The sequence below is a fragment of the Agarivorans sp. 2_MG-2023 genome (genome assembly GCF_030548085.1).
Lineage (GTDB): Bacteria > Pseudomonadota > Gammaproteobacteria > Enterobacterales > Celerinatantimonadaceae > Agarivorans.
The window spans coordinates 57,672-247,729 of record NZ_JAUORQ010000008.1; the positions used below are offsets into that span (position 1 = coordinate 57,672).

At 44.8% G+C, this 190,058-nt stretch carries 186 protein-coding genes and 1 pseudogene; 104 read left to right on the forward strand and 83 right to left on the reverse strand.

Annotated elements, in window-relative coordinates; all coding sequences use genetic code 11:
- The first annotated feature begins 107 nt into the window (after positions 1-107).
- Both nadE and Q4549_RS13285 read left to right on the forward strand, forming a co-directional pair.
- Positions 108-938, forward strand: a complete 831-nt coding sequence (nadE, locus tag Q4549_RS13280; RefSeq protein WP_303552691.1) for an ammonia-dependent NAD(+) synthetase — start codon at positions 108-110, stop codon at positions 936-938.
- Positions 939-1,056: 118 nt separating this feature from the next.
- Entirely contained in the window at positions 1,057-1,680 is a 624-nt protein-coding gene (locus tag Q4549_RS13285) for a trimeric intracellular cation channel family protein (RefSeq protein WP_137673514.1), read from the forward strand.
- A gap of 1,891 nt (positions 1,681-3,571) precedes the next feature.
- On the opposite strand, the gene Q4549_RS13290 is transcribed toward Q4549_RS13285, so the two are convergent.
- On the reverse strand, positions 3,572-4,930 hold the full coding sequence (locus Q4549_RS13290) for an MATE family efflux transporter (protein WP_303552690.1): 1,359 nt from the start codon (positions 4,928-4,930) through the stop codon (positions 3,572-3,574).
- Positions 4,931-5,100: 170 nt separating this feature from the next.
- On the opposite strand from Q4549_RS13290, the gene Q4549_RS13295 reads away from it, so the two are divergent.
- The 3 genes from Q4549_RS13295 (at position 5,101) to glgX (ending at position 8,691) form a co-directional block, all read left to right on the forward strand.
- On the forward strand, positions 5,101-6,222 hold the full coding sequence (locus tag Q4549_RS13295) for a 1-acyl-sn-glycerol-3-phosphate acyltransferase (RefSeq protein ID WP_303513180.1): 1,122 nt from the start codon (positions 5,101-5,103) through the stop codon (positions 6,220-6,222).
- 80 nt (positions 6,223-6,302) lie between these two features.
- Positions 6,303-6,485, forward strand: a complete 183-nt coding sequence (locus tag Q4549_RS13300) for a hypothetical protein (protein ID WP_303513183.1) — start codon at positions 6,303-6,305, stop codon at positions 6,483-6,485.
- Between the two features lie 118 nt (positions 6,486-6,603).
- The gene (gene glgX / locus Q4549_RS13305) at positions 6,604-8,691 is read left to right on the forward strand and encodes a glycogen debranching protein GlgX (RefSeq protein ID WP_303552689.1); all 2,088 of its coding nucleotides are present in this window, start codon (positions 6,604-6,606) and stop codon (positions 8,689-8,691) included.
- Here glgX and Q4549_RS13310 read toward each other — a convergent pair.
- Both Q4549_RS13310 and Q4549_RS13315 read right to left on the reverse strand, forming a co-directional pair.
- Positions 8,688-8,822, reverse strand: a complete 135-nt coding sequence (locus Q4549_RS13310) for a hypothetical protein (protein ID WP_255437875.1) — start codon at positions 8,820-8,822, stop codon at positions 8,688-8,690. The genes glgX and Q4549_RS13310 overlap by 4 nt on opposite strands.
- Positions 8,823-9,349: 527 nt before the next feature.
- Positions 9,350-11,695, reverse strand: coding sequence for a DNA polymerase II (locus Q4549_RS13315; RefSeq protein ID WP_303552738.1), 2,346 nt, complete (start codon positions 11,693-11,695; stop codon positions 9,350-9,352).
- Positions 11,696-11,894: 199 nt separating this feature from the next.
- Here Q4549_RS13315 and Q4549_RS13320 point away from each other — a divergent pair, with 199 nt between their 5' ends.
- Both Q4549_RS13320 and Q4549_RS13325 read left to right on the forward strand, forming a co-directional pair.
- Entirely contained in the window at positions 11,895-12,512 is a 618-nt protein-coding gene (locus Q4549_RS13320; protein WP_303552688.1) for a sugar O-acetyltransferase, read from the forward strand.
- A 231-nt stretch (positions 12,513-12,743) separates the two neighbouring features.
- Entirely contained in the window at positions 12,744-13,283 is a 540-nt protein-coding gene (locus tag Q4549_RS13325; RefSeq protein WP_303552687.1) for a hypothetical protein, read from the forward strand.
- 102 nt (positions 13,284-13,385) lie between these two features.
- Here the strand turns inward: Q4549_RS13325 and pgi are convergent, their stop codons facing one another.
- Positions 13,386-15,038, reverse strand: coding sequence for a glucose-6-phosphate isomerase (gene pgi, locus Q4549_RS13330; RefSeq protein WP_303552686.1), 1,653 nt, complete (start codon positions 15,036-15,038; stop codon positions 13,386-13,388).
- A 568-nt stretch (positions 15,039-15,606) separates the two neighbouring features.
- Between pgi and Q4549_RS13335 the strand changes: the two genes are divergently transcribed.
- The 8 genes from Q4549_RS13335 to Q4549_RS13370 all read left to right on the forward strand — a co-directional run bounded on the left by Q4549_RS13335 (position 15,607) and on the right by Q4549_RS13370 (position 22,905).
- Positions 15,607-16,743 carry a GGDEF domain-containing protein gene (locus Q4549_RS13335; RefSeq protein ID WP_235836215.1) on the forward strand — a complete coding sequence of 379 codons (1,137 nt, stop codon included), beginning with the start codon at positions 15,607-15,609 and terminating at the stop codon, positions 16,741-16,743.
- The gene (locus Q4549_RS13340; protein ID WP_368411619.1) at positions 16,743-17,015 is read left to right on the forward strand and encodes a YihD family protein; all 273 of its coding nucleotides are present in this window, start codon (positions 16,743-16,745) and stop codon (positions 17,013-17,015) included. The genes Q4549_RS13335 and Q4549_RS13340 overlap by 1 nt, the downstream gene beginning before the upstream one ends.
- 89 nt (positions 17,016-17,104) lie before the next feature.
- On the forward strand, positions 17,105-18,514 hold the full coding sequence (ccoG, locus tag Q4549_RS13345; protein ID WP_303552685.1) for a cytochrome c oxidase accessory protein CcoG: 1,410 nt from the start codon (positions 17,105-17,107) through the stop codon (positions 18,512-18,514).
- A gap of 5 nt (positions 18,515-18,519) precedes the next feature.
- A complete protein-coding gene (locus tag Q4549_RS13350) occupies positions 18,520-18,921 on the forward strand; it encodes an MAPEG family protein (RefSeq protein ID WP_303552684.1) in 402 nt (133 codons plus the stop codon).
- Between the two features lie 59 nt (positions 18,922-18,980).
- Positions 18,981-19,952: a serine/threonine protein kinase gene (locus tag Q4549_RS13355; protein ID WP_303552683.1), complete on the forward strand. Its 972-nt coding sequence runs from the start codon at positions 18,981-18,983 to the stop codon at positions 19,950-19,952.
- Between the two features lie 8 nt (positions 19,953-19,960).
- Positions 19,961-20,434 carry a CYTH domain-containing protein gene (locus Q4549_RS13360; RefSeq protein WP_303552682.1) on the forward strand — a complete coding sequence of 158 codons (474 nt, stop codon included), beginning with the start codon at positions 19,961-19,963 and terminating at the stop codon, positions 20,432-20,434.
- A 110-nt stretch (positions 20,435-20,544) separates the two neighbouring features.
- Positions 20,545-22,206, forward strand: coding sequence for an AMP-binding protein (locus Q4549_RS13365; protein ID WP_137673500.1), 1,662 nt, complete (start codon positions 20,545-20,547; stop codon positions 22,204-22,206).
- Positions 22,207-22,299: 93 nt separating this feature from the next.
- On the forward strand, positions 22,300-22,905 hold the full coding sequence (locus Q4549_RS13370; RefSeq protein ID WP_303513210.1) for a thiol:disulfide interchange protein DsbA/DsbL: 606 nt from the start codon (positions 22,300-22,302) through the stop codon (positions 22,903-22,905).
- A 55-nt stretch (positions 22,906-22,960) separates the two neighbouring features.
- Here Q4549_RS13370 and Q4549_RS13375 read toward each other — a convergent pair whose 3' ends face one another.
- The 3 genes from Q4549_RS13375 to Q4549_RS13385 all read right to left on the reverse strand — a co-directional run bounded on the left by Q4549_RS13375 (position 22,961) and on the right by Q4549_RS13385 (position 26,338).
- Positions 22,961-23,701 (reverse strand): ABC transporter substrate-binding protein, encoded by a 741-nt coding sequence (locus Q4549_RS13375; RefSeq protein ID WP_303552681.1) that lies wholly within the window; start codon positions 23,699-23,701, stop codon positions 22,961-22,963.
- Positions 23,689-25,362: an ABC transporter substrate-binding protein gene (locus Q4549_RS13380; RefSeq protein ID WP_303552737.1), complete on the reverse strand. Its 1,674-nt coding sequence runs from the start codon at positions 25,360-25,362 to the stop codon at positions 23,689-23,691. Before Q4549_RS13380 ends, Q4549_RS13375 begins: the two co-directional genes overlap by 13 nt.
- A gap of 82 nt (positions 25,363-25,444) precedes the next feature.
- A complete protein-coding gene (locus Q4549_RS13385) occupies positions 25,445-26,338 on the reverse strand; it encodes an acyltransferase (protein WP_303552680.1) in 894 nt (297 codons plus the stop codon).
- Positions 26,339-26,507: 169 nt separating this feature from the next.
- Here Q4549_RS13385 and Q4549_RS13390 point away from each other — a divergent pair, with 169 nt between their 5' ends.
- Both Q4549_RS13390 and Q4549_RS13395 read left to right on the forward strand, forming a co-directional pair.
- Positions 26,508-26,939 carry an HIT domain-containing protein gene (locus Q4549_RS13390; protein ID WP_137673496.1) on the forward strand — a complete coding sequence of 144 codons (432 nt, stop codon included), beginning with the start codon at positions 26,508-26,510 and terminating at the stop codon, positions 26,937-26,939.
- Between the two features lie 40 nt (positions 26,940-26,979).
- Positions 26,980-27,237 (forward strand): hypothetical protein, encoded by a 258-nt coding sequence (locus tag Q4549_RS13395; RefSeq protein ID WP_303513216.1) that lies wholly within the window; start codon positions 26,980-26,982, stop codon positions 27,235-27,237.
- 5 nt (positions 27,238-27,242) lie between these two features.
- On the opposite strand, the gene Q4549_RS13400 is transcribed toward Q4549_RS13395, so the two are convergent.
- From Q4549_RS13400 to gmk, 5 genes are all read right to left on the reverse strand, one after another.
- Positions 27,243-28,862: a methyl-accepting chemotaxis protein gene (locus Q4549_RS13400; protein ID WP_303552679.1), complete on the reverse strand. Its 1,620-nt coding sequence runs from the start codon at positions 28,860-28,862 to the stop codon at positions 27,243-27,245.
- A 122-nt stretch (positions 28,863-28,984) separates the two neighbouring features.
- Positions 28,985-29,698, reverse strand: a complete 714-nt coding sequence (trmH, locus tag Q4549_RS13405) for a tRNA (guanosine(18)-2'-O)-methyltransferase TrmH (protein WP_303552678.1) — start codon at positions 29,696-29,698, stop codon at positions 28,985-28,987.
- 10 nt (positions 29,699-29,708) lie between these two features.
- Positions 29,709-31,820: a bifunctional GTP diphosphokinase/guanosine-3',5'-bis pyrophosphate 3'-pyrophosphohydrolase gene (gene spoT, locus Q4549_RS13410; protein ID WP_303513221.1), complete on the reverse strand. Its 2,112-nt coding sequence runs from the start codon at positions 31,818-31,820 to the stop codon at positions 29,709-29,711.
- Between the two features lie 110 nt (positions 31,821-31,930).
- Positions 31,931-32,206, reverse strand: coding sequence for a DNA-directed RNA polymerase subunit omega (gene rpoZ / locus Q4549_RS13415; RefSeq protein WP_137673491.1), 276 nt, complete (start codon positions 32,204-32,206; stop codon positions 31,931-31,933).
- Between the two features lie 73 nt (positions 32,207-32,279).
- A complete protein-coding gene (gmk, locus tag Q4549_RS13420; protein WP_303513225.1) occupies positions 32,280-32,906 on the reverse strand; it encodes a guanylate kinase in 627 nt (208 codons plus the stop codon).
- A 254-nt stretch (positions 32,907-33,160) separates the two neighbouring features.
- Here gmk and ppk2 point away from each other — a divergent pair, with 254 nt between their 5' ends.
- Positions 33,161-33,940, forward strand: a complete 780-nt coding sequence (ppk2, locus tag Q4549_RS13425) for a polyphosphate kinase 2 (protein WP_303513227.1) — start codon at positions 33,161-33,163, stop codon at positions 33,938-33,940.
- Between the two features lie 66 nt (positions 33,941-34,006).
- Positions 34,007-34,666, forward strand: coding sequence for a uracil-DNA glycosylase (ung, locus tag Q4549_RS13430; RefSeq protein ID WP_303552677.1), 660 nt, complete (start codon positions 34,007-34,009; stop codon positions 34,664-34,666).
- Here the strand turns inward: ung and Q4549_RS13435 are convergent.
- The gene (locus Q4549_RS13435) at positions 34,663-35,961 is read right to left on the reverse strand and encodes a GGDEF domain-containing protein (RefSeq protein ID WP_303552676.1); all 1,299 of its coding nucleotides are present in this window, start codon (positions 35,959-35,961) and stop codon (positions 34,663-34,665) included. The genes ung and Q4549_RS13435 overlap by 4 nt on opposite strands.
- A 189-nt stretch (positions 35,962-36,150) precedes the next feature.
- Between Q4549_RS13435 and Q4549_RS13440 the strand changes: the two genes are divergently transcribed.
- Positions 36,151-36,438 (forward strand): peptidylprolyl isomerase, encoded by a 288-nt coding sequence (locus tag Q4549_RS13440; protein ID WP_137673486.1) that lies wholly within the window; start codon positions 36,151-36,153, stop codon positions 36,436-36,438.
- Between the two features lie 29 nt (positions 36,439-36,467).
- Here Q4549_RS13440 and Q4549_RS13445 read toward each other — a convergent pair whose 3' ends face one another.
- The 4 genes from Q4549_RS13445 to Q4549_RS13460 form a co-directional block, all read right to left on the reverse strand.
- Positions 36,468-36,962 (reverse strand): LEA type 2 family protein, encoded by a 495-nt coding sequence (locus Q4549_RS13445; RefSeq protein ID WP_303552675.1) that lies wholly within the window; start codon positions 36,960-36,962, stop codon positions 36,468-36,470.
- Between the two features lie 111 nt (positions 36,963-37,073).
- Positions 37,074-37,532, reverse strand: coding sequence for an NfeD family protein (locus Q4549_RS13450; protein ID WP_303513234.1), 459 nt, complete (start codon positions 37,530-37,532; stop codon positions 37,074-37,076).
- 3 nt (positions 37,533-37,535) lie between these two features.
- On the reverse strand, positions 37,536-38,471 hold the full coding sequence (locus tag Q4549_RS13455) for an SPFH domain-containing protein (RefSeq protein ID WP_137673483.1): 936 nt from the start codon (positions 38,469-38,471) through the stop codon (positions 37,536-37,538).
- Positions 38,472-38,678: 207 nt separating this feature from the next.
- Entirely contained in the window at positions 38,679-39,623 is a 945-nt protein-coding gene (locus tag Q4549_RS13460) for a LysR family transcriptional regulator (RefSeq protein WP_303552674.1), read from the reverse strand.
- Positions 39,624-39,769: 146 nt separating this feature from the next.
- Here Q4549_RS13460 and Q4549_RS13465 point away from each other — a divergent pair, with 146 nt between their 5' ends.
- The 5 genes from Q4549_RS13465 to Q4549_RS13485 all read left to right on the forward strand — a co-directional run bounded on the left by Q4549_RS13465 (position 39,770) and on the right by Q4549_RS13485 (position 43,708).
- The gene (locus Q4549_RS13465; RefSeq protein ID WP_303552673.1) at positions 39,770-40,153 is read left to right on the forward strand and encodes a DoxX family protein; all 384 of its coding nucleotides are present in this window, start codon (positions 39,770-39,772) and stop codon (positions 40,151-40,153) included.
- An 8-nt stretch (positions 40,154-40,161) separates the two neighbouring features.
- Positions 40,162-41,001 carry a pirin family protein gene (locus Q4549_RS13470; RefSeq protein ID WP_303552672.1) on the forward strand — a complete coding sequence of 280 codons (840 nt, stop codon included), beginning with the start codon at positions 40,162-40,164 and terminating at the stop codon, positions 40,999-41,001.
- Positions 41,002-41,026: 25 nt separating this feature from the next.
- Complete coding sequence (locus Q4549_RS13475; protein WP_303552671.1) at positions 41,027-42,004, forward strand: glutathione S-transferase family protein; 978 nt, start codon at positions 41,027-41,029, stop codon at positions 42,002-42,004.
- A 76-nt stretch (positions 42,005-42,080) separates the two neighbouring features.
- Positions 42,081-43,073: an ABC transporter substrate-binding protein gene (locus Q4549_RS13480; protein WP_303552670.1), complete on the forward strand. Its 993-nt coding sequence runs from the start codon at positions 42,081-42,083 to the stop codon at positions 43,071-43,073.
- 137 nt (positions 43,074-43,210) lie between these two features.
- Complete coding sequence (locus tag Q4549_RS13485; protein ID WP_137673477.1) at positions 43,211-43,708, forward strand: DUF1456 family protein; 498 nt, start codon at positions 43,211-43,213, stop codon at positions 43,706-43,708.
- Between the two features lie 66 nt (positions 43,709-43,774).
- Here the strand turns inward: Q4549_RS13485 and Q4549_RS13490 are convergent, their stop codons facing one another.
- Together Q4549_RS13490 and Q4549_RS13495 are read right to left on the reverse strand one after the other, a co-directional pair.
- Positions 43,775-43,969 carry a hypothetical protein gene (locus Q4549_RS13490; RefSeq protein ID WP_137673476.1) on the reverse strand — a complete coding sequence of 65 codons (195 nt, stop codon included), beginning with the start codon at positions 43,967-43,969 and terminating at the stop codon, positions 43,775-43,777.
- Between the two features lie 119 nt (positions 43,970-44,088).
- Complete coding sequence (locus Q4549_RS13495) at positions 44,089-45,441, reverse strand: MFS transporter (protein ID WP_303552669.1); 1,353 nt, start codon at positions 45,439-45,441, stop codon at positions 44,089-44,091.
- A gap of 368 nt (positions 45,442-45,809) precedes the next feature.
- On the opposite strand from Q4549_RS13495, the gene Q4549_RS13500 reads away from it, so the two are divergent.
- The 9 genes from Q4549_RS13500 to Q4549_RS13540 all read left to right on the forward strand — a co-directional run bounded on the left by Q4549_RS13500 (position 45,810) and on the right by Q4549_RS13540 (position 56,866).
- Positions 45,810-46,850 carry a DUF2804 domain-containing protein gene (locus tag Q4549_RS13500; protein ID WP_303552736.1) on the forward strand — a complete coding sequence of 347 codons (1,041 nt, stop codon included), beginning with the start codon at positions 45,810-45,812 and terminating at the stop codon, positions 46,848-46,850.
- Positions 46,851-46,868: 18 nt separating this feature from the next.
- On the forward strand, positions 46,869-47,738 hold the full coding sequence (locus Q4549_RS13505) for a sterol desaturase family protein (protein ID WP_303552668.1): 870 nt from the start codon (positions 46,869-46,871) through the stop codon (positions 47,736-47,738).
- Positions 47,739-47,808: 70 nt separating this feature from the next.
- A complete protein-coding gene (locus tag Q4549_RS13510; RefSeq protein ID WP_303552667.1) occupies positions 47,809-48,573 on the forward strand; it encodes a DeoR/GlpR family DNA-binding transcription regulator in 765 nt (254 codons plus the stop codon).
- 25 nt (positions 48,574-48,598) lie between these two features.
- The gene (gene glmS / locus Q4549_RS13515) at positions 48,599-50,434 is read left to right on the forward strand and encodes a glutamine--fructose-6-phosphate transaminase (isomerizing) (RefSeq protein WP_303552666.1); all 1,836 of its coding nucleotides are present in this window, start codon (positions 48,599-48,601) and stop codon (positions 50,432-50,434) included.
- A 471-nt stretch (positions 50,435-50,905) separates the two neighbouring features.
- The gene (locus Q4549_RS13520) at positions 50,906-51,349 is read left to right on the forward strand and encodes a hypothetical protein (protein ID WP_303552665.1); all 444 of its coding nucleotides are present in this window, start codon (positions 50,906-50,908) and stop codon (positions 51,347-51,349) included.
- Between the two features lie 111 nt (positions 51,350-51,460).
- A complete protein-coding gene (locus tag Q4549_RS13525) occupies positions 51,461-51,826 on the forward strand; it encodes a hypothetical protein (protein ID WP_303552664.1) in 366 nt (121 codons plus the stop codon).
- 324 nt (positions 51,827-52,150) lie between these two features.
- Positions 52,151-54,631, forward strand: coding sequence for a right-handed parallel beta-helix repeat-containing protein (locus Q4549_RS13530; RefSeq protein WP_303552663.1), 2,481 nt, complete (start codon positions 52,151-52,153; stop codon positions 54,629-54,631).
- A 104-nt stretch (positions 54,632-54,735) separates the two neighbouring features.
- Positions 54,736-55,155 (forward strand): DUF2141 domain-containing protein, encoded by a 420-nt coding sequence (locus Q4549_RS13535; protein ID WP_303552662.1) that lies wholly within the window; start codon positions 54,736-54,738, stop codon positions 55,153-55,155.
- Positions 55,156-55,381: 226 nt separating this feature from the next.
- Positions 55,382-56,866: a hypothetical protein gene (locus Q4549_RS13540; RefSeq protein ID WP_303552661.1), complete on the forward strand. Its 1,485-nt coding sequence runs from the start codon at positions 55,382-55,384 to the stop codon at positions 56,864-56,866.
- Between the two features lie 73 nt (positions 56,867-56,939).
- Here Q4549_RS13540 and Q4549_RS13545 read toward each other — a convergent pair whose 3' ends face one another.
- From Q4549_RS13545 to Q4549_RS13555, 3 genes are all read right to left on the reverse strand, one after another.
- The gene (locus Q4549_RS13545) at positions 56,940-57,539 is read right to left on the reverse strand and encodes an MltR family transcriptional regulator (RefSeq protein WP_303513279.1); all 600 of its coding nucleotides are present in this window, start codon (positions 57,537-57,539) and stop codon (positions 56,940-56,942) included.
- Positions 57,539-58,687 carry a mannitol-1-phosphate 5-dehydrogenase gene (locus tag Q4549_RS13550; RefSeq protein WP_303552660.1) on the reverse strand — a complete coding sequence of 383 codons (1,149 nt, stop codon included), beginning with the start codon at positions 58,685-58,687 and terminating at the stop codon, positions 57,539-57,541. Before Q4549_RS13550 ends, Q4549_RS13545 begins: the two co-directional genes overlap by 1 nt.
- 88 nt (positions 58,688-58,775) lie before the next feature.
- Positions 58,776-60,668: a PTS mannitol transporter subunit IICBA gene (locus tag Q4549_RS13555; RefSeq protein WP_303552659.1), complete on the reverse strand. Its 1,893-nt coding sequence runs from the start codon at positions 60,666-60,668 to the stop codon at positions 58,776-58,778.
- A 494-nt stretch (positions 60,669-61,162) separates the two neighbouring features.
- Here Q4549_RS13555 and Q4549_RS13560 point away from each other — a divergent pair, with 494 nt between their 5' ends.
- Positions 61,163-61,801, forward strand: a complete 639-nt coding sequence (locus Q4549_RS13560; protein WP_303552658.1) for an HAD family phosphatase — start codon at positions 61,163-61,165, stop codon at positions 61,799-61,801.
- A gap of 32 nt (positions 61,802-61,833) precedes the next feature.
- Here the strand turns inward: Q4549_RS13560 and Q4549_RS13565 are convergent, their stop codons facing one another.
- Positions 61,834-63,045, reverse strand: coding sequence for a winged helix-turn-helix domain-containing protein (locus Q4549_RS13565; protein WP_303552657.1), 1,212 nt, complete (start codon positions 63,043-63,045; stop codon positions 61,834-61,836).
- A 222-nt stretch (positions 63,046-63,267) separates the two neighbouring features.
- On the opposite strand from Q4549_RS13565, the gene Q4549_RS13570 reads away from it, so the two are divergent.
- On the forward strand, positions 63,268-64,098 hold the full coding sequence (locus tag Q4549_RS13570) for a mechanosensitive ion channel family protein (protein WP_303513292.1): 831 nt from the start codon (positions 63,268-63,270) through the stop codon (positions 64,096-64,098).
- 154 nt (positions 64,099-64,252) lie between these two features.
- Complete coding sequence (locus Q4549_RS13575) at positions 64,253-65,773, forward strand: M14 family zinc carboxypeptidase (RefSeq protein ID WP_303552656.1); 1,521 nt, start codon at positions 64,253-64,255, stop codon at positions 65,771-65,773.
- A gap of 44 nt (positions 65,774-65,817) precedes the next feature.
- On the opposite strand, the gene Q4549_RS13580 is transcribed toward Q4549_RS13575, so the two are convergent.
- From Q4549_RS13580 to Q4549_RS13595, 4 genes are all read right to left on the reverse strand, one after another.
- Entirely contained in the window at positions 65,818-67,089 is a 1,272-nt protein-coding gene (locus Q4549_RS13580; RefSeq protein WP_303552655.1) for a GGDEF domain-containing protein, read from the reverse strand.
- 156 nt (positions 67,090-67,245) lie between these two features.
- Entirely contained in the window at positions 67,246-68,010 is a 765-nt protein-coding gene (locus Q4549_RS13585) for an endonuclease (protein ID WP_303552654.1), read from the reverse strand.
- Positions 68,011-68,206: 196 nt separating this feature from the next.
- Positions 68,207-68,581 carry a DUF6172 family protein gene (locus tag Q4549_RS13590; RefSeq protein WP_303552652.1) on the reverse strand — a complete coding sequence of 125 codons (375 nt, stop codon included), beginning with the start codon at positions 68,579-68,581 and terminating at the stop codon, positions 68,207-68,209.
- Positions 68,582-68,747: 166 nt separating this feature from the next.
- Complete coding sequence (locus tag Q4549_RS13595) at positions 68,748-69,608, reverse strand: YicC/YloC family endoribonuclease (protein ID WP_303552650.1); 861 nt, start codon at positions 69,606-69,608, stop codon at positions 68,748-68,750.
- Positions 69,609-69,734: 126 nt separating this feature from the next.
- On the opposite strand from Q4549_RS13595, the gene rph reads away from it, so the two are divergent.
- From rph to Q4549_RS13610, 3 genes are all read left to right on the forward strand, one after another.
- Positions 69,735-70,451, forward strand: a complete 717-nt coding sequence (gene rph, locus Q4549_RS13600) for a ribonuclease PH (RefSeq protein WP_303513315.1) — start codon at positions 69,735-69,737, stop codon at positions 70,449-70,451.
- 13 nt (positions 70,452-70,464) lie between these two features.
- Positions 70,465-71,109 carry an orotate phosphoribosyltransferase gene (gene pyrE / locus Q4549_RS13605; RefSeq protein ID WP_163130325.1) on the forward strand — a complete coding sequence of 215 codons (645 nt, stop codon included), beginning with the start codon at positions 70,465-70,467 and terminating at the stop codon, positions 71,107-71,109.
- 179 nt (positions 71,110-71,288) lie between these two features.
- Positions 71,289-71,879: a hypothetical protein gene (locus Q4549_RS13610; RefSeq protein ID WP_303552644.1), complete on the forward strand. Its 591-nt coding sequence runs from the start codon at positions 71,289-71,291 to the stop codon at positions 71,877-71,879.
- 60 nt (positions 71,880-71,939) lie between these two features.
- On the opposite strand, the gene Q4549_RS13615 is transcribed toward Q4549_RS13610, so the two are convergent.
- A complete protein-coding gene (locus Q4549_RS13615; RefSeq protein ID WP_303552642.1) occupies positions 71,940-72,617 on the reverse strand; it encodes a potassium channel family protein in 678 nt (225 codons plus the stop codon).
- Positions 72,618-72,835: 218 nt separating this feature from the next.
- Here Q4549_RS13615 and Q4549_RS13620 point away from each other — a divergent pair, with 218 nt between their 5' ends.
- On the forward strand, positions 72,836-73,291 hold the full coding sequence (locus tag Q4549_RS13620) for a hypothetical protein (protein WP_303513323.1): 456 nt from the start codon (positions 72,836-72,838) through the stop codon (positions 73,289-73,291).
- A 65-nt stretch (positions 73,292-73,356) separates the two neighbouring features.
- Here Q4549_RS13620 and mscS read toward each other — a convergent pair whose 3' ends face one another.
- The 4 genes from mscS to coaBC all read right to left on the reverse strand — a co-directional run bounded on the left by mscS (position 73,357) and on the right by coaBC (position 76,647).
- The gene (mscS, locus tag Q4549_RS13625; RefSeq protein ID WP_303552641.1) at positions 73,357-74,187 is read right to left on the reverse strand and encodes a small-conductance mechanosensitive channel MscS; all 831 of its coding nucleotides are present in this window, start codon (positions 74,185-74,187) and stop codon (positions 73,357-73,359) included.
- A gap of 137 nt (positions 74,188-74,324) precedes the next feature.
- Positions 74,325-74,918 carry a nucleoid occlusion factor SlmA gene (gene slmA / locus Q4549_RS13630; protein ID WP_303552639.1) on the reverse strand — a complete coding sequence of 198 codons (594 nt, stop codon included), beginning with the start codon at positions 74,916-74,918 and terminating at the stop codon, positions 74,325-74,327.
- A 51-nt stretch (positions 74,919-74,969) separates the two neighbouring features.
- Positions 74,970-75,425, reverse strand: a complete 456-nt coding sequence (gene dut / locus Q4549_RS13635) for a dUTP diphosphatase (protein ID WP_137675393.1) — start codon at positions 75,423-75,425, stop codon at positions 74,970-74,972.
- A 13-nt stretch (positions 75,426-75,438) separates the two neighbouring features.
- On the reverse strand, positions 75,439-76,647 hold the full coding sequence (gene coaBC, locus Q4549_RS13640) for a bifunctional phosphopantothenoylcysteine decarboxylase/phosphopantothenate--cysteine ligase CoaBC (RefSeq protein ID WP_303552636.1): 1,209 nt from the start codon (positions 76,645-76,647) through the stop codon (positions 75,439-75,441).
- Positions 76,648-76,775: 128 nt separating this feature from the next.
- Between coaBC and radC the strand changes: the two genes are divergently transcribed.
- The 5 genes from radC (at position 76,776) to mutM (ending at position 79,410) form a co-directional block, all read left to right on the forward strand.
- Positions 76,776-77,450 carry a DNA repair protein RadC gene (gene radC, locus Q4549_RS13645; protein WP_137675395.1) on the forward strand — a complete coding sequence of 225 codons (675 nt, stop codon included), beginning with the start codon at positions 76,776-76,778 and terminating at the stop codon, positions 77,448-77,450.
- A gap of 133 nt (positions 77,451-77,583) precedes the next feature.
- On the forward strand, positions 77,584-77,820 hold the full coding sequence (rpmB, locus tag Q4549_RS13650; RefSeq protein WP_137675396.1) for a 50S ribosomal protein L28: 237 nt from the start codon (positions 77,584-77,586) through the stop codon (positions 77,818-77,820).
- A gap of 23 nt (positions 77,821-77,843) precedes the next feature.
- Positions 77,844-77,999 (forward strand): 50S ribosomal protein L33, encoded by a 156-nt coding sequence (rpmG, locus tag Q4549_RS13655; RefSeq protein WP_343212515.1) that lies wholly within the window; start codon positions 77,844-77,846, stop codon positions 77,997-77,999.
- A gap of 137 nt (positions 78,000-78,136) precedes the next feature.
- A complete protein-coding gene (locus tag Q4549_RS13660) occupies positions 78,137-78,595 on the forward strand; it encodes a hypothetical protein (RefSeq protein WP_303552635.1) in 459 nt (152 codons plus the stop codon).
- A 2-nt stretch (positions 78,596-78,597) separates the two neighbouring features.
- On the forward strand, positions 78,598-79,410 hold the full coding sequence (gene mutM / locus Q4549_RS13665; protein ID WP_303552633.1) for a bifunctional DNA-formamidopyrimidine glycosylase/DNA-(apurinic or apyrimidinic site) lyase: 813 nt from the start codon (positions 78,598-78,600) through the stop codon (positions 79,408-79,410).
- Here mutM and coaD read toward each other — a convergent pair.
- Positions 79,407-79,892 carry a pantetheine-phosphate adenylyltransferase gene (coaD, locus tag Q4549_RS13670; RefSeq protein WP_137674400.1) on the reverse strand — a complete coding sequence of 162 codons (486 nt, stop codon included), beginning with the start codon at positions 79,890-79,892 and terminating at the stop codon, positions 79,407-79,409. The two genes, mutM and coaD, sit on opposite strands and share 4 nt — an antisense overlap.
- A gap of 120 nt (positions 79,893-80,012) precedes the next feature.
- On the opposite strand from coaD, the gene Q4549_RS13675 reads away from it, so the two are divergent.
- Together Q4549_RS13675 and Q4549_RS13680 are read left to right on the forward strand one after the other, a co-directional pair.
- Positions 80,013-81,050 carry a glycosyltransferase family 9 protein gene (locus tag Q4549_RS13675; protein WP_303552631.1) on the forward strand — a complete coding sequence of 346 codons (1,038 nt, stop codon included), beginning with the start codon at positions 80,013-80,015 and terminating at the stop codon, positions 81,048-81,050.
- Between the two features lie 4 nt (positions 81,051-81,054).
- Positions 81,055-82,128: a glycosyltransferase family 9 protein gene (locus tag Q4549_RS13680; protein ID WP_303552629.1), complete on the forward strand. Its 1,074-nt coding sequence runs from the start codon at positions 81,055-81,057 to the stop codon at positions 82,126-82,128.
- Between the two features lies 1 nt (position 82,129).
- Here the strand turns inward: Q4549_RS13680 and Q4549_RS13685 are convergent, their stop codons facing one another.
- Both Q4549_RS13685 and Q4549_RS13690 read right to left on the reverse strand, forming a co-directional pair.
- Complete coding sequence (locus Q4549_RS13685; protein ID WP_303552627.1) at positions 82,130-82,909, reverse strand: glycosyltransferase family 2 protein; 780 nt, start codon at positions 82,907-82,909, stop codon at positions 82,130-82,132.
- Positions 82,906-83,946 (reverse strand): glycosyltransferase family 9 protein, encoded by a 1,041-nt coding sequence (locus Q4549_RS13690; protein WP_303552625.1) that lies wholly within the window; start codon positions 83,944-83,946, stop codon positions 82,906-82,908. Before Q4549_RS13690 ends, Q4549_RS13685 begins: the two co-directional genes overlap by 4 nt.
- 110 nt (positions 83,947-84,056) lie before the next feature.
- On the opposite strand from Q4549_RS13690, the gene Q4549_RS13695 reads away from it, so the two are divergent.
- Positions 84,057-84,776 carry a 3-deoxy-D-manno-octulosonic acid kinase gene (locus Q4549_RS13695; RefSeq protein WP_303552623.1) on the forward strand — a complete coding sequence of 240 codons (720 nt, stop codon included), beginning with the start codon at positions 84,057-84,059 and terminating at the stop codon, positions 84,774-84,776.
- Here the strand turns inward: Q4549_RS13695 and waaA are convergent.
- The 6 genes from waaA to rfaD are packed head-to-tail and all read right to left on the reverse strand — an operon-like array spanning position 84,773 to position 90,793.
- Positions 84,773-86,032, reverse strand: coding sequence for a lipid IV(A) 3-deoxy-D-manno-octulosonic acid transferase (waaA, locus tag Q4549_RS13700; RefSeq protein ID WP_303552621.1), 1,260 nt, complete (start codon positions 86,030-86,032; stop codon positions 84,773-84,775). The genes Q4549_RS13695 and waaA overlap by 4 nt on opposite strands.
- Before the next feature lie 8 nt (positions 86,033-86,040).
- Positions 86,041-87,366, reverse strand: a complete 1,326-nt coding sequence (locus Q4549_RS13705; RefSeq protein ID WP_303557182.1) for a 3-deoxy-D-manno-octulosonic acid transferase — start codon at positions 87,364-87,366, stop codon at positions 86,041-86,043.
- A gap of 13 nt (positions 87,367-87,379) precedes the next feature.
- A complete protein-coding gene (locus Q4549_RS13710; protein WP_303552617.1) occupies positions 87,380-87,745 on the reverse strand; it encodes a GtrA family protein in 366 nt (121 codons plus the stop codon).
- 41 nt (positions 87,746-87,786) lie between these two features.
- Positions 87,787-88,719 (reverse strand): glycosyltransferase family 2 protein, encoded by a 933-nt coding sequence (locus tag Q4549_RS13715; protein ID WP_303552615.1) that lies wholly within the window; start codon positions 88,717-88,719, stop codon positions 87,787-87,789.
- Between the two features lie 37 nt (positions 88,720-88,756).
- On the reverse strand, positions 88,757-89,788 hold the full coding sequence (waaF, locus tag Q4549_RS13720; protein WP_303552613.1) for a lipopolysaccharide heptosyltransferase II: 1,032 nt from the start codon (positions 89,786-89,788) through the stop codon (positions 88,757-88,759).
- A 48-nt stretch (positions 89,789-89,836) separates the two neighbouring features.
- The gene (rfaD, locus tag Q4549_RS13725) at positions 89,837-90,793 is read right to left on the reverse strand and encodes an ADP-glyceromanno-heptose 6-epimerase (RefSeq protein WP_303513357.1); all 957 of its coding nucleotides are present in this window, start codon (positions 90,791-90,793) and stop codon (positions 89,837-89,839) included.
- A 156-nt stretch (positions 90,794-90,949) separates the two neighbouring features.
- On the opposite strand from rfaD, the gene Q4549_RS13730 reads away from it, so the two are divergent.
- The 8 genes from Q4549_RS13730 to Q4549_RS13765 all read left to right on the forward strand — a co-directional run bounded on the left by Q4549_RS13730 (position 90,950) and on the right by Q4549_RS13765 (position 98,778).
- Positions 90,950-91,594, forward strand: coding sequence for a TetR/AcrR family transcriptional regulator (locus Q4549_RS13730; RefSeq protein WP_303552611.1), 645 nt, complete (start codon positions 90,950-90,952; stop codon positions 91,592-91,594).
- Between the two features lie 82 nt (positions 91,595-91,676).
- The gene (locus Q4549_RS13735; RefSeq protein WP_303552609.1) at positions 91,677-92,870 is read left to right on the forward strand and encodes a glycine C-acetyltransferase; all 1,194 of its coding nucleotides are present in this window, start codon (positions 91,677-91,679) and stop codon (positions 92,868-92,870) included.
- Positions 92,871-92,872: 2 nt separating this feature from the next.
- Entirely contained in the window at positions 92,873-93,898 is a 1,026-nt protein-coding gene (gene tdh, locus Q4549_RS13740) for an L-threonine 3-dehydrogenase (protein WP_303552735.1), read from the forward strand.
- Positions 93,899-93,925: 27 nt separating this feature from the next.
- Positions 93,926-94,657, forward strand: a complete 732-nt coding sequence (locus Q4549_RS13745) for a DUF4422 domain-containing protein (protein WP_303552607.1) — start codon at positions 93,926-93,928, stop codon at positions 94,655-94,657.
- Positions 94,654-95,751 (forward strand): UDP-galactopyranose mutase, encoded by a 1,098-nt coding sequence (gene glf, locus Q4549_RS13750; RefSeq protein ID WP_303552605.1) that lies wholly within the window; start codon positions 94,654-94,656, stop codon positions 95,749-95,751. Before Q4549_RS13745 ends, glf begins: the two co-directional genes overlap by 4 nt.
- 24 nt (positions 95,752-95,775) lie before the next feature.
- Positions 95,776-97,194, forward strand: a complete 1,419-nt coding sequence (locus Q4549_RS13755) for a capsule assembly Wzi family protein (protein WP_303552603.1) — start codon at positions 95,776-95,778, stop codon at positions 97,192-97,194.
- The gene (locus Q4549_RS13760) at positions 97,175-97,723 is read left to right on the forward strand and encodes an outer membrane beta-barrel protein (protein ID WP_303552601.1); all 549 of its coding nucleotides are present in this window, start codon (positions 97,175-97,177) and stop codon (positions 97,721-97,723) included. Before Q4549_RS13755 ends, Q4549_RS13760 begins: the two co-directional genes overlap by 20 nt.
- 11 nt (positions 97,724-97,734) lie before the next feature.
- Complete coding sequence (locus Q4549_RS13765) at positions 97,735-98,778, forward strand: glycosyltransferase (protein ID WP_303552599.1); 1,044 nt, start codon at positions 97,735-97,737, stop codon at positions 98,776-98,778.
- A 4-nt stretch (positions 98,779-98,782) separates the two neighbouring features.
- Here Q4549_RS13765 and Q4549_RS13770 read toward each other — a convergent pair whose 3' ends face one another.
- The 9 genes from Q4549_RS13770 to Q4549_RS13810 all read right to left on the reverse strand — a co-directional run bounded on the left by Q4549_RS13770 (position 98,783) and on the right by Q4549_RS13810 (position 107,621).
- Positions 98,783-99,649: a hypothetical protein gene (locus Q4549_RS13770; protein ID WP_303552597.1), complete on the reverse strand. Its 867-nt coding sequence runs from the start codon at positions 99,647-99,649 to the stop codon at positions 98,783-98,785.
- Between the two features lie 9 nt (positions 99,650-99,658).
- Positions 99,659-100,192, reverse strand: a complete 534-nt coding sequence (locus Q4549_RS13775; RefSeq protein WP_303552595.1) for an acyltransferase — start codon at positions 100,190-100,192, stop codon at positions 99,659-99,661.
- Between the two features lies 1 nt (position 100,193).
- Entirely contained in the window at positions 100,194-101,111 is a 918-nt protein-coding gene (locus Q4549_RS13780; RefSeq protein ID WP_303552593.1) for a glycosyltransferase family 9 protein, read from the reverse strand.
- Positions 101,112-101,390: 279 nt separating this feature from the next.
- Entirely contained in the window at positions 101,391-102,122 is a 732-nt protein-coding gene (locus tag Q4549_RS13785; protein ID WP_303557185.1) for a glycosyltransferase family 2 protein, read from the reverse strand.
- Positions 102,123-102,133: 11 nt separating this feature from the next.
- The gene (locus tag Q4549_RS13790; protein WP_303552589.1) at positions 102,134-103,726 is read right to left on the reverse strand and encodes a capsular biosynthesis protein; all 1,593 of its coding nucleotides are present in this window, start codon (positions 103,724-103,726) and stop codon (positions 102,134-102,136) included.
- Entirely contained in the window at positions 103,714-104,097 is a 384-nt protein-coding gene (locus Q4549_RS13795; protein WP_303552587.1) for a capsular biosynthesis protein, read from the reverse strand. Before Q4549_RS13795 ends, Q4549_RS13790 begins: the two co-directional genes overlap by 13 nt.
- Before the next feature lie 10 nt (positions 104,098-104,107).
- A complete protein-coding gene (locus tag Q4549_RS13800; protein ID WP_303552585.1) occupies positions 104,108-104,992 on the reverse strand; it encodes a hypothetical protein in 885 nt (294 codons plus the stop codon).
- Positions 104,989-105,831 carry a glycosyltransferase gene (locus tag Q4549_RS13805; RefSeq protein WP_303552582.1) on the reverse strand — a complete coding sequence of 281 codons (843 nt, stop codon included), beginning with the start codon at positions 105,829-105,831 and terminating at the stop codon, positions 104,989-104,991. Before Q4549_RS13805 ends, Q4549_RS13800 begins: the two co-directional genes overlap by 4 nt.
- Before the next feature lie 2 nt (positions 105,832-105,833).
- On the reverse strand, positions 105,834-107,621 hold the full coding sequence (locus tag Q4549_RS13810) for a polysaccharide deacetylase family protein (protein WP_303552579.1): 1,788 nt from the start codon (positions 107,619-107,621) through the stop codon (positions 105,834-105,836).
- 256 nt (positions 107,622-107,877) lie between these two features.
- Between Q4549_RS13810 and Q4549_RS13815 the strand changes: the two genes are divergently transcribed.
- Together Q4549_RS13815 and Q4549_RS13820 are read left to right on the forward strand one after the other, a co-directional pair.
- Positions 107,878-110,919 (forward strand): bifunctional diguanylate cyclase/phosphodiesterase, encoded by a 3,042-nt coding sequence (locus Q4549_RS13815; RefSeq protein WP_303552577.1) that lies wholly within the window; start codon positions 107,878-107,880, stop codon positions 110,917-110,919.
- 155 nt (positions 110,920-111,074) lie between these two features.
- Positions 111,075-111,725: pseudogene (locus tag Q4549_RS13820) on the forward strand (class I SAM-dependent methyltransferase); the annotation flags it as partial.
- Between the two features lie 409 nt (positions 111,726-112,134).
- Here Q4549_RS13820 and Q4549_RS13825 read toward each other — a convergent pair.
- From Q4549_RS13825 to Q4549_RS13870, 10 genes are all read right to left on the reverse strand, one after another.
- On the reverse strand, positions 112,135-112,545 hold the full coding sequence (locus Q4549_RS13825) for a GNAT family N-acetyltransferase (RefSeq protein WP_303552574.1): 411 nt from the start codon (positions 112,543-112,545) through the stop codon (positions 112,135-112,137).
- A complete protein-coding gene (gene fabV, locus Q4549_RS13830) occupies positions 112,542-113,735 on the reverse strand; it encodes an enoyl-ACP reductase FabV (protein WP_303552572.1) in 1,194 nt (397 codons plus the stop codon). Before fabV ends, Q4549_RS13825 begins: the two co-directional genes overlap by 4 nt.
- Positions 113,736-113,836: 101 nt before the next feature.
- Complete coding sequence (locus Q4549_RS13835; RefSeq protein WP_303552569.1) at positions 113,837-115,480, reverse strand: diguanylate cyclase; 1,644 nt, start codon at positions 115,478-115,480, stop codon at positions 113,837-113,839.
- Positions 115,481-115,668: 188 nt separating this feature from the next.
- The gene (locus Q4549_RS13840) at positions 115,669-117,141 is read right to left on the reverse strand and encodes a dihydrolipoyl dehydrogenase (protein WP_303552566.1); all 1,473 of its coding nucleotides are present in this window, start codon (positions 117,139-117,141) and stop codon (positions 115,669-115,671) included.
- A 74-nt stretch (positions 117,142-117,215) separates the two neighbouring features.
- Complete coding sequence (locus Q4549_RS13845) at positions 117,216-117,944, reverse strand: glutathione peroxidase (RefSeq protein WP_303552563.1); 729 nt, start codon at positions 117,942-117,944, stop codon at positions 117,216-117,218.
- A 268-nt stretch (positions 117,945-118,212) separates the two neighbouring features.
- Entirely contained in the window at positions 118,213-119,070 is an 858-nt protein-coding gene (locus Q4549_RS13850) for an ABC transporter permease (protein ID WP_303513403.1), read from the reverse strand.
- 2 nt (positions 119,071-119,072) lie between these two features.
- Positions 119,073-120,314, reverse strand: a complete 1,242-nt coding sequence (locus Q4549_RS13855) for an ABC transporter permease (RefSeq protein ID WP_303552560.1) — start codon at positions 120,312-120,314, stop codon at positions 119,073-119,075.
- 43 nt (positions 120,315-120,357) lie between these two features.
- On the reverse strand, positions 120,358-121,404 hold the full coding sequence (locus Q4549_RS13860) for an ABC transporter substrate-binding protein (protein ID WP_303552557.1): 1,047 nt from the start codon (positions 121,402-121,404) through the stop codon (positions 120,358-120,360).
- A gap of 18 nt (positions 121,405-121,422) precedes the next feature.
- On the reverse strand, positions 121,423-122,532 hold the full coding sequence (locus tag Q4549_RS13865) for an ABC transporter ATP-binding protein (protein WP_303552554.1): 1,110 nt from the start codon (positions 122,530-122,532) through the stop codon (positions 121,423-121,425).
- A gap of 207 nt (positions 122,533-122,739) precedes the next feature.
- Positions 122,740-123,639: a LysR family transcriptional regulator gene (locus tag Q4549_RS13870; RefSeq protein ID WP_303552551.1), complete on the reverse strand. Its 900-nt coding sequence runs from the start codon at positions 123,637-123,639 to the stop codon at positions 122,740-122,742.
- Positions 123,640-123,765: 126 nt separating this feature from the next.
- Here Q4549_RS13870 and Q4549_RS13875 point away from each other — a divergent pair, with 126 nt between their 5' ends.
- The gene (locus Q4549_RS13875) at positions 123,766-124,761 is read left to right on the forward strand and encodes an NADP-dependent oxidoreductase (RefSeq protein WP_303552548.1); all 996 of its coding nucleotides are present in this window, start codon (positions 123,766-123,768) and stop codon (positions 124,759-124,761) included.
- Between the two features lie 55 nt (positions 124,762-124,816).
- Here the strand turns inward: Q4549_RS13875 and Q4549_RS13880 are convergent, their stop codons facing one another.
- Positions 124,817-125,434: a glutathione S-transferase family protein gene (locus Q4549_RS13880; protein WP_303552545.1), complete on the reverse strand. Its 618-nt coding sequence runs from the start codon at positions 125,432-125,434 to the stop codon at positions 124,817-124,819.
- Positions 125,435-125,540: 106 nt separating this feature from the next.
- Between Q4549_RS13880 and Q4549_RS13885 the strand changes: the two genes are divergently transcribed.
- The 9 genes from Q4549_RS13885 to Q4549_RS13925 all read left to right on the forward strand — a co-directional run bounded on the left by Q4549_RS13885 (position 125,541) and on the right by Q4549_RS13925 (position 132,607).
- The gene (locus Q4549_RS13885; RefSeq protein WP_303552542.1) at positions 125,541-126,422 is read left to right on the forward strand and encodes a LysR family transcriptional regulator; all 882 of its coding nucleotides are present in this window, start codon (positions 125,541-125,543) and stop codon (positions 126,420-126,422) included.
- 28 nt (positions 126,423-126,450) lie between these two features.
- A complete protein-coding gene (locus tag Q4549_RS13890; RefSeq protein WP_137674436.1) occupies positions 126,451-127,395 on the forward strand; it encodes a chemotaxis protein in 945 nt (314 codons plus the stop codon).
- A 62-nt stretch (positions 127,396-127,457) separates the two neighbouring features.
- A complete protein-coding gene (locus tag Q4549_RS13895) occupies positions 127,458-128,174 on the forward strand; it encodes an ABC transporter substrate-binding protein (protein ID WP_303552540.1) in 717 nt (238 codons plus the stop codon).
- An 84-nt stretch (positions 128,175-128,258) separates the two neighbouring features.
- On the forward strand, positions 128,259-129,077 hold the full coding sequence (locus Q4549_RS13900) for a DUF2797 domain-containing protein (protein ID WP_303552537.1): 819 nt from the start codon (positions 128,259-128,261) through the stop codon (positions 129,075-129,077).
- Positions 129,078-129,119: 42 nt separating this feature from the next.
- Positions 129,120-129,404, forward strand: a complete 285-nt coding sequence (locus Q4549_RS13905; protein ID WP_303552535.1) for a hypothetical protein — start codon at positions 129,120-129,122, stop codon at positions 129,402-129,404.
- A gap of 45 nt (positions 129,405-129,449) precedes the next feature.
- Positions 129,450-130,184, forward strand: a complete 735-nt coding sequence (locus tag Q4549_RS13910) for a DUF2796 domain-containing protein (RefSeq protein WP_303552532.1) — start codon at positions 129,450-129,452, stop codon at positions 130,182-130,184.
- A 1-nt stretch (position 130,185) separates the two neighbouring features.
- Complete coding sequence (locus tag Q4549_RS13915; RefSeq protein WP_303552530.1) at positions 130,186-130,902, forward strand: ABC transporter ATP-binding protein; 717 nt, start codon at positions 130,186-130,188, stop codon at positions 130,900-130,902.
- Complete coding sequence (locus Q4549_RS13920; protein ID WP_303552528.1) at positions 130,889-132,115, forward strand: ABC transporter permease; 1,227 nt, start codon at positions 130,889-130,891, stop codon at positions 132,113-132,115. Before Q4549_RS13915 ends, Q4549_RS13920 begins: the two co-directional genes overlap by 14 nt.
- Positions 132,116-132,127: 12 nt before the next feature.
- Entirely contained in the window at positions 132,128-132,607 is a 480-nt protein-coding gene (locus Q4549_RS13925; protein WP_303552525.1) for a DUF3299 domain-containing protein, read from the forward strand.
- Here Q4549_RS13925 and Q4549_RS13930 read toward each other — a convergent pair.
- Both Q4549_RS13930 and Q4549_RS13935 read right to left on the reverse strand, forming a co-directional pair.
- On the reverse strand, positions 132,604-132,849 hold the full coding sequence (locus Q4549_RS13930; RefSeq protein WP_303552522.1) for a DUF6868 family protein: 246 nt from the start codon (positions 132,847-132,849) through the stop codon (positions 132,604-132,606). The two genes, Q4549_RS13925 and Q4549_RS13930, sit on opposite strands and share 4 nt — an antisense overlap.
- Before the next feature lie 71 nt (positions 132,850-132,920).
- Positions 132,921-133,880, reverse strand: coding sequence for a DUF2914 domain-containing protein (locus tag Q4549_RS13935; protein ID WP_303552519.1), 960 nt, complete (start codon positions 133,878-133,880; stop codon positions 132,921-132,923).
- Positions 133,881-134,209: 329 nt separating this feature from the next.
- Between Q4549_RS13935 and Q4549_RS13940 the strand changes: the two genes are divergently transcribed.
- Both Q4549_RS13940 and Q4549_RS13945 read left to right on the forward strand, forming a co-directional pair.
- Positions 134,210-134,953, forward strand: coding sequence for a gamma-glutamyl-gamma-aminobutyrate hydrolase family protein (locus Q4549_RS13940; protein ID WP_303552516.1), 744 nt, complete (start codon positions 134,210-134,212; stop codon positions 134,951-134,953).
- Between the two features lie 20 nt (positions 134,954-134,973).
- Complete coding sequence (locus tag Q4549_RS13945; RefSeq protein WP_303552513.1) at positions 134,974-136,251, forward strand: FAD-binding oxidoreductase; 1,278 nt, start codon at positions 134,974-134,976, stop codon at positions 136,249-136,251.
- Positions 136,252-136,336: 85 nt separating this feature from the next.
- Here Q4549_RS13945 and Q4549_RS13950 read toward each other — a convergent pair whose 3' ends face one another.
- The gene (locus Q4549_RS13950; protein WP_137674448.1) at positions 136,337-137,353 is read right to left on the reverse strand and encodes a substrate-binding domain-containing protein; all 1,017 of its coding nucleotides are present in this window, start codon (positions 137,351-137,353) and stop codon (positions 136,337-136,339) included.
- A 308-nt stretch (positions 137,354-137,661) separates the two neighbouring features.
- On the opposite strand from Q4549_RS13950, the gene hemB reads away from it, so the two are divergent.
- A complete protein-coding gene (gene hemB / locus Q4549_RS13955; RefSeq protein ID WP_303552510.1) occupies positions 137,662-138,669 on the forward strand; it encodes a porphobilinogen synthase in 1,008 nt (335 codons plus the stop codon).
- A gap of 40 nt (positions 138,670-138,709) precedes the next feature.
- Positions 138,710-140,002 (forward strand): hypothetical protein, encoded by a 1,293-nt coding sequence (locus tag Q4549_RS13960; protein ID WP_303552506.1) that lies wholly within the window; start codon positions 138,710-138,712, stop codon positions 140,000-140,002.
- A gap of 36 nt (positions 140,003-140,038) precedes the next feature.
- On the opposite strand, the gene Q4549_RS13965 is transcribed toward Q4549_RS13960, so the two are convergent.
- From Q4549_RS13965 to purE, 4 genes are all read right to left on the reverse strand, one after another.
- Positions 140,039-140,938: a DMT family transporter gene (locus Q4549_RS13965; RefSeq protein WP_303552504.1), complete on the reverse strand. Its 900-nt coding sequence runs from the start codon at positions 140,936-140,938 to the stop codon at positions 140,039-140,041.
- Between the two features lie 49 nt (positions 140,939-140,987).
- On the reverse strand, positions 140,988-142,061 hold the full coding sequence (locus Q4549_RS13970) for a GGDEF domain-containing protein (RefSeq protein ID WP_303552501.1): 1,074 nt from the start codon (positions 142,059-142,061) through the stop codon (positions 140,988-140,990).
- A gap of 145 nt (positions 142,062-142,206) precedes the next feature.
- Positions 142,207-143,283, reverse strand: coding sequence for a 5-(carboxyamino)imidazole ribonucleotide synthase (gene purK, locus Q4549_RS13975; RefSeq protein WP_303552498.1), 1,077 nt, complete (start codon positions 143,281-143,283; stop codon positions 142,207-142,209).
- Between the two features lie 14 nt (positions 143,284-143,297).
- Entirely contained in the window at positions 143,298-143,795 is a 498-nt protein-coding gene (gene purE / locus Q4549_RS13980; RefSeq protein WP_137674453.1) for a 5-(carboxyamino)imidazole ribonucleotide mutase, read from the reverse strand.
- Between the two features lie 308 nt (positions 143,796-144,103).
- Between purE and Q4549_RS13985 the strand changes: the two genes are divergently transcribed.
- A complete protein-coding gene (locus tag Q4549_RS13985) occupies positions 144,104-144,898 on the forward strand; it encodes a hypothetical protein (RefSeq protein WP_137674454.1) in 795 nt (264 codons plus the stop codon).
- A gap of 4 nt (positions 144,899-144,902) precedes the next feature.
- Here the strand turns inward: Q4549_RS13985 and gppA are convergent, their stop codons facing one another.
- Together gppA and rhlB are read right to left on the reverse strand one after the other, a co-directional pair.
- A complete protein-coding gene (gppA, locus tag Q4549_RS13990) occupies positions 144,903-146,390 on the reverse strand; it encodes a guanosine-5'-triphosphate,3'-diphosphate diphosphatase (RefSeq protein WP_303552496.1) in 1,488 nt (495 codons plus the stop codon).
- 21 nt (positions 146,391-146,411) lie between these two features.
- Entirely contained in the window at positions 146,412-147,701 is a 1,290-nt protein-coding gene (gene rhlB / locus Q4549_RS13995; protein WP_303513516.1) for an ATP-dependent RNA helicase RhlB, read from the reverse strand.
- 194 nt (positions 147,702-147,895) lie between these two features.
- On the opposite strand from rhlB, the gene trxA reads away from it, so the two are divergent.
- From trxA to fre, 6 genes are all read left to right on the forward strand, one after another.
- A complete protein-coding gene (gene trxA / locus Q4549_RS14000) occupies positions 147,896-148,222 on the forward strand; it encodes a thioredoxin TrxA (RefSeq protein WP_303513518.1) in 327 nt (108 codons plus the stop codon).
- A 203-nt stretch (positions 148,223-148,425) separates the two neighbouring features.
- Positions 148,426-149,691: a transcription termination factor Rho gene (rho, locus tag Q4549_RS14005; protein ID WP_221075269.1), complete on the forward strand. Its 1,266-nt coding sequence runs from the start codon at positions 148,426-148,428 to the stop codon at positions 149,689-149,691.
- Positions 149,692-149,730: 39 nt separating this feature from the next.
- Positions 149,731-150,633 (forward strand): hypothetical protein, encoded by a 903-nt coding sequence (locus tag Q4549_RS14010; RefSeq protein WP_303552494.1) that lies wholly within the window; start codon positions 149,731-149,733, stop codon positions 150,631-150,633.
- A 30-nt stretch (positions 150,634-150,663) separates the two neighbouring features.
- Entirely contained in the window at positions 150,664-152,130 is a 1,467-nt protein-coding gene (ubiD, locus tag Q4549_RS14015; protein ID WP_303552493.1) for a 4-hydroxy-3-polyprenylbenzoate decarboxylase, read from the forward strand.
- Complete coding sequence (locus Q4549_RS14020) at positions 152,130-152,402, forward strand: 2Fe-2S iron-sulfur cluster-binding protein (protein WP_303552490.1); 273 nt, start codon at positions 152,130-152,132, stop codon at positions 152,400-152,402. The genes ubiD and Q4549_RS14020 overlap by 1 nt, the downstream gene beginning before the upstream one ends.
- A gap of 4 nt (positions 152,403-152,406) precedes the next feature.
- Positions 152,407-153,102 carry an NAD(P)H-flavin reductase gene (gene fre, locus Q4549_RS14025; protein ID WP_303552487.1) on the forward strand — a complete coding sequence of 232 codons (696 nt, stop codon included), beginning with the start codon at positions 152,407-152,409 and terminating at the stop codon, positions 153,100-153,102.
- Between the two features lie 73 nt (positions 153,103-153,175).
- Here the strand turns inward: fre and Q4549_RS14030 are convergent, their stop codons facing one another.
- Genes Q4549_RS14030 through hemC form a run of 4 tightly spaced genes read right to left on the reverse strand, consistent with a single transcriptional unit; the run spans position 153,176 to position 157,212 of the window.
- A complete protein-coding gene (locus Q4549_RS14030) occupies positions 153,176-154,345 on the reverse strand; it encodes a heme biosynthesis HemY N-terminal domain-containing protein (protein WP_303552485.1) in 1,170 nt (389 codons plus the stop codon).
- Positions 154,345-155,514, reverse strand: coding sequence for a uroporphyrinogen-III C-methyltransferase (locus Q4549_RS14035; RefSeq protein ID WP_303552483.1), 1,170 nt, complete (start codon positions 155,512-155,514; stop codon positions 154,345-154,347). Before Q4549_RS14035 ends, Q4549_RS14030 begins: the two co-directional genes overlap by 1 nt.
- Positions 155,501-156,268 carry a uroporphyrinogen-III synthase gene (locus Q4549_RS14040; protein ID WP_303552480.1) on the reverse strand — a complete coding sequence of 256 codons (768 nt, stop codon included), beginning with the start codon at positions 156,266-156,268 and terminating at the stop codon, positions 155,501-155,503. The genes Q4549_RS14035 and Q4549_RS14040 overlap by 14 nt, the downstream gene beginning before the upstream one ends.
- Positions 156,269-156,279: 11 nt before the next feature.
- Positions 156,280-157,212: a hydroxymethylbilane synthase gene (gene hemC / locus Q4549_RS14045; protein WP_303552477.1), complete on the reverse strand. Its 933-nt coding sequence runs from the start codon at positions 157,210-157,212 to the stop codon at positions 156,280-156,282.
- A gap of 249 nt (positions 157,213-157,461) precedes the next feature.
- On the opposite strand from hemC, the gene Q4549_RS14050 reads away from it, so the two are divergent.
- Entirely contained in the window at positions 157,462-159,936 is a 2,475-nt protein-coding gene (locus Q4549_RS14050; protein WP_303513549.1) for a class I adenylate cyclase, read from the forward strand.
- A gap of 3 nt (positions 159,937-159,939) precedes the next feature.
- Here Q4549_RS14050 and cyaY read toward each other — a convergent pair whose 3' ends face one another.
- Entirely contained in the window at positions 159,940-160,260 is a 321-nt protein-coding gene (gene cyaY, locus Q4549_RS14055; protein ID WP_303552474.1) for an iron donor protein CyaY, read from the reverse strand.
- A gap of 80 nt (positions 160,261-160,340) precedes the next feature.
- On the opposite strand from cyaY, the gene Q4549_RS14060 reads away from it, so the two are divergent.
- Genes Q4549_RS14060 through uvrD form a run of 7 tightly spaced genes read left to right on the forward strand, consistent with a single transcriptional unit; the run spans position 160,341 to position 167,118 of the window.
- The gene (locus Q4549_RS14060; RefSeq protein WP_137674468.1) at positions 160,341-160,469 is read left to right on the forward strand and encodes a lipoprotein; all 129 of its coding nucleotides are present in this window, start codon (positions 160,341-160,343) and stop codon (positions 160,467-160,469) included.
- 28 nt (positions 160,470-160,497) lie between these two features.
- A complete protein-coding gene (gene lysA / locus Q4549_RS14065) occupies positions 160,498-161,751 on the forward strand; it encodes a diaminopimelate decarboxylase (RefSeq protein WP_303552471.1) in 1,254 nt (417 codons plus the stop codon).
- Positions 161,752-161,755: 4 nt separating this feature from the next.
- Positions 161,756-162,586, forward strand: a complete 831-nt coding sequence (dapF, locus tag Q4549_RS14070) for a diaminopimelate epimerase (protein ID WP_137674470.1) — start codon at positions 161,756-161,758, stop codon at positions 162,584-162,586.
- Positions 162,583-163,287 (forward strand): DUF484 family protein, encoded by a 705-nt coding sequence (locus Q4549_RS14075; RefSeq protein WP_137674471.1) that lies wholly within the window; start codon positions 162,583-162,585, stop codon positions 163,285-163,287. The genes dapF and Q4549_RS14075 overlap by 4 nt, the downstream gene beginning before the upstream one ends.
- A gap of 9 nt (positions 163,288-163,296) precedes the next feature.
- Positions 163,297-164,190, forward strand: coding sequence for a tyrosine recombinase XerC (xerC, locus tag Q4549_RS14080; RefSeq protein ID WP_303552468.1), 894 nt, complete (start codon positions 163,297-163,299; stop codon positions 164,188-164,190).
- Between the two features lie 12 nt (positions 164,191-164,202).
- Positions 164,203-164,910: an HAD-IA family hydrolase gene (locus tag Q4549_RS14085; RefSeq protein WP_303552465.1), complete on the forward strand. Its 708-nt coding sequence runs from the start codon at positions 164,203-164,205 to the stop codon at positions 164,908-164,910.
- A 33-nt stretch (positions 164,911-164,943) separates the two neighbouring features.
- The gene (uvrD, locus tag Q4549_RS14090) at positions 164,944-167,118 is read left to right on the forward strand and encodes a DNA helicase II (protein WP_303552463.1); all 2,175 of its coding nucleotides are present in this window, start codon (positions 164,944-164,946) and stop codon (positions 167,116-167,118) included.
- Positions 167,119-167,147: 29 nt separating this feature from the next.
- Here uvrD and rarD read toward each other — a convergent pair whose 3' ends face one another.
- From rarD to Q4549_RS14105, 3 genes are all read right to left on the reverse strand, one after another.
- Positions 167,148-168,056, reverse strand: a complete 909-nt coding sequence (gene rarD, locus Q4549_RS14095) for an EamA family transporter RarD (protein ID WP_303552461.1) — start codon at positions 168,054-168,056, stop codon at positions 167,148-167,150.
- A gap of 96 nt (positions 168,057-168,152) precedes the next feature.
- A complete protein-coding gene (locus tag Q4549_RS14100; protein ID WP_303552455.1) occupies positions 168,153-168,749 on the reverse strand; it encodes a hypothetical protein in 597 nt (198 codons plus the stop codon).
- A 113-nt stretch (positions 168,750-168,862) separates the two neighbouring features.
- Positions 168,863-169,327 carry a thioesterase family protein gene (locus Q4549_RS14105; RefSeq protein WP_303552454.1) on the reverse strand — a complete coding sequence of 155 codons (465 nt, stop codon included), beginning with the start codon at positions 169,325-169,327 and terminating at the stop codon, positions 168,863-168,865.
- 143 nt (positions 169,328-169,470) lie between these two features.
- Between Q4549_RS14105 and recQ the strand changes: the two genes are divergently transcribed.
- The 4 genes from recQ to polA all read left to right on the forward strand — a co-directional run bounded on the left by recQ (position 169,471) and on the right by polA (position 176,153).
- On the forward strand, positions 169,471-171,258 hold the full coding sequence (gene recQ / locus Q4549_RS14110; RefSeq protein ID WP_303552451.1) for a DNA helicase RecQ: 1,788 nt from the start codon (positions 169,471-169,473) through the stop codon (positions 171,256-171,258).
- A gap of 32 nt (positions 171,259-171,290) precedes the next feature.
- The gene (locus Q4549_RS14115; protein ID WP_303552448.1) at positions 171,291-172,712 is read left to right on the forward strand and encodes a YdiU family protein; all 1,422 of its coding nucleotides are present in this window, start codon (positions 171,291-171,293) and stop codon (positions 172,710-172,712) included.
- Positions 172,700-173,008 (forward strand): hypothetical protein, encoded by a 309-nt coding sequence (locus Q4549_RS14120; protein ID WP_303513576.1) that lies wholly within the window; start codon positions 172,700-172,702, stop codon positions 173,006-173,008. The genes Q4549_RS14115 and Q4549_RS14120 overlap by 13 nt, the downstream gene beginning before the upstream one ends.
- A 388-nt stretch (positions 173,009-173,396) precedes the next feature.
- Positions 173,397-176,153: a DNA polymerase I gene (polA, locus tag Q4549_RS14125; protein WP_303552446.1), complete on the forward strand. Its 2,757-nt coding sequence runs from the start codon at positions 173,397-173,399 to the stop codon at positions 176,151-176,153.
- Between the two features lie 744 nt (positions 176,154-176,897).
- On the opposite strand, the gene Q4549_RS14130 is transcribed toward polA, so the two are convergent.
- Positions 176,898-177,968 carry a glycoside hydrolase family 43 protein gene (locus Q4549_RS14130; RefSeq protein WP_303552443.1) on the reverse strand — a complete coding sequence of 357 codons (1,071 nt, stop codon included), beginning with the start codon at positions 177,966-177,968 and terminating at the stop codon, positions 176,898-176,900.
- A 284-nt stretch (positions 177,969-178,252) separates the two neighbouring features.
- Complete coding sequence (gene yihA, locus Q4549_RS14135; protein ID WP_137674482.1) at positions 178,253-178,882, reverse strand: ribosome biogenesis GTP-binding protein YihA/YsxC; 630 nt, start codon at positions 178,880-178,882, stop codon at positions 178,253-178,255.
- Between the two features lie 143 nt (positions 178,883-179,025).
- Between yihA and Q4549_RS14140 the strand changes: the two genes are divergently transcribed.
- The 5 genes from Q4549_RS14140 to hemN all read left to right on the forward strand — a co-directional run bounded on the left by Q4549_RS14140 (position 179,026) and on the right by hemN (position 182,757).
- Complete coding sequence (locus tag Q4549_RS14140) at positions 179,026-179,643, forward strand: cytochrome c (RefSeq protein WP_303552439.1); 618 nt, start codon at positions 179,026-179,028, stop codon at positions 179,641-179,643.
- Between the two features lie 108 nt (positions 179,644-179,751).
- Complete coding sequence (locus Q4549_RS14145; protein ID WP_303552437.1) at positions 179,752-180,384, forward strand: methyltransferase domain-containing protein; 633 nt, start codon at positions 179,752-179,754, stop codon at positions 180,382-180,384.
- A 10-nt stretch (positions 180,385-180,394) separates the two neighbouring features.
- The gene (yihI, locus tag Q4549_RS14150) at positions 180,395-180,919 is read left to right on the forward strand and encodes a Der GTPase-activating protein YihI (RefSeq protein WP_303552434.1); all 525 of its coding nucleotides are present in this window, start codon (positions 180,395-180,397) and stop codon (positions 180,917-180,919) included.
- A 5-nt stretch (positions 180,920-180,924) separates the two neighbouring features.
- Positions 180,925-181,371, forward strand: coding sequence for a DUF2489 domain-containing protein (locus Q4549_RS14155; RefSeq protein WP_303552431.1), 447 nt, complete (start codon positions 180,925-180,927; stop codon positions 181,369-181,371).
- A 12-nt stretch (positions 181,372-181,383) separates the two neighbouring features.
- Entirely contained in the window at positions 181,384-182,757 is a 1,374-nt protein-coding gene (hemN, locus tag Q4549_RS14160) for an oxygen-independent coproporphyrinogen III oxidase (RefSeq protein WP_303552429.1), read from the forward strand.
- A gap of 27 nt (positions 182,758-182,784) precedes the next feature.
- Here hemN and znuA read toward each other — a convergent pair whose 3' ends face one another.
- A complete protein-coding gene (znuA, locus tag Q4549_RS14165) occupies positions 182,785-183,666 on the reverse strand; it encodes a zinc ABC transporter substrate-binding protein ZnuA (protein WP_303552426.1) in 882 nt (293 codons plus the stop codon).
- 112 nt (positions 183,667-183,778) lie between these two features.
- On the opposite strand from znuA, the gene znuC reads away from it, so the two are divergent.
- The 6 genes from znuC to aroE all read left to right on the forward strand — a co-directional run bounded on the left by znuC (position 183,779) and on the right by aroE (position 188,296).
- Positions 183,779-184,546: a zinc ABC transporter ATP-binding protein ZnuC gene (gene znuC, locus Q4549_RS14170; RefSeq protein WP_235836247.1), complete on the forward strand. Its 768-nt coding sequence runs from the start codon at positions 183,779-183,781 to the stop codon at positions 184,544-184,546.
- Between the two features lie 2 nt (positions 184,547-184,548).
- Positions 184,549-185,337: a zinc ABC transporter permease subunit ZnuB gene (gene znuB / locus Q4549_RS14175; RefSeq protein WP_137674490.1), complete on the forward strand. Its 789-nt coding sequence runs from the start codon at positions 184,549-184,551 to the stop codon at positions 185,335-185,337.
- On the forward strand, positions 185,337-185,912 hold the full coding sequence (locus tag Q4549_RS14180; protein ID WP_303552423.1) for a Sua5/YciO/YrdC/YwlC family protein: 576 nt from the start codon (positions 185,337-185,339) through the stop codon (positions 185,910-185,912). Before znuB ends, Q4549_RS14180 begins: the two co-directional genes overlap by 1 nt.
- Positions 185,913-185,940: 28 nt before the next feature.
- Positions 185,941-186,879, forward strand: a complete 939-nt coding sequence (gene hemF / locus Q4549_RS14185) for an oxygen-dependent coproporphyrinogen oxidase (protein ID WP_303552420.1) — start codon at positions 185,941-185,943, stop codon at positions 186,877-186,879.
- Between the two features lie 118 nt (positions 186,880-186,997).
- A complete protein-coding gene (gene maoP, locus Q4549_RS14190) occupies positions 186,998-187,378 on the forward strand; it encodes a DUF413 domain-containing protein (protein WP_303552417.1) in 381 nt (126 codons plus the stop codon).
- A gap of 99 nt (positions 187,379-187,477) precedes the next feature.
- Positions 187,478-188,296, forward strand: a complete 819-nt coding sequence (gene aroE / locus Q4549_RS14195) for a shikimate dehydrogenase (RefSeq protein WP_303552415.1) — start codon at positions 187,478-187,480, stop codon at positions 188,294-188,296.
- Here aroE and Q4549_RS14200 read toward each other — a convergent pair.
- The gene (locus tag Q4549_RS14200) at positions 188,286-188,732 is read right to left on the reverse strand and encodes a GNAT family N-acetyltransferase (RefSeq protein WP_303552413.1); all 447 of its coding nucleotides are present in this window, start codon (positions 188,730-188,732) and stop codon (positions 188,286-188,288) included. The two genes, aroE and Q4549_RS14200, sit on opposite strands and share 11 nt — an antisense overlap.
- Before the next feature lie 96 nt (positions 188,733-188,828).
- Between Q4549_RS14200 and Q4549_RS14205 the strand changes: the two genes are divergently transcribed.
- A complete protein-coding gene (locus Q4549_RS14205; RefSeq protein WP_137674496.1) occupies positions 188,829-189,089 on the forward strand; it encodes a DUF1488 domain-containing protein in 261 nt (86 codons plus the stop codon).
- Here the strand turns inward: Q4549_RS14205 and Q4549_RS14210 are convergent.
- Entirely contained in the window at positions 189,086-189,622 is a 537-nt protein-coding gene (locus Q4549_RS14210) for a gamma carbonic anhydrase family protein (protein WP_303552411.1), read from the reverse strand. The two genes, Q4549_RS14205 and Q4549_RS14210, sit on opposite strands and share 4 nt — an antisense overlap.
- Positions 189,623-190,058 lie beyond the last annotated feature (436 nt).

Consider the following 190,058-nt stretch of genomic DNA (forward strand, 5'->3'; position numbering starts at 1 on the left):
AATCCGCTGTTACTGTTTTAATTATATGTAAATCGGCTTGTCTCTTGGTTTTTTTTTATCTCTCAAGTACATTGCCCTTTAGGGATACTATTCGTGTGGGGAAGAAGATGAAACAAGCAATCTTGGCAGAAATGAAAGTACTGCCAGAAATCGATCCAGAATATGAAGTGAAACGCCGAATCGAGTTTATTAAAGAGCGTTTACAACAAGCAAAAGTAAAAACCTTAATACTCGGGATTAGTGGTGGTGTAGATTCAACCACCACAGGACGTTTGGCTCAACTAGCGGTTGAACAGTTAAATAAAGACACTAATAGCCAAGATTATCGCTTTATCGCTATGCGTTTGCCGTTTGGAGAGCAAAAAGACGAAGCCGATGCGCAGCTTGCTTTAAGCTTTATCAAACCTTCTCACGTTGTTACTACCAACATTAAAGCCGGCACCGAGGGTTTACACCAAAGTGCCAGTGAAAGCTTACTCGCTGCAGGTTTAACGATGCCAAACCAAGCAGCGGTAGATTTTGCCAAGGGCAATGTAAAAGCCAGAATGCGAATGGTGGCACAGTACGAAATTGCCGGTCTTAAGGGTGGCTTGGTGATTGGTACCGATCATTCGGCAGAGAATCTTACCGGTTTTTATACTAAACATGGCGACGGAGCCTGTGATATTGCACCTATCTTTGGTTTGAATAAACGCCAAGTTCGTCAGGTGGCAGCTTACTTAGGGGCTCCAGAGCCGTTGATTGGCAAAGCACCCACCGCAGATTTAGAAGAAGACCGCCCACAATTGCCAGACGAAGTGGCGCTAGGTGTAACATACGATCAAATTGATGACTTTTTAGAAGGTAGAGCGGTAGAGGCTGAAGTAGAACAGAAGCTGATCGCCATTTATCAGCGTACGCAGCATAAACGCCAAGCGATACCAACCATTTACGATTAAGCCCATCGCCATAGGGTATAAGCCGAGCTCGCCAGGGTTCGGCTTTGTTTGATCTGTATCTTATATTGTTAGCATGACTTGTTGTCTAATTGCAGCCGAATTTTTTGAGGAATCCATTTTGGGCAACACCATCCTATTTAGTCTCGACCTTTTTGGCACTGCAGTATTTGCTATCTCTGGGGTGTTAATTGCTAGCCGCAGAAAAATGGATTTATTTGGTGCTTTAGTTTTGGCCTGCGTTACTGCCATTGGCGGAGGTACCATTCGGGATATGGCGTTAGGTGCCAGCCCAGTATTTTGGGTTGAAAATGGCTTGTACCTTTGGGTTATTCTCATTGCCAGCTTAAGCTCGGTATTATTACTCAATAACTTTCCAACACCGCCTCGTTGGTTACTACCAGTGGCCGATGCTATTGGAATGGCGGTATTCATGGCGATTGGTGCAGAAAAAGCCCTGCAATATGGCGCGCCAATGATTGTGGCCGTTACCATGGGGGTTATTACTGCTTGTGGTGGAGGAATGATCCGTGACGTGCTGGCTAATCAAGTTCCCTTAGTATTACAAAGAGAAGTGTACGCCACTGCTTGTATTGTTGGCGGTTTGGTCTGGGTGGCGGCATTATTTTTAGAGTTTTCCGCCACACTTGCCACCAGCGCCTGCATTTTTACCGCGCTTATCATTCGTTTAGTGGCTATTCGTTATCATTTATCGCTGCCTAAGCTTGCCAAAAACCGTCAGTAATTACTTATTAACTACAAGCTGTGTGCGATATCTCTCACAAGCTTGTGCGTTAACAGCAGCAAAGCTTACAAAGTTTGAAAATAATTAATTATAAAAAACAATGGTTTAGTGTTTTTGTCAGTTTTTGTAAGTAAAAAAGTGAAAGTTTTTTTGTTTATCGGCTTTTTCTAAAAATTAGTTTCCGTATAGTTGTTTGTGCACGGAGGCACTGACGTTTATCAGGAAGAGAAACGTAGCAGGAGCTAAAAAGGACAACTACAGGATGTAGTAAAGGGACACCTCCTAGGAAGGAGACGTGCAACTGGTATGGAAGACCGGTTATGCCATAGAAGGCTAAAGGACAGCTCAAAGGATTTGAGAAAAGGATAACTACAGGACGTAGTAACACAGTCAAAAAGGATTGCAGGGAGCAACTACCCGTTCACGGATTTGAGCGATATGACTACTAGGGGCGACACGTAAGTGTCGCCCCGACCTTTTTCTAAGACCCAGCCAAGTGCTGGGTTTTTTGTTTGTGCTGTTAGTTATTATTTTGTACCTCTTTAAATCTGCTTAACCTTGTTAAATAGATTATTAAACTGCATTTTTGTCTATATGGTGGTTTTAATCACTTATTTGTTTGTTTCTGTTAGATGCTTGTCTGGTGATCCTCCTTTAGCTGTGTGAGAGATCGACCATTCTATTATCGGGATAAATCCTTTTGTTTGTCAGCAAGTAATCTAGCTTGTATTTATATTTCAAATACTTAGCTTTTTTTTACCCCTTAAGTAATAGTTTTGTTTGGTGTTTTTTATTTTGGGGTGGCTAGGCTTTTATAGTGACTACGGTAAAGTACTAACCATCAGGAAGAGCAAGGATTCAGGAAGAATTAGGCAGGACGCCAAGGTATATAGGACGCAAGGCTCAGGATGAGCGGCTTATCAAGGTAGATGAGTTTAGGATGTCAGCACAGGAATGCTAGAGGGCGAAATACTAACAGCTTCAGGATGAAGTATCAGGACACCTCCAGGACGGAGCGAGCAAGCGTTTAGGATGAATGCTTATGCCATAGAAGGCTAAAGGAAAGCCCAAAGGAATTGGGAAGAGGAAACGCTAAGGATTAGTGTAAAAAAGTCAAAAAGGATTGCAGGGAGCAATTAACGTTCAGGGAACTAGAGCGATATGACTACTTTAAAGGCGATACTTCGGTATCGCCTTTTTCTTTGCTTAAGGCTAAATATTTCACTTCTCCTCTACTGCTTTCCTGGGCCATTTATTGTTCAAATAGTTTTTTAGTTGGTTTGCATAGGTGCTGGTAACTTTTTATCTTTTATAAGCCAGTATCAGCTTTACTTTATTCGCTAGCCTTGGTGTGAGAGATCTGCCCGACCTAAGCTCAGAAATATCACTGCTTTTACTTTCGCTATTTAAAATATTTGTTATTTTTCAGTTGCTTGGTGCTTTATGGGCTTTTCTTGAACGAGAAAAAGTAAAAATAAACTTTGGGGCTACTGGGATTCGTCAGTCAAAGCGGTAAAGTACTAACCATCAGGACGAGCCAAGGCTTAGGAAGAGTCAGGGCAAGATGCCAAGGTACAAAGGAAGCAAGGCTCAGGATGAGCAGACTTATCAAGGTAGATGAGTTAAGGATGTCAGCACAGGCGTGCTAGAAAGCAAAGTACCAAACAGCTTCAGGATGAAGTAAAGGACACCTCCAGGATGGAGAGAGCAAGCGTTTAGGATGAATGCTTATGCCATAGACGGCTAAAGGATAGCCCAAAGGAATTGGGAAGAGGAAACACTAAGGATTGGTGTAAAAAAGTCAAAAAGGATTGCAGGGAGCAATTACCCGTTCACGGATTTGAGCGATATGACTACTAAAAAAGGGCGATACTTCGGTATCGCCCTTTTTTTATTGCTTAGTGTCCCACCAATTTGCTTGCTTCATTAAATAGCTAAGCACCAGTAAACTGCTTAAACCCGCTAGGGTATGGGCAATAATAATTGCCAAGAAAATCATTTTACTGCTTCCCATTAGTGCACCTAAGTAGATAGCCGGTAACATAAAACCAAATAAGCGAATTAAGTTAATGGCCATCGCCAGCAAAGGTTTAGCCAGCGCATTAAGAGTTTGTGCTAATAACAAAGGTACTGCCATCATGCCGTAACAAAATGGCACCAGCTGCAGATAGTATTGGCTCAGCTCAGCCACCTCTGCATCGTGGTTTAAACTTTGGCTAATAACTGGGGCCAGTAAGTACATTAATACTGCCAGCAATAGCTGCCAAACAACCGCCAAACGAATAGCGTGATGCACAATATATTGTGCACGCGCCGCTTGGCCTGCGCCTACATTTTGCCCCACTAACATAGGGATCACTGAATTGATGGCCATTACTCCAATAAACAATAAGGCCTCAACCCGAGTTGCAAAACCATAAGCCGCCACCGTCGCAGTGCCAGCACTGGCCAGTATTACTAAAGTAACGGTAGTTGCTATTGGTGTGAGTAGTTGCGAAAACACTGCGGGTAGCGCAATGCTCAACAGCTTTTGCCAAGAACTAAGCAATTGTTGCCACGAGCATAATTCAAAGCGCAGCAACTTAAGTTTAAATTTTAGTAAGTAAAGCGCCACTAAAAAGGTCAGTGCCCAAGCAATTGCTGTGGCTAGCGCAGCACCTTGCACACCCATTGCGGGAATCGGCCCCCAACCAAAAATAAGAATGGGATCGAGTACGCCATTCACAATGCCCGCTACCAACATCACCATACTGGGGGTTTTGCTGTCGCCACTGGCGCGAATAGCGGCATTTCCCACCATGGGAACCACCAGTAAGGGTACTGATAAGTACCAAATCTGCATATATTGCTCGATATAAGGCATTACCGGTAATTCAGCGCCCAAATTGCTAAAAAGGGGAAATATGCTTACATACCCTAGGCTGGCGATGAGTATTATTAGCAATAAACTGAGTAGTAATCCGTGGCTGGTTAAGCGAGCTGCTTGCTGTTGCTGCTGAGCGCCCAATAGCCTGCCAACGTGAGACGACAAGCCAATGCCTAAACCCATGGCAATACTGGTTATCGCAAAGGTAATAGGAAAGGTGAAAGACACACCCGCGAGTTGATCGGTGCCTAACATAGCCACAAAAAAGGTATCAACAAGGTTAAAGAAAATGATCGCAAAAATGCCCACAAAACTGGGGCTGGTTTTTTTAATGATAAGAGGCGTGATGGGGGCATCAAGCAATTGTTGGCGTTGTTGTTCCATTAACATCAGGCTTTAAGGTCTTGCGCTCAGTATACTTGGCTAGCTGCTTTAGCGAAAGAATCCAGCTTTAGCATGAAAAACTACCATTAACTGTTCATTTTTTAATCGCTATTGTTGTTTTTAAGAGCGGAAAACGGTAAATTGCGCCTTCCTAAATTGCGAGAGAAGTTATGTCTCAGTTTGACAGTATTCGCCCTTACCAAGATTCTGAAGTAAAAAGCACACTTAAACGTCTAATTAATGACCCTGAATTTACCTCTACACTGATTAAGTTTCGCTTTCCACGCGCCCGTGGAGCCTTTTTAGCGCTAACTTCATTTGCCTTGCGCCAAGTGCTTAAGTTTAAAGTAAGAAATGTGACCAAAGTTTACGACTTCCAGGTAATGGTAGAGCGTTACATGGCTCACATGGTGAAAACAACTACCTCGCAATTAAGCTCTAGCGGTTTAGACCATCTCGATTTAAGCAAACCGCATTTGTTTATTTCTAACCACCGAGACATTGCTTTAGATCCCGCCTTTGTAAACTACATTTTGCATAACAACGGCCAAGACACCGTGCAAATTGCGATTGGAGACAATCTGCTAACCAAACCTTGGGTGGCGGATATGATGCGTTTAAACCGGAGTTTTATTGTTAAACGTTCGGCCAGTGCTAAACGAGAGAAGTTGGCAAACCTAAAAGAGTTGTCTGCATACATTCAACATACTTTGAATGAAACCGGTGACCACATTTGGATTGCTCAGCGTGAAGGCCGCGCTAAAGACGGTTTAGATATTACCAACTCGGCACTTATTTCAATGTTGGCGCTGAATAAACCTAAAGAGCAAAGCTTTGCTGAATACATTAGCCAGTTAAACATTGTGCCTGTGTCTATTTCCTATGAGTTTGATCCTTGCGACTTAGCCAAAGCCAATGAATTGGTAGAGCAAAATGAACATGGCGAATATCAAAAACAAGAGCATGAAGACATTTACAGTATTTCGCGAGGCATTGTGGGTCAAAAAGGCCAGGTACATGTGCACTTTGCCGAGCCGCTAAGTGGTGAATATGAGTCAGCTAAAGAAGTGGCCGAAGCCTTAGATAAAGCGATTATTGGTAACTACCAACTGATGCCTACCAACTGGATAGCCCTGGGAGATGCGATTCCTGAAGGTATTCCTGCTAACGAATTAGCTAACGCTAAGCGCTATTTTGAGGCGAAGTCTCGCGATGTTAGTGCAGAGGTCCGATCTCAGTTGTACGCAATGTACGCAAACCCGATCAAGGCTAGACAGCAACTGTCTGAATAATAAGGTTTTTAAAACTTTAATATTGCCTTGGCACTGTAGCTGCATACCCCTTAATAGGTATCAAATTTAAGGGGTAAACCATGTTCAGAACCAAAACCAGCCAAACCATTGCTAATGTCGTTGCCGATCAAGATAAACTTGAGCAATTGCTTTCTTTAATGCTGCCTGATGAGTTGAGTGAGCTAGATCAAATGGGGTCGCAACATTGCCGCAGAAAGCGACAAGCTAGCGGACGTTCGCACTCAATTTCGGCCAAACTTTAGTCATTAAGCCTTAATATATTTACTGTGTAATCGTCTGATACTGATAGACTATATTCAAAGAGCCAACGAATAGGTTCTCCATCTCAGTTATTCAGCATAAAATAAGACAGCACAGTATATGACCTTAAAAACTCAAGCGGGTGTGTCATTTCCACTCGGCGCGACTTACCAAGGTAAGGGCGTAAATTTTAGTATTTTCTCTAAAAGTGCTACGGGAGTAAGGCTTTTTTTATTTAAAGAAGTGAACTCTCGTAAACCTTTTGCCGAAATCTCTTTAGATGCAAACTTAAATCGTACAGATCACTATTGGCATATCTTTGTCGAAGATCTAGAAGTTGGCACCTTATACGGCTATCAAATAGACGGCCCTTGGGAGCCAGAGCGCGGTTTGCGTTTTGACCCAAGTAAAGTCCTGCTCGACCCCTACGCTAAAATTACTCATTTCCCCGATAACTACCTACGCCAAGTGGCTGCACGCCATGGTCACGTTAATACCAACCAGTGTATTAAAGGCGCAGTGGTAGATTCGCGTGGCTTTGACTGGCAAGGTACGCATCCAATTAAGCGCTCGCTGCAAGATACGGTGATTTATGAATTGCACGTAGCGGGTTTTACTAAGCATCCATCTTCGGGGGTGCCAGAGCATAAACGGGGTACTTATGCCGGGGTAATTGAAAAAATCCCTTATCTTAAAGAGCTTGGAGTTACCGCCATTGAACTGATGCCAGTGCAGCAGTTCGATTTACAAGATGCACCCCTAGGCAAGAACAACTATTGGGGCTACAGCCCAATTAACTTCTTCTCGCCGCATAACGCTTACAGCTCAGACAAAAGTGTTTGTGGCGCCTTTAACGAATTTAGAACTATGGTGCGTGAGCTACATAAAGCCGGCATTGAGGTGATTTTGGATGTGGTATTTAACCACACCGCAGAAGGTGGCCACGACGGACCTACCTTAAGCATGAAGGGTTTGCAAAACGACACCTACTACATGCTAGAGAATGAGAAACGTTGGTATAGCAACTATTCTGGCTGCGGCAATACTTGTAATGCTAACCACTCGGTAATGCGCCGGATGATTCGAGACGCACTGCGTTTTTGGGTTAACGAAATGCATGTAGACGGCTTCCGTTTCGATTTAGCCTCGGTACTGGCGCGTGACTCCAAAGGTCATGTAATGAAAGAGCCGCCATTGCTATGGTCAATCGATTCAGATCCTTCACTTGCCGGCACAAAAATTATTGCCGAAGCGTGGGATGCCGCAGGTCTGTATCAAGTCGGTGAGTTTGTTGGCGACCGTTGGAATGAGTGGAATGGTAAATTCCGCGACGATGTACGTTCGTTCTTCCGCAGTGACTCCGGCGTAGTGGGTAAATTTGCTTCGCGTTTATTAGGCAGCCCAGACATTTACTACAAAGATAACCACTCGCCACAGCGCTCGGTTAACTTGGTGACCGCTCACGATGGTTTCACCCTCAATGATTTAGTCAGCTACAACGACAAACACAATCTTGAAAATGGCGAAAACAATCGTGACGGTGATAACCACAACATTAGTTATAACTACGGTGTAGAAGGGCCAACCTTAAACCCTAAAGTGAATGACTTGCGTGAACAGCAAATGAAGAACTTCTTTGTTACCTTGCTGCTGTCGCTAGGTACACCAATGATTACCATGGGCGACGAAGTTAAGCGTACTCAAGGTGGTAATAACAATGCCTATTGCCAAGATAACGAAACCTCATGGTTTGATTGGACCCTAGTGGACAAAAATCCAGAGCTACTGCGTTTTGTGCGAGAGCTGATTAAGCTGCGCCGTTACGACGATGTGCTGGAAGAGAAAATTCACTTAAGCCTGTCAGATGTGATTCACGATGCCAATATTGAATGGCATGGAGTAAAACAAGGTCAACCAGATTGGTCTGAGAATAGTCACTCTGTTGCCATGACCATGTTAGACCCATATAGCAAAGATCGCATGTATATGGTGTTTAACTCCTACTGGGAAGAGCTAGAGTTTGAAGTTCCAAGCATTGAAGGGCATTGGTTTATGCTGGTAAATACTTCAGCAAAATCGCCAGAAGATGTGTATGACTTTAAAACAGCACCTATGCTAGAAACCGGTTCGGTTAAAGTCGCGGCGCGCTCGGTAATGATATTTGTGGCTAACCCGCAAATAGAAAAACGTATTGAGGATGTCTGCTAAGCAGCTTTATCTGTAATAAGGGCTGGGCAATGCTTAGCCCAAGATGGGTGGGAAGCGTGTGAATAGCTAAACACGCTACCCAACATCAACACCAATAATAAAACCCGCACACCAATCGATAAAAACGCCATTTTCTGTTCCTCTTTGCCTCCGTCCTTGTGAATGTTTGTTTATTTGCTATCAAATGATTTGAGAGCAGTATTAACGGAAAGTTTCACTTTTTTAATAGCTTACGGATATTTGTTTGATAAAAGTGACTCAGGTTGGATTTTTATGTTGAGATAACAAATTCTTGTTGTATTCGTAATTAGTCAGTTTTTGTTACTTGTTCATTTCATAATATCGGCCTGAATTCAGCGCATTGCTGGGTTAGCTGACGCCACTTAACTATGGAACTAGCAAGGTAGTTAGGTTCATCGAAGTGAGCGGCACTACTGATGTGAATGAGAACGAATATTTGCTCACTGTTATCGCAGTGAATAGTTAAGTGATAAGCAAACGGAACAATATTACTGTGAATACTCAGAAACTAAATAAAGCGCTCTATCAAAGGACCATGCTGCTGAGAACGATACTAGCATCGGTTACCTTATTGCTGATGGTAAGTTGCACCATGGAAGTCAATGCAGGCAATATCGCACGAGTAAAAACAAGCGATTTAAAACAAGCCTAATTGAGCGCTGGTGATTTGCTCAAAATCTAAGTTAATAAAAGGCAAAATTCCATCGGCAATTGGCTGCAATTGTTTATCTAAGTAGTGCTGATAATCAATTTGGTTGATACGGTTAGTAATGGGTTCGGGGCCATTTATGGTCATCCAATAAGCAATGCTACCCTTGTTTTGATATTGCAGTGCTTTGCCTAAGGCTTTGTTATGTTCATCGGCTAGGCGGGCTGCTCGTACTTGAGGCGGTACATTTTTTACGTATTCGGCTAGCTTGCGGCGTAGTCGTTTTCGGTAAATGAGCTGCTGATCGAAATCTCCCGCCATTAGCTGTTCCACAGTATCTAATACAAACTGTCGCGGATCTTGGTCTGCAAACAAACGCTCTAACAGGCCGGTTTGAAATATCTTAGCCATTTCGGTCCAATCAGAACGCACTGTTTCTAGGCCTTTAATTACCATTTGGTTTTGTGCTGTTAAACCGGCGTAGCGTTTCTTGCTACCGGTTTCTGAGCCACGAATGGTGGGCATTAAGAATCGCGAAAAATGGGTTTCAAACTCAATCTCCAAATGGCTGTCTAGTTGCATCTCATTGGCCAATTTTTGCTGCCAATATTGATTTATGCCCTCCGCCAGTTGTTGGCCAATTTGTTTGGCTTGCTCTGGATTCACCTCTTGGTTTAGCCACACAAAGGTAGAATCGGTATCGCCGTAAATCACCTCATGACCTTGCTTGATGATCCAATCAGCGGTTTCTTGCATCAGCTGGTGGCCGCGCATGGTAATTGAGCTGGCTAAGCGCGGATCGTGAAAACGGCAACCGGTCGATCCCAGTACCCCATAAAAACTGTTCATTAAAATTTTAATCGCTTGCGAGCGCGCGCTGTCTTTATCGGCTTTAGCTTGATCGCGCTGTAACCACAGCTGATTAATTATCTCTGGCAAGAAATGCTTGTCGCGACTAAATACGCCGCCTCTAAAGCCCTCAATGGCAGTGTCTGGCTTAGCTAGGCCTTCAATAAGCCCTAATGGGTCAATTTTAAAAGTACGAATGATAGAGGGATACAGGCTCTTAAAATCCAATACCAACACATTTTTGTACAAACCCGGTTTAGAGTTCATTACATAGCCGCCGGGGCTATCGGCTACAAAGTCGCGGGTTAAATTAGGCGCTACATACCCGGCGCGGTGCAGTTTAGGTAAATATACATTGGTAAAGGCGGCCACCGAGCCACCGCTTCTGTCTAACATCAAGCCGGTGAGCTGGCTACGCAAACACAAATATTCCAAAATCTGGGTGTGTTTAAAAATATCTAATACCAGTTTGCAGTCTTCGAGGTTGTAAGCCGCTAGTTGCGGTTTGTTATGGGCGAAGTTGTGGTTAATTTCGGCCATACGGTCGTGCACTTCATCCACCAGTTTGCCGCGATTTAATAGCTGCTGGGCAACATTTTCTAGGCTAAAACTATCAAATTGGTAGGTAGCCGACTTTAGCGAATCGATGCCGTCCACCACCACTCGCCCTGGAATACTAATAAACCCAGTATGCTCATTATCGCTGCGCTCGCGCCAGCGGGCTGCCCCTTGCTCACGGCCAATCGCCAGTTTTAAGCCATGTAAGGCAGCACGTTTAACCAGCAATCTAAAATCAAAATTGATGACATTCCAACCAATTATGATGTCCGGGTCAATGCTTTGAAACTCAAGTTCTAGCTGCTTTAGCAGAGCATATTCGTTGGCTAACCATGTGATGGGCGTATCGGCGGCTTGCTCGGGGCCGATCATCAAAACCCGTTGGTAGTTAACGCTGTATAAACCAATGGAATATAGCTGGCCTTTTTCGCTGCATTCTATGTCTAGCGATAATACCGACAGCGTAGGCGTATATTGGGCGGTTTTGATTTTGGCCTGTTGCACTGCCGGGTATTGCGGATTAGTGCTTTGCTCGCCGGCAAAGGCCATGCTGCCATAACAGAAACGCTCGGTAAGAAAGCGCTCATGCAGTTTTATGTCGCTTTCAAAACAGTGTAAACCGGCCTGTCTTAGTTGTTGGGCTGCGTTGTAGTGTTCGTCTATGCTGGCAAAGTAACAGGCGCTGATGGCTTGATGCTGAAAAGTGTTTAACTCAAGCTGCTGATGTTTGGCCAGTGCACTCCCTAGCACGTCTTGTACTTGTGGAAGCTCTTCGCTTAATACAAAAAATACCGGCTGTTGATCATTTACCTCTAGGCGGATTGGCCCATTGTCGCTGGCCAGCCACAATTGAATGCAAGCGCGGCCTTGGCGATCGTAACTATTGGCGGTCAGTAAAAAACCTTGTCCTTGCCGTTGTTGGCGCATTTCTATCAAGCACTCGTTGGCTGTTATTTCTGCTTGGCAACTTAGCACAAAGCGTAACAAGTTCGCTAATTTAGCAGCTTGCTGCTTACGTTGTTTATTCGGCCATTTGTGAATAGTGGTTAATGTTAGCCAGCTAATAGACAAGCCTCTGCTTTGCTAGCACAGTGGCTAAATAGCCAAATGAATAATGGGAGCAACAATGCAAAGCCAATTTGAGCGAATGATGGCCGGCCTTAGTTTTAATCGCTGGGATAAAGACTTGGGCGAGCGCCGTTTAGCTACCAGGCTAATTACCCACAAGTTTAATTTAACAGCACCCGAAGAAGCCGAACTGCGCGAAACCTTGGTGCGTGAGTTATTTGCAAAAGTGGGCAGCAATATTGAGGTATGCCCACCACTTACCGTGGATTATGGCGATACGGTATTTATTGGCGACGACGTATTCATTAATACCAATTTCACTTTGGTTAATTCTGGCAAAATTACTATTGGTGATCGGGTGATGATTGCGCCCAATGTTAGTTTATTCTCGATTAATCACGCCTTAGATCCCGAACTACGCAAAACTTACATGAATCAACAAGGCGAGCGAGAGGTCATCGATTACCCCGCGCCTATTACCATTGGTGATGATGTGTGGATCGGTGGCCACACCGTTATTCTTGCGGGCGTAACGGTTGGCAATGGATCCGTTGTGGCTGCTGGCGCGGTAGTAACTAAAGATGTACCCGCAGGCGTATTGGTGGGTGGAAATCCGGCTAAGGTGATTCGCGAGATACAAGCCGGGGAAACGGTGCGAGAAGCGATAGGTCAGTAATATAAATTAAAATCGGATTAGATGATTAAATTCAAAAATATTCTAAAAAACAGCTTAATTAATTTTAGTGTTATAGATAAATAGATAGATTCTATTAATGCTTATATTATAATAAATTAACAGAAGGTTTTAACTGTGTTTATTGGTTACTTATAAGTTACAGTGATGTGATTTAGCTTGTAAACCATTATTTAATGATTTCCCTTTGCGGAAAAACAAGGAAAGTTGAACGTGAAAAAAGTGTTACAGGTTATGTTTTTATCATTATTTTTTTTCAAGGCATATGCGGGAACAATTCGACTTGATTATTCTGATGATTTTTATGACTCTAGCAGTGGTTCATATTTTGAAGATGGTTTTACGACTACCGCGACTAACGGATTTCACTCCGTAAAAATGAATGATTTAGCGTGGTATGAAACAGATAATTTGTTGTCTATTTCTTCAGAAGGAAGCCTTTTTAATCTTGTGTATCTAAGATTACCTCATAGGGCTTTTGCAGGCCTCACTTTTGAGTCTTCAAAAGGCGGTTTACTTTCAGTTGGCAGTATTTCAGGTTATGTGTTTTTTGACGGAGATGATTGGCAAGGAATTGATTCATTTACGGTAAGAACAAGTTTGAGTAACTTCGATATATTGACAAGAATAGAAAGTATTGTTTTAGACACCACTCCTGTTGCTGAGCCATCTACCTTAATTCTATTTATATTTTGTTGTGGTGTTTTAGTTCTATCAGAGCGAAGGAAGAATTCAGTAATAGTTATTTCTTAGTTGATAAAAGTATTAAATAACAATTTAACCTTTTATTGCTTAAACAAAAAAAGCTGGCCTAGGCCAGCTCTTTGCATTTAACGCGTTATATAAAGCGGAGGTTTATTTCCAGGCTTTAAAGGCGTTAATCAAACCATTGGTTGAGCTATCGTGGCTATCTACTGCTTCGCCGTCTTTTAGCTCTGGTAAAATTTGGTTAGCTAGCTGCTTACCTAATTCTACGCCCCATTGGTCGAAACTAAAGATGTTCCAGATTACGCCTTGTACGAAGATTTTGTGTTCGTACATCGCTACCATGGCACCTAAAGAGTACGGGGTAATTTTCTTAACCAAGATTGAGTTGGTTGGTTTGTTACCGGTGAATACTTTAAACGGTGCTAGTTCTGCTACTTCGGCGGCTGATTTACCGGCTGCTACTAGCTCTGCTTCTACGGTTTCGCGCGACTTACCAAAAGCTAAGGCTTCAGTTTGGGCGAAGAAGTTAGACATTAGCTTCGAGTGGTGATCAGACAACGGGTTATAGGTTTGCGCTGGTGCAATAAAGTCACAAGGAATGAGTTTGGTACCTTGGTGAATTAGCTGGTAGAACGCGTGCTGGCCGTTGGTACCTGGTTCGCCCCAAATAATTGGGCCCGTTTGGTAATCTACTGGGTTGCCGTTGCGGTCTACATTTTTACCGTTAGACTCCATGTCGCCTTGCTGGAAGTAAGCAGCAAAACGGTGCATGTATTGGTCGTAAGGTAGAATAGATACGCTTTCTGCACCGTAGAAGTTGTTGTACCAAATACCTAGCAAGGCCAAGATAACTGGCAAGTTTTGCTCTAATTCGGTTTCTGCAAAGTGCTTGTCCATGGCGTGTGCGCCATCTAACAACTCAATGAAGTTATCAAAACCCACGGTTAGCGCTACTGAAAGGCCAATCGCCGACCAAGAAGAGTAACGACCGCCTACCCAATCCCAAAACTCAAACATGTTGTCGGTATCAATACCGAACTCTGCTACTGCTTTACCGTTGGTAGATAGGGCTGCGAAGTGCTTAGCTACATGAGCTTCGTCGCTAGCGGCAGCTAAGAACCAATCACGCGCGCTGTGGGCGTTAGTCATGGTTTCTTGAGTAGTAAAGGTTTTAGACGCAACCAAGAACAATGTGGTTTCTGGGTCTACTTGCTTAAGTGTTTCAGCAATGTGAGTGCCGTCTACGTTTGATACAAAGTGCGTAGTAATGTGCTCAAGTTTGTAAGCACCTAGCGCTTCAGTAATCATTACTGGGCCAAGATCTGAACCACCAATACCAATGTTTACAATGCTGGTAATTGATTTACCGGTGTAACCTTTCCACTCGCCAGAGTGAATTTTTGCGCAGAAGCCTTTCATTTTCTCTAGCACTGCGTTTACACCTGGCATTACGTCTTCGCCGTCTACCATTACTGGGGTATTACTGCGGTTACGTAGTGCGGTGTGCAATACGGCGCGACCTTCAGTTTGGTTGATTTTCTCACCCGAGAACATGGCTTTAATTGCGCTGTCTAGCTTGGTTTCTTTCGCTAGGGCAAACAATTGTTGCATGGTGTCTTCGGTGATGAAGTTTTTCGAGTAATCTAGCAAGATTTGCTCGTTAAACGATACAGAGAAACGGTTGAAGCGGTCTGAGTCAGCGGCGAATAGCTCGCTAAGTTGAACCTCTTTTTGTGTTTCGAAATGTGCTTGTAACGCTTTCCAAGCCTGTGTAGTAGTTGGATTAATATTGTCCAGCATTGACCTTGTTCCTTAGATGCTTTACCTAGTTGACCGAGTTGCAAGATTATTGACCAATATACTTGCGGGTAGCACTTTACCCTTTCTGGGAAAAAGGACGCAAGCAATCAGATCAATATTGTTATCAAGCCTGCGATTTATTTTAGCTAAGTTTGATGGATTTGTGGTGAATGTGCTTATCTACAACATTTTTTGGCAGGCAACGGCTGGCTGATTAAGTCGCCTTGTGGAGATTTAACAATGCCCACATGTAAGGAACTACCCTAAATTCGCTGCTTTTAACTTGTAGAACTAAACATGCGAGACTGAGTTTTTGAGGGCTATTCCCTTTTAGTTGTTTGTTGTGAGGCTTGCGCTATTTTTTCTGATAAAAAAGACATTTACGGAACAACCAGCAAGCCAGGCCTTAAAGTCATTACTAACTGAAATTACCATCAAGGTTTTGTGATCTCGCGGCGTGTTTTAAGCAGGTGCGAGCGAGGGTTTTTCTGTTCTCGTTGTTCTAGTTATTGCTACAATGCACACAAATTATTCGCCACTCCTTGTAAGGGTTCTGTTTTTGCGCAATGTGCAGCTACAAGTAAACACTGAAAACGCCCGCTATTTGCTCAATAATGGGCGGCTGGTGGCAATAATGACCGCAGTGTATAGCCTGATTTGGTGGGGCTTGTTTACGCCACATTATCAGTCAAATTCTCATATGTTGTGGTTAGTATTTATGCTGGTACTGTCGGCGGCATTTTACTTTTTTGCCCGTTATCAAACAGACTTTTCCTCTGATGCACAACCGTCTTCCCAGTTAACCCGCTACTTTAGCCTTGCTACCAGTAGCGGAGTATTGTGGGGAGTGGGCATTTTATTGTTCATGCCCGAGTTGGCAGGTGCGGAACGGCTATTATTGGTGGTGCTGGTGGGCGCCCTGTTATCTTTAGTGGTAGTGCCAAATTTACTTAGTATTCGTAGCTTTAATGGTTTTAGCATCCCCATTTTATTGGCCTTGCTAGTGAGTGTGGTTGGCGGCGAAAAAACTGAACTGGTGGCCTTTTTAGTGCTGCTGGTGTGCTGGGCGCAGCTCAACATTGTATTGCGCCGCGCTGAAACCTTAGTTAAAGACAACTTTTCCGAAGGGGCGCTTAACCGCGTTAAGGCCTTAGAGCTGGAAGACAGCCACGCTATTATGCGCCGCCAAAGTGAGCGCGATTCGCTAACCGGTTTGTATAATCGTGCGGTGTTTGAGCAAACCTTATCGCTGCACTGGCGTTTAAGTAGCCGAGCCAATACTTCTTTGAGTTTATTGCTGATCGATGTTGATTTCTTTAAGCCTTATAACGATCATTACGGGCACGTTGCTGGCGACCAATGCTTAACGATGGTGGCGAACTTGTTCACCGAAGCGTTACAGCGCGAAGATGACATAGTGGCACGTTATGGTGGCGAAGAATTTGTAATGGTATTGCCCAACACCGATACCAAAGGCGCATTGCAAGTTGCCGCAAGAGTAAGAACACTATTGGCCGAGGCGCAGCTACGCCACGAATATTCGGCCGCAGCCAGCTATGTTACCGTGAGTATTGGTGTGTCGTGCTTAATTCCGGTAGCCCAGCAAAGTACCAAAGAGATCGTAGACAAGGCCGACAAGGCCCTATATAGAGCCAAGCAGCTAGGCAGAAACCAAGCTGTAGTGGCCGCCCGTGGAGAAGTATAATGAGTATGCAGTTACATCGTATTGAAGAATTAATCGATTTACTCACGCCGGTTTGGAAACAGCAACCGGAGTTAAACTTAGTGGAAATTATCACTCAAATCGCCGACCAAGCTGGTTTTGACAAACCAATGAGTGAACTTACCGACGACGTGCTGATTTACCAATTAAAAATGCTAACCATTGGTAAAGAAGACATGATTCCTGGCATCGCTAAAGATTGTGAGGATGATTTTAAAACTGCTTTACTTAAAGCACGCGGCGTAAAAGTGTAATGTCTTAAGCGGCAATTGTTTCTCAATTGCCCGTTTTGCTTAAGCAAAGGCATCAGTTCCACCAGTGCCTCCCTCAAAAGGATTGAGTGATGAGTGAACGAATTCCTGTAAAAGATGTGAGCCCAAAACCCAAAGCGGCTAAAAAGCGCGCGCCGGTTGATCGATATAATCCCCAAGAACAAATTTATGTGCGCGAGCAAAAGGGCGTATTTCAGCGTTTGCGTAAATACATGGGCTGGGTGTTTATTGCCGCCTTTGTGATTGTACCGTTTATTCCTTACGGGGATCGCCAAGCTATTTTGTTGGATATGGGCGCGCGCCAATATCACTTTTTTAGCTTAACCTTGTGGCCGCAAGACTTACTATTGTTGGCGTGGTTCTTCATTATTGCCGCCTTTGCCTTGTTTTTTATTACCACCTTTTTAGGCCGTGTGTGGTGTGGTTACTTGTGCCCGCAAACGGTGTGGACCTTTATTTTTATTTGGTTTGAAGAAAAAATTGAGGGTAGTGCCAACAAACGGAAGCGGCTCGATCAGTCCAGTTGGAACTTCAATAAAGTATGGCGAAAAACCGCCAAACATAGCGCGTGGATTGCGGTGTCGGTATTTACCGCCTTGTCGTTTGCTGCCTACTTTGTGCCGGTTACAGAGTTGTGGAGGGATTTCTTCACGCTTAACGCCAGCAGTGCCGTTAACTTCTCAGTAATTTTCTTCACCGTGGCTACATACGCAAATGCCGGTTGGATGCGTACCATTGTGTGTACTCACATGTGCCCCTATGCACGCTTCCAGTCTGCGATGTTTGATAAAGACACCTTTATTGTGGCCTACGACACCGAGCGCGGAGAAAGCCGCGGCCCGCGTAAGCGTAGTGCCGACCCTAAAGCCTTGGGTTTAGGTGACTGTGTTGATTGTGATTTGTGTGTGCAGGTATGTCCTGCGGGTATCGATATTCGTGAAGGTTTACAGTACGAGTGTATTAACTGTGGTGCTTGTATCGATGCTTGTGACCAAACTATGGAGAAGATGAATTATCCAAAAGGGCTGATTCGTTATACCACCGAGCATAATTTAGCTGGGCAAAAAACAGATATTTTGCGGCCCAAGCTAATTGGTTACGGCGTTGTACTCACCCTAATGTTGGTAGCTTTTGTCTTTACCCTGCTAAGTGTTAAACCAATGCAGTTAGATGTATTGCGTGACCGAGGCGCCTTGTATACCGAAAACTCCGAAGGCTTAGTGGAAAACTCTTACACCCTGAAAGTGATTAACAAATCTTCTAATGCACGTGAATTCCATTTAAGTGTGCGTGGTTTTGAAGAGGTAGAGTGGATTGGCCAGCAGATTGTTACGGTGCCAGGTGGTGAGGTGTTTAGTGTGCCTATTACCCTAGCCAGTGACCCTTACCTGTTTAAACGCTCGATTGTTGATATTGAGTTTGTACTAGAAAGCGGTGACGACCAGTTTATTCAAGCTAGCCGCTTTATTAGTGGTGGCTAAGCAGTATGCGATTGGTATTGGCTTGTTTTGCCACCTTGCTGGTGCTGCCTTATCTATTGGCAGCATGTGGCTCGGTGGTACGAAAACGTCAATTGGGGCGGGTTGATAACCTTAATCCGCGCCAACAAGCCGCCCAGTTAAACAGTTTTGGTCAACGGATTTATGCCGCCCAGCAAAATGCCTGGGAGGCTATTATCCTCTTCGCCGGTAGCTTACTGATTGCCCAACTCGCTGGCCTCGATTTTCAGCTTATTCAAATCCCTGCGCTGTTATTTTTAGCCACTCGCTTAGTGCATCCGGTGGTATATGTTTACGGCTTAGCCACATTACGTTCGTTAGTGATGGCGGTAGCGTGGGCAAGTTGTATTTACATCGTGGTTCAAGCATTTAGCCAGCTAAGCGCTTAGTCGCTGACAACCCCTTTTACTGCTACACTGCGCCGATAATCTCTTGTTGAAGTCATGCCATGAGCGCCTTTCTATTTGCTGAACTGCATCCCGATTTAATCCTCGATGCTATTGAATCTCAGGGGATCTACCCCAGCAGCGGTTTACTTGCCTTAAACTCTTACGAAAACCGGGTTTATCAGTTTAAAGCGGAAGATGATCTGCGTTATGTCGTGAAGTTTTACCGCCCGGAGCGCTGGAGCAAAGCGCAAATTATTGAAGAGCACCAATTTAGCTTATCAATGGCTGAAGTGGATGTGCCCATTGTTGCACCGCTGGTGGTTAATGGCCGCACCTTGTTTGAATATCAGGGTTGGTTGTTTACTATTTTCCCTAGTGTTGGTGGGCGTGGCTTTGAGGTAGATAACCTTGACCAAATTGAGCGAGTTGGCCAATACCTAGGACGGATGCACCAAAAGGTAGGCACAACATTATTTGAGCACCGCTTATCGATTAATACCGAAGAAATGCTCGACCAGCCGCTAGAATTTTTGCGGGATTGGCTGCCTGAAGGTTTAACCCTGCCGTTTTTTACCATTGCCGAGCAAGTGGCCGAGGCCGCTAAAGCAGCTTACCAACCTAAATCGATTATTCGCCTGCATGGCGACTGCCACCCCAGCAATATTTTGTGGCGAGATGGCCCGATGCTGGTGGATTTAGATGACGCCCGTAATGGTCCAGCGGTTCAAGATTTATGGATGATGCTAGCAGGTGATGATAACGAGCGCCGTTTACAGCTAGAAGTATTGCTAGAGGGCTACGAAGCCTTTTGTGAGTTTGATATGAGCCAGTTAAGTCTTATTGAACCGCTGCGCGCCATGCGGATGATTCACTATATGGGCTGGTTAGCGCGCCGATGGCAAGATGCCGCTTTTCAACGTGCTTTTCCTTGGTTTAACTCGCAGCGTTACTGGGAAGACCAGATACTGGCACTTAAAGAACAGTTATCCGCTTTGCTGCAACCGCCTTTATCTTTAACACCCGCTTACTAGGAGCGCTTATGAGTGTTGAAATTGAAAGAAAATTTCTGGTAAACAGTGATGATTTTATTGCCCAAGCCAGCTCACATACTCGCATTGTACAAGCTTACTTAAATAGTAATAAACAGCGTACCGTGCGGATACGTATTCGCGGCCAGCAAGGTTTTCTCACTATAAAAGGTGCCAGCAATGAATCGGGTTTAAGCCGTTACGAGTGGGAAAAAGACATTCCGCTGGCTGAAGCCGAGCAACTGTTAACGCTGTGCGAGCCGGGCGCCATTGATAAAGTGCGCTACTTAGTCACCGTGGCCCAACACATTTTTGAAGTGGATGTGTTTGCTGGCGACAACCACGGTTTAGTGGTGGCTGAGGTAGAGCTTGGGAGTGAGCAAGAATGCTTTGAAAAGCCCATTTGGCTTGGCCAAGAGGTGACGGGACAAACTCAATACTACAACTCTCAATTAAGCCAAAACCCTTTCAAAAATTGGCCTTAAACAGAGTGTTCGTTCACATTACTCTCGCATATTTTCGAATTGTGCTGGCATCCTGCCGCTAGCCGTATAGGATTGATATAAAAGGTGAATAACTTGTAACGAGGTTGTGAATGACAAACTTTGTCACCCCCGTCGATGCAATGATGCATTGGCAAAAGCAGGATCCACAGCGCGTCTACCTCCGTCAGCCTATTGATGGCGTATATCACGAGAAAACGTGGGCCATGGTGGCCCGAGAAGCTGGGCAAATTGCTCAAGGCCTTGTTTCTGAGGGCTTAGAGCCCGGTGACAAGGTGGCCATTCTGGCTAAAAACAGTGCCGAGTGGTTTATTGCTGATCTGGCCATTATCATGGCTGGCTGCATCAGTATCCCTATTTATTCTACCGCCAGTGTCGATACCATTTCCTTTGTACTTAAACACAGTGAAGCAAAATTGCTGTTTGTGGGTAAGTTAGATGAGTGGGGTAAACAAGCCTCTGCAGTGCCGATTGGTTTAAAAACCGTCGCTATGCCTTACCCCACCATGCCTTGCCATATTCAGTGGCAAGATTGGTTAAATGACCTGCCAGTGATAGAAAAAAATCACCTGTGGGATAAAGATGACATTATGACCATCATCTATACCTCGGGCAGTACCGGTGACCCCAAAGGCGCTGAAATCAGCTTTGCTGCTTACCGCTTCGCCAGTGAACAACTGATTGAGGTATTAGAAGCCTCTAGCGAAGACCGAGTGATGTCTTACCTGCCTTTGGCGCACATTACCGAGCGCGTGTACATTCAAGGCACTAGCCTCTTTAACGGCCAGTTTAGTGTGTCTTTTGTAGAGTCTTTAGACACCTTCCCCGATAATTTGCGCAGTGTACAACCTACTTTGTTTATTTCGGTGCCGCGCTTGTGGGCTCGCTTTCAGCAAGGGGTATTTGAAAAACTGCCACCCAAAAAACTTAAGCTACTGCTGGCTATTCCTTTGGTATCAGGCTTGATTAAACGCAAAATTAAAAAAGCCTTGGGATTAAACAAAGCGCGAATTTTAGGCTGTGGCAGTGCCCCTGTTGCGCCTTCATTGCTGCGTTGGTATCAGTCGATTGGTTTGAATATTTCTGAAGCTTGGGGGATGACTGAGAACCTGGCTTACGGCACGCTTAATGTACCGTTCCGCAGCGATAAAATAGGCACCATTGGCAAAGCTGGGCCGGGCGTAGAGATTAAAATCTCTGAGCAGGGAGAGATCCTCGCGAGAGGCAACGGCATGATGCAGGGGTATTATAAACACGCCGATCTTACTGAAGAATCAATTGTGGATGGCTGGCTGCATACCGGTGATAAAGGCACACTGGACGACGATGGTTATGTAAAAATTATTGGTCGTTTAAAAGAAAGCTTTAAAACCGCGAAAGGAAAATACGTTGCCCCAGTTCCTATTGAACAGAGCGTGTCGGAAAATTCCATGGTGGAACAAGTGTGCGTGGTCGGCAGTGCAATGACTCAACCTTGTGCTTTAGTAGTGTTAGCCGCAGAAATGAAGCAGCATTCACAAGCACAAATTGAAGCTAGCCTTAACCGAACCTTAAATAAGGTCAACGAACACCTCGAAAGCCATGCTAAGCTGTCGCACGTTATGGTGGTGGAAGAAGATTGGAATGTGGATAACGCCTTGCTCACTCCCACCTTAAAAATTAGACGTAGCCAAATTGAACAGCATTATGCTGAACTTATTCATCGTGAATCAGATACCAAAGTAATGTTTGAAATGGGATCTTGGAATACGTAAATTAGTGTCAAGGCGATAGTCTGCGATTGACCGAGCGAATGCTTATCATTATGCTCGGTTTTTTATGAATTCACTGGAAGGAAATACAGGGTGATGAAAAAGTTACTGATTGGTTTAATGGCAATGCTCGCATTACCAATGGCAATGGCGGCTGATTTTAAAGAAGGCACGCATTACGACGTAATTAAACAAACGGCTACTGCTAAACCAGAAGTTATCGAGTTTTTCTCGTACTACTGTCCACACTGTTTTAAATTTGAGCCAGTGGCCGAGAGTATTAAAAAGTCTTTGCCTGAAGGCGTCGCTTTCAAAAAGAATCACGTAAGCTTTATTGGTGGTTCAATGGGTGAAGAAATGGTTCGTGCTTTTGCTGCAGCTGAAATGCTAGAAGTAGAGCCAGCGATTAGCCATGCTATCTTCGATTCAATTCATAACAAACGCCAAAACTTTACCAGTCGCGACGACTTGCGCAGTATATTTGTTGCTAACGGCGTAGACGGCAAGAAGTTTGATAGTGCAGCGAATAGCTTTGTGGTTAACGGCATGGTTTCGCAAATGGAAAAGAATACCATTAACTATAAAATTCGCGGTGTGCCTGCATTAGTTGTTAACGGTAAGTATCAAGTAAATACCGGTTCAGTTAAATCAATTGAAGAGCTAAATGAATTAGTTAGCTACTTGGCTAACCTTAAAGGTTAAGTTCACTTGATATAGCTAATAAAGCAGCCTTATGTGGCTGCTTTTTTTATGGGTGTTATAAACCTAAATCTACCTGATATTGCTGTTCATATTGACTTAATACTTGACCTATTTGGCCGCTTTTTTGTAGTTGATTTAGGCTTTTTTGCAGCTTGTCTAATACCCCTAAGTCACTGTTTTTGTTGCACGCTATGGCCCGCAACGCGCTATAAAAATGGTACTTTTTAGGTGAGATATCTAAATCAAACTGTTGGCGAATATAGGCCGCAGACAATATGTCGCTGGCCCAAGCACCGGTGCGGTGGCGGGTAAGTTTTTTGGCACTGTTTAAGTTGGTTTTAGCCAAATCAACCGTAATTGAAAAGCTAGTGAGGTATTCACCTACACCGCTGCCAGAATAGCTGCCAATGCGTAGCTTAGTTAAATCATCAAGACTGGCTAAGTGTTTAGCATGCAACTTACGCTGGTAAATAGCATAGCGACTAATAAACATTGGGCTTATCCAAATAAAAGAACTCTCTCTAGATTGCGTTCGTTCAATAGCAAATACACATTGGTTTGCAGAATCTAAGGCTACTGCGTAAGCGCGTTTAAGCGGCAGTAAGTGCAGCTCTATGTTTAGTTGGCTATGTTGTCTTAGTAGTTTAAGAATATCGATGCTGATGCCTGTTACGCCTTCATCGCCTTGAGAGACATAAGGTGGATCGATATAAGTATTAAAGACTAAGTCGCTGGCTCTAAGTATTTGACTGGAGAGCAATAGGCTGATTACCAACAACTTAACTAGGGTTGCCATTGTTTAATCAACTCCGAGTAAGCGAGGGTTTTGCCAGGTGGTTTTTCATTTTCCAATTTGGGTTTTGGTGAGCCAGGGTGTGCTAGCCATAAGGCTTCGTTTTGGCTTGAGATTAGTTTAGGGCTGCAAGCGCCTCTGGTTTCATGGCCTATTTTAGCGAGCGCTGCATCCATGCTTTTGGCTAACTCTTGCATGATTTTACTTACATCTTCCTTCTGGTCACTGGCGCGCCCTATGTATTGCCACCATAAAGCCGATAATGCGGGGTAATTGGGCACATTAAGCCCGGTTGGGGTCCATTCGTTACGCGCGTTACTTTGATAAAACTCAACTAGTCCCCCTAACTCCTCGGATCGCTGAGTAAACTCTGTGGACATAATATCGCTTTCACGAATAGGAGTTAGCCCTACCATGGTTTTACGTAAAGATACCGTTTTGGCCACGTTGAACTGGGCGTATAACCACGCCGCTTGCTGGCGTTTTAGCGGAGTAGATTTGAGTAAGGTCCATGCGCCTACGTCTTGGTAGCCAGATTTCATGCCCGGCTGCCAGTAAGCGCCGCGTGGTGAAGGTGCCACTCTCCATAAGGGTTTGCCATTGTCGTCGGTAATGGATAAATCTGGGTGACTTAAATCGGCAGTAAAGGCGGTATACCAAAAAATTTGTTGGGCAATATGGCCTTTAGCGATTTCTGCACCGGCTTCACTAAAGGTCATTTTTTGTGCTTCTGGTGGGGCATAGTGCACTAGCCAATCTACGTATTTTTGTATTGCGTAAATGGCTGCTGGCGAATCCAGTGCGCCACCGCGTTTAACGCTGGCTCCTACTGGGCGGCAACCATGACGGCGAATTCCCCATTCATCAACAGGAAGGCCGTTAGGCAAGCCTACATCGCCCATACCCGCCATAGATAACCAAGCATCAGAAATGCGCCAGCCTAATGAAGGGTCGCGCTTACCGTAGTCCATATGGCCATACACTTTATGGCCGTCAATCTGTTTTACGTGCTTGCTAAAAAACTCTGCGATGTCTTCATAAGCCGACCAATTCACTGGTACCGCAAGCGGGTAGCCATAAATGGCTTTAAACTGTTGCTGCAGTTCTGGGCGAGCGAACCAATCTTGGCGATACCAATATAGATTGGCAAATTGCTGGTCGGGTAGCTGCAGTATCTCGTTATAAGGGCTAGTGGTAAAAGCCAAGCCAATAAAGTCATTCACATCTAGGCTGGGCAGGGTGACTTGTTTACCTTGTTCACGCATAAACTCACTTAAGCTGAGAACTTTGTTTGAGCGAAAATGACCACCAATTAAATCGCTATCACTGACATAAACATCGTAATAGTTAATGCCTAAATCCATTTGGCTTTGCAGTTTTTTTACCACATCGTCTTCGCTGCTAAGTTCGTGAATCACTTTAATACCTGTGAGTTGGTAAAACAGTGGGGCAATGACGGTGGCTTCATACCAGTGAGTATTGATACGCTCGGAGATGGCGCGAATAGTTATACCTTGAAAGGGTTTGGCGGCTTGTTTAAACCAAGCAAGCTCTTCAATTTGTTGTTGTTGGCTGAGGCTGGATGGACGAAACTCATTAAGCCAAGGGCTATAATCTTCAGCCCAGCTAGCATTAATAAAGCAGCACAAGAACAACAAGATGATACGCAAGTTGTCTCTCCCTAACAGTTCACTCCTATAAAAATAGCAGTAAAATCAGGCTGTCATGGCTGCAAATTGGCGGCAGTTAGTTTTTTAGTACGGATTGTAGATACTGATCCTTGTTTTGCCATGTGCCATCTAACCACAGTTTAAATTGGCGTTTGAAGTGTTTGTCTTGCAGGTAGTCGCCCCGTAATTCGTTGCCAATGCTAATGGTGTCTATTTTTACCACCACTTTATCTAGCCGGCCTGCCAGCAAAGCCTTAAACGGCGGGTGTTGCTCGGTAGTGCCTGGGTAGGCCAAAGTAACATCAATAATCTGGTCAAATTGTTCGCCTAAAGCGGAAAGCGTGTAAGCAATGCCCAATGCTTTGGGAGGTAATAGATGCTGATAAGTACTGTGATTTTGTTGTTTGCCTTGAGTAAATCGCGTGCCCTCGACAAAGTTAATCACAGTGGTGGGACTGTTTTTAAACTTTTCACAAGAACGTTGAGTAGAGGCTAAGTCCTTACCGCGTTTCTCTGGGTGCTTAAGCAAGTACTGGCGTGAGTAGCGGCGCATAAATGGCATATCTAGCGCCCAACAAGCCAAGCCCACAAAGGGTACATACAAAAGCTGTTGTTTTAAGAAGAACTTAGGCATGGGAATACGCGAACCAAAAAGCATGCATAACAACACAATGTCGGCCCAGCTTTGATGGTTGCATATCATCAAATACCAGCTGTTTTTGTTCAGTTGGCTGTTATCTTCAATAACAAACTCTGTGTTGTTTACTAGCCGAAAAATTCCACGGTTTATTTCACTCCAACACCACATTAGTTGGTTGGTGACTTTTCCTATCATTGGGTATAGCGGCTTAGGCAGTAGCAGTTTGATAAGGCCACAAACAATAATCAATGAGCCCACTAAGGCGGTATTGATAATGGCTAAACTTGCTGAAAGCAATGTTAAAAAAGGTGTAGGCAAAAAACGTAACATAGTGATCGATATAGCTCTATAGATAGCCTAGGGCCGGTAGTTATTGAGATTTAAATCAGCTTAAATTATGGTTGGCGCCATTCTAGCATTTTTTTTGATAAGCGAAACGCAGACCACTGTATAGTAACTGTCATTGAACGCTGTTTAGTTTCACGATTAGGATTGCCACATGAGTGAGTTTGTTTTACACCCCCAACTGCAAAAAGACGGTATTTGGCTCGGCGATTTTGAATTGTCTCGAGTATTGCTGATTAACGATAGCCAATTTCCATGGTTGGTTTTAGTGCCAATGCAAGATGATATTGGTGATATATATCAATTAGATAGTTGCCAACAGGCGCAGTTTTGGCGAGAATCTAAACGCTTGAGTGAAGCGCTTATCAAGCTTTATAAGGGAGATAAGCTTAACTTGGCTGCTTTAGGCAATATGGTGCCACAACTGCATGTTCATCACGTAGTTCGTTATCATAATGACCCGCTTTGGCCGCAGCCTATATGGGGAAAATTACCCGCTAAGCCTTACAGTGAGCAAGAAAAAGCCCAGCAAGTGGCTCAATTACACCATGCTTTAGCGCCACTTTGGCAGTTAAAAGCTGAATAGCACACTTTAGTGCACTAAATAAGAACAGTTAGGGAGAACTATGAACGGTTTTTGGAAAGGGTTATTCATCATCATTTTGGTGATGCTAACGGTAAGGTGCGACACCAATAGTTCTTTATACAAAGCTGAAGAGAACGGCATCCGTTTAGAAGCGCCACGATTCTTAGTTACGCCATTTATCTGGGTAGACAAACAAGTCGGTGAACCCATCGTGTGGGGCTACAACTCGCCGTTTGCCGATGATTACGAGTTTAAATATGCTAAGGCTAGAGAAGACGACGCTCCTCCAGCCGAATAGTTAGTTTAGCTAAAACGGAGGTTTTTGAGGTGTAAACTCAGAGCCTCTGCAACACCACTTAAGTGACTATGCACCTGTTGGCTTTGCTGCGCCGCTCCCGCATTTGCTTCGCTACCGTCGCGCAATACAACAATATTTTGTGCTATTTCATCGGTGGCCTGGCGCTGTTGTTCGGTTGCCACTGCATTGTGTTGGTTGCGTTGCTCTAACCCAGACACCATTTGCTCAATTTGTTCAATTTGCTGAATATTTTTCTGAGCTTGCTCGGCCTGCTGCGCTAAGCCATTGGTGGTGCCAACAATCTCTGTTTCAACTGTTTCCGATACTTGCTGCAACTGCCCAATGGTTTGCATGATTTCTTCGGTTGATTGTTGAGTACGTGAGGCTAAGTTACGCACCTCATCTGCGACTACAGCAAAACCACGCCCTTGTTCACCCGCTCGAGCGGCCTCAATAGCGGCATTAAGCGCTAACAGGTTGGTTTGTTCAGATATAGCATTAATCACATCAATCACTGAGCCGATGTTTTGACTGCACTCACGTAACTCTTCTACTGCAGGTTTGGCTGAGGCCATTTGCTGCGAAAGTTGGTTAAGTTGCTGCACGGTGTTGAGTTGTTGCTTTAAGCTTGTTTGAGCAAGCTCTACAGTTTGTTTGGACACTTGAGCCGTCTCGGCACTATTAGTGGCGACCTCTTCCACCGAGCTGTTCATTTCAGTCATGGCGGACGCAATCTGGTCGATTTCGCCAAATTGGGTTTGAGTATTTTGGCGAGTGGTATGAGTGGCTGAGGCTAGCTCAGTATTGGCATCCAGCAAGTTGTCGCTAGAGGCTTTTACATCTTGCAGTAAACCTTGGGTTTGTTGGCGTAGGCTTTCTAGTTTTATACCAATCTCTGATAACTCATTATTGCCTTCAATGTGAATGGAATGGTTATAGTTACCCGCCGCTAGGTGGTCAATGGCGCTGGTTAATTGGGTCATTTGTCGCTTTAGACTGCGGCTGATTAATACTCCCACTATGCCAAATAGGCCAAAAGCACACACAAGGCGTAGTAAGGTAAATAAGTACACACTGTTAAGTTCGTCTTCGATTCGGTCAATGTATACGCCGGTGCCAATGATCCAGTTCCAGTCATTAACTTGTTTTACATAAGACAGCTTAGCGTGCATCACTTGCGTTTGCGGGTGTAAAAAGTTGTATTCAACTGCGCCTTCGCCACTGTTTCTCACTGTATCGCGCATCGCTTGCCAGTGAGCTAAACCCTTGGCATCACGCACTTGGCTCATATCTCGGCCAATGCTGGCAGGGCGAATTGGGTGCATTAATAGTTTCAGGTCTAAGTCATTCACCCAAAAGTATTCATTGCCTTGGTAACGCAGTCTTGCCAGCGCCGCTAGCGCTTGTTGTTGGGCTTCTTCGCGTCCCAGAGTGTTTTGCTGCTGTTGGTAGTATGATACTAGGCTGGTGGCTAAATCTAAGTTGGTGCTAAGTTGAGTTTCGTAGCTTTGGTAGAGTGTTTGCTTAAGTGTTTGGGTATTGGTCCAAGATTGTATACACACTACCAGTAACACTAGCGCTGAACTAAGTAGAAATAGATGGGGTATTTTTATTTTACTGAACATAGTTTCACTTCTCGATTTAAGTGCGACTATGTTCAGATAAGGTTGATGTTTTGGGCTTAATTTAGATCAACTTACTAACAAGTTTAAAATAAAATTAAAGTAATAACTGTAATTTGTATCATTTACTCATCATCTAAGTGATCCCAAGCCTCTTTGCTCATTTGCATTTTAGCCCACCAAGCATCATTAGCGACAATTTGGCCTTCATCATCAATTTGCGGAATCGGCAACCCTTTGCGTCGGCAAGCTTCTGCAAAAATCGGGTGACCGCCTTCAAACATAATTCGGTTTTGCTCTTCTGCGGGCACTGAGCTTGGGCCTTGATACATCTTGGCATTTTCGCGTTGGCGCTGTGCTTCATACAAAATGAGGGCGCTGGCTACCGATACATTCAGTGACTGAACCATGCCCACCATTGGCACAATAATATCTTGGTCGGCCAAGCTTAAGGCTTTATCAGAAATGCCGTATTTCTCTTGCCCCATTAAAATGGCGGTAGGTTTGGTATAGTCTATTTCGCGAAAATCTACGGCGCTTTCAGACAAGTTAGTGGCAAGAATTTGCATGCCACTGTTACGCATTTGAGCCACCGCATCATCAATGTTTTCGTGGTTATGTACGTTAACCCAGTTTTGGCTACCGGTGGCAGTGCCTCGGCGCAATTCGTCTTGGTAGTTTTCCCATACCGCATGCACGTGGTCTACACCAACAGCGTCACAGGTACGCACAATCGCCGATAGGTTGTGGGGTTTATGCACATTCTCCATACAGATGGTTAAATCGGTTTGGCGGGCATCTAACATTGCGCGAATGCGTTGATAGCGTTCTGGAGTCATGGTGTTCTCGTTACTTGTTTCTTAAGCGCACTACGCGTAATACCTCAGGCATTACCCTAATTTTACGCATGATATCGGCAAGATGAATTCGGCTATGCGTGGTTACCAGTAAGTCAACGGTATAAACTCGCCCCTCTTTTTCTTCGGTAACGATGTTTACAATGTTGGCGCCGGTGGAGGCCACTACATTGGTTAAACTGGCCAAAATACCTTGGTGGTTAACCATGTCGATGCGCATTTCAGTTTTGTATTCAGCTTCCGCTGCAGCATCTTTCGACCAATCAACGTTGATGTAGCGATCAGGTTCTTTTTGGTAACCACTAATGTTTTTACAGGCTTCTAAATGCACTACTAAGCCTTTGCCTTGGCTAATGTGCGCTACCACTGGGTCGCCAGGGATTGGGCGACAACAATTGCCGTAGGTAAGCAGTAAACCTTCGGCGCCTTGAATGGCAATTTTGCCTTTGCTCTGGTGGCTTAGTTCATCGGTGTTTCCTAACAAGCGGCGAGCCACCACAATGCTCATGGCATTGCCTAAGCCAATTTCTGCCAGTAAGTCATTTAGCGACTCAGCTTTTAAATCTTTTAATACTTGTTCTAAAGACTCAGGGTTTATCTTGTCTAACTTCACGCTGCCTAGGGCATGGTTTAGTAAGCGACGGCCTAGGTTTACAGATTCTTCACGGCGTTGGTTTTTCAGCAATTGGCGGATTTTACCGCGCGCTTTACCGGTTACCACAAAGTTTAACCATGCCGCATTTGGGCGAGCACCCGGAGCGGTAATCACTTCAATGGTTTGGCCGTTGCTCAGTGCTTTACTTAATGGGAACGGATGGCGGTTTACTCGTGCGCCAACACAGGCGTGGCCAACGTCGGTATGCACCGCGTAGGCAAAATCTACCGGGGTTGCGCCAGTAGGCAATTCAATAATCTTGCCTTCAGGGGTGAACACGTAGATCTCATCAGGGAATAAATCGGTTTTAACGTTCTCAATAAATTCGAAAGAAGAACCGGCACTTTGCTGCAGTTCTAACAAGCTTTGCATCCAGCGTTGAGCGCGTATTTGCGCCGTGGTGCTTGAGCTTTCGTCAGTTTGTTTATAAGACCAGTGCGCGGCCACACCTTTGTCGGCCATTTGGTCCATGTGTTCAGTACGAATTTGTACTTCCACTGGCACACCATGCGGCCCGACTAACGACGTGTGAAGGCTCTGGTAGCCGTTAGCCTTTGGAATGGCTACATAATCTTTAAAACGGCCTGGACGTGGCTTATAGAGGCTGTGGCTTAAGCCTAAAGCCCGATAACAGGTGTCTAGGCTATCTACAATGATACGAAAAGCGTAAATATCCATAACTTCATGGAATTGCAGCTCTTTGCTAACCATTTTCTTGTAAATGCTGTAGAGGTTTTTCTCACGACCACTCACATCAGCTTCAATGCCCGCTTCTTCAATACGACCTTGCAGCTCTTGATGAATGCCGTTAATCAGTTCTTTGCGGTTACCGCGGGCATTTTTAACCGACTCTTTTAATACGCGGTAACGCATTGGATACAGCGCTTCAAAACCAAGCTCTTCCAACTCATTCTTAATGCTATGAATACCTAAGCGGTTGGCAATCGGTGCGTAAATCTCTAGCGTTTCGCGCGCAATACGACGGCGTTTATCGGGGCGTAATGACCCTAAGGTACGCATGTTATGGGTGCGATCAGCAAGTTTGATAAGGATGACGCGGATGTCTTGCACCATCGCCATCATCATCTTACGGAAGTTTTCTACCTGCGCTTCTTTTTTGTCTCGAAACTTAATTTTGTCGAGTTTACTGACACCTTCTACCAAGTCGGCAATTTCGGTACCGAATTGTTCTTGAAGTTGTTCGTAAGTTACTGGCGTATCTTCAATGGTGTCGTGCAGCACGGCGGCGGCAAGTGTTTGATGATCCAGCTTTAATTCAGCAAGAATGCGGGCAACAGCCAGCGGGTGAGTAATATAAGGTTCGCCGCTAGAGCGGAACTGACCTTCATGGGCATCTTTGCCCAATATATAGGCGTCACGTAATAGCGTTACGTGTTCTTCGCTTAAGTAACTCGAGGCGACTTCGCGCAGGCTTTCGAATAAGTACAAACATTACCTCATCAGCGGAGGAGCGCAGAAATAGATATGATTGAATGGAATTATGGGAGTTTTACCGTGCAGAGTAAACCCAGCACGGTAATTTTATAGACGGGTACGGACTAGATGCGTTTATCGGCGATAGCGGCAACGGCTGCCAATTCGGCGGCTTCACGTTCCTGACGTTCCTGACGGTCTTGAGCATCCATTGTTTCTGTGGTGATCAAACCTTCTTCAATTTCACGCAAAGCGATAACGGTTGGTTTGTCGTTATCTACTTCAACTAGAGGGTCTTTGCCTTCTACTGCGATCTGACGCGCGCGACGTGCGGCGATAAGGACAAGATCAAAGCGGTTGCCGACTTGTTCTACTGCATCTTCTACTGTTACTCGTGCCATGCACAGCTCCGTTGACTAAAAATGACGCAAGATCCTAGCCGATCTTATGATGATTAGCTAGCATTTAACGTGATTATTTCGATAAAAGTTCATCTAACAGGTCGCGGTGTTTAGCGGCTTGCTGACGGGTTTGTAATCGTTGTCCAGTAATAATGGCGGTAAGCTCACTTAATGCTTCGTCAAAATTACTGTTAATGATTAAGTAATCGTACTCATTATAATGAGACATTTCACTTTCTGCTTCGTCCATGCGCTTCTTGATAACATCAGGGCTATCTTGTCCGCGCATGTGTAAACGATTCTCTAATTCTTCGCGGCTAGGCGGCAAAATAAACACCGATACCGCTTCTGGCATCATTTGTTTCACTTGGCGAGCACCTTGCCAATCAATGTCTAAGAATACATCAATGCCTTCGGCCAGGGTTTTTTCAATGGTATGGCGAGAGGTGCCATAAAAGTTGCCAAATACTTCAGCATATTCAAAAAATGCTTGTTCGCTAATCAGCTTTTTAAATTCAGCGTGGTCAATAAAATGATAGTGATTACCATCAATTTCACCGGGGCGTGAAGCACGCGTGGTATGAGATACAGACACTTGAGCAGGGTAAGCGCGGTGGCGAGAAAGGTAAGCATTGATCATGCTTGATTTACCTGCGCCGCTAGGGGCTGAAACGATGTATAAAGTGCCGGTAATTGCCATGTTGAATTCTTAACGAATGTATAAAGGCGCCTAAGGTTACCATTTTGTGGTTTTTTTTAAAGTACCCACGCTTGGAAAATCGCCAGCTAATCCTATGATTCTGTTTGTTTTTGTACTGCCAAGCGTTTTTCGTGGCTTGATTTGTGGCAAATGGCTGTGTAGCTGCTAAATTTAACTCATTGTATTAATTCATTTTTGTTTTTATTTGGCAGGCGGCTAGTGCTTGTTTATCAACATTAAAGGTGAGTTCGTTTATGGCAGCTAAAATCGATAAGAAGTCTTATGAAAAACGCTTGGCAGAATTACAGACTGAGCTGGTGAAATTGCAGCAATGGGTGGTTGCCGAAGGCCTGAAAGTAGTGGTGATTTTTGAAGGGCGTGATGCTGCGGGTAAAGGTGGCGTGATTAAACGGATTGCAGAAAAGCTAAACCCTCGGGTTTGCCGAATTGCAGCCTTACCTGCCCCTAACGAACGCGAGAAAAGCCAATGGTATTTTCAACGTTACGTGGCACATTTGCCGGCTGCGGGTGAAATAGTGCTGTTTGACCGTTCTTGGTATAACCGAGCAGGTGTAGAGAAAGTGATGGGCTTTTGTAGTGACCAACAGCATCAAGATTTTTTGCGTGCCTGCCCCGAATTTGAGCGAATGTTAATTCGTTCTGGCACTATTTTGATTAAGTATTGGTTTTCGGTTTCCGATGAAGAACAAGAGAAACGGTTTTTAGAGCGTATAGAAAATCCCATGAAACGCTGGAAGTTTAGCCCCATGGATTTAGAGTCTCGTTCTCGTTGGGTGGCTTATTCACAAGCAAAAGATGAAATGTTTGCTTATACCGATACCAAACATTCGCCGTGGTGGGTGGTTAATTCAGACAATAAGAAAAGTGCGCGGCTAAATTGTATTAGCCACTTTCTATCGCAAATTGATTACCAAGATTTAGAACATGCCGAGATAGTATTGCCGCCGATCGACAAAAAAGATTATGTGAGAGTACCGATTAACGAACAAAGTTTTGTGCCAGAGCGTTATTAGTTGAGGTTTTGTCTTGGCTAAAGGGTATTATTAACCGGTATTTTTAGAGATAGCATTGGTGATTACGTGGCAACTTGGCAACACTTGTTCGAGACTGAGCAACAGCAAGAGTACTACCGGCAATTACTCGCCCGAGTGGCAGCTGAACGAGAGTTGGGCAAAGTTATTTACCCGCCGGAGTCACAAGTCTTTGCTGCCTTTGATGCCTGCCATTTAGAGCAGTTAAAGGTGGTCATTCTTGGCCAGGATCCCTACCACGGCAAAGGCCAAGCACATGGTTTGAGTTTTAGTGTGGCCGAAGGCCTCAAAATCCCGCCGTCTTTACGCAATATCTACAAAGAGCTCGCCGCCGATATCACTGGTTTTGAGATTCCACAGCATGGCAACTTGAGTGCTTGGGCTAATCAAGGCGTATTGTTACTAAATACCGTGTTAACCGTGGAACAAGCTAAGGCTCATTCTCATGCTAAGTTTGGTTGGGAAACCTTTACCGATGCTGTGATTAAGCAGATTAGCCAGCAATGCCAAGGTGTGGTGTTTTTGTTGTGGGGAGCGCATGCGCAAAAGAAAGGCAAGGTTATTGATACCAGCAAACACCATGTATTAAGTGCAGTGCATCCCTCGCCCTTATCGGCACATCGTGGTTTTCTGGGGTGTGGGCACTTTTCTAAAACTAATCAACTATTAACACAGCAAAACAAGCAGCCGATTAACTGGCAAGTTTAGCTGGCTAATTGAGAGCGATTTCGGCCGCTATCTTTGGCCTGATACAAAGCCCCGTCGGCTCGATTGAATGCATGGTTAAAAGCTTCATCTTTATTTACTCGGGTTAAACCAATGCTCATGCTGAGTTTTATGTGTTGTTGTTTACCTTGGTTAGACAGCAAAAAATCCTGCCGATAAATCAGTTCGCGTAAACGTTCAGCAAAGTTAAAGGCATCTACTTCATGTGGGTGTTGCGATAGCAATACAAACTCTTCTCCACCCCAACGAGCAAAAATATCTTGGCTACGAATGGCTGCGCTAAGTTGGCGAGCAAAAAAGCGTAATACTTCATCGCCGTTGTTATGGCCATAGCGGTCGTTAATTTGTTTAAAGTTGTCAATATCAAAAACAAACAAATAGTGGTTTTCGCCGGTCAGCGGATGTTCTTCAACGCTATCTAATAAACCACGACGATTAAGCACTCCAGTAAGTTGGTCGTTGCTGGCGCTATGTTTTAGCTCATCTACATCTTGTTCTAAGGTGTGTATGGATTGGGTTAAACGCTTTTTTTGATGGAGAATATAACGGCAAAATTCAGCACTAAAGTACGCTAACCAGATGAAGATAATACTGGCATACAGGCTCTCGTTACTGATCCACTTACCTTCCGCTTCTACCTTGAACAGCTCTATCTTATACAAACCGTCTGCCGCCGTTGAGGGGATGTCAAAGGAGATTTCTTTTATCGAGGAAAAGTCTAGCTGGAAGTCTTCTCGTGATTGGTAAAAGCGATTTAGCCACCAAGCGGGAATAGAAAATTGGCTAAGCTGGGCACTGGCTGCTTGGTGAAGCTCTTTTTGCTCGAAATAAGTAAACATAAACTTGGCGCTAGATAAATCGTTGCCGTTGGTTGCCTCTGTACCACGCATAAAAAAGCGTAACTCGGTACTTGGGCCTTCAAACACTACGTCGACATTAACTTTGTCGTAGTCGCTAAGGTTGATGTTACGTAAACCTAAGTATTTATCGCCGGATTCACCTGCTGCCTGAGAATGGTACTTAATACTCACTCCGCAATATTTGGCCGGAATGGCGCTATCTTCTACGTCACACACCAACTCTTGGTTATTGGTAAGCCAATAAGCGTAGGAATTACCGCCACTGTTTTTGTCGGAAAATAGATCCATCATCATGTCTGCACGAGGATAGAGCTGCAGCTTTTTACTGGGTAGCCACTGCGCCGCTACTAACACCGCCAAGGAACCAATAATTAAGGTATTACGTATCCACGACCAGTAATTGGAATGTTTGTTCATTCACACCTTATTGATTAAAGGAATAAAGCAAATTGATATTATTAAAATATTAATTGGATGTAGTTAAGAATAATGTGAGCTAATAAGTTAATTAAGCTTTTACTTACGTTTTTTGTTTTTTATCGCTCAAAGTCTAGTCCAAACTTTGGGGGCGCGGTATAACTTCCACAAAATCACTTCGGAGGACTTATGGCAAAGGCAAAGGCGCGCGCCAAGCACATTATTGTTAGCTCAGAAAAGAAAGCCAATGAGATAGTAGAAAAGCTCAACAAAGGTTCTAGTTTTGAAGCCATGGCGGCGCGATTTTCTTGTTGTCCATCGGCCAAAGAAGGCGGCGATTTGGGTGAGTTTGTGAAAGGTGAAATGGTAAAAAGTTTCGATAAAGCGGTGTTTTCTGGCCCGTTAAACCAAGTATTAGGGCCAGTAAAAACGCAGTTTGGTTATCACTTGATTAAAGTAACAGAGCGCTGGGATTGAACGGTTTACTCCGTGAGGTACTCAGTCACTTAAAGTGATTGAACACTCGAGCTCAATTGTTGGCCCAAGTCTTCTAACTTAAATGTTCCTTTCTCGGTTAAGTTAACCGCTGGCCATAAGCTTCCTATGTCCAGTTTTACATCTACTTTGTAATCCAGTTCGGGGCTTTTTAGTTGCACTAAAGAGCCTAGCAGGCGGAAAGTCGCGATTAAATTTGCTTGCGCTGGCAGGGTAAAATTGGCTTCACCGTAACCCGGTACTTCTGGTAAATCGCTGGTTGCGCCAGTGACCACTTCATGGCCGTTTAGTGACAGCGTGTATACCGCTCCGGCTAAACTTAGCGCTTGTTTGTTGGGATTTACCACGCGTAAGTTAATATCAAAACTCGGTGTCATGCTGTCACCAGAGGTAGGGATTACCGAGACTAAGTTTACTTTAGGCGGGTCGTTCGGAACTATGCTGCTACAGGCCATTAACCAAAAGCTAGAAGATAAGATCAAGATTTTACTCAGCGCTTGCCACATGTGGGGAAACCTATATGCAAAGAAACTATAGCTAGTTAAGCACACTCGATAGGGCTTTGCATTAGTGGCGGCGTAAATAGAAGCCCAGTTTAACGCTGGGCTCTAGGGTTATTAGTCGACTGTTTTCACCCAAAAGGTGCCCACTTCTGCGCGCACTACTTCTACTTCGGTGTCTGCTGCGATGGTGTGTTCACTCTTTAAGGTCCAGCTAATGCCAGAGTGTTTGTAAGTGCTTAAACCACGCTTATCAATTTCTTGGTGACAAAAGAAACGGTGACCATCAAAATCGCTACTCACTTGTTTATCGTCTGAGCTATTTTGTAACTTGCGCATTGGTTTCCACAATACGCCAGCTAACAAAGAGCTTAACACTGCATTGGCGAGCAAAATGCTATTCCAAGTATCGGGCAGTATGTTTAACCAAATCAGTGAGCCGGTGATTACCAACGACAAGCCGACAAAAAACAAAATGAACGTGGCAAAACCAATAATTACTACTTCAACAGTGAGTAAAATAATGCCCAGTGCAATTAAGATTTGCGGAATGTGATTGGCAAACAATTCAGCCATGGTTTAGCCTCGATTTAGCGTATTAAGGATGGTGGTAGCTTGAGCCACTAGCGAGCCTGCTTCTGTGCTGCTATCGGGTAACAATACTACACTCGATTCTTTAGCAATGGCATGTTTGGCTTCAATCGCCTTAGTGGCAAGATCTAATTGAATCGCCTTTTGGCCTTCAGGTGTAGCTGCTGACTCACCCACCGTCGTGATGGCTTTAGCTTGGGCATTAGCCACTGCAATAATGGCTTCGGCTTCACCTTCTGCGCTAAGTACTTGCTCACGTTTTTCTGCTTCTGCTTGTAATACGCGGGCTTGCTTTTCACCCTCTGCAATATTAATGGCAGCAGCTTTTTCACCTTCCGATTCCAGAATTTTAGCACGACGTTCACGCTCGGCGCGCATTTGCGATTCCATTGAATCCATAATCGAAGCCGGTGGCGTAATATCTTTAATTTCGTAACGTAATACTGCTACACCCCAAGAAGCTGATGCTTCGTTAATTTGGGTAACAATTTTGGCGTTAAGCGCATCACGCTCTTCAAAGGTTTTATCTAGTTCAATTTTACCAATTTCTGAACGCATGGTGGTTTGCGCTAGTTGAGTTACCGCAAACACGTAGTCTTCTACGCCGTAAGTAGCTTTGTATGGGTCAAGTACACGAAAGTACAATACACCGTCTACTGACAATGAAATGTTGTCTTTAGTAATCGCCGCTTGGCTTGGCACATCGTAAGCTTGCTCTTTTAGCGAGCGACGAGCTGATACTTGGTCAATCATTGGAATGAGGAAGTTTAATCCGGCTTCTTTGCTTGACTGATATTTACCGAAACGCTCAATCACCCACGCTTCATTTTGAGGTACAAATTTAATCGAGGATTTAAGCACGAACAATGCAAAAATCAGTAGCGCAACTTGCACCGTGAAGAAGTAATCAAAAACAATTGGCATAACACTTTCCTTACCAGTTAAAAAACTAATTTGTATCGCGAATAGGTCGTTACACTACGGCATTTATATGGACCGCTGATGACGCTGAATGCTCACCAGGGACATTTATTATTGAGCTGCAAGGTAATCATAAAAACTACATAGAATACAGCGCTTTTTGATAGATAAGTGATTGCGGTTGTAAAGCCAAGGATAAATAGATTGGCTTTACTGTTTAGCGTCATTTAACGACGCTAAATGCTGGTTTAAGGCCTGATCCCAATAAGGGTTTAAACCAAAGCGTTCGCTGAGAAAATCTATCATTACTCGGCTGCGTTGTGGCAAATGGCGAGTATTGGGATAGACTGCCCATGCAAACAACGAGGGCAAACTATAGTGTGGTAACACCACCTCCAATTCCCCTTTGGCAATCGCTTGCCATGCAATAAAATTAGGCGCAAGCGCAATACCGTGGCCAGCAATGGCTAAGTCCCCTAAAAAATCACCATTGTTGGCACTTATATGCGGCTGGTAATGAACATTATGTTGCTTGCCTTGTTGGTCTATCAGTTGCCAACTCGGTGCTGGACGATGGTTATAGTGCAGTATTTGATGTTGAGCTAAATCTTGGGCATGTTTTGGGCGGCCATGTTTGTTTAGGTAATGCGGGGCAGCGACTAATACAAAGTTGATCGGGGTAATTTTGCGCGCTTTAAGGCTGGAGTCTTTTAGTTCAGCAATCCGCAAGGCGATATCAATGCCCTCTGCCACTAAGTCGTGCTGGCTATCGGCTAAGCTAATTTTTAGTTTCACTCCTGGGTGCAACTGCATAAAGGTATCAAACGCGCTGTTTAAGTGAGCCAAACCAAAGGATAAAGGCACCGCAATATGCAAACTGCCGCTTAGGGTACGCTCTTGGCAGCTGGCCTCTTGGTTAAGTTGAGCAACTTCATCAAGGATGACTAAGCTACGTTGATAAAATTGCTGGCCGCTGTCACTTAGGCTTAAACTGCGCGTAGTACGTTGCATTAAATTGCTGCCCACCCGCTGCTCTAAGGCACTTAATCGACGACTCACCACTGACTTGGCCACGCCTAATTGCTCTGCAGCACGGCTAATACTGCCCGCTTCAACCACCCTCACAAAGACTTGCATCTCTTCTAATTGGCCCACGGCTCGCTTCTTATATTTTGTATCAAAGTATTGTTGCCATTATAGGAACAATGAATTGCCGATTGCACGGTTTGTTGCTTATTAAAACAACACTAATCTGTTCTCAAGCATTGGGTTTAAGCCCAAATTATCTGGAGAATAAATTTATGAACGCACTACAACAACTTAGCCAACCAACCGCCCGTTTATTACTGGCCTTAATTTTCATTGTGTCGGGTTACGGGAAAATTGCTGGCTACGCCGGCACCCAAGCTTACATGGAGGCAATGGGAGTACCAGGGATGTTATTACCGTTGGTGATTGCGCTTGAGTTAGTGGGCGGGTTAGCCATTTTAGTGGGCTGGAAAACCCGTGCGATTGCTTTTTTGTTAGCTGGTTTTAGCGTGGTAAGTGGATTGCTATTTCACTTTAATCCTGACGATCAAATTCAAATGATTATGTTGATGAAAAATGTCGCTATCGCCGGGGGTTTTTTATTGCTCGTCGCTCATGGTGCGGGTGCATATTCACTTGATAACCGTAGCGCTTAGGAGGATATATGCAGAACTCGAGACAGCTAGAGAAAGTGGTGGTTGGCCAAGCCACTAGCGACGGCGCAGGGGTAAAACTGACGCGAATGCTAGGTAACGCTCAGCTTCAGCACTTAGACCCTTTTTTAATGCTGGATTGTTTTGAATCGGATAAGCCTGACGACTATTTAGCGGGATTTCCCGAGCACCCTCACCGGGGATTTCAAACAGTAACCTACATTCTTAACGGCCGAATGCGCCACAAAGATAATGCTGGCCACGAGAGTGTGATAGAAGCGGGTGGCGTGCAATGGATGAATGCTGGGCGTGGAGTGATTCATTCAGAAATGCCAGAGCAAGAAAATGGTTTACTTAAGGGCTTTCAGCTTTGGGTTAACTTGGCTGCCGAGCACAAAATGTCGGCGCCGGGTTACCAAGAGTTAAGTGCTGAGCAAATTCCTGTGAGCCAAGACGAACAAGGCAACGTAATAAGGGTAGTCGCAGGCGAGTTGGCAAACGGTATTAAGGGAGCGGTGCAAACCCAGCAAACAACGGCCAGTTATTTAGACATAAGCTTGGTGGCAAGTGCCGACCTAAGTCTAGTATTGCCAGCGCATCACCATGGTTTTGTTTATGTGATTGAAGGCGAGGTGACCATTGGCCAAAGCAAACAAGCGATTAAGGCTTACCAGCTTGGAGTGCTTAGCGAAGGGGATGAGCTAAGTTTGCAGAGCCAGCAGGCTAGCCGAGTGTTAGTGGTAACCGGAGAACCAATTAATCAACCGATCGCTTGGGGTGGGCCATTTGTAATGAATACGCGTGAAGAAGTGCTGCAGGCCTTTGATGATTTTCAAAACAACAAATTTTAGTCGCGAACAATTTTAGGAGTAAATAATGGGTCTGTTAGTTGATGGAAAATGGCAAGATAAGTGGTACGAAACCAAAGAAAACAAAGGGCGCTTTGTACGCAGTGAAGCGCAATTTCGCAATTGGGTAACGGCCGATGGTAGCGCTGGCCCTAGTGGTAAAGAGGGTTTTAAGGCAGAAGCGGGTCGTTATCATTTGTACGTATCGCATGCTTGCCCATGGGCTAATCGCACTATGATCTTTCGCAAACTTAAAGGCCTTGAGCAGATGATTGATTACTCGGTAGTGCATTGGTTTATGGGTGAGAACGGCTGGACTTTTGCCCCTGGAGAAGGCGTGGTGAGTGACCCGATTAATCAGGCGGAGTTTATGCACCAAGTGTATACCGCAGCAGACGCCAATTATAGCGGCAGAGTAACGGTTCCAGTGTTGTGGGATAAACAGCAACAAACTATTGTGTCCAACGAATCTGCCGACATTATTCGCATGTTTAATTCAGCCTTTGATGACGTTGGCGCTAAAGCCGGTGATTATTATCCAGAGGCCTTGCAAGTAGAGATTGAGGAACTTAATCAGCGTATTTATCACAGCGTAAACAATGGTGTATACAGAGCTGGCTTTGCGACTACTCAAGAAGCTTACGAAGAGGCCTTGTATCCTTTATTCGAAAGCTTAGATTTTGTTGAGCAGATCTTAACTAAAAAGCGTTACTTAACCGGCAAGCAACTCACCGAAGCTGATTGGCGTTTATTCACCACCTTGATACGTTTTGATGTGGTCTATGTTGGGCATTTTAAATGTAATTTAAAACGTATTGTTGATTACCCCAATATTGATGCTTACATGCGTGAGCTTTACCAGATAGAAGGGATTGCTGAAACCATCAATTTTGAACATATCAAACGCCATTACTATCAAAGCCATGGTATGGTTAACCCTACTAGGGTGGTACCTGTAGGGCCTATTTTATACTTAGATAACGCCCACCAGCGAGACCACTTGTAAACTGGAAAATGAATAGTCAGTGGCAGTGATTGGCATTGACTATACTTAGGCTTAGTGCTTAATAATGAGATGCTTAGTGACAAAGTTGAGCCGTTTATTCACTATTAGTTTATTGTTGCTACTGCCGCTGGTAACAATGGCTAAGCCCCATATTTTGGTGATTGAAAGCTATCATCAGGAATACGCATGGGACCAAAGCTACATTCAAGGCTTAGAGTCGGTATTGGCCGACGACTACCAACTCAGTTACTTTCAAATGGATACCAAACGGATCCCCAGTTCGCGTCATCGTAGCCGCGGAGAAATGGCGTGGCAGCGTTACCTAGATCTAAAACCTGATCTAGTGATACTCGGTGACGATAACGCACTTAAATACCTAGGCCCAAGGTTTGCTAAAACCAAGCTACCAGTGGTGTATTTAGGCATTAACAATAATCCCCGTAGTTATCATGTTCACCAGCGGAAAAATATTACTGGAGTATTAGAGCGGCCATTAATAAAACGCACCGTGGCCACGGTGAGTACGTTAATGAATGAGCCGCCTAAGCGGATGTTAATACTGTTTGACGATAGCACCACCTCCAAAACGGTATTAAGAGAAACGTTTGGCGGAAATACCCAAGTAAATGTGTCTGGGATAAAGCTTGAATTACGCTTAATGAGCTCTTGGAGTGAGTGGCAATATAGTATTAATAATCTAGAGGAAGAGGGTTTTGATGCGGTTGTATTTGGCCTATATCACACACTAAGAGACGATAAGAATAAGCATGTTCCTGCCGAGCAAGTGATAACGTGGTCGGCAAAAAACACCTCTGTTCCACCCTTTGGTTTTTGGGATTTTTCCATAGGAAAAGATAAAGCCATAGGTGGTTTAGTGCTATTTGGTTTTGAGCAGGGGCGGCTAGCCGCAGAGCTAGCACATACCATTTTAACCACTGATGTGGTGCCGCATAGTCTTGGGCCTAAAACCGGAGAAAAAGGCCGTTATTTATTCAGTCGTAGTCAGTTAGAGCGTTATAATATAACGCTACCGGATAACATTAATAGTAAAGCCATATTTATAGACTAACTCGCTTAAGTGTTAGCCTTTGACTACGCTCAATAAATAAGCAGGAATTAGCCTATCTACTTGATTCACTATCGCGTAAACTCCTGCTGGTTTTTAAGGCAGCGTGACTGCCCTTCTATTTAATTCAGGATTTTTGCATGACTAATAACGATATTCTTCGCCGTCTTCGCTATTGCTTTAATTTCAACGATAACAAGATGATTGCCATTTTCGCCCAAGCTGATTTGAAAGTGAGCCGTGCAGAAGTAAGTGATTGGTTAAAAAAAGAAGATGATTCCGCTTACAAAAATTTAAGCGATAAAACCTTAGCCATTTTCTTAAACGGTTTAATCAACGACAAGCGTGGTAAGCGCGAAGGTGCTCAACCAGAGCCTGAAAAACGCTTAACCAACAACATTATGCTAATGAAGCTGAAAATTGCTTTAAACCTAAAAGCAGAAGATATGTTGGATGTATTAGGCTTAACCGGTTTCCAACTTAGCAAGCATGAGCTAAGTGCATTTTTCCGCAAATCTGATCACAAACATTACCGTTTGTGTAAAGACCAAGTTATGCGTAACTTCCTACATGGCATGCAACTAAAGTATCGCGCCAACCCAGATGAAGCCCCAGACTTTGAGTGGGATGCAGAATAAGCTTCCCGTTATTCAGATTAAAAAGCCGAGCAATGCTCGGCTTTTCAGTTTTTGAACCGGCTAAATTTAGTAGTAAGTATCGCTGTCACTATGAAACTGAGCATCGTCTGGATAAAGCTCGTAGGTGTGTCGAGTATGCAGGTTGCCAGTGTGTTGGTCGCGAATTAGGGCTACCCGATTAACTTCATCTAATTTATCGATAACAGCTTCGCCATTCTCGTAGATGCAGTTCATTCCAACTTTAAAGGTATGGTCACTCATGTGCTGACTCCTCATGGTAAAGGTTCAACAATAGTTACGTTTACTGGCAGGGTTTAGATCTTAAAGCGGAGTCGTAGAGAGTAAAACAGGCGAGAGATAACCCTCGCCCATTGCGTCAATTAAGCGGTTTGCGCTTGATTTACCTTACTGTCGTCGTTGGCAAGTTGTGGGTCATCTTGGTCGGTAACACTTAAGGTAACAACCGCAGCTACCACCATAGATGCGCCACCTAGTACTAGGGCCATCATTGAGTCGCCACCAAAGAATTCACGGGTAAAGTAACCTAAGATACCAGCCGCTAGAATTTGTGGGATAACAATGAAGAAGTTAAATACACCCATGAAAAAGCCCATTTTTTTGCTCGGTAACGAACCGGCTAAAATAGCGTATGGCATACATAAAATACTCGCCCAAGCAAAACCAATCCCAACCATGTTAATCATTAGCATTTTAGGATCGTTAATGAAGTACATGCCAGCAAGGCTTACACCGCCCAGAGTTAAACATAAAGCGTGAACCACTTTACGGCTAGTACGGGCAGCTAGCCAAGGTAAGGCAAAGGCGGCTAAAGCGCTAACACCGTTATACATTGCAAAACATAAACCTACCCAGTCTGCACCTTCATTGTATAAGGCTGAAGAAGTATCGGTTGCGCCATAAACACTGCTGGTTACTGCAGAGGTGGTGTAAATCCACATAGCAAACAAAGCAAACCATGAGAAAAACTGTACCACGGCCAATTGGCGCATGGTGGCGGGCATTTTTTTCACGTCAGCCCATACCGCGGCAAAACCGTCTCCGCTTTCTTGCTCAGGCTCGGCTGATTCGAAACGCTCCATTTCTTCTGGGCTGTATTCCTTGGTTTTTAGCACTGTCCACAAAACAGCACCAAAAAACACTACGGCACCAGCGTAGAACGAGATTTTAACCGACGGCGGAATAACCCCTTCTGGCGCTGTATTAGCAATGCCAAACCAGTTGGCTAGCACGTAAGGCATAGCCGAAGCGATAACCGAACCTACACCAATAAAGAAGGTTTGAACGGCAAAACCTTGGGTGCGTTGTTCGCTAGGTAGGTTATCAGCCACTAATGCGCGAAACGGTTCCATAGAGATGTTGATCGACGCATCTAAAATCCACAGCATACCGGCGGCAATCCACAGGTAAGGTGAGTTAGGCATAATGATTAAGGCCAGCGACGACATAATCGCGCCCGCTAAGAAATACGGACGGCGGCGGCCTAAGCCATTCCAGGTGCGGTCACTCATGTAGCCAATAATTGGCTGAATGAGTAAACCGGTAACAGGAGCGGCTAACCAAAGAATAGGGATTTGGTCGATGCTAGCGCCAAGCGTTTCAAAGATTCGGCTTACGTTGGCATTTTGTAAACCAAAACCAAATTGAATACCAAGAAATCCAAAACTCATGTTCCAGATTTGCCAAAAGCGTAATTTAGGTTTGTTTGTGTTCATAAACTGACTTACTGCTGGGAGGGTGTTTACCTAGTAAAACTAGATGCTAAAAAATCTGGCTGGATTGTGAATACAAAAGGTGACTTGATCCACAAAATTTGCACGATCTAGATCACAATAAAGGTTGAAAGTGTTTTCATTGTCACACTTATTGGTGTTTTGGGCTGCATTGTGAGAATTTGGTGAATAAATGTTCTGTATTTTTGACTGTTGGTAGATTAATTAGGGCAAGCAACAGAACAACATCGCCGATGCTGCTAGCTCGCTCACAGACTTGAATAACAACTTTAGAATGTTTACTCAATATCTGCTTAGCTAAGTAAATGTTAATGGTTTGTAACGGAGAGCGTGCGGTGTTGAGAGATAACTTGAGAGAGATTGAAACGAAAGCTGCGCCTCATTGCTTAATTGATGATTCGGGTAAGGTGCAATTTGGTCAATTTAATCAGCCGGTAGCGCAGCTTGGTTTGGCAGAGTTCCAATACTTAAGCAGCATGGATAAACCTGCTTCAGCCTGGACGAAGCATTTTCACTACAAGCAATTTCAATTTGTTAGCGTAAAAACTGCCCACTACATTTTGGGTTTTGCGATTGCCGACATTCGCTATTTAGGGAGTGGCTTTTGTTATGTGTACAACATTGCTACGCAAACCTTGCAAGAAGTGACTTGGTTAAAGCCCTGCGGACTGGCTTATGGCACCGAGCCCAGTAGCATGAACAGCCGCGCTTACATTAATGGCAAAAACACTCTCAGTATAACTATCAAAAATGGCCAATGGCAGCTGGCGGTGGAAACGCCATTTTTAAGTGCTGAATTAGCGCTAGTGTGTCAGCACACCGATCAAGTTATGGCTATGTGTAGCCCCACTGCTTACAACGGTTGGACATACACCCAAAAACATAATGCCTTGCGCGCTAGCGGAAATTTAACCATCAATGGAGAAGCCCAACACTTAAATGATGCACTGGCCGGTTACGATTTCTCGGCTGGGTATATGAGCCGTGAAACTAGCTGGCGCTGGGCAAGCATATCGGCTCAGTTAAACGATGTGTGTTTGGGAGTAAATCTCGCAGCAGGCGTAAACGAAACCGGCTTTAACGAAAATGTACTGTGGATAGACGGACAAAAGCAGCTGCTAGGCCCGGTTCATTTTGAGTTCACCAGAGTGCCAGCTAGTGGCAGCGAGCAAGTACCTACAGATTGGCATATCTACTCAGCAGACGGCCGCATTGATTTACTTTTTAGCCCGCTCAACTGCCGCCAAGAACGACTTAATTTATGGTTGCTTAAAAGCAATTTCCGCCAATATGTCGGCCACTTTAGCGGCGTGATTGTTGACCAAGAGGGTCAGCAAATTTACCTAGATAAAGTGCTGGGTTTAAGCGAAGACCATTTTGCCCGCTGGTAGCTAAATAAGGAATCAAACATGGATGTGAATACGTTAATTAGCCACCCGGAATACTTGCTGCTGGTATTAGCGCCGCTGTTTGTTCTATGCATGGTGGCAGAGTGGTATTGGGGGGATAAACGCGAGCACTTGGCGGAGTCTGCCCGTTACAAACCTACAGAAGTGCTGTGCAACTTTGTGTTAGCCGGCATGCATCAGCTCAGCGATTTACTTACCGGTTTGTTGATTAGCCAGCTGTATTTAATGCTATTTGCTTGGCGACTCTTTGAAATAGATATGAACGTATTCAGTTTTGTTGCTTTGATACTGGCTCAAGACTTTTGCTATTACTGGTTTCATCGCGCTAGCCATAGAGTACGTTGGATGTGGGCTGCGCACGTGGTGCACCACAGTTCTGAGAATATGAATTTTAGTACCGCGTTTAGGCAAAGCCTAATGTACCCCTTAGCCGGTATGTGGCTGTTTTGGTTGCCTTTGGTCATTATTGGCTTTGATCCTAAATGGGTGATTTTTGTGGTGCTGCTTAATTTAGGTTTACAGTTTTTTGTGCATACCCAAGCCATTAAAAGCTTAGGGCCGTTGGAGTGGCTATTTAATACTCCGTCACACCATCGAGTGCATCATGGGCGCAACCCGCAATATATTGATAAAAACTATGCCGGCGTTTTTATTATTTGGGATAAATTGTTTGGCAGTTTTGAGAAGGAACAGCAAACTGTTGAATACGGCATCACTCAGCCAATCGATAGCTTCAATCCTTTCGTCGTCACCTTTAAAGAGTGGCGAACAATGCTTAGAGAAGTGAACGTAGCGGGTTTGTCATTTAAACAACGCTGGCGTGTTTTATTTGCCCCGCCGACCAAGCAAGCAGAAAAATCAAAACATTAACATTTCAACCTTGATCTTAAGTTTCGCTTCACTATAATAAGTTTCGATTCGAAACTTAACCATTGGCAATATGATCAAACGAAACACCCAACAGCGTCGTCGCTTAATCTTAGAAAAGCTTGCCGAACTCGGTGAGGTAAAGGTTGACGAGCTCGCTCATGCTTTTGAAACATCAGAAGTTACGGTTCGAAAGGACTTAGCGAGTTTAGAAGCAAATGGCTTGTTGCTAAGGCGTTATGGCGGGGCAGTGCCTATTCCTACAGAGTTGATCAACGAACCCGATGAAGAACAAGTTTCAGAGCAAAAACAAGCGATTGCGCAATCGGCTGCCGGTTTAATACGCGACCATAATCGCATTATTATCGACAGCGGCAGCACTACCGCCGCCTTACTGCCGGAGCTCTCTGGCAAAGAAGGTTTAGTGGTAATGACTAACTCTTTAAGCATCGCTGGTGCCTTACGTGAGCTGGAAAACGAGCCCACCCTTTTGATGACCGGTGGCACGTGGGATACACATTCAGAGGCGTTTCAAGGTCAAGTAGCCGAGCAAGTATTGCGCGCTTACGACTTCGACCAATTGTTTATTGGTGCGGATGGTATTGATGTAGCGCGTGGTTCCACTACCTTTAATGAGCTGGTGGGTTTAAGCCAAGTAATGGCAGAAGTTGCAAGAGAAGTCGTGGTATTGGCCGAATCCAATAAAATTGGCCGCAGAATTCATAATCTAGAGTTGGCATGGTCCAAAATTTCAACTTTAGTCACAGACAATCAGTTAGACCCAGCCATCGCCGAGCAAATTCGTGCTCAAGGCGTTAATCTGGTTATAGCGAAATAAATTTACCGACAAGGAAAGAAGAACTATGTGTGGAATTGTAGGAGCAGTAGCTCAACGTGACATTGCTGAAATTTTAGTAGAAGGCTTACGCCGTTTAGAATACCGCGGTTATGACTCTGCCGGCGTTGCGGTAATTAACGCTGCAGGTGAACTGCAACGCGTGCGTCGTTTAGGTAAAGTGAAAGAGCTATCTGACGCAGTAAGCGAATCTCAAGTAAATGGTGCCATTGGTATTGCACATACCCGTTGGGCGACTCACGGCGAGCCAAGTGAAGTAAATGCTCACCCACACATCTCTAGTGATACTTTGTCGGTAGTACATAACGGTATTATTGAAAACCACGACCTGTTGCGTGAAAAACTACGTGGCTTGGGTTACACCTTTACCTCGCAAACCGATACCGAAGTGATTGTTCACTTGGTTCACCACGAACTAAAAACCGCTAGCTCACTGCGTGAAGCAGTGCAACGCGCAGTACCTCAACTGGAAGGTGCTTACGGCACAGTAGTGCTAGATCAAAACGACCCTGAGCGTATTGTTGTTGCTCGTTCTGGTAGCCCACTAGTGATTGGCCACGGTATTGGCGAAACCTTTATTGCATCAGACCAGCTGGCCTTGTTGCCTGTTACTCGCCGCTTTAGTTATTTAGAAGAAGGCGACGTAGCCGAAGTGACGCGCGCTGGCGCAGAAATCTTTGACTTAAACGGTGATCCAGTAGGGCGTGAAATTACCGAGTCTACGGTAGAGCACGATGCAGGCGGCAAAGCTGGTTTCCGTCACTTTATGGAAAAAGAGATTTTTGAACAGCCAAGTGCGCTTCGCCAAACCTTAGACCAACGTGTGTCTGCTAATGGCGTAAACATTGAAGAGTTTGGTGCCAATGGCGCTGAACTGCTATCTAAAGTAGAACATGTGCAAATTATTGCCTGTGGTACTTCGTACAACTCAGGCATGGTTGCTCGCTACTGGTTAGAAGCTGTGGCTGGCGTAACCTGTAACGTAGAAATCGCTTCAGAGTTCCGTTACCGCCAATCGGTAGTTCGTCCAAATAGCTTGTTTGTTACCTTGTCTCAATCAGGTGAAACGGCTGATACACTTGCCGCGCTGCGTATTGCTAAAGAGCTTGGTTACATGTCTAGCTTGGCCATTTGTAACGTACCAGGTTCATCGCTAGTGCGTGAATCAGACTTAGCCTTTATGACTAAAGCCGGCGTAGAAATTGGCGTAGCCTCTTCAAAAGCCTTCACTACCCAGTTGGTGGCGCTATTGCTACTCACTTTGGGCATTGGCCGTTTGCAAGGTCGAGTGACTGCCGAGCGCGAAGCCGAAGTGATTGCCGAGCTTAAGTTATTGCCTGCTAAAGTTGAGCAAGTATTAGCGACCTCAGAAATTATTGAAAAATTAGCAGAAGACTTTGCCGATAAAGAGCACACCTTGTTCCTAGGCCGTGGCGACCAATACCCAATTGCAATGGAAGGGGCGCTTAAGCTTAAAGAAATCTCTTACATTCACGCAGAAGCGTACGCAGCAGGCGAGCTAAAACACGGCCCGCTAGCGTTAATTGACGCCGATATGCCGGTAGTGGTTGTTGCGCCAAACAACGAATTGCTAGAGAAGCTTAAATCAAACGTTGAAGAAGTACGCGCACGTGGCGGCCAAATGTATGTATTTGCTGACCAAAACGCCCGCTTTAGCAGTGACGAAACCATGCGCGTATTAGAGTTGCCGCATGTAGACGAGTTAGTCGCGCCAGTACTTTACACCGTACCGCTACAGTTGTTGTCCTACCACGTAGCGTTAATTAAAGGCACCGACGTAGACCAACCACGTAACTTAGCCAAAGCCGTTACAGTGGAATAATCACAAACCCAAACAAGACTTCAAAGCCCTGCAGTGGTAAACGCTGCAGGGTTTTTTATTGTCTTGAATTGTCTCCACTATAGGAAATAGCACCAAGGTGTTGGAGGGATAACTACTAGCGGAATACACTATCAGAGCTGTGAGAATAAAGTGGTTAACTGTTCAATAGACAAGAGCTTAAGTATTACCACATTTATCTTCTTTTACGTGTTTCATAAGAGCATGGAATCTACCTTATGGTCGGTGGTTTTTTGTCTCACAGTTTACTTACTTTGTGTTTTGACTCTGCTTTCTAAAACTCCTCCTTTCATGCTGATATTTTTGTTATTCCATGCCTTAGGTAGCTGATGGTGCAAGGAAAAGGTGATAGTCTAATTTTCAATAAATGCGTGATTAGAAGAAAAATTCTTTGTTTAAACAAGGAGTTTATCCTTTTGATTAACGGCTAAATGTTTTAAAAGGTATACCATATTGTTCATTGAAAAGATTCAGCCTCTTGTTGAGCTTTCAACAGCATTGATTGCACCCTTGGTTGCTCTTTTAGGTCTGTATATAGCATTTCAACAATATAAAACGCATAAAATGAAACTGAAAAGTGATTTGTTTGATAGGCGATATGCACTTTTTGAGTGTGTACACGATTTTGTTGTAGCTGTAGCAAAACGTAACGGCGTTGATCAGTCACAGCGTGATAAGTTTATTGCTGGCACAAAAGGGGCTGAATTTTTGTTTGATGATGAAATCAAAGCTTATGTCGATGAAATTTGGACTCGTTCAGTAGACGCGAATGCATGGGTTGAAGATGGAAATGTTCAATCTAATGATCAGAACTTGGTTCCTCACGAAAAATGGTTTAATACACAACTCAGAACTATTAACTCGAAATTTGAAAAATATATGAGTTTGTCGCACTAAATATTTATCAAGGCGTTTAACTCGACACTCAACGTTTGGCATTTTTGTTTTGAAAAGTATACGCGAAGGTACCGTGCGGGTTAGTCAGGAGCTATATGGTCAGTTGTAGATATGATTAGAGTAATTATTGTTTTGGTTCTTGCAATGAATTTAACAGGCTGCCCAGCAATGCTGTATGCCTCATTGAAAAACCAAGCGGTATCGGACATAACGATTTTTGCTACTTCAAATCCAAATAGATCGTGGGTTGCTAGTAGCGGCAATAGTACAAAATTAGTATGGGGCGGCTGCATAATTGTTCAGGATAAAGACACTGAGAGCTATTTTTCCGCTGAGCCAATTCCTGAGAATGTGGTTCATGCAGGTATGTTTAGCTCTAAGCTAGAAGTCATGTATAAAAATGGTAATTTATTTTTTGTATCAATGAGCGGAGAGTTAATCGAAGTAAATAGAATTAGAGAGTGCAATAACACATAACAATCCAATCGGTGTCGCCTGCGGCTATACAGAAAAATTTCGATTTTTCTGCCCATTGTAAAGTCGGTAATTTTACCCTCCACATTGTTGCTAATACGGAAACTCCAATACGGCCTTCGCCGATCAAACCTTTACTTAGCCATGTCTAAAATTCTAGCCAGGGTATGGCGACTTTTGAATAGTTACTATTGTCCGTCAATATTAAACTCTTAATAGTTGCTGATCATATTTAAGTCTTTGTTTTATAATAAATTGATAGTCGATTCCATTTAGTATATTGTTTCGCCAATTAACATGGAACACAATAAAGACGGGAATCTATCAGTGTCCTTTAAGCTAAGTCACATATCGACATTTATCGCCTTAATCACGCTTTCACATTTATCTCATGCTGCTGACTATTTTGTTGCACCAAGCGGCGATGATGCCGCCGACGGCTCTATTGCTACGCCTTTTCTAAGCTTGGCTAAAGCTGCGCAAATAGCGGTTGCTGGCGATACCGTGAACATTCGAGAAGGTGTTTATCATGAGGTGTTACGGCCAAGTCATTCTGGGGTAGAGTCAAACCCGATTGTGTTTCAGTCTTATCAAGATGAAAAAGTAGTCATTACCGCCATGGAAGCGGTAAATAACTGGACAGAAGACTCGGTGAATATTTATGTTGCCGATGTTGCTTGGGATTTAGGCCAATCGAACTTTGTGATGCAAGGCAATACTGCCATGGATTTAGCGCGCTGGCCGAACAATATCGACGGTGACCCGTTTACTCAAAACTCGCTAAGAAACACGGGTGGCAGTGCCAGTGATGTAGCAAACAATGCTTATTTAGATTATTCACCGGGTATTCCTGATGCCGATTGGTCGAAGGGGGGCTCTGTTTATTTTTATGGGGATAAACCGGGTTCTGGCTGGACAACTTGGCGCGCCTTTATTACCAGCAATACCACCACTCAAGTGAGTTTTAGCCTAGATAAAAATCCCACTTGGATCCGCACTTTTCATGCCCCTGCCGATGGTGGTGACTTTTTCCTGCAAGGGATTAAAGAAGCTTTAGATTATCAGAACGAATGGTATTTTGATGCCGATAACAACAAGCTTTATGTGCAGCTGCCTGATGGCGTGATGCCAAGTGAAAACCAAGTGCAAATGCGTAAGCGTGAAACCACTATCGATTTATCTTCACGCAGTTATATTCATATTAAAAATCTTGCGGTATTCGGTGGCTCAATTGAGATTACTAGTGGAGCCTCGCACAACCACATTTATGGCGTGACCAGTTTATACGGCAACTACACACTAGGGGTGGTGTCGGGTTTTTCGTCAGATAATCAAAGCGTTAATATTCGTAGTGACTGGAACCAGTTTAACAGTGTAAACAACGTGATAGAGAAAAGTGAGATTGGCTTTGGCTCTGGTACCGGCATTTATGATTCTGGTGAAAATACCCAAATTCTCGATTCTTATATTCACGATTTTAACTACTTGGGCAATTACGACGCGATTATTAACGCTCGTGGTGGCAACAATACCAAGGTACTAAGAAACACCATTACCCGTGGTGGCCGAGATGCTATTCAAGCCTTTAATAACAATGCTGAATATGCCTTTAACGACATTTCTCGCAGTAATTTGATTGCCGATGATTGCGGCCTTTTTTACACCGTGGGCGGCCCTAGCAATACCGAGATCCACCACAACTGGCTGCACGATGCTTATTCATCGGGTAGTAAAAGCAAAGCGGCTGGTATCTATTTAGATAACGACGCCGAAGGTTTTGAGGTTCACCACAATGTGATTTGGAATACCGAGTGGTCGAATATTCAAATTAATTGGAATGGCACCGATATCAACATCTACAACAACACCCTATGGAATGGCAGCGCTACTATGGGGGCGTGGCATAAAGACGGTACTGCGTTTTCTAATGTGAATGTTTGGAACAACTTGTCTGATAAAGACTCGTGGGAACCGCAATCAGACAAGCAGAACAACTTAACCACGGCCGAATCTCCTTTTGTCGATTATGCCAATGGTGATTTTCGCTTAAAAGCCAGCTCTGCCCCTATTGATGCTGGCCGTGTTATTGCGGGTATTACCGACGATGTTACCGATGGTAACCCCGATGTTGGTGCTTACGAGAAAGGCGGCGATAACGAAAACTGGATAGCGGGCATAACCTGGGATAGACAGCTAGGCCCAACCGGTAATGGCTGTTATGGGCTTCCTGGAGAAGATTGTGTAAATCCGGCGGTGGAAGTGCCGCTGGCGAGCTTTAGTGTTAGCAGTTTGGAGGTTGATGAGAATCAACAGGTAACTATTGTTGTTACGCTTTCTAGTGACGCAGGGGTTTACCCAGTGACCATTCCCTATACCTTGAGCGGCACCGCTGATAGCAGTGACCACAACTTGCTTGCCGATAGCTTAGTGATTAACGCTGGCACTGAAGGCTCTTTAACTTTTCGGGTACTAGCAGACGAGTTGATTGAAGGTGACGAAACGCTAGTGATTAGTATGGGAACGCTGATTAATGCTCTTGCAGGCACTAATGATTCTGTAACGGTAACCATAAAAGATAAAACAACAGCACCTACACCGGACCCAGACCCTACGCCGGACCCAGACCCTACGCCGGACCCGGACCCTACGCCGGACCCAGACCCTACGCCGGACCCAGATCCTACACCGGACCCAGACCCGACTCCAGATCCTGAGCCCACGCCGGATTCAGACAGTGGTGGCGGTAGTGTAGGTTTTGGCCTGCTATTGATGCTGGCTGTGCTGAGGCTGAATAGAACCAAGCTGTAGGGTAACCATTCAAGCTAAGTAAGCGGGTAGCTGCGAAATCAGCATTACAAATTAATCGTAGAGGCTTATCATTGGCGTTATCTATATCGTTCAATATAAGCCTTATGAAGCGCCTAATTTATCTATTAAGTCTTGTTCCGTTTTTTGTGGTCGCCGCTGATGTTCACATTGATATCTTGGGGATTAAGGCAGGAAAAGGACAAATAGTGGTAAGCGTATGGGACTCAGAAGACAACTATCTTAAAACCCCTTTTCTTATAAAAACCATTGCTGCTAGTAACATTCGAAATAAACAACTTAGGTTTACCTTTAGTAGCTCACTGCCAGCAGAGTGTGCCATTAGTGTTTATTATGACGAGAATGCCAACGGTAAGTTAGATACTAATTGGCTTGGTATTCCTCGTGAAGCCGTTGGTATTAGCAACAATGTTAAAGGGCGTTTTGGGCCACCTAAATATAACGATGGAAAGATTACGCTATCAGGCAATGAACAAATATTTAAAATTTACCTTGAAGAGATTTAATCTCCTGTCATTATCCTGCCTCATTTATCTGCATGCGCACCACTAGCCCAGTTGGCTAGCAAGGTTTTCACTACCAGTTTGCCTCATAATTCTACTTAATTAGCTGTTTTTTCAATCAGTAAATTGATGGCGATTATGTTCAAGAGCAGCTTGTTCCGCTAAAGTAATTAGTGAGATAGTTTTAGTAGAAGCAGCAGGAAGCACTTCATTCCCTATAAGGATTGTAATGAGATTAACCCCGTCGTTCGGCCTGAGTTTATTGTTAGTCATGGGCTTAAGCGCATGCTCCACCAAAACCCTTATCCCCTCAGGTGAGCGTGAAGAAGTTCGCCAACAAGTAGAGCAAAGTGCCGACGTAGGTCTGCAGCGCTTGCTTGAGTTACAGCCTGAGCTAGAGCAAGAAGTCGCCAACTCTGCTGGTTACTTTAGTTCTGAATTATCCAGCTTTAAAGTACCTATATTGGGCAAGTCTCAGGGACTAGGTGCTTTGTATAATAATCAAGACGACAGCATTAGTTACATGGATGTGGAACGTTACGATGTTGGCTTAGGTTTAGGCCTAAGTAATTACTACCTTATAGCCTTATTTGAAAACCAACAAAGTTTAGATGCCTTTGATCAAGGCGGTTGGGGCACCGGAGTGTCGGCAGAATGGCGCTTGGGCGAAAGCGGCCAAACGTTTGCTACAACAATGAATGTAAACGAATATGACGTACCTGCTTACGTGGTGAATGATGGCGGCGCAAACCTGTCTGGCTCAGCGGTGTTAGTGAACGTTTCGCGTAATGAAGAACTTACCGACAGCGGCTTAAATAAAATCACTTTGCCAATGAAAGACAGCCAATCTCGCGGTACTCAAAAACAGCATGCGCCAAGAAAGTGGGACCGTGTATTGCCCTTTTACGGCCAGCGTGTCGTAGACCTAGGTTACGACTTACCCATGCCTATCGGCATTAGTTTGATTTACGTAGATACTTACCAGCACATGGATCTTGATGAATTAGAAGTTGGCCCAGGTGGCGGTGGAAACAAAGTACCGATCGATTTCGTGGCCTTTAGCGACAATGATAACAGCACCTCTACTCCGCAAATTAAAGTGGATGCTTGGCTGTTTCCTTTCATGAACGTATTTGGCACCTTTGGCCGGATAAGCGGCGACGCTAACGTTAATTTTGCACTCAATGGTGACGATTTATTAGAGCAGCTAGAAATTGACTGTTCAGGCATTATTAGCCACCCAGCGTGTCGCGTTCTAGAAGGGAAAGAAACGGTACCGTTTAATGTAAATGTAGATGTATCGGGCTACAGCTATAGCATTGGCACCGTGCTAGCTGGTGGTTGGCGAAGCTATTTTGTGGCTGTACCACTTACTTTTACCTATGCAGATATGGATCGAACCAGCAGCGACGGTGTGGTATTTAGCGCGGTGCCGCGAGTCGGGAAATTGTTCCAGTTTGAAGACGATCGCAGCTTGGCCCTGTATGGTGGCGTGAGCTATTTAGACAGCGAGTTACGTATTGAGGGTAATCAGCCGGTTCCCGGTACTGACTTGTCCATAGACTATAAGATTCGCCAAGAGAATAAAGATAAATGGCAAGGACTGGTCGGCGGTAACTTCAACGTTAATGCGTATTGGTCGGTAATGGTGGAGTATGTTGGCTTTGGTGGAGACCGACGCCAATTTATTGCAGGTTTAAATCGTCGTTTCTAGCGGCACGGGTTTTAGAATGTTGCCTGGGAATTGCGCGAGAGACTAGGCATCCCTGCCTGTTACGAAGTGAGGGTTAGCGCATCATGGTTTGCATTAACACATTGTCGCGACATAGATAGGCAACCATGTCGGTAATGGCCAAAACGATGGTTGACCGCACTTTTTGATTATGACGAGCAAGATGCATGTCGTACATTGGACCGCTAAGTTTGTTAAGCTTGGCAAGGTCTTCTTCAATGGGCATGATCCGTTGAATAGCGTGCACTTTGTTAAGTTCGAACAGAATGTCTATTTCAGTAAAACTTACCTTCTCATCTTGAATTTTTGTCCACTCTCTTAGGGTGACAAAAATTTCGATGTCTTCGTAAATCTCCTGAGAAATCACTCCTAAACCCAAAATTAGCTTTGCACGCAGCATAATGTCGCCCAGCGGGCCATCATTTTTCAACAAGGGGTCTACCGCAAACTTAACGGCATAGTCGTCTTTGTTGAAGATGCTTTTTAGCAGGGTGTCTACGGTGTCATCAAGGGCGTCGTACGCCGCCATTAAACACTCGCTAGCACTGCTTGCTTCGGCAATAGCTTCTAATAGCTCAGCTTCATTTGTGGGGTGAATAGGCATAGGGTCTCGGTAATAACAAAGTGCCACATTAGTGGCACTTGGCTGATTCATTATTTCAACGCTAAATACGCTTGTTCGGCTAGTTTAACAACTTCGTCGCTACTATTCAGCTCTGAATAATGCGCGAGTGTGTCGCAGAAGCCTTTTTCTTTGAACATTGCTTGGAGTTCTACTGCTTGTGGATCGTCGTCGTTTTGATAATGGAAAGCAGCCGCAATGCCTTTAATCAAGTGGCTGTTGGGTAGCTGATATTCCAAAGTACCATTTAATGGCTTAATCAAACGATCTTGTGGGCTGAGTTTACGAATAGGCTGGCGACCTACGCGGTCTACTTCGTCACGCAAATAAGGGTTAGCAAAGCGGCCAAGAATTTTTTCTATGTAAGCAGCATGCGCCGTTGGGTCAAACTGATAACGACGAATCAGCACTTCACCACTTTCTTGCATGGCGGCTTTAACGTCAGCTCTAATTGCTGGGTCTTCAATGGCATCTTTAATGGTTTCGTGGCCCGCCATTACGCCTAAATATGCGGTGATGAGGTGGCCGGTGTTTAAGGTGAACAGTTTACGTTCTACAAAGGCCATTAGGTTGTCGGTACATTCCATGCCTTTAATATCGGGGATGTTGCCCTTAAATTGGGTCTGGTCAACAATCCACTCACTAAAGGTTTCTACGGTTACCGCTAATGGGTCGCTTTCACCGGCTTCTGCTGGTGGCACAATGCGGTCCACTGCTGAGTCAACAAAACCGATCAAAAGCTCTGTTTGCGCATGTAAAGCTTGGGGTAAATGTTTAAGAACTTCCACTTTTAGCTGGCTAGTACCGCGTACCATGTTTTCGCAGGCGATAATGTTCATAGGCTGAGTGACACCGGCTAGCAAGCGTTTCTCAATGCCTTGGGCAATGGTTTTAGCAATAATGTTTAATACTGTTGGCCCCACCGCGGTGGTCACAAGGTCAGATTCTGCCACGCAATCAACCACTTCTGCGCTGGTTGAATTTACCGCGGTAACTTTGCTTACTGGCTCTAAAGTGCATTGTTCGCCCACAACCTTAACCTGGTACTCGCCACGTTGTTGTAGTGCGGAAATAACGGTTTCGTTTACGTCGGCAAAGGTAACGGCGATGCCTGCGTCGGCTAATAATTTGCCAATAAAGCCGCGGCCAATATTACCGGCGCCAAAATGTAATGCTTTCATAATAAATGTCCCGAAAATAGTACTGTAAAACTGAAACAGGAGGCCAAAATTGTTTTTGGCCTCCGTAGGTATTAAGAGTGAATGAGGCTTACTTGCCGTTTAGGATTCGAAGCACATCATCCGGGTTTGATGTTGTTTTTAAGCATTCAATTGCTTCTTCGTCGTCCAATGCGTTGGTAATGGCGGTGATAACGTGAATATGTTCATCACCTTGCGCTGCAATACCAATCACCATTTTGGCAATATCGTCTTCGTCTTCACCCCAGCGGATGCCCTCTGGGAACTGACAGAACACGATGCCAGTGGCTTTAACGAATTGTTTTGCTTCAATTGTTCCATGTGGAACAGCAATAGATTCGCCAAGATAGGTAGACACTAGTTCTTCACGAGCTAACATGCCTGGCACGTAATCGGCCTCCACGTAGCCCAGCTTCACGAGTTGTTCACCAGCAAACTGGATCACATCTTGTTTGGTTTTTGCTTCCATTCCCAAAAAGATGTTTTCTTTTGAAAGCTTAAGCGTTCCTGATTCGCTAGAGCTTGTGTCTGCTGGCGTTTCAGCCTTTTTTGCTGGAGCCGCCTGTGCAGTGCTTAGTTCGCTGACTAAGTTGTCGTAAAGTGCGCTGTCTAAGAAGTTATTCAAAGATATATGCTGTGCTTGCGCCGCATGAGTTCGCGCTCGGTCGGTTAGGTCTTTGTGAGTAATCACAATGTCTGCGTCGTTTGGCAGGTTATTAATGGCTAAGTTGGTGACCTCAATATTGAGGTTGGCAGCTTCAACTTTCTTACGCAGTAAGCTGGCACCCATCGCGCTAGAGCCCATACCGGCATCACACGCTACGATGATTTTGTTAACTAAAGCCATGTCGGCAGTTACCGCTTCACCAGATTGGCCTTTAGAAGATGACTTCATGCCTTGCATTTGGCTAGTCGCTTGCTCAAGTGAATCGTCTTCACCAGCATCAGCTTGGGTTTTAAGCAGCAGCGAAGCAACAATGAATGACACTGCAGCAGAAGCGATTACCGATAGAATCACGCCTACAAAGCCTGACTTCGGTGTCATTAGTAGTACCGCAAAAATAGACCCAGGTGATGCTGGAGAAATCAGACCTGCGTCAAATACAGTCAGTGTGAATACACCTGTCATGCCACCGGCAATAACCGCCAAGATAAGACGTGGATTCATTAACACGTAAGGGAAGTAGATTTCGTGGATACCACCAAAGAAGTGGATGATAGACGCACCGGCTGCAGACTGCTTAGCGTTGCCTTTACCAAACACCATGTAAGCGATAAGTAAGCCAAGACCTGGGCCTGGGTTTGCTTCAATCAAGAAGAAGATTGAGCGACCAAACTCTTCTGACTGCTGAATACCCAGTGGCGAGAAGATGCCGTGGTTAATCGCATTATTCAAGAACAGGATTTTGGCTGGCTCTACAAAGATAGAGGCTAGTGGTAACGCACCCGCTTCAACCATGGCGTTAACGCCTGCAGCTAAACCAGCAGACAGCAATTTAACCGCTGGGCCAATTACTAAGTAAGCAAGAATGGCACAAATCATACCGATAATGCCGGCAGAGAAGTTATTTACCAACATCTCAAAGCCGCTTTTCACTTTACCGTGAACCGCTGCATCAAATTTCTTAATGGCGATACCGCCAAGTGGGCCAACAATCATCGCACCCATAAACATTGGAATGTCGGTACCTACAATTACACCCATAGTTGTAATAGCACCCACAACCGCGCCGCGATCGCCGCCAACCATTTTACCGCCGGTATAACCAATCAGTAGTGGTAGCAAGTAGGTAATCATTGGGCCAACCATAGAGGCTAGCGTTTCGTTTGGTAGCCAACCGGTTGGGATGAATAGTGCAGTAATAAAACCCCAAGCGATGAAGGCGCCAATGTTCGGCATCACCATGTTGGAGAGGAAGCGTCCAAAGTTTTGTACTTTAATCTTTGCATCTGGGGATAGCATAGAATTGTCCCTTTAATGAATTTGTTTGTCGGTCCTTGAAGGACCGCTGGGTGTCTCTCAAGTTGATGTAAATTTAGCATAAGATTTCATTTTGCCTACTCTTAGTGGGATTTTGTGATGATTATCTCCTTTTGGTTGGGTGTAACCAGAATAATTAGTGATTAACGTCACATCATTTGCGCGTTGATAACTTACAAGCCAATTTAAGTGACTTTTAAGTAAATATTAAGGTGACTTGAGTCACTGTTTGTGGGTAGGTGGTTGGTGGGTGGCGTGTGATTTATGTCTCATAAATTGAATTCTAGGTCTAATTTAGGTATTGGTTAGTTCATTTGTTGAGCTGTTTTGGTTCATTTATTGAGCCTTACATGGTCACCTTGTAATTAAGCTACACGTTTGTTGTATTTTTTCTTTGGCGTTTTAGTATTGGTAATGAAAGATTCGCGCAATAATGATGCTTTATCGACATTCTTTGGTTGTGGGAGTTTTCACTTATGATTAACGCAGTGTTGTTTGACATGGATGGTTTAATTTTTGATACCGAAAGCATCTATAAAACCAGTTGGCAGTATGCCGCTAAAGAGCAAGGCTTAGAGCTGAGCGATGCTCTGTACCAGCACTTTATTGGCGTGCCTGATGCAGCCTGTGAACAAATGTTGGTGCAACACTTTGGTGCTGAACTGGATTTGCCGCGATACCAAGCGGTAAGAGATAAACACTTTCACGCTTTGTGTGCTGCTGGGGTAACTTACCAACCTGGTTTTACCGAGTTGTTTGGCTATTTACAGCAACGAGCCATTCGTTGTGCATTGGTGACCTCTTCTGGTGTGGCCGAGGTTAAGCATTATTTTTCAGACTCTCCCTTTTTAGAGCAATTTGAACGAGTAATTACTTCGGAAGATGTGAGTCGTGGCAAGCCTTACCCAGATTGTTATTTGTTGGCTTGTGAAACCTTGGCATTATCGCCAGCCGAATGCTTGGTATTAGAAGACTCGAATAACGGCATGCAAGCGGCGTTAGACGCAGGTTGCCAGGCAATAATGATTCCGGATATGTTGCAAGCTAATGATGAGGTTAAGCGCCGAGCTAAGCATATTCTCCCGCATTTGGGCGAGGTAATCCCGCTGCTTTAAACGTTGGTGGCTAACTATTGGAAGCCGATAGCTTATTGAATTGTACTAAAGGCGGTTAGTTGGCTGAGTAAAGTAGCATTCAGTTGCTTGGCGTTGGCTTGGCTAATGGATAATTGCAGAGCAGTACATTGGTTAAAGCGCATAAACATCGCCAGTTCTTTTGTTAACGCTAGGCTAAAGGCGTCGAGCTTTTTTAGCCAAGGCTCTAATGCTAGATTAAAAATATGCAGGGTTTGGCTGCTACGCTCAGCTTTGCAGTCCATTCGCGCTACTAAGCGACCATCCCACAAAATAGGTAAAGAGAAATAGCCGTATTGGCGTTTAGCCTTAGGCACGTAACACTCAATTAAATAGTCAAAATCAAACAGCTTTTGCATACGTTTACGTTGGATTAGCAAGTTGTCGAAGGGAGATAAAATTTTCAATTTGCTGCGTGCTAGCGGTTTGCTCAGTAGGGGGAGTGATGCGGGCAATGCAAAATAGGAATGCCCATTAACGTTAAACCTATCGACTTCGCCGCTATTCAGCATTTCGTTTAAGGTACTCTCTACTGCCTTTTTATTGTTCTTTAGCAAATACACCATTTCAGACGCTTGGCCTAAACCATTGGCGCGTAAGTAAGAGGTGACTAAAAAGCGGCTATGTTCTTCTTGGCTGGGAACAGATGTGTTGATCGTTGTTGGCAGGACTCGTTCGGTAAGCTGATACACCTTATGGAAGTTTTGACGGTAAGGCACCATTAAATCGCCTTGCATGAACAAACACTCCAACGCTTGTTTAGCTGGTTTGCTGGCCCAATCACCAGTTTTTTTACCATGGTGCTCAAAATCTTTGGCCATTAATGGCCCTTCTTCGCTAATGCGCTTTAATATCGCGTCCATCAATTGGGTGTTTTTGTTATACCAGTGTTTTTGCTGACCGCTGGCAAAGGCATGTTTACGTGGCAAGCTAAAGCGGTAATCGCGCATGGGTAAATAAGCCGCCGCATGCGACCAGTATTCAAAGACCTTTTTATCTTTAACCAATCGATCTAAGTGCTCTACTTGATAGCGTGGGTTGCGGTTCCACAGAGTGTGATGATGAGCGCGTTGAATCACTGAGATAGTATCTATCTGTACATAAGCGAGTTGCTCAATGGCGGCTAGGCTGGCACCTATTGCGCTGCCGTGAGCTGCTGTTGGCGGCAAGAGCTGAGCGTGCAGTACCAGTTTTCTAGCTTGTTGAAGAGAGAGTGTTTCTGTCATTAAGTATTTTCAATCGCTAGCCATAAAAACCAGCTTACCGCGAGTAGAGAGGGCAAACTAGATCGAGAGCGATTTTTCACATCCCGTTGCGCACTTCAGTAAATAGTTAAGTCACATGCAAAAATTATCCTATCAAGCTAATATTTAACGAGTAAACTTGACTAAGAGCATGATTAATCAGCAAGTCTGCTCACTGTTTGTACTGCCTGCAAGGAATGCTAAATGATTGACCAAGAACTCGCCCAGCTCGAATCGGTATATCAAACTATTGTCGACTTTATGGTGCGCTATAGCTTCCAGCTAGTGGGCGCCATTATTATTGTGCTATTGGGGCTGTGGTTTGCCTCTAAAGTCGCTAAGTGGTTGTTCAAAACCTTAGACGGTAAAGGTTTAGACATTACCTTGGCTAACTTCATCGCTAATGTGGTGAAGATATTGCTGATTAGCATGACGGTGATTATTGCCTTGGGTAAACTTGGGGTCAGTATTACGCCATTTGTGGCGGCATTAGGTGCAGTTTCTCTTGGTGCAGGTTTAGCCATTCAAGGCACCTTATCTAACTATGGTGCGGGTTTGGCGATTATTCTTACGCGGCCTTTCGTGCTTAAAAACACCATCACGGTAAAAGGCTATACCGGTATCGTTGAAGAAATTAATTTGGCGACGACGGTGTTGGTGAACGAAGACAACGAACGCGTGACCATTCCTAATCGCCATATTGTTGGGGAAATTCTTAAAAATACTGAGCAAAATAGTTTAGTAGAAGGTGAAGTGGCCGTGGCTTATGGCAGTGACCCCGAGCAAGTCATCGCCTTGATTGAAAACACCTTGGCGACCATTGCTGAAGTGCAAAGCACACCGGCTACTAAAGTGGGCATTGATGCATTCGCTGATAGCGGCATAAACATTAGTTACCGCTTTTGGGTACCCACTCCGATATTCCATCAAACAAAATTTTCTGCCAACCTTGCTGTGTTTAAAGCTTTGCAACAAGCTGGCGTGCAAATACCCTTTCCGCAGCGCGAAATTCGTATGCTGTCTGCCGATGAATAAACGGCTAAGCTACTTACTGCAAAGGAAAAATTACAGCAAATTGATAATTAGTATTATTAATTAATTACTAATTAAATAGCCAAAGCCCTATGATTTATTTTTGACTATGAGTTGAGCTTTATTTGCTCTGACTCTCACTTATCAAGGATGATCAATGAAATTTAGCTCAATTTGCTTGCTGCCTTTGCTGTTAGGTTTAAGTGCTACTGCCTCAGCCAGGTTTCACTCGGCAGTTCACGACAACCCTTATTGGCGACTCTCAACCTACCAAGACCTGCGCACTCAGCTGCGTTTTATGCCCTACTTCGCACGAGTGCCACTGCAAACAGGGGCATTGATTATTAACGATAATAACCAAGGTATTGTGAATATCGACCAAGCGCTACCGACAGATCTTGATATCAATTATCAAGTTTGTGGCGAGCAGGTTGAGCCGCAAAGTATTCGCCAGGCGGTAGTTTGCACGGTAGACGACGGTGGCCGAGGTAATACCAACCCTGAGTATATTGGGTGGTCTACCCAAGGGCGAGAGCTACTAGGCATACGAATGGGCAGCCCTAGTGGCAAGCGAGTGATGATTATTACTCAGCAACATGGCAACGAACCCGCCGGTACCGAAGCTGCACTTACTGTTATGCGCTGGTTAAGCGCTGGGTTTGGTTACAGCAGCAGGCGTATTCTTGAGCAGCTTGATATATTGGTTATATTAAGGGCGAACCCCGATGGCGGGGAGCCAGATCCACAGAGTTGTAACTTCAATCCCACTCCCGGCACGGTGATTGACGAGAATTGTGCCCTCATTAGACAAAACCTTGATCCGCAAGCCGGTGGTGGATTTGCTGAAAACTCTGAAGCAGGTTTTATTGGCATTGTTGGTCGCGGTTACGATTTAAACCGTTATCACCATGTGAAGCTTGATAAACCGATTCGCCCAGTAGAGAGCCAAGCCATGGTGGCAGCAGCATTGGCGTTTCAGCCCCACACGGTGCTGGATTTACACGGAGACCTGCAAAAAACCGACTGCCAGCTAGATTTTAGAACCATTCAGCCCGCGCAAGTACTTGGTGTGTTACCCACTGTTGATTGCTTAAGCGAAGAACACCAGGGCAGCTTTCGTTTATTAAGCCCCTTTGCCGATGCCATTCCTGATTCTCAGCAAGAAAAGTTAGTACAAAGCTTGGCGGTGGAAGTGATGCAGCGAGTCGATAGGTTGTTTGTAGGCTCAACTGGCCGTTTTTCTCAGGTACAGTTAGGTGCTGGTAATATAAGTAGCGGTGCTACTGGCAATTATCAATTTATTGGTGCAGCAGCCGGAGGCTGGGAAACGGTTAACTTTACTAAAGATCTTCGCGGAGACGTGGTTGCGTTGGTAGATGGACAAGCGGTGATAGGGGTGAACCCTGGTTTGCCTGAGCCTAGCTTGATCAGCAAACAGATTTGGATAAACCGAATTGCCTTGTTTGAAGCCTTATCAAGCTTGGCGGGTTATGCTCAACATCCGCCCCAAGATACCAATGGCTTCTGTGATTATCCCCTCGCCCAAGGTTTACGTGCTAACTTGCCTGCTGAATATTGGGGCTCGCAAGCTACTAACGGCCCTCAGCTTATTCCAATAGACCCGGGCGTTGGTGTACCGCTGTATATCAGTGGTAACTGTCCAGATAATCCTTTATAAAGAATAAAGCCTGCTGAGTAATCAGCAGGTTTTCTCTTCCTTAACTACTTAGCTGCAACAACCTTATTTCGGCCGGTTTCTTTCGCTTCATACAATGCTTTGTCGGCGCGTTTAATCCATTGTTCAATAAAACCGGAGTTAATCTCTGCTACGCCAAACGAGCTGGTGATGCGGGCTTTTTCACTGAGCACGGTCCCTTCTACACTTTTACGCAAATGCTCGGCTAAGGCACATGCGCCTTTTAACCGAGTGTGAGTACATACTACAAGAAACTCTTCACCGCCCCAGCGAGCTAAATAGTCGCCCTCGCGAATTTGCTGGCGAATTAGGTTAGCAATGTTTACCAGTACTTTGTCGCCTTCATCGTGGCCGTATTGGTCATTCACTCGCTTAAAGTGGTCGATATCGAATAACACAATGCTAGCGGGCATACCTATATCTACATATTCGATCACAATATCGCTGAAGATACTGCTGAGCCCGGCGCGGTTAAAGCAACTGGTGAGTGGATCGGTTTTGGCCATAAACTCGTAGTTGTCGCGCTCAATGCTTAAAAAGCTATTCACTTTATTTAGCTCTAGTGCATGTTTATCAGATTGCTTGTTTTGGGCTTTTACACCGCGCGATACGCTAAAAAACGCCTGAGTAATGCTAATCAGCCACACCACCAGTAATGCTATATAAAGGTCTTTAGCTTGTAGCCATTTACCTTCAAGCTCTACAGAATGTAGTGATAGTTCAATATTCTTAGCCTGCTGGTTATCACCGGTAAGTAAGGTTAAATGTGTTACCCATTGGTTTTCATCACTGCTTGGTTTGTCTCGCTGAGCATACTGCCACCAAGAGGGGATATAAAGCTGGTCTAGGTCAAAACTATAAGTACCGCGCCCTTGTTGGGGTAATAGGCTTTGTTGGTAGAGATGCAAATATTCAGGCTTTTTTTGCTGTGGGTTATACAGTTGCAGCAACAGGTTATCGGGTGCGTTACCTTGATAAGATAAGTTTATAGCGATGCTTTGATAAGCGCTTAAATCAATACCTTGTTGCTTACCATTTTGCAGATGGAGTTGCATAGCGCAGGCTTGGGCGCTGTCTGCGGCGGGCGTACTACAAAACAAGGTGGCTTTGTTCTGCTGTTTCAGCAATAAGCCTTTTCCCACGCGACCATCTGCTAGCTGATGTGAGAGCGAAATGGGAGAATCTTCATGTAGGTTGAAGTTCAGCTGATGTTCCATACCAAAGTATTGCCAAAGGACTAATACCAAAGAGACTAGGAAGAGTAGCGGGTAGTAAACATCTCGTTGCTGTAAATTCATATACCAATTGAAGAGAGTAAGAGTGACTATTTATCCTCTGTTATTATCAATTAATCCTATGTTTTTTAAAGGGCTTTACAGCTCATAACGTATAAATAACCACATTTGGTGAGCGGAATAGAGTATTCAGTCTAATCTATCGTACTTAAGCTTATGTTATTTCATGGCTAAACAGCGCTCATGTAAAATCGCATTGCGGTTTTGCTGAACTTTTTCGATGCGCTCTGCTCTTAGGCATTCATGCTGTGTAACCGGGTATTGTTTATCCCAAGCATGCATTAATTTGCGTTGACTACTGCTCATACTAAAACGCTTATAAGTCACATCCATATATAAATAACTGCGAGCAATTGGCCCGCGAGCAATCTCTGGTGGTTGTGCTTTACGGCTCTCAATGCGCATATCACAACTGCCGAAGCTAGATGCGCTATCGCTTAACATGGTGAAGTTATAGTTAGAACGCGCCGCATTTACCGCACCAATGGCAGGATAAAGGTTGTACATGTCGGCCTGCATTAAGCGGTATTCGCTGTTGGCTTTTTCTGCGCAACGGCGGCCTTTATAAGGTTTACCTTTGGAGTTTACACAGCTTGAATGCCCCTCTCGCCACTCACTAAAACTACGGCCAAAGTTTTCTGCAGGCACGACATGCTCGGTTTCATAGCGAGCCAGTCGATTAAGGTATTTACTGGTAGAGAAGCCAGCATTTAAGCGAACATTCTTCTTCTCATCAAATGAGGCTTGGCAATACAGGGTGCTGCGCATCGCGGGCTCTATATACACCTGCTGCAGTAACAAACGCTTGGCGCTGCTGAATGACTCTATGGATTGATTTCCATCAGCAAAGGCGAGTGCCGGGAAGTAAAGGGTAAGCAGCAATAAACATCGCGGTAGGCTGCTTAGGGTTGTTTTTAAGTACATCTTAATCTTATAAAAAACCAAACGAACAGGCGGCAACTGTACAGGCTGTTTATAAACTCAGCTAATCATCAATAACTTAGGGGCTTAGGTTTGAGGGGGCATAGTTGGTGCGGTGTAGCAGATTGAGTAAAGGCCAATCGTTAGCAGGAATAACTGATTGGCCTTAACTGTTTTCTAAAGACAAAGGTAAACGGTATTACTCAGCGTCTTTGCTTATCTCTTGCTCTGCGTTAGCAATAATATCGTCTAACTCAGCGCCTTCTTCGTCCATTGCTTCTTCAGAAACCGGTCGTTCTGGGCGGTTTGCAGGCTTTGCCATAATCTCTAAGTAGAAAGACGGCAGCTGTTGTTGCTCCGCTTTATCCATAGACGCGTTAATTTGTGAAACATGAATTTCTTCTGCTTCTTCTCGAGTAGGACCGTACTTACAATCAAAAGCCCAAAAGTCAGCACCGGCAGGCAAGGTTTTGTTCTTTTCGCGACGAATGTATTTTTTAGCATCGTATTTAGCGGCTTCAATAATGCGCGCTAAGTTAAGTTTTGGGTGAGTAAGTGGGTAAGTCTTTTTCATAATAATCCTAGAAAACAGTCTAAAGCATCGAACGGACGCACACTGTAATGATTCTAGGCTATAGAGCAAGGATTAATCGACGTTTAGCTGAAAAAGCCTAGCGATGTGTGCAGAAGTATTTGAAGCCTCTTAATTGAAGAGGCTCTTGTCTGGGGGGAAAGTGTAATTATTCTAAGTTCTGGATCTGCTCTCTCATCTGCTCAATTAAAACCTTAAGCTCTACAGCAGCTTGAGTGATTTCTGAATTGATCGATTTAGACGCTAAAGTATTCGCTTCGCGGTTAAACTCTTGCATCATAAAGTCTAGGCGTCGGCCACAGGCGCCGCCTTTTTTGATGATTTTTTGCGTTTCGCTTACGTGTGAATCTAGGCGGTCCAGTTCTTCGGCTACATCTATCTTTTGCGCCACCATTATCATTTCTAATTCAATGCGCTGCGGCTCTAACTCGTCTTTTACTTCGGCTAGACGATTGCTTAGGCGATCTCGTTGCCATTGCATTACTGCGGGCATTTGTTCGCGCACAAAAGCCACTTGCTCGGTAATTTTATCGAGGCGAGTGGTAATCATGGTGGCAGTGTTTGCCCCTTCGCTGGCGCGGCTTTCGATGAATGCCGTTAGGGCTTCTTGCCAGCCGGCTAATAACTCTTTGCTAATGGCGTCGGCGTCTTGCTCTGGGGTTTCCATTACGCCTGGCCAGCGCAATATGTCTGCTGGATTTATTTGCCCACCTGCTTGCTGCTGTACCCATTCGGCATTTTTAATCAGTTGCTCGGCTAGCGCCTGGTTGAGTTGCAGCTCGCCGCGGTTGGCTTGGTCTGCTTCAAAACGCAGGTTACATTCTACTTTACCGCGCTGTAGGGCTTTTCGAATTTTGTCACGCAATACCGGCTCTAGGGCGCGAAACTGTTCTGGCATGCGCCAGTAGGTTTCAAGGTAGCGTTGGTTTACGCTGCGAATTTCCCATGTGGCACTGCCCCAATCGCCTTTAATTTGGTGGCGTGCGTAGCCTGTCATGCTGTGAATCATAATTGATAGCCTTTGATAAATTTGCTCGATTATAGCGGCTAATAGGCGCTTAGTCAGTCTAGGCGTGACCAAGTGCGACAAAAGCCTATATAATAGCCGCGAATTTTAAATTACAGGGTTATTACCATGCGTCCGAACGGAAGAGCTGTTGAACAAATGCGTCCAATTACTATTACTCGAAACTACACGGCACATGCCGAGGGTTCGGTTTTGGTCGAATTTGGCGATACCAAAGTGCTATGTAATGCCTCGGTAGATGATGGTGTACCACGTTTCTTAAAAGGAAAGGGCCAAGGCTGGATTACCGCTGAATATGGCATGTTGCCGCGTTCTACTCACAGCCGCATGGGCCGTGAAGCAGCGCGCGGTAAGCAAAGTGGCCGTACCCAAGAAATCCAACGCTTAATTGGTCGCTCGCTACGTGCTGCGGTTGATTTAGAAGCCTTGGGTGAATACACCATTGTAGTAGATTGTGACGTGATTCAAGCGGATGGCGGTACACGTACAGCGGCTATTACTGGTGCATGTGTTGCCTTGCAAGATGCCATTTGGTGGATGATTGAGCAGAAGAAATTAAAAGTAAGCCCGCTCAAGCAGCTTATTGCTGCGGTATCGGTAGGCGTGGTGGGTGGTGAGGTCGTTTGTGACCTTGAGTACACCGAAGATAGCGTAGCTGAAACCGATATGAATGTTGTGATGTGTGAAGACGGCAACATGATTGAAGTACAAGGTACTGCCGAAGGCGCACCCTTTAGCCATGAAGAGCTGCTCGAGATGCTAGCCTTTGCCAAAGAAGGTATTAGCCAAATCAATACTGCCCAGCGCGAAGCCCTATCTAAGTAATTGAGAGAAGAAGATGAAAGCTTATCAACGTGAGTTTATTGAATTTGCTTTAGCCAAAGGCGTATTAAAGTTTGGCGAATTTACCTTAAAGTCTGGCCGCACTAGCCCTTACTTTTTTAATGCGGGTTTGTTTAATACTGGCCGTGATTTAAATCGCTTAGGCAAGTTTTACGCAGCGGCACTGCAAGATTCAAATATTGATTATGACTTGGTATTTGGCCCAGCGTACAAAGGTATTCCTATTGCCACCACCACCGTTGTTGCTTTAGATGAGCACCATGGTAAAGATGTGCCTTACTGCTTTAACCGCAAAGAAGCGAAAACTCACGGCGAAGGCGGTAGCTTGGTAGGCTCTGAGTTAGCTGGCAAAGTAATGCTGGTTGATGACGTTATTACTGCCGGTACGGCGATTCGCGAATCAATGGACATTATTAATGCCCATAACGCTGAATTAGCCGGTGTGCTCATTGCCTTAGATCGTCAAGAGAAAGGTAAAGGTGAGTTGTCGGCGATTCAAGAAGTAGAGCGCGACTACAGCGCGACGGTGATCTCTATTGTTAAGTTGGCTGATTTAATCACTTACTTAGAAGAGCAAGGCGATAATCAAACCGCACTGGCTGCGGTAAGCGCTTACCGAGAGCAATACGGTATTGCGTAGTATTTATAATATCTAACACCAAGGCGGCTTTTAAAGCCGCCTTTTTTTTGGCCAAAATGCGGTAATTATCACCCGTTATATTGATGCTTTTGTTTTTAATAGATAGAGTAGCGAGGCTTAGGGTTAATAACCCTGTATTTTCGGAAATTGCATGTAATTCAGAGAACTAAGGAAGTCTCATGTCTGTTGAACTCAATGCCACAAAAACTCAAATATCTCTGCTCGTTTCAAACGCCTTAACTGCCATTAAAAACCGCAGCACCGACTCTCAGTGGGAGCAAAAAGTAAAAACGGCTGCTGATAAGCTTGCCCACTTAAGCAAAACAATTAAAAGCTCAAAGAGCAATGCGCTTAATATTGGTAAAGCTCAAGAAAAAGCAGCAGCGCCACAGCATCGTTTTAGCGCTAGGCAATCAACTAACAGTAAAGTTGCCAATATGAATGGCTTAGAAGACGCGGTTAATAGTGCGATGAAAAAGATAGGTAAACAGCTTAAGGATGAATCGATTAAGTCGCCTTTTAAAGACAAAAAAGCGTATGAGTTAATGGATATGCTGGCCGGTGAAGTCAGTTCTTACGACAAACTACTTAGCTCCTTAGATAGCTTGGCGAAAACTGCCGCTAAAACCACGACAACTAGTAACGCAGTGGTGATTCAAAACAACACTATGCTATTAAAAACGCAGGGTGTTAATGGGCCAAGCATACTCATGTTAGCGGCACTGTCGTTACGCGTAGTGGCGATGATGTTGGCCACCAAGCAAAAGTAGTCATGCCGCGAGTGCGAGCTTTAAAGCTGTTCGGCGCAAGCTTAAACAGCTTTGAAGTGCTTATGAGTGCTCGTTTTCTCTGCTTGCCATACGCGCTCCCACTAAACTCGCTACCAGTATAGCCATATAGAATTGACCAAAGATCGCTTCGCTGTAAGTGAAAAATCGACTAATGGGCGTATTAGGAGTGATTTCGCCATATCCTAGGGTGGTTAGTGTAACAAAGCTGAAGTAAATGAAGTCAGTCATTTGGGTGCTCCAGTGCTCGGTGGGCACGCCATTAAAGGCATCGTTAAACCAAAAATTAAGTATGGTATACAAGTGCGCCCAGCCTAGGCCTATCAGTAAAAAGATACAGATAGCCCCAACGATTTTATTGCTGTCGATATTGCCGGTAAACAGCACTTGCTTTAAGGCTGTCCACGTTGTCATCACTAAAAAGCAGAATACGATGCTTAGATACAAGCTCACTAAGCCTTCAGCCTCAAACCAATAGCTAAAAAAGGCCAAGGTAGTACTGGTGAGTAAAAATCCTAAACCAGTTACATACCAAAGTCGTTTTCCTTTGGCTTGCCACACTCCTGCTGCTAGCACTAATACCATGGCAATTTGCAGAAACTTAAAACCATCGCCTTGCCAAAATTGGTCAAGACAAGCCGCCAAAAAAATATAGCCAACAAGCGCAATAGTAAGAAAATAGAAGTTGTTTTTGTCGCTCCATTCTATGAGCCTTTTCATCTTGTTAACCTAATATCAGTGGTTTAAAGAGTAACTTAGCAAATTTATTCCATCGCCGCTTACTAATTAAGTGCTGTATAAAATTTGTTCTGGCTCGCAACAATAGGGTTTGGCGCTTCATCTGTTTGATGTAAATCAAGCCAACTTGCCTTAAGCAAAACGAAAGTGTTTTGTGGCTCTACTATAGTAAGTATCAGGGCTTAACTAGAGAGCGGAAGATGCGATTTAATCAACTTAATTTATTGCTCGAACATTTTGTAAGTTGCCGTGAGGCGATGCAAGCCATGTATCGACGATTAGAGCTTAATGCTGATTCTGAGCGAGTACGTATGCTGCTCAATTATTTGCAGCATCAGGAGCGAGAAAACGCCGCTCATTTACAAGAGTTTATTAGCCAAGCGAAACCAGAATTACTAGACACCTGGACAGATATTCGCGTAGAGCAAGATGTGTTAGACAAGGTTGCAAAGCTAAGCAAGCCCGCCAATATGAGCAGTGATGATGTGAGTGCGCTGGCGCTAGAGTTAAGTGAACAGTCTTTAAGCTTGTTACGTTTAGCTAAAGACGAGCTCACTATGCTGGGCGCGCGGCAGTTTTTAGCTAACTTGATTGAGCACCAAGAAAAACGCCAGCAGCAAATGGTGCATGCTACTCATCGCTTAGACGATATTTAGCGGCACAATGTAGTAACAAAAAAGCACAGCCTAGGCCGTGCTTTTTATTTGGAGAAGAGTGCCGCTTAGCTGGCTACTTTTTCCAAATGTATATCCATTTGTGGGAACGGAATCTCGATACCTGCATTGTCTAATGCTACTTTGATGTTTTCATTTAAATCAAAGTACACACCCCAGTAATCAGCACTGTTTACCCATGGGCGAACCACTAAGTTTACTGAGCTATCAGCCAATTCAGATACACCAATGGTGATGTCTGGATCTTTAAGTACTCGAGAATCTGCTTCACATACTTCACGCAAAATGGCTTTGGTTTTAGCCAAATCGGCGTTATAGCTAACACCAACAACCAAATCTACACGGCGAGTTGGGTGAGTAGAGTAATTAACAATATTGCCACCTAATACAGAACCGTTTGGTACTACAACTTGCTTATTATCTGGCGTTTTTAATACCGTAGTAAAAATTTGCACTGAAGCAACAGAACCAGAAGTACCGGCAATTTCTACGTAGTCACCGGCTTTGAATGGGCGGAAACCAATAATTAGCACGCCGGCAGCAAAGTTAGACAGTGAACCTTGTAGTGCCAGACCAACGGCTAAACCAGCGGCACCAATAATGGCAACAAAAGAAGCGGTTTGAATACCAATGCGCGATAGCGCTGCAATGATAACAAAAGCAACAATCACGTATTTCACCATTGAGCCAACAAAATGGCTAATGGTTGAGTCGAGGTTGCGGGCGTTCATTAGTTTTTCTACGCTAGACGCCATTACGCGCGCTACGATCATACCAACAAACAGAACAACAATAGCGGCAGCAATATTAATTGCGTATTGCATTAGCAAGTCTTGGTTGTTTTCCAACCAGCTTGTGCCATGATTTAGTACGTCCATGTTTTTAGACCTATTAGTGTTAAAAGTTGCTACAAATTTAGCAGCTTTTTGATTACAAACAAGTGTCTAATTTTTTTACAGAAAGCACAAAGTACGCCCAGCATGAGATGCATGGGCGCAATGTTTTGAACGCGGGTTTAACCTTGAATTAACTGTTGCTTCAAAAAGCCCCAGTGAGTATCAAATTGTGCGGTGGGCTCAAGTTTAAATTCACTGCGAACATACTGGCTAATTCGGCCTTCGGTATAAGCCAGCAATAAGGTGGCTAGGCTGTTTTCTTCAATCAAGAAACCTTGGCCTTCGCGTAGGCGGCGTTCGCGTAATACTTGCTTTAGCTGCACTTCTATTTTTTCAAATAAAACACTCACACGAGCGCGTAAACGTTCGTGCTCACCTTGCAGGGCGTCGCCAGTTAAAATACGGCTTAAGCCTGGGTTACGCTCGGCAAAACCGAGTAACAACATAAGAATGTGCTGACAACGGTTAAGCGTGTCTTTTTGCTCTTCTTGAATCAGATTAATGCGTGATAACAAGGTTTCTTCTATAAACTCTATTAGCCCTTCAAACATGCGTGCTTTGCTTGGAAAGTGGCGATATAGCGCGGCTTCCGATACACCGACTTCTTTAGCCAAACTGGCTGTGGTGATGCGTTGTCCGTGGCTGGTTTCTAACATGCGCGCAAGCGCCTGCAGAATTTGTTCGCGGCGATTGCTTTTTGGTTTTCCCGCCATTTTTATTGTAATCCTTTTTATTAGTCTATTAGCGTACTACTTGATAACCGTTTATTGGGTGCCCGAATGGCCAAAGCCACCTTCGCCGCGCTGGCTGGCGGTAAAGTCTTCTACTATTTCGAAGCTAGCTTGTACCACTGGTACAAAAACTAACTGGGCGATGCGTTCGCCGGGTTCGATAGTGAAAGTGCTTTGTCCGCGGTTCCAGCAAGACACCATTAATTGCCCTTGGTAGTCTGAGTCGATAAGTCCGACGAGGTTACCCAGTACAATGCCGTGTTTATGGCCAAGGCCAGAACGCGGTAAAATGGTGGCTGCAAGCGTAGGGTCTGCAATATGAATCGCAAGGCCGGTAGGTATTAGCTCGGTTTGACCGGGGGCTAATGTTACGGCTTGGTCTAGGCAGGCGCGCAAGTCCATGCCGGCCGAGCCTGGCGTTGCATATTCTGGCATTGGAAAGGTAGTGCCAATTCTTTGGTCTAGTATTTTTAGTGCTATTTGGGTCATTTTTTTATTTTGATTATTGTGCAGCGTACTGCTTGGCAACCAGTGCCAGTAATTGTTGTGCCAGTGCCGATTTATCAGCGAGGTCTAATTGCTGATGGCCGGTTGGCCAAAATACCGTTAGGGCATTTTGTTCACTATTAAAACCTTGTTCAGGTTTTGATACGTCATTGGCGGCGATCATATCTAAATTCTTTCGCGCCATTTTATCTTGTGCATAGTGGCTAACATCTTGGGTTTCTGCCGCAAAACCTACCGTGAAAGGCTTTTTGGCTAAACTTGCAATGGTGGCCACAATATCTGGGTTTTTCACCAAACGTAATTGCATCTCGTCGCTTTCATCGGTTTTCTTAATTTTCTGTTCGGCCACGTCGGCAACGCGGTAGTCGGCGACGGCGGCACAGGCGATGAAAATGTCACATTGCTCAATGCGTTCTAGCGATGCATCTAACATTTGCTGAGCGGTATTAACTGCCACTTTTTCTACGCCCTTTGGCGTAGTAAGATTAACTGGACCAGATACCAAGGTTACACTGGCACCGAGTTGTTTGGCGGCTTCGGCTAAAGCAAAGCCCATTTTACCCGAGCTGTGATTGCTAATGTAACGTACTGGGTCAATGGCTTCGCGAGTTGGGCCAGCGGTAATCATTACATTGACACCGTTTAGCACTTGAGGTGCTTTTGGAGCAAACATGGCTTGTACGTTCGCCAACAGCTGAGCTGGCTCTAGCATTCTCCCAGGGCCTACATCACCACAGGCTTGCTCGCCTTGAGCAGGGCCCCAAATGGGCACGCCGCGTTGCTTGAGAAGGCTTAAATTGGCTTGAGTCGCCATCGCTTGATACATCTGCTGATTCATTGCTGGAGCAATCACAATCGGGGCATCTGTAGCGAGGAGCAATGTACTGACTAAATCGTCGGCTAAACCATGGCTAAATTTGGCAATGCTATTTGCCGTGGCGGGCGCCATCAATACTAAATCTGGCCATTTGGCATAAGCAATATGACCCATTGAGGCTTCTTGAGCGGGGTCTACCACTTCTTGCCCCACCGGTTCGCCAGATACCGCTTGTAAGGTTAACGGGGTAATAAAGCTGGTGGCGTGGTGAGTCATTACCACTTTTACTTCTGCGCCCTGCTCTTTTAAGCGACGCACAAGCTCTGGCATTTTATACGCTGCAATACCGCCGGTTATGGCGAGCAGGATCTTCTTTCCCGTTAACATGCTGATACCGAAATATTAATCACCGTTTGATATCGGCAAGCCTATCACAAAACTTAAGATCTCCGCATACACAAGGTGGTAGTTTCGACTACGCTTATTTTTACTGATTCATCTGTTATTACTATTTTATGGCAATAAGTGATTGGCCCGCCGAACAACGTCCTAGAGAAAAGCTATTAAACCAAGGTGCAGAGAGTTTAAGTGATGCTGAATTACTGGCTATTTTTTTGCGCGTAGGGTGTGTGGGATTAGATGCAGTGAGTTTGGCACAGCATTTACTCACTCAATTTGGCTCCTTAAGAAAAGTATTAGCAGCTGATCAACAGCAGTTTTGTGCTGAACGCGGTATGGGGAGTGCAAAATATGCACAACTGCATGCCAGCATAGAAATGAGTCGGCGGTATTTGTTGGCCGAGATCAGTGAGAATAGTGTGCTGAATACTGCTGAATCGGCAAAAAACTACCTTTCTATGGAATTATCTCACCATCAACGTGAAGTATTTGCGATATTGCTTTTGGATAATCAGCATCGGGTGTTACAATTCGCGCCGCTATTTTTCGGAACGATTGATGCCGCCAGTGTTTATCCACGGGTGGTGGTACAGCGGGTATTAGAAAAAAATGCCGCTGCAGTAATATTTGCCCATAATCATCCCTCGGGTGTGGCCGAACCAAGTTTGGCCGATAAGCAAATAACTACTAAATTAATCAAGGCTTTAGAGCTAATCGATGTTCGAGTTTTAGACCATGTAGTGGTCGGCTGTGGAGAGACTGTGTCTTTCGCCGAGCGCGGTTGGATCTGATCTTTGTTCAATTTTTAGTTGATCTAGGGTTCTATTTCCTGTATAAAATGCGGCCTTTCTGTCGTCCCGGGCGACGGCCTAACGGGGCATGAACAGATGCTCGAGCAGAAGTACATATTTGGAGAAGACTGACATGTCTAGAGTATGCCAAGTTACTGGTAAAAAACCAGCTGTTGGTAACAACGTATCGCACGCAAAAAACCGCACTCGTCGTCGTTTTTTGCCTAATCTACAATCTCACCGTTTTTGGGTAGAGACTGAGAAGCGTTTTGTTAAATTACGCGTATCTACTAAAGGTATGCGCATCATCGACAAGAAAGGTATCGACGCTATTTTAGCTGAGATGCGTGGTCGTGGTGAGAAGGTATAAGGAGCTAAATAATGGCTAAAGGTATTCGCGAGAAAATTCGTTTGAACTCATCAGCTGGCACTGGTCACTTCTACACCACTGATAAGAACAAACGTAACATGCCTGAGAAAATGGAAATCAAAAAATTTGATCCTGTTGTTCGTCAGCACGTTATGTACAAAGAAGGCAAAATCAAATAGATTTTGGCTTTGATGTAAAAAAGCTCAGCTTAGGCTGGGCTTTTTTTTTGGCCTTTTTTTAGTGCTTTGCAGGCTTGCTTGCCCTTTACTCAGCAATTACTTCGCGCTTATGATGAAGTGAGAAAGGGAGATGTGCGATGAAAATGAGCCGCCGTGGCTGGAACAACATCATAATATTTGCTGTTGCCTCAATGATTTTGATTTTTAAGTACGTAGAGTTAAACAATCAGCAATCGGAGTCTGAACAGCAACTTGCTGGCCAGCTATTGCCTCAAGGCGCGACCATACTTCGCATAGAGCTACCTGGGTTGGTGATTGAGCGAGTGGGCACCCAATGGCGTAGTGAGCCGCCTACAGAGCGCTCTATCGCGGTGATAGATGCTTGGTTACATATCACCCTAGAGCCATGGCAAAACGCCTTAGGTGGCGCCGCGAGTAGCCAAGGCGTACATATTTACCTTGCCAATTCGGCTGCTCCTATCGAGTTAACCTTATTTGAGTTAGGCCAGCAACGTTGGCTGACTAATTGGCAAGGCCAACTATTGAGCCTTGACGAAGCCAGCTACCACGCCCTTTTTCCTACTACGAGTTTATAAACATGCCTGAGTTACCCGAGGTTGAAACCAGCCGACGCGGCATTGCCCCGCATATCGAGCAGCAAGTGATTAGTGAGATCATTGTGCGCCAAGCTAAATTGCGTTGGCCGGTGCCTGAGCTTATCCAGTGCTGTGTAGGCTTGAAAGTATTGGCGGTAACACGCCGCGCTAAATACTTGCTGATTGAAACTGAAGCTGGCCACATTATTATTCACCTTGGTATGTCTGGTAGCTTGCGCATTGTAGATAGCGGCTTGGCCGCTGAAAAGCACGATCATGTTGATATTGTATTGGCCAGTGGTAAAGCGCTTCGTTTGAACGACCCTCGCCGCTTTGGCTGTGTATTGTTTAGCCAGTTGCCTATCGAGCAGCATAATTTGTTGGTTAATTTAGGGCCAGAGCCTTTAACCGATGAATTTACTTTTGAGCATTTGGCTGCGCACGCGGCTAAACGTAGCGTAGCGGTTAAGCAGTTTATTATGGATAACAAAGTGGTGGTGGGGGTAGGGAATATCTACGCCAACGAAGCATTGTTTAGAACCGGTATTCATCCAAAACGCGCTGCCAACAAAGTCAGTAAAGTGCGTTTAGAGCTGCTCACCGACAACATTAAGCAAGTATTAGCCGAGGCGATTGAGCAAGGTGGGACGAGTTTAAAAGATTTTACCAACGCTGACGGTAAGCCCGGTTATTTTAAGCAGACATTGGCGGTGTATGGCCGTGAGGGCGAGGCTTGTGATAGTTGTGGAGAGTTAATTAAGGCACTACGCATTGGTCAGCGTAATACCTTTTATTGTCCGCATTGCCAGCGTTAACTCGCAGCAAGTTTAGCGCTGACAGCTTGAGCAACTTGTGGTGATACAAAGCGTTCAATATCGCCACCGTGTTTAGCTACTTCTTTAATCAAGCTCGATGAAATAAACGAAACCCCTTCGCCTGGGGTTAAAAATACGCTTTCTAGGTTTGGGTCTAACTGGCGGTTCATATCCGCTAGTTGCATTTCATACTCAAAATCTGAGCCGGTACGCAAGCCACGCAGCAATACGTTCGCATCTTGTTTTTTGGCTAAATCAACCAATAAGCCAGTAAAACCAATCACTTCAACATTATTTGCTTTGGTTACGGTTTGTTCCAGCAGCGCAACCCGTTCTTCTAAACTAAACAGTGGTTGTTTGCTAGGGCTGGCTGCCACTGCCACAATCACTTTGTCGAACATTTTTGCGGCGCGCTTTATTAAATCACTATGGCCATTGGTTACAGGATCAAAGGTGCCAGGATAGATAACCCGAGTTGTCATGAGTATTTGCCAAAAATTAATGTTAGCTGGATTATAACCCGCTCAATCGATTGGGGAAAATTCTTGAGCATACCTGCAAGATTGGTCACAATGCGCAAGCTTGGTCATTGGGGTAAAAAAATGCAAAAACTGTTGGTAGTGCGGAACGATAAAATTGGCGACTTCATGTTGGCATGGCCCAGTTTTGCTTTACTGAAAAACTCCCTACCCAATTGTGAAATTAGTGCTTTGGTGCCCAGTTATACGGCACCTTTGGCAGAGTTATGTCCCTGGATCGATAAGGTGATTATTGACTGTGGAGCAGAGGCTGATGGCCAGGCTCAAGCAAGCTTGTTACAGCAGGTTAAACAGCAGCAGTTTGATGGTTACTTGTGTTTGTTCTCGACTATGCGCAATGCTTGGCTAGGTGCACGAGCGGGTATTAAGCACCGTTGTGCACCCGCCACTAAGTTGGCTCAGTTCTTATTTACTCAGCGAGTAAAACAGCGCCGCTCTCAATCACGTAAACCCGAATTTGAATATAATCTCGATTTAGCCAAGGCTTTCTTAGCGAAACACCAATTCGACGCTAAAGCCTTAGACGCGCCTTTCTTGTCTTTTTCGCCCGCACAAATAGAGGCGCGTAAAAGTAGCGAATTTACTGGATCGCAGCCCATGGTGATGGTGCATATTGGCAGTGGCGGCTCAGCCAATAATTTAAGTGTGGAGCAGTATTTTAGTTTAATTGATTGCTTAGCTAAGCTTAATCTAGACCTACACTTTGTGATTACCGCTGGCCCCGGAGAGTTGGTAGCAGCGCAAGATCTGGTGAATCAATTGGCAAAAGCCGAAGTCTCACATCAGCTGTACTTTTCTGAAGAAGGCCTTACTACCTTTTGTGAAGTATTGGCTTGTGCAGATATGTTTATTGCTGGTTCCACTGGGCCACTGCATATCGCAGGTGCGTTAGATATACCTACGGTAGGTTTTTTCCCAAGCAGACGCAGTGCCACGCCGCTACGCTGGCAACCTCTTAATAGTGCCGGTCGACATATTTCGTTTTCTCCACCTGCTGGTGAGCTAACTCAGGAAGATATGAGTTTAATTAATGTGAGTGACTCAGCAGTGAAAATTAATCTTTGGTGGCAAAAGCTACACGCTAATGATCCGGTAGAATAAATCGATGAGCATAACTAAAAAAATTCGCACCGCGTTACGCCAGTTTGACGCCAAGCGCCGTAATAACTCGGTGGCATTAGAAGCCGGTTTTCTAAAACTGATTGGCGGTCGCAAAGGTCGACAACAAGAAATACTGACCCCCAAACAAGTCAAGCGGGTGTTGATTGTTCGCAACAATAAACGTATCGGCAATATGTTTTTTTTGCTGCCCTACGTAAACAAAGTGGTCGAAATGTATCCCGATGCAGAGGTTGAGCTATTGCTCACTGATCCTTGGCAGGGACAAGTGTTTGAGAACTTAGGCCTAAGCAAAATCCACTATTCACAATTTGGCTTAAAAACACTAGGTGGATTTTTTAGCACCATGCGAGCTTTGCGTAAACAAACTTATGATGTTGTGTTTATACCTTACAGCGGCTCTAGTGACAGAATTGTAGCCGCCTTAACAACCAGCAAAAACGTATTTGCCTTTGAAGATAAAGTAAATAAGGCGGTATGTAGTCATACTTTTAAACAGACAGGGCGTTATAAGCACTATGCGTTGGGTTGTATGGAGCTGCTAGAACAGCTGCACGACGCGGAGCCTAGTGATTATTATGCTCGCTTAGTGTTAAGCGATGTGGAACAACAGCAAGCGCGTGACCAGCTAGTTGAGTTGATAGGTGAAGATAATAGTAAACCTTGCTTAGCCTATTTTAGGGGCGCACGTGGTGCGAAGGTGATTGCTGATCAAGATTGGCAGACTCTGTTGGCCAAATTTAAGCAACATTATGGCAATCAAATTAATATTATCGAGATTCTCAGCCCGGATGTAGTGAAGCCGCTAACAGATGCTGATTTTACTTATTCAAATGGCGATTTGAGAAAGCTTGCTGCTTTTTTACAACAAGTTCCCTTGTTTTTCTGTGGTGATACTGGTCCTTTGCATTTGGCCAGTTCAGCAGGCGCGCATTGTGTGGGCTTATTTACGGTAACTAATATTGCCCAATACGGCTGTTTAGGAGAGCACGCAGTGAACTTAAGTGATTTAGCGGCGATTAACGCCGCCGAACTTTTGGCCGAGATCGGCCTAGAATAAGTTACTTTCGGTAATGACTATCGTGTTGTCTTGCCCATAAATCAGCGTATTTTACAAAGGTAGAATGGGCTGATAATACGGCGATTAAAAAGCCCGCTCTACCATCTAAAAAGCCACGTTTGAGTAAGTACATTTTGGCAAAACAGCCAATGGCATGTAACACTCCTTGGCCTAAGGTAACACGTTTACCTCGCGCCTCGCGTTGGTCGGCCCAAGCCTTGGCATAGCCAGCGGACTTCACTAGGTAGTGCTCAATGTTACGATAGGAGAAGTGCAGGATATCACCATCTAACTCAGCCACTTGCGTACCCTCTGGCACAATGACGGATTCATGCACTAGATTGTCGTTGTAAGTGGTGAGTTCACGCGGGTATAAGCGCACGTGGCGGTAATACCACCCGGAGTGTTTAAGAAAACGGCCAAATACCCAGGTCAGTTCGTTAAGGTTAAACACGGTATCGGCAGGTGGGTTTTCTAGCATTTTTTCGATATTCTCGCGCAAGGTGTGGTCGATGCGCTCATCGGCATCTATCGCAAGAATCCAATCACTAGTGGCGTAGCTCTGCGCCAATTGTTTTTGTTTGCCAAACCCTGGCCACTCAGTATTACTGTATACGTCTTGAGTATATTGTTTAGCGAGTTCTAAGGTGCCATCGGTACTACCAGAATCCACCACGACTATTTGGTCAACCCAACTTAGGCTTTCTAAGCAATCTTTAAGGCTGTCTTGTTCATTTTTAGTGATGATAATAGCGCTAATGCTGGCTTTGTTTACGCTCATAACTGTTGCTCTTGTTTAATCGTCTCAAACATCTCGATAACGGCATCGAGCGTAATATGTTGCATGGCGTTTGGGTCTTTTACTCGGCTACGCCAATTAAGTTGATCGGCGGCCTTCCCCTGCTCTTGCTCGATAAGTTGCTGCCATACACTCACCACATAGTGCCGATAATGATAAGGTCCAGTGCGTTGCGGGTTATGGTGGGCATACAAACCTAACACGGGGGTGTTCACCGCTACCGCCATATGTGCCGGTCCAGTATCTGGAGATATTAGCAGATCTGCCTGCGCGATAAGGGCCCAAAGTTGACTTAATGAAGTCTTCCCAGATAGGTTATTGAGTTGTTGATTACAGGCTTGATTAATGTGTTCGGCAAGTGCCACTTCACTTTTAGCAGGGCTACCAATTAAGCTGACTTGAAAGCCTTGCTGTAGGGCGTGTTGGGCAATGCCCACATAACCTTCAAGAGTCCAATTTTTATAGGATTTACTGGCTGCTGCACATATAAGTATATGTTTGCCTTTATCGTTACCTTGAGTGTTTAGTAAGTCTTGAGCGAATTCAATATCTTGCTTGCTCAAAGGAACCTGCCAATGCACTGGCTTGGGAGCAATATTGAGCTGTGAAAGAAACTGCAAGAAGCCATCCAATACATGAGGGGAGCTGGCGGGTAAGACTTTTTCGTTGGTGAACAACCATTGGCCGTCTTTAGCTCGGCTTTTATCAAAACCAATACGCCGTTTGGCCTTGATACAGCAACTCACCAAACTGGATCTTAGTGCCGCTTGCATGTGCCATAAGATATCAAATTGCTGATTCGTCAGTTGTCGCCTTAACGCGAGTAAACCTTTCAGGCCTTGTTTTTTGTTGTATACCACAACTGTAATGTCGCTATACAGTGCGAGTAGTTGTGCCTCAGCTTTGCCGCAAATCCAGGTTACTTCTACCTGTGGAAGAGCTTGTTGAAGCTGCTGCACTACTGCAAGCGCATTACATACATCCCCAATGGCGGATAAGCGCAGGATGCAAATTTTCAAGGCTGGCTGGTTTGTTGTCATTTTGCTAAAAGTGGCGGATTTTCTTAAGTATTATGCTTTTTGCGGTGCGCGATGTAAAATTGTTGGGATTTGTTTCACAAGCGAAAACTATGCAGATTGAAAAACAAAAAACTCCCGACGGCTGGCTATTCTGTAACTCTACCGTGTGGCAACAAGTAAGCGACGCTTATTTTGAAGCGCGCCATTGGCAGCAAAATAGAGCGGTAGTGGGCCAAGCAATTGGTAGAGGTAAAACCTTGTTTTTCCGTTTTGAGCATCGAGAGTTTGTACTGCGCCATTACCACCGTGGTGGTTTAGTCTCTAAGCTGAGCAACGATCGTTATTTTTATTCCAGCTTGCATAGAAGCCGAGTGTGGAAAGAATTTGCCTTGCTGATGAAATTACAAGCGCTGGAGTTGCCTGCTCCGGTGCCTGTTGCGGGTAGAGTAAAGCGCACTGGCTTAACTTTTCAGGCCGATCTTATTCTTGAGCGGATTAGTGGCGCAAGAGATTTAGCGCAGATGCTGAGTGAGCGACGTTTACCATTAAGCTTATGGCAAAAAATAGGCGAGACCATTGCATTGTTTCATCGCTCTGGGGTTTATCACGCCGATCTCAATCTGCGTAATATTATGGTTGATGATCAGCAAAAGGTATGGTTAATCGATTTTGATAATGGTCGACTGTGCCGGCCGCGTAAAAAATGGCAACAGGCTAACATTGCTCGCTTTTATCGCTCACTGGAGAAAGAACAAGCTAAGCCGGGCTATTGCCATTGGTTAGAGTCTGATTGGCAGCACCTGCTAGCAGCTTATAAACAAGCGCTTTAATGATTAAGCAAGGCATCTAAACTACGCGCTAAAGCTCCTTGGTTTTGTTTAACAATGCCAAGGCCTGCCTCACCTGCTTTTTTTCGAGCGTTTTCATCACTGAGCCATGCTTTAATCCAATTGGCCAGCTGTTCGTTGTCAGCGCTTAGTTTTAAGGCGCCACAAGCTTGTAGTTGTTGGCTAATATCAGAGAAATTGAAGTCATATTCACCTGCCACACAAGGCAAGCACATGGCTGCGGCTTCCAAGTAATTGTGGCCGCCTATTTTTACCAGTGAGCCACCAATAAATGCTGTATCAGCACAACCATACATCAGCATCATTTCCCCCATAGTGTCGGCTAAATACACTGTTTGATTAGAATTGGGGACTTGCTGCAGGCTACGTCGAGCGAAAGATAGCTCTCGGGCTGCGATTAGCTCTGCCACTTGATCAAAGCGTTCTGGGTGGCGAGGCACTAAAATGAGCAAACTATCGGGCAATTGCTTGCGAACTTGTTGCATCACGTCGAGAACAAGCTCGTCTTCACCCTTATGGGTGCTAGCCGCTATCCATACTAAACGCTCAGCGAATAAGCTTTTGCGAGTATCAGCCGCTTGCTGCATTAGGGAGTCTGTAGTCGGTAAATCATATTTAATCGATCCACTAACTTGCAGATTTGCAGCCGCAACGCCCAATTGGTTAAAGCGCTGGGCATCATCTTGGTGTTGGGCTAATACCAAACTAAGTTTCGCGAACAAGCGCTGACTAAAACCTGAAAAACGTAAATAGCGTTTGCAAGAGCGCTCTGACATGCGTGCATTGACTAATGACACCGGAATACGATGTTGCTGACACACGCTTAGCCAGTTCGGCCAAAGCTCGGTTTCCATAATCCAGAGCTTTTTAGGCTGATTTTTGTGGATAAAAAGTTTGATGCATGGCCATAAATCAAACGGCGCGTAGCGATGAGTTACTAGCTCACCGAGCTTAGCGGAAACTTGCTCTGCACCCGTTGCAGTGGTGGTGGTAATAAGAATATGTAACGCTGGGTGTTGTTGTTTCAGTTGTTTAATTAACGGTGTGGCGGCAATGACTTCCCCGACAGAAACGGCATGGAACCACAGGTCGACATTGCTAACTTTTTTACCAAAACCAAAATGCTCAACCCAACGTTTACCTACATTAGGTTTGCCCGCTTTTGGCCAGTAGAGCTTATACATAGCCAAGGGCAGTAAAGGTATCAGTAAGAAGCTATAGATAAGTCGCATCATCATAGGAAAACTTATTTTTTCTCGAGCAGTTCTTGGTAAGTTAAGCCTTCCTCAAGAAGATATGCCTCAACTTGTTCTTGATAGCCAATTAAGTAAGAAAACTTATTGCTATCATGGCTAGCCACTAAGTTAACCACTAAAAAATATCCTGCCACTACACAGGTGACTAGTGCCAAGCGTTCTGGCCTTTTAGTTTGCCAGTGTTCGGCATAGTAAAGCACTGGAAACAACGCGAAACCAAAGGCAATAATTAAATGCCAATATGAAAAGATAATCGGCGACAACATCGCCGAAATAATAATGCCAATAAAGGCCGAAAAGGCATAGTGCATAAGCCAATCTGCAGATGATAAGCTGATTGTTGAACGTGAGCGCCAATGAGGTTTGATAACTCGCCAAACCTTTCTGTTTATCGCCCAAGAGCTTACTACGGTTAGACCACCGATAGTAAACAGCAGGCCTTGCCATAGATAATCGATAACCGTTCTAACCCAAGCTGTGTCGCTTAACCAAAGAAAGTCTGCATCAACGATAATGCGGTTTGTAAACAAAAACGAGCTATAGCGTAACCAATACAATGCTGCTTTTAGTACCGGGTAAACATGCACTGCTCCCCAGGCCAAATAGCGGTCTGTACCTTGAGATTGAATACCTGTGTTGTGTTGCATTTCAATAAAGTAAGGGATCAAGCTGGCTAAAATAGCTACTCCACCGGCTATTAATCCCCACCAGCTTACTTTGATAATGCCACGGTAATAAAGGTAAGCAGACATGGCGGCTAAAATAGGCCATGAATAGTGTATTTGCATTGCCAAACCGATGGCTAAAACATGCAAAAAACTACAAATAAACGAGTGTTGTTCACGCATTTTAAATGCGGTCCAGCAATGCAGTGCCGCAAAGAAACACAAATAGGCCGGATTGTAGATTAGGCTATCAAACAAAAACCACGGATTGAGGAGGTATAATACGGCAAAACTAATTCTTACGACTGGGCTAAAGCATTGTTTAATAACGTGATCAAAAAGAAAGAATGATATGAGGCGAATTATAGGCAGTAATAACATTGGCGCCCACGGGGAGTTCCATATTAACAGCGGCAACCCGACCAAAAGGGTAGATAAAGAACCGGGTACGTTACCTACAACACTAGCGGCATTACCATAGCTTAACCAGGTTCCTTGATAGGCACCCAAATAGCCCTTAATTAACATTTGGGTTTGGTCGCCGGTTAATATTTGATTACTTGCATAAAGCAGCAGCAATACTACTGAGCAAATAAAAATGGACCAATAAATGGGTTTAAAGTTTTTCTCGATAAACAGGTTTAAGGACACGTTTAAGCTCATTTTATAGTTGTTTGGATGTGTCTGCTTTGGAGTACGTCCAAAAGCGATGAATAACAAAGGTAATAGCGGGTAGCATAACAATCACCACTGCCACTTTTACAAAGTTGGGGTACTGGGTTATATGCGAGGAAAGCCAAACTGAAAGACATAAAGCACCCAGCTGAACCACAAAAAATCGCATGGCATTATTAATGGCGATACTTTTTTGGAACACCCAGCGAGTTTGTACTAGGTAAGAGAATACAAAGGCTAAACTAAAACCGATGAAATTGGCTACGGCAAAGGCTTGCGGAGAATAGTTTAATACTAATAGCGCTAAGAAAAAATGAATCAGGGTGGCTACACCGCCAGTAAGTCCATATCGCACAATTCTTAGCCTAAGAAGTTTGTTAAGCGCAGACGCCATATTCAGTTATCTTCTTCAATAATGTAAATGGGGCGGCGTTTTGATTCCATAAACAAGCGCCCAATGTATTCCCCCATCACCCCTAAGCCGATCAGTTGAATGCCACCTAGGAACAAAATAATGGTAATTATTGAGGCGTAACCTGGGTCATCGATGCCATAAATTAACGTTTTAACGACAATTAAACTGCCATAAATAAAAGCCAAGAACGAGATAAGGCAACCAATGTATAACCAAATACGCAGTGGTGCTGTGCTAAAACTGGTGATGCCCTCTAAGGCTAAATTCCATAGTTTCCAGCCGTTAAAACTGGTTTCACCGGCAGCTCGAGGGTCGCGTTTGTATTCTACAATTTTAGTTTTAAAGCCTACCCAAGAGAATATGCCCTTCATAAATCGTTGGTTTTCAGGCATTTGTTGAATGGCGCTGACTACTCGGCGAGTCATTAAGCGATAATCACCAACATTTTCGGGGATTTTTACATGTGAGATTTTGTTGTGAAATTTGTAAAACAGCTCAGCGCTAAGCTTTTTGGCAAAGCTATCGCTGGTACGGTCGATACGCTTGGCGACGACCACATCAAATCCGTTGTTCCATTCGCGTATAAAGTCGTGAATGAGTTCAGGGGGATCTTGTAAGTCAACATCGATAGGGACAATCACCTCGCCCTTTGATAAATCGATACCTGCTGTTAGCGCCGCTTCTTTACCAAAGTTTCTGGCAAGGTTAATTACTCGTACACCCGTATGCTCTGCTTGCAAGGCTTTTAGCCGGCTTAAGGTTTGGTCGGTGCTGCCATCGTTAACAAATACTATTTCAAAGCTTAGCTCGGTTTTTTCTAGCTCTGGTAGCATGGTGTTAATGAATAAGCTTACGGTGTCTTGTTCGTTATAACACGGGCAAATTATTGAAATAACTGGAGTGTTAGAACTCATCAGATTCCTTTTAAACGGCTAATGGGGATAAGTGTAGCTAATTAAGAAGTTTAGCTATAGCGGAAATCGCTCGTTCGGGAGCTAGCTCCGTTAAACATTTTAAGTGGCCAAACTGACACGTTTTCTTAAAGCATGGCCTGCACTCAATATCGGTATGTAAAATCTCAGCTTTATCGGTAAGTGGCGGCGTATATTGTGGCGACGAAGAGCCATAAACAGCGATTAAGGGAAGTTGCAGTGCCGCGGCAATATGCATTAACCCTGAATCATTACTGACTGCTAACTTTGCTAAGGCCATTAGGTCAATGGCTTCCGCTAGTTTGGTTTTACCTGCAAGGTTGTGGCAATGGCTTTGTAAGGCTTTTGGCAAATGCTCAATGATTTGCTCACCTACCGTTTGGTCTTTGTCTGACCCAAAGATCCATGCCTGCCCTTGGTATTGTTCAATCCAATGGGCAGCTACTTGAGCGTAGTGTTGTTCTGGCCAGCGTTTGGCTGGGCCAAATTCAGCTCCTGGACATAGGGCAAGTATTGGCTGTTGAGTGTTAAGCTTTAGCTGTGCTAGCGCTTGTTGTTGATTGTTGATGTTTGCGGCTAGTGCTGGGTGGCCATAGCTTGGTAGGGCTTCTGCTGAGGTCATGTTGCTTTTTGGATGAGCTAGCGAAACATAGCGCTCTACCATTAACGGGAAAGCCTGCTTGTTGCTGCGTAAATCATTAAGCAAGCCATAACGGCTTTCGCCTTTCCAACCAGTGCGTTGTTTTATACCAGCAAACCAAGGTATTAATGCAGCTTTAAGTGAGTTCGGCTGAGTGATTGCCCAGTCGTAGTGGCTTTGCTTGAGTTGTTTGGCTAGCTTCCAGCGAACCGCTAATTGTAAATCGCCATGGCCAAGAGGCATACGTAGAGCGTTATCTACCTCCGGCATGCGCTCTAACATTGGACGACACCAATCTGGGGCGAGTACATCAAGTTGAGCTTGTGGATGCAGTTGCTTAAGCGCTTTGTACAAGCTTTGCGACATCACCATGTCGCCCACCCAAGAGGGGCCCACCACCAAAATCTTCATCGTTTACCTAAATAAAAGGGAGCCTGTTGCTCCCATTGGTTTTGAGAACTACTTGTTTAGCCACTTCATGTATTCGGCAACGCCTTGCGCTACATCTTTAAAGGCGTCTGGGTAACCTGCGGCACGCAGCTTATCAATATTGGCTTGAGTGAAGCTTTGGTAGCGACCTTTTAAGTGATCAGGGAAAGGAATGTATTCAATCTCACCTTTCTGATGATAATTAATCACCGCTTCGGCTACTGATCGAAAGGGTTCTGCTTGGCCTGTACCTAAGTTGAAAATGCCGCTTTGTTCAGGATTTTTCCAGAACCAAAGGTTTACTTTTACAACATCGCCAACATAAACGAAATCACGACTTTGCCCGCCATTGCCGTAGCCGTCGTAACCTTCAAATAACTTAGGGTTTTGTCCGTCGTTTACCTGGTTGTTTAAGTGGAAAGCAACGCTCGCCATACTGCCTTTGTGCTGCTCACGTGGACCATATACATTGAAGTAACGGAAACCAACGACTTGCGATTCAATCTCTGGTAATAAACGGCGAACGTAGTTATCAAATTGTAGTTTTGAGTAGCCGTAAACGTTTAGCGGTCCTTCGTACTGCTTTTCTTCAATAAAGGTATCGGTATCGCCGTAAGTGGCTGCAGACGAGGCGTATAAGAAAGGAATACGGCGATCTAAACAATAATGAAGTAACTCTTTTGAGTACTCATAGTTGTTTTCCATCATGTACTTACCGTCCCACTCGGTAGTGGCAGAGCACGCACCTTCATGGAAAATGGCTTCGATTTTTTGGCCATATTCAGCACCAATGTCTTCACCTGATACCACACGCGCAATAAAATCGTCTTTGTCGAGGTAGTCGGCAATCTCTAAGTCGACAAGATTAACAAACTTGGTGCCGTCTTTTAGGTCGTCAACCACAATAATGTCGTTATGACCTTGCTCGTTTAAGCTCTTTACAATATTGGCGCCAATGAAGCCCGCCCCACCTGTTACGATAATCATAATACTACCATTCCAAAAATTGCCGTTAATCTAAGGATTTTATGCTGTGGCGAGGGGAATAGCAATTGCCTCAACAGCAGAAGCTAGCGAAGAAAAACTGGATTTTGGCAGCGTTTACAGGTATCACAGTAGTATAACGGAGAACTTTTTAGCCAAATGAAAACTAAAGATAAAATCATTCACACTTCTTTACAGCTCTTCAATGAACGTGGCGAACGCCAAATTACTACTAATCATATCGCGGCAGAGCTAGGCATTAGCCCTGGCAATTTGTATTACCACTTTGGTAACAAGCAAGAGATTATCCGCAGTATTTTTCAATTGTATGTGGAGCAATTAGAAAACAGCTTTAGGCCGCATGCCGACCAGTTACTGAGCCTTGATCATTTAACCCAATATTTAGACGCCAGTTTCGAGTTAATGTGGCGCTTTCGCTTTATGTACGCCAACTTATTGGAATTACTGGCGCGAGACCCAGAGCTAGAAACACAGTACCAAAACATGCAGCTAGAATTGTCTAACTGGAGTCGAGATATTTTGCTGCAGTTAAAAGAAAGCCGCTTTATTAATGGTGATGACGCAACTATGGCTGAGTTGGCAGACAGCGTTAAGTTCATTATTGGCGCGTGGATCGGCTATCAAAGTGCGCAGTTAAAGGGGGGCGAAATTACTAAGCCTCGGCTCTACCAAGGAGTACTAAAAATACTGTTTACCTTAAGGCCTTACTTTACCGAAGAGTCTATGAGTATTTATCAGCGCTTGTATGATCACTACGTAAAATGTGCTGAACGCAGCGAATAGTTTTTAATTGAGATTAAAGGCTGTATTTGCCAAATAAAGCACTATAATTCAGCTAATTTTCTGGATTTAAATAGGGTTTGGTATGACAGCCGCTTTCTCAGCATTCATTTCACAGCAACTGCAACAAGTTAAAGATGACGGTTTATATAAAAGTGAACGGGTCATTAGTTCGCAACAGCAAGCCTCTATTGCGGTTGACCAAGGTCAAGTAGTTAACTTTTGTGCCAATAACTATTTAGGTTTAGCCAATTCTCCAGCGCTTATTCAAGCAGCCAAAGATGGCCTAGATAGCCACGGCTTTGGCGCTGCTTCAGTGCGTTTTATTTGTGGTACTCAAGATATTCACAAGCGCTTAGAGCAAGGCTTGAGCGAATTTCTGGGTATGCAAGACACCATTCTTTACTCTTCATGCTTTGATGCCAATGCGGGTTTATTCGAAACCTTGCTGGGCCCTGAAGATGCCATTATCTCCGATGCTTTAAATCACGCATCTATTATCGACGGTGTTCGCTTATGTAAAGCGAAACGCTTTAGATATGCCAACAACAACCTTGCTGAGTTAGAGCAATGTTTAAAAGAAGCCGATGCAGCAGGTGCACGTTTTAAACTTATCGCCACCGATGGTGTATTTTCAATGGATGGAGTCATTGCCAAGCTCCCCGGCATTTGTGACTTAGCGGATAAGTACAATGCGATGGTGATGGTAGATGATTCTCACGCCGTGGGTTTTGTTGGTGAGCAAGGTCGCGGTACCCATGAATATCATCAAGTGATGGATAGAGTCGACATTATTACCGGAACTTTAGGTAAAGCTATGGGTGGCGCTTCGGGTGGTTTTACGTCTGCCAAAAAAGAGGTGATAGATTGGTTGCGTCAGCGCTCGCGTCCGTATTTGTTTTCAAACTCCTTAGCACCATCAATTGTGAGTGCGTCTTTAAAAGTGTTGGAATTACTTGCCGAAGGCGATGCTCTGCGTAAGCAGCTTTGGGATAATGTTAGCTACTTTAGAACCGAAATGAGCAAGGCAGGGTTTACCCTTGCGGGCGCTGATCATGCGATTATTCCAGTGATGTTAGGCGATGCCAAACTGGCAAGCACCTTTGCTGACAAATTACTAGAACGTGGTATTTATGTGATTGGTTTTTCCTTCCCTGTGGTACCTAAAGGTCAAGCGCGTATTCGTACGCAAATTTCTGCGGCACATACGCCAGAACAATTAGCCCATGCGGTTAAAGCCTTTACCGAGGTAGGTAAAGAGCTTGGAGTAATAGCATGAGCATTAAGGCTTTAGCGAAAACCAAAGCAGAGCCAGGCATTTGGATGACTCAAGTTGAGATGCCAGAGCTTGGTCATAACGACTTACTGATTAAAATTAATAAAACAGCGATTTGTGGCACCGACGTACATATTTACAATTGGGATGAGTGGTCACAAAAAACCATTCCTGTGCCAATGGTGGTGGGCCATGAATATGCAGGAGAAGTAGTTGAAATAGGCCAAGAAGTAAGAGGTTTTGCTATTGGCGATCGCGTTTCGGGAGAAGGGCACATTACCTGTGGCCATTGCCGAAACTGCCGCGGTGGGCGTACCCACCTATGCCGCAATACCGTTGGTGTGGGTGTTAATCGCACCGGCTGTTTTTCTGAATATTTAGTGATACCAGCAGTAAATGCTTTTAAGTTACCCGATGAAATTAGTGATGATTTAGCGGCTATTTTTGACCCTTTTGGTAACGCCGTACATAGTGCTTTGTCCTTCGACTTAGTGGGCGAAGATGTATTGATTACAGGTGCAGGGCCAATTGGCGTAATGGCAGCAGCCATTTGTAAGCATGTGGGCGCGCGTCATGTGGTCGTCACCGATGTAAACGACTACCGTTTGGAGTTAGCCAAAAAAATGGGCGCAACTCGAGTAGTGAACGTGGCTAAGCAATCACTTAACGACACCATGGCTGAGCTTAAAATGACTGAAGGTTTCGATGTAGGCCTTGAAATGTCTGGTGTGCCCAGTGCCTTTAGCTCAATGCTTGAGCTAATGAACCATGGCGGTAAAGTAGCTATGTTGGGTATTCCCCCTAGCGACATGGGCATTGATTGGAGCCAAGTGATCTTTAAAGGCCTTGTGATTAAAGGTATTTATGGCAGAGAGATGTTTGAAACATGGTATAAAATGGCATCTTTGGTACAATCTGGCCTCGATTTAAGCCTCATTATTACTCACCACTACTCTGTTGATGATTTTCAACAAGGTTTTGACGCAATGCGCTCAGGACAGAGTGGTAAAGTGATTTTAGATTGGCGCTAGTTAAAATTTCAAGGAAGTAACTCGCAAATGACTATGCATGTTGTATCTCATAAGCCTTTTGAACTTCCAAATGCTTTAGGGTATCAACCAATATATGTTGGTGAAACAATGGCTAGCGATACCCATCATGATTCTAGTTATGCTAATAATATTGCAGACAAAAATGCTTACTATTGCGAGTTAACTGCTCTTTATGCTTTGTGGAAGCATACAAACGAGGACGTTGTGGGTATCTCCCATTATCGACGTTACTTTGTAATTAAAGAGTATCGAGGGATTTTAAAGTATTTGTTAAAGGATAAGGCGTACCCGCAAGAAGTTTGGAGGCAGCAGTTTGCTAAAGGCTATGATTTGATTCTACCTCGACCGATGAAGCTGGGCTCTAGCGTTGCTGCACATTACAGGAAGCATCATGACTTGGCTGATTTAATGTTGGTTCGAGAGGTTCTTCAAGATACTGATGTTAGTTCGGTGTTTTACTTTGACCAAGCTATGGCTTCTGGTGAGTACCATGGCTTAAACATGCTCATTGCGCCGAAAAGCATATTTGATAGCTATTGCTCTTGGTTATTCCCAATATTGTTTACTCTTGAGCAGCGTCTTGATATGGCATCCCGAACGCTTTACCAACAACGTGTTTTTGGTTTTGTGTCGGAACGCTTGATTGATGTTTGGCTGTTAAAAGAGACTAAACTTAAATATCTCGAAGTACCCACTATTACCTTAGACGAAAAGCCGTTTGTAAGAGGCATCCAATGAACTATGACTTGCTTGTAGTTGGTTCAGGCTTATTTGGTGCGGTCACAGCCTACAAAGCTAAGCAACAAGGCTTAAATGTACTGGTCGTTGAAAAACGTCATCATCTAGGGGGCAACATTTATTGTGAAGACAACGATGGCATCAAAGTACACAAATATGGCGCCCACATATTTCATACCAGTAATAAAGAAGTGTGGGATTTTGTTAATGGTTTTGTGGATTTCAATCGCTTTACAAATTCGCCGTTAGCGCTGTCAAAAGGAAAGCTTTATAACTTACCTTTCAATATGAATACTTTTGCTCAGATTTGGGGGGTTAAAACGCCGAAACAAGCATTGGACATAATTGAAGAGCAGCGAAGGGGGGTGAGAGGTGAACCGCAAAATCTTGAACAACAAGCCATTGCGTTGGTTGGCAAAGATATCTATGAATTGCTGATTAAAGAGTATACAGAGAAGCAGTGGGGGCGAGATTGTAAAGACTTACCCGCCTTTATCATTAAGCGACTTCCTCTGCGTTTTACTTTTGACAACAACTACTTCAACGATACTTATCAAGGGATACCTGTAGATGGGTATAACCCCTTAATCGAAGGTCTTTTAGTTGGGATTGATGTAGAAATGAATACTGATTTCTTGAAGCAGAAAGCTCACTATCAAACACTTGCAAAAGAGGTGGTATATACCGGCCCCATTGATGCTTATTATGATTTTTGTTTTGGTAAATTAGACTACCGTTCTCTGCACTTTAACACGCAGCGCTTGGAGCAAGATAATTACCAAGGAAACGCAGTAGTTAATTATATTGATAAAGAAGTTGCTTATACTCGGGTTATTGAGCATAAACACTTTGCGTTGGATGCTGATACTAAACACACAGTGATTTCAGAAGAATCACCACTGGAATGGCGCGAGGGTTTGGAGCGCTACTACCCAGTGAACGATGATAAAAACATGCAATTGTATAAACGCTACCGCCAATTGAGTAAAGGCACTGAAGCTGTTCATTTCGGTGGCCGTTTGGCAGAATATAAATACTACGACATGGATAAAGTGATCGCTTCGGCGTTGCACTTCAGTAAACGATTCTTATAAGCTTAATTTAAAAGGAATTTCCTCTTGCTTCTCACACTTACACGATTAAGGCTGCCAACGTTAGCTTGGCTAAGCTTGTTATTTGTTGGCTTTAGTAGCTATGCGCAAGTATCGTTGTATTTGCCTCTAAATCAAAATGCAGGCATTGAATCTGATATTGAAAAATTAGTCACTATTACTTCCGCCCCTGGTTTAAAAAGACCTTATCCGGTCAATCAAATTCGTCATTACGCAGAACAAATAACGGAGGCTTACCCTAGCTTATATGCGCGCATTGATACTTATTTGAAGCGTTACGAGCAAGATTGGGCGCTTACCGATGCGAATGTAGAGCTTTCTTTAGGTCATGGCGAGCAAAGTTTAGCCAACGCTCGAGGTCAGAAAGTTGAAGATAATTTTCAGGCAAGTATACGCGGTCATTGGCGTGCCACCGACTGGGCTGCAGCTTCATTAGGTGCTCATTACACTCAAGCAAATCAATTAAATCCGACTGAAACCTTTGTCGCCTTAGGCTTTGACTGGATGCAGTTAGACGTAGGAATGCGAGAGCATTGGTACTCGCCTTTTAATGATTCGTCTATGCTAATGAGCACCCATGCTCAGGTTTCTCCGTCTATCACCTTAAGTAATTCTGAGCCGCTTACACCTTGGCGTTTCCAGTACGAATTGTTTTACAGCAAATTGGAAGAAGTTGATTGTATACGTGTTAAGGGGGAGTGTCGCCAAGATCGACCGGAGCTTTTAAGTTTCCAATTATCTCTTATGCCGGTGGATTGGTGGCAAATAGGTATAACTCGTAATCTCCAATATGGCGGTGATGGCGTTGATCGCTCTTGGTCAGACATACTTGAAGCTTTAGTGTGCCCAACGTGTGTTCAAAGTAATGCAAACGGTGACGCTTGGGGCAATCAGTTGATGAGCATCCAAAGTCGTTTTAACATCGATGTTGGTCAGCCGATGAGTGTATATTTTGAGTATGGTGGCGAAGATACTGCAAACGATCGTGATTATGAGCTCGGAAATATAACTATGGGAGCAGGCGTTTATTTACCCATGTTAACTTCGCAGTCTTCGTTGAGAGTTGAATGGAATAGCTGGCAATCTCAATGGTATAACCACTGGATGTATCAAAATGGCTTTACCAATAATGGCAATGTAATGGGGCATTGGGGGGCCGGTAACCGTAAAGACATTAATGAAGGCGTTGGTGCTAACGCCTTCTCGTTTAAATACGAGCGTATGCTAAGCAATCAGGAACAACTGTTTACTACTTTGCGTTACATTAAAAATGATAGTTACTATTCGGATTATAGCCCTGGTTTTGAGCTGGATATGATGTATAGCTTTAATTTATTTGGTTACGATGTTGCTGCGGGTTTCTTAGCTGGTCGTGATACGTCGAAAGATTCTTATGGAAGAGTATATGCACAATATCATTTGTAGACTGTTAGCACTTATAACATTCATTTTCGCTGGCAGTGCCTATGCTGAGCCACTATCGCTGAAGGATACACAGTTTATCCCTTCGGTTAACCTAGGTTTAGGCGTGCAGGAGGTTGGCGTTGGTAACAATACTGAAAAAGTACTCGCCAGTGACATAGCTGTTGAAGTTCATGGAGTGTTTTCTGATAACTTCCAATTAGGTTTTGGCGCAGGTTTTATTGGTGACTTATCTAATTTTGAAGCGCAAAACTCTTACTGGTACTTAAAGGCCGTAGATGCTCGTTATCGTTTGTTTGAACAGCTTTATTTTGGGGCGTATGCAGGCGGGCAAATGAGTAATCGCTACCACACTGCATTTGGTTTGTTGTATGGCGGCTATTTGCGCTATGAGTTTAGCCCACGCTGGTCACTAAGCGGTGAATATCGTTCTACATCGAATGATGCGGATGATAATCTATCTCGCCCTCCTGGTGAATCGAACTTACGTGACTACGACATGCTTCAGCTACGTGTAGGCTACTCTTTTTAATTTAGGGCAATATGACAACTAAAAGCTTTGTATTTATTATTGATGATCTTTATGGCGGTGGTGCAGAGAAGGTATTGCTCACCGTTGCTAGCGGTTTAACTAGTCGCGGTAACGACGTACAGGTGTGGCTATTACGAAACAAAATAGAACACAAGATACCAGACAACCTAGACATAACCGTATTAGATATCATTACTCCCTTTACCAAAGCTTTTGACAATAGCCTTATTCAAAAGTGGCAAGCACTACGTGTACAAAGAGAATTAGATAAACAGCAAATAGATGTGTTGATTTGTTGTTCAAGCGACAAGGTTGGTGCTCACCTACGCCACGCTAATCAGTATTTTTGGCTGCATGCAGATTATTCTGAAAGTAAGGCTAAACACATTACTAAGTTTAAACGTCGTTACGACGGCAAGCATCTGTTATGCGTATCTGATGGTGTGGCCAATAGCATCGAAACTATCGGTATCAAGCCTGCTAGCAATCAGGTGCTCTGGAACCCGATCGATTATGGTTTTATTCAAAAAGAAGCTTCTATAAACCCTCCCAATATACAAGGCGAGTACTTTGTATGTGTAGCAGCACTAGAGGAGCGTAAAGGTCATAAAGCCTTATTTGAAGCCTTCGCTAAAAGTGGGGTTCCGGAGAAGCTTATTTTGTTAGGTAAGGGGGGAATAGAAACTGAATTAAAGAATTATGCGGGCGATTTAGGTATTGCTGACCGCGTAGTTTTTGCTGGTTTTCAAACCAATCCTTACCCATATATCAAGAATGCTAAGGCACTACTTTTAAGTTCGAGTAAAGAAGGGGCTCCGCTGGTTTTGGTGGAAGCGCTTATACTAAAAACGCCACTTCTTGCGATGGATTGCCCTTCAGGACCTAAAGAAATATTAGGTTATGCTGGTTTAAACGATTATTTAATTCCATTAGGAAATGTGAGCGCATTTTCTGAAGGTTTGAAGCGCTTAAGCGTTGCACCTCCATCTATTGGTGAAGAGTGTTATCAACGCTTTATGCCAGATAATGCACTTAAAGAGTTTGAGCGTCTTTAATCAGCTAAATAGACGGCAGACGTTTCTTAATGCTATTTTTTAGCTTTTTTAGTTTCGGCTCTTTCACGTAGGCGGGCATATCTAAAGGATATTTATCTAAATGAGCCACGGACTCAGCCAGACTTATATTACGTAGTCGGGTTTCAGCTAGAAACTGGTAAGCTAGCTGATCCCAGGGTTCTTTGTTACCCCAATAGTGTTTGATCAAAGGCTCTGCTTCTAAAGTTCTCCCTGATGAAGTTACCGCTAGCGCAATAGAGAGTTGCTCGATAAAAGTCTGCCTTAAGCCGCTATCTAACATAGCCTCACAAATGGCTTTGGCTTTTTGCATTACTTTTGCGGGTTGGTTATTTTTAGCTATCGCCACAACACCTGAATTCCACATAGCACTGCTGCCAATAACCGCTTGCTCTGCAAATGTTTGACCTAACGTGCCGTCACTAATCGCTTTCGCGTTTCCTTTTAATTTGGGCGTGCCTAATTCATATTCTTTTTTGTGTAAGTAATTGACGCCTTTGTCTAATTCGGTCGCAATCGCTTCAAGATCGCTAACGCACGCTGTATCTGTGTCTAGAAAAATACAATGCTCATCAGACTTTAACTCACAAATAGACAAAATCGCTTCAATTTTAGTGAGAAAGAAAAAGTCATACTTGCCTCGCCAAGTTGTTAACTCTTCTTTTGATTTTTCAACAATCACCGCGCTATCAGATATCCACTTATAAAAATGAGGTGCGTCGGTGACCACATATATTTTAAAGTCACGATCTTTAGGTGTGTTTGCCAGCAGAGTCGCTAAAGAAAAGGCTAGCTGAGTGTGATAAGTCAGCTTTGGTCCAGTTGCTAAAAAAATATAATTGAGAGGGGTCATTGAATACCTTTAGGTCATGTACTTGTTCCACGAATAACTATGCCACGCTTTTTGGCTAGCGAGTTGTTCGTAGTGTTCTTTATCACGGTAACTGAATACTTTTGCCGGATGCCCGCCAGCGATGGCTAAGGCTGGGATTGTACCAGTAACAACACTTCGGGCTTGAATTACTGCGCCATCACCTATGTTGGCACCACCTAAAATCAGCACGTTTTCGCCAATCCAAACATTATTACCTATGGTGACTTCTTTGTGGATCCAGCTAGAGTCAAACGGTAGCTCTTGCCCTTGGTAATTATGCCAAGAAGAGGTAATTTCTAATCCAATAGCTGAATGAAAATTATCGCCTATGGTAATTTTCCCTTCACCGGATAAATGGGCACCATCAAAGTTAACGTTGTCACCTAAGTGAGTATTACCGGTGACTTTAACTTTTTTATTGCACCAAATACTGCCTTTAATGGAACCCGCTTGTTTACGAACCCTTTTTTCAAAATACCAGCGTCGTAGTTGCTTCTTTTTCAGATTCAGGTAGCTACTCATATTACTCTTCACTTTCTGCAAGTAACTTTAGTTCGGTAATAGCTTGAATTGCTTTATTAAACACTTTGTCTACCGATGCGATACTCTTATCTGGGTTGTATACGATATAGTGGGCTTCGTAAGTCGGGAGGTAACGATAAGGCACTGTACCAATAAAAATACCTAAGGTAGGGGTATGGGTTGCGATGGCTACGTTGCGGATCCCTGTGTCATTTGAGATGACTAAAGAAGCCTTAGCCAAATGCTCAGTAACGCCATCTATTGATAATAGTGGCTGTACTCGCACATTGGTATTGTTAGTAATAACCGCTTCCCAACCCTGCTGTGTTTCTTCGGGCTTAGTGCCTTCAAGTAATACAAAGTCTAGTTGTGGATAACTCTTAGCCAGTTGCTCGATTACCTGCTTGTATTGGTCTAGAGGGTAGCATTTGCTGGGAGCTGCAGAGCCCGTAAAAAAACTCACGTAGGGTGTGTGCGTATCCCTTACCTGGCGGTTATCAGGTAATTGAAAATCTAAAGGTAAGCTAGGTTGATGACCAAAAAACATCAACATTTGCAGCATTACCTCAGCCTCACAGGAAAAAGAACTGCGCTTCAGGCAAATATCATAAAGCATGCGAGCTTGCAGATCGCGATGTGGGTAGCTTACTTTCAACTTAGCTTTTGTGAGCAAGGTTATGTAACTTGAGCGATTGGTGCAGACTAAATCAAAGATAATATCTTGCTCAGGCAGAGCATTTAGTTGCTTAAAGCGTTCTTTTAAGGGGCCGTGACGCTGATCTTTACCCGGCACAATGTGCACGCTATCTGCTAAGTCTATTGGCGCACCGAGCTGAGAGTCTGTGGTAATACTTAAAGTGATATGAGCGTTAGGAAAAAACTTACGAGTTTCTAAAATAAAAGGGCGAGTAACTATCATGTCTCCTAACGCGGCTTGACGAATGATAGTTATACGCTTGACAGAATCAGGGTGGAAGCTGGGAAGTATTGTTTTCGCTTTTTTGCTGATATATACACCATCATCATTCCAACAATAGCCCATGGATTACATTTTCCTATATAGATTGCTTTAAGCGTTTAAAATTGCAGTGAAAAGATTAATTTCAGTATAGTCATTATATAATAGGCTAAGGGCAATGTCGCATATGGTTAATATGAAAAAAATCATTAGTTGCTATCTAGTGATTCAAATTTGAACTTATAGTTGCCGATCGCCTTTAAATGCGATGTATTCGTCTGGTACACCACAAAAAATAACTTGTTCCCGGCCTATTAAGTCGTAGTGTATTTTCCCCCCTCTTTTTAGTAACAGATTATAAAGAGGCGCTACGTATATCTCTCCTTTCTCCCATTCACTTTTAGGTTTGGCCGCATACTCGAAATATACCTCAAGATAAGCTTTAAATGATTTAAAGTGATAAAGCCCAGTACAACATAAGTCTGAGATCTGTCTCTTTTCGGCTGTTTCTATAACTTCTGTCGAGGAATTATTTAACGGTTTAACAAACGACCAGTTTTCTCCACTACCGCGAAAGACTTCTAAATAACCATCATCTAACTCTTCTAGGTTTGGAAATACGAAATCGGGTCTAAAAGTGTCTATATTAAAAATTGTTATAGGGGAGTCGATAGCATCAGAACGCTTATTATCCCAATCTATGAGCCCCAAAGTCACGGTCTCTGCCTGTCCTCGAGTTTCTTGGTCTAAAGTTACTATGGAGTAGTTAATTATTCCCATTGCAGACGCTTGCTGAGTGATGAAATCACATGAGTTTAAGGTGTCACGGACAATGAACAAAAATGGGGTATTATTAAAGTATTTTCTAAAGCTTCCTACTGAGTGCGCAAATAGCGTTTTCCCCTGAGCTTCTAGCATGTACTTTGGAATACTGTAGCCTGACTTATAGAATCGAGAGCTAAGACCTGCCATGGGAATTACTATCATTCTTCAAACCTCTTCATTGTGAAGTATAATCTAATAGCATTTGCAAATAACGCTTGCTGGCGAACGTTATCGTCATTATGCAATGGAAGCATCGAAAAAAATAAATGCACTTGCATTGCCAACAAACTCACAGCAGAAATGGAGAACTCTCGTTCTACGAGGTTTATAAAAAATTGTTGAATTTCTTTGAGTTGCGGGCTTTCTTCGATGTGAAAGTGTATATTAAAGTTTGTTGTTTCTACTTCATAATATCCAGCAATAAGCCAATCGTACATCCCAATAACTGAATGGCTTAGCTTCGCTATATCATAACGAATATCCCCAAAAAGAGTTGGTTCGCCAGCACTGGTCATGCCTCTTGGGTCAATTGTTTTGATTTTATTTGCTCTAAAGTCATAAAGCACATTACTAAAGCAGAAGTCGCCGTGAAGAATGGTTATACCATCCCTTGAAGTAATATTAGGAAGGTGTTTAGCGCAGTCATTTAACATCGCTTCAATGGAGATTGGTTTCTCGTTATTGTATTGCCATTTATCAGTCAACGAGATGCTTTTGCTTATGCAGTATTTTTCAAGTCGATGGTAAGTTTTTTGTTCCAACAGTTCAGGTAATAAATTGACTGATACGGTGCTCGGTGCCTTTTCTTGTTGGCAAGACTTCAAAAAGTTAACGCATCCACTTAAAATTTGCTCCCAATTACTTAGCGCTAGGTCTCCAAACACGTATAGCTCATTTAACGCTGTTAAGTGTAAGTACTCTAAACGATAAGATATGCGGCCGTGCTTCTGCTGAGAGCCCAAATATTGAGGAATAAAGCCACGTAGCGAAAAAGGTAGTTTATTAAACCAATTTGCTTCAGCAGAAATCTTTTTATTGTTCGACGATGCCTTCTCAACCCACTCTGATGTAATTATCAGTTCATTGAACGCCCGTTGAGTTGTGAAATTAGCTTTAGAGCGATAGTAACTATTTACATGTCCAAAATCTAACCAATGCTCGGAGTAGATTGTCGTTAGCCCTACTTGGTCACGGTAGTTGTTGAGCCCTTCAAGAAACTGCCAATTACATTGAGTCATAGCTCTGATTAATTGGCGAGGTTTACTGAAATTAAAATAACCATTAACTACATTGTGAGCGTCGCTTTTTATTTCTTGCTCACTGGTTTTTAACCAATGAGACTCATCAGTGGTTACTATTGCCCAATCGTAACTTTCTTTTACATCAGAGACACAAACTATGTTCTCACCTAAGGGGAGTTCAGATAAAAGCGTGTCGCCAAATAAGATATGTAGGGAAGTATCTAAATTATGTTCTGATAGGTTTAAAGCAGCTACTAGAGATGCACCTAAACTGATGCCTTCTGGTGTATAGATTATTGATACGTTATTTGTCTGCAACCAGCTAACATCCGTTTTCATTATTCTATATGACTCGGGAACAGATAAGAAGATAGCCACATCTTTTGGAGCTAAACTGACTTGTTGTTGGAATAATCGCCTATTTGCTAGAGGCAAAAAACTGGGGGGAAGCTTTCCAAATTCAGACTGTAACTCTTGTCCTACATAGGCAGCTGACATTATAAGGAACATACTTTTTCCTTATCTAATAATTCTGTTATTTCTTGGCTTGAAAGACTAGTAAACTCAGAAGGTCTAATAGACTTGTCATCGATGTAGAAGCCTTCGTGGCCGCACCAAGGTTTACCTATCAGAATTTCATCATATGGGACATTGTATCTATCTAACCACTCTGTGATAGTTGGTAATGTATGGATATTTATTTTGCCAACGTTCCCTTCGTACGTCCGCATATTGCGAGCTGTTGAAATAACAATACAGAAGCCTTTAGCTTTGTAATGGATTAATTTCTCTATTACATCTAGACGCGGTAATACTGCTTTATAATCACTAGTGTTCGCTTGGGTAATCGTGCCATCTAAATCTACAATCAGCTTTTTCATTTTACCTTACCTAGACTGCTTTTTGTTTATTTCTAAGTCTTTTAAAAAATCGTTTAATCAAATACTTGGTTTTATAATAGCCAATATAGTGGCTAGCGAGTTTATCGTTATGAATCTGGATTTCTTTTTTTTGCTCGGCAGTTAATTTGAGATTAAAGATACTATCTAGACCACCTTGAATTTGTATATTGTTTAAGATTTCTGGATCGGTATCTTTAGGTGGGTTATACACGACATGGTAATCTTCATAGCGAACCCATTGTTTGATTATTTGTGATTTTCTAACACGGAATTTAAGAAAAAACTCTGGATTTCTTGCTTTCAAAGAAAAGTTCTTCTCGAAGTGCTTAAAGCCATCAAACTTCCATATAGACTTAAAGTCATCCACCCTAGCAAGCATAATGTGGTCTGATATCCATGCGGGCTGAACTACTTTGTTATCACTTAAGTAAATTTTATTTGAATCCCAATTAATGCCTTTGAAAAAGTTTGGCTGTAGCAAACTTATATCCGTTCGCATCCGGAGCACATGAGTATATTTGCTTCCGCTAGGATCGTTATCTACGCAATGAATTAGTTTATTAATCGCGCTAAACATACCAAACATAGCACCTACAGTTGAATGCGTGTCGGTCCATTCACCGTATCGCTCTTTTATGTCTTTGTTCTCAGGAGCACTGTCAATGATGAGTGTTTGACATTTTTGAGATAATTGAAAGACTTTGCTTAGGTTAGTTTCATCGGTTCTTTTTTTGTTTGATGTATCTTCCTTCCACACATGAATAAAAAAGTCGAAAGGTACTGGTATATCAGAGGCTTCAAGTGAGAAAATAACTCTGTCAATATAACGCAGCGGCCCGCTAATCAATATGGCTAGTCGATGGTCAGGTTTCATTGTGATCGTGTCAATGTTGTTTTTTTGAATGCTTTTAGCGATTGTAAAGGAAAGAAAAGAAAATCTTTAGCTTTCAATTTTAAGCTTTGATGCCCTTTAAAGTTCATAATCTTAAGACGTGTTTCGCTTTCAGAATAAGAGGAATATAAATGTTTATGCTTTTGATATAGGGCTAGCGTTGCATCATAAGTATTCTCGGAACTAGATATACGTTGCTGTTCGTGGCGAACATCAACAACATAACTGCATTCATTGAAGCGATACGCATCGCCATATTTGGCAATTAGGCTGATCCAAGTATCATGGTCTTGAAATTTTTTGATATTTAAATCAAAACCACCGACTTCTCTTAATCGAGCCGTCTCAGCAAAGACTTGATTACCACAAACATTAGCTTTCATAATTTGAGCCAGTGAGACCTTTTGCTCGCGATTTTTATAGGATTGCGAAGTGCTTCCATCCTTTTCTAAAACATCTCTGTTGTCACAAATAAAAGCGTACTTTGAGTCGTAGTTATCAATAAAAAACTGTAAACGATTCGGTTTGAAATAATCATCATCATCTAAGCCGGTAATAAACTTTCCCTGAGCCTTACTAATAGCTAAATTCCGATTAAAGTTAGCACCAGATTGTTTATCATTTCTAAGGTAATTTATTCGGGAGTCTATCGCTGCATATTTGTCTAAAATAGAAACTACGTCTTTATTTGAGGCATCATCAATGATTATCAGCTCCCAATCTTCAAAACCTTGGCTTATAACGGATTTGATAGCTCGTGCCAACATTGCTGGGCGATTATAACTTGTAATGTAGACCGTAATAACGGGAAAGTTTTGCATATTTAGCTATCCGCTTTTATTTTTTTTTTGTAGGTGTAGTTTCCTTTAATTTTTCGCCACAAGCCAAATTTGGTCGTGCTTGGGAACATCACAATCCGTCGTATTTGTTGTAAATCTTGGTGCATGCCTATAGGGCCTGAATCTGTCGCAACCGTATAAGTATAGCCTGCTTGCTTAGCTACCTGTTTGGTTTGCTGGTTATGGTTGCCATAAGGGTAAGCAAAGGTGTTGAGCTTACGGTCTAGTAAACTCTCTAGCTCAGCTTTGTTTTGTTCAATTTCTTGTTGTTGCTCGGCTTCAGTTAATTCTGCTAACTTTGGATGAGTCACTGTATGCCCGCCTATTTCCACATAACCACTTTGGTCTATCTTGCGCATAGTCTCAGCGTTCATTAACTCAAACCGTTGGTCAGGTTTTGTAGGGTGGCTTACATCCCATTGGTTATGATCTGTGCCACTCACAGCATAAATTACTGCTTTAAACTGATATTTTTTGAGCAAGGGCAGCAATAAATCGTAATTATCTTGGTAGCCATCATCAAAGGTAAGAATAATATAGCGTTTACCGTGGTTAAAGCGATGCTCAAGCCCTATATTTGCTAACTCGCTAAAAGTAATAGGGGTTAGCCCCATCCACTTAATGGTTTGAAAATGCTCTTCTAATCGCTGCGCAGTAACATAAGTCCCATAAGCGCCATGTTGCGTTGGATCGTCAATCACCCGGTGATACATAATGATGGGTACTTCGCGCTGTTTGGTGTAAACGTAAGCGCTTTGATAAATATCTAAGAGCTTTTTAGATACTTCATCAAGGTCGTACTCAGCTTTTATAGCTGTCACTAATTGCTCACTTACGGCGGTGTTTTGCGGCAAATCTAAGAGTTGCTTTGCGAGTTGCTGATAGTCGATATCCAGCTCAGTTTTACCGTCATCGGCTACATCACCAAAATTGCTGGCTAGTGCTGCGGGTAAATTATCCAAGGTGATAAATCCTAATGCTTTAGCTTCGCCCACGGCAAACACAGGCTTTTGGCACAACAGCGCTTCCATTGCGACACGCCCGGCACCTATGACCAAATCAGCTTGGCTAATGGTTTGGCGGATATCTTGGCTGTAACCACAAAACTCTACTTTGTCCTCAAACTCGGCAAACCGCGCTTCGGTCTTGCTACCACTAATGACTTGCACTTGGTTTGCATCTAAATCGATGGCTTGTTTTAACAGCTGATATACCAACTCGCCTTTGGGTCCAGTTAATCTGCCAATGATTTGAATGACAGGCTTTAGATTATTGGTTGCAGGTAAGGGGTGAAACGCTTGGCTGTCTACGCCATTACGTACCACACTGACTTGCTGTTCTGGCACACCCAAGTCTCTTATAATTTGCTGGGCTATGTTTTCACAAACGGCAACTGCGTGGTAACCCAAGGCATGGAATTTTTTGCGTGAACGATGCACCGGTTGGCGACCGTGTACGCTGGTTATCATTGGTGTATTGGTGAGCTTACAAGCGATATAAGAGGACCAACCTGATGCGCGGCTGTGTGCGTGGACCAGTTGAATTTTATATCTAAGAATTAGATAGATAAGGTAGAATACGTGCCATACTCTGCGGGGTAAGCTGCGTTTATTGAAACGTAATCTAAAGTGTTGTCCTTGATGGGGGCAACTTAAGGTATCAGAGACGTAAAATACTTGATGTCCTCGCTGAGTTAGCCGATCGCCAACTTGAGTGGCGTAGACTTCGGCTCCGGTCACTTCGAGTTGTGATAGAGCCATCAAAATATTCATAAATATGATAAACCTTGCTGTAGTTTGATAGCATATTCTACAGAAGAGGCTTGGTTCCGCCTAGTAGTAGGTTCAAGCTCTGAAAATATGAGTAAAAACGGATAGTTGGTGACAAAGGTGGCGGTTTATTTCTGTGGGTAAGTGTTTAACAAGCGTCTCTTCACTCATCAACTCAAAGCGTAGCTATTTGGGTTTGCTTGGCTTGCTGTTATTTTCTTTGGTTTGTTCTGCTGAAGCCCGCACTGCTCGAGTCCTCATGCTCAATTCTTACCAGGCGGGTATGCAATGGGATGCCAGTTTTGACTTAGGCTTGCGCCAGCAAGTTGGCGACCGCTCGGTATGGATGTTTAACCACCGTATTGAACCTTCTCCTAATCAAGACCCCAGTTACCGCTTAGCCCAGTTTGATTTACTGAATGAGATTATTCTCTATTACCAGTTTGATTTAGTGGTGAGTGTGGGTGAGCAAGCGCTTAATATTGCCCTCGCTTTGCAAGATGAGAGTATCTTGCAAGCCCCCATTGTGGCTGCTGGCGCTGACTTGTCTGCCTATATGGGACCGCGAGAGCGGCGAATTACTGGTATTCATGAGCAACTCGCTATTCGCGAAAACCTGTTACTTATTCGTCAATTAATCCCCGATTTAGAAGCCGTTCACTTATTGATTGATGACCAGCCTGGCAGTGAACATATTCGCAAAGAGTTTATTCAATTGGCCGATCAGCTGGCTATTCCCTATACCCTTTGGCAAGAGCAAGATTACGAAGAAGTAAAAGCTAAAACGTCGTTACTTAGTGCCAATGAGGCGATTTTATTGGGGGTTTTACAACAAGCGCCAACCGGGAAAACTCAGTTAACCGAGCAACGGGTTCAGTCTTTATCTATGGTATCGCGCGCGCCCATGTACAGCCTTTGGGAGTATGCGGTGGGTAATGGCGCGGTAGGTGGATTTGTTACCCAGCCTAAACCTTTAGGCGAAGCGATTGGTAATATGGTGTTAAAAGTATTGCTTGGCACCGACGTACGTGATGTCGCGATTAATGCGCGTGGTCCGCAAACCTATTTGTTTGATAGTACTCAACTAAACCGTTGGAAGGTGTCTCGGGCTAATTTGGCCACAGGAAGTGAGTATTTAAATCAGCAAGCCTACCAATCGTGGTCGCAGCGCTACCAAACGAGTTTGATGATGACAGGGCTGAGCTTGTTCGCTGGGCTACTGTTGTTTGCTTTATGGCGGGCTTACGGCCGCGCTAGAGTAAATTTGCTGCAGCAGAAAAAGCAGTTGTCGTCGGTATTTAGTAAAACCGAGCAAGCCTGTGCGCTGTTGGACGAGAATGGCCATGTCTTGTTAATCAACCAAGCACTAATGGATTTACTGGGTGACCGCGCGGGTTTTATTATTGGTAATTCATTGCTCGATAGCCACATTTGGGAACATCAGTCGGCGCTTAAGCAGCAGTTGCGAGAAGGTATTGCTAAAAGTTTGAGTGGCGACGCGGTGCATTTTCAAGCCGAGTTTGACCAAGGCAAACACAGTATTCTGTATGATTTTGCTATGAGCCCACAGCTCGACCACAGCAATCGGGTTGAGCAGGTGGTATTGGAAATGAGAAACCTTGCACTGATTCAGCAGCAACATCGTCAACTTAAGCAAAGCGAAACCCATTACCGATTACTGTTTGAACAAAGCCCAGCCTTGTTAATGTTGGTGAATCGCTTGGGGGTGATTGTTTGTTGTAACAAAGTGGCGGCTAAGCATTTGGGTTATCCCCGTAAGCAACTAGAACTGTCGCAATTACGCAGTTTATACGGTGAGGCAGAGCAGCAAACGACTTTGCTGGAATACCTAGACACTGTAGGTAAGCACAAAGTGACTCGCCAAATTGCTTATCGCAATAGTAAAAGCCAGCAACTTTGGTTTAAAGAGTCGTTTGTGAGAATGGCTGAAGAAGACGTATTTATGTTGGTATGTGAAGACGTTACCGCGACTCGCAGCCTAGCCGAAGAGTTGGACTTTCATGCAAACTTTGATTTGCTCACCGGTATATACAACCGTGGCTTTTTTGAGCGGCGATTAGAGCTACTGTTAGGATCAAGCCAAGATAACCAACTGCACGCTTTGTTGTTCATTGATTTAGCCCAGTTCAAAGTTATCAACGATACCTTTGGTCATGGCTCTGGTGACCAAGCACTTAAACAAGTTGCCGGAGTATTAGAGCAGTTATTGCCTCGCTCAGCTATTGTTGCCCGTTTGGGAAGCGACGAGTTTGCCATCTTATTAGAGGCTTGTTCGCAACAAGACAGTTTAGATTTTGCTAATCGGGTCATCGACAGGCTTAACGATAGTCACTATGTGCGTGATGAGCGGATGTTTAGCTTTGGTTGTAGCATTGGTTTAACCTTGTTTCAGCAGCAACAAGGTTCCGCTCAAGAGCTGATTGCACAGGCCGACAATGCCTGTTTCACGGCTAAATCTCTTGGTCGAAATCGGGTTTATTTATACCAAATGGATGATCAAATGCTGCTCGAGCGGCAAGGCCAAATGGAATGGGTCACTCGTATTCAACAAGCTTTGCGCGAAGAACGCTTCTTGTTATATGCGCAAGCGATAGTGCCGGTTACCGCGAATGATGATGATTATCTGCATTATGAAGTGCTACTGCGGATGATTGATGAAGCGGGTCGAATTGTACCGCCTGGGGCCTTTTTACCGGCCGCTGAAAATTACAATTTGGCTGACCAAATTGACAAAGTCGTTATTGCTAAAAGCCTGCAATGGTTAGCCGAAAATCCTGGCCACCTTACTCGATTAAACATGTGTTCAATGAACCTGTCTGGGCAATCTTTAGGTAGTGCCGAATTTGTTGAGTGGCTGCTAAATACGCTAGAAAATAGCGCATTGCCAATGAACAAATTGTGTTTTGAAACCACCGAAACCGTAGCGATTGCCAACTTAGATATTGCTACCGAGTTCTTTAACAAAGTAAGGCAATTGGGCTGTAAAATTGCTTTGGATGATTTTGGTTCTGGGCTATCGTCATTTGGCTATCTTAAAAACCTGCCGATTGATTACCTGAAAATTGATGGCATCTTCATTCGTGATTTAGAGAATGACCACATGGATGCAGCAATTGTAAAAAGCATCAATCAAATGGCGCATGTTATGGGTAAGAAAACCATTGCCGAGTTTGTTGAGAACGATGGGATTAATCAAATTCTGTCGGAAATTGGTGTCGATTATGCTCAGGGCTACCATTTTGGTAAGCCAGTACCTATCGAGATGTTAGTGCTTAACTAGCCGCGACTAGATAAACTAACCACCTTATTTTTTCTTGGAGAGCTCGATTGAGTAACCAGCAACCACGTTTATTTTGTGAAGACAGCGCTAAGCCAGAATATGCCGCGAGTTTAGTACAGCGTTTTGCGTTGCTGCAGTGTACGCAACTACCTGTTAGTGGTTTTTGCTTGATACTTGATGGAGATAGCTTGCGTTTACGTTGGTGCGATGAGGCCAAGTTGGGAGATATCTCTGTGGACTTTCTGGCCGGCAGGGCTGCTCATCGTCGTCAATATGGCGGCGCAGAAGCCGTTAGCAAGGCCGTAGGTGTTAAGAGGGGTCAACGCCCTAGCGTGATTGATGGAACCGCTGGTTTAGGCCGTGACGCTTTTGTGTTAGCTAACCTAGGCTGCCAAGTCACCATGCTTGAGCGTTCTCCGTGGGTAGCTGCTTTGTTAGCCGACGGTTTGCGCCGTGCAGAAGCTGACTCGACGATTGGTGGATGGGTGAGTGAACGAATGAGCCTAATCCATGCTAGTAGTATTAACGATTTATCCCAGCATCAGTTACAGGCTGATGTAGTGTATTTAGATCCCATGTATCCACACCGCAAAAAATCGGCGCAAGTGAAAAAAGAAATGCGTATTTTTCAGCACTTGGTGGGAGCGGACGTAGATGCAGATTTATTACTTGAGCAAGCCTTTGCTGTAGCCGCTAAACGAGTTGTTGTAAAACGGCCTAATTACGCCGAACCTTTAGCCGGTAAAGCGGCACAGAATCATCTTGAAACCAAAACTCACCGCTTTGATATTTATTCAATCATTTAGCGTTAGCTAAAGTCATTTAAAAACTGTATTTGGCGGCTCTTGGTTGCACAATAAATCCATTATCTATTGATATCACTCAATATTTTTTCGCGAACCTGCGCTTCTAGCGATATCGTCCTTACAGATAGTTGGTTGATATAAATGAGCAAAAACAGCAGCTTAAGTTCAAGCTATGAGCTTACAGCTCAATTCCTTGATCTGGATCACGTATCGGTTGACTTTAAGTGAGCTCGATCTAGTTTCTTGTGATTGAAAAGGAAAATACTTGCATCAAGAAAACGCTATCATTACTCTATTTTTATCGCGCCAAGGATTGGAGCGGTATCGAAAGAAATAAGATCTGACCTTTGTTGACCGACAGAAAAACTGGAGAAGCGATTGCTTCTCCTTTTTTTTGTGAAAAATTTACTTAGCGCAGTGGTTTCGACATTTTCACGTAGTCTACACCGTGTTTATCAAATACCTCACTGGTCACGCTAAAACCCCAACTTTGATAAAAACTAATCGCGCTGCAGCGAGCGTCAAACCAAAATAGTTCCAGCGTGGTGGATTGCTGTAGTGCAATTAAATGTAGCAACATATGGCTGCCAAAGCCCTTCCCTTGATGTTCAGTTAAACAGGCAAATTTACGTAAGCGAATATGCTTATTTTCTACAAATAAAGATGCCACCATGATGAGTTGTCCGTCCAGCCAACCACCGTAATGTTGGCCAGTGGCATCTTCGGCCACGCGGCAAAATGCTTGGTCGTGATCTGGCCAAAGTACCTGCTGACGAATATCTAAGGTTTGCTCCGCATCTATGCGAGTAATATTTATCATGGCTGTAGCTTTTCTAACTCACTCATATCAATACTTTGTTGGTAGTTAACACCCTCTACAGCAAAGCCATTGAGGCGCATAAAGGCAGCTTTGTACCCACTAAAATCAGTGAGTTGTTTAAAATTGGCTGGGCTTATCGTGTTATAACGCTGATCGATTTGTTGCTGAACTTGAGTGCTGAGCTCTAGATCATCGATGCGGATTTGCTTAAGGCTATCAAGGCGTACTTGGCCATCTTCAGGGTATAGGTGTTGGCTAAACAAGCGGTAAGCTTGCTCAATACATTCTTCATGAATACCGAGCTCTTTCATCACTTGGTAGAGCAAGGCAATGTAAGGTGACATCACCGGAATATATACACTGGCTTTGGTGACTAAGGCTTTACAAACACAAGCGTAGGCATGGCCATTGAGCAGTTTGTTGAGTTGAGTGTCTAACTCTTGTGCGGTGGCGTGCAGGTGCTGTTTTGCGCGGCCGATGGTACCGTCACGATAAATTGCTGCAGTACGCTCTGGCCCAACGTAGGAGTAGGCTATGGTATTGCACGCTTCGGCTAGCACGTCTGCTTGCTGTAAGGCATCTATCCAGTTTCGCCATTCATCGCCACCCATGACTTTGGTGGTGGCTTCTACTTCTTCGGTATTGGCTACCTCGACGGATTGCGCTTCTAGTTGTTCGGTTTCCAAATTGATGCTGTAACCATGCATGGCTTTGTCGGTTGTTTTGAGTACCGATTGCCACTGTCCTGACGCTGTTTTTCGCTTGCCGGTGGCGAGGCTATAAATCACCAAGTCTACTTTGCCACCAAACTGATTTTTGATGTAGTCAATGACTTGCTCACGCATGGCTGGGTTAAACGCATCGCCTACAAAGTTTTTGGCTATAAGACCTCGTTGCTCGGCTAATTCTCTGCAGTAGATATTATTATACCAACCGGCGCTACCCACGCCTTTTTCACTGGGGCCGCGCTCAAAAGACACCCCAATGGTGTCGGCACCTCCGCCAACAGCAAGGGCAAGTCTTGAGGCTAAACCAAAGCCAGAAGACGCACCCAATATCAGTACTTTTTTGGCGCTATTAAAAGGCGCTTGTTGCTGAATATAATCGGCTTGTTGTTGAAGATAGGCTTTACACCCTGGGGGATGGCAATTACGCGCAACGTTACCGCTTAGCTGCGGAGAAATAAGCATGATGGCTCCAAGAATTGGGTCGTAGAAGATCCAGTGTAGCGTACTTTATCGGCGGAAATCGCAATCAATATCAAGCTAAGTTTGCTCAGTACGTTGCGAGTTTACAGCGACTCCTGAATGGCTAGCGGTTTGGTCTTTCGTTTGCGTTGCGCTTTTTGCTGATACATGGTCATGTCGGCGCGATAAAACAGTTGCTCAGGGTCTTGGCATTCGTCAGTTGTGGCACAACCAAAGCTGATGCCACTATGGGCTGAGCCATTGAGTTGGACTATTTTGTCGGCAATGGCGAGTTTTTCGTCCATTTCGCTGCGATTTAAATGGGTAGAAAAGGCGGCAAATTCGTCTCCGCCTATACGGAATAACTGCACTTTTTCTGTTAGCACCATGCTCAGCGCTTCCGCCACCAGTTTAATCAGCTTGTCACCTTCTTGGTGTCCAGATTGATCATTAATACTTTTTAAGTAATCGATATCGACTAAGGCTAAGCATGTAATTTGGCTGTCGGTAAACTCAATGTTGTTCACGTACTCATTAAATGCGTAGCGATTTTTTAGATTGGTGAGTGCATCGAGGCGCGCCGCATCACGTTCTTGATTGAGCTGTTGAGTGACCAGCAACGATTCTAAAGTGAGGCGTTTAAACTTGTAGTGTAAAGCTAAAGACATAAACAGGGTGCTAAGTACGCAGCTAATAATTACCGAGAGATCAGCAGCCAATAGGGTTGTGCTATTTTTCGGCACCATAGACATAGTGAGCAGCATGGCTGGAATCAGCAGCAATAACGTCGATAGAATAAACAATTGAGCTTGTTTTGAACCCTGGCGCCAGCACTGCAGCGCGCTGGCTAAGGCTAGCGAGATCCATAACACTACGACGCTATAAATCAGCACCACCGCATAATTAACCCAAATGGCAGCAATGGGGACGGCAATAATGCTCAGTCCCACAATATAGCGGCTGGCATGCCATAGTCGTGGAGCGTACTTTTCTAAGTTGAGAAATCGGCTATAGAACAACACGCTAAATACCGGAATTGCTAAAATGGGTAACAGGTGGATGCTGAGTAGTTTGATGTGAAAGAGGTGTACCCCAACATGAAAGATAAACCCCAGCGACAAGGTAATTGAAAACAAATAAGTGCTGAAATAAGCAAACACCCTATCTTGTTGCACTAGACCTACCGCCCCATTGTAAATAGCTAGAATGAGTAAGGCCCCTAAACAGAGAGTAATAACACTGGCTCGCCAATGATAAAGCTGGGTCATTTCAGATTTTAGGCCAAAACTCAGTTGCGGCTGGTCGGTATAGTATTGGCTGGAGATGCGAGTAATCAGCCAATAACCGCCTAAAGTGGGCGTATCTATGTGTCGCGCATAGCTGAAGAGGTAGTCGTAGGAGTGTAAATAACCACTGCTCAGGTGGCGAATTTGATTACCTTCTGAATACAGGTAATAGTCGATGTTTTCTATTACTGGCCCTTCTACATTGGTGATCCATTGATTGGGCTCTGTAATATTCAATTTTTTAACTAACCAGTAGCTACCCCCGGTGAGGCTTACCCGCTCTGCTTTGTTTAGTTTGTTTAACCAAAGCGGAATATCGCTGTAACGATGCGGCAATACTTGCTGGTCTTCTGCATAATAGATCTGTTGCGAACTAGCACTGAAAGGAGTAGCAGATAGCGATGGCGCAAAGGCCACAAGTGCCGCTATAACTAGCGTAAGTAAACATCTAAGAAAAGACATAAGCGTTTGTATCGACCATCCTTGTACCCACAAAACTGTCATTAGCATAGAGGAAAGCGCCGCTAATGATAAGTGCTGTTATCAATAGTTGCTGATGCTACCATTTTTATTGATTTTTGTATCACTAGATATAAAAAAGCCCCTGTTGCTTAAGCAAAAGGGGCAATGTACTTGTTAGATGAATTGGATTAGCTACCTACTCCACACTCCATACAAGCATCAATCATTTCTGGGCCAAGGTGCAGCTTAGCGTTTAAGTCGCGCAGTGCGGTGCGCACTCCTTCTTCAATCACCGGGTGATAAAATGGCATATCTAACATTTGTGATACGGTCATTTTTGCCTGATGCGCCCAGGCCAATAGGTGAGCTAAGTGTTCAGCGTTAGGGCCAATAATCTCGGCACCTAAGAAGCGTCCGGTACCTTGTTCGCCATAAAGGTGAGCGATACCTTTATTAACTAACATCACGCGGCTACGTCCTTGGTTTTCAAAGCTCACAGCGCCTACTTCAAAACAGCCACAGTTACCTAGGCGCTTTTCAATATCGCGGTAGCTCTCGCCAACCATCGCAATTTGCGGGTCACTAAATACCGCAGCAATAGAGCTACGGCGTAGGCCTGCTCGTATGTCGTTGCCTCTGCCAGCGTTATCGCCAGCAATTTTGCCTTGGTCTGCGGCTTCGTGTAACAAAGGAATTTGGTTGCTGGCATCACCGGCAATAAAAATATTGCTGAGTGAGGTTTGCAAGGTGTAGTGGTCGGCTACCGGCACACCTCGTTGATCCAGTTGAATATCGAGTTTGTCTAAACCAAGTTTATCGGTATTAGGTTTGCGACCAGTAGCAGCAACTAAGTAATCTACTTCGGTTTCAACGGTGTCGCCTTGTTTATCAATATAGCGAAGCTTTACGCCCTGCTCGCTGCGTTCAATGAGCTCTACCTTGGCATCAGAATCTAGGTAAAACTCTTCGCTATAAGTGGTATTGGCGTAGTCGGTTAACGCTGGATCTGTTAGTGGGCCTACCGCACCGCCAACTCCAAACATTAGCACTTTTACTCCCAAGCGATGTAAGGCTTGGCCAAGTTCTAGTCCAATAACGCCTGGGCCAAATACTGCCACCGATTCTGGTAGGCTGTCCCACTCAAAAATGTCGTCGTTAACTAACAAACGATCACCTAATTCAGCCCAAGGTGCCGGGAATGCTGGGCGAGAACCACTGGCGATAACGATGCGTTTAGCTTCTACAATCGTAGAGCCGCCATCTGAGTGACTTACATTAAGGTGGTGCTGGTCTATAAAGTCGGCATAACCATCTAGTTTGTGCTCAGGGTCAATGCCTTCCACCGACTCCAATACAAATCCTACAAAGCGATCGCGTTCGGCTTTTACGCGTTGCATTACCGCATGGCCATCAATTTGCGGTTTGCCTAGGTTTACCCCAAATTGGGCTGACTTTTCATATTGATGCGCATTTTCAGCCGCGGCGATCAGGAGTTTACTCGGCATACAGCCCACTCGCGCACAGGTAGTGCCGTAAGGACCAGCCTCAATCATTAATACTGAATCAGTATGCTGTTTAGCGGCTCGATAAGCAGCAAGGCCAGCAGTTCCGCCACCGATCACGGCAACATCTACAGTTTTTTTAGCGCGTATATTAGACATGGTTACTACCTTTAAAAATACCAGCGAATGGGAAAGTACAGGCGAGTAGACCGACTCGCCTGAGTTTTTATTGCTTACGCTAAGTAAGCTTCTAAGTCGTCACTGCCGCCAATGTGCTTACCGTCTACAAATATTTGTGGAACAGTGCTGCGACCGCTTAGTGCTTTTAGGCTTACGCTGGTAGCGTCGGTGCCCAATACTACTTCTTCAAAAGATAAACCTTTGGCTTTAAGTAAGTCTTTGGCTTTTGCACAGAATGGGCAGCCTGGTTTAGTAATAATGCTAATGGCTGCAGGTTTCTTGGCATCGGCATTAATGTAGTTAAGCATGGTATCTGCGTCTGATACTTCAAACGGGTCGCCCGCTACGTCAGCTTCAATGAACATTTTTTCGATAACGCCATTTTTCACCAACATTGAGTAGCGCCAGCTGCGCTTGCCAAAGCCTAGGTCAGCTTTGTCTACTAACATGCCCATGCCTTCGCTGAATTCACCATTGCCGTCTGGCACTACAGTGATGTTTTCAGCTTCTTGGTCGGCTAACCAAGCATTCATTACAAAGGTATCGTTTACGCTTAAACAAACAATCTCATCAACGCCATTTTCTTTTAATACACCGGCTAGCTCGTTGTAGCGTGGTAAGTGAGTTGATGAACAGGTTGGAGTAAATGCACCTGGTAAGGCAAATACTACAACGGTTTTGTCTTTAAATAGTTGCTCGGTAGTAATGTCTACCCATGCATCGTTTTGACGAGTATGGAAAGTGACACTTGGAATGGTTTGGCCTTCGCGATTATCTAACATAATGTTCTCCAAAAAGTTTTAATAAGTTGTTTCCGTTTGATGTAGCTAGTATCGATTTTCACTTGTAATAAGTAAAAACGATTGAATCTATTTTTACGATAGTTTTTGGCTATCAAAGTAAATATCCAAGCATTTGCTTGCCAATCATAGTGCTGAAATAAGGATTTTGAGGAGTGAGTTTAGAAAATACTGATGATATTTTTGTTATTGATCAATTTAGCTAAGTGCTTTTAGTTAGTGATGGTAAGCGATTGAATTGCCGCGGTAATCAGCTATCGAGCTCACCACTTTGAATTCGCTCGCTGCGCGCACGTAGGTACTCAATGGTGAACAGCAATAGGGCTGAGATGATGATAAGCAGGGTGGCTACAGCCAAAATGGTAGGGTTTATTTGCTCACGTAAGCCAGAGAACATTTGTCGAGGAATTGTTCTCTGTTCTGGGCCAGCTAAAAACAGCACCACCACTACTTCATCAAAAGAAGTAATAAAGGCAAATAGAGCGCCAGAGATAACACCAGGACGGATGAGTGGCATGATCACTTTGAAAAACGTCATGGTGGGGCGCGCTCCCAAGCCTAACGAGGCATTTACCAAAGAATAGTCAAAGCCCGACAGCGCGGCGTTTACGGTGATTAATACAAAAGGTGTACCGAGTGCAGCGTGAGCAAGAATCACCCCCAGATAAGAGCCCGCCAAATTGAGTTGGCTATAAAAGAAATACATACCTGCTGCGGTAATAATCAGCGGCACAATCATTGGCGAGAGCAAAATCGCCATCCACAGTTTTTGCCAAGGCATGGCGGGGTTGCTTAATCCAATAGCGGCTAAGGTGCCTAATACAGTGGCAATAAGGGTGGCAAAAATACCAATGATGAAGCTGTTCTTAATCGCTAATAACCACTTGTCATCATGCCAAATTTCGGCGTACCACTTGAGCGAATAAGCTTCGGGTTCTAAGGCCAGCATGCCTTCGGTAAAGCTGAAAAAGGGTTCTACATTAAACGACAGGGGAATAATCACTAAGATAGGCAGCATCAAAAAAGCTAGTACCAGCAAAGAACAAAAACGTAAGCCGTAGTGAGCCAGTATGTGCCAAAAGGTGAAGTACTTCGGATAGCTTTTCATGCTTAGCCCAACTTAATGTTATTCACGCCCACTAGGCGGTCGTAGATCCAATACAAGGCAATAATCAGTGCCAGCAATAACGAGCCCAAGGCTGCGGCTAACTCCCAGTTGTTCGACGACTGCATGTGGAAGGCAATAATATTAGAAATCATCTGTCCATCGGTACCCCCTACAATGGCTGGGGTAATGTAGTAACCAATGGAAATAATAAATACCAGCAAGGCGCCTGCGCTAACTCCTGGTACGGTCATTGGTAAGTAAATCTTTATGAAGGCCGGTATGGGTCTAGCACCTAACGACAAGGCTGCGCGTAAGTAGCTGGGATCAATATTTTTCATCACGCTATACAGCGGTAAAATCATGAAGGGCAGCAAAATATGGGTCATAGCGATAATGGTGGCCGCTTGGGTATACAGCAGCTCAAAGGGCTCATCAATCAAACCTAGCGACTGTAGGCTTGAGTTGAGCACACCATTAGTTTGTAAAATGGCAATCCATGAGGTGGTTCGCACCAACAGCGAGGTCCAAAATGGCAGTAGTACCAGCACCATCAGCCGATTAGCTATTTTGCTAGGTGCAGTGGCCAGGTAATAAGCCAATGGATAGGCTAGCAGCGCGGTCAACAAGGTGATGTAAATGGCTATCTTTAAGCTTTTCCAATAAAGCTTTAAGTAGATTTGAGTATCGCGCTGTTCTATTTCGCCAGCGGGATTACGTTTTAAATCGAAAGTAGTGAGGTAATAGCTATCGGTGAATGGCTGACCAGCCCGTTTTACTGCGCGCCATAGGTCAATGTTATGCCATTTTTTTGAGTAACCCAGTAATATGCTATCGCCATTTTCTTGTAACTCTTCTAAGGTTTTTTTCTTTAGTTTTCGCGCGCTTGATTTAATCAAGCTAGAGCTGCCGGGTTTAAGTCGGTTTACCTCTTCGGCTAATTTGCCTGAGAGCCTCTGCTTGGATAAATCTTGTAACTCAATCGCAAATTGCTGCAAAGCCGCTGATGGCGGAAGATCATCGCTCGCTTCATCCCAGTTTTTTAGCTCCGCTAAACTCAGTGGTATCAGTTGGCTAACCGTAGGGTGATAAACGCTGCGGTACAGCATGGTGGCAATTGGTGAAATAAAGGTGATGAAGATAAACACCAACAGCGGCAGGGTAAACAACAGCAATAAGCGCTTTTTACGGTTAAGCAGTCGCTTACTCTCGAGTATTTCTTCAACGCTTAGGCTGTTGTTATTCATCTTCACCTTCAATTTCAACTAGGGTTACTGGCGTAGCTTGCGCTTACTTAAGTAACCATTCGTTAAATTTCTCACCCAGTGACTCGCCATAGTCGGCCCAGAAATCACCTGAAGCCTTTAGGCCCTCATCTAAATGCGAAGACGGTAGCTTGGGAATGACCGCTTTATCTACATAAGCGTAAGATGAATTACGGGTTGGGCCGTATGCTACTTCAGGCATACCACTTAAAGGCTTAGAGCCAGTAGCGAAGCGAATAAACTCCATCGCCAAATCTTTTTTCTTGGTGCCTTTTACAATTGCCCATACGTCCAAGTCGTATAGGTGAGCGTCCCACACCATTTCAAAAGGCTTACCTTCGCTTTGAATGGCATCAAAGATCCGGCCGTTGGCTGATTGCACCATTACCGCGCCGCCATCATTAAGCAGTTGTGGCGCTTGTGACCAGCTGTCGAACCACACAATGTCATCGGCAATGGTGGCCAGTTTGGCAAAGGCGCGTGCTTGGCCTTCGTCGGTTTCTAATACTTCATAAACCTGCTCTTTTGGCACGCCATCGGCGATTAATGCCCACTCAAGGTTTACTTGCGGGCGCTTACGTAGGGCGCGTTTACCCGGGTATTTCTTGGTATCAAACAAATCGGCAATAGAGCTAGGTTGGCCACCCTTAATAGTGTCGTTATTAAAGGCATACAATACCGTCCATACAATATTCCCCACGCCACACTCGTTGGCTAATGCCGCTTCGCTAAAGTCTTTGGCTGCCGAGGTGCCATCGTCACCGGGGGGTAAACTGTCGTGATCAATTACTTCTAGCAAGCCTTCAGAACAGGCGCGCTCTAAGTCAATTACCTCTACATCAATCACATCCCAAAGGATGTTACCGCTTTCTACTTGGGCTTTAATTTCGGCAATCCCGCCAGAGTAGTTTTCAAACAGAATGTTGTGACCCGTTTCCTTCATAAATGGATCAAGCATATGTTTTTGTTGGGCTGCACCGTAGGCACCACCAAAAGAGACCGCAGTGAGTTGGTCTGCGCTCGCAATATTACATACAGATGCGAGGGCAATAACTGGGAGTAAACGTTTCATAGGTACCTTCCTTTACCATTAAGAGCTCGGGGGTGGATTAAAAGCTAACCCGTCATTAACGGACCACGTTAGTTTAGTTGGCGCACCAGCAGTAATACTGGGCGCATCGTGATCGTTGAGCACTTTTACCATCAGCTCAGTTTTGTCACGAAGTTTGAAGAAGTAACGAATAAAGTCGCCCACATAGAGGCGGGTAATAAACTCAGCTTCAATACTATTTTCAAAGCTATGTTTGTCACTTTGGATGAAGAGGTTCTCTGGGCGTACTGCCAGTACACAGGCTTCGCCTGTTTCGGGGCAATCCATCGCTTGGCCAGTTACTACGCTACCGTCACTTAGCTCTACTTTGGCTAGGCCTTGAGCGCGATTGAGTACCTTGCCCGACAGGTGATTATTTTCACCAATAAAGTCGGCTACAAAGGCATTTTCTGGTCGTTCATACAATACATCTGGGGCGGCACATTGCTGCACCACGCCATCGTTAAATACTGCGATGCGATCCGACATGGTGAGCGCTTCGGTTTGGTCGTGAGTCACGTAAATAGCGGTGAACCCAATGGATTCGTGCAGGCGCTTAATCTCTAGCTGCATTTGCTCTCGCAAGTTTTTGTCTAGAGCGCCTAAGGGTTCATCCATTAATACAATTGAAGGCTCAAAGATAAGCGAGCGAGCCAAGGCCACCCGTTGTTTTTGTCCGCCAGAGAGATGACCCGGATAGCGTTTGCCAAAGCTATCTAGCTCTACCAGGGCTAAGGATTCCGCCACGCGGCGTTTAATTTCTTCTTTAGGTAGCTTGCGAACCACTAAGGGGTAAGCCAGATTGTCAGCCACGGTCATGTGTGGGAACAACGCATAATGTTGGAACACCATGCCAATATTGCGGTTGTAAGGAGCCACGTTGGTAATGGCTTGGCCGTTCACGAGGATTTGCCCGCTGGTGACATCCTCAAAGCCAGCTAACATCATCAAACAGGTGGTTTTACCGGAGCCGGAGGGGCCTAGTAAGGTAACAAACTCGCCTTTGCGAATGTCTAAATTGAAGTTTTTTACTACTAGGCTGCGCTGGTCATAACTTTTTTTAACGTCAACAAAGCGCACATATTGTTGGTCAGAGACCGGCTCGCTCATACACAGTTCCTTTTGCTAAGAGCTTGTTGCTAAAAGTAGACCAAGTTATCAAGAATTTCTATTAACACTAGCGTAACAAATAACCTTGCAGAGAAAAGTGCAAAGTTTGAGCAACTTAGCAATCACTGCGAAATAATCTACTGGCTTACATTGGTCGTTTGGTTGAAACATTTGTGTCATTTAACAATAGGCTGAATATCTGCCTAGTTACAGGGTTAAACGAGAAACTAAAAAATCTACAGCAACTTTTACTTTTGGGATCTGATATTTAAGCCCTTGGTATAAAAGAAAAATTCCTGAGGATTCCGCTGTAGATACTCGAATGTCTTGGCCCACATCAATCGTTACTAAACTGCCTTCGGCGAGCTGTTGGCTAATTCCCCATTCGGGGAGCAAGGCAATGCCTTCTGCGTTGATGGCAGCATTCACTAAGCTTGTACCATGATTAGAAATTAAGCGAATAGGAGCGCTTAATTCTTGCCATTGCTGCAGGTGTTTGTAGTACCAAGGTAATACTTTTTCAGGGCTGCGATAGCGAAGACTCGGGTGAGCGTTTAAGTCTGCAGGCGTATGAGGTAAACCATGTTTGGCCAAATACTTTGGTGCAGCGCACAACACAAAATGATTATTGGATAGCTTTTTAGCAATAATCCGATCATCAGGGGCATTACCCGCACGCACGGCAATATCGATCTGGTCGCGACGTAAATTACTGAGTTGGTCACTGAAGTGTAGATCGAGAACGATATCCGGATAAATCTGAGAAAACTCGCTAAGAATGGGGGCTAAACAAAGCTCTCCGTAACTGGGCATAGCACTTATCGATAACATGCCACTAGGGTGTTGTTGCTGCTGTTTTAATAAATCTTCTGCGTCATTAAGGCCATGTAAAGCGGGTAAAATTTGCTGGTAATACAGGGCTCCTAACTCGGTCAGTTTCACTTGGCGGGTACTACGCTGCAATAGTTGCTGTTTTAGCATGGATTCTAGATCTGTAATCCGTCGTGATACCGATGAGGGTGGAACATTAAAGGCTGCTGCAGTTTGGGTAAAGCTACCAGATTCGGCTAGATGGGCGAAGTATTGTAGCGCGCGTAACTTATCCATAAGGTTTTATTTTTGTCTAAAAGGCAATAAAGTTTAGCTGTAAGGGCTATTTATTCCAAGTTATGCATCTATTTATACTATTTCCACTAACAATGAACGGCTAAGGCCACTCAAAAAGGATGCGTAATGTCTAGTTATCAATCAATTCACTTAGTGAAACGCCCGGTTACCAGCATTGAAGCCAGTTGTTTCGAAAGCCAGCAGCACGCTGTACAGGCTTTGCAAGAAGGTCAATTTAGGGTTAAACAAACCCATATGTCTTTAGACCCTGCCATGCGCGGCTGGATGAGTGACGACCGTGATAGCTACATTCCGCCTGTAGAGTTGGGTGAGGTAATGCGTGCCAGCGGTATCGCTGAAGTGGTTGAGTCGTTAAACCCTAGTTTCCCGGTTGGCTCTAGTGTAATGGGCATGTTTGGTTGGACCGAGCAAGCCATTAGTAATGGTGCTGGCGTAAACATTGTACCGCCAGGTTTACCTGCTGAAGCCGTATTGGCAGTGCTTGCGCTACCAGGCATGACGGCTGCACAAGGTTTGTTAGAGATAGGCAAGCCTAAAGCAGGTGAGACCTTATTGGTGAGTGGCGCTGCGGGTTCGGTTGGTTCCTTAGTGGGGCAAATTGCTAAAGCGGAAGGTTTAAGGGTGATTGGTGTTGCTGGCAGCGATGAAAAATGTGCGTGGCTGGTGGATGAACTGGGTTTTGATGGCGCAGTTAACTATAAAACCGACAACATTGCCGCCAAAGTGGCTGAATTGACACCCGATGGTGTAGATATTTATTTCGAGAATACCGGCGGTGCGATTCAACAAGTAGCAGTTGATAACATGAACGCACATGGCCGTATTGTGGTGTGCGGCATGATTGCCGATTACAACACTGAAACACCTTCAGCGGGGCCAAACTGGATCGCTATTGTGAAGAAGCGCCTAAGCATACAAGGTTTTACCATGCCAGATCACTTCGACAAAGCGCCGCAGCTTATGCAGCAAGTTGGTGCTTACTTGCAAGCGGGTAAGTTGCAATATCGAGTGCATGTATTAGAAGGTTTAGAGTCAGCCATAGAGGGTATTAACCTGCTGTTTAGTGGTCAAAACCAAGGAAAATTAATCGTTAAATTGTAAGCGCGTTTGACCAAGCCGATATTATTGGCTTGGTCCTTTTTTAAGCTTATTGGCATCACGCTAGTAAAGCTGATTCATCGTCTATCGAGACATAATTGTCTAACTGAGCAATGCCCTTACACCACGCTTGAATTGCGGGGTAGCTAGCCAAACTAAACTCGCCTTCTTCAGCCACGTGGGTATAGGCATACAAGGCAATATCGGCAATGCTTAAGCGTTCACCAACTAAATAACGGTGTTGGCTTAAATGCTTTTCCATTACGTCTAAGGCGGCATAGCCTTGGCGTTTTTTATCTGCCAGTTGGGCGCGTCGAGTTTCATTCAAACCAGCATGGCCTAGCCAAAACCGCACTGAAGCAATATTGGGTTCGTGACTGTATTGCTCAAAGCTCATCCATTGCAAAACTTGCGCTTGCTGCCAAGGGTCGGTAGGCCAATATTGACTGCCTTGTGCCAGATAAAACAATACCGCATTAGATTCTGCTAAGCAGCGACCGTCGTCTAGCTGCAATACCGGAATTTTACCATTGGCATTGAGCGCCAAAAATTCAGGTGTATGGCTTTCTCCAGCAACAATATCATAGTGTTTTAGCTGAAAAGGCTGAGCCAATAAGCTGAGTAATAAGCGAATTTTGTAGCCATTTCCAGAGGGAAGGTAATCATGCAAAATCATAGCGGCTCCTTGCTAAGTGGTTGATGGCTTTAGTGTGGCAAGTTGCTTGTAGTTTGAATAACGATTATTTTTGATGGCAACTATTAACAAGAGTGATGGGTAATAAATGGATATTGATGCCTTACGCAGTTTAGTGGCTTTTGTTGAAAGTGGCAGTTTTACTCGAGCCGCTAGCCAAACCTTTTGCACTCAATCGGCGATTAGTGCACAAATGAAAAAGTTGCAGCAAGAGAGTCAAAGCCCCTTGTTTGAAAAAGAAGGCAGAAGTTTAGTGCTTACCCCCGCAGGCCAAGCCTTAGCCAGTTATGCGCGACGCATTGTGAGTTTGCACGACCAAGCTGTCACCGAGCTTAAACACAATCACGCTAATGTAGAGTTACGAATTGGCTGCCCTGATGATTACAGTGTGTCGGTATTGCCGGTGTTGAGTGAGCTATTGCAACAACACATTCCTCACTTATGTTTGCGTTTGCACGCTGGGCCTAGCTACCAGTTGCGAGAGCGTTTAGATAGTGGTGAGCTGGATTTAGCCATTCTCACTCGCAGCCCAGATAGCGACGAGGGTTACTTGCTAAGGCACGATCAAGGCGTTTGGGTAAGCCCAAAACATCAAGATCTAAGCCAGCAACGACCGATTCCTATCGCGCTATATGAAGCAGACTGTAAGTTTCATAGTAGCGCCATAGATGGTTTAGATAAGGCCGAGCTGCCTTATCGCTTACTGGCTACCAGTGCAAACCATAGCGGATTATATGGTATGGTTTCGCAAGGGCTTGCGCTAGCAGCAATGGCGCGTTCTAGCAAAGGTGAATTGCAAGAATTGTGCGCTAAAACAATGCCGCCCTTGCCAGCAATTGATATTGTAGTTGTCAGTGCTACCCTGCCTCACTCGGCTTGCGGCAGCGCAGTTATAAAACAAATTTGTGAGCAGTTTCGCCAACTTGACCCGCTTGTAATAGAGCGTTCAAGGGCGACTGCCATTAGTTGATCGTTATCCGAAAAAGTAAGGATGCTTCATGAGTAGCGCCACGAGTCAGACACAAGGTTTATTGCATTTTAGGTTGTCGCTAAACCAATTATTTGCAATTGGCACCTTAAAGGTACGAGAGATTGTTCCTTATACTCGGCTTACCGCCCTGCCTCATTCTCATGAGCATGTATTAGGCTCTGCTTCCTTACGTGGGCAAACTATTTCGGTTATTGATATGGCAGCAGCTGTAGGTTATCGGCCGATTGCCGAAGACGAGCGCGATGCTTGTTCAATCATTATTACCGACGTAAGCCGCCAAACGGTAGGTTTTTTGGTGCGTGGTATTGACCGCATTACCGAGTGTCGCTGGCGCGATATCGATCCACCACCAAGCACCTTAGGTAAAGATGCTTACGTAACCGGCGTTACGCGGGTAGACGATAAGCTGATTCAGCTGTTGGATATTGAAAAGCTAATTGCTAGCGTATTTCCAGACGATGAAGACCGAATTCGCGTATCGGTCAGCCTGCCAGACCAAGCTATTCTTAGCCAACTTAAAATTTTGCTGGTGGATGACTCGGCCACGGCACGTAAGCAGTTATCTAGCGCCCTGGATAGCATTGAAATTGACTATCAAATGGCTAGCGATGGTGCGACTGCTTTTAAAATGATGCAGCAATCCGCAGCCGCCGGGCAACCGGTAGATGTATTAGTAAGTGATATTGAAATGCCAGGCTTAGATGGTTACGAACTGACGTTTGAAGTGCGTAGCGACCCCGGTGTAGCAGACGCTTACATTATCTTGCATACCTCACTATCAAGTGAAATTAGCGTAGACCGCGCGAGCCAAGTAGGTGCTGATGAAGCCTTAACTAAATTTGACGCGGCTGAACTGATCGATGCCATGCTACGCGGCGCGGAACGTGTTTCCGACAGTGAAACAAGGAGCTCCTTAGCAAAAAAGAACGGAATCCTTGAGGGGATCTTTTAAGCCTTTATACCGCGTTAACTCGGCTATGCTTATTAATACCTATTGATAAGCATGGACGGCTTATGCCGCGATTATCCATTTATTTATTGTTGTTTAATACGCCCTTTGTCGCGGCTAGCAATATCGATATCGCCACCGACTTTTGGGAAGATTTTAGTAACCGAAATGGCACCGGCTATTATTTTTCATTAGTCGAACGTATTTTCCCCGACTACAGCTATACCGCCCACTTTATGCCTTACCCACGTAGCTTGGCCATGTTAGAAAAGCAGCAGGTTGATCTTGTTTTTGGTGCTTCAGCCGATGAGTTCGATAAGGCCAATTGTTCACAATACTTAATTGAGCGCGATGTTACCGATATGCTGGTTTCAGCCACATTTGCTAATAGCTATCAATCAAGCGACGATTTAGTGGGGAAGCGTGTAGTGTCTCACCTTGGTTACGATTGGGCAGACTCTTTGCCAGAAGGAGCCAGCTACGATGAATACTCTGATTTAAGCCAAATGATTAAATTACTTAAAGTTGGCCGTGTAGATGCCATTTTGGATTATCGAGATGATGTTGAGGCATTACTAGATAGCTCTCCGTCACTGAAAGGGGACTTTGCATTTATCGATAGTGTGTTTGGCTATGGCACTACTTTTTGTTTTTCTGCCACTGAAAAAGGCGCAATGTTATTAAATCAATTTGACCAAACCATGCCGCTGCTTATTGAAAGCGGCGAGCTGCATCAAATAATGATGGACCAAACCAGCAGTGACGAAGACTATCCCTACTAAAATAATGCTTATGTTGAAGCTTGGACGCCGCTGAGCTTTGCTTTACACTGCTCTGCTAAATAGTTATTCAAAGAGTAGAGTAAGATGCAGGGTCATTTATCTAAAATGCGCGCCGAACTGGCCGAGCAAGTACAATATTATTTGCCGGTAGGTGAACAAGAGCTGCACCTTAACCCCCTGATTGGACAATCTTTCGCCTTTGAATTTACCGGTAACATTCATTGCCGAAACTGCGGTAAAGCCACCAAAAAGAGTTATTCGCAAGGCCATTGTTTTGTTTGTATGCGCAAACTAGCGAGCTGCGATATGTGCATTATGAAACCCGAAACTTGCCACTATAGCGAAGGAACGTGCCGTGAGCCCGAGTGGGGCGAAACCAACTGTATGATTCCGCACTATGTCTATTTAGCGAATACTTCCGGTTTAAAGGTGGGCATTACTCGCCATACTCAAATTCCTACTCGTTGGATTGACCAGGGCGCTACTCAAGCGTTGCCTATCTTTAAAGTGGCAACACGCCAATTGTCCGGTTTAGTGGAGATTGAGTTAGCTAAATTGGTGGCCGATAAAACCAACTGGCGGGCGATGCTAAAAGGCGACGCGATTGAATTAGATTTAGTGGCCGAGCGAGAACGATTGTTGCCACAAATTGGTGATGCCTTAGCGGAACTTGCAGAACGTTTTGGCTTAGATTCAATTACCGCATTGCCCGACGAGGCGGTGGTAGACTTACACTTTCCCGTTGAACAATACCCAAGCAAAATTAGTAGTTTTAACCTAGATAAAAACCCTTTAGTGAAAGGTGAGTTGCAAGGTATTAAAGGCCAATACTTAATTTTTAACAATGGTGTGATAAACATACGTAAATTTGGCTCTTACGAAGTAAAACTGCTTGAATCCTAGTTAGGATTAGTTGTTTAAGAAGTACACACAAGGTAGCTGATAATGTTAAACCCCCGCCGGCAACAAGGTATAACTTGGATACTGATTTTTTCAGTATTTACCTTTGCCTTGGCGTGGGGCGAGCATCAGGCAGAGCGTTTAGACCCAGATCATTCAGAGCTCCATTGCCAGCTGTGTTTTAACTTAGAAAAACTCGCTACCGCCTTGGTGAGTAGTGCCTTAGTGATTGCGTCGTTAATGACTGCGCGGTCTTTTGTTGCCGTTAATTACGCTTTTAAAAATGCCCATAGTCTAGCGGCTAGCGCGCGCTCGCCTCCTGCCAGTTAACTAAATCTATATTCTTTTATTTTTAGCTAACAATGGATACCTATAATGACCTTTAAGCCTTTAATTGCGGCCAGCTTTGGCCTGCTTAGTAGTGCAGCATTTGCACAATCCGCTCACCAACACGGCGTAGCCGAGTTATTTTTTGCTGCCGCTGGTGAAGAGTTGGAAATTGAAATACTCTCACCTGCCGACAACTTTTTAGGCTTTGAACACGCGCCTGCCAACGAGCAACAACATCAGATATTGGATGATGCAAAAAAGCAGGCTGCTCAAGCCATGCAGTTGTTTGTATTTAATGGCGGCCAATGTGAGTTGGAAAAAGTTGGCCAACATTGGGGTGACTTAGACCAAGAAGACGAACATCATGATGAGCATGCTCATGACAAGCAGGATGAGCACAAAGACCATGACGACCATGCTCACGACAAGCATGATGAGCACAAAGACCATGACGACCATGCTCACGAGAAGCATGATGAGCACAAAGACCATGACGATCATGCCCACGACAAGCATGATGAGCACAAAGATCATGACGACCATGCTCATGAAAGCCATGATGACCATGATGGGCACGAAGCGCATGGCGAGCATGCTGCCCATTCAGACGTGCGCCTTACCTATCACTTCCACTGTCATGAGTTAGCTGATCTAAGCAGCTTCGATTTACAGTTGTTTAACTACTTCCCTCGTATGCAGAAAATTCAGGTGCAGGGAGCGAGTGATCGCGGGCAAGTAGCAATAGAAGCCACACCAACGCAAAACAAGGTAAAACTATAGTATGAGCCACTCTGCTTCTCTTTTACGTTTAGATGAAGTGGTGTTTGCGTGGCCGGGTGAACAACACCCGGCTATTCACATTCCTCATTTAAACATATCGGCAGCTAGTCACACTTTTATTCATGGGCCAAGTGGTTGTGGTAAATCAACTTTGCTCAGTTTAATTGCGGGAGTGATTAGTCCACAGCAGGGTTGCTTAACGTTTATGGGAAAAGACTGTGCAAGCCTGCGTGCTGCTCAGCGAGACCAGTTGAGAGCAGATAATATTGGCTATGTTTTTCAGCAGTTTAACTTGTTGCCTTATTTGTCTGTGGTAGAGAATGTGGCGCTAGCTTGTCAGTTCTCCAAAGTGCGCAAACAACGAGCGTTGAGCCGTTCAGTCACGGTATTAGAAGAAGCACGTCGCTTGTTGGCGCATTTACAGCTGCCCGATAAGCAGCTAGAGCAACCGGTCGGTCAGCTAAGTATTGGCCAGCAACAAAGGGTGGCGGCTGCGCGTGCAATGATTGGCTCACCAGCACTGATTATTGCTGATGAACCCACTTCTGCTTTGGATAAAACCAACCGTGAACATTTCATGAACTTACTCATGGCAGAATTAAGCCACTGCGATAGCAGCTTGTTGTTAGTAAGCCACGACCATGAGCTGGCCGAACGTTTTGAACAAGTGGTGGATTTACCTGAGTTAAATTTAGGAGGCCAAAATGAGCTTGCTTAAATTAGCCGGACACAGTTTGTGGGCAAGGCGCGGTACTGCCTTACTCAGTTTATTTACCATTGCCTTGAGTGTGGCTTTGTTACTCGGTGTTGAAAACCTGCGTACTCAAGCTAAATCGAGCTTCGCCTCTACCATTTCGGGGACCGATCTTATTGTAGGCGCTCGCAGTGGGCCAACTCAATTATTGCTGTATTCGGTGTTTCGTATTGGTAACGCGACGAACAATATTTCATGGGATAGCTATCAAGAGATTGCCGGTCAGAAATCGGTTAAGTGGTCTATTCCTATTTCCTTGGGGGATTCGCACCGAGGCTACCGAGTCATGGGCACCACCAATAGCTTTTTTGAGCACTATCAATATGCCAATAAGCAGCCGTTACGCTTTGCTCAAGGCGAAGCCTTGAACGAAACGTTTGAAGTGGTGCTGGGTGCTGAGGTGGCTCGAAAACTCGGTTATGGCTTGGGCGACAAAATTGTAGTTGCACATGGCATTGCCGCCGTTAGCTTTGTTAATCACGATCAATATCCTTTTGTGGTGAGTGGCATACTTAAACCTACCGGTACACCAGTAGATCGCACCGTGATAACCTCGCTGGCCGGTATTGAGGCGATTCACCTAGCGCCGCAAGCCACGCCATATAGCGAGCAACAACTTACTCCCTCTAGCATTACAGCGATGATGTTAGGCACTCAATCTAAGCTTCAGATATTTAATCTGCAGCGACAAATAAATCAATATAAAGGCGAAGCTCTATTAGCGATTTTGCCTGGTGTTGCCCTACAAGAGTTATGGGGAATCTTGAGCATTGCTGAAAGCGCGTTATTGGCGGTGTCGATTTGTGTTGTGATCACTGGTTTAATGAGCATGTTAACCACTCTTATGGTGAGCCTAAAAGAGCGTCGCCGCGAGATGGCTATATTACGCTCTGTGGGGGCTAAACCTCGACATATCTTTGGTTTGCTGTTGATTGAGGCGTTGCTATTGAGTGGGCTGGGGGCAATATTTGGCCTTGCCAGTATGTATCTCATTTTGGGAGCGGCTAAGCCTCTTCTGCTTAATCAATTTGGCTTTTACTTAACACTTGCTTGGCCAACGTTAGAGCAATGGTATTTGCTGTTGGCGGTAGTGGTTGTTGGCTTTATTGCTGGTGTATTGCCTGCGTGGCGTGCTTATCGTTACTCCCTGAGTGACGGCATGAGCATTAAGATTTAATAAGGAAAAATAATGAAACTTGCTTATTACTTAGTTGGTTTATTGATGCTCAGCCTAACTGCTCAGGCTGATGGCATTGACGTGTGGGATCAGCTATTACCGGAAAGCGAACGACAAATGGCACTGCCAGAGGTGGACCACAATGCGCCAATGGATCAAGCGGGTCAGCAAAACTTAAATGTGAGTGTGAATAAAGAGCTCGACGGCAAACCTATTCGAATTCCTGGCTTTATTGTGCCTTTGGATAGCGAAGGGGAGCTGGTGACTGAATTTTTGCTAGTGCCTTACTTTGGCGCATGTTTGCATTACCCGCCACCGCCGCCTAATCAGATCGTTTACGTTACTTATAAACAAGGTTTGCAGTTAGAAGATCTTTGGGAACCGGTATGGGTAGAGGGTACCATTAATACCCAAATTCAAGATGTAGAAGGTGTGGCTACGGTGGGCTATTCAATTACTGAGCCGCAATCGATAGTGCTGTATACCGACTAATCTAACACTATACTTAGGGCGATATAAGGCACAATGTAAAAGGCAATAATGGCCGTTTTATAGAGTGCCAAGCCCAGGTAGTGAAAACGGTCAAACTTTTCTACGCTAAGATTAAACCATTTGGAATGCAGCTTGTACGTCCAGTCGTGGGCAAGAGTTAAAAAGGCGAACCAATAGAGCAATACCGCTACATTAATCAATGCGCCCCAACCTAGCGCACTGCGAATCAATTCAAGTTCCATGGCTCACCCTATTGTGCTTCAACACGAATGTTCAATTTACCACGACTGCGCGGCGCTGCAAGTGACTAGGCTTACTCCACAACAAAGTTCTGTTCAAAAATTAGCTGTTGTTGCTGATTGAAAATGGCCACTCGCCAATGGCCACGGCTATGCTTATCAAATTGCTTACTGGAATTTGTGCGCCAACGTTGCCCACCAATGGCCAAATCTACGCTGGCACGCAAGCGTTCATCTTGGTACCAATGCACTTGAATCTGTTGGTCTTGCATGTTGCGTAGCTCGCTAAATAAGTAGATTTTGCTTTGTTGGTCTAGCTTCACCACCGTGAGGGAATCTACAGGTTCGCGTTGCTTTATTGCGCTAGTTAATTGCGCGCGGGGTAGCTGTTCAGTAAACCAGTTGGCTTGCTCTGCAGTGGTGACCGGCTGTTCGCTTAATGCTGGAGTTGCAGGCTCTGCTGATGTCGTTACTGGGTGTTGAGGCTCGTCCGTTATCGCTTCGTTTGCTAAGGCTTCGTCAGTTCGAAGATTTAACTTATTTTCTGTTTCAGCGCTAGTCGAAGTTGCTGGCTCTAATTCGACTATTGCTTGTATAGCGGGCTGCTCAATATTGTTCGCGCTGAGCGTGTCACTTGGCTGCTGCGCTGATGTTTGTTTTTCTGCAACCTGCTCTATTTCGCTTGTCTGTACTGTTTGTTTAGCCTGAGTATTTTTCTGAATCTCAAAGCTCGTTTCGGGCTCTTGTTTAGGCTGCGTTGCTTCACTATCCAGGTTCTCGGTGGTTACTGTTTCGGCTAAATGTACTGGCTCGCTGCTGGCAGTTTGGGCAGCAAGAGCATTAGAAGGCGCAGGCCAAAATTGCGCGATTACGCCACCGATAAGCAGTAATAAAAAAAGTACGGCGGCGGCAATCTTGCGAATGTCGAAAGGAGGTTTAGGTGCTAAAACCTTATCAATGCTGTTTTGTTGTGCGTTCGGCGCGGCAATGGGCGCCGAATTGAGTTGGATTTTAATGCTTACGTGTTCGGCCATGATTGAGGGTGAGCCCCATACTCCTTAATTGTTGCCGAGCAATTTTACCTATTAAGCTACTAGGCTGCCATTGATTTACTTGATTCCTGCTATGCAGCAGTGAAATAGCAAATGCATTAATGAATAAGCTGTTCAGTATAAGCGCAGTCTTTTTCTAGCTGGCGGCATGATCAAATGCTGTTTAAAGACGCAACTTATTAGCCTTACTCACATTTTGTCTGGTTTGCTTGATTGCTCAAAACTCAAGATGTTAAATATAATTTACATTGGATAAATTGTATGCCACTTTAACCCTAAGCTGAATAGGCTATGTTTGAGGGAGTATATTGATGACAAAAAGCCACAAGCAACCATTGATAGGTATCATCACCTGCCATAAACCACTAGGGCTTTATCAGGTACAAAGTGTTAATGAATTTTATCTGAACGCTTTGGCTGAGTATGGCGCGAGCCCAGTGATTTTAACGCATCAACTAACAGGTGAAGCGCTGCATTCGCTATTAGCGCAACTGGATGGTGTATTGCTCACCGGCAGTCATTCTAATGTGCATCCACAGTTGTATGGTGCGACTCACCAAGAACCGCGTTTAGATGGCGGTAGAGATAGATTAGCTTTTGCTATTGTTGAATATTCTAAACAGCATGCTCTTCCAGTATTGGGTATTTGCCGGGGCTTTCAAGAGATGAACGTAGCGCTTGGCGGCAGTTTGCACCACAAGGTTTATCAATTAGCGGGAGCGATTGAGCATAGAGAGCCCGAGAGCGAAAACTTTTCAATAAAATACGCTGACCAACACTCACTTAAGCTTGCCGAAGACAGTTGGTTGGCTGGTTGGCTTGATTGTCAGAGCATTGAGGTGAACTCTTTGCATAACCAAGGTGTAAATCGCTTAGCGGATTCATTGATTGTAGAGGCGCAGGCGGAAGACGGCTTGGTGGAAGCTTATCGGCTGGCTCAGCATCCTTTCTTTTATGCGGTGCAATGGCACCCTGAATGGCAAGCCACTCGCAACCCGATTTCGCAGGCCATTTTTACCCAGTTTGTTAAAGCGGCTAGCTTACACCAGCAATAGAGTGTCGTTAAGGAGTCAACATGCTTAGCCATACCGCTTCGTATTATGCCGCCAGTGCCAACAATACGCGCCAGTTTCCTCAGCTACAGCAGCATATTCGTTGCGATGTTTGTATTATTGGTGCCGGCTTTAGTGGCTTATCATCGGCGCTGCATTTAGCCGAAAAAGGCTTTCATGTAGTAATACTGGAAAGTGTCAAAGTAGGTTTTGGGGCCACTGGACGAAATGGCGGACAAATCGTCAATAGCTACAGTCGAGATGTTGATGTCATCGAGCAGCGTTACGATAAAAATACAGCGCAAGCGCTTAATGAAATGATCTTTGAGGGCGGCGAGATTATTCGCTCACGAATTGCCGATTACCATATTGAGTGTGACTACCAGCAAGGTGGGGTATTTGCGGCATATAATGCCAAGCAACTGAAAGGCTTAGCTGAACAAAAAGCGAACTGGGAGCGCTTTGGTAATCATCAACTTGAGTTATTAGACAAAGCGCAGTTAGCGAAAGTTGTTGGCACTCAAGCATACCAAGGTGGCTTGTTAGACATGAAAGGCGGGCATATTCATTCGCTTAACTTAGCCTTAGGAGAGGCAGAAGCGATTTTGTCCTTAGGCGGAGAAATTTACGAGCAGTCTGCAGTGCTTGATTACCAAGCTGGTGAACCGGCCAAAGTGACCACCGAGCATGGCAGCGTAAGGGCTAACTATTTGCTGTTTGCAGGAAATGCGTATTTGGGCGAGTTAGAACCTAAGCTAAGTGACAAAGCCATTCGTTGTGGTACTCAAGTGGTGGCTACAGAGCCGCTAAGTGATGATTTATGTGAGCAGTTGCTACCTCAAAACTATTGCGTAGAAGATTGTAATTACCTGTTGGATTATTATCGAATTAGTGGCGATAAGCGCTTATTGTTTGGTGGTGGTGTGGTTTATGGGGCCAAGCCTTTGGCCTCAATTGAAAAACAAATCAGACCCAAATTTGAGGCTTTATTTCCGCAGTTAACCGGGGTAAATATTGATTATGCATGGACCGGTAACTTTTTGCTTACCTATTCACGAATGCCGCAGTTTGGCCGCCTAGATAGCAATATTTATTACCTGCAGGGTTATAGTGGTCACGGCTTAACTTGTACCCATTTAGCGGGAAAATTGCTGGCAGAGGTATTAAGTGAGCAATCGCAACGTTTTGACGTATTTGCCTCGCTTAATCATTACCGCTTTCCAGGAGGGCGACACCTGCAAGTGCCTTTTACCGCCTTAGGTGCGGTGTATTACAACCTGCGTGATAAGTTGGGAATATAAGGTATGAGCGATTTCGTTTTTACAGCGATGTAGCACCGAGCCAAAGACTCGATACGACATGGTATTGCCTTGCGTGCTGTAAGCGCTAAGTGGCGTTTTGGAGTTGCTTGTGTACCGCTACAGAGTCGCGTTTTACCAGGGTTGGTACGTATTTATGAATGGGCGCTACGGGCTCTCCAGCGGCTAAGGCTAAAGACATTTCAGCAGCTTCCATAGCCATCATCTCAATGGGGTAACGCATGGTGGTGAGTTTTGGTCGTAAATAGCGTGATAACAGCACGTCATCAAAACCAATGACCGATACATCTTCAGGAACTCGATAACCGTTATCGCACAATACAGTGATAGCCCCAGACGCCATTGAATCGTTGTAAACAATCAAGGCTGAGAAGTCTAAACCACGTGCCAATAAATTTTGTGCGGCAATTTCGCCGCCAATTTCATTGGGATCTGATGATGCAATAGCGTGTTCCGATAACGGCATACCATGCTCACTTAAAGCGGCCTTTGCGCCTTGTAAGCGTAAACGTGGATCTTCGATGTCGTAGTTGCTGGTAATGCAGGCAATGTTTTCGTGGCCTTGTGCTAGCAAGTGCCTAGCGGCTGCTTCGCCACCAGCTTGGTTGTCTAACCACACACAGCGATGAGCGATCTCTGGAATATACCGGTTAATCAGTACCATTGCCGGTACAGCTTCTGCGTAGTCAATTAAGGCTTGATTACTCAGGGCCTTAGAATGCACAACGAGAGCTTGGCAGCGCTGTTCCAATAAGGTTTCAATTGCACGTTTTTCGCTTTCGGCACTCACTAAACCGTTGCTAATGAGTAACTGAATGTTGTTATTGCGAGTCACCTTCTCAACACCGCCAGCCAGGGTGGCAAAAAACGGGTCGGTCAATTCGCTAAATACTAAACCAAGAGTAGGATTGGTTTGAGTGACTAAGGCTCGCGCATTGGCGTTGGGGCGATAACCCAGTTCTAGCATCACCTTTTTAACTAAATCACGGTTTTTGGCGCTAACCTTAGGACCATTGTTTACCACGCGTGATACGGTGGCGACAGAAACACCGGCGGCAGCTGCTACGTCTTTAATTGTGGCCATTTATTCTCCAAAAACTAATCGATTCATGACTTGGTTAGCTTACCTAAAGTAAGGTATAGAACCTGCGTCACTCACTGTGACATTACGCCATGTTGTATCACTAATTTAACAAATGTCAGCTAAATGTGGAAACGTTTTCCTTGGCAGTTGGCGCTTATCCCTGATATTGGGCGTTTTAGCTTACATTCAATGAGCAACTTGCAGCTGTTTGATAAGTGTTAAGAAAGTTGTTGGCTACGCTTGCCGAGCAAGCTATAGCCGCTTAAAGTAGCGCTAGATGTACAATGCTAAATTTTAAGGAGCGCTGAGTGAGCGTATCAAGAGTTTTCCCTGCAACCCGTATGCGTCGTATTCGTCGCCATGATTTTTCCCGTCGCTTGGCCTGTGAAAATCAGCTTAGCGTTGATGATCTGATTTATCCGATGTTTGTTATTGAAGGCGAAAATAAGACCGAGAGCATTGCATCAATGCCGGGTATTCAGCGTTTTAGTATCGATTTATTATTAAAAGAAGCAGAGCAATTGGTTGCCTTAGGTGTGCCAATGATCGCTTTATTCCCGGTAACACCTTTAGACCAAAAGTCATTGTTGGCCGAGCAAGCTTACGCTGACGATGCGTTAGCGCAACGTGCAGTGAAAGCGCTGAAACAAGCCTTCCCTGAACTAGGAATAATGACCGATGTTGCCTTAGACCCGTTCACAACCCATGGGCAAGACGGCATTATTGACGAGCAAGGTTATGTGCAGAACGACATCACCACTGAGATTTTGGTCAAACAGGCCTTATCACATGCGGCTGCTGGTGCCGATATGGTGGCTCCATCAGACATGATGGACGGGCGGATCGCCGCTATTCGCGAAGCGTTAGAAGATGCTGGTTACCATAACACCATGATTATGGCGTATTCGGCTAAATACGCCTCTAGCTATTATGGCCCGTTTCGCGACGCCGTAGGCAGTTCTGGCAACTTGAAGGGCGGCAACAAAAAGACCTATCAAATGGATCCCGCCAATGGCCAAGAAGCCTTACATGAAGTGGCTTTAGACATCGAAGAAGGTGCCGATATGGTGATGGTGAAGCCTGGCATGCCTTATTTAGACGTAGTTCGCCAAGTTAAAGACACTTTTGCTGTGCCTACTTTTGCTTACCAGGTAAGTGGTGAGTACGCGATGCATAAAGCGGCAATAGACAATGGCTGGTTAGCCGAGCGCCCCGTAGTATTAGAATCATTGCTCGCCTTTAAACGTGCTGGCGCTGATGGGATTTTGACTTATTTTGCCAAAGACGTGGCACAATGGTTAGCCGAAGACCAGTAATTATGTCTCTCATGAATGGCCTGAATGTGCGTAATTTCTAATGAAAAAGCTGTTAGTTTCACTCTTCGCTTTGGTGCTTATACTTTCGCTGGCAATTGCCAGCGTAGTTGTTTTAAGTGTATCTAAGCAAGCCTCTATTTCTGCTCCTAGATCGGTAAGCCCGCAACAAGTGGCGGATGCGAAACAATGGCTGCAAAGTAATGTAGTCCAGTTTAGCAAGGCCCAGCAAGCTATAGATATTCAGCTAAGCCAACAGCAAATGCAGGGGCTGTTAGCCTTGGCGTCTAAAGCTTTTAGTGGCTTAAATGCAGAAGCGCATTTTGCGCCAGAGTATTTACAGCTTCAGGCAAGCGTTGCTCTCCCTAAGGGGATCTACCATGGGTATATTAACAGCCATATTACGCTGTTATCTTCTGCCGAAGGTTTGCGGTTTGGTGATTGGCAAATTGGTGGGCTACGGCTACCCGGAAGCATTGCTAAAGCATTATTAACCTGTGGTTTGGAGGCGCTGTTTCCCGAGCTTCAATTTGAAGAGTTGTTAGCTGGGCTTAGTCAGGTAGAGATTGACGCTCAGCAAGTTAGCGCCAAGGTGCAACCAGTGGCCGATTTAGGTGTGCGTGTGGCTAGCGTGTATAAAAATGTTAGTCAGTGGCAAAACCCTAACGTGAGCAAGTTGCCCGTAGACGTGTATTACCAAAAACTGCTGACACTTAGTCAACAATATGGCCAACAGCAGACTATTTCACTTTACGATTATCTTTACCCCTTAAGTTTTGACGTGGCAATGCGTGGCGAACAAGGGGAGCTGTTAACCGAGCAGCAGGCGCTAGTATGGGCTATGGCGATGTTTTTCAGCCAAGGACCTTTTCAACAGGTAATGGCCCAGCGTTTTGAACAACAGATAAGCTTACAAGCCGCCCCTACTAATGTAACGTTAGCAGGGCGTAGAGACCTACTCTTGCACTTTGTTTACTCGGCTGGATTGAGCATGGCTGGTGAACAAGGATTTAGTGCGTCTATTGGTGAATTTAAAGAGCTGTTTGACTCGCTCGAGGGCGGAAGCGGCTTTAGCTTTGCTGATTTGGCCGCCGATAAGGCAGGCATTATATTTGCCGAAACGGCGAAACAAAAAAGCAAAGCAAAACAGTTTTTAACTGTGATGCGCAATGCGCGTTCCGAAGAGGCATTTTTTCCGCGAATTGATGATCTTACAGAAGGTATTAGCGAGCCTGATTTTGCTCACATCTACGGTTCAACTGATTCTGAGTTGTATCAGCAGAAGGTATTTTTTATCGACCAGCGCATTGCTAATCTTCCGGCATTTAAGGATTAGGGTAATCACGAGTCTTTTGCTATTTACCATCAAAATTTAGGCGAAAATTAATAAAGCGCTACCCAAAACACATAAGGCAGCACTGCACCAGGCCGAGCGAGTGGGTGCTTGTTTGGTGACTATCCATAACAAAGGTAATACCAATACTGGTGAGGTAGAAGACAATAATGCGACGACGGATACGTCGCCATAGCGTAAAGCAAATAACATAAGAGTCATGCCTACAGCCATGGCCAAAAAGCCATTGGCGGCAATCATCATAAAGAGTCTTGAGTTGAGAGGGTTTTGGGCTCGCGCTAGTTTATTACCGCTTAACCACAACAGCCAATGAGCAGAAAAAGCACTAAACATGCGCAAAGCGGAGCCTGCCACCGGGTCTATTTCAGAAAACTCTGGAGCACTCATTAAAGGCTTGAGCATTACCGTACCCAGGCTTTGACATAGTGCAGCGGTTAACCCCAAGGCCACAGCAATGCCTACCGGACCGGAAATCTTCTCCCAACTATGTTGGTCGGGTTTGCGGCCAAAGGCTACCGCTAAGGCTACACCCAAAAATAAGCAGCCTGCGCCTAGTAACGACCAGCCAAATAGCGCTTCATTAAAAAGCCACACTCCCAAAAACGCTGAAAAAGCCGCGTGACAAGCAAATAGTAAACTCGCTCGCCTGGGGCCAAGCCGATTCATGCAGGCAAATAAGGCGGTATCTCCAACAAACACGCCAATAAAACCGGACAAAGCAAACAGAGCCGCTTGCTCTAGGGTTATCACTTGCCATTGGTTGTTGAACAAGGCTGCACTGAGCAGCATTACGCTGACTAAACCCATTCGCCAACGGCTATAAGCAAAGGCGCCAAGCTGGCGGCTAGGAGTGACCGATATTAAGCTAGTGCATGCCCATAAAGCAGCCGCCAAAAGGGCTAACCATTCGTAGTTCACAGATGAATCCTAAAGTTGGCGTTAGCAAAAACAGGGGCGTTGGTTGCGTTTAAGCGGGCATTGCTTGTGTTTGGTCGGTCCAAAATGCCACAAAGGTATTGCGCCCGTTACGTTTGGCAGCATACATGGCATTGTCGGCGTCAATCAATAGTCTGGAAAGGTCTTTTCGTTGGGTTTCAAAGGCGACACCCATGCTAATGCTGATGGCGGTATTATGTTGCTGGTGTAACCAGGCGTTATTGGCCACGTGACGGACGATTTTTCTGGCGAGGGTTTGCGCTTGCTGGCGTTTGCAATTGGGCCACAATATACAAAATTCATCGCCACCAAATCGAGCAAACTTTGCTTCTTCTGGCAACACTTGTCGCACGCAGGCCACAACATGTTTTAGGGCTTGGTCGCCGGCATGGTGGCCAAAGTGGTCGTTAATGGCTTTAAACTTATCAATATCAAAAAGCATTACTGCCATGCTGAAAACCGACTCATTTTCCAATTTTAGTTGGCGCTCTAATTCGCGACGATTTAATACGTTGGTCAGAGAATCGATGCGAGCTTGTTTAGCCAAGTGCTGGTGGGCGCGCTGGGTATCAATAGAAAACAGTTTGGCCACTAGACTCAGCAATATGGCGCAGTTGATAAATACCAACGCCATTGAGCTTTGTTGCTGTTCTAGATCGCTTGGAAACATTGGGGCATTTGGCCAATAAAATATGGCTAAAAAGGCCACCGAAATAAGCACCAAAATCGCATTGCGAATCGATGGTTTGTCTTGCCAGAGTAAAAAGGCCACTGGGTACAGCACAATGAGGTGGAAGAAAATTAACGATTCGATGCCAAACCAGCGTGTAGACGCGAGGGTGACGTCTAATACAAATACCGTGAGCATCCAAGCTCGAGCAAGGTCATTCTGATTTAGCCAGTTGAGTAACAGCGTAATGCAATAACCGACAATAACCATCGCGTTTACTAGCCAAAATTCAGCAACATTTATCTGGTACTCAGAGGCTTGAATAGCTACGTTGAGCATCAACAATGGTAGACCAATAACAATAAACAAATTGGTCATTCGCACTGCGTGGCGCTTTCCTTTGCGCGTGCCAATGTTGAGAATTTTATTGAGCAACCGTGATCCTTACAGCTTCTACTCTAACGAACGCTTATTTTAAAAGACTTCAAATGAAACTAATGTGAAACAGCTTAAATCGTCGCCGTTTTATAACCAACAAAATAGGCAGCGGTGTAAAGCTAGCTACACCGCTGCTGTATTACTAGTCTAGGTGCTTGATTAGCCATTCAATGGCGTCGGCATAAACCGGTGTCATTAAAGGTTCTAGTTCCGCTAGGCTTGCAAGCAGCTGACTTCTGTTGGCAATGCTAATGTTGATATGCCCTACTTTACGTCCTGGGCGTACGTCTTTGCCGTACCAAAACACTTCTATGCCAGGCACACTTAACCATTGCTTGTTAAAATCTACCCCAATAAGGTTAAGCATAACGCTTTGGGTTTTCACTAGTGGTTGTACTAAAGGTAAATCGGCCACTGCGCGAATATGTGCTTCAAATTGGCTTAAGCTTGAACCCGCTTGGGTCCAATGGCCACTATTGTGAACCCGTGGAGCAATTTCATTAATCAGCAGTTGGTCGCCAACCTGGAAACACTCCATGGTCATTACACCCACATAATCGAGTCCATCCATTAGTTTACCAAGCATGGCTTCGGCTTGGCTCTGTAGCGGCGCTTTGCTGGCTACAGGAGAAACCGTGGCCAACAGAATACCTTCGTGGTGCTGGTTAATGGCTAGTGGGTAAAATGCTGTGTCGCCGTTAGCGTGGCGCATTCCAATCAGGGATACTTCTTCATCAAAATTGATGGCTTGCTCAGCAATACAATGGTCGAGCCAGTCTTGAGGAATAGCACGTTGCTCTGCGTTACCTTGCTGTTTTAGCCAGTGCTGGCCTTTACCGTCGTAACCACCAGAGCGTTGCTTTAACAACACTCGTTCGCCAAGCTCGGCAAACAAGTGCTCGGCACTGTGCTTTTGTTTAACATCTACCCAAGGCGCGGTGGCAAGGCCTAGGGAGTCGAGCAGTTTTTTCTGGCTTGCGCGGTCGGCCAATTGGGCTAAGGCTGGGCCATTTAGAAAGCGCGGGTGTTGAGTTAGTTGCTCAGTCGCCGATGTTACCGGCCAGTGCTCGCGTTCAACGGTGATAATGTCGTTGTCGGCGATAGCAAAAGTGCCGGTCTCATCGGTTTCAATTGGGCAAACTTCTATGTTGAGCGGCTGGGCAGCATGCTTCAACATGGCACCAAGTTGGCCAGCGCCTAAGATCCAAATTTTGTTCATTGTACTCACCTAACTTACTCGGCTACTCGTGGATCTGGGTGGGCTAACACGGTTTCAGTTTGCGTGGTACGAAAATGTTCAATGCGCTCGGCTAACTCAGCATTGGTCGTCGCTAAAATTTGAGCGGCAAACAAACCTGCGTTGTAAGCACCTGCGGTGCCAATAGCCAAGGTACCAACGGCTACACCTTTAGGCATTTGGGCAATTGATAACAAACTGTCCATGCCGTTTAAAGCTTTGCTTTGAACGGGAACACCTAACACTGGTAAGCGCGTTTTTGAGGCGACCATACCGGGTAAATGTGCTGCGCCGCCTGCGCCGCCAATAATAACTTTAATGCCGCGGTCAGCTGCGTTAGCTGAAAATTCCATAAGCTTGTCGGGAGTACGGTGAGCGCTAACCACTTCAACCTCAAATTCAACGCCTAATTGTTCTAGAACTTGGGCGGCGTTTTCCATGGTTGGCCAATCACTTTTTGAACCCATGATGATGGCAACTTGCGGTTGTGGCATTGTATTCTCCTCGACTTAAATAGCACAGTGGTAACACGTTTTTATGGCAGCCAGCGAAATGTTGACTGCTCGCGGGCGCAGTTTGCCAGCCTAGTCCCCTAAGGTCAATATTAGCGCAGTGCTAGCGAATAAAAGCATACTTTAACTAGGTTGATTGCTGTCGAACTGAACTAAATCACTAAACCTTTGAGGTATTAATTATTTTTTGTTCACTCGCTGAGCAAGAAATAGTGATTTTGAGCTACTGTTAGAATAGTGCTTAATGCCAGTGTTAGTGATTAAGCCATCGGCCTCTAGGGAGAGACGCTATGTGGAAATTTTTGGCAGGTTTATGTTTGGTCTCTGCTCAGGCATACGCAGCTACTGTTGAATTACGCCTACCTGCATATTCAGACGATTCACACATTTATTACCATGAATTACTTGAGCAAGCGCTTATTGAAGCGGGTCATACACCGGTGATTGATGTGCCTTCATCTAATTTGCCGCAAAAGCGCGCAGAGTCGATGTTGCGTAATGGCCAACTAAGCCTTGTGTGGTTGTTGGCGTCTGAAGAACGTAATCAAGATCCAAGCTTGGTTGCTATTAATATGGGCTTAACCAACGGTTTAATTGGCCACCGCTTGTTATTGGTTCCTCGTTCTGAAGTCGATGCGTATCGTTTTGTACGAAGCTTAGAGGAATTTAGAGATCTTAATAAAACTGGCGGTTTTGGTAAAAACTGGTTTGATGTAAAAGTTTGGCAAGCTAACCAATTAAAAACCGTGGAAGTAGACGGAGAGTGGCGCCGTTTATACAAAATGGTGGCAAATCATAAACGAGGGATTGATTACTTCTCTAGAGGGTTTACCGAGATTGTTAACGATTCTCTGCAGCACCCTTACTTAGCCATAGAGCCCTATTTAGTTTTACAGTATCAACGTGATTTTCAGTTTTACGTGAGTAGCTCAGAGCCAGAGCTTGCGCCAATCATCGAAGAAGCCTTAAAAAAAGCAGAAGACAGCGGATTATTAGATAAGCTCATTGAGGAGTATTGGCGAGAAGATTTCGACTTACTTAACTATCGCAAACGGGTGGTGATTGAATTAACCACTCCCAAATAGGCGTTTAACAAAGCGCCTCGATAATTGCTAGCGGAAAGCCTGCTTGGCTTTGTACTTTCGCTTCATGTTCCAACTCGGCCGCCCTCAATGGATGTTGTTCGTTCCATGTTGGCGGGAAGCATAGTTGCCAATCATTTTCAGCCTGCAGCACGGTAATTTTAGGTACGCTACCTTGAGTGCGACGCATGCATACGATAATGGCAATGCGCAGTAAGCGCGCGAGTACTAAGGCTTCGGGCTTTTTCAAAGCATGTTGCTGGGCGAGCAATTCAGCTTGCCAATCTCCTCGCTGATTTAGCAACAAACTAGAGACAAAGTGTTTTTGAGCGCTGGTAAAGCCGGGTAGGTCTGAGTGATCAATAATATAGGCGGCGTGTTGCGGCGCTTTTTTGAATTCAATGTTCAAACCTACTTCGTGGAACATAGATGCCCACTTCAACAAACTTAAGGCGCGATTGCTTAAACCGGGACTCATTTGCTGGGCCATGCCTAGCGCACATTGAGCAACTCGCTCTGCATGTTGCTTATCAATGCGATGGCGTTTTACAAAGCTCTCGGCGGTACGAGCCCTTACGCTGCTTGTTTCTTTTTGGCTTAATAAGCCGTACACCAAACCCTCGCGTAATGCTCCGCCAGCTAGGATTAAGCCTTCAATTTGTAAACTTTCGAATAGCGCAATAATGATTGCTAAACCCGACGCAAATACCGGTTTACGTTCTTCGGCTAAGCCCTGAATATCTAGTTTATCTAAGCTGCCGCAAGCGACAACTTGCTGCTGTATGGTTTTCAGCTTTGAGTAGGTGATTCGTTCGTCTAAACCTTGGGCGGTTATAATCTCTAGTAGGGCTTGAATAGTGCCCGATGCCCCTAAGCTAGATTGCCAACCGAGGCGGCGGTAGTCACTGAGTACCGGGTCAATGACTTGTTTGGCTGCATCGATCGCTACTTCAAAGTTCGCATCGTTTAGCCCTGTTTGGAAAAAACGCTTTAGCCAGGTTACACAACCCATGTCTAAGCTGTTCAGCAATAAGGTTTCGCTTTGCTCACCCACAACCAACTCGGTGCTGGCTCCACCAATATCAATCACTAAACGCTTACCGCTACCACTACTAGTATGGGCTACACCACGATAGATAATTTTAGCTTCGGTTTCGCCGCTAATGATGTGAATTTTGTGATTGAGGATTTTTTCGGCTTGAACTAAAAAAGCATCGGCATTAGTGGCGCGGCGTAAGGTTGCGGTGGCCACTATTTTTATTTGTGCTTCCGGAATATCTTGTAGTTGCTCGGCAAACAGGCTTAAACATTGCCAACCTCTTACCATGGCAGCATGGTCAAGTTTGTCGTTGGCATCTAAACCTGCTGCTAAACGCACTTTACGTTTCACTTTAGCAATGGTTTGCACGCTACCACTCAACTCCCGCACGATTAACATGTGGAAGCTGTTGGAACCTAAATCAATGGCTGCATAAAGGGGTGAAACTTTAGACACTGTATTCCTTGTGCTTAGTGCTTAATGGCGGTGGCGACGCTGATTAGAATGACCACTGTTACCGCGACTATTGCTACGGTTACCACTACGGCTATTGGTGTTTTTAGCGCGATGAATACGTTGTGCTTTTGGCAAATCACGCATCAATGCTTCGCTATCGTATTGGCTAACAGGCACCGGATGTTTAATGTACTCTTCAATCGCTGGCAAGTTAAATACGTATTCTTCACAGGCTAGGCTAATGGCGTGACCGCTAGCACCGGCACGACCAGTACGGCCAATACGGTGCACATAGTCTTCTGCATCGTCAGGTAGGTCGTAGTTAAATACATGAGTCACCGAAGGAATATGTAAACCACGAGCGGCAACATCGGTGGCCACTAGTACGTCTATCTTACCTTCAGTAAATTGTTCTAAAATTTGCACACGTTTGCGCTGCGGTATATCACCAGTCAATAAACCAACGCGGTGTTTGTCGGCACTTAAATGCCCCCAAATATCTTCACAACGGTGTTTGGTATTGGCGAAAATAATCGCGCGCTCTGGCCATTCTTCTTCAATAAGCGTTTGCAATAGCGCCATTTTGTCATCGTTAGAGGGGTAAAATAGCTCTTCTTGAATGCGCGCGCCGGTCATTTGTTCCGGTTCAACAATCACGTGCTCTGGCTCGTTCATGTGTTCGAACGCAAGCTCTTTCACTTTGAAAGATAAGGTGGCAGAGAACAGCATGTTTAAGCGAAGTTTAGGTTCTGGCATGCGGCGCATTAAATAGCGAATATCTTTAATAAAACCTAAATCGAACATGCGATCGGCTTCATCCAATACCATTGCTTGCACGCTATTTAAGCTAAAAGCACCTTGTTTGAAGTAGTCAATCATTCGACCAGTTGTGCCGATCAGAATATCGACACCTTCGTCTAAAGTTGCACGTTGACTAGCGTAGCCTTCACCACCATATACCAAGCCTAATTTTAGGCCGGTTGCTTTGGCTAGTAAGCGGGCGTCGTTATGAATTTGAATCGCTAGTTCGCGAGTAGGAGCAAGAATGATTGCTCGAGGTTGATTTTGTTGACGCGTTTCAGGCACTGCGGTGGTTAGCAAGTGGTTAAACGTGGCAACTAAAAAGGCTAATGTTTTCCCCGTACCGGTTTGAGCTTGGCCTGCAATATCTTTACCTTTGGTTAAAATAGGTAGGCTTTGGGCTTGGATCGGGGTGCAATTGTGATAGCCGTGCTGCTCTAAGGCTTCTAATACCTTATCTTGCAGTCCTAACTCGGCAAATCGTAGTTCAGTTAAATGTGTTTTGCTCATTGCGTAAGCATATCACAGCTAAGTGGCACTACCAGCACGCATTCTTTGTTAAATGCGCGCGTAAGTCACTTATGTTATTTGGTAGTAGCTTAGATTTCCTTGGAATGAGCTTGGGCTTGCATTCATTGGTCGGATGTTTTCAAATAGTCAGGTAAATTATCTATATAGATAGCATAGAATATTTGGAGTAATAAATGAGCGACAAGTTAGTTCAGCTAAGCGACGACAGTTTCGACGCAGACGTACTTAATTCAAGCACACCAGTACTAGTTGATTTCTGGGCTGAATGGTGTGGACCTTGCAAAATGATTGCACCTATCCTAGACGAAGTGGCTAACGAATATGACGGTAAAGTTATCGTTGGCAAACTAAATATCGACCAAAACGCAGGCACACCACCTAAGTTTGGTATTCGCGGTATTCCTACTTTGTTGTTATTTAAAGACGGCAAGGTAGCCGCAACTAAGGTTGGCGCCTTATCAAAAGCACAGTTAACTGCGTTTTTGGACGAGAACCTATAGTAACATTGTGAGCAGGTCGACATTCGTTGCCTGCTTTTGCTGGATCTTTCTCCACATTAGTGCTAATTTTATTTTCGAATTTTTCCTACGCCCGTTATTAAAGGCTATCCCTTGGCCGACTAAACAGTCGAGTAAGCATCTCCACTTTACCTAACTCACGCTGCCGTCAGCCTACTTTCGATAAAAATTGAATACTCACCATTATGAATTTAACTGAGCTAAAAAATACCCCGGTCCATGAACTGATTACGCTAGGCGAATCAATGGGCTTAGAAAATCTGGCCCGATTACGTAAGCAAGATATTATCTTCTCGATCTTAAAGGCTCACGCTAAAAGCGGTGAGGCCATTTTTGGTCATGGTGTGCTGGAGATTTTGCAAGATGGCTTCGGCTTTTTGCGTAGTGCCGACAGTTCTTACTTAGCGGGCCCCGACGATATTTACGTTTCTCCAAGTCAAATTCGTCGTTTCAACCTGCGTACCGGTGACACGGTAGAAGGTAAGATTCGTCCACCTAAAGAAGGTGAGCGTTACTTTGCCTTGCTTAAAATTGGCATTGTTAACCACGACAAGCCAGAGAACTCGCGCAACAAAATCTTATTTGAAAACTTAACGCCGCTACACGCCAACGACCGTTTGCGTATGGAGCGTGGTAACGGTGCAACTGAAGATATCACTGCCCGTGTATTAGATTTAGCCTCGCCAATTGGTAAAGGCCAACGTGGTTTGATTGTTGCTCCGCCAAAAGCCGGTAAAACCATGTTGCTGCAAAATATTGCGCAAAATGTGGCGTTTAATCATCCTGAGTGTGAATTGATTGTATTGCTGATCGATGAGCGTCCAGAAGAAGTGACCGAGATGCAACGTTTGGTTCGCGGTGAAGTTATTGCTTCTACCTTTGATGAGCCAGCGAGTCGCCACGTTCAAGTAGCCGAAATGGTTATTGAAAAAGCTAAGCGCCTGGTTGAGCACAAAAAAGATGTGATCATCTTGCTTGACTCAATCACTCGATTGGCACGTGCTTATAACACCGTTATTCCTTCTTCAGGCAAGGTATTAACCGGTGGTGTAGACGCGAACGCATTGCACCGTCCGAAGCGATTCTTTGGTGCTGCTCGAAATGTTGAAGAAGGTGGCAGCTTAACTATTATTGCTACTGCTCTTGTAGATACTGGTTCTAAAATGGACGAAGTGATTTACGAAGAGTTTAAAGGTACCGGTAACATGGAACTGCACTTAAGCCGTAAAATTGCAGAAAAACGTGTTTACCCAGCCATCGACATCAACCGTTCAGGTACTCGTCGTGAAGAGTTGCTTACCAGTGCCGAAGAACTACAGAAAATGTGGATCTTACGCAAGATTGTTCACCCAATGGACGAAACTGGCGCAATGGAATTCTTAATTGATAAATTGGCAATGACCAAAACCAATGACGAATTCTTTAATGCGATGAAAGCACAGAAGAAATAAACAAAAAACTGGCCGTTAATTCGGCCAGTTTCATTTTGGATGATGAAACGTTTACTGCTAGTACTAGGGCTATTTTTTCAATTATCTGTTCATGCTGAGCAGCAAGGTCCTAATCCTCTTTCCCAACCGCTTTACCAAGATGTTCCATTGATGATCCTGCAACGCAGTGTTGATACGCTAATGCAGAATCAACCCGCTTGGATTATTGATTTACTGCCCTACTTGCGCCCGGAAGACCGCGAAGCACTGTTGTTTGAAAGTTTGCTATATCTGCACCAAAACAATCATATTCCCGATCAAACCCTAAAAAACTGGTTATTAGAGTTAGCTTCTGAGCGCCCTAAAATTAGACAAGCAGCGGTGATTGATGGTTACGAGGTGATTAGGCCCACGTTTGATTATCCAGCTTTAGCACGCAGCCTTATTTTAAATAAAACCTCAGCCGAACGTTCGCAAACTTATCTTAGTGAATTGCTGCGAGACGATTTTTCATGGTCGCTCATCTTCCGCAAAAATAATCCCTTACTATTAGCTCAACAGTTAGATGTCATGCGGGCGTTTTCGCAACTTAATGTTGAGCAGCTGCAATACGTTAAACAGCATATGCCAAACCGTTTGTATTTTCCCGATAACAACGTCAGGGTGTCTTTGGCGGTGGGTATTGGTAGCGATGAGGCGATTGCTGAAGTCTTAAGTTTACCCATGGATCAGTACAGCGTGTCTTTGTTAGAGTGGTTGGTTCAACAATTATCGCCAGAGCGCGCATTTAGCTTGTTGCAAGGCGCAGCAAACAATCCCGAATTATTGTATTTTTCTTATAGCGCTATCGCCCGTTTAGGGCGGCATTATCCGCCAGCGGCACAGTTTATATTGGCGCAGTTTCGAGAGTCAGAACATCAAGAGTTGGCTGCCATGGTAATGATTGAGATGCAGTCTCAATAGTCATTACGGTTCTATCATTAGGTTATTAGAATGAAATATAAAGACTTAAGAGATTTTATTGATTTGCTAGAGCAGCGTGGTGAGCTTAAGCGAATTAGCCTTGAAGTCTCTACCGAGTTAGAGATGACAGAGATATGTGACCGCACCCTTAAAGCAGGCGGCCCGGCGCTGCTGTTTGAAAATGTGAAAGGCCACAGCATGCCGGTGTTAGGAAACCTATTTGGCACGCCAGAGCGGGTTGCACTAGGTATGGGGCAAGAATCAGTTGCAGCGTTACGCGAAGTAGGCACTTGGCTGTCTTACTTAAAAGAGCCCGAGCCACCCAAAGGTTTGAAAGAACTGTGGGAAAAGCTGCCTATCTTTAAGCAAGTTCTAAATATGCCCACCAAAAAACTGCGTTCTGCGCCTTGCCAAGAAATTGTTTGGACCGGTGATGAGGTTGATTTAGATAAGCTGCCGATTCAACACTGTTGGCCTGGCGATGTGGCGCCTTTGGTGACTTGGGGTTTAACCATTACTCGTGGTCCTTATAAAAAACGCCAAAACTTAGGGATTTATCGCCAGCAGAAGTTAGCTAAGAACAAACTCATTATGCGCTGGCTATCGCATCGTGGCGGGGCCATCGATTTTCGTGAGTTTCAGGAGTTGAATCCGGGTAAGCCGTATCCGGTTTCAGTGGCTTTAGGCGCTGATCCTGCGACTATATTAGGCGCGGTAACACCAGTGCCTGATACGCTATCTGAATATGCTTTCGCAGGTTTGTTACGTGGCGGCAGAACCGAAACCGTACAATGTGTTAGTAATGATTTAGAAGTACCGGCCAGTGCCGAGATTGTACTCGAAGGCTATTTAGAGCCTAATGAAACAGCGCCAGAAGGCCCCTATGGTGACCACACTGGTTATTACAACGAAGTGGATGAGTTTCCGGTATTTACCATTACTCACATTACCATGCGAAAAGACCCTATTTACCACAGCACTTATACCGGTCGTCCGCCAGATGAGCCCGCTGTGCTTGGGGTAGCGTTAAACGAAGTGTTTGTACCTATTTTGCAAAAGCAGTTTCCAGAGATTGTTGATTTTTACTTGCCGCCAGAAGGTTGCTCGTACCGGATGGCCGTTGTCACCATTAAAAAGCAATATCCAGGGCATGCCAAACGGGTGATGTTAGGCGTGTGGTCTTTCCTTAGACAGTTTATGTATACCAAGTTTGTGATTGTTTGTGATGATGATATCAACGCGCGCTCTTGGCAGGATGTAATATGGGCTATCACCACTCGCATGGACCCATCGCGCGATACTACGTTGATCGACCATACACCCATTGATTACCTAGATTTTGCCTCTCCTGTATCAGGCTTGGGCTCAAAAATGGGAATGGATGCGACTAATAAATGGCCAGGTGAAACTAACCGTGAATGGGGCGAAGTAATTGAAATGGCACCAGAAGTGAAACAGCGAGTAGATAGTATTTGGGCGCAATTGGGCATAGACTAGTGGCCAATTGTTATCAGGTTAGTATTGCAGGTAAAGTTTTTACTGTAGAGCCGCAACAAACAATTTTACAAGCAGCTTTGTCTCACGGTATTAGCTGGCCTTATCGTTGTCAGCAGGGCGGATGTTGCAGTTGCTTGGCACGACGTACATCAGGCGAAATTGATTACCAAGGAATGGCGCCAATGTTAAGTGAAAGAGAACAAGCCGAAGGATGGTTTGTTGCTTGCTTAGCCAGTGCAAAATCAGATTTGAGTGTAAGTTTAGAAGGGTGAAAGTATGAAGCGCATTAGTTGTAAGGTTGCATCGGTCTCGCCGATTTTAGATGACATATTTAATGTTGAGTTACAGCCACAGGAAAGTGAAAACTTTGTGGCGGGTCAATACCTGCAAATTGTTATGGCGGAAGACGATAAACGTCCGTTCTCGCTTGCTAGTTCACCTGAGCAAGGTGATGTTTTTGAGCTGCATATTGGTGCGCCAGAGGGCAACCCTTATGCTCGTCAAGTTATTGATAAGCTACAAGCTAGTGGCGAAATTGAAGTTGAAATGCCATTTGGCCATGCTGGTTTTAATGAAGAGAGTCAGCGTCCAATTTTGATTATGGTGGGTGGAACGGGCTTCTCTTACGCCAAATCCATCATTGAACATATTATCGATTCAGAGCAAGACCGAGAGATCTACCTATACTGGGGCGGCCGTAACTTAGGCGGGCTGTATTTGCACGAGTTAGCTTATCAGTGGGAAGAGCTAGACCAAGTTAAGTTTGTGCCGGTACTTGAGCAGGCTATGCCACAGTGGACCGGTAAAAAAGGTTTAGTGCACGAAGCGGTGTTAGAAGATTTTGCTGATATGAGTGGCTTGGAAGTCTATATTGCTGGTCGTTTTGAAATGGCTGATGTAGCGCGTACAGCCTTTACCAAGCAAGGTCTACCACTTGCTCAGCTGCATGGCGATGCTTACGAATTTATTTAAGCAAGGCTGCGTTAATTGACATAAAAATGGCGAGCTGAGCTCGCCATTTTTGATCTTGGTTCAGCACTATGGATTAGTTGCTTAGAGCTTGGCGGTAGTAGTGAATCGCCTGCTCTGGCTCGTCTAACTGCCTGTGTACTTCTGCTAAGCCTTGGTAACACAGGCTGTTTGGTGCTAGCTTTATGCTTTGTTTAAAGCGCTCTTTAGCTTCGCTCCACTGTTGCTGCTGGCTATGCAATTGACCAATCAAACACAGCAAGTCGGCATTATTCGGGTGTTTGCGAATTAAGCCCGTTAACTGCTGCAACAGTGGGTGAGGATCGCTTAACTTCAACTCAGCAGCCACTTCTAATAATTCGCTATCGGCATTTCGGTTAAGCAAATCACCCAGCAGTTGGTAAGCGGCTGCATTGTCTCCCGAGGTAATCAAGGCGCGGCAAGCGGCGGCGGCAATCGTCATTTGTTTCTTTTGCTTACGCGGCATGCCATTCCAGTGAGTCGCTACCGCATCAGAGCCTTGGCTATTGGCCAACTCTAAGAACAAATTTTTATAAGCTTCAGATAACTCACTTTGGTAGTGCTGGTTATCGATTAACCCCGCCTTGTTTGCTAACGGTAACAAATCGATATAACGCTGCCATAAACCCAGGGCGGGGAATATGCTCATTTGCATGCGCTTGATTGCTGCTTGTTTCAAATTGTCGTGTGGTAGCTGCTCAATACTAGATAGTGCAGCACTGTAATTTTGCTGTTTAAGTTGTAAGCGTGCTTGAGTGATTAACACCGCAGAATCGTTATTAGTAAGTCGAGTAGCTTGCTCTAAATACTTATCACGCTTTTTATCTTGCCCTTGTTCTTGGGCCGCTTCTGCAGCCGTTAAGTAGTTTAGCGCTGGCGCATCACTATACGTAGCGGCTTTACTTACCAGCTTTTCTGCGTGCTGATAATCACCGCGCATCATCGCTAGCATGCCTTGCTGCGTATGATTAATCGCTTTTTGCTTACGGCGATGTCCCCACCATGCGCCACTGCGTGAAAAGCTTAGCCATAACCAGCGGGCTAGCCATAAACTTAGTAGCAATACACAAAAGCAAATAAAGCTTAGGAATAGCGCGCTGGTGACCGACATTTCTATGGTGTAGTTATCAAAGGCTATCAGTACGTAGCCTTTGTTACCCGCTAGCTGAGGGCCAAGGGCTAAGCCTATGGCAATACAGACTAGAAGAATCAGAATTTTAAACATTATTCGGCTCCTTCAAGTGAAGGTATTAACCGTTGTTGGCGTTCTTTAATCGCTTGTTCGGCAGCGCCTAAGCTGCTTAATTGTTCGGGTAGCTTATCTACAATGTCCAATTGTTGGAGCTGTTTTAAATCTTCAACCATCGCTTGGGCTTGGGTATTTTGAATAAAGAACTCGCTCACCCATTGCTCGGCTCGTTGCAACTTAGCTTTGAACAGTTCGCCCTGTGAGCGGAATAAAGCTTGCTCGGCTTGCTGTAGTTGTAGCTTAAGGTTCTCTTTTAAATACCAAGCATGTTGAGGCTCAATTAAGGCTTCAACTTGGCCGTCACGGCGGCGTACTGTGATAAAGTTTTCGCTAAATTTGCGCCAGCTTTTGCTTAGGTTGTCTTGCCAGTCTGCACTATCTGCACTTAAGTCATTGTCTTGTTGCTCTACCACCTCGGGTAATTCAATCTCGGCCAACTGTAGGCTTTCAGCTTGTTGCAAAATGCTTTCTAGTCTAAACGCGATACCTTCTTTGTCGACTAAAGGCACCCCTTTTAGTAATTGCACATCATTGTTTATTGCTCGGCGCAACGGCAACAAATGAGGGTCGTCTGCATTATTAATACTGTTATCGGCTTCTAGTAACAAAGCGATGGCGGTGGCTGGGTCTTGCTCTAGCCACAGTTTATTGGCTGCCAATTGCAGTAGGTAGCTGGCTTCGTTTAGTCGCCAGTGGTTGGCGTCTTTAATATTCAATAGCGCCAATTGACGCTCGATGGTTTTGCGATTCTGCTCGGTAAGTTCTAACTGGGCTTTTAAGGCAGCCATGGTCTGATTTTGACCACTCACTTGTTGTTCAATGTTAGTGAGTTGGTTTTTGTTGTTGGTTTGTGCACTCAGTAAGTTTTGTTCTTTGGCTTGCAGGCTAGTTTTTAAGAGTTGTAGTTGAGTATCAGCGTGTTCTCTAAATTGTTGGCCATGCCAGTACAAACCAATGGCGATACTGATACTGAGAATAATCGCTATAATGGCCAAAATCTTTGCCGTTTTATCGGTTTTAGCGGCCGGTTGTTTTTTTGGGGCACTGGCAACTGGCTCGCTGGCAGTGGTTGTTTCTGTAGCACTGTTAGAATCGCTAGGATTGGTAGCCTTTGTTTGACTATCTGATTGTTTATTTTTGGTCATTTTCATTCCTTGCAGATGACTGTATTCGCGCCAAAGCGTCGATACAAGCCTTATCTGATGCGCCGTCGCACAACACTATGTGCATAAAACCCAAACTTTTAGCATACTCAAGCAAACGCTCACTCGGCACCAACAATGTGGTCTGTTTAAGCCAAGTCAACTGCTGTGACTTACTCATAAGGGTAGTTAGGTGTTTCAATATTTCACCACTAGTAGCCACAATAGTGTTGATCTGTGACCGCCATTGTTCAAGTTGTTGCCAAGAATAATTGAGCAAATGGCGTTGATAACAGGTGAGATAATTAACGGTAATTTGTTGCCTTTTCAGCTGTTCGGCGAGCCATTCTCGGCCATGTTGGCCACGTAAAATATGCGCTTGCTGAATGCCACTCAGTTGAGATTCGATGAGCTGCAGCATGCCTTCGCTGTCTTGACGGCTGGGGACTAAGGCGTTTACCCCATATTGTTGCCAGCACTCAGCCGTTGCTTTACCTACAGCCAAATACTGACAATGGCTTGGCCAAGTAAGGCCGTGCTGTTGGAGGTGGTGCTGGCACGACTCTACTGCGTATTGACTCACCGCAATAATAAGCGTGGAAGACGTAGCTTGTTCTAATCGCGGTATCAGTGATGTGAGTTCATCACTTGGTTTTATTTCAAGCATTGGCGCAGCACTCACGCTAAAGCCTTTCGCCTCTAGCGCTGTTACACAACGTTGATTATGCGGCTGAGGCCGCGTAACAAGTATCTGCACCAATAATCCTCTTACTGCTGTTGATAAACCGCCTGTAAAATAGGCGCAGCGCCGGCATCCAATAATTGCTCAGCCAAGTTCAAGCCTAGCTGTTCAGCATCACTACTGGCACCGCGAATTTGCTTTTCTATTACTTTAGAGCCATCAACTGCCCCGACTAAGCCACGTACAAACAGTTGCTCTCCTTCTAGTTCGGCGTAACAGCCAATAGGAACTTGGCATCCACCTTCTAGGCGACGGTTCATGGCGCGCTCTGCTGCTACTCGTGCTGCGGTCGCGTTATGGTTTAAAGGTTTAAGTAATTCCAGTAAGGCTTGATCGTTGCTTCGACATTCAATACCCACTGCACCTTGGCCGCCAGCAGGCAGTATTTGCTCTGGTGCAATATAAGTGCGAATGCGTTCAGCCATTTCTAAACGCAGTAAGCCTGCACTGGCGAGAATAATGGCATCAAATTCGCCAGCATCTAATTTGGCCAGGCGAGTATTCACGTTGCCACGTAAATCTTTAATGGTTATGTCTGGGCGCTGCGCTTTTAGTTGGCATTGGCGACGTAGGCTTGAGGTTCCCACTACTGCGCCTTGTGGCAAGGCATCAATATTCGAGTATCGATTACTTACAAAGGCATCGCGAGGATCTTCGCGTTCACAAATGCAGTGCAAACCTAAACCTTCGGGGAATTCCATCGGTACATCTTTCATCGAATGCACCGCGATGTCGGCAAGATCTTCTAACATTGCCACTTCGAGTTCTTTAATGAATAGCCCTTTACCGCCAATTTTTGCTAACGGCGTGTCGAGGATTTTGTCACCGCGGGTACTCATGGGAAGCAATTCGACGATGAGATCTGGATGATGGCGTTCTAATTCGGCCTTTACAAAATGGGCTTGCCACATAGCTAATGGACTCTTGCGAGTCGCAATTCTCACTTTCTTCACAGACACTTACCTCTTAATTTGGTCTTCGGATAGTATCACCAGTTAGTTTTTTGCCCAAGTAAGCATTACCAGCCAGCTATTAAGTAAAACTTTGTTTTAGCTTAGGTCTTAGTGTTTCTAGTTTGTATAAAATATACGCACTAAAAGTGTGCGTATCTGTTTACCACTATTATACTAACTGTTAAGATGATCACACTTTAGTGATATCTAAATTACATTCAATAATAACGCTTAGAGCGCCAGGTAACCCAAACTTTGCAAGATACTATTGCCTCTCTACTGGAGAAGGCTACTCGAACTAATCAACACCGTAAGCAGTTGGCATTACAAACCATGCCTGCCGCTGTGCAGCAGGTTTTTGAACTGCTGCCATCGATGTTGCATTATTCGCACCCTTGCATACCTGGATTTATTGAAGGTGACGTACCTAGCGGCGTATGCCAGTTTGAGCCTAGTGCTCGTCATGCTATCTATTTGCAACAACACTTTTTGTGTAGCCCTGAGCAACCTAAACAATGTGAGATTTTGGGCCTTTACTCTATGGGTAGCACGGCCACGGTAGGACAAACCGAATCTTCTGATTTAGATGTTTGGGTATGTCACGATACCGATCTCGCCTGCGAGCGAGTGGCCTTACTCACCGAAAAGTGTGAGCAAATTAGCTCTTGGGCTGCCCACCAAGGGGTAGAGCTGAATTTCTTCATGGTAGAAGAAAATCAGTTTAAAACGGGCTCAATTAGCGAGTTATCTAAAGATAATTGCGGCAGTGCCCAACATTTATTATTGCTCGACGAGTTTTACCGTACCGCCTTGCCGCTTGCAGGTAAGCAGCTGGTGTGGTTTGCAGTGCCTAGTGAGTTAGAGCAAAGCTACGATAGCTTTGTACAACAGCAGTTTGAGTTAGGCGTATTTAACCATGAGCAATGGTTAGATTTAGGTGGCTTAGACACCATTCCTGCGGAAGAGTATTTTGGCTCGGGTTTGTGGCAGTTGTACAAGGGTATTGATTCCCCGTACAAAGCGGTGCTTAAAACCATGTTAATGGAAGCCTACTCGGCCGATTATCCAAAACCGAGTTTACTGGCGGTAGAAGCCAAGCGCTTAATGCAACAGGGCCAAGAGTTTGGCTTAGAGCAAGATGCCTATTACTTAATGCTGAGCAAAGTGACCCAGTATCTTGAGTCGATAGAAGATCACGCGCGACTCGATTTGGTACGTCGCTGCTTTTATCTAAAAAATTGCGAATGTAGCCCATTGCCGAGCGACTTGTTAGATGTTCGCTCGCTAACTTGGCAACAGCGTTTTATGGCGAAGCTTGTAAAACAGTGGAAATGGCCTCAACAAAAAATTGAGCACCTTAATTTACGTAGAGCCTGGAAGGTACAAGACGTACGCCAAGCGCACAGTGAATTACTCGACGCCTTAATGTTGAGCTATCGAAACTTGATTCGTTTTGCGCGTCGTAACGACATTAGTGAATCCATCAACCCGGAAGACATTGGTATATTGTCGCGTAAGTTATATGCGGCGTTTGAAAGCTTGCCGGGCAAAGTCACGCTGATTAACCCGCAGATATCACCCGATTTATCTGAACCAAACTTAAGCTTTATTCACGTAGAAAAAGGCCGTAGCACCGCCGAAGGTTGGTATATCTATAAGCAGCCGTTAACGGGTTTAGCCATTGTTGGTCAACCGCCCTTAGAACATGCTACTTATGTGTCTAAATTGGTGGCGTGGAGCTATTTCAATCAGCTTAAAACCGACCAAACTCAACTAAGTTTGCATCGACATAATGGCGACTTACATCTCGAAACCTTAAACCAATTTGCCGAAGATTTACGCCGTGCCTTTCCGGTGAACGTAGATGCCGCCAGTAACTTAGCCCTCACTCGCCCCTGCGAAATTCGTCACTTGGGTGTCTTCATCAATTTAGAGAAAGATCCTACCTCCAACTGGGGCGGGAAGGTGATTGAGTTTGATGCTATCTCTACCGATGTATTTAGCTTTGGCCGCGACTCAGATTGTTTAGTTGGCTCGGTAGACTTAGTGTATCGCAATACTTGGAATGAAATTCGGACTCTGCACTTTTCCGGTGATAGCGCCGTGGTAGATGCATTGACTACTATTTTGGGCAAAATGCACCGTGACGCCAATATCCCTGAGCATATCGATGTATTTTGTTATGCCGAAAACCTGCGCGAACAAATTGGGGCTAACTTTAAGCAGTTATTGGTAGAGAGTATAAAAAGCCGCTTACAACCTTTAGATAAACGCATTGTTAAAACCATTGTATTGGGCAGCGACAAATACGGTTTGTTTATTGAAGATCGTGGCGTATCGGTTAAGAAACTGGAGAACGGCGTAGAGTTTTACCGCCAGCTTTCTAATAATAAGTTACAGCGCTTGCCCTTGCAGTTAAATGCCGGCAATACCAAAAAAGTGCCTAACGTTGTAGAAGCGCATGCCAGTGAAGGTTTAGTGCAGTACTTCTTCGAGAACCTAGAGAACGGTTTTAACATCTATATCGTAGATGAACACAACCGCATTGAAATGTATCAAGACTTTGAAGGCAGTAAAGAAGAGCTGGTGCAGGGCATTAATCGCTTCTACACCTCTTCACGTGAGCAATATGGAACTCGCCATGAAGTGATAAACTTTAACTTGCCACAGTTCTACGACATTGTTGCTATCGAAGGCCAATGGCAAGTTGAGTCTTACCGCAGTAGCTAGCGCTTAATCAAAGCTTAACTGTTCGCCACTTTGCTTGGTGATTGATTCCACCAAGAACGACCAAAACTCCACACCACTTCTATTACAAATCCACTGCTGTTCAGTTTCATGCCATTCGAAATGGAAACCACCAAATTTAGTGGCTAACCAAAGCTGATGCAAAGGCTCTTGTTTGTTTATCACCATTTTACTGCGGTTTTCGAACTCTAAATTGAGTACCCCGCCGTTAACATCACACTCAATATCGAAGTCGTCACTGTCCATGGTTTGTTCGATACGTTCAAAGGCTTGGTCTACCAATTGGTGATATTGGCTATCATTCATCACAATCATCCTATCCTATTGCTTTTCTTGCTTCGAATGCGGATTATAGAGGGCATTCAAAAAAGAATCATGGCTTAATCATGAACAAACAAGCAATCGCCGTTATTTTGCTTAGCATCGGGCTTAGTGCCTGCGGTCAAAAAGGACCGCTTACTCACCCGCAAGCCGCGCCAGAGAGCGCCCCCGAGCAAGTAACTCCAAGCGAGTAAGCAACGCAACACAATAAAGGACAGATCATTGGATTTTTTTAGTTATCAAAACGAGCAATTAAACGCTGAACAATGCTCGGTAGCTGATTTAGCACATACCCACGGTACGCCTCTGTACGTATATTCTCGTGCCACCATCGAACGTCATTGGAAAGCCTTTGACAATGCCGCCGGTGAGCGTCCACATTTGATCTGTTATGCCGTTAAAGCCAACTCCAATTTGGCTGTGTTAAACGTGATGGCGCGTATGGGCTCGGGCTTTGATATTGTCTCGGGTGGTGAACTAGCACGGGTGATAGAAGCTGGCGGTGATCCGGCTAAAGTGGTGTTTTCTGGCGTAGCAAAAACCGAAGCCGAAATAGCCGATGCGCTTAATCATGGTATTTACTGTTTTAATGTTGAGTCTGAGCCTGAGCTCGATCGCATTAGTAGTGTTGCTCAACGCTTAGGTAAAGTAGCGCCCATTTCTCTGCGCATTAACCCTGATATTGACGCGGGTACGCATCCTTATATCTCTACTGGCCTTAAAGAAAACAAATTTGGTATCGCGATTGAGCGTGCTCCACAAGCTTATGCTTATGCCACTAGCCTTAAAGGTTTGAAAGTAGTGGGCTTAGATTGCCATATCGGCTCACAACTTACCGAGATAGCCCCTTTTGTAGAGGCGATTGATAAGTTACTGGCTTTAATCGATCAACTTGCCGAACAAGGCATTGTTATCGAGCACCTCGATGTGGGTGGCGGCTTGGGTGTGAACTACGATGATGAAACACCGCCAGAACCTGCCGAATACGCGAGCGCATTAGCTGAGCGATTAGGCGATCGTCAACTGAAATTATTATTCGAACCGGGCCGCGCGATTATGGCTAATGCTGGCATTTTGGTATCAAAAGTAGAGTTTTTGAAAATGTCGGAAAGTAAAAATTTCGCCATTGTTGATGCCGCAATGAACGATTTATTACGTCCGGCCTTATACAGCGCATGGCAGCGTATTGTGCCAGTGATAAAGCGACCAGAACTAAGCAGCACCAATTATGATGTTGTAGGCCCCGTGTGTGAAACCGGTGACTTTTTAGGTAAAGACCGCGAGTTGGCGATTGAGCAAGGCGATTATATTGCGGTGCGTTCAGCAGGAGCATATGGCTTTACTATGAGCTCTAACTACAACTCTCGCTGCCGAGCGGCTGAGATAATGGTAGATGGCGAAAAAGCTCACTTGGTACGCAAACGCGAACCTTTAGTGTCTCTTTGGGCCGGCGAAACGCTGCTGCCTGAAGGATAAGCCAATGTTAGTAAACTTTACTAAAATGCACGGCTTGGGGAACGACTTTGTGGTTATCGACAATGTCACCCAAAATGTGTTTTTTAACCAAGAAGTGATTAGTCGCTTGGCTGATCGCAACTTTGGTATTGGTTTCGATCAATTTTTGGTGGTGGAGCCGCCCTACGATCCTGATCTAGATTTTCATTACCGTATTTTTAATGCCGATGGCAGTGAAGTAGAACAATGCGGTAATGGCGCACGTTGCTTTGCCCGCTTTGTGGTGAACAAAGGGCTAACCAATAAACGCAATATTGGGGTAAGCACCAAGTCTGGCAACATCGTTTTGCACGTAGAGAATGACGGACAAGTGACCGTGAATATGGGGGTGCCGGAGTTTGAACCGAGTAAAGTCCCGTTTCGTGCTAAAAAGGCCGAAAAAACCTATATTCTTCGTAATGATGAACAAACGGTATTTGCGGGTGTGGTGTCTATGGGCAACCCGCATTGCGTACTTGAAGTTGATGATGTTAGCCAAGCGCCATTAGAAACCTTAGGTAAAAGCTTAGAGAAACATGATCGCTTCCCGCAAAAAGTTAACGTGGGTTTTAGCCAAATAATCGATGATAAAAATATTAAGCTGCGGGTATTTGAACGCGGTGTAGGCGAAACCCTTGCTTGTGGCACGGGTGCATGTGCCGCTATGGTGGTGGGTCGCCAACAAGGCAAGCTTGCCGAGACAGTGAATGTAGATTTGCCCGGTGGGCGTTTACAAATTCAATGGGCTGGCGAAGGAAAACCGGTGAAAATGACCGGCCCAGCTACAATGGTTTTTGATGGTCAGGTGCATATATGAGTGAGTTCGATCTTTCGCAACCGCTGTTAATAGATGAAAGCTTGGTGGTCGAGTTCTTGCTCGACAACCCCGATTTTTTTGCCCGCCATCCCAGTTTAATTAAACAGCTACGTTTACCGCACAAAGAAAAAGGTGCGGTTTCGTTAGTTGAACTCCAAGTACAACGCTTGCGCGATAAAGTACTCAGTTTAGAACAAGAAATTACTGATCTGATGACAGTCGCTAGTCTCAATGAGCGCATTTATCACGTATACGTTGATCTGCTACCTGACTTAATGGCCTGTGATTCTTTTGCTGAATTACAACACCGTTTAAGTCGCGCTTTAGTGGATGACTTAGGTGTCGAGTGTGTATCAATGCGCTTAAGCCAAAAGTTGTTCAATCTTGAAGAATTGCCAGAAGAATACGGTTTAGAGCATGAGCAAATCGAGCGAATCAGAGTCACTCGCCTTAGCCAGCAACCGCATTATTTTGGCCGTATGTCTAAGGGTGAGTTAGCGGTATTATTTGATAATACTGACGACATTGCTTCGGTAGCATTGATGCCTCTGGGTATTAACGCTGAACTCGGCTTTTTTATTGCCGCTAGTCGCGATGCCGACCACTATGTGGCTGGTATGGACAGCTTACTGCTAACCCAGTTATGCCAAGTGATTAACAGTTTGCTATTGCGCCTTGTTCCGTTAAACGCTGAGCAATAAAGGCTTCCCATGCAGGATGATATAGAGCTGTTTCTCCATTATTTAGAGGTGGAGCGACGCTATAGCCCTGCCACTATTAGCTCCTACCAACGTAGCTTATTACAACAGCTTAAACTTCTTAATGGTTTAGGTTGCCAGGCTTGGCAGCAGGTAGAAACCGCACATATCAGAAGTGTTTTACTCAAACTTAAAACCAGCGGTTTGTCGGCCCGTTCTATGGCGAATAAACTCTCAGCCTTGCGTAGTTTCTTCAACTACCTACTTCAGCAACAAAAAGTGAGTTTTAATCCCGTTGCTGGTGTCGCTGCGCCGAAACAAAGCAAACCCTTACCTAAGAACCTAGATGTAGACTCGCTTAATCAATTGCTATCGATGGAAGGTGACGACTTGGTAAGCAGCCGTGATTTGGCGATGATGGAGCTGCTCTATGCCAGTGGCATTCGCTTGGCCGAGTTGGTGGACTTAAATGTTGCAGACATCAATTTTGAACAGCAGCAAATTATTGTTACCGGTAAAGGTAACAAGCAGCGCTGGGTGCCTTTTGGCAGTAAGGCCGCAACAGCGTTAAAACATTGGCTTAAGCAGCGCCGTTTATTAGTAATGGATGAAGAAGAACCTGCCTTGTTTGTGAGTGTTCGCCAACAGCGTATTAGCCACCGTACTGTGCAGAAGCGCTTGCAACATTGGGCACAACAAATGCAACTTACGGCAACCCTTCATCCGCACAAATTACGCCACTCTTTTGCTACTCACTTGCTTGAAAGCAGTGGTGACTTACGTGTTGTGCAAGAGCTGCTAGGCCACGCAAACTTGTCTACCACTCAAGTGTATACTCACCTTGATTTTGCTCACCTAGCCACCACCTATGACGCGGCGCACCCGCGAGCAAAACGTAAATCTTAAGCGAGCTAAAGCATGATTTTTTACCGAAGTTGGTCACCTGTTCAGGCGCTATCTTTTGATTTAGACGATACCTTATACGACAACTGGCCTTATATTCATCGAGCCGAGCAGTGGTTAATCAATCACTTAAAAACTGAGGTGCACGCGGTTGCACATTTAACCACTGGCCAATGGCAAAGTTATAAACGCCGTATCATTAAAAAGCACCCTGAACTAAAGGGTGACGTTAGCGCTTGTCGGGTTGCTTGGTTGAGTTTAGCGTTTGTAGAACATGGTATGCCGAGTACTGAAGCGCAACATAAAGCAGAGCAAATTTTCCAGCAGTTTTTAGCTGTGCGCAGTGACTTTACGGTTCCTGAGGCAAGCTTGGATTTGCTGCAAAAACTCAAAACGCGTTATCGTTTAGTGGCGATTACCAACGGTAACGTAGATATTGATAAAATTGGTTTAGCTGGGGTGTTTGAGTTAGAGCTCAAGGCTGGCGGGGTATTTAAGGCTAAACCTGCCGCCGATATGTATTTATATGCCAGCCAGGTCTTAGAGTTGGTGCCGCACCAGATAGCCCATGTGGGTGACCATTGTGTGACTGATGTGGCTGGTGCTGCTAAAGCGGGCTACCGCTCTATCTGGCTCAATCAACACAGCCAACAAGCGCGAAAACTGCAAGCCTTGCCCGATATCGAAATAAGCCAGCTGGCACAACTGCAACACCTGTTATAATATACAGGTGTTTTTACCCCTCAAGAGAGCACCATGGATATTTCTGAGCTGTTAGACGGCCTCAATGATAAGCAGCGCGAAGCCGTAGCTGCTCCCCCAAGCAATATGTTGTTACTGGCCGGTGCCGGTAGTGGTAAAACGCGCGTATTGGTGCACCGTATTGCCTGGTTAATGCAGGTAGAGAACGTTTCGCCGTTATCTATTTTGTCGGTGACTTTTACCAACAAAGCTGCAGCCGAAATGCGCACGCGGGTAGAAAAGTTAGTGGGCAACCGTTTCCAAGGCATGTGGATGGGGACGTTTCACTCCTTGGCGCATCGCTTATTACGCGCTCATAGTCGAGATGCTGGCCTGCCTGACGACTTTCAAATTATTGACTCCGACGACCAATACCGGCTGTTGCGTCGCTTAATTAAAGCGATGAATTTAGACGAGAAACAGTGGCCAGCCAAGCAAGTTCAGTGGTATATCAATGCGCGCAAAGATGAAGGCCAACGCGCCGAGCATGTTGATTACAGCAATAATCCGATTGAGCGTCAGCAATTAGAAATTTACCAGGCTTACCAGCAGGCATGTGATCGTTCCGGTTTGGTCGATTTTGCCGAGTTATTATTGCGCGCCCACGAGTTGTGGCTAAAACAACCGCATATTCTGCAGCACTATCAGCAGCGTTTTCGACATATTCTGGTAGACGAATTTCAAGATACCAACACCATTCAATACGCTTGGCTACGCATGTTGGTTACCGATCAGAATAATATCACTATCGTCGGCGATGATGACCAATCTATTTATGGTTGGCGTGGCGCGAAGATTGAAAATATTCAAAGCTTTGAGTTAGATGTGCCTAAAGTAAACACCATCTTGCTCGAACAAAATTACCGTAGTAGTGCCAATATTCTTAAGGCGTCTAATCAGTTAATCGAAAACAACCAAGGGCGCATGGGCAAAAGCCTGTGGACCGACGACAAAGAAGGCGAGTTGATCTCTATCTATACCGCCTTTAACGATATTGACGAAGCCCGCTTTGTGGTCGCGCGTATTCAGCAGCGAGTTGAAGAACAAGGTGCCAGCCTAGCGGATTGTGCCATTCTGTACCGAAACAATGCGCAGTCGCGGGTTTTGGAAGAAGCTTTGATGCAAGAGCGTTTAGCCTATCGAATTTACGGCGGCCTGCGTTTCTTCGAGCGCCAAGAAATCAAAGATGCTCTGGCTTACCTGCGCTTAATCAGTAATCCACATGACGATGCCTCGTTTGAGCGAGTAGTAAACACTCCTACTCGTGGTATTGGCCAGCGCACCATTGAGTTATTGCGCCAAGCCGCTCGAGAGCAGCAACTTAGTTTATGGCAAGCGGTTGATTATTGTTTACAGCAAAATGCCTTGTCGGGTCGTGCGGCTAACGCAGTGAAGCAGTTTATTGAGTTGCTCGGCCAATTAAAGCAGCAAACCCAAGAGATGGCGTTAGGTGAGCAAACCGACTACGTGATTAAAGGCTCTGGCCTTTTAGCTATGTACCAAGCGGAAAAAGGCGAAAAAGCCCAAGCGCGTGTAGAAAACTTAGACGAACTGGTCACTGCGACTCAGCAGTTTACTCAAATGGAAGAAGACCAAGATCTGTCTCCTTTAGTGGCGTTTCTCTCTCATGCGGCTTTAGAGGCCGGTGATAATCAAGCGGAGGCTGACGAAGCTGCAGTGCAACTGATGACTTTGCACAGCGCTAAAGGTTTGGAGTTTCCAGTGGTCTTTTTGGTGGGGGTGGAAGAGGGCATGTTCCCTAGTCAGCAATCAGCCGAGGAGTCGGGTCGTTTAGAAGAAGAGCGTCGCCTTTGTTATGTGGGCATGACCCGCGCCATGCAAAAGTTGTATTTATGCCACGCCGAAAGCCGTCGCTTGTGGGGCAAAGAAGTCTTTCACGCTCCTTCTCGTTTTTTACGTGAGTTACCGAGCGAATGTTTAGATGAGATTCGTTTGAACACCGCAGTAAGCAGGCCAGTGCAACAAGGGCGTTTTTCTCATCAAATTCAGCAAGCTGCCTTTGATGATAGTGGCTTTAACCTTGGCCAGCGGGTCTCTCATCCTAAGTTTGGCGCAGGCATTGTGCTTAATTACGAAGGCTCTGGTCAGCAAAGCCGCGTACAAGTGCAATTCGAAGAAGCCGGCGCTAAGTGGTTGGTATTGGCTTATGCGCGATTAGAAAAGATCTAAGCGCTAAAGAGAAACAAAGTAAAAGCAGCCTACTGGGCTGCTTTTTTTTGTTGGCGTTGTTTGCGCTGGTTACGTAAGGCATCCCAAGTAAATACCCCTAAACCCACCCAAATAAAGGCAAAGGTGAGAAGTTTCATCGGTTCTAGCTCTTCACCGTAAACGCTGGTGGCTAACATAAACATCAATGATGGGCCGATGTACTGGAAAAAACCAATGGTGGATAACCGTAAGCGGGTAGCTGCGGCAGCAAAGCACAGTAGCGGCAAGGTGGTAACTATGCCTGCGCTCAGTAACAACACGTTAAGGCCTGTGCTGTTATGGGTTAAGTGACTGGTGGGCGAATCAGCAAATATCCATAAATAAGCGGCAGCTAGCGGCAATAACCACAGGGTTTCTACAAATAAACCCGGTAGCGCACCCAGGTTAACCTTTTTCCGCAACAAGCCGTATATACCAAAACTTACCGCTAAACTCATGGCTATCCAAGGTAAAGAACCATAGCTAATAACCTGAATTAATACACCGATTAAAGCTAAGCCAATGGCTGCCCATTGGGCACGACGAAAGCGCTCGCCCAAAAACAGCATGCCTAATATCACGTTAAATAAAGGGTTGATGTAGTAACCCAAGCTGGCATCTAACATCCGGTCGTTGTTAACTGCCCAAATAAAAATTAACCAGTTAATGCCAATAAGTACCGAGGTTAACGCCAAGGTCGCTAACTGTTTAGGGCGTTTAATCACCGCACTTACCGCCGACCATTGCTTACCCACACCCAGCAATACAGTGATAAATAAACAGGACCACACCACTCGATGCGCCAAAATCTCGTAAGCGGGCACCTCGGTCAGGCTTTTAAAATAGACGGGAGCAATTCCCCACATAATGTACGCGGCGAGAGCAAATATAACGCCGTGTTTAGCGGTTTGATTAGGCATAAAAAAGGAAAAAGGGAGAAAAGTCAGAGTAGTGTAGCAGGCGATTAGCTAAGCAGCCATATAATAAAAGGCTGTAATCAGCCTAGTTTCCGCTTATTACACTGCTGACGAAGTTTCGCAGTATAGCTTTTGCCAAATCTCAAAAAGGGCTGAGTCTTGCTGACAAAGAGTACCGAGTTGTTTAAGTATTTTGGGCGTATTAGCCACTGGCTCTTCAAGTAGCAGGTGCAGTAGGTGTCCCAGCACACCATGAATAAAGCGATCGTTTAGTGGCTCATGGTAACTTTGCCAAGCTCGAACACAACTATACCCAGGAATAATATCGTTGGCGTAACTGGCGAGTATGCGCAAAGGCCAAGGGCGCTGAATTTCATCTTGCTTGTTTAAGCACTCTAAAAGTGGCTCTTGAATATGTAAATAACGCACTCGGCAGCGATCGCGTTCGTTTAAGCAATCATCATGAATTTGCTCAAAGTGTTGCAGCTCTTGTTGGGGTTTTACAAATATACCTAATTGCTTACATTCAACAATTCGGTAATCAGGGAAGTGAGCAAAGTCACCGTATCCATTTAACTCGTGTTCTAACCATAGTTCCAAATCCTCATGTTCTAAGCTACTTGCGAGTTGCTGTGCTTCTAACAATAGTGCATCTAAGGTTTTGATTAACTGGGGAGAACTGAGAGTTGTACTCATGACTTTGCAAGCCCTATGTTGCAGTAGATTAGCTTGTTCAAGTATAGCTATAACTGGGTGAAATACTTGAAAGTTGACGCAGAAATTACAGTTTAAATGGCAACTAAACGTGGCTAGCCAACCAAGTAAGTGCCGGTGCCAAAGGCAATGTGAGTACCCTCTTGATTATGTAGCTCCATACGAGTCACCGTGACTTTGTTACCGGAACGTATTACTTCTGCAGAGGCATAAAATACCTCACCAATACCGGGGCGCAAGTAGTCAATGCGTAAATCGATGGTGCCGGTTTTGCTGATTCGAGCCGATAATTCTTTGCTAGATAAATCTTCTAAGCGGTTGATCGCAGCCGCTGCAGCCGTCATTCCACCTGCTACATCCAAAATAGTTGCAGTAACCCCACCGTGCAAGATGCCATGAATGGGATTGCCTACTAACTTAGGGTCCATAGGCAAATTTAGCTTTACTCCAGACGCACTGTATTCAACAAGCTCAATGCCAAGTAACTGATTAAACGGCATTTGATTAATGAAAGTATCGGCGATGGCTTGTCGCCACTTTTGCTGTCGTGAACTGGTCATCTTGCTTCCTTACAAAATTAAACGCTTGTTTAAATACTGTATAGTGAGAAAAGAATAAAGGCAAACCAAGACAAGACCGCAGCGCTTGATTACAATGGCCGACCGATTAAGTCACAACCCGGTTTTTGGATGTTTTACCTGTAATGCAACGCGCCCAGCAAGTTCTACAAGATGTCTTTGGTTTTTCCGAATTTAGAACCGGGCAAACGGCCATTATCCAGCGTTTGCTGGAAGACCAAGACTGCCTAGCGATTATGCCTACAGGTGGTGGTAAATCTCTGTGTTTTCAAATTCCGGCTTTGGTTAAACCGGGTTTAACCGTCGTTATTTCACCGCTTATCTCATTGATGAAAGACCAAGTAGACAGCTTGCAACACAATGGCGTTAATGCGGCTTACCTTAACTCTAGCTTAGAGCGTGACCAGCAGTTTCAAGTTTATAAAAGCTTGCAACAAGGTGAGCTAAAACTACTCTATATTTCACCGGAGCGTTTAATTAATGGGGACTTCTTGCAGCGCTTGCAAGAGCTACCTTTGGCGATGTTTGCCATTGATGAAGCACATTGTATCTCTCAGTGGGGCCATGATTTTCGTCCTGAATACAATGCATTAGGCTGCTTGAAACAAAATTTTCCTAATGTTCCTTTGGTGGCCTTAACCGCAACCGCCGACGACACCACGCGTTTAGATATCTTGCAGCGACTTAACTTAGGCGAAGCCTTTACCCATATTTCAAGCTTTGATCGACCAAACATTCGTTATACCTTGCAAGAAAAGTATCGCCCATGGCAGCAGCTTAGTGAGTACGTAAAACGACGCCGCGAAGACAGTGGCATTGTGTATTGCAGCAGCCGTAAACGGGTTGAAGAACTGGCGTTGAAGTTAAGTGCTGAAGGTTTACGCAGCGCCGCCTACCATGCTGGCTTGCCTATTGAGCAACGCCAATTAGTGCAAGAGCAGTTTCAGCGAGATGAAATTGAAGTAGTGGTGGCCACGGTCGCTTTTGGTATGGGTATTGATAAACCTAATGTGCGCTATGTATTCCACTATGATATTCCGCGCAATATCGAAGCTTACTACCAAGAAACCGGTCGTGCTGGCCGTGATGGCACCGAAGCAGAAGCGGTATTTCTTTATGATCCTGCCGACGCCAACTGGGTGCGCAGAATTATTGAAGAGAACGAAAACGAACAACAGCGTCGCGTTGAAAGCCATAAATTTAACGCGATTGTGGCATTTGCCGAAGCGCAAACCTGCCGCCGCCAAGTATTGCTCAACTACTTTGGCGAGTATTTAGCTAAACCCTGCGGTAACTGCGACGTATGTTTAGATCCCCCCAAACAATATGACGGTCTGCAAGATGCTCAAAAAGCCCTATCTTGTGTTTACCGTTTGGGTCAGCGCTTTGGTATTGGTTATGTTATCGAAGTATTGCGTGGCAGTATGAGCCAGCGTATTTTGGAACAGGGTCACGACAAACTCTCTACCCACGGTATTGGTAAAAGTGCTAGCCACGAGCACTGGATGAGTGTGTTAAGGCAGCTGATTCATTTAGGTTTGCTGCAGCAGAATATTGCGCGTAGCTCGGTACTACAATTAACCGAAGCTGCACGGCCCTTCCTTAAAGGTGATCAAGCTTTGTCGTTAGCCGTACCGCGCTTAAACACCACCAAGCAAAGTAAAAAGACTGCCAGCTATGGGGTATATGATAAGCGTTTGTTTGCCTTGCTGCGTAATTTAAGAAAGCGACTCGCCGACGAAGAATCGGTGCCGCCTTTTGTGGTGTTTAATGATGCCACCTTAATTGAAATGGCCCAGCAATTGCCGCAAACTCAGCATGAAATGTTAGCCATAAGTGGCGTGGGTTTGAAAAAATTAGAGCGTTACGGTTATCAATTCATGGGTTTAATAGACCAATACCAAGCCAGTTAACGGCGAGTTAGTTGCCAAAAAGAGGATCACATATGGAGTTTGTGAATCGTTTTTCCACCGCATTGCCCGAGCTCTGCCATCAGCAGCAGCCTACGCCTTTGCAAGATCCTGAGTTGGCTATTGTTAGCTATGATGCCGCAGCATTGCTTGGCTTTGACAAAACCTTTATGGCTGGCCCCGAAGTCTTAGGTTTAACCGCTGGCAAGCTATTAATTGAAGGCATGCAGCCGGTATCTACGGTGTATGCTGGTCATCAGTTTGGCGGCTATTCTCCGCAATTAGGCGATGGCCGAGCGTTGCTACTCGGCGAGCTTAAAACTGCGCAAGGCGACTACTGGGAACTGCAGCTAAAGGGCTCTGGGCTCACTCCTTTTTCTCGCCAAGGCGACGGAAAAGCTGTATTGCGTTCCACCATTAGAGAATTTTTAGCCAGCGAAGCGATGGCGGCACTAGGCATTGCGACAACTCGCGCATTGAGTTTGTCGGTGGGCAGTGGTTTAGTTCAACGAGAGCGTTTTGAGAAAGAAGCGATGTTAGTGCGTATGGCGCCTAGTCATATTCGTTTTGGCCATTTTGAATACCTTTATTATCAGCAACAAACTCAGCCCTTAAAGCGTTTAATCGATTTTTGTTTAGAACACTATTTTAGTGATTGCCTAACACACCAAAATCCAGTGTTGGCAATGTTGCAGCAGGTAGTCGATAGCACCGCGTTAATGATTGCCAAATGGCAAGCCGAAGGCTTTTGTCATGGAGTGATGAATACCGACAATATGTCGATACTCGGGCTCACCATTGATTATGGTCCTTATGGCTTTTTAGATGATTATAATCCCGGCCACATTTGTAATCACAGCGATCACTATGGCCGTTATGCCTTTAACCAACAGCCTGGTGTAGGTTTATGGAATTTACAGCGTTTAGCCCAAGCCTTGTCAGACTATGTACCTAGCAACCAAGCTGAACCTTTATGGATGCGCTATCAGCAAACAATTAACCAGCACTATCAGAGCTTGATGTTAAGCAAACTAGGTTTAACGCAATGGCAAGATGAAGACGAAGCGTTGCTGGGTCAGTGGCTTAGCTTATTGGCCGAACAGAAAGCGGATTATCATCAAAGCATGCGGGCTTTGGCTGCACCTTTAGCACAGTTACCCGAAACATTTTCGGCATCGTGGCACACATGGTTAGGCCGTTATTCAGAACGTTGTCAGCAAAATGAACTCAGTCAGCAACAACGTATTGCGGCTATTAAACAGCACGTACCAGAATATGTATTGCGTAATTATTTGGCGCAACAAGTAATAGAAAAAGCAGAACAAGGCGATTATACAGAGTTACACGCCCTGCATCAGGCCTTGTCTCAGCCTTTTACCCAGCAGCAAGGCGCACAGTGTTTTGCGGCACCCCCGCCAGATTGGGGGAAGTGTTTGGAGATCTCATGCAGCAGTTAACGACCTTATTTGAAGTGCTTGAAGAGCATGCCGTGATTAAACTTAATCACTTATTTGAAGAACAGCAGTTTTTAGCTCAAGCGCAAGACTTTATTGAACAACAAGCTTGGCCTATTTCGTTTGCCGAACAAGGGGCCGATTGGTTGGTACTGGGCTTTTACCTAGAGCAGCAATTGTGGTGGTGGCGTTTTGATGCCCTAACCGAAAGTGCTTGGTTTGAATGCGCGAATAGTGAGCATTTTCAAGCCAGCTGTACGCCCTTACTGGCTGTGTTAAAACATGCCAGTTTTGGATAAACAAAATTAAATTTTCAGGCTGGTTAAAATGTGATCCATTACAAGGTTTCGCCTAGAGGAATCTTCTATATTATTCCACCTGCTTGAGCTGAGTTGATTATTAATTCACCGGCATAGGCAAGAAAAGCAATGTCATGGAATGATGTTTTCCACAATAAGGAAAGTGTTCACCGCTCCAATTTTTTGCCTTTCAATCTCCGTAAGTAACTGAAATAAATGATTTTACGATTTTTCTATTAAGCTTGTGATTTTTTCGCGAGAGAATGCTTGCTGTTTGTCAACAGAGTTATCCACAATTTATCCGAGGCTACAACGCTTAGCTCTGGTGCATTTAGGGTGGCTGTGGCATCATCGAGCGCAATGAAAATCTGAACTTTGGATCTCGGTTATGGCAACCCTCCCCGATCAGCCTTTGGTATTAGTTGATGGCTCTTCTTACTTGTACCGCGCATTTTATGCTCCCCCTCATTTAACCAACTCAAAAGGCGAAGCCACCGGCGCTGTTTACGGTGTTGTTAATATGCTGCGCAGTTTGCTTAAGCAGTTTCAGCCTGAGCATATTGTGGTGGTGTTTGATGCCAAGGGTAAAACCTTCCGAGATGACATCTATAAAGAGTACAAAGCAAATCGCCCCTCAATGCCTGATGATTTGCGCAGCCAAATTGAGCCGTTGCATGCGGTCATTAAAGCGATGGGTTTGCCAATGGTTGCTACGCCTGGCGTAGAAGCCGATGACGTGATTGGCACCTTGGCTAAACAAGCTTCAGCCGAAAACAAAGCCGTAGTGATTAGCACCGGCGATAAAGACATGGCGCAGCTAGTGGATGACAACATCACTTTGATCAATACCATGACGGATACGGTAATGGATCGAGAAGGCGTGATAGAGAAATTTGGCGTACCGCCTGAGCTAATTATCGATTATTTAGCCCTAATGGGCGACAAGGTCGATAATATTCCAGGTTTACCAGGGGTTGGCGAAAAAACTGCACTGGCGATGTTGCAAGGCATTGGTGGCGTAGAACAACTATTAGCTGACCCTGATGCCGTTGCTCCGCTGGGTTTCCGTGGCTCTAAAACTATGCCGAAGAAATTGCGCGAGCACGGCGAAGATGCGCGTTTATCTTATCTCTTAGCCACCATTAAGTGTGACGTGGACGTAGGCTTTAGCATGGACGACATGCAGCGTACGCCAGAAGATAAAGATGCCCTAGTAAAACTATTTGGTGAGTTAGAGTTTAAACGTTGGCTGAGTGAAGCATTAAGCAAGGGATCGACAGCAAGCGATGCAGCTGATGCATCCGCTGAAGATGCCACGCCAGCGCCTGCAATAACAGGTGAATACGAAACCATTTTAACTGAGCAGCAGTTTGAGCAATGGTTTAAGCAGCTAAATAGTGCAGACTTGATTGCCATTGATACAGAAACTACCTCGCTTAATTACATGCAAGCCGAGTTAGTCGGTATGTCGTTTGCAGTAGAAGCAGGCAAAGCCGCTTATTTACCGGTGGCTCATGACTACTTAAATGCGCCAGAGCAGCTAGAACGCGATTGGGTATTGGAAAAACTGAAACCTTTATTGGAAGATCCCAATAAAGCGAAAGTAGGACAAAATCTAAAGTACGACGCGAGTGTACTGGCACGTTATAACATCGATTTACAAGGCATTAAGTACGACACCATGTTGGAGTCATACGTGCTTAATAGCACGATTACTCGCCATGATATGGACTCCTTATCTTTACAATACTTGCAACATAAAACCATCAAGTTTGAAGATATTGCAGGTAAAGGCGCTAAACAACTTACCTTCAATCAAATTGAGCTAGAAGTGGCTGCACCTTATGCCGCAGAAGACGCCGATGTCACTCTACGTCTGCACCAAACCTTATGGGCAAAATTGGAGCAAGAGCCAAAACTTAAAAGTCTGTTCGAAGAGGTAGAGCTGCCTTTAGTGAGTGTATTGTCTAAGACTGAGCGTCAGGGAGTGCGTATCGACAGCCAACGATTGGCAGCGCATAGCTTGTCGCTAGGCGAGCGCATCGACGGTTTAGAGAAGCAGGCGCATGAGCTAGCGGGTGAACCTTTTAACCTAGGCTCTCCTAAGCAATTGCAAACCATTTTGTTTGAGAAAATGGAACTGCCAATTGTTAAGAAAACACCAAAAGGTGCACCCTCAACGGCCGAAGAAGTATTGCAAGAGTTAGCCTTAGATTACGCCTTGCCTAAAGTGATTTTAGAGTACCGTAGCCTATCTAAACTTAAGTCGACTTATACTGACAAGCTACCAAAAATGGTAGAGCCCAGTACAGGCCGTGTACATACCTCTTATCATCAGGCCGTTACTGCTACTGGTCGTTTCTCGTCTACCGATCCTAACTTGCAAAATATCCCTATTCGCCATGAAGAAGGGCGTAAAGTGCGTCAGGCCTTTATCCCCGCTGATGGCTATAAGTTAGTGGCGATCGATTACTCACAAATTGAGTTACGGATTATGGCCCACCTTTCACAAGATCCTGGTTTGTTAAAAGCGTTTGCGGCTGGCGAAGATGTACATAAAGCCACCGCCGCCGAAGTATTTGGCAAGGAACTAGAAGCGGTGAGTGCTGACGAACGCCGTAGCGCAAAAGCGATTAACTTTGGCTTAATTTATGGCATGAGCGCGTTTGGTTTAGCTAAGCAGTTAGGCATTGCCCGTGCTGATGCGCAAAACTACATGAATCGCTATTTTGAGCGTTATCCAGCAGTGCATGATTACATGGATAGTACTCGTGATTTTTGCCAAGAGCATGGATATGTAGAAACATTTTTTGGCCGTCGTTTATACCTACCCGAGATTAACTCGCGTAACGGAATGCGTAAAAAAGCGGCTGAGCGTGCAGCGGTCAATGCGCCAATGCAAGGTACCGCTGCCGATATAATTAAAAAGGCGATGATCGCAGTAGCCGATTGGTTAAGTACTCAACCAGTAGAACATTGCAAAATGTTGATGCAGGTTCACGATGAATTAGTGTTTGAAGTACTCGAATCAGAGCTAGAGCGAATTGTTCCAAAATTAACGCAATTAATGGAACAGGCTGTTACGCTCGATTTACCCTTGGTGGCTGAATCTGGAGTGGGTGAAAACTGGGATGAAGCCCACTAGGCGATAAATTTATATCAATAAAGGAGGCTTTGGCCTCCTTTTTTTGTGCCTTTTTTATTTCAGATTTACTTGGTAATTTTGAAAACCTTTTCGCGTAATTTTAAAACTCATATATACCTCTAAAGTGAAATTTCCTTACAAAAAGTGCTTTATTTTTCATCGATGATGCTCTAGAGTAACTCTTGTAGGGTACAGAGGTAAGATGTTCTATCTTTCAGACCTTTATTTCACGTAGTTGAAAAAGGCTATTTTGCCGCCTCGACAGTCATCTGTCGGGGCGTTTTTTTATCTAAATCCCAGTCACTGCGCGGGGTTAGCGCCCTTGGTTTATAGTGTCCCTGTTTCAGTCAAACTTACTCGCCGCTGATTGTTTCTTTTTTTCTTTTATTTGGTTGTTTAATTACGATATTTGGGAATATAAGCTCGTAATTCTCCGCTATTCATCCTTATTTATTACAAGAAACACTGCTTTAGTCACAGCTTCTGGCTACATGGTGAAACAAAAAATACAATTTTTTAGAAAGTAGTGTGAACTAATCCATTTTCAGCGGGTCATAATTAGTGCAATTGGAATAGTGCTTTCAGTTTTTAAGAATTCTTTTCTTACATGCCTCATCAAGCGATGGGGCTTTTTTTTGCCTGCCTTTTACAGCATAAACTGCTGTAGCCAATGACATGGAAAAACGGTGTTTTGGAGACATAAAAAAACGCCACGAGTGCGGCGTTTTTTTCAGCTATGTATTACTAGTCGTAATAAGGTTTAATCACTTCAATTTTGCCTGCGTCGTCAATATTTAACTCCGCCATCTTAATACTACGTAAATGGGTTTGTCCGGCAGATAGCGTGCTGTCGTGGTAGAACAGATACCATTTGCTTTGGTATTTAACGATAGAGTGGTGAGTTGTCCAACCCAATACTGGCTCAAGAATAACGCCTTCATAGCGGAATGGCCCGTAAGGAGAGTCACTGCTCGCGTAAGCAATTTTGTGAGTATCACCCGTTGAGTAAGACAAGTAGTAGCGTCCGTTGTGCTTATGCAGCCATGGGCCTTCAAAATAACGACGTTCGTTATCTCCGGCTAACAGCAAGTCGCCATTTTCATCAACAATGTCGATCTCTTTTGGTGTTTCAGAAAACTCCAGCATGTCGTCGGTCATTTTAGCAACGAAAGGCTTTAAGGCGATTTCGTTATCGGCTGGGAATTGCTCTTCACCAAACTCACCGTTACGCCAGTTTTGTAATTGACCACCCCATAGACCACCAAAGTACATGTAGTGGCTACCATCGTCGTCTTTAAATACCGCAGGGTCGATACTAAAGCTGCCTTTAATAGCGTTTGCTTGCGGAACAAATGGCCCCTCTGGACAGTCGCCTACAGCAACCCCAATTTGGAAAATGCCATCGTAGTTACGGGCTGGAAAGTATAGGTAGTACTTGCCATCTTTCTCGGCGGCATCGGGTGCCCACATTTGCTTTTCAGCCCAAGGTACATCTTTTACATCTAGCGCATTACCGTGATCACTCACTACGCCAAATGGACGGTCGAGAGAGAATACGTGGTAGTCACGCATATCAAAGTGATCACCGTTGTCATTCAGTGGCTGGCCGTTATCTACATCGTGAGATGGGTAGATGTATAGCTTGTCGTTAAATACATGGGCAGAAGGGTCTGCCGTATACATATGGGTTACTAGCGCGCCGCTAATGGGTTTTAACTGTTCGGCACGTGCCTTGTCGGCTGTGGTTACCGCTTCTGCGTCGCTGATCTCGCTAGGTTCTTCAATCCTAGTCTCGGTTGCATCATTCACGCTCATGGTGTTTCCTCGTTAAGTTTTGCGCCAGTATAGCGATCTGCATTCTCATAACCTTTACGTTCTTCGGTAGCCTAATTGCAAAATTTTCCCATCGACGACAATTTCTCATAAAACTATGAGCGAGTGCACAGCTAGTGGGTTTGGCTATGAAACTTCATGAAACAAAAAGCGGGTTAAACCACGACAAACGATGTGTGGCATTTTGTTTTTGTGGGAACAGCAAGCAAGAATAAAGAGGGGGGAGAGATTTAAGGCTTGCTGCGGTTGAGCAAGCCTAGCTGCATTTACTCAGCGCTTTGAGCTTGTTCTTCTACATGTTGGTCAAACCAAGTCACAAGGGCATTTTGCAGTAAATCTAGGCCTTGTTTCTTTAACGAGGAAAAACCTTCTACACGAACGTTACCACCAAACTCTTTGGCGGTTTCTCGGCCTTTTAAAATAGCCGCTTTACGTGCGCCTTGTTTTAGCTTGTCTGATTTGGTTAGCAAGGCAAGTACCGGCAAATCACAATCTACCGCCCATTGAATCAAACCGGCATCGGTATCTTTAAATGGATGGCGAATATCCATAAGTACCACTATGCCTTTTAAGCTTTGGCGATCTTGTAAATACTCCGACAAGGATTTTTGCCACTTTTTCTTCACTTCTTCTGGTACCTGAGCAAAACCATAGCCTGGTAAGTCGATTAAGCGAAAACCGTCCATTATTTCAAAAACGTTAATTAATTGAGTACGTCCCGGTGTTTTACTGGTACGTGCTAAACTTTTTTGGCGGGTTAAGGTATTTAATGCACTCGATTTTCCAGCATTTGAGCGGCCAGCAAAGGCGATTTCAATCCCGCTGTCTTCGGGCATGGCGTGAATATCGGGGGCGCTGGTAATAAAGTGGGTGTTTTGAAAATGATATTGCGCCATGGCGATGTTGAGCTCCACAAGGAAATTAGGGTAATACATTACGTTTTTGGCAAAATTGTGTAAAATAATGCCGTTACTGGACTCGCTAAGTGTATCACGGGCACCAGTGTGTGGTTTGGAATAATACTAATAAATGGAATGTCATGAAAAAACTTACCTTAGTTTTAATGTTAATGGCGGGTGTAGCCAGTCCGGTTTGGGCGAAGGGAGATGCTGCGGCCGGAGAGCAAAAATCAGCAACTTGTAAAGCTTGTCATAACGAACAAGGCGAAGCAGCTGGTTATCCTAAATTAGAAGGCCAACACGCCGGTTACTTGGTGAAACAGCTAAAAGAATTTAAAGCCGGCGCAACCAGCGGCGGTACAGAAGGGCGTAACAACGCCGTAATGGGTGGCATGGCAATGCCATTATCTGAGCAAGATATGCAAGATTTGGCGGCTTATTACTCAGGCCAATCAATGAGTCCAAACACTACCGCACCAGAGTATGTAGAAGCGGGCCAGAAGTTATATATGGGTGGCGATTTAGAGCGTGGCATTGCAGCATGTACTGCTTGTCATGGCCCACGTGGTGTTGGTCAAAGCTTGGCGGGCTTCCCACGAATTTCTTCACAATACGCGGGTTACATTAAGAGCCAGTTAGAATTGTTCCGTAGCGGAGAGCGCGCCAACGACATGAATGGCATGATGCAAGACGTAGCTGCAAAACTAAGCGATAAAGATATTGAGTTGTTATCGCAATACCTTGGTGGTTTACACTAAGCGTTAACTGGGCAGCGCTCGCTGCCCAGCTCTATTGATTTATTATTCGCCATCTTAGCGCTTAGTGTTACACTTGCGCCCCTAAAAAATACGGCAAGGTGCTGATTGGTGAAATGTCCACTTTGTTGTGCCACATCACCAAGCGATTTTTATCGCAATAAATGTAGTCAATATTGGCATTGCCCAAGCTGTGATTTGATCTTTCTAGACCCAAATGACCTGCTAAGTGCAGACGCTGAAAAAGCGCATTACGATTGCCATAATAATGATCCGCAAGACCAAGCGTATTTAGGTTTTTTACGGCAAGTTAGTGAACCAGTTGTGGCAGCACTAACGCACCAAGCAATTGGCTTAGATTTTGGTTGTGGGCCGGGCCCAGCTTTGGCACTGTTGCTAGAGCAAGCGGGGCATCAGTTACTGAACTATGATCCAATATATTATCCCGATGAGCAGCTATTAACTCAGACTTATCGGTTTGTGACGAGCAGCGAAGTGGTAGAGCACTTTAATTTTCCAGAGCAAGCTTGGCAGCGTTTGATATCGCTGGTTCAGCAGCCGGGTTTATTAGCCGTAATGACTAAACGCCATAGTGGAACTAAGGTTTTTCCGCAGTGGTATTATAAAAATGATCCTACTCATGTGGCGTTTTATAGTGATAAAACATTTGCGTGGTTAGCCGAGCATTATCAGATGAAGTTGGAGATAGTGAGCCCCAGTGTGGCGCTATTCCATAGAGTTTAAGGTAAATAACATGGCCAGAAAAAAGAATCGTAAAGGTGGGTTAATCGGGGTACGCAAGGACCCTGATTTTAAGTCTAAACGAGTTGCTGTTCCTGAAACGGTAACTAAAGGTAAGGGTAAAACCTCGGGCAATCGTCAGCAAGAAGCTGAGCAAGTTAAGCAAGACACCATTGCCAAGCAAAAAACTGACCCACGCCACGGCAGCAAAACACCGGTTGTACTGGGTGTTGCTAAACCTGTAGCGGCGAAAAAAGTGGCTAAGCCATCACCTGCTAAGCAGCCATTGACGCCAGAAAAAGAGTTAGCTCTGTTAGAAGCCGATACGCGCCTCGAAAGCCTGATTGATGTATTAGAAGAAGGCGGTGAAATTAGCAAAAAAGAACAGCAATGGGTCGATTTACAATTAGCTCGCCATGCTGAGTTGCTGGCTGAGTTAGGCCTATCGGAAGACGCCGAAGAAGCCGAAGCTTTAGACGATGACGAGCAGCTATGGCGCTCGCTAAATAGCTCTTCTTTGGATCAGTATAAGGATTAATACAGATGGTCTGGTGGCTGGTGGCAGCAACGGTAATTGTTGTAGCGTTGGCAGTATATGCGGCGTTATTGGTGGGGCGTTTGTTGGGGCAACGAAAAGTCATTCAACACGCGGTGGCCAAGCGTAATGAAAACCTAGTAAACGACATTCGTTATATTGCTAAAGCCATGCAAGAAGACCGCTGCGGCTTATCGGAAGGTGTGATAAGAGTCAGCAATTTGTTGCTTGCTCTGCAAACGCCAGAGCTTATTGATTGGGCGCAACGCTTTCCGTCGGTGTTTCAGTTATACAATGCGGTAAAAGAATTGCCTACTCATGAGGCGCGCAATATCCTGCCGTTGCAGCAGCGTATGCGCCAAGATCTTGAGCGAGAAGCTGAAGAAAAAGCCTTAGAGAAACTTATATTGCAAGAAGCCGAAGCACTGACACAGCTCAGTGCAAACGCGCTCTAGGAGATAACTCAGATGTCAGTATCAACGGTGGATTGGGATCAGCAACTAATCGAGAAGTACAACTACTCGGGACCACGCTACACCTCTTATCCTACGGCCTTAGAGTTTAATGAAGAGTTTGGCCAAGCCCAGTTTACCGTGGCCAGTGAAAAGTTTCCTGAGCGAGATTTATCACTGTATGTGCACATTCCTTTTTGCCATAAGCTTTGCTACTACTGCGGCTGCAATAAGGTGATTACCCGTCATCAACACAAAGCTGATATCTACCTTGATTACTTAGAGCAAGAAATAGCCCTACAAGCGCCACGATTTAAGCAACGCAAAGTGAGCCAAATGCATTGGGGCGGCGGTACACCAACTTACCTTGAGCCTGAACAACTAAAACGACTCACTAGCCAGCTGTTTAGTCAGTTTAGTTTTGCTGAAGGTGCAGAAATTAGTATTGAAGTTGACCCGCGTGAGATTGAGCTTTCTACTATCGATTTGCTGGCCAAATTAGGCTTCAACCGTTTAAGCCTAGGTGTGCAAGACTTTAATAAACAAGTACAGCAAGCGGTTAATCGAGACCAAGATGAAGATTTTATTTTTGCCTTGGTAGAGCGCGCTAAAGCAGTGGGCTTTAACTCGGTAAATATCGATCTCATATACGGTTTACCGCACCAAACCCGTGATAGCTTTAAGCAAACCTTAGCGCGGGTGATTGACCTAGACCCAGATCGTTTATCGGTATTTAACTATGCCCATTTGCCGAGCCGTTTTGCAGCTCAGCGGAAAATAGATGAAGCAGCAATGCCAAGCAGTGATGAACGCTTAGGTATACTGCGTGACAGCATTGAGTTTTTAACCACTCACGGTTATCAGTTTATTGGTATGGACCACTTTGCCAAGCCAGACGACGAATTGGCGATTGCCCAGAACAAAGGCGAACTTCATCGTAACTTCCAAGGTTATACCACCCAGGGTGAAGCCGACTTATTGGGTTTAGGTGTTTCGTCTATTTCTATGTTGGGCGATGCTTACAGCCAAAATCAAAAAGAGTTAAAAACCTACTACGCACAAATCGACCAACAGGGTCATGCACAGTGGAAAGGCATAGCACTTAATCAAGATGATTTGATTCGTCGCGAACTGATTAAAACCTTGATCTGTAATTTTCAATTATCGTTCAGCGATATTGAACAGCAATTTAATTTGGATTTTCACGCTTACTTTGCTGAAGACCTAGTGTTACTCAAACCTTTTGTTGAAGATGGTTTAGTAAGCATGAGCAATGAAGAGATTATAGTGACCAATAAAGGGCGCTTACTGATCCGAAATATTTGTATGTGCTTCGATGTTTATTTTCGCAGCCAGGCGCGGCGACAACAGTTTTCACGAGTGATTTAAAAAACGGAGCCTAGGCTCCGTTTTTTATTAGTGGCTTAGGCAATCTGAGTAAGCGTCGGCTAACTGCTGCAGTAATTCAAAGTAACCGTCTTTGTTATTGTTCACGCTTATACCCAACGGATCGAGCATGCTAATTTTAGCCCCGCTGTGTTGGCTAATGCTTTCTAGCAAAGCGCCGTCAAATTGGGGTTCAGCAAAAATACACTTGGCTTTACCTTGCTCCAGTTGCTGGCGAATGTTCAGCAGGCTTTTTGCGCCAGGGCGACGCTGAGGGTTGATGGTGAATTCGCCTAAGCGATTTAAAGCAAACTGGCGCTCAAAATAACTATAGCCATCGTGAAAAACAAAATACCCTTGTTGTTGAACCGGCGCTAATTGCTGACTAATGCTTTGCTCAAGCTTATCGAGGTGTTGATTAAAGCGCGTTAACTGTTGCTGAAAGTGTTTGCTATTCTCCGGCATTTTACTTATTAATTTTTCGGTGATGGCGGCAGCTATCACTCGGGCTTCGCTTGGGCCCAACCAAATGTGCGGGTCAACATCATGATGGTGGCCCTCATGATCATGATGCTCGTGGCCTTTGTCACCATCAATGAGATCCAAACCCGGTAAATCAAGCAATGCCAACTGAGAAGTATCGGTTTGACTAAGAGGTTTACTTAAAAAGGGTTCTAGCTCATCACCTACCCAAATTAATAAATCGGCTTCACGAATCGCTCTTACATCAGAAGGGCGCAAAGCGTAATCGTGTGGCGATACGTTAGGGCTTACCAAGTAATCAACGGCTAATTCGCCTTCAGTAAGGCTGGTTACAATTAGCTGCAGGGGTTTAATACTTACCAGTATGTTTGGGCTGGCAGCCCAACTTGGCGCAGCAATTAACATAACGATAAAAAACAGTTTACGCATAAAGGCTTTTTGAGGTGATTTGGTAAAATAATACGATAGTGTAACATCTAGTGTAGAATAGCGCGCCCCACGCTAAACTCGCTGGGGAAATACACGCTAATTTTTCTATAGGATGCAGGGATTGACCACCTTACTCTCACTGAACAACATCTGTGTTAGCTTTGACGACCGCATGGTACTCGACCATGTTTCGTTGGAACTTAATCGCGGCCAAATTACTACCTTAATTGGCCCTAATGGCGCAGGTAAAAGTACCCTCATAAAAGTGATTTTGGGTTTAATCTCGGCAGATTCGGGCAACATCGCGCGTGCCTCTAAGCTACGCATTGGCTATGTACCGCAAAAAATTAGCCTTGATGAGTCCTTCCCGCTAACCGTAGAGCGCTTTCTTAAGCTGGCTCGTCATTCATCGAAAGCGGGTTTAACCAAAGTAATTAGTCAGTTAAGCATTAGTCGCTTGCTCGACCGACAAATGGTGCGTTTGTCTGGCGGCGAAATGCAGCGAGTATTGCTGGCGCGAGCGCTGCTTGGTGAACCTCAATTGTTGGTGTTAGACGAACCGGTGCAAGGGGTTGATATCTCTGGGCAAATAGAGCTTTATCAACTGATTGCTGATATTGCCCAACAAATTGGTTGTGGCGTATTGTTGGTCTCTCACGATTTACATCTAGTGATGGCGGGTACCGACCACGTTATTTGTTTGAACCATCATGTTTGTTGTCATGGTGAACCAGAAAGTGTTGCTCAACACCCTGAGTTTGCGCGTCTGTTTGCCCAAAATGAACGGCAACAATTGGCCGTGTATACCCACCATCATGTTTGTGATGAACACGACCATGAACATCATCACCCGCAGCCCAGCTCTGAAGAGAATAACTAAGCATGGATGACTTTTTAATTAATGCCTTACTGGCGGGTTTAGGCATTGCAGTACTCGCTGGGCCTTTGGGTTCTTTTATGGTGTGGCGCCGTTTAGCCTATTTTGGCGATACCTTGGCACATGCTTCATTACTGGGTGTTGCTTTAGGTTTATGGCTGCAGATTAACCCAGTGATAGCGGTGGTATTTAGTGGCGTAATGTTGGCGGTGATTTTGTTGTCACTGCAACGCTATAAGCAGCTGGCTAGCGATACTTTGTTAGGCATTATGGCTCACTCTGCCCTGTCGTTAGGCTTAGTGGTAGTGGCCCTAATGGACAACGTGCGTATTGATTTAATGGCCTATTTGTTCGGTGATTTACTGGCCGTTACCCAGCAAGACTTATTATGGATTTGGGGCGGTGGTGCCGTGGTATTGGCTATTTTACTTAGCCAATGGAATAAGTTGTTATCGGCAACGGTTAATGAGCAAATTGCTGAAGTGGAAGGGGTGAATGTTGGTTTAATGCGCGCTTTATTACTGCTGTTATTAGCCGTGGTAGTGGCGATTGCCATGAAAATTGTTGGCGCATTAATTATTAGCTCGTTGTTATTAATCCCCGCAGCGACTGCCCGTCGTTTAAGCCGTTCGCCGGAGCAAATGGCGGTATTTGCCATCGTATTTGGTGCTATCTCGGTGGTCTTAGGTTTATGTTTGTCTTGGTATCAAGATACGCCAGCAGGGCCTTCGGTGGTGGTATGTGCCGCACTACAGTTTTTGTTAATTCACAGTTTGGTAAAAGTGCAAAAATAATGACTCAGTCTACTCAACGCCCCATCACCACAAACACCATTGAAGCCGTCACTGTTCTGCAGCAAGGCGCGGTGATAGCCTACCCAACCGAAGCGGTGTTTGGTTTGGGCTGTGACCCAGATAACCAACAAGCAGTATCAAAAATTTTGCAGATAAAGCGCCGTCCAGTGGAAAAGGGGCTGATCTTGTTAGCCTCAGAGCTTGCGCACTTGTTACCCTATATTGATTATTCAGCCCTAAGTGCCGAGCAGCAGCAGTTATTGGTGAGCAAGCAAACTAGGCCAACCACTTGGTTAGTGCCCGTTTCAGCGGCTACACCCAAGTGGATTTCTGGTCAGTTCAGCAGTGTTGCGGTGCGTTTAACCTCACACCCATTGGTGGCTGATATCTGCCAGCGTTGGGGCAAGCCTTTAGTGTCTACCTCGGCTAATTACAGCGGAGAAACACCAGCTGCAAATGCTGAGCAAGCTGCCTTGTTAACGGGCGTAGACTTAGTGGTTGACGGCCCTTTGGGTAAGGCTAAGCAAACCAGCCAAATCAAAGATATTTTTACTGGCGAAGTGATTCGCGCTTAACCCTTAATTACTAGGTGAAGGAACCGGCATGCAAGACGTTAACATTGAAGCAGTGCGACAGTTTTTTTTGCAGTTGCAACAAACTATTTGTCAGCAACTTGAGCAACAAGACGGCGAAGCCAGTTTCTTCCACGACGATTGGCAGCGTGACCCTGCCGAGCACAATGGTTTAACCGGTGAAGGACGTACCCGCGTACTTACCAATGGCAAGGTGTTTGAACAAGCCGGGGTTAATTTCTCCCACGTTTGTGGCAAACAAATGCCAGCATCGGCCACCGCACAACGCCCAGAACTAGCCGGTCGTCATTTTGAAGCCATGGGGGTGTCTTTGGTGATTCATCCTAACAATCCAATGGTGCCAACCTCACATGCTAATGTGCGGTTTTTTGTGGCAGAGAAAGAGGGCGAAGCACCTATATGGTGGTTTGGTGGCGGCCTTGATTTAACCCCTTATTATGGTTTTGACGAAGACTGTATTTCTTGGCATCAAACTGCTGCAGATTTGTGCCAGCCTTTTGGTGAAGAGGTATACCCAAAATACAAAGCGTGGTGCGACCGTTACTTTTACTTAAAACACCGTAACGAAACCCGTGGCGTTGGTGGCTTATTCTTTGATGATCTTAACGAAACCGGCTTTGCCCAAAGCTTTGCTTTTACTCAAGCGGTGGGAGAAGGCTTTTTGAAGGCCTACTTGCCCATTGTTGAACGACGAAAAAATACGCCGTTTAATGAGCAACAGCGTGACTTTCAATTATACCGCCGTGGTCGTTATGTCGAGTTTAACTTGGTCTACGACCGGGGCACCTTATTTGGTTTGCAGTCGGGTGGGCGAACTGAGTCTATTCTTATGTCTTTACCGCCTTTAGTTAAGTGGCGATACAATTGGCAGCCAGAAGCAGGTAGTGCAGAAGCGCAACTTTATCAACGTTATTTGATGCCACGAGACTGGCTAAATCTGTCAGTTTGAACACTGTAAAAAAAGCGACTTATTTTCTTGCCAGAATGACCACTATGGATTAAATATTTTAAGGCTTAGTGTTATCAAGCTAAGCCTTAAAAATGCCTTATTAGTTGAGTCTTGAGCTATGAATGGATCGTTTTTAGCAAAACGTCGGTTTTTCGATGACAAACACTTTCGCCGTGGCTTCTCTCGCAGTGGCGCCTTCACCATTAAAGAAGCAGAGTTATTAGAACGCTGCGGTAGTGCCTTTAAAGAACTCGATGAATCTACTCGCGAACCCATTGATGATATTGAGTCGATTTTTATATCAGTATGTCGTGGTGTGTCAGAGCCAGAAACCGCTGAACAAAAAGTGTGGCTAAAATATAAAAAGCTTACTGGCCGCAAGGTGTTTCATGGTTTGGTCAGTAATCCACCCAAGACCGGTGCCAACGACACGCCAGTAAATGATGATAACAATGAGGTGGATGATGTTGATACCCCAGCGTTAGACGAAGACGATTAAAACCAAGCCAAAAGGCGCGCTATATTTTCAAGATTGCGCTTTGGCTTTTGCTTAAAGCCTTGTTAAGGTGACTTATTATTTGTTTATGTAGTGCGCCTAATGGATTTATACGCAGTATTTGGCAACCCAATTAGCCAATCAAAATCTCCTTTTATTCATACCTTGTTTGCCCGCCAAACCCAGCAACAGTTAACTTACACCGCCATTGAGCCTGCAGAAGACGGCTTCGCTCAAGCGCTAACTGCGTTTTGGCAAGATGGAGGAAAAGGTTGCAACATTACCGCGCCATTTAAAGAGCAAGCTTATCAAGCTGCGCAGCAACATACCGAGCGGGCTTTATTAGCTGGTGCCGTGAATACCTTAAAACTCACCGACGATGGTGTGATATTGGGCGACAATACCGACGGTGCGGGTCTTGTGGCAGATCTAATTGCTAATTTTGGAGAGCTTAAAGGTTTACGTATTTTGCTGTTAGGTGCTGGTGGTGCGGCGCGAGGTGTATTGCGCCCACTATTAGAGCAGCAACCCAGCGAAGTTCTCATTGCCAATCGTACCGTAAGTAAAGCAGAAGCCTTAGCAGAACGTTTTAGTGACTTTGGCAATATTAATGCGAGCTCTTTTGAAGCCGTCGCTGGCGAGTTTGATATTGTGATTAACTCAACCTCAGCGGGATTAAAAGGTGAGCTTCCTCCGCTTAAGGCCGAGGTGATTACCAAACATACCCGTTGTTACGACATGACTTATTCGGCAGAGCTTACCGCTTTTAATGCCTGGGCCAGCGAACAAGGCGCAGCTAAAGTTGTGGATGGCTTAGGAATGTTAGTGGGCCAAGCGGCTGAAAGCTTTACGGTATGGCGCGGTATTCGCCCTGGTTTTCGTCAAGTATTGCGCGAGTTACGCCGCAACCTTAGTCGTTAGCTTTTATTTCCATGCCTATGTGTGGAATATTGTCTTCAAGATAGGGCTTAGTGCAGATATCGAAACCAAGGCTTTGATAGAAATCTTCTAGATAACGCTGGGCAGAAATATGAATAGTGGCGGCTGGCCAATGTTGTTGGCAATAGTTTATAGCGTGGCGCATTAATTGTTGGCCGAGTCCTCTGCCACGAGCGGCTTTGGCCGTCACTACTCTGCCAATACTCGAATCTAGAGGCTCTGGTGGAAAAACTCTGGCATAAGCGAGCAATTGACCATCTTCACTGCCTAATAGATGTAAGGCCTGTGGGTCACGTCCATCCACATCTTGGTAAGGGCAATCTTGTTCCACAACAAAAACGGCTTCACGCAGGGCGATCATCTGGTATAGCTGCTGAGTACTTAGCTCCTCAAAACGTAACCATTGCCAATTTATCATCTATATTTCACTTGCAGTTTGCGTATACCGAAGCAACACTTTAAAAAGACTTAGCATAAATAACAACTAAGCCTTACTAGGCGGAGCCGCTATATTATGAATCAAAGCATTATTATAAGTGATGACCAGCGCTGGCAAGCGGTGAATCAACAGGTCGAATTCAGTGCTCAAGTCATGGGGGCGAAAGTACAATGTGCAGTACGTAAGAGTACCCTCGAGCATTTAGTCGGCTTACCGTTAACCAACGACGACAAAATGCTAGAGGCTTACCATAGTGTTCAATTCGATATCGAAGAGTTGCTAGAACAAAAGTTACAACAAGAAGATTTTGAATCAAACGGCAATATTATTGTTTAAACTTGTTCTTCTAAGTACTTCTGCTTTAAACGAACATAGTTATCAGCCGATTCACTTAAAAAGGCTTTTTCTTTGTCATTTAATGGTCGAGCTTGTTTCACTGGGCTACCCATATATAAGTATCCAGACTCTAAACGTTTATGAGGTGGCACCAAACTACCCGCACCAATCATTACATCGTCTTCTACAACAACGCCATCCAATACTATTGCTCCCATGCCAACCAATACTCGGTTACCAATAGTGCAACCATGCAGCATCGCTTTATGACCTACGGTGACATCCTCACCAATAATTAAGGGATAACCATGCGGAGGGTTTTCAGTTTTGCGAGTTACATGTAGCACACTGCCGTCTTGTACATTAGAGCGAGCACCGATCTGTATGTGGTTTACATCGCCACGTGCAGCGACCAAGGGCCAAATGCTTACGTCGTCACCTAGTTTGATTTCTCCGTACAGCACCGCGCTTGGGTCAACCCATACTTCTTTACCTAAAATGGGGCTAAAACCAGAAAAAGACTTCACGCTCATTACTTACTCCACTTATGATTAGCTCGCTATAGTTTCAGCTTACGTCATCCTTAGTGGAATAAAAACTGCCTAATCGTGCTTTACTGCTATTTAAGACTAATGGTTAATTCCTTGCTTTACCCTATAGTCGGTAGCCTATAGGTAAAGAACGAGGGTTTAGTGAGTTGAGTTTTCTACAGGCTGCTACGTCTAAAATGATCAAATATGGGCATGATAAGTGTGTTTAATGAGCGCTTGGTGCAAATAGTGTTCATAAAGGCAGTTATTTTCATTTTTCTGTAATAAACGCTTGCGCTACAGAATCGGATCCCTATAATGCGACTCCACTGACACGGCAAGCGGCGCTGCAAAGCAAGGCTGAAACGAGGTCAGGGTTGGTAAGGCCTGAGGCTTTATTAACGGCTCAAAAACTTCTTCTTAATTAATATTAAAAAGC

Bases quoted from the DNA above. Each gene is read 5' to 3' on its own strand.
- nadE (WP_303552691.1), top strand. From the start codon at position 108: ATGAAACAAGCAATCTTGGCAGAAATGAAAGTACTGCCAGAAATCGAT.
- Q4549_RS13290 (WP_303552690.1), bottom strand. From the start codon at position 4,930: ATGGAACAACAACGCCAACAATTGCTTGATGCCCCCATCACGCCTCTT.
- Q4549_RS13295 (WP_303513180.1), top strand. From the start codon at position 5,101: ATGTCTCAGTTTGACAGTATTCGCCCTTACCAAGATTCTGAAGTAAAA.
- Q4549_RS13300 (WP_303513183.1), top strand. From the start codon at position 6,303: ATGTTCAGAACCAAAACCAGCCAAACCATTGCTAATGTCGTTGCCGAT.
- glgX (WP_303552689.1), top strand. From the start codon at position 6,604: ATGACCTTAAAAACTCAAGCGGGTGTGTCATTTCCACTCGGCGCGACT.
- Q4549_RS13310 (WP_255437875.1), bottom strand. From the start codon at position 8,822: ATGGCGTTTTTATCGATTGGTGTGCGGGTTTTATTATTGGTGTTGATG.
- Q4549_RS13315 (WP_303552738.1), bottom strand. From the start codon at position 11,695: ATGCGCCAACAACGGCAAGGACAAGGTTTTTTACTGACCGCCAATAGT.
- Q4549_RS13320 (WP_303552688.1), top strand. From the start codon at position 11,895: ATGCAAAGCCAATTTGAGCGAATGATGGCCGGCCTTAGTTTTAATCGC.
- pgi (WP_303552686.1), bottom strand. From the start codon at position 15,038: ATGCTGGACAATATTAATCCAACTACTACACAGGCTTGGAAAGCGTTA.
- Q4549_RS13340 (WP_368411619.1), top strand. From the start codon at position 16,743: ATGAGTATGCAGTTACATCGTATTGAAGAATTAATCGATTTACTCACG.
- ccoG (WP_303552685.1), top strand. From the start codon at position 17,105: ATGAGTGAACGAATTCCTGTAAAAGATGTGAGCCCAAAACCCAAAGCG.
- Q4549_RS13350 (WP_303552684.1), top strand. From the start codon at position 18,520: ATGCGATTGGTATTGGCTTGTTTTGCCACCTTGCTGGTGCTGCCTTAT.
- Q4549_RS13355 (WP_303552683.1), top strand. From the start codon at position 18,981: ATGAGCGCCTTTCTATTTGCTGAACTGCATCCCGATTTAATCCTCGAT.
- Q4549_RS13360 (WP_303552682.1), top strand. From the start codon at position 19,961: ATGAGTGTTGAAATTGAAAGAAAATTTCTGGTAAACAGTGATGATTTT.
- Q4549_RS13365 (WP_137673500.1), top strand. From the start codon at position 20,545: ATGACAAACTTTGTCACCCCCGTCGATGCAATGATGCATTGGCAAAAG.
- Q4549_RS13370 (WP_303513210.1), top strand. From the start codon at position 22,300: ATGAAAAAGTTACTGATTGGTTTAATGGCAATGCTCGCATTACCAATG.
- Q4549_RS13375 (WP_303552681.1), bottom strand. From the start codon at position 23,701: ATGGCAACCCTAGTTAAGTTGTTGGTAATCAGCCTATTGCTCTCCAGT.
- Q4549_RS13385 (WP_303552680.1), bottom strand. From the start codon at position 26,338: ATGTTACGTTTTTTGCCTACACCTTTTTTAACATTGCTTTCAGCAAGT.
- Q4549_RS13390 (WP_137673496.1), top strand. From the start codon at position 26,508: ATGAGTGAGTTTGTTTTACACCCCCAACTGCAAAAAGACGGTATTTGG.
- Q4549_RS13395 (WP_303513216.1), top strand. From the start codon at position 26,980: ATGAACGGTTTTTGGAAAGGGTTATTCATCATCATTTTGGTGATGCTA.
- Q4549_RS13400 (WP_303552679.1), bottom strand. From the start codon at position 28,862: ATGTTCAGTAAAATAAAAATACCCCATCTATTTCTACTTAGTTCAGCG.
- trmH (WP_303552678.1), bottom strand. From the start codon at position 29,698: ATGACTCCAGAACGCTATCAACGCATTCGCGCAATGTTAGATGCCCGC.
- rpoZ (WP_137673491.1), bottom strand. From the start codon at position 32,206: ATGGCACGAGTAACAGTAGAAGATGCAGTAGAACAAGTCGGCAACCGC.
- gmk (WP_303513225.1), bottom strand. From the start codon at position 32,906: ATGGCAATTACCGGCACTTTATACATCGTTTCAGCCCCTAGCGGCGCA.
- ppk2 (WP_303513227.1), top strand. From the start codon at position 33,161: ATGGCAGCTAAAATCGATAAGAAGTCTTATGAAAAACGCTTGGCAGAA.
- Q4549_RS13435 (WP_303552676.1), bottom strand. From the start codon at position 35,961: ATGAACAAACATTCCAATTACTGGTCGTGGATACGTAATACCTTAATT.
- Q4549_RS13440 (WP_137673486.1), top strand. From the start codon at position 36,151: ATGGCAAAGGCAAAGGCGCGCGCCAAGCACATTATTGTTAGCTCAGAA.
- Q4549_RS13445 (WP_303552675.1), bottom strand. From the start codon at position 36,962: ATGTGGCAAGCGCTGAGTAAAATCTTGATCTTATCTTCTAGCTTTTGG.
- Q4549_RS13450 (WP_303513234.1), bottom strand. From the start codon at position 37,532: ATGGCTGAATTGTTTGCCAATCACATTCCGCAAATCTTAATTGCACTG.
- Q4549_RS13455 (WP_137673483.1), bottom strand. From the start codon at position 38,471: ATGCCAATTGTTTTTGATTACTTCTTCACGGTGCAAGTTGCGCTACTG.
- Q4549_RS13465 (WP_303552673.1), top strand. From the start codon at position 39,770: ATGAACGCACTACAACAACTTAGCCAACCAACCGCCCGTTTATTACTG.
- Q4549_RS13470 (WP_303552672.1), top strand. From the start codon at position 40,162: ATGCAGAACTCGAGACAGCTAGAGAAAGTGGTGGTTGGCCAAGCCACT.
- Q4549_RS13475 (WP_303552671.1), top strand. From the start codon at position 41,027: ATGGGTCTGTTAGTTGATGGAAAATGGCAAGATAAGTGGTACGAAACC.
- Q4549_RS13485 (WP_137673477.1), top strand. From the start codon at position 43,211: ATGACTAATAACGATATTCTTCGCCGTCTTCGCTATTGCTTTAATTTC.
- Q4549_RS13490 (WP_137673476.1), bottom strand. From the start codon at position 43,969: ATGAGTGACCATACCTTTAAAGTTGGAATGAACTGCATCTACGAGAAT.
- Q4549_RS13495 (WP_303552669.1), bottom strand. From the start codon at position 45,441: ATGAACACAAACAAACCTAAATTACGCTTTTGGCAAATCTGGAACATG.
- Q4549_RS13505 (WP_303552668.1), top strand. From the start codon at position 46,869: ATGGATGTGAATACGTTAATTAGCCACCCGGAATACTTGCTGCTGGTA.
- Q4549_RS13510 (WP_303552667.1), top strand. From the start codon at position 47,809: ATGATCAAACGAAACACCCAACAGCGTCGTCGCTTAATCTTAGAAAAG.
- glmS (WP_303552666.1), top strand. From the start codon at position 48,599: ATGTGTGGAATTGTAGGAGCAGTAGCTCAACGTGACATTGCTGAAATT.
- Q4549_RS13525 (WP_303552664.1), top strand. From the start codon at position 51,461: ATGATTAGAGTAATTATTGTTTTGGTTCTTGCAATGAATTTAACAGGC.
- Q4549_RS13535 (WP_303552662.1), top strand. From the start codon at position 54,736: ATGAAGCGCCTAATTTATCTATTAAGTCTTGTTCCGTTTTTTGTGGTC.
- Q4549_RS13540 (WP_303552661.1), top strand. From the start codon at position 55,382: ATGAGATTAACCCCGTCGTTCGGCCTGAGTTTATTGTTAGTCATGGGC.
- Q4549_RS13545 (WP_303513279.1), bottom strand. From the start codon at position 57,539: ATGAATCAGCCAAGTGCCACTAATGTGGCACTTTGTTATTACCGAGAC.
- Q4549_RS13550 (WP_303552660.1), bottom strand. From the start codon at position 58,687: ATGAAAGCATTACATTTTGGCGCCGGTAATATTGGCCGCGGCTTTATT.
- Q4549_RS13555 (WP_303552659.1), bottom strand. From the start codon at position 60,668: ATGCTATCCCCAGATGCAAAGATTAAAGTACAAAACTTTGGACGCTTC.
- Q4549_RS13560 (WP_303552658.1), top strand. From the start codon at position 61,163: ATGATTAACGCAGTGTTGTTTGACATGGATGGTTTAATTTTTGATACC.
- Q4549_RS13565 (WP_303552657.1), bottom strand. From the start codon at position 63,045: ATGACAGAAACACTCTCTCTTCAACAAGCTAGAAAACTGGTACTGCAC.
- Q4549_RS13570 (WP_303513292.1), top strand. From the start codon at position 63,268: ATGATTGACCAAGAACTCGCCCAGCTCGAATCGGTATATCAAACTATT.
- Q4549_RS13575 (WP_303552656.1), top strand. From the start codon at position 64,253: ATGAAATTTAGCTCAATTTGCTTGCTGCCTTTGCTGTTAGGTTTAAGT.
- Q4549_RS13580 (WP_303552655.1), bottom strand. From the start codon at position 67,089: ATGAATTTACAGCAACGAGATGTTTACTACCCGCTACTCTTCCTAGTC.
- Q4549_RS13585 (WP_303552654.1), bottom strand. From the start codon at position 68,010: ATGTACTTAAAAACAACCCTAAGCAGCCTACCGCGATGTTTATTGCTG.
- Q4549_RS13590 (WP_303552652.1), bottom strand. From the start codon at position 68,581: ATGAAAAAGACTTACCCACTTACTCACCCAAAACTTAACTTAGCGCGC.
- Q4549_RS13595 (WP_303552650.1), bottom strand. From the start codon at position 69,608: ATGATTCACAGCATGACAGGCTACGCACGCCACCAAATTAAAGGCGAT.
- rph (WP_303513315.1), top strand. From the start codon at position 69,735: ATGCGTCCGAACGGAAGAGCTGTTGAACAAATGCGTCCAATTACTATT.
- pyrE (WP_163130325.1), top strand. From the start codon at position 70,465: ATGAAAGCTTATCAACGTGAGTTTATTGAATTTGCTTTAGCCAAAGGC.
- Q4549_RS13610 (WP_303552644.1), top strand. From the start codon at position 71,289: ATGTCTGTTGAACTCAATGCCACAAAAACTCAAATATCTCTGCTCGTT.
- Q4549_RS13615 (WP_303552642.1), bottom strand. From the start codon at position 72,617: ATGAAAAGGCTCATAGAATGGAGCGACAAAAACAACTTCTATTTTCTT.
- Q4549_RS13620 (WP_303513323.1), top strand. From the start codon at position 72,836: ATGCGATTTAATCAACTTAATTTATTGCTCGAACATTTTGTAAGTTGC.
- mscS (WP_303552641.1), bottom strand. From the start codon at position 74,187: ATGGACGTACTAAATCATGGCACAAGCTGGTTGGAAAACAACCAAGAC.
- slmA (WP_303552639.1), bottom strand. From the start codon at position 74,918: ATGGCGGGAAAACCAAAAAGCAATCGCCGCGAACAAATTCTGCAGGCG.
- dut (WP_137675393.1), bottom strand. From the start codon at position 75,425: ATGACCCAAATAGCACTAAAAATACTAGACCAAAGAATTGGCACTACC.
- coaBC (WP_303552636.1), bottom strand. From the start codon at position 76,647: ATGTTAACGGGAAAGAAGATCCTGCTCGCCATAACCGGCGGTATTGCA.
- radC (WP_137675395.1), top strand. From the start codon at position 76,776: ATGGCAATAAGTGATTGGCCCGCCGAACAACGTCCTAGAGAAAAGCTA.
- rpmB (WP_137675396.1), top strand. From the start codon at position 77,584: ATGTCTAGAGTATGCCAAGTTACTGGTAAAAAACCAGCTGTTGGTAAC.
- Q4549_RS13660 (WP_303552635.1), top strand. From the start codon at position 78,137: ATGAAAATGAGCCGCCGTGGCTGGAACAACATCATAATATTTGCTGTT.
- mutM (WP_303552633.1), top strand. From the start codon at position 78,598: ATGCCTGAGTTACCCGAGGTTGAAACCAGCCGACGCGGCATTGCCCCG.
- coaD (WP_137674400.1), bottom strand. From the start codon at position 79,892: ATGACAACTCGGGTTATCTATCCTGGCACCTTTGATCCTGTAACCAAT.
- Q4549_RS13675 (WP_303552631.1), top strand. From the start codon at position 80,013: ATGCAAAAACTGTTGGTAGTGCGGAACGATAAAATTGGCGACTTCATG.
- Q4549_RS13680 (WP_303552629.1), top strand. From the start codon at position 81,055: ATGAGCATAACTAAAAAAATTCGCACCGCGTTACGCCAGTTTGACGCC.
- Q4549_RS13685 (WP_303552627.1), bottom strand. From the start codon at position 82,909: ATGAGCGTAAACAAAGCCAGCATTAGCGCTATTATCATCACTAAAAAT.
- Q4549_RS13695 (WP_303552623.1), top strand. From the start codon at position 84,057: ATGCAGATTGAAAAACAAAAAACTCCCGACGGCTGGCTATTCTGTAAC.
- waaA (WP_303552621.1), bottom strand. From the start codon at position 86,032: ATGATGATGCGACTTATCTATAGCTTCTTACTGATACCTTTACTGCCC.
- Q4549_RS13715 (WP_303552615.1), bottom strand. From the start codon at position 88,719: ATGAGTTCTAACACTCCAGTTATTTCAATAATTTGCCCGTGTTATAAC.
- waaF (WP_303552613.1), bottom strand. From the start codon at position 89,788: ATGAAGATTTTGGTGGTGGGCCCCTCTTGGGTGGGCGACATGGTGATG.
- rfaD (WP_303513357.1), bottom strand. From the start codon at position 90,793: ATGATTATCGTAACAGGTGGGGCGGGCTTCATTGGCGCCAATATTGTA.
- Q4549_RS13730 (WP_303552611.1), top strand. From the start codon at position 90,950: ATGAAAACTAAAGATAAAATCATTCACACTTCTTTACAGCTCTTCAAT.
- Q4549_RS13735 (WP_303552609.1), top strand. From the start codon at position 91,677: ATGACAGCCGCTTTCTCAGCATTCATTTCACAGCAACTGCAACAAGTT.
- Q4549_RS13745 (WP_303552607.1), top strand. From the start codon at position 93,926: ATGACTATGCATGTTGTATCTCATAAGCCTTTTGAACTTCCAAATGCT.
- glf (WP_303552605.1), top strand. From the start codon at position 94,654: ATGAACTATGACTTGCTTGTAGTTGGTTCAGGCTTATTTGGTGCGGTC.
- Q4549_RS13760 (WP_303552601.1), top strand. From the start codon at position 97,175: ATGCACAATATCATTTGTAGACTGTTAGCACTTATAACATTCATTTTC.
- Q4549_RS13765 (WP_303552599.1), top strand. From the start codon at position 97,735: ATGACAACTAAAAGCTTTGTATTTATTATTGATGATCTTTATGGCGGT.
- Q4549_RS13770 (WP_303552597.1), bottom strand. From the start codon at position 99,649: ATGACCCCTCTCAATTATATTTTTTTAGCAACTGGACCAAAGCTGACT.
- Q4549_RS13775 (WP_303552595.1), bottom strand. From the start codon at position 100,192: ATGAGTAGCTACCTGAATCTGAAAAAGAAGCAACTACGACGCTGGTAT.
- Q4549_RS13780 (WP_303552593.1), bottom strand. From the start codon at position 101,111: ATGATAGTTACTCGCCCTTTTATTTTAGAAACTCGTAAGTTTTTTCCT.
- Q4549_RS13785 (WP_303557185.1), bottom strand. From the start codon at position 102,122: ATGGCAGGTCTTAGCTCTCGATTCTATAAGTCAGGCTACAGTATTCCA.
- Q4549_RS13790 (WP_303552589.1), bottom strand. From the start codon at position 103,726: ATGTTCCTTATAATGTCAGCTGCCTATGTAGGACAAGAGTTACAGTCT.
- Q4549_RS13795 (WP_303552587.1), bottom strand. From the start codon at position 104,097: ATGAAAAAGCTGATTGTAGATTTAGATGGCACGATTACCCAAGCGAAC.
- Q4549_RS13800 (WP_303552585.1), bottom strand. From the start codon at position 104,992: ATGAAACCTGACCATCGACTAGCCATATTGATTAGCGGGCCGCTGCGT.
- Q4549_RS13805 (WP_303552582.1), bottom strand. From the start codon at position 105,831: ATGCAAAACTTTCCCGTTATTACGGTCTACATTACAAGTTATAATCGC.
- Q4549_RS13810 (WP_303552579.1), bottom strand. From the start codon at position 107,621: ATGAATATTTTGATGGCTCTATCACAACTCGAAGTGACCGGAGCCGAA.
- Q4549_RS13815 (WP_303552577.1), top strand. From the start codon at position 107,878: ATGCTCAATTCTTACCAGGCGGGTATGCAATGGGATGCCAGTTTTGAC.
- Q4549_RS13825 (WP_303552574.1), bottom strand. From the start codon at position 112,545: ATGATAAATATTACTCGCATAGATGCGGAGCAAACCTTAGATATTCGT.
- fabV (WP_303552572.1), bottom strand. From the start codon at position 113,735: ATGCTTATTTCTCCGCAGCTAAGCGGTAACGTTGCGCGTAATTGCCAT.
- Q4549_RS13835 (WP_303552569.1), bottom strand. From the start codon at position 115,480: ATGTCTTTTCTTAGATGTTTACTTACGCTAGTTATAGCGGCACTTGTG.
- Q4549_RS13840 (WP_303552566.1), bottom strand. From the start codon at position 117,141: ATGTCTAATATACGCGCTAAAAAAACTGTAGATGTTGCCGTGATCGGT.
- Q4549_RS13845 (WP_303552563.1), bottom strand. From the start codon at position 117,944: ATGTTAGATAATCGCGAAGGCCAAACCATTCCAAGTGTCACTTTCCAT.
- Q4549_RS13850 (WP_303513403.1), bottom strand. From the start codon at position 119,070: ATGAAAAGCTATCCGAAGTACTTCACCTTTTGGCACATACTGGCTCAC.
- Q4549_RS13855 (WP_303552560.1), bottom strand. From the start codon at position 120,314: ATGAATAACAACAGCCTAAGCGTTGAAGAAATACTCGAGAGTAAGCGA.
- Q4549_RS13860 (WP_303552557.1), bottom strand. From the start codon at position 121,404: ATGAAACGTTTACTCCCAGTTATTGCCCTCGCATCTGTATGTAATATT.
- Q4549_RS13865 (WP_303552554.1), bottom strand. From the start codon at position 122,532: ATGAGCGAGCCGGTCTCTGACCAACAATATGTGCGCTTTGTTGACGTT.
- Q4549_RS13870 (WP_303552551.1), bottom strand. From the start codon at position 123,639: ATGGATAAGTTACGCGCGCTACAATACTTCGCCCATCTAGCCGAATCT.
- Q4549_RS13875 (WP_303552548.1), top strand. From the start codon at position 123,766: ATGTCTAGTTATCAATCAATTCACTTAGTGAAACGCCCGGTTACCAGC.
- Q4549_RS13880 (WP_303552545.1), bottom strand. From the start codon at position 125,434: ATGATTTTGCATGATTACCTTCCCTCTGGAAATGGCTACAAAATTCGC.
- Q4549_RS13885 (WP_303552542.1), top strand. From the start codon at position 125,541: ATGGATATTGATGCCTTACGCAGTTTAGTGGCTTTTGTTGAAAGTGGC.
- Q4549_RS13890 (WP_137674436.1), top strand. From the start codon at position 126,451: ATGAGTAGCGCCACGAGTCAGACACAAGGTTTATTGCATTTTAGGTTG.
- Q4549_RS13895 (WP_303552540.1), top strand. From the start codon at position 127,458: ATGCCGCGATTATCCATTTATTTATTGTTGTTTAATACGCCCTTTGTC.
- Q4549_RS13900 (WP_303552537.1), top strand. From the start codon at position 128,259: ATGCAGGGTCATTTATCTAAAATGCGCGCCGAACTGGCCGAGCAAGTA.
- Q4549_RS13905 (WP_303552535.1), top strand. From the start codon at position 129,120: ATGTTAAACCCCCGCCGGCAACAAGGTATAACTTGGATACTGATTTTT.
- Q4549_RS13910 (WP_303552532.1), top strand. From the start codon at position 129,450: ATGACCTTTAAGCCTTTAATTGCGGCCAGCTTTGGCCTGCTTAGTAGT.
- Q4549_RS13915 (WP_303552530.1), top strand. From the start codon at position 130,186: ATGAGCCACTCTGCTTCTCTTTTACGTTTAGATGAAGTGGTGTTTGCG.
- Q4549_RS13920 (WP_303552528.1), top strand. From the start codon at position 130,889: ATGAGCTTGCTTAAATTAGCCGGACACAGTTTGTGGGCAAGGCGCGGT.
- Q4549_RS13925 (WP_303552525.1), top strand. From the start codon at position 132,128: ATGAAACTTGCTTATTACTTAGTTGGTTTATTGATGCTCAGCCTAACT.
- Q4549_RS13930 (WP_303552522.1), bottom strand. From the start codon at position 132,849: ATGGAACTTGAATTGATTCGCAGTGCGCTAGGTTGGGGCGCATTGATT.
- Q4549_RS13935 (WP_303552519.1), bottom strand. From the start codon at position 133,880: ATGGCCGAACACGTAAGCATTAAAATCCAACTCAATTCGGCGCCCATT.
- Q4549_RS13940 (WP_303552516.1), top strand. From the start codon at position 134,210: ATGACAAAAAGCCACAAGCAACCATTGATAGGTATCATCACCTGCCAT.
- Q4549_RS13945 (WP_303552513.1), top strand. From the start codon at position 134,974: ATGCTTAGCCATACCGCTTCGTATTATGCCGCCAGTGCCAACAATACG.
- Q4549_RS13950 (WP_137674448.1), bottom strand. From the start codon at position 137,353: ATGGCCACAATTAAAGACGTAGCAGCTGCCGCCGGTGTTTCTGTCGCC.
- Q4549_RS13960 (WP_303552506.1), top strand. From the start codon at position 138,710: ATGAAAAAGCTGTTAGTTTCACTCTTCGCTTTGGTGCTTATACTTTCG.
- purK (WP_303552498.1), bottom strand. From the start codon at position 143,283: ATGAACAAAATTTGGATCTTAGGCGCTGGCCAACTTGGTGCCATGTTG.
- purE (WP_137674453.1), bottom strand. From the start codon at position 143,795: ATGCCACAACCGCAAGTTGCCATCATCATGGGTTCAAAAAGTGATTGG.
- Q4549_RS13985 (WP_137674454.1), top strand. From the start codon at position 144,104: ATGTGGAAATTTTTGGCAGGTTTATGTTTGGTCTCTGCTCAGGCATAC.
- rhlB (WP_303513516.1), bottom strand. From the start codon at position 147,701: ATGAGCAAAACACATTTAACTGAACTACGATTTGCCGAGTTAGGACTG.
- trxA (WP_303513518.1), top strand. From the start codon at position 147,896: ATGAGCGACAAGTTAGTTCAGCTAAGCGACGACAGTTTCGACGCAGAC.
- rho (WP_221075269.1), top strand. From the start codon at position 148,426: ATGAATTTAACTGAGCTAAAAAATACCCCGGTCCATGAACTGATTACG.
- Q4549_RS14010 (WP_303552494.1), top strand. From the start codon at position 149,731: ATGATGAAACGTTTACTGCTAGTACTAGGGCTATTTTTTCAATTATCT.
- ubiD (WP_303552493.1), top strand. From the start codon at position 150,664: ATGAAATATAAAGACTTAAGAGATTTTATTGATTTGCTAGAGCAGCGT.
- fre (WP_303552487.1), top strand. From the start codon at position 152,407: ATGAAGCGCATTAGTTGTAAGGTTGCATCGGTCTCGCCGATTTTAGAT.
- Q4549_RS14030 (WP_303552485.1), bottom strand. From the start codon at position 154,345: ATGTTTAAAATTCTGATTCTTCTAGTCTGTATTGCCATAGGCTTAGCC.
- Q4549_RS14035 (WP_303552483.1), bottom strand. From the start codon at position 155,514: ATGACCAAAAATAAACAATCAGATAGTCAAACAAAGGCTACCAATCCT.
- cyaY (WP_303552474.1), bottom strand. From the start codon at position 160,260: ATGAATGATAGCCAATATCACCAATTGGTAGACCAAGCCTTTGAACGT.
- Q4549_RS14060 (WP_137674468.1), top strand. From the start codon at position 160,341: ATGAACAAACAAGCAATCGCCGTTATTTTGCTTAGCATCGGGCTTAGT.
- dapF (WP_137674470.1), top strand. From the start codon at position 161,756: ATGTTAGTAAACTTTACTAAAATGCACGGCTTGGGGAACGACTTTGTG.
- Q4549_RS14075 (WP_137674471.1), top strand. From the start codon at position 162,583: ATGAGTGAGTTCGATCTTTCGCAACCGCTGTTAATAGATGAAAGCTTG.
- xerC (WP_303552468.1), top strand. From the start codon at position 163,297: ATGCAGGATGATATAGAGCTGTTTCTCCATTATTTAGAGGTGGAGCGA.
- Q4549_RS14085 (WP_303552465.1), top strand. From the start codon at position 164,203: ATGATTTTTTACCGAAGTTGGTCACCTGTTCAGGCGCTATCTTTTGAT.
- uvrD (WP_303552463.1), top strand. From the start codon at position 164,944: ATGGATATTTCTGAGCTGTTAGACGGCCTCAATGATAAGCAGCGCGAA.
- rarD (WP_303552461.1), bottom strand. From the start codon at position 168,056: ATGCCTAATCAAACCGCTAAACACGGCGTTATATTTGCTCTCGCCGCG.
- Q4549_RS14100 (WP_303552455.1), bottom strand. From the start codon at position 168,749: ATGAGTACAACTCTCAGTTCTCCCCAGTTAATCAAAACCTTAGATGCA.
- Q4549_RS14105 (WP_303552454.1), bottom strand. From the start codon at position 169,327: ATGACCAGTTCACGACAGCAAAAGTGGCGACAAGCCATCGCCGATACT.
- recQ (WP_303552451.1), top strand. From the start codon at position 169,471: ATGCAACGCGCCCAGCAAGTTCTACAAGATGTCTTTGGTTTTTCCGAA.
- Q4549_RS14115 (WP_303552448.1), top strand. From the start codon at position 171,291: ATGGAGTTTGTGAATCGTTTTTCCACCGCATTGCCCGAGCTCTGCCAT.
- Q4549_RS14120 (WP_303513576.1), top strand. From the start codon at position 172,700: ATGCAGCAGTTAACGACCTTATTTGAAGTGCTTGAAGAGCATGCCGTG.
- polA (WP_303552446.1), top strand. From the start codon at position 173,397: ATGGCAACCCTCCCCGATCAGCCTTTGGTATTAGTTGATGGCTCTTCT.
- Q4549_RS14130 (WP_303552443.1), bottom strand. From the start codon at position 177,968: ATGAGCGTGAATGATGCAACCGAGACTAGGATTGAAGAACCTAGCGAG.
- yihA (WP_137674482.1), bottom strand. From the start codon at position 178,882: ATGGCGCAATATCATTTTCAAAACACCCACTTTATTACCAGCGCCCCC.
- Q4549_RS14140 (WP_303552439.1), top strand. From the start codon at position 179,026: ATGAAAAAACTTACCTTAGTTTTAATGTTAATGGCGGGTGTAGCCAGT.
- yihI (WP_303552434.1), top strand. From the start codon at position 180,395: ATGGCCAGAAAAAAGAATCGTAAAGGTGGGTTAATCGGGGTACGCAAG.
- Q4549_RS14155 (WP_303552431.1), top strand. From the start codon at position 180,925: ATGGTCTGGTGGCTGGTGGCAGCAACGGTAATTGTTGTAGCGTTGGCA.
- hemN (WP_303552429.1), top strand. From the start codon at position 181,384: ATGTCAGTATCAACGGTGGATTGGGATCAGCAACTAATCGAGAAGTAC.
- znuA (WP_303552426.1), bottom strand. From the start codon at position 183,666: ATGCGTAAACTGTTTTTTATCGTTATGTTAATTGCTGCGCCAAGTTGG.
- znuC (WP_235836247.1), top strand. From the start codon at position 183,779: ATGCAGGGATTGACCACCTTACTCTCACTGAACAACATCTGTGTTAGC.
- znuB (WP_137674490.1), top strand. From the start codon at position 184,549: ATGGATGACTTTTTAATTAATGCCTTACTGGCGGGTTTAGGCATTGCA.
- Q4549_RS14180 (WP_303552423.1), top strand. From the start codon at position 185,337: ATGACTCAGTCTACTCAACGCCCCATCACCACAAACACCATTGAAGCC.
- hemF (WP_303552420.1), top strand. From the start codon at position 185,941: ATGCAAGACGTTAACATTGAAGCAGTGCGACAGTTTTTTTTGCAGTTG.
- maoP (WP_303552417.1), top strand. From the start codon at position 186,998: ATGAATGGATCGTTTTTAGCAAAACGTCGGTTTTTCGATGACAAACAC.
- aroE (WP_303552415.1), top strand. From the start codon at position 187,478: ATGGATTTATACGCAGTATTTGGCAACCCAATTAGCCAATCAAAATCT.
- Q4549_RS14200 (WP_303552413.1), bottom strand. From the start codon at position 188,732: ATGATAAATTGGCAATGGTTACGTTTTGAGGAGCTAAGTACTCAGCAG.
- Q4549_RS14205 (WP_137674496.1), top strand. From the start codon at position 188,829: ATGAATCAAAGCATTATTATAAGTGATGACCAGCGCTGGCAAGCGGTG.
- Q4549_RS14210 (WP_303552411.1), bottom strand. From the start codon at position 189,622: ATGAGCGTGAAGTCTTTTTCTGGTTTTAGCCCCATTTTAGGTAAAGAA.